222 protein-coding genes and 3 pseudogenes (2 of these 225 cut by a window edge) are annotated in these 227508 nt (G+C 73.7%); 86 read left to right on the top strand and 139 right to left on the bottom strand.

Annotation, left to right across the window (positions count from 1 at the left end; genetic code table 11):
• Positions 1-123: the 5' end (the start) of a 2-phospho-L-lactate transferase gene (cofD, locus tag ACFPL3_RS02940; RefSeq protein WP_343937843.1), read on the bottom strand. 870 nt of this gene lie to the left of the window's left edge; the window shows 123 of its 993 coding nt (coding positions 1-123); its start codon is at positions 121-123; its stop codon lies off the left edge, out of view.
• A 58-nt stretch (positions 124-181) separates the two neighbouring features.
• Complete coding sequence (locus tag ACFPL3_RS02935; RefSeq protein WP_343937845.1) at positions 182-1189, bottom strand: LacI family DNA-binding transcriptional regulator; 1008 nt, start codon at positions 1187-1189, stop codon at positions 182-184.
• Positions 1190-1319: 130 nt separating this feature from the next.
• On the opposite strand from ACFPL3_RS02935, the gene ACFPL3_RS02930 reads away from it, so the two are divergent.
• The 4 genes from ACFPL3_RS02930 (at position 1320) to ACFPL3_RS02915 (ending at position 6373) form a co-directional block, all read left to right on the top strand.
• Complete coding sequence (locus tag ACFPL3_RS02930; protein ID WP_343937847.1) at positions 1320-3119, top strand: glycoside hydrolase family 127 protein; 1800 nt, start codon at positions 1320-1322, stop codon at positions 3117-3119.
• A gap of 39 nt (positions 3120-3158) precedes the next feature.
• Complete coding sequence (locus tag ACFPL3_RS02925; RefSeq protein ID WP_343937849.1) at positions 3159-4472, top strand: ABC transporter substrate-binding protein; 1314 nt, start codon at positions 3159-3161, stop codon at positions 4470-4472.
• Between the two features lie 73 nt (positions 4473-4545).
• Positions 4546-5481: a carbohydrate ABC transporter permease gene (locus tag ACFPL3_RS02920; protein ID WP_343937851.1), complete on the top strand. Its 936-nt coding sequence runs from the start codon at positions 4546-4548 to the stop codon at positions 5479-5481.
• Between the two features lie 4 nt (positions 5482-5485).
• A complete protein-coding gene (locus ACFPL3_RS02915) occupies positions 5486-6373 on the top strand; it encodes a carbohydrate ABC transporter permease (RefSeq protein ID WP_343937853.1) in 888 nt (295 codons plus the stop codon).
• 9 nt (positions 6374-6382) lie between these two features.
• On the opposite strand, the gene ACFPL3_RS02910 is transcribed toward ACFPL3_RS02915, so the two are convergent.
• The 6 genes and pseudogenes from ACFPL3_RS02910 to ACFPL3_RS02885 all read right to left on the bottom strand — a co-directional run bounded on the left by ACFPL3_RS02910 (position 6383) and on the right by ACFPL3_RS02885 (position 11820).
• The gene (locus ACFPL3_RS02910) at positions 6383-7297 is read right to left on the bottom strand and encodes a DNA-3-methyladenine glycosylase family protein (RefSeq protein WP_343937855.1); all 915 of its coding nucleotides are present in this window, start codon (positions 7295-7297) and stop codon (positions 6383-6385) included.
• Entirely contained in the window at positions 7297-8367 is a 1071-nt protein-coding gene (gene manB, locus ACFPL3_RS02905; RefSeq protein ID WP_343937999.1) for a mannose-1-phosphate guanylyltransferase, read from the bottom strand. The genes ACFPL3_RS02910 and manB overlap by 1 nt, the downstream gene beginning before the upstream one ends.
• Positions 8368-8381: 14 nt before the next feature.
• Entirely contained in the window at positions 8382-9146 is a 765-nt protein-coding gene (locus ACFPL3_RS02900; RefSeq protein WP_343937857.1) for a glycosyltransferase family 2 protein, read from the bottom strand.
• A gap of 40 nt (positions 9147-9186) precedes the next feature.
• A pseudogene (gene mmuM / locus ACFPL3_RS02895) lies at positions 9187-10074 on the bottom strand (homocysteine S-methyltransferase); the annotation flags it as partial.
• 16 nt (positions 10075-10090) lie between these two features.
• Positions 10091-10942, bottom strand: coding sequence for a tetratricopeptide repeat protein (locus ACFPL3_RS02890; RefSeq protein WP_343937859.1), 852 nt, complete (start codon positions 10940-10942; stop codon positions 10091-10093).
• A gap of 50 nt (positions 10943-10992) precedes the next feature.
• Positions 10993-11820: a glycosyltransferase gene (locus ACFPL3_RS02885; protein WP_343937861.1), complete on the bottom strand. Its 828-nt coding sequence runs from the start codon at positions 11818-11820 to the stop codon at positions 10993-10995.
• Between the two features lie 162 nt (positions 11821-11982).
• Between ACFPL3_RS02885 and ACFPL3_RS02880 the strand changes: the two genes are divergently transcribed.
• Both ACFPL3_RS02880 and ACFPL3_RS02875 read left to right on the top strand, forming a co-directional pair.
• Positions 11983-13584, top strand: coding sequence for an LCP family protein (locus ACFPL3_RS02880; RefSeq protein ID WP_343937863.1), 1602 nt, complete (start codon positions 11983-11985; stop codon positions 13582-13584).
• A 20-nt stretch (positions 13585-13604) separates the two neighbouring features.
• Positions 13605-14327: a TIGR03089 family protein gene (locus tag ACFPL3_RS02875; RefSeq protein WP_343937864.1), complete on the top strand. Its 723-nt coding sequence runs from the start codon at positions 13605-13607 to the stop codon at positions 14325-14327.
• 13 nt (positions 14328-14340) lie between these two features.
• Here the strand turns inward: ACFPL3_RS02875 and ACFPL3_RS02870 are convergent, their stop codons facing one another.
• Positions 14341-15351 carry an acyltransferase family protein gene (locus ACFPL3_RS02870; protein WP_343937866.1) on the bottom strand — a complete coding sequence of 337 codons (1011 nt, stop codon included), beginning with the start codon at positions 15349-15351 and terminating at the stop codon, positions 14341-14343.
• Positions 15352-15520: 169 nt separating this feature from the next.
• Here ACFPL3_RS02870 and ACFPL3_RS02865 point away from each other — a divergent pair, with 169 nt between their 5' ends.
• Positions 15521-15904 carry a hypothetical protein gene (locus ACFPL3_RS02865; protein ID WP_343937868.1) on the top strand — a complete coding sequence of 128 codons (384 nt, stop codon included), beginning with the start codon at positions 15521-15523 and terminating at the stop codon, positions 15902-15904.
• Here ACFPL3_RS02865 and ACFPL3_RS02860 read toward each other — a convergent pair.
• From ACFPL3_RS02860 to ACFPL3_RS02850, 3 genes are all read right to left on the bottom strand, one after another.
• Positions 15892-16758, bottom strand: coding sequence for a hypothetical protein (locus tag ACFPL3_RS02860; RefSeq protein WP_343937870.1), 867 nt, complete (start codon positions 16756-16758; stop codon positions 15892-15894). The two genes, ACFPL3_RS02865 and ACFPL3_RS02860, sit on opposite strands and share 13 nt — an antisense overlap.
• A 15-nt stretch (positions 16759-16773) precedes the next feature.
• A complete protein-coding gene (locus ACFPL3_RS02855; RefSeq protein ID WP_343937872.1) occupies positions 16774-17733 on the bottom strand; it encodes a phosphotransferase in 960 nt (319 codons plus the stop codon).
• A gap of 325 nt (positions 17734-18058) precedes the next feature.
• Positions 18059-19213 carry an acyl-CoA dehydrogenase gene (locus ACFPL3_RS02850; RefSeq protein WP_343937874.1) on the bottom strand — a complete coding sequence of 385 codons (1155 nt, stop codon included), beginning with the start codon at positions 19211-19213 and terminating at the stop codon, positions 18059-18061.
• Between the two features lie 59 nt (positions 19214-19272).
• Here ACFPL3_RS02850 and ACFPL3_RS02845 point away from each other — a divergent pair, with 59 nt between their 5' ends.
• A complete protein-coding gene (locus ACFPL3_RS02845; RefSeq protein ID WP_343937876.1) occupies positions 19273-19935 on the top strand; it encodes a TetR family transcriptional regulator in 663 nt (220 codons plus the stop codon).
• Between the two features lie 332 nt (positions 19936-20267).
• Positions 20268-20447, top strand: a complete 180-nt coding sequence (locus tag ACFPL3_RS02840; protein ID WP_343937878.1) for a DUF7455 domain-containing protein — start codon at positions 20268-20270, stop codon at positions 20445-20447.
• 314 nt (positions 20448-20761) lie between these two features.
• Here the strand turns inward: ACFPL3_RS02840 and purE are convergent, their stop codons facing one another.
• Entirely contained in the window at positions 20762-21268 is a 507-nt protein-coding gene (gene purE, locus ACFPL3_RS02835) for a 5-(carboxyamino)imidazole ribonucleotide mutase (RefSeq protein WP_343937880.1), read from the bottom strand.
• Positions 21261-22490, bottom strand: coding sequence for a 5-(carboxyamino)imidazole ribonucleotide synthase (locus ACFPL3_RS02830; protein ID WP_343937882.1), 1230 nt, complete (start codon positions 22488-22490; stop codon positions 21261-21263). Before ACFPL3_RS02830 ends, purE begins: the two co-directional genes overlap by 8 nt.
• Positions 22491-22547: 57 nt before the next feature.
• On the opposite strand from ACFPL3_RS02830, the gene ACFPL3_RS02825 reads away from it, so the two are divergent.
• Positions 22548-23060, top strand: a complete 513-nt coding sequence (locus tag ACFPL3_RS02825; RefSeq protein ID WP_343937884.1) for a GtrA family protein — start codon at positions 22548-22550, stop codon at positions 23058-23060.
• Positions 23061-23066: 6 nt separating this feature from the next.
• Here the strand turns inward: ACFPL3_RS02825 and ACFPL3_RS02820 are convergent, their stop codons facing one another.
• Genes ACFPL3_RS02820 through ACFPL3_RS02810 form a run of 3 tightly spaced genes read right to left on the bottom strand, consistent with a single transcriptional unit; the run spans position 23067 to position 25642 of the window.
• Positions 23067-24335, bottom strand: a complete 1269-nt coding sequence (locus tag ACFPL3_RS02820; RefSeq protein WP_343937886.1) for an ATP-binding protein — start codon at positions 24333-24335, stop codon at positions 23067-23069.
• 17 nt (positions 24336-24352) lie between these two features.
• Positions 24353-25009, bottom strand: coding sequence for a response regulator transcription factor (locus ACFPL3_RS02815; RefSeq protein ID WP_343937888.1), 657 nt, complete (start codon positions 25007-25009; stop codon positions 24353-24355).
• A gap of 24 nt (positions 25010-25033) precedes the next feature.
• Positions 25034-25642, bottom strand: coding sequence for a TetR/AcrR family transcriptional regulator (locus tag ACFPL3_RS02810; RefSeq protein ID WP_343937890.1), 609 nt, complete (start codon positions 25640-25642; stop codon positions 25034-25036).
• Between the two features lie 90 nt (positions 25643-25732).
• On the opposite strand from ACFPL3_RS02810, the gene ACFPL3_RS02805 reads away from it, so the two are divergent.
• From ACFPL3_RS02805 to ACFPL3_RS02790, 4 genes are all read left to right on the top strand, one after another.
• A complete protein-coding gene (locus tag ACFPL3_RS02805; protein ID WP_343937892.1) occupies positions 25733-26839 on the top strand; it encodes an alpha/beta hydrolase in 1107 nt (368 codons plus the stop codon).
• Positions 26840-27061: 222 nt separating this feature from the next.
• Positions 27062-27331 carry a mycothiol transferase gene (locus ACFPL3_RS02800; protein ID WP_343937894.1) on the top strand — a complete coding sequence of 90 codons (270 nt, stop codon included), beginning with the start codon at positions 27062-27064 and terminating at the stop codon, positions 27329-27331.
• Between the two features lie 16 nt (positions 27332-27347).
• Positions 27348-28121, top strand: a complete 774-nt coding sequence (gene hisN, locus ACFPL3_RS02795; protein WP_379588385.1) for a histidinol-phosphatase — start codon at positions 27348-27350, stop codon at positions 28119-28121.
• Positions 28118-28570, top strand: coding sequence for a MaoC family dehydratase (locus ACFPL3_RS02790; RefSeq protein WP_343937898.1), 453 nt, complete (start codon positions 28118-28120; stop codon positions 28568-28570). Before hisN ends, ACFPL3_RS02790 begins: the two co-directional genes overlap by 4 nt.
• An 88-nt stretch (positions 28571-28658) precedes the next feature.
• On the opposite strand, the gene ACFPL3_RS02785 is transcribed toward ACFPL3_RS02790, so the two are convergent.
• From ACFPL3_RS02785 to ACFPL3_RS02770, 4 genes are all read right to left on the bottom strand, one after another.
• Positions 28659-29828: an LLM class flavin-dependent oxidoreductase gene (locus ACFPL3_RS02785; protein ID WP_343937900.1), complete on the bottom strand. Its 1170-nt coding sequence runs from the start codon at positions 29826-29828 to the stop codon at positions 28659-28661.
• A gap of 502 nt (positions 29829-30330) precedes the next feature.
• Positions 30331-31251, bottom strand: a complete 921-nt coding sequence (locus ACFPL3_RS02780; protein ID WP_343938001.1) for a hydroxymethylglutaryl-CoA lyase — start codon at positions 31249-31251, stop codon at positions 30331-30333.
• 22 nt (positions 31252-31273) lie between these two features.
• Positions 31274-31753, bottom strand: coding sequence for a PH domain-containing protein (locus tag ACFPL3_RS02775; protein ID WP_343937904.1), 480 nt, complete (start codon positions 31751-31753; stop codon positions 31274-31276).
• 45 nt (positions 31754-31798) lie between these two features.
• Positions 31799-32605, bottom strand: a complete 807-nt coding sequence (locus ACFPL3_RS02770) for a biotin--[acetyl-CoA-carboxylase] ligase (RefSeq protein ID WP_343937906.1) — start codon at positions 32603-32605, stop codon at positions 31799-31801.
• A gap of 177 nt (positions 32606-32782) precedes the next feature.
• Here ACFPL3_RS02770 and ACFPL3_RS02765 point away from each other — a divergent pair, with 177 nt between their 5' ends.
• The 3 genes from ACFPL3_RS02765 to ACFPL3_RS02755 all read left to right on the top strand — a co-directional run bounded on the left by ACFPL3_RS02765 (position 32783) and on the right by ACFPL3_RS02755 (position 35077).
• Positions 32783-34414 (top strand): acyl-CoA carboxylase subunit beta, encoded by a 1632-nt coding sequence (locus tag ACFPL3_RS02765; RefSeq protein WP_343937908.1) that lies wholly within the window; start codon positions 32783-32785, stop codon positions 34412-34414.
• Positions 34411-34653, top strand: coding sequence for an acyl-CoA carboxylase epsilon subunit (locus ACFPL3_RS02760; protein ID WP_343937910.1), 243 nt, complete (start codon positions 34411-34413; stop codon positions 34651-34653). The genes ACFPL3_RS02765 and ACFPL3_RS02760 overlap by 4 nt, the downstream gene beginning before the upstream one ends.
• Before the next feature lie 139 nt (positions 34654-34792).
• Positions 34793-35077, top strand: coding sequence for a hypothetical protein (locus ACFPL3_RS02755; RefSeq protein WP_343937912.1), 285 nt, complete (start codon positions 34793-34795; stop codon positions 35075-35077).
• Positions 35078-35138: 61 nt separating this feature from the next.
• Here ACFPL3_RS02755 and ACFPL3_RS02750 read toward each other — a convergent pair whose 3' ends face one another.
• The 4 genes from ACFPL3_RS02750 to ACFPL3_RS02735 form a co-directional block, all read right to left on the bottom strand.
• Positions 35139-35720 (bottom strand): GTP-binding protein, encoded by a 582-nt coding sequence (locus ACFPL3_RS02750; RefSeq protein WP_343937914.1) that lies wholly within the window; start codon positions 35718-35720, stop codon positions 35139-35141.
• On the bottom strand, positions 35704-36039 hold the full coding sequence (locus tag ACFPL3_RS02745) for a DUF742 domain-containing protein (RefSeq protein ID WP_343937916.1): 336 nt from the start codon (positions 36037-36039) through the stop codon (positions 35704-35706). Before ACFPL3_RS02745 ends, ACFPL3_RS02750 begins: the two co-directional genes overlap by 17 nt.
• 65 nt (positions 36040-36104) lie before the next feature.
• On the bottom strand, positions 36105-36506 hold the full coding sequence (locus ACFPL3_RS02740) for a roadblock/LC7 domain-containing protein (RefSeq protein ID WP_343937918.1): 402 nt from the start codon (positions 36504-36506) through the stop codon (positions 36105-36107).
• Complete coding sequence (locus tag ACFPL3_RS02735) at positions 36503-38608, bottom strand: sensor histidine kinase (protein WP_343937920.1); 2106 nt, start codon at positions 38606-38608, stop codon at positions 36503-36505. Before ACFPL3_RS02735 ends, ACFPL3_RS02740 begins: the two co-directional genes overlap by 4 nt.
• Before the next feature lie 555 nt (positions 38609-39163).
• Between ACFPL3_RS02735 and ACFPL3_RS02730 the strand changes: the two genes are divergently transcribed.
• The 15 genes from ACFPL3_RS02730 (at position 39164) to ACFPL3_RS02660 (ending at position 56203) form a co-directional block, all read left to right on the top strand.
• Positions 39164-40870 carry a hydrogenase maturation protein gene (locus ACFPL3_RS02730; RefSeq protein ID WP_343937922.1) on the top strand — a complete coding sequence of 569 codons (1707 nt, stop codon included), beginning with the start codon at positions 39164-39166 and terminating at the stop codon, positions 40868-40870.
• 43 nt (positions 40871-40913) lie between these two features.
• Complete coding sequence (locus ACFPL3_RS02725) at positions 40914-41543, top strand: Maf family protein (protein WP_343937924.1); 630 nt, start codon at positions 40914-40916, stop codon at positions 41541-41543.
• 48 nt (positions 41544-41591) lie between these two features.
• A complete protein-coding gene (locus ACFPL3_RS02720) occupies positions 41592-43172 on the top strand; it encodes a Na+/H+ antiporter (protein WP_343937926.1) in 1581 nt (526 codons plus the stop codon).
• A gap of 23 nt (positions 43173-43195) precedes the next feature.
• The gene (locus ACFPL3_RS02715) at positions 43196-44086 is read left to right on the top strand and encodes a sulfurtransferase (protein WP_343937928.1); all 891 of its coding nucleotides are present in this window, start codon (positions 43196-43198) and stop codon (positions 44084-44086) included.
• Entirely contained in the window at positions 44083-44526 is a 444-nt protein-coding gene (locus ACFPL3_RS02710; RefSeq protein WP_343937930.1) for a SufE family protein, read from the top strand. Before ACFPL3_RS02715 ends, ACFPL3_RS02710 begins: the two co-directional genes overlap by 4 nt.
• A gap of 158 nt (positions 44527-44684) precedes the next feature.
• Positions 44685-45566 carry a TIGR04222 domain-containing membrane protein gene (locus ACFPL3_RS02705; protein WP_343937932.1) on the top strand — a complete coding sequence of 294 codons (882 nt, stop codon included), beginning with the start codon at positions 44685-44687 and terminating at the stop codon, positions 45564-45566.
• A 248-nt stretch (positions 45567-45814) separates the two neighbouring features.
• Positions 45815-47587: an acetyl/propionyl/methylcrotonyl-CoA carboxylase subunit alpha gene (locus ACFPL3_RS02700; protein ID WP_343937934.1), complete on the top strand. Its 1773-nt coding sequence runs from the start codon at positions 45815-45817 to the stop codon at positions 47585-47587.
• 74 nt (positions 47588-47661) lie between these two features.
• Positions 47662-48144: a GNAT family N-acetyltransferase gene (locus ACFPL3_RS02695; RefSeq protein WP_343937936.1), complete on the top strand. Its 483-nt coding sequence runs from the start codon at positions 47662-47664 to the stop codon at positions 48142-48144.
• 132 nt (positions 48145-48276) lie between these two features.
• Positions 48277-49599: an ABC transporter substrate-binding protein gene (locus ACFPL3_RS02690; RefSeq protein ID WP_343937938.1), complete on the top strand. Its 1323-nt coding sequence runs from the start codon at positions 48277-48279 to the stop codon at positions 49597-49599.
• A gap of 2 nt (positions 49600-49601) precedes the next feature.
• Positions 49602-50552, top strand: a complete 951-nt coding sequence (locus ACFPL3_RS02685) for a carbohydrate ABC transporter permease (RefSeq protein ID WP_343937940.1) — start codon at positions 49602-49604, stop codon at positions 50550-50552.
• Positions 50545-51390 carry a carbohydrate ABC transporter permease gene (locus ACFPL3_RS02680; RefSeq protein WP_343937942.1) on the top strand — a complete coding sequence of 282 codons (846 nt, stop codon included), beginning with the start codon at positions 50545-50547 and terminating at the stop codon, positions 51388-51390. Before ACFPL3_RS02685 ends, ACFPL3_RS02680 begins: the two co-directional genes overlap by 8 nt.
• A 32-nt stretch (positions 51391-51422) precedes the next feature.
• Positions 51423-52319 (top strand): MurR/RpiR family transcriptional regulator, encoded by an 897-nt coding sequence (locus ACFPL3_RS02675; protein ID WP_343937944.1) that lies wholly within the window; start codon positions 51423-51425, stop codon positions 52317-52319.
• A gap of 18 nt (positions 52320-52337) precedes the next feature.
• On the top strand, positions 52338-54581 hold the full coding sequence (locus ACFPL3_RS02670; protein WP_343937946.1) for an FAD-dependent oxidoreductase: 2244 nt from the start codon (positions 52338-52340) through the stop codon (positions 54579-54581).
• A 223-nt stretch (positions 54582-54804) separates the two neighbouring features.
• The gene (locus ACFPL3_RS02665; RefSeq protein WP_343937948.1) at positions 54805-55287 is read left to right on the top strand and encodes a hypothetical protein; all 483 of its coding nucleotides are present in this window, start codon (positions 54805-54807) and stop codon (positions 55285-55287) included.
• 127 nt (positions 55288-55414) lie between these two features.
• The gene (locus tag ACFPL3_RS02660; protein ID WP_343937950.1) at positions 55415-56203 is read left to right on the top strand and encodes an ESX secretion-associated protein EspG; all 789 of its coding nucleotides are present in this window, start codon (positions 55415-55417) and stop codon (positions 56201-56203) included.
• Between the two features lie 3 nt (positions 56204-56206).
• On the opposite strand, the gene ACFPL3_RS02655 is transcribed toward ACFPL3_RS02660, so the two are convergent.
• Positions 56207-56566, bottom strand: a complete 360-nt coding sequence (locus tag ACFPL3_RS02655) for a hypothetical protein (protein ID WP_343937952.1) — start codon at positions 56564-56566, stop codon at positions 56207-56209.
• A 498-nt stretch (positions 56567-57064) separates the two neighbouring features.
• On the opposite strand from ACFPL3_RS02655, the gene ACFPL3_RS02650 reads away from it, so the two are divergent.
• Positions 57065-57961: a hypothetical protein gene (locus tag ACFPL3_RS02650; RefSeq protein WP_343937953.1), complete on the top strand. Its 897-nt coding sequence runs from the start codon at positions 57065-57067 to the stop codon at positions 57959-57961.
• A gap of 4 nt (positions 57962-57965) precedes the next feature.
• Here the strand turns inward: ACFPL3_RS02650 and ACFPL3_RS02645 are convergent, their stop codons facing one another.
• Entirely contained in the window at positions 57966-58415 is a 450-nt protein-coding gene (locus ACFPL3_RS02645) for a gamma-glutamylcyclotransferase family protein (RefSeq protein WP_343937955.1), read from the bottom strand.
• A gap of 73 nt (positions 58416-58488) precedes the next feature.
• Between ACFPL3_RS02645 and ACFPL3_RS02640 the strand changes: the two genes are divergently transcribed.
• A complete protein-coding gene (locus ACFPL3_RS02640) occupies positions 58489-59892 on the top strand; it encodes an NAD(P)H-quinone dehydrogenase (RefSeq protein ID WP_343937957.1) in 1404 nt (467 codons plus the stop codon).
• A gap of 155 nt (positions 59893-60047) precedes the next feature.
• Here ACFPL3_RS02640 and ACFPL3_RS02635 read toward each other — a convergent pair whose 3' ends face one another.
• Entirely contained in the window at positions 60048-61283 is a 1236-nt protein-coding gene (locus ACFPL3_RS02635; protein ID WP_343937959.1) for an amidohydrolase, read from the bottom strand.
• A 423-nt stretch (positions 61284-61706) separates the two neighbouring features.
• Here ACFPL3_RS02635 and ACFPL3_RS02630 point away from each other — a divergent pair, with 423 nt between their 5' ends.
• The 3 genes from ACFPL3_RS02630 to ACFPL3_RS02620 are packed head-to-tail and all read left to right on the top strand — an operon-like array spanning position 61707 to position 65736.
• Complete coding sequence (locus ACFPL3_RS02630) at positions 61707-63320, top strand: serine/threonine-protein kinase (protein WP_343937961.1); 1614 nt, start codon at positions 61707-61709, stop codon at positions 63318-63320.
• Between the two features lie 11 nt (positions 63321-63331).
• A complete protein-coding gene (locus ACFPL3_RS02625) occupies positions 63332-64132 on the top strand; it encodes a purine-nucleoside phosphorylase (RefSeq protein ID WP_343937963.1) in 801 nt (266 codons plus the stop codon).
• A complete protein-coding gene (locus tag ACFPL3_RS02620) occupies positions 64129-65736 on the top strand; it encodes a phospho-sugar mutase (protein WP_343937965.1) in 1608 nt (535 codons plus the stop codon). The genes ACFPL3_RS02625 and ACFPL3_RS02620 overlap by 4 nt, the downstream gene beginning before the upstream one ends.
• Here ACFPL3_RS02620 and ACFPL3_RS02615 read toward each other — a convergent pair.
• Entirely contained in the window at positions 65711-66412 is a 702-nt protein-coding gene (locus tag ACFPL3_RS02615) for a GDSL-type esterase/lipase family protein (RefSeq protein WP_343937967.1), read from the bottom strand. The genes ACFPL3_RS02620 and ACFPL3_RS02615 overlap by 26 nt on opposite strands.
• 108 nt (positions 66413-66520) lie before the next feature.
• Between ACFPL3_RS02615 and ACFPL3_RS02610 the strand changes: the two genes are divergently transcribed.
• Both ACFPL3_RS02610 and ACFPL3_RS02605 read left to right on the top strand, forming a co-directional pair.
• Complete coding sequence (locus ACFPL3_RS02610; RefSeq protein ID WP_343937969.1) at positions 66521-66976, top strand: flavodoxin family protein; 456 nt, start codon at positions 66521-66523, stop codon at positions 66974-66976.
• 797 nt (positions 66977-67773) lie between these two features.
• A complete protein-coding gene (locus ACFPL3_RS02605; RefSeq protein WP_343937971.1) occupies positions 67774-67974 on the top strand; it encodes a hypothetical protein in 201 nt (66 codons plus the stop codon).
• 282 nt (positions 67975-68256) lie between these two features.
• On the opposite strand, the gene upp is transcribed toward ACFPL3_RS02605, so the two are convergent.
• Positions 68257-68880, bottom strand: a complete 624-nt coding sequence (gene upp, locus ACFPL3_RS02600; RefSeq protein WP_343937973.1) for a uracil phosphoribosyltransferase — start codon at positions 68878-68880, stop codon at positions 68257-68259.
• Positions 68881-68903: 23 nt separating this feature from the next.
• Positions 68904-69347, bottom strand: coding sequence for a winged helix-turn-helix transcriptional regulator (locus tag ACFPL3_RS02595; protein WP_343937975.1), 444 nt, complete (start codon positions 69345-69347; stop codon positions 68904-68906).
• 67 nt (positions 69348-69414) lie between these two features.
• Between ACFPL3_RS02595 and ACFPL3_RS02590 the strand changes: the two genes are divergently transcribed.
• Entirely contained in the window at positions 69415-70821 is a 1407-nt protein-coding gene (locus ACFPL3_RS02590; protein ID WP_343937977.1) for an MFS transporter, read from the top strand.
• Here the strand turns inward: ACFPL3_RS02590 and ACFPL3_RS02585 are convergent, their stop codons facing one another.
• Positions 70822-72408: a metallophosphoesterase family protein gene (locus ACFPL3_RS02585; RefSeq protein ID WP_343937979.1), complete on the bottom strand. Its 1587-nt coding sequence runs from the start codon at positions 72406-72408 to the stop codon at positions 70822-70824. It abuts the gene before it with no gap.
• Positions 72409-72754: 346 nt separating this feature from the next.
• On the opposite strand from ACFPL3_RS02585, the gene ACFPL3_RS02580 reads away from it, so the two are divergent.
• From ACFPL3_RS02580 to ACFPL3_RS02570, 3 genes are all read left to right on the top strand, one after another.
• Positions 72755-72991 carry a hypothetical protein gene (locus ACFPL3_RS02580; protein WP_094929587.1) on the top strand — a complete coding sequence of 79 codons (237 nt, stop codon included), beginning with the start codon at positions 72755-72757 and terminating at the stop codon, positions 72989-72991.
• A 189-nt stretch (positions 72992-73180) separates the two neighbouring features.
• The gene (gene deoC / locus ACFPL3_RS02575; protein WP_343937984.1) at positions 73181-74143 is read left to right on the top strand and encodes a deoxyribose-phosphate aldolase; all 963 of its coding nucleotides are present in this window, start codon (positions 73181-73183) and stop codon (positions 74141-74143) included.
• On the top strand, positions 74143-75576 hold the full coding sequence (locus ACFPL3_RS02570; RefSeq protein ID WP_343937985.1) for an aldehyde dehydrogenase family protein: 1434 nt from the start codon (positions 74143-74145) through the stop codon (positions 75574-75576). Before deoC ends, ACFPL3_RS02570 begins: the two co-directional genes overlap by 1 nt.
• Positions 75577-75585: 9 nt before the next feature.
• Here the strand turns inward: ACFPL3_RS02570 and ACFPL3_RS02565 are convergent, their stop codons facing one another.
• Positions 75586-77547, bottom strand: a complete 1962-nt coding sequence (locus ACFPL3_RS02565) for a protein kinase domain-containing protein (RefSeq protein ID WP_343937987.1) — start codon at positions 77545-77547, stop codon at positions 75586-75588.
• A gap of 66 nt (positions 77548-77613) precedes the next feature.
• Positions 77614-78126 (bottom strand): NUDIX hydrolase, encoded by a 513-nt coding sequence (locus ACFPL3_RS02560; protein WP_343937988.1) that lies wholly within the window; start codon positions 78124-78126, stop codon positions 77614-77616.
• Between the two features lie 108 nt (positions 78127-78234).
• Between ACFPL3_RS02560 and ACFPL3_RS02555 the strand changes: the two genes are divergently transcribed.
• From ACFPL3_RS02555 to ACFPL3_RS02530, 6 genes are all read left to right on the top strand, one after another.
• Positions 78235-78729, top strand: a complete 495-nt coding sequence (locus ACFPL3_RS02555) for a pyridoxamine 5'-phosphate oxidase family protein (protein ID WP_343937990.1) — start codon at positions 78235-78237, stop codon at positions 78727-78729.
• A gap of 99 nt (positions 78730-78828) precedes the next feature.
• Positions 78829-79413, top strand: coding sequence for an NADPH-dependent FMN reductase (locus ACFPL3_RS02550; RefSeq protein WP_343937992.1), 585 nt, complete (start codon positions 78829-78831; stop codon positions 79411-79413).
• Positions 79414-79471: 58 nt separating this feature from the next.
• On the top strand, positions 79472-80821 hold the full coding sequence (locus tag ACFPL3_RS02545; protein ID WP_343937994.1) for an MFS transporter: 1350 nt from the start codon (positions 79472-79474) through the stop codon (positions 80819-80821).
• Positions 80818-83565 (top strand): helix-turn-helix transcriptional regulator, encoded by a 2748-nt coding sequence (locus ACFPL3_RS02540; protein ID WP_379588359.1) that lies wholly within the window; start codon positions 80818-80820, stop codon positions 83563-83565. Before ACFPL3_RS02545 ends, ACFPL3_RS02540 begins: the two co-directional genes overlap by 4 nt.
• Positions 83566-83575: 10 nt before the next feature.
• Positions 83576-84448 (top strand): aldehyde dehydrogenase family protein, encoded by an 873-nt coding sequence (locus ACFPL3_RS02535; RefSeq protein ID WP_343943713.1) that lies wholly within the window; start codon positions 83576-83578, stop codon positions 84446-84448.
• A gap of 25 nt (positions 84449-84473) precedes the next feature.
• On the top strand, positions 84474-85703 hold the full coding sequence (locus tag ACFPL3_RS02530) for a primosomal protein (protein WP_343943712.1): 1230 nt from the start codon (positions 84474-84476) through the stop codon (positions 85701-85703).
• A 6-nt stretch (positions 85704-85709) separates the two neighbouring features.
• On the opposite strand, the gene ACFPL3_RS02525 is transcribed toward ACFPL3_RS02530, so the two are convergent.
• Complete coding sequence (locus tag ACFPL3_RS02525) at positions 85710-86363, bottom strand: response regulator transcription factor (protein ID WP_343943711.1); 654 nt, start codon at positions 86361-86363, stop codon at positions 85710-85712.
• Positions 86364-86374: 11 nt separating this feature from the next.
• Positions 86375-87565, bottom strand: a complete 1191-nt coding sequence (locus ACFPL3_RS02520) for a sensor histidine kinase (RefSeq protein WP_343943710.1) — start codon at positions 87563-87565, stop codon at positions 86375-86377.
• 131 nt (positions 87566-87696) lie between these two features.
• Here ACFPL3_RS02520 and ACFPL3_RS02515 point away from each other — a divergent pair, with 131 nt between their 5' ends.
• A complete protein-coding gene (locus ACFPL3_RS02515) occupies positions 87697-89163 on the top strand; it encodes a glycosyltransferase family 39 protein (RefSeq protein ID WP_343943709.1) in 1467 nt (488 codons plus the stop codon).
• Positions 89164-89283: 120 nt separating this feature from the next.
• Here the strand turns inward: ACFPL3_RS02515 and ACFPL3_RS02510 are convergent, their stop codons facing one another.
• Entirely contained in the window at positions 89284-90372 is a 1089-nt protein-coding gene (locus tag ACFPL3_RS02510) for an adenosine deaminase (RefSeq protein ID WP_343943708.1), read from the bottom strand.
• A gap of 170 nt (positions 90373-90542) precedes the next feature.
• On the opposite strand from ACFPL3_RS02510, the gene ACFPL3_RS02505 reads away from it, so the two are divergent.
• Positions 90543-91592 carry a PA containing protein gene (locus tag ACFPL3_RS02505; RefSeq protein WP_343943707.1) on the top strand — a complete coding sequence of 350 codons (1050 nt, stop codon included), beginning with the start codon at positions 90543-90545 and terminating at the stop codon, positions 91590-91592.
• A 48-nt stretch (positions 91593-91640) separates the two neighbouring features.
• Here the strand turns inward: ACFPL3_RS02505 and ACFPL3_RS02500 are convergent, their stop codons facing one another.
• The 6 genes from ACFPL3_RS02500 to ACFPL3_RS02475 form a co-directional block, all read right to left on the bottom strand.
• On the bottom strand, positions 91641-92915 hold the full coding sequence (locus ACFPL3_RS02500) for a thymidine phosphorylase (RefSeq protein WP_343943706.1): 1275 nt from the start codon (positions 92913-92915) through the stop codon (positions 91641-91643).
• Between the two features lie 25 nt (positions 92916-92940).
• Positions 92941-93336, bottom strand: a complete 396-nt coding sequence (locus ACFPL3_RS02495; RefSeq protein WP_343943705.1) for a cytidine deaminase — start codon at positions 93334-93336, stop codon at positions 92941-92943.
• Positions 93337-93341: 5 nt separating this feature from the next.
• Entirely contained in the window at positions 93342-94547 is a 1206-nt protein-coding gene (locus ACFPL3_RS02490; RefSeq protein ID WP_343943718.1) for an ABC transporter permease, read from the bottom strand.
• 50 nt (positions 94548-94597) lie between these two features.
• Positions 94598-95689, bottom strand: a complete 1092-nt coding sequence (locus tag ACFPL3_RS02485; RefSeq protein ID WP_343943704.1) for an ABC transporter permease — start codon at positions 95687-95689, stop codon at positions 94598-94600.
• Positions 95686-97290: an ABC transporter ATP-binding protein gene (locus tag ACFPL3_RS02480; protein WP_343943703.1), complete on the bottom strand. Its 1605-nt coding sequence runs from the start codon at positions 97288-97290 to the stop codon at positions 95686-95688. Before ACFPL3_RS02480 ends, ACFPL3_RS02485 begins: the two co-directional genes overlap by 4 nt.
• 90 nt (positions 97291-97380) lie before the next feature.
• Complete coding sequence (locus ACFPL3_RS02475; RefSeq protein ID WP_343943717.1) at positions 97381-98493, bottom strand: BMP family lipoprotein; 1113 nt, start codon at positions 98491-98493, stop codon at positions 97381-97383.
• 232 nt (positions 98494-98725) lie between these two features.
• On the opposite strand from ACFPL3_RS02475, the gene ACFPL3_RS02470 reads away from it, so the two are divergent.
• Positions 98726-99886, top strand: a complete 1161-nt coding sequence (locus tag ACFPL3_RS02470; RefSeq protein ID WP_343943702.1) for a D-alanyl-D-alanine carboxypeptidase family protein — start codon at positions 98726-98728, stop codon at positions 99884-99886.
• A 200-nt stretch (positions 99887-100086) separates the two neighbouring features.
• On the opposite strand, the gene ACFPL3_RS02465 is transcribed toward ACFPL3_RS02470, so the two are convergent.
• Positions 100087-101256, bottom strand: coding sequence for a C45 family autoproteolytic acyltransferase/hydolase (locus ACFPL3_RS02465; RefSeq protein WP_343943701.1), 1170 nt, complete (start codon positions 101254-101256; stop codon positions 100087-100089).
• Between the two features lie 14 nt (positions 101257-101270).
• The gene (locus tag ACFPL3_RS02460; protein ID WP_343943700.1) at positions 101271-101825 is read right to left on the bottom strand and encodes a GNAT family N-acetyltransferase; all 555 of its coding nucleotides are present in this window, start codon (positions 101823-101825) and stop codon (positions 101271-101273) included.
• Positions 101826-101904: 79 nt separating this feature from the next.
• On the opposite strand from ACFPL3_RS02460, the gene ACFPL3_RS02455 reads away from it, so the two are divergent.
• Complete coding sequence (locus tag ACFPL3_RS02455) at positions 101905-102846, top strand: GntR family transcriptional regulator (RefSeq protein WP_343943699.1); 942 nt, start codon at positions 101905-101907, stop codon at positions 102844-102846.
• A 30-nt stretch (positions 102847-102876) separates the two neighbouring features.
• On the opposite strand, the gene yhjD is transcribed toward ACFPL3_RS02455, so the two are convergent.
• Genes yhjD through ACFPL3_RS02440 form a run of 3 tightly spaced genes read right to left on the bottom strand, consistent with a single transcriptional unit; the run spans position 102877 to position 105148 of the window.
• Positions 102877-103911 (bottom strand): inner membrane protein YhjD, encoded by a 1035-nt coding sequence (yhjD, locus tag ACFPL3_RS02450; RefSeq protein ID WP_343943698.1) that lies wholly within the window; start codon positions 103909-103911, stop codon positions 102877-102879.
• A gap of 12 nt (positions 103912-103923) precedes the next feature.
• Positions 103924-104943: a tryptophan--tRNA ligase gene (gene trpS / locus ACFPL3_RS02445; RefSeq protein WP_343943697.1), complete on the bottom strand. Its 1020-nt coding sequence runs from the start codon at positions 104941-104943 to the stop codon at positions 103924-103926.
• Positions 104944-104974: 31 nt separating this feature from the next.
• On the bottom strand, positions 104975-105148 hold the full coding sequence (locus ACFPL3_RS02440) for a hypothetical protein (RefSeq protein ID WP_343943696.1): 174 nt from the start codon (positions 105146-105148) through the stop codon (positions 104975-104977).
• A gap of 89 nt (positions 105149-105237) precedes the next feature.
• Here ACFPL3_RS02440 and ACFPL3_RS02435 point away from each other — a divergent pair, with 89 nt between their 5' ends.
• Positions 105238-106284, top strand: a complete 1047-nt coding sequence (locus tag ACFPL3_RS02435; protein WP_343943695.1) for an alcohol dehydrogenase catalytic domain-containing protein — start codon at positions 105238-105240, stop codon at positions 106282-106284.
• Between the two features lie 51 nt (positions 106285-106335).
• A complete protein-coding gene (locus tag ACFPL3_RS02430; RefSeq protein ID WP_343943694.1) occupies positions 106336-107355 on the top strand; it encodes an NAD(P)/FAD-dependent oxidoreductase in 1020 nt (339 codons plus the stop codon).
• 873 nt (positions 107356-108228) lie between these two features.
• Here the strand turns inward: ACFPL3_RS02430 and ACFPL3_RS02425 are convergent.
• From ACFPL3_RS02425 to ACFPL3_RS02415, 3 genes are all read right to left on the bottom strand, one after another.
• Positions 108229-109266 (bottom strand): zinc-dependent alcohol dehydrogenase family protein, encoded by a 1038-nt coding sequence (locus ACFPL3_RS02425; RefSeq protein WP_343943692.1) that lies wholly within the window; start codon positions 109264-109266, stop codon positions 108229-108231.
• A 77-nt stretch (positions 109267-109343) separates the two neighbouring features.
• Positions 109344-111911: a bifunctional FO biosynthesis protein CofGH gene (locus tag ACFPL3_RS02420; protein WP_343943691.1), complete on the bottom strand. Its 2568-nt coding sequence runs from the start codon at positions 111909-111911 to the stop codon at positions 109344-109346.
• 80 nt (positions 111912-111991) lie between these two features.
• Positions 111992-112993: an iron-siderophore ABC transporter substrate-binding protein gene (locus tag ACFPL3_RS02415; protein WP_343943690.1), complete on the bottom strand. Its 1002-nt coding sequence runs from the start codon at positions 112991-112993 to the stop codon at positions 111992-111994.
• Positions 112994-113736: 743 nt separating this feature from the next.
• On the opposite strand from ACFPL3_RS02415, the gene ACFPL3_RS02410 reads away from it, so the two are divergent.
• On the top strand, positions 113737-114357 hold the full coding sequence (locus ACFPL3_RS02410) for a dihydrofolate reductase family protein (protein ID WP_343943689.1): 621 nt from the start codon (positions 113737-113739) through the stop codon (positions 114355-114357).
• A gap of 24 nt (positions 114358-114381) precedes the next feature.
• Here the strand turns inward: ACFPL3_RS02410 and ACFPL3_RS02405 are convergent, their stop codons facing one another.
• From ACFPL3_RS02405 to ACFPL3_RS02395, 3 genes are read right to left on the bottom strand one after another with little or no spacing between them, the layout of a single operon-like run.
• Positions 114382-114957 carry a GNAT family N-acetyltransferase gene (locus ACFPL3_RS02405; protein WP_343943688.1) on the bottom strand — a complete coding sequence of 192 codons (576 nt, stop codon included), beginning with the start codon at positions 114955-114957 and terminating at the stop codon, positions 114382-114384.
• A 34-nt stretch (positions 114958-114991) separates the two neighbouring features.
• The gene (locus tag ACFPL3_RS02400) at positions 114992-115480 is read right to left on the bottom strand and encodes a YbaK/EbsC family protein (protein ID WP_379588358.1); all 489 of its coding nucleotides are present in this window, start codon (positions 115478-115480) and stop codon (positions 114992-114994) included.
• A gap of 43 nt (positions 115481-115523) precedes the next feature.
• Positions 115524-116069, bottom strand: coding sequence for a TetR/AcrR family transcriptional regulator (locus ACFPL3_RS02395; RefSeq protein ID WP_343943687.1), 546 nt, complete (start codon positions 116067-116069; stop codon positions 115524-115526).
• Positions 116070-116112: 43 nt separating this feature from the next.
• Between ACFPL3_RS02395 and ACFPL3_RS02390 the strand changes: the two genes are divergently transcribed.
• Positions 116113-117060 (top strand): SDR family NAD(P)-dependent oxidoreductase, encoded by a 948-nt coding sequence (locus ACFPL3_RS02390; RefSeq protein WP_343943686.1) that lies wholly within the window; start codon positions 116113-116115, stop codon positions 117058-117060.
• On the opposite strand, the gene ACFPL3_RS02385 is transcribed toward ACFPL3_RS02390, so the two are convergent.
• Together ACFPL3_RS02385 and ACFPL3_RS02380 are read right to left on the bottom strand one after the other, a co-directional pair.
• Positions 117057-118304: a protein kinase domain-containing protein gene (locus ACFPL3_RS02385; protein ID WP_379588357.1), complete on the bottom strand. Its 1248-nt coding sequence runs from the start codon at positions 118302-118304 to the stop codon at positions 117057-117059. The genes ACFPL3_RS02390 and ACFPL3_RS02385 overlap by 4 nt on opposite strands.
• A gap of 37 nt (positions 118305-118341) precedes the next feature.
• Positions 118342-118686, bottom strand: coding sequence for an SH3 domain-containing protein (locus tag ACFPL3_RS02380; protein WP_343943684.1), 345 nt, complete (start codon positions 118684-118686; stop codon positions 118342-118344).
• Between the two features lie 140 nt (positions 118687-118826).
• On the opposite strand from ACFPL3_RS02380, the gene ACFPL3_RS02375 reads away from it, so the two are divergent.
• Positions 118827-121019: an NADP-dependent isocitrate dehydrogenase gene (locus tag ACFPL3_RS02375; RefSeq protein ID WP_343943683.1), complete on the top strand. Its 2193-nt coding sequence runs from the start codon at positions 118827-118829 to the stop codon at positions 121017-121019.
• An 84-nt stretch (positions 121020-121103) separates the two neighbouring features.
• Here the strand turns inward: ACFPL3_RS02375 and ACFPL3_RS02370 are convergent, their stop codons facing one another.
• Entirely contained in the window at positions 121104-121832 is a 729-nt protein-coding gene (locus tag ACFPL3_RS02370; RefSeq protein WP_343943682.1) for an SDR family NAD(P)-dependent oxidoreductase, read from the bottom strand.
• Between the two features lie 52 nt (positions 121833-121884).
• Between ACFPL3_RS02370 and ACFPL3_RS02365 the strand changes: the two genes are divergently transcribed.
• Genes ACFPL3_RS02365 through ACFPL3_RS02350 form a run of 4 tightly spaced genes read left to right on the top strand, consistent with a single transcriptional unit; the run spans position 121885 to position 125104 of the window.
• A complete protein-coding gene (locus tag ACFPL3_RS02365) occupies positions 121885-122502 on the top strand; it encodes a TetR/AcrR family transcriptional regulator (RefSeq protein ID WP_343943681.1) in 618 nt (205 codons plus the stop codon).
• 37 nt (positions 122503-122539) lie between these two features.
• Entirely contained in the window at positions 122540-123325 is a 786-nt protein-coding gene (locus ACFPL3_RS02360) for an ABC transporter permease (protein WP_343943680.1), read from the top strand.
• Positions 123318-124121: an ABC transporter permease gene (locus ACFPL3_RS02355; protein ID WP_343943679.1), complete on the top strand. Its 804-nt coding sequence runs from the start codon at positions 123318-123320 to the stop codon at positions 124119-124121. Before ACFPL3_RS02360 ends, ACFPL3_RS02355 begins: the two co-directional genes overlap by 8 nt.
• Entirely contained in the window at positions 124118-125104 is a 987-nt protein-coding gene (locus ACFPL3_RS02350; RefSeq protein ID WP_343943678.1) for an ABC transporter ATP-binding protein, read from the top strand. Before ACFPL3_RS02355 ends, ACFPL3_RS02350 begins: the two co-directional genes overlap by 4 nt.
• Positions 125105-125130: 26 nt before the next feature.
• Here ACFPL3_RS02350 and ACFPL3_RS02345 read toward each other — a convergent pair whose 3' ends face one another.
• From ACFPL3_RS02345 to ACFPL3_RS02315, 7 genes are all read right to left on the bottom strand, one after another.
• The gene (locus ACFPL3_RS02345; protein WP_343943677.1) at positions 125131-125712 is read right to left on the bottom strand and encodes a carboxymuconolactone decarboxylase family protein; all 582 of its coding nucleotides are present in this window, start codon (positions 125710-125712) and stop codon (positions 125131-125133) included.
• Positions 125709-126005 carry a DUF3017 domain-containing protein gene (locus ACFPL3_RS02340; RefSeq protein ID WP_343943676.1) on the bottom strand — a complete coding sequence of 99 codons (297 nt, stop codon included), beginning with the start codon at positions 126003-126005 and terminating at the stop codon, positions 125709-125711. The genes ACFPL3_RS02345 and ACFPL3_RS02340 overlap by 4 nt, the downstream gene beginning before the upstream one ends.
• Positions 126002-126847, bottom strand: coding sequence for a bifunctional methylenetetrahydrofolate dehydrogenase/methenyltetrahydrofolate cyclohydrolase (locus tag ACFPL3_RS02335; protein ID WP_343943675.1), 846 nt, complete (start codon positions 126845-126847; stop codon positions 126002-126004). Before ACFPL3_RS02335 ends, ACFPL3_RS02340 begins: the two co-directional genes overlap by 4 nt.
• Positions 126848-127016: 169 nt before the next feature.
• On the bottom strand, positions 127017-130343 hold the full coding sequence (locus tag ACFPL3_RS02330) for an error-prone DNA polymerase (RefSeq protein ID WP_343943674.1): 3327 nt from the start codon (positions 130341-130343) through the stop codon (positions 127017-127019).
• 152 nt (positions 130344-130495) lie between these two features.
• The gene (locus tag ACFPL3_RS02325; protein ID WP_343943673.1) at positions 130496-131389 is read right to left on the bottom strand and encodes an aminoglycoside phosphotransferase family protein; all 894 of its coding nucleotides are present in this window, start codon (positions 131387-131389) and stop codon (positions 130496-130498) included.
• A gap of 386 nt (positions 131390-131775) precedes the next feature.
• Positions 131776-132108 carry a thioredoxin family protein gene (locus ACFPL3_RS02320; protein ID WP_343943672.1) on the bottom strand — a complete coding sequence of 111 codons (333 nt, stop codon included), beginning with the start codon at positions 132106-132108 and terminating at the stop codon, positions 131776-131778.
• Positions 132108-132485, bottom strand: coding sequence for a MerR family transcriptional regulator (locus tag ACFPL3_RS02315; RefSeq protein WP_343943671.1), 378 nt, complete (start codon positions 132483-132485; stop codon positions 132108-132110). The genes ACFPL3_RS02320 and ACFPL3_RS02315 overlap by 1 nt, the downstream gene beginning before the upstream one ends.
• A 148-nt stretch (positions 132486-132633) precedes the next feature.
• On the opposite strand from ACFPL3_RS02315, the gene ACFPL3_RS02310 reads away from it, so the two are divergent.
• From ACFPL3_RS02310 to ACFPL3_RS02295, 4 genes are read left to right on the top strand one after another with little or no spacing between them, the layout of a single operon-like run.
• Positions 132634-133704: a sugar ABC transporter substrate-binding protein gene (locus tag ACFPL3_RS02310; protein WP_343943670.1), complete on the top strand. Its 1071-nt coding sequence runs from the start codon at positions 132634-132636 to the stop codon at positions 133702-133704.
• Between the two features lie 5 nt (positions 133705-133709).
• Complete coding sequence (locus tag ACFPL3_RS02305) at positions 133710-134762, top strand: ABC transporter permease (protein WP_343943669.1); 1053 nt, start codon at positions 133710-133712, stop codon at positions 134760-134762.
• Positions 134759-135538 (top strand): ATP-binding cassette domain-containing protein, encoded by a 780-nt coding sequence (locus tag ACFPL3_RS02300; protein ID WP_343943668.1) that lies wholly within the window; start codon positions 134759-134761, stop codon positions 135536-135538. The genes ACFPL3_RS02305 and ACFPL3_RS02300 overlap by 4 nt, the downstream gene beginning before the upstream one ends.
• 18 nt (positions 135539-135556) lie before the next feature.
• Positions 135557-136963, top strand: a complete 1407-nt coding sequence (locus tag ACFPL3_RS02295) for a M28 family metallopeptidase (protein WP_343943667.1) — start codon at positions 135557-135559, stop codon at positions 136961-136963.
• Between the two features lie 8 nt (positions 136964-136971).
• On the opposite strand, the gene ACFPL3_RS02290 is transcribed toward ACFPL3_RS02295, so the two are convergent.
• The 11 genes and pseudogenes from ACFPL3_RS02290 to sucC all read right to left on the bottom strand — a co-directional run bounded on the left by ACFPL3_RS02290 (position 136972) and on the right by sucC (position 150748).
• Positions 136972-138852, bottom strand: coding sequence for a DNA polymerase Y family protein (locus ACFPL3_RS02290; RefSeq protein WP_379588356.1), 1881 nt, complete (start codon positions 138850-138852; stop codon positions 136972-136974).
• On the bottom strand, positions 138849-139529 hold the full coding sequence (locus ACFPL3_RS02285; RefSeq protein WP_379588384.1) for a hypothetical protein: 681 nt from the start codon (positions 139527-139529) through the stop codon (positions 138849-138851). Before ACFPL3_RS02285 ends, ACFPL3_RS02290 begins: the two co-directional genes overlap by 4 nt.
• 174 nt (positions 139530-139703) lie before the next feature.
• A complete protein-coding gene (erm, locus tag ACFPL3_RS02280; RefSeq protein ID WP_343945880.1) occupies positions 139704-140474 on the bottom strand; it encodes a 23S ribosomal RNA methyltransferase Erm in 771 nt (256 codons plus the stop codon).
• 179 nt (positions 140475-140653) lie between these two features.
• A pseudogene (locus ACFPL3_RS02275) lies at positions 140654-141217 on the bottom strand (DNA polymerase beta superfamily protein); the annotation flags it as partial.
• A gap of 111 nt (positions 141218-141328) precedes the next feature.
• Positions 141329-142885, bottom strand: coding sequence for a bifunctional phosphoribosylaminoimidazolecarboxamide formyltransferase/IMP cyclohydrolase (gene purH / locus ACFPL3_RS02270; protein WP_343945878.1), 1557 nt, complete (start codon positions 142883-142885; stop codon positions 141329-141331).
• The gene (purN, locus tag ACFPL3_RS02265) at positions 142882-143520 is read right to left on the bottom strand and encodes a phosphoribosylglycinamide formyltransferase (protein ID WP_343945877.1); all 639 of its coding nucleotides are present in this window, start codon (positions 143518-143520) and stop codon (positions 142882-142884) included. The genes purH and purN overlap by 4 nt, the downstream gene beginning before the upstream one ends.
• 85 nt (positions 143521-143605) lie before the next feature.
• Complete coding sequence (locus tag ACFPL3_RS02260) at positions 143606-145690, bottom strand: cell division protein PerM (protein ID WP_379588355.1); 2085 nt, start codon at positions 145688-145690, stop codon at positions 143606-143608.
• Between the two features lie 142 nt (positions 145691-145832).
• Positions 145833-146792, bottom strand: coding sequence for a DUF5336 domain-containing protein (locus ACFPL3_RS02255; RefSeq protein ID WP_343947235.1), 960 nt, complete (start codon positions 146790-146792; stop codon positions 145833-145835).
• A gap of 171 nt (positions 146793-146963) precedes the next feature.
• Positions 146964-148496: an ABC-F family ATP-binding cassette domain-containing protein gene (locus ACFPL3_RS02250; RefSeq protein WP_343947236.1), complete on the bottom strand. Its 1533-nt coding sequence runs from the start codon at positions 148494-148496 to the stop codon at positions 146964-146966.
• Between the two features lie 191 nt (positions 148497-148687).
• Positions 148688-149575: a succinate--CoA ligase subunit alpha gene (gene sucD / locus ACFPL3_RS02245; RefSeq protein WP_343947237.1), complete on the bottom strand. Its 888-nt coding sequence runs from the start codon at positions 149573-149575 to the stop codon at positions 148688-148690.
• Positions 149576-149578: 3 nt separating this feature from the next.
• On the bottom strand, positions 149579-150748 hold the full coding sequence (sucC, locus tag ACFPL3_RS02240; protein ID WP_343947238.1) for an ADP-forming succinate--CoA ligase subunit beta: 1170 nt from the start codon (positions 150746-150748) through the stop codon (positions 149579-149581).
• Positions 150749-150939: 191 nt separating this feature from the next.
• Between sucC and ACFPL3_RS02235 the strand changes: the two genes are divergently transcribed.
• Positions 150940-151944 (top strand): esterase/lipase family protein, encoded by a 1005-nt coding sequence (locus ACFPL3_RS02235; RefSeq protein WP_343947239.1) that lies wholly within the window; start codon positions 150940-150942, stop codon positions 151942-151944.
• 289 nt (positions 151945-152233) lie between these two features.
• Positions 152234-152950, top strand: a complete 717-nt coding sequence (locus ACFPL3_RS02230) for a M23 family metallopeptidase (RefSeq protein WP_343947240.1) — start codon at positions 152234-152236, stop codon at positions 152948-152950.
• Positions 152951-153267: 317 nt separating this feature from the next.
• Here the strand turns inward: ACFPL3_RS02230 and pcrA are convergent, their stop codons facing one another.
• Positions 153268-155598 (bottom strand): DNA helicase PcrA, encoded by a 2331-nt coding sequence (pcrA, locus tag ACFPL3_RS02225; protein ID WP_343947241.1) that lies wholly within the window; start codon positions 155596-155598, stop codon positions 153268-153270.
• Between the two features lie 189 nt (positions 155599-155787).
• Here pcrA and ACFPL3_RS02220 point away from each other — a divergent pair, with 189 nt between their 5' ends.
• From ACFPL3_RS02220 to ACFPL3_RS02210, 3 genes are all read left to right on the top strand, one after another.
• Positions 155788-156087 carry a chorismate mutase gene (locus ACFPL3_RS02220; RefSeq protein WP_343947242.1) on the top strand — a complete coding sequence of 100 codons (300 nt, stop codon included), beginning with the start codon at positions 155788-155790 and terminating at the stop codon, positions 156085-156087.
• A 48-nt stretch (positions 156088-156135) separates the two neighbouring features.
• Complete coding sequence (locus tag ACFPL3_RS02215) at positions 156136-156456, top strand: hypothetical protein (protein ID WP_343947243.1); 321 nt, start codon at positions 156136-156138, stop codon at positions 156454-156456.
• Between the two features lie 318 nt (positions 156457-156774).
• Complete coding sequence (locus ACFPL3_RS02210) at positions 156775-157878, top strand: hypothetical protein (protein WP_343947244.1); 1104 nt, start codon at positions 156775-156777, stop codon at positions 157876-157878.
• Between the two features lie 27 nt (positions 157879-157905).
• Here the strand turns inward: ACFPL3_RS02210 and ACFPL3_RS02205 are convergent, their stop codons facing one another.
• Both ACFPL3_RS02205 and ACFPL3_RS02200 read right to left on the bottom strand, forming a co-directional pair.
• Positions 157906-158574 carry a response regulator transcription factor gene (locus ACFPL3_RS02205; RefSeq protein WP_343947245.1) on the bottom strand — a complete coding sequence of 223 codons (669 nt, stop codon included), beginning with the start codon at positions 158572-158574 and terminating at the stop codon, positions 157906-157908.
• Entirely contained in the window at positions 158571-159866 is a 1296-nt protein-coding gene (locus tag ACFPL3_RS02200) for an ATP-binding protein (protein WP_343947246.1), read from the bottom strand. Before ACFPL3_RS02200 ends, ACFPL3_RS02205 begins: the two co-directional genes overlap by 4 nt.
• A gap of 122 nt (positions 159867-159988) precedes the next feature.
• Between ACFPL3_RS02200 and ACFPL3_RS02195 the strand changes: the two genes are divergently transcribed.
• Both ACFPL3_RS02195 and ACFPL3_RS02190 read left to right on the top strand, forming a co-directional pair.
• Positions 159989-161230 carry a PspC domain-containing protein gene (locus ACFPL3_RS02195; protein WP_343947247.1) on the top strand — a complete coding sequence of 414 codons (1242 nt, stop codon included), beginning with the start codon at positions 159989-159991 and terminating at the stop codon, positions 161228-161230.
• Entirely contained in the window at positions 161223-161441 is a 219-nt protein-coding gene (locus ACFPL3_RS02190; protein ID WP_343947248.1) for a hypothetical protein, read from the top strand. The genes ACFPL3_RS02195 and ACFPL3_RS02190 overlap by 8 nt, the downstream gene beginning before the upstream one ends.
• A 4-nt stretch (positions 161442-161445) precedes the next feature.
• Here the strand turns inward: ACFPL3_RS02190 and guaA are convergent, their stop codons facing one another.
• On the bottom strand, positions 161446-162990 hold the full coding sequence (gene guaA, locus ACFPL3_RS02185; protein ID WP_343947250.1) for a glutamine-hydrolyzing GMP synthase: 1545 nt from the start codon (positions 162988-162990) through the stop codon (positions 161446-161448).
• Positions 162991-163282: 292 nt separating this feature from the next.
• Here guaA and ACFPL3_RS02180 point away from each other — a divergent pair, with 292 nt between their 5' ends.
• Positions 163283-164161, top strand: a complete 879-nt coding sequence (locus ACFPL3_RS02180) for an endonuclease domain-containing protein (RefSeq protein WP_343947251.1) — start codon at positions 163283-163285, stop codon at positions 164159-164161.
• Between the two features lie 673 nt (positions 164162-164834).
• On the opposite strand, the gene ACFPL3_RS02175 is transcribed toward ACFPL3_RS02180, so the two are convergent.
• Positions 164835-165959 carry a GuaB3 family IMP dehydrogenase-related protein gene (locus ACFPL3_RS02175; protein WP_343947252.1) on the bottom strand — a complete coding sequence of 375 codons (1125 nt, stop codon included), beginning with the start codon at positions 165957-165959 and terminating at the stop codon, positions 164835-164837.
• 23 nt (positions 165960-165982) lie between these two features.
• Entirely contained in the window at positions 165983-167494 is a 1512-nt protein-coding gene (guaB, locus tag ACFPL3_RS02170; protein WP_343947253.1) for an IMP dehydrogenase, read from the bottom strand.
• A gap of 184 nt (positions 167495-167678) precedes the next feature.
• Here guaB and ACFPL3_RS02165 point away from each other — a divergent pair, with 184 nt between their 5' ends.
• On the top strand, positions 167679-168065 hold the full coding sequence (locus ACFPL3_RS02165) for a DUF5319 domain-containing protein (protein WP_343947254.1): 387 nt from the start codon (positions 167679-167681) through the stop codon (positions 168063-168065).
• 70 nt (positions 168066-168135) lie between these two features.
• Here the strand turns inward: ACFPL3_RS02165 and ACFPL3_RS02160 are convergent, their stop codons facing one another.
• The 6 genes from ACFPL3_RS02160 to groES all read right to left on the bottom strand — a co-directional run bounded on the left by ACFPL3_RS02160 (position 168136) and on the right by groES (position 174271).
• On the bottom strand, positions 168136-169287 hold the full coding sequence (locus ACFPL3_RS02160; RefSeq protein ID WP_343947255.1) for an anti-sigma-D factor RsdA: 1152 nt from the start codon (positions 169285-169287) through the stop codon (positions 168136-168138).
• On the bottom strand, positions 169288-169860 hold the full coding sequence (locus ACFPL3_RS02155; protein ID WP_343947256.1) for a sigma-70 family RNA polymerase sigma factor: 573 nt from the start codon (positions 169858-169860) through the stop codon (positions 169288-169290). It lies immediately after the preceding gene.
• A gap of 390 nt (positions 169861-170250) precedes the next feature.
• A complete protein-coding gene (locus ACFPL3_RS02150; RefSeq protein WP_075942692.1) occupies positions 170251-170847 on the bottom strand; it encodes a response regulator transcription factor in 597 nt (198 codons plus the stop codon).
• A gap of 392 nt (positions 170848-171239) precedes the next feature.
• Entirely contained in the window at positions 171240-172157 is a 918-nt protein-coding gene (locus ACFPL3_RS02145; protein WP_343947257.1) for a MerR family transcriptional regulator, read from the bottom strand.
• A 108-nt stretch (positions 172158-172265) separates the two neighbouring features.
• On the bottom strand, positions 172266-173888 hold the full coding sequence (groL, locus tag ACFPL3_RS02140) for a chaperonin GroEL (RefSeq protein ID WP_343947258.1): 1623 nt from the start codon (positions 173886-173888) through the stop codon (positions 172266-172268).
• Positions 173889-173980: 92 nt separating this feature from the next.
• Complete coding sequence (groES, locus tag ACFPL3_RS02135) at positions 173981-174271, bottom strand: co-chaperone GroES (RefSeq protein WP_028929219.1); 291 nt, start codon at positions 174269-174271, stop codon at positions 173981-173983.
• A 199-nt stretch (positions 174272-174470) separates the two neighbouring features.
• On the opposite strand from groES, the gene ACFPL3_RS02130 reads away from it, so the two are divergent.
• Positions 174471-175406 carry an aldo/keto reductase gene (locus tag ACFPL3_RS02130; protein ID WP_343947259.1) on the top strand — a complete coding sequence of 312 codons (936 nt, stop codon included), beginning with the start codon at positions 174471-174473 and terminating at the stop codon, positions 175404-175406.
• On the opposite strand, the gene ACFPL3_RS02125 is transcribed toward ACFPL3_RS02130, so the two are convergent.
• Complete coding sequence (locus ACFPL3_RS02125) at positions 175360-176289, bottom strand: DMT family transporter (protein WP_343947260.1); 930 nt, start codon at positions 176287-176289, stop codon at positions 175360-175362. The two genes, ACFPL3_RS02130 and ACFPL3_RS02125, sit on opposite strands and share 47 nt — an antisense overlap.
• 72 nt (positions 176290-176361) lie before the next feature.
• Between ACFPL3_RS02125 and ACFPL3_RS02120 the strand changes: the two genes are divergently transcribed.
• A complete protein-coding gene (locus tag ACFPL3_RS02120; protein ID WP_343947261.1) occupies positions 176362-176928 on the top strand; it encodes a CGNR zinc finger domain-containing protein in 567 nt (188 codons plus the stop codon).
• Positions 176929-177353: 425 nt separating this feature from the next.
• Here the strand turns inward: ACFPL3_RS02120 and tsaD are convergent, their stop codons facing one another.
• From tsaD to ACFPL3_RS02080, 8 genes are read right to left on the bottom strand one after another with little or no spacing between them, the layout of a single operon-like run.
• Entirely contained in the window at positions 177354-178394 is a 1041-nt protein-coding gene (gene tsaD, locus ACFPL3_RS02115) for a tRNA (adenosine(37)-N6)-threonylcarbamoyltransferase complex transferase subunit TsaD (protein WP_343947262.1), read from the bottom strand.
• Positions 178391-178855, bottom strand: a complete 465-nt coding sequence (gene rimI, locus ACFPL3_RS02110) for a ribosomal protein S18-alanine N-acetyltransferase (RefSeq protein ID WP_343947263.1) — start codon at positions 178853-178855, stop codon at positions 178391-178393. The genes tsaD and rimI overlap by 4 nt, the downstream gene beginning before the upstream one ends.
• The gene (tsaB, locus tag ACFPL3_RS02105) at positions 178855-179517 is read right to left on the bottom strand and encodes a tRNA (adenosine(37)-N6)-threonylcarbamoyltransferase complex dimerization subunit type 1 TsaB (RefSeq protein WP_343947264.1); all 663 of its coding nucleotides are present in this window, start codon (positions 179515-179517) and stop codon (positions 178855-178857) included. The genes rimI and tsaB overlap by 1 nt, the downstream gene beginning before the upstream one ends.
• Before the next feature lie 58 nt (positions 179518-179575).
• Positions 179576-180298, bottom strand: a complete 723-nt coding sequence (locus ACFPL3_RS02100; RefSeq protein ID WP_343947265.1) for an HAD family hydrolase — start codon at positions 180296-180298, stop codon at positions 179576-179578.
• Positions 180295-180759 carry a tRNA (adenosine(37)-N6)-threonylcarbamoyltransferase complex ATPase subunit type 1 TsaE gene (tsaE, locus tag ACFPL3_RS02095; RefSeq protein WP_343947266.1) on the bottom strand — a complete coding sequence of 155 codons (465 nt, stop codon included), beginning with the start codon at positions 180757-180759 and terminating at the stop codon, positions 180295-180297. The genes ACFPL3_RS02100 and tsaE overlap by 4 nt, the downstream gene beginning before the upstream one ends.
• Complete coding sequence (locus ACFPL3_RS02090) at positions 180756-181859, bottom strand: alpha/beta fold hydrolase (RefSeq protein ID WP_343947267.1); 1104 nt, start codon at positions 181857-181859, stop codon at positions 180756-180758. Before ACFPL3_RS02090 ends, tsaE begins: the two co-directional genes overlap by 4 nt.
• Positions 181856-183013 (bottom strand): alanine racemase, encoded by a 1158-nt coding sequence (alr, locus tag ACFPL3_RS02085; RefSeq protein WP_379588354.1) that lies wholly within the window; start codon positions 183011-183013, stop codon positions 181856-181858. The genes ACFPL3_RS02090 and alr overlap by 4 nt, the downstream gene beginning before the upstream one ends.
• A 58-nt stretch (positions 183014-183071) precedes the next feature.
• Positions 183072-184529 carry an NAD(P)H-hydrate dehydratase gene (locus ACFPL3_RS02080; RefSeq protein WP_379588353.1) on the bottom strand — a complete coding sequence of 486 codons (1458 nt, stop codon included), beginning with the start codon at positions 184527-184529 and terminating at the stop codon, positions 183072-183074.
• A 92-nt stretch (positions 184530-184621) separates the two neighbouring features.
• On the opposite strand from ACFPL3_RS02080, the gene ACFPL3_RS02075 reads away from it, so the two are divergent.
• Positions 184622-185449: a dienelactone hydrolase family protein gene (locus ACFPL3_RS02075; RefSeq protein WP_343947270.1), complete on the top strand. Its 828-nt coding sequence runs from the start codon at positions 184622-184624 to the stop codon at positions 185447-185449.
• A gap of 469 nt (positions 185450-185918) precedes the next feature.
• Here ACFPL3_RS02075 and ACFPL3_RS02070 read toward each other — a convergent pair whose 3' ends face one another.
• The 9 genes from ACFPL3_RS02070 to eccCa form a co-directional block, all read right to left on the bottom strand.
• Positions 185919-186263, bottom strand: a complete 345-nt coding sequence (locus ACFPL3_RS02070) for a hypothetical protein (RefSeq protein ID WP_343947271.1) — start codon at positions 186261-186263, stop codon at positions 185919-185921.
• Complete coding sequence (locus tag ACFPL3_RS02065; RefSeq protein WP_343947272.1) at positions 186260-186547, bottom strand: hypothetical protein; 288 nt, start codon at positions 186545-186547, stop codon at positions 186260-186262. Before ACFPL3_RS02065 ends, ACFPL3_RS02070 begins: the two co-directional genes overlap by 4 nt.
• A 61-nt stretch (positions 186548-186608) precedes the next feature.
• Positions 186609-187952: a phosphoglucosamine mutase gene (glmM, locus tag ACFPL3_RS02060; RefSeq protein WP_343947273.1), complete on the bottom strand. Its 1344-nt coding sequence runs from the start codon at positions 187950-187952 to the stop codon at positions 186609-186611.
• 4 nt (positions 187953-187956) lie between these two features.
• Complete coding sequence (gene rpsI, locus ACFPL3_RS02055; RefSeq protein WP_343947274.1) at positions 187957-188526, bottom strand: 30S ribosomal protein S9; 570 nt, start codon at positions 188524-188526, stop codon at positions 187957-187959.
• Between the two features lie 38 nt (positions 188527-188564).
• Complete coding sequence (gene rplM, locus ACFPL3_RS02050) at positions 188565-189008, bottom strand: 50S ribosomal protein L13 (RefSeq protein ID WP_343947275.1); 444 nt, start codon at positions 189006-189008, stop codon at positions 188565-188567.
• Positions 189009-189243: 235 nt separating this feature from the next.
• A complete protein-coding gene (locus ACFPL3_RS02045; protein WP_343947276.1) occupies positions 189244-189531 on the bottom strand; it encodes a WXG100 family type VII secretion target in 288 nt (95 codons plus the stop codon).
• A 13-nt stretch (positions 189532-189544) separates the two neighbouring features.
• Positions 189545-189856 carry a WXG100 family type VII secretion target gene (locus tag ACFPL3_RS02040; protein WP_343947277.1) on the bottom strand — a complete coding sequence of 104 codons (312 nt, stop codon included), beginning with the start codon at positions 189854-189856 and terminating at the stop codon, positions 189545-189547.
• Between the two features lie 91 nt (positions 189857-189947).
• Complete coding sequence (locus tag ACFPL3_RS02035; RefSeq protein WP_379588352.1) at positions 189948-191276, bottom strand: type VII secretion-associated protein; 1329 nt, start codon at positions 191274-191276, stop codon at positions 189948-189950.
• Entirely contained in the window at positions 191273-195127 is a 3855-nt protein-coding gene (eccCa, locus tag ACFPL3_RS02030; RefSeq protein WP_379588351.1) for a type VII secretion protein EccCa, read from the bottom strand. The genes ACFPL3_RS02035 and eccCa overlap by 4 nt, the downstream gene beginning before the upstream one ends.
• A 117-nt stretch (positions 195128-195244) precedes the next feature.
• Here eccCa and eccD point away from each other — a divergent pair, with 117 nt between their 5' ends.
• Complete coding sequence (eccD, locus tag ACFPL3_RS02025; RefSeq protein WP_379588350.1) at positions 195245-196591, top strand: type VII secretion integral membrane protein EccD; 1347 nt, start codon at positions 195245-195247, stop codon at positions 196589-196591.
• An 8-nt stretch (positions 196592-196599) separates the two neighbouring features.
• Complete coding sequence (mycP, locus tag ACFPL3_RS02020) at positions 196600-197925, top strand: type VII secretion-associated serine protease mycosin (RefSeq protein WP_379588349.1); 1326 nt, start codon at positions 196600-196602, stop codon at positions 197923-197925.
• A 198-nt stretch (positions 197926-198123) separates the two neighbouring features.
• Here mycP and eccB read toward each other — a convergent pair whose 3' ends face one another.
• Positions 198124-199560 carry a type VII secretion protein EccB gene (gene eccB / locus ACFPL3_RS02015; protein WP_379588348.1) on the bottom strand — a complete coding sequence of 479 codons (1437 nt, stop codon included), beginning with the start codon at positions 199558-199560 and terminating at the stop codon, positions 198124-198126.
• 124 nt (positions 199561-199684) lie between these two features.
• Here eccB and ACFPL3_RS02010 point away from each other — a divergent pair, with 124 nt between their 5' ends.
• Positions 199685-200371: a hypothetical protein gene (locus ACFPL3_RS02010; RefSeq protein ID WP_343941334.1), complete on the top strand. Its 687-nt coding sequence runs from the start codon at positions 199685-199687 to the stop codon at positions 200369-200371.
• A 9-nt stretch (positions 200372-200380) separates the two neighbouring features.
• On the opposite strand, the gene ACFPL3_RS02005 is transcribed toward ACFPL3_RS02010, so the two are convergent.
• From ACFPL3_RS02005 to infA, 12 genes are all read right to left on the bottom strand, one after another.
• Positions 200381-201325 carry an isopenicillin N synthase family dioxygenase gene (locus ACFPL3_RS02005; RefSeq protein ID WP_343941335.1) on the bottom strand — a complete coding sequence of 315 codons (945 nt, stop codon included), beginning with the start codon at positions 201323-201325 and terminating at the stop codon, positions 200381-200383.
• Entirely contained in the window at positions 201322-201777 is a 456-nt protein-coding gene (locus ACFPL3_RS02000; RefSeq protein ID WP_343941336.1) for a nucleoside deaminase, read from the bottom strand. The genes ACFPL3_RS02005 and ACFPL3_RS02000 overlap by 4 nt, the downstream gene beginning before the upstream one ends.
• A gap of 5 nt (positions 201778-201782) precedes the next feature.
• Positions 201783-203201 carry a purine-cytosine permease family protein gene (locus ACFPL3_RS01995; RefSeq protein ID WP_343941337.1) on the bottom strand — a complete coding sequence of 473 codons (1419 nt, stop codon included), beginning with the start codon at positions 203199-203201 and terminating at the stop codon, positions 201783-201785.
• 51 nt (positions 203202-203252) lie between these two features.
• The gene (locus ACFPL3_RS01990; RefSeq protein WP_343941338.1) at positions 203253-203498 is read right to left on the bottom strand and encodes a hypothetical protein; all 246 of its coding nucleotides are present in this window, start codon (positions 203496-203498) and stop codon (positions 203253-203255) included.
• 177 nt (positions 203499-203675) lie between these two features.
• Entirely contained in the window at positions 203676-204467 is a 792-nt protein-coding gene (gene truA / locus ACFPL3_RS01985) for a tRNA pseudouridine(38-40) synthase TruA (protein ID WP_343941454.1), read from the bottom strand.
• 77 nt (positions 204468-204544) lie between these two features.
• Complete coding sequence (rplQ, locus tag ACFPL3_RS01980) at positions 204545-205282, bottom strand: 50S ribosomal protein L17, sunset domain variant (protein WP_465269428.1); 738 nt, start codon at positions 205280-205282, stop codon at positions 204545-204547.
• A gap of 2 nt (positions 205283-205284) precedes the next feature.
• Positions 205285-206328, bottom strand: coding sequence for a DNA-directed RNA polymerase subunit alpha (locus tag ACFPL3_RS01975; protein WP_343941339.1), 1044 nt, complete (start codon positions 206326-206328; stop codon positions 205285-205287).
• A 94-nt stretch (positions 206329-206422) separates the two neighbouring features.
• A complete protein-coding gene (gene rpsD / locus ACFPL3_RS01970) occupies positions 206423-207028 on the bottom strand; it encodes a 30S ribosomal protein S4 (RefSeq protein WP_343941340.1) in 606 nt (201 codons plus the stop codon).
• A gap of 19 nt (positions 207029-207047) precedes the next feature.
• Positions 207048-207455 carry a 30S ribosomal protein S11 gene (gene rpsK, locus ACFPL3_RS01965; protein WP_343941341.1) on the bottom strand — a complete coding sequence of 136 codons (408 nt, stop codon included), beginning with the start codon at positions 207453-207455 and terminating at the stop codon, positions 207048-207050.
• Positions 207455-207835 (bottom strand): 30S ribosomal protein S13, encoded by a 381-nt coding sequence (gene rpsM / locus ACFPL3_RS01960; RefSeq protein WP_343941342.1) that lies wholly within the window; start codon positions 207833-207835, stop codon positions 207455-207457. Before rpsM ends, rpsK begins: the two co-directional genes overlap by 1 nt.
• Positions 207836-207992: 157 nt before the next feature.
• Positions 207993-208106, bottom strand: a complete 114-nt coding sequence (gene rpmJ / locus ACFPL3_RS01955) for a 50S ribosomal protein L36 (protein ID WP_010148647.1) — start codon at positions 208104-208106, stop codon at positions 207993-207995.
• 104 nt (positions 208107-208210) lie between these two features.
• Positions 208211-208432, bottom strand: a complete 222-nt coding sequence (gene infA / locus ACFPL3_RS01950; protein ID WP_028929190.1) for a translation initiation factor IF-1 — start codon at positions 208430-208432, stop codon at positions 208211-208213.
• A gap of 275 nt (positions 208433-208707) precedes the next feature.
• On the opposite strand from infA, the pseudogene ACFPL3_RS01945 reads away from it, so the two are divergent.
• From ACFPL3_RS01945 to ACFPL3_RS01935, 3 genes and pseudogenes are all read left to right on the top strand, one after another.
• Positions 208708-209986: pseudogene (locus tag ACFPL3_RS01945) on the top strand (MFS transporter).
• Positions 209983-211023, top strand: coding sequence for an NAD-dependent epimerase/dehydratase family protein (locus ACFPL3_RS01940; RefSeq protein WP_379588347.1), 1041 nt, complete (start codon positions 209983-209985; stop codon positions 211021-211023). Before ACFPL3_RS01945 ends, ACFPL3_RS01940 begins: the two are co-directional and overlap by 4 nt.
• The gene (locus tag ACFPL3_RS01935) at positions 211020-211946 is read left to right on the top strand and encodes an RNA polymerase sigma-70 factor (RefSeq protein WP_343941344.1); all 927 of its coding nucleotides are present in this window, start codon (positions 211020-211022) and stop codon (positions 211944-211946) included. The genes ACFPL3_RS01940 and ACFPL3_RS01935 overlap by 4 nt, the downstream gene beginning before the upstream one ends.
• Positions 211947-211949: 3 nt before the next feature.
• Here the strand turns inward: ACFPL3_RS01935 and ACFPL3_RS01930 are convergent, their stop codons facing one another.
• From ACFPL3_RS01930 to ACFPL3_RS01920, 3 genes are read right to left on the bottom strand one after another with little or no spacing between them, the layout of a single operon-like run.
• Entirely contained in the window at positions 211950-212237 is a 288-nt protein-coding gene (locus ACFPL3_RS01930; RefSeq protein ID WP_343941345.1) for a hypothetical protein, read from the bottom strand.
• Positions 212234-212806, bottom strand: coding sequence for an RNA polymerase sigma factor (locus tag ACFPL3_RS01925; RefSeq protein WP_343941346.1), 573 nt, complete (start codon positions 212804-212806; stop codon positions 212234-212236). Before ACFPL3_RS01925 ends, ACFPL3_RS01930 begins: the two co-directional genes overlap by 4 nt.
• The gene (locus ACFPL3_RS01920; protein ID WP_343941347.1) at positions 212803-214290 is read right to left on the bottom strand and encodes a sodium:solute symporter family protein; all 1488 of its coding nucleotides are present in this window, start codon (positions 214288-214290) and stop codon (positions 212803-212805) included. Before ACFPL3_RS01920 ends, ACFPL3_RS01925 begins: the two co-directional genes overlap by 4 nt.
• Positions 214291-214488: 198 nt before the next feature.
• On the opposite strand from ACFPL3_RS01920, the gene ACFPL3_RS01915 reads away from it, so the two are divergent.
• Positions 214489-216639 (top strand): carbon starvation CstA family protein, encoded by a 2151-nt coding sequence (locus ACFPL3_RS01915; RefSeq protein ID WP_343941348.1) that lies wholly within the window; start codon positions 214489-214491, stop codon positions 216637-216639.
• Positions 216636-216827 (top strand): YbdD/YjiX family protein, encoded by a 192-nt coding sequence (locus ACFPL3_RS01910; protein ID WP_343941349.1) that lies wholly within the window; start codon positions 216636-216638, stop codon positions 216825-216827. Before ACFPL3_RS01915 ends, ACFPL3_RS01910 begins: the two co-directional genes overlap by 4 nt.
• 61 nt (positions 216828-216888) lie before the next feature.
• Here ACFPL3_RS01910 and ACFPL3_RS01905 read toward each other — a convergent pair whose 3' ends face one another.
• The 18 genes from ACFPL3_RS01905 to rpmC form a co-directional block, all read right to left on the bottom strand.
• Complete coding sequence (locus tag ACFPL3_RS01905) at positions 216889-218271, bottom strand: NAD(P)(+) transhydrogenase (Re/Si-specific) subunit beta (protein WP_343941350.1); 1383 nt, start codon at positions 218269-218271, stop codon at positions 216889-216891.
• Positions 218271-218609, bottom strand: a complete 339-nt coding sequence (locus ACFPL3_RS01900; RefSeq protein ID WP_343941351.1) for an NAD(P) transhydrogenase subunit alpha part 2 — start codon at positions 218607-218609, stop codon at positions 218271-218273. Before ACFPL3_RS01900 ends, ACFPL3_RS01905 begins: the two co-directional genes overlap by 1 nt.
• Positions 218609-219673 (bottom strand): Re/Si-specific NAD(P)(+) transhydrogenase subunit alpha, encoded by a 1065-nt coding sequence (locus ACFPL3_RS01895; RefSeq protein ID WP_343941352.1) that lies wholly within the window; start codon positions 219671-219673, stop codon positions 218609-218611. Before ACFPL3_RS01895 ends, ACFPL3_RS01900 begins: the two co-directional genes overlap by 1 nt.
• 169 nt (positions 219674-219842) lie before the next feature.
• Entirely contained in the window at positions 219843-220664 is an 822-nt protein-coding gene (map, locus tag ACFPL3_RS01890) for a type I methionyl aminopeptidase (RefSeq protein WP_343941353.1), read from the bottom strand.
• Positions 220661-221215 (bottom strand): adenylate kinase, encoded by a 555-nt coding sequence (locus ACFPL3_RS01885; protein ID WP_343941354.1) that lies wholly within the window; start codon positions 221213-221215, stop codon positions 220661-220663. Before ACFPL3_RS01885 ends, map begins: the two co-directional genes overlap by 4 nt.
• Positions 221216-221270: 55 nt before the next feature.
• On the bottom strand, positions 221271-222578 hold the full coding sequence (gene secY / locus ACFPL3_RS01880) for a preprotein translocase subunit SecY (protein WP_343941355.1): 1308 nt from the start codon (positions 222576-222578) through the stop codon (positions 221271-221273).
• A gap of 210 nt (positions 222579-222788) precedes the next feature.
• Positions 222789-223238 (bottom strand): 50S ribosomal protein L15, encoded by a 450-nt coding sequence (rplO, locus tag ACFPL3_RS01875; RefSeq protein WP_343941356.1) that lies wholly within the window; start codon positions 223236-223238, stop codon positions 222789-222791.
• A complete protein-coding gene (gene rpmD, locus ACFPL3_RS01870) occupies positions 223238-223438 on the bottom strand; it encodes a 50S ribosomal protein L30 (protein WP_343941357.1) in 201 nt (66 codons plus the stop codon). Before rpmD ends, rplO begins: the two co-directional genes overlap by 1 nt.
• Complete coding sequence (gene rpsE, locus ACFPL3_RS01865; RefSeq protein ID WP_147257367.1) at positions 223438-224067, bottom strand: 30S ribosomal protein S5; 630 nt, start codon at positions 224065-224067, stop codon at positions 223438-223440. Before rpsE ends, rpmD begins: the two co-directional genes overlap by 1 nt.
• 28 nt (positions 224068-224095) lie before the next feature.
• On the bottom strand, positions 224096-224500 hold the full coding sequence (rplR, locus tag ACFPL3_RS01860) for a 50S ribosomal protein L18 (protein WP_343941358.1): 405 nt from the start codon (positions 224498-224500) through the stop codon (positions 224096-224098).
• 2 nt (positions 224501-224502) lie between these two features.
• Complete coding sequence (gene rplF / locus ACFPL3_RS01855; protein WP_343941359.1) at positions 224503-225042, bottom strand: 50S ribosomal protein L6; 540 nt, start codon at positions 225040-225042, stop codon at positions 224503-224505.
• A gap of 12 nt (positions 225043-225054) precedes the next feature.
• A complete protein-coding gene (gene rpsH, locus ACFPL3_RS01850) occupies positions 225055-225453 on the bottom strand; it encodes a 30S ribosomal protein S8 (RefSeq protein ID WP_343941360.1) in 399 nt (132 codons plus the stop codon).
• 55 nt (positions 225454-225508) lie between these two features.
• Positions 225509-225694, bottom strand: a complete 186-nt coding sequence (locus ACFPL3_RS01845) for a type Z 30S ribosomal protein S14 (protein ID WP_147257363.1) — start codon at positions 225692-225694, stop codon at positions 225509-225511.
• Between the two features lie 53 nt (positions 225695-225747).
• Positions 225748-226311, bottom strand: a complete 564-nt coding sequence (rplE, locus tag ACFPL3_RS01840; protein WP_343941361.1) for a 50S ribosomal protein L5 — start codon at positions 226309-226311, stop codon at positions 225748-225750.
• Positions 226311-226625, bottom strand: a complete 315-nt coding sequence (gene rplX, locus ACFPL3_RS01835) for a 50S ribosomal protein L24 (protein ID WP_343941362.1) — start codon at positions 226623-226625, stop codon at positions 226311-226313. Before rplX ends, rplE begins: the two co-directional genes overlap by 1 nt.
• Position 226626: 1 nt before the next feature.
• Complete coding sequence (gene rplN, locus ACFPL3_RS01830) at positions 226627-226995, bottom strand: 50S ribosomal protein L14 (protein ID WP_142106622.1); 369 nt, start codon at positions 226993-226995, stop codon at positions 226627-226629.
• On the bottom strand, positions 226992-227270 hold the full coding sequence (gene rpsQ, locus ACFPL3_RS01825) for a 30S ribosomal protein S17 (RefSeq protein ID WP_343941363.1): 279 nt from the start codon (positions 227268-227270) through the stop codon (positions 226992-226994). The genes rplN and rpsQ overlap by 4 nt, the downstream gene beginning before the upstream one ends.
• Positions 227267-227508, bottom strand: partial view of a 50S ribosomal protein L29 gene (gene rpmC, locus ACFPL3_RS01820; RefSeq protein ID WP_220257450.1) — the 3' portion only. 4 nt of this gene lie beyond the right edge of the window; only the last 242 of its 246 coding nucleotides appear in the window; the start codon falls outside the window, past its right edge — the gene reads right to left on this strand; the stop codon is at positions 227267-227269. The genes rpsQ and rpmC overlap by 4 nt, the downstream gene beginning before the upstream one ends.

The raw sequence follows: 227508 nt of genomic DNA, 5'->3' as shown, positions 1-227508 counted from the left end.
CACGACCGCGGTGACCTCGTGCCCCGACTCGCCCTCCCCGGTGGCGGGCAGTCCGAGCGCCGCCTTCACCCCGAGCAGGAACCGGGCGCCGCCGACACCGCCCACCAGCACCGTGACTCTCACGCGCGCGAGCCTACGCGCGCGTGATCCCCCGTCCGCAGCACGCCGTGCCACCGCGCGGTCAGTCGGGCAGGGTCGAGGCCCGCACCACCAGGCGGGTGGGCAGCTCCACCGTGCCGCGGTGCGGCCGGCCGGCCACCGCGTCGAGCAGCATCCGGGCCGCGTGGCGCCCCAGCTCCTCCAGCTCCAGATCGACCGTGGTGAGCGGCGGCCGGCAGGCCAGCGCCATCACGTCCCAGTTGTCGTAACCGGTGACGGCCACGTCCTCGGGGATGCGCCTGCCCAGCTCGCGCAACCGCTCGCAGACGCCACGGGCGATCTGGTCGCTGCCGCACGAGACGGCGTCGAGGTCGGGCTGCGCGCGCAGCAGGAGCTCGGCGGCGTGGCGCCCCCACCGCTCGCTCCACTCGCCGTACAGCGCCGGGCCGCGGAACGCCGCACCGGCCGCGGCGGCGGCCGCGGTGGCGCGCTCGACGGCGCTGCGGTGCCGCTGCGGGCCCGTGACGTGCGCGATCGCGGTACGCCCGATGTCGAGCAGGTGCCCGACGGCGGTGGCCGCGCCGCCCGGGTCGTCGACCACGACGGAGGCGTCGGCGGGGTTCGTGGAGCTCGAGAACGCGTACACGACGGGGACGGGTACGTCGATCGGCTCCCGCGGCTCGGTGCGCCTGCCCGTGACGACGATCCCGTCGACACGGCGGGCGAGCAGCGTGCGCACGTAGTGCTGCTCGCGCACCGGGTCGTCGCGGGTGTCGCAGAGCAGCAGCGCCATCTCGCCGGCGGAGAGGGCGTCCTCGGCCCCGAGCATGATCGGGATGCTGAACCGGCCCGAGCTGTCGGTGGTGATCAGCCCGACCGTGTAGCTGCGTCCCGACGACAACGCCCGGCCCCGGCCGTCGGGGGTGAACCCGAGCTGCTCGGCGGCGCGACGCACCCGCTCACGGGTCTCGCGGCGCAGCTGGCCGGTGTCGTTCAGCGCCTTGGACGCCGTGCCGGGCGACACGCCGGCCAGCGCGGCGACGTCGGTGATCCGGACGGTGCCGGCGCGACCGGCAGGGTGACTCGCCACCGACACCTCCTTTCCGCGCGTTCCGCGTGGATCAGCTTACCCACCCACCAACCCTTGACCGTTAGGGGCACCTCGCCCTACGGTCTGTCCGGAAAACGAATTCCTAATTTCCGTGACACGCAGGAGCGGCATGACGGCGACCTCGCCTCCCACCAGCACCCGCGGCCCCGCCGCCCCGACCGGCACCGCCCAGGTCGCGTTGCGGCCACTCGGCGTCGGAGAGGTCCGGATCGGCGGCTTCTGGGCAGACCGGCAGCGGGCCAACGCCACCGCCGTGCCGCTCGGGCGGCAGCGGCTGGAGGAGGCCGGCAACCTCGAGAACCTGCGCATCGCCGCCGGTCGCGCGAGCGGCGAGGCGATCGGGCCGATCTTCGCCGACTCCGACGTCTACAAGTGGCTCGAGGCCGTGGCGTGGGAGTACGCCCGCCACCCCTCCGACGAACTGCTGGCGATGCAGCGGGAGATCACGGCGATCGTCGCCGACGCCCAGGAGCCCGACGGCTACCTCGACTCCGTCGTGCAGGTCCGCCACGGCGGGCGCCGCTACACCGACCTGCCGTGGAGCCACGAGCACTACTGCGCCGGGCACCTCATCCAGGCCGCCGTGGCCCAGGTCCGCTGCACCGGCGACACCGCGCTGCTCGACGTGGCCGTGAAGGTCGCCGACCACCTCGCCGACACGTTCGGCGAGGACCGCCGCCACGACGTCGACGGACACCCGGTGATCGAGATGGCCCTCGTCGAGCTGTACCGCGAGGCCGGCCACGCACGGCACCTCGAGCTCGCCCGCTACTTCGTCGAGGCCCGCGGCCACGGGCTGATCAGCGCCTACGGCCACGACCCGACCTACTTCTCCGACCGGGTCCCGGTGCGGGAGGCCACCACCGTGGAGGGCCACGCCGTGCGCGCGGTCTACCTCGCCGCCGGTGCCGCCGACGTCGCAGCGGAACGGGGCGACACCGCGCTGCTCGACGCGCTGGCCACCCAGTTCGACCACATGCTCGCCACCAAGACCTACGTCACGGGCGGGCTCGGCGCCCGCTGGGACCGCGAGGCCTTCGGCGACCCGTACGAGCTGCCCACCGACCGCGCCTACGCCGAGACGTGCGCGGCGATCGGCGGCGTCCAGTGGGCATGGCGGATGCTGCTGGCCACCGGGGACGCCCGCTACGCCGACGCGATCGAGCGGATGCTCTACAACGGCTTCCTGGCCGGGGTCTCGCTGTCGGGCACCGAGTACTTCTACGTCAACCCGCTGCAGCACCGCAGCGAGGCGCACGCCGACGGCGACCGCTCCCCCGCCCACGGCCGCCGCGGCTGGTTCGACTGCGCCTGCTGCCCGCCCAACGTGATGCGCACGCTGGCCGGCCTGGAGGGCTACCTGGCCACCCGCGACGGCGACGGCGTCCAGGTGCACCAGTACGCGCCCGGCACGATCAGCGCAGGCGACACCACGCTCACGGTGGAGACCCAGTACCCGTGGGACGGCCTGGTGCGGGTGCGCGTCGACGCGGCGCCCGGCCCCGTCACGCTGTCGCTGCGCGTGCCGGCCTGGGCGGAGGGCGCCACCGTCGACGGGAAGCCGGCCGAGCCCGGCTACGCCCGGGTGCGGGTCGGCGCGGGCGAGGTCGTGGAGCTGCGCCTGCCGATGGAGGTCCGCACCACCACCGCGCACCCGCGCGTCGACGCCGTGCGCGGCTGCGTCGCGATCGAGCGCGGGCCGCTGGTCTACGCGGCCGAGCAGGCCGACCACGACACCCCGGTGGACGACCTGCACATCGACCTCGCCGCTCCGCGCTCGAGCGAGCACCGCCCCGACCTGCTGGGCGGCGTCACCGTGGTCACGGTCGGCGAGCTGACTCTCGTGCCGTACTACGCCTGGGCCAACCGCGGTGCCGCCCCGATGCGCGTCTGGATCCCGACGACCTGACCCGGTTCGGACCCCGGAGAGAAGGACCCCAAGAGGACGATGACGACCTCACGACGCGGTTTCCTGCGGCTCGCCGGCCTCGGTGCGCTCGCGGCCGGGTTACCCGCCTGCAGTTCCGTGCTGCCGGCACCGGACACCTCGGCGTCCGGTTTCGGCAGCACGGCCACCGGCCTCGTCCGGGTCTGGTGCAGGGCCAACACCCAGGAGGGCCTCACCGCGCTCGTGGAGTCGTTCAACGCGAGCCAGGACCGGCTGACCGTCGAGCTGACGCCCATCCCGGACGTCCAGTACGTCACGAAGCTCGCCACGGCGATCCGCGCGCGGGACGTGCCGGACCTGGTGGACATCGACGACATCAACTCGCTGCTGTTCGTCTACCGCGACGCGTTCACAGACCTCACCGACCTCATCGCCGAGCTCGACTACGCCGACCGGCTCAGCCCCGGCCACCTGGCGCTCGCGACGGTCGAGGGCAGGCGGTACGCGGTGCCCTACCTGGCCGACAACTCGGCGCTGTTCTGCAACACGCGGTTGTTCGAGCGGGCCGGGCTCGACGTCGACGAGGCCACCACCGACCTGGACTCCCTGCTCGACGCGGCGCGCAGGATCACCGCGCTCGGCGACGACGTCCGCGGGTGGACCTTCCCGGGCAACGCGACCGGCGCGCTCGGGTTCGTGGTGCAGCCGCACGTCTGGGCCGCCGACACCGACCTCATCCACGGCGAGGTCGGCACCCAGACCGGCAACGTGCTCGGCAACGAGGCCGTGGCACGGATGCTCGAGTTCTACCGCGCGCTCTGGGTGGACGGGCTCGTGCCACCGGAGAACTTCGCCGACGACGCCTCCCGCTGGGGCTCGGACTACCAGGCGGGCCGGATCGGGATGATCCCCTCCAACTACAGCACCGTCACATCCGACGCCGACCCGGAGCTCGTGGCTGCCACCACCGTGCGGCTGCTGCCCGGCCCCGACGGCGGGCGCGCCTTCTTCGACGGCGGCGACAACATGTGCATCCCCCGCGGCGCGGCCAACGCGTCCGGGGCCTGGGAGTTCGTGAAGTTCGCGCTCGACCTCCCGCAGCAGGCGGCGCTGCCCGAGGGCGGTTACACCCCGGTGCGCTCCGACGTCGCGACCCCGGAGTTCGCGGCACGCAACCCGCTCGTGCTCCCGCCCCTGCTGAACCAGCACGAGGGGTACGCGCCGCAGACGTTGCCCTACAACCAGATCTACAACCAGCCCGACGGGCCGTGGCTGACGATGATCCGTCGCGCGGTCTTCGACGGCGAGATCGAGGCGGCCATGGCAGAAGCGCAGGTCGGCTACGACCGCATCCTCCGGCAGGCGCAGGCATGAGCGAGCGTCAGCGAGCGAATCATCGATACAGCGCCTGCGCGAAGCGCCGGCCGAGCGTCAGCGAGGACGAGCGATGAGCGCGACGATTGCGGAGCGCGCGGCTGCGCATCCCGAGGCGCAGCCCCGGACCGCGCGACGGCGATCGCTCACCCACCCACCGCGCGTCGGGCTCCTGCTCGTGGCGCCTGCGGTCGTGATGATCGGGGTGTTCGTCCTCGCGCCGCTGCTGTTCGCACTGGGGATCTCGTTCACGAACTGGCCGCTGATCGGCGAGGTGGAGTTCACCGGCGTCGACAACTACGTGAGCATCGGCAGCGACCTCGGCTTCCTGCGCGCGGTGCTGTACACGCTGCTCTACACCGGCATCGTCACGCTGCCGATCCTCGTGCTCGGCTACGCGCTGGCGGTGCTCGTGCGCAGCAGGCGCCGCGGGGCCACGCTGCTGCGCACCGTGTTCTTCCTGCCGTTCGTGGTGGGCCTGACCACGCTGTCGTTCATCACCCTGCTCGAGGCGCAGCCGGGCAGCGGCGCGATCAACCTGGTGCTCTCGGCGCTCGGCATCACCGACGGCAGCACCGCGTGGCTGGTGGACGGGCCGCTGGCCACGGTGCTGGTGTCGGTGCTGGTGATCTGGGGTGTGTCCGGGCTGACGATGCTGCTGCTCATGGGCGGGATGCAGGCCATTCCGCGCGAGGTCTACGAGTCGGCCGACCTGGACGGCGCGAGCTGGTGGCAGCAGGAGTGGCGGATCACGATCCCGATGCTGCGCCGCACGATCGCGATGTCGCTGGTGATCTCGGTGATCGGCTCGCTGCTCGCGTTCACCCAGTTCTACATCCTCACCCAGGGCGGGCCGGGCTCGGCGACGGCCACCGTGGTGCTCTACATCTACAAGCGCGCCTTCGTGCAGCTGCAGCTCGGCGCGGCCACCGCGCTGTCGGTCGTGCTGGTGGTCGTGATCGCGCTGGTCACGGCCGTGCAGATGTGGCTGGTCCGAGGCGAGGAGTGAACCGATGACCGCATCCGCAGCCGCAGCCGCCCCCGGCCGCTCCAGCACCGGCCGCCGCGAGACCCGCACGAAGCGCCTGCTCTACGCCGTGGGCGGCACCGGCGCGTTCCTGGTGTTCGCCGTGCCGCTGGCCTGGGCCCTGTTCCGGTCGCTGCAGCCCGGCGACGTCATCGTGGCGGCGCCGGACCCGGCCACCTTCTTCGACCTGACCGGCGAGAACTTCACGGCGCTGGTGACCGGCCCGGGCAACCTCATCCGCGCGGTCGGCAACAGCCTGGTGGTCGCGCTGTCCATGGCGGTGCTGACCACCGTGCTGGCCACCGCGGCCGGGTACGGGTTCGCCCGGTTCCGCTTCCGGTCCGGCCCGCTCCTTTTCGCGCTGCTGGTGGCCTCGATGATGGTGCCGTTCCAGGCCATCCTCACGCCGCTGTACCTGCAGATGAACCTGATGGGGCTCACCGACAGCCTGCTCGGGCTCGTCCTGTTCACCACCACGCTGAACCTGCCGTTCGGGGTGCTGGTGATGCGGAACGCGTTCTCCTCGATCCCGGGCGAGCTGGAGGACTCGGCGCACATCGACGGCGCGGGCACGGTCCGGATCGTCACGTCGGTGCTGCGGCCGCTGATCACGCCCGGCGCCGCCACCGTGGCCCTGTACGCGTTCCTCGCCGCGTGGACGGAGTTCCTCGGCGCGCTGACCTTCCTCACCGACACCGACCTCTACACACTGCCCGTGGCGATGGTGAACCTGCAGCAGGGCACCTACGGCCAGATCAACTTCGGCTTCATCGCCGCGGGCTCGGTGATCGCGATGATCCCCTGCGTCGTGCTGTACGTGGCGCTCCAGCGCTTCTACGTCGCAGGGCTCGCCTCGGGCGCGGTCAAGGGCTGACGGGGTCGGTCAGATCGCGCGGTAGTCCCGCGCCGAGTAGCGCGGGCCGAAGCGCGGGCGGCGGAAGCCGGAGGCCTCCACGTAGCGCACCGCCCGGTGGCGTTGCGGCGCGTACGGCGCCAGGACCGTCAGCATCCCGGCGTCGTCCAAGGGCTTGCCCACCAGCGCCCAGCCGACCACCGTCGGGATGTGGAAATCGCCGACGCTCACGGCGTCCGGGTCGCCCCACGCCCGCTGGGCGATCTCGGCGGCGGTCCACACCCCGATCCCCGGCACCTTGCGCAGCAGCTCGCGTCCGCCGTCACCACCCAGCTCGCAGGCCGTCTCCAGGCGGTGGGCCACCGCGGCCGAGGCGAGGATCGCGCGCCGCCGCGCGAGGTCGACACCCGCCCGGTGCCACTCCCAGTCCGGGATCGCGCGCACCTGGGCCGGCGTCGGGGGCAGCCGCATGCCGTCCGGGGCGGGGCCGGGCGCCGGGTCGGCGAAGCGGCGGCACAGCTCCCGCCACGAGCGGCGCGCCTCGGTGCCGGTGACCTTCTGCTCCAGCACCGAGGGCACGAGCACGTCCCACACCCGCATCGACGCGCCGAGGCGCAGCCCCGGCATCCGCTTCGCGGCGTCGGCCACCAGCGGGTGGTGGGCGACGAACTCCTCCGGCCGGTCGTTCGCACCGAGCAGGGCGGGCAGCCCCTCGAGCGACCAGTCGGCGCCCGGCCCCCACGCCTGCGCCACCACGGTGCCGTCGGAACGCCGGTGCAACCGCATCGTGGCCGGACCGGCGGGCGTGGTGCCGGTGCGCCAGATCGCCGTGCCGTCGGCGTGCCACGTCGGGTCGCCGCGGCCTCGGCGCAACGGCCCGAGCACGCCGGCGACGTCGAGCCGGAAGCCCGGCCGCCACTCCCGCGCGCTCGAGCCGTCCCCCATCAGACGTCCGGGGAGAAGCGCAGCCCGTGCGGGGGCAGCGTCACGTCCGGCCAGACCCGCATCCCGTGCCGCAGCTCGCAGTGCGCGCCCACCGTGGCCCGGTCGCCGATCACGGCGTCGTAGACGGCGGCGCTCTCCTCGACGCGCGCGCCGGTGCCGACGACCGAGTTCACGACGCGGGCGTTGTCCTCGACCACTGCGCCGTCGAACAGCATCGACCCGTCGACGCGGGCGCCGCGGCCGATCCGTACGTCACGGCCGACGATCGTGCCGCCGAACACGCGGGCGGTGTCGTCCACCTGCGCCCCGTCCAGCAGCAGCGACTCGCCGGTGGGGCCGGGCAGCGCCGCCGACGGCGCCACGCCGCGCACCAGGTCGGCGGAACCCTTGACCAGGTCGAGCGGGGTGCCCAGGTCGCGCCAGTAGGCGGCGTCGACGTGCCCGGAGACGCGGGCGCCCGACTCCAGCAGGCCGGGGAACGTCTCGCGCTCCACCGACACCGGCCGGCCCTCCGGGATCTGCTCGATCACCTCGCGGCGGAACACGTAGCAACCCGCGTTGATCTGGTCGGTGGGCGGGTCCTCGGTCTTCTCCAGGAACGCCGTGACCCGCCCGTCCTCGTCGGTGGGCACGCAGCCGAACGCCCGCGGGTCCTGCACGCGCACCAGGTGCAGCGTGGCGTCCGCCTTGGTGCGGCGGTGGGTCTCGACCACGGCGTTCAGGTCCGTGCCGCACAGCACGTCGCCGTTGAACACCAGCACGTCCGGCGCGGTGAGGTACTTGGAGACGTTGCGGATGCCGCCACCGGTGCCCAGCGGCTCGGTCTCGACCACGTACTCGATCTCCAGGCCCATGGCGGCCCCGTCGCCGAAGAACTCCGAGAAGGTCTCGGCGAGGTAGCTCGTGCCGAGCACCACCCGGCGCACGCCCGCTGCCTGGATCCGGGAGAGCAGGTGCGCCAGGAAGGGCACGCCGGCCGTCGGCAGCATGGGCTTGGGCGCCGACAGCGTGAGCGGCCGCAGCCGCGTTCCCTTGCCGCCGACCAGCACCACGGCCTCGACGTCGTCCAGCACGCGTTCTCCTCCTACGGTTTCGGGTCCGGGAGGCGGCGCGCGAGCGCCGCCAGCGCCCGCGCCGGTCCACGAGCGCGGTCGCGCACGTACCGGTGCGATCCGGCCGCGTGCGGCTCCAGGATGCCGTGCCCGTCCACGTTCGTGTCACCGGGCTCGACATGCGCCACGGCCTGCGGCACGGCGACGACCAGCCACCCCGCCCGGCCCAGCCGGTCGCCCAGGTCGACGTCGCAGAACCCGCCCGGTCCGTCCAGGTAGCGGCCGTCGAACCCGTCGACGGAGTCCCACGCGGCGCGGCGGACGAGGGCACCCGCCGTCGACACCCAGCCGGTCGGGCCGGCTGCGGCGCCGCCCCGGACGCGGCCGCACGCGACGTCGAGCAGGCTCGGCAGCGGCCCACCGGCCCGCCCGTCCACGCCGCTCAGGTGCGCGCCCAGCAGCCCGGCGCGGGGGTGGCCGGCCGCGGCCGCGCGCAACGCGTCGATCGCGCCTTCGCGCCAGCGCAGGCACGGGTCGCTGAGCAGCACCCACCCGACCTCGGCCGCCAACCCGGCCACCCCGCGGTTCAGCGCCGCCGCCCGCCCGACGTCCTCGGGAAGGCGTAGGACGACGCCGTCCCCGTCCCCGTCCCCGCCGGACGACGCGGTGTCGACCACCACCAGGCGCGTCCCCGCGGGCAGCGACGCCCGCAACCGGTCGACGGGCGGGCGGCCCCGCCGGGTGGTGGTGACGACGGCCAGGGCGTCGCCGTACTCCCGCACGGGATCGGTCTCCACGGGGGAACGCTAGCCGCCCCGTGGTTCAGGAAAGCCACATTCAGGGCCTCTCCGGCCTTGAATGTGGCTTTCCTGAACTTCGGAGCGTCGCCGCCACCTCCGCGATCTCCTCCGGTCCCACCCGGCAGCATCCCCCGACGATCCGGGCGCCCGCCGCCACCCAGCCGGGCACGTCGGCCGCCGTGAACCGGCGGTGGCCGATCCATCCGCCGTCCCAGGCCTCGCCGCTGTTCGGGTAGGCGATCACGGGCAGGCCGGTGACCTCGCGGGCCACCGCGACCGCCCCCGGCACGTCCTGCGGGGCGCAGCAGTTCACGCCGACCGCGACGATCTCCGGCCGGCCCACAGCCACCGCGAAGGCTTCGGCGAGCGGCTGACCGGCGCGGGTGCGGTCGCCGTCGATCGTGTAGCTCAGCCACGCGGGCACGCCGAGCCCGGCGACGACGTCGGCGAGGGCCTCCGCCTCGTCGGCGTCCGGCACGGTCTCGAGGGCGAGCAGGTCCGGGGCGGCCGCGGTGAGCACCTCCACCCGCGGCCGGTGCCAGCGCCGCAGCGCGGCGACGGTCAGCCCGTAACGGCCGCGGTACTCCGACCCGTCGGCGAGCGCGGCGCCGTAGGGCCCGACGGACGCCGCGACCCACCGCTCGCCCTCGCCCTCGGCGGCCGCGGCCTCGCGGGCGAGCTCGACGCTGCGGGTCAGCAGCCGCTCGGCGCCCGCGCGGTCGACGCCGCGGGCGGCGAGGCCGTCGAAGGAGGCCTGGTAGCTCGCCGTGATCGCGATGTCGGCGCCGGCACGGAAGAAGGAGCGGTGCACGGCGACGACCTCGGCCGGGGCGTCGATCAGGAGGCGCGCCGACCAGAGCGGGTCGGAGAGGTCGTGGCCGCGGGCCTCGAGCGCGGTGGCCATGCCCCCGTCGGCGACGAGGACGCGGTCGGGCGGGAACTCAGTACTCGTCGGCTTCCACCCCGTCCAGCTCGGCCAGTGCCTCGACGGCCTGCCGGTCGCCCTCGTCGGCGGCCATCTGCAGGTAGCTCCGCGCCTCGTCGAACCTACCCTCGTCGTAGAGGAACCGGCCGAGGGCGAAGGCCGAGCCGGGTTCGCCGAGCCGCTCGGCCTCGCGGAACTCCCGCTCCACGGCCTCCGGATCGGCGCCGGTGCCGCTCAGGAACTGCCCGTACGCGGTGTGGGCCCGCAGCGCGCCGAGCTGACCCGCCCGCCGGTACAGGTCGTGGGCCTCGCCGTGGCGGCCCTGCTGCGCGCGCACCTCGGCGAGCGCGAGGACGGTGTCGGGCTGCCGCTCGGTCGCGTACCGCTCGGCGGCGGCCGCGGCGGCGGCGAGGTCGCCCGCGTCCAGGTGCAGGGCCACCACGTTGGCAGCGGCGAGCTGGTCGCCCGCGGCCGCCGCCTCGACGAGCACGTTCACGGCCTCCACCATGCGGCCCTCGTCGCGCAGCAGGATCGCGAGGTCGTTCGCCGCCGGCACGTCCCCGGACTCGACGGCGAGCCGCAGCACGGTCTCGGCGCGCTCCCGCTCCCCCAGCTCGACGAGCGCCACGCCGAGCCTGCCCGCGAAGCGGACGTGCCCGTCGTCGACGAGCGGCCCGAGCCAGTCGACGACGGCGCGCCAGCTCCCGCTGGCGAGGTAGGCCCGCAGCAGCAGGTCCGGCGCCGACGGTTCACCGCCCGCCATCGCCTGCCGCAGCACCTCGATCGCCTCGAACGGGCGGCCGTCCGCGATCAGAGCGGCCCCCTGCACTGCGAGGTCGGCCGGGTCCGGTCCGGGTGACGGGTTCATCGCACCCCCTCGTTCGGGTGGCGCGATGCTGCCACCCGACCCGGGAGGGCTCACCGGCGGTAAGGCGCAATCACCTTCCGGTAGACCGAACGGCGGAAACCCTCCGGGACCAACCGGTAGCCGCCGCGTACGACGAGGTTGCGGGCGTACTGGGCGGGCGTGGTGAAGCCGAGCTCGCGGAACCGGTGCTGCACGGCGATCTCGGCGCGCAGCAGGTCGAGCCCGCCGCGCCGCGCGTACGCCCCCGCGCCCACCCGGTACTTCACGAGCGGCTCGGCGACGTTGGCCACCCGCGCGTCGGCGAGGATCAGCTTCGCCCAGAGCAGGTAGTCCTCCATCTTCGCGAAGTCGGTGTAGCCGCCGACCGCGGTCACCAGCGACCGGCGGTAGACGACCGTCGGGTGGTTGAACGGGGTGGCGAACCGCGCGCGCTGCCGGATCTCGGCGGGGTCGGTCGGGACCACCCGGGTGGCGAGGATCTCGTCCGGGTCGTCGGCGAATTCGACCAGGCCAGAGCCCACGATGTCGATCCCGGTCTCGATGATCGGCAGCTGCACGGCGAACCGGTGCGGGAGGGAGATGTCGTCGGCGTCCATCCGCGCCACCACCTCGTGCCGGCACGCCGCGAGGCCGGCGTCGAGCGCGGGCCCGAGCCCCTGGTTGTGCTCCAGCTCCACGAGGTCCACGGGCACCGGGCTGCCCGCCGCCAGCTCCGCGAGCTTCGCGGAGAGCTCGGCGGGCACCGGTCCGTCACGCACGATGACGACCTGGTCGGGCTGGCGTGTCTGGGCGTCGACCGACGACCGGAACGCGTCCTCGAGGAAGTCCGCCCGGTCACCTGCCCAGACGGGCAGCAGAAGCGACAGCTGCTCGGACAACGACAGCTCCCTCCGCTCCGGTCGGGTTCACCGGAGTAACGGTGCGTAACAGGCAGTGCCGCGACCACGGTCACCCGCGACACGCCCCTCGGCGGTGTGGACGAGCGCGCCTCGTGTTGCACCCTAGGAGACAGGACGATCACGACGAGCGGAGGTGCACCCATGAACGGGCGGAGCACCGGGCGCTCGACGCTCACCCGGCCGGCGATGGGGCCGCGTCCCCCGGCCGGGTCGCGGACGCGGCCGGTCACCGGAGGCCCGCCCCCGCGCCGGATGCCGCCCCCGAGGCGGCCGGCGCGGCGCGGGTTCGGGCGGCGCCTGCGCACCGTCCTCGTGGTGGCGTCCGCGCTGGTCCTGCTCCTCACCGGCACGGCGTGGGCCCTCTACCGGGACGTCACGGCGGGGATCAGCACCACCGACGTCATCGCGGGCGGCGGCGACGGTGGCGACCTGAACATCCTGCTCGTCGGGGTGGACAGCCGCACCGACGCGCACGGCAGGCCGCTGCCGCCCGAGGTGCAGCGGATGCTCTCCAGCGGCCCGGACACCGGCGTGCTGAACTCCGACACGATCATCCTGCTGCACGTGCCGGAGGGCGGCGGGGCGGCCACCGCGTTCTCGATCCCCCGCGACGCGTACGTGGACATCCCCGGCTACCGCCGCGACAAGATCAACGCCGCGTACCCGGCCACCAAGGCGCGCGCCGCCGAGCGGCTGGCCGCCGAGGGGGTGCGGGAGCCCGAGCGGGAGGCCGAGGCGGCCGAGGAGGGGCGCACCGCGCTGATCCGCACCGTCGAGAACCTGACGGGCCAGACCGTCGACCACTACGCCGAGGTCAACCTGCTCGGCTTCCACAACCTCACCACCGCGATCGGCGGCGTCGACGTCTGCCTGCGCAAGGCGGTCGACGACCCGCTGTCCGGCGCGCACTTCGCCGCCGGACCGCAGACGATCTCCGGCACGGACGCGCTCGCGTTCGTCCGCCAGCGCCACGGCCTGCCCGAGGGCGACCTGTCCCGCATCCGCCGCCAACAGGTGTTCATGGCCGCGGTGGCCGACAAGATCCTCTCCAGCGGCACGCTCACCGACCCGGCGCGGCTCGCGGCGCTCGTGGGCGTGGCGCAGCAGTCCCTCGTGATCGACGCGAACTGGGACCTGCTCGGGTTCGCCCAGCAGGCGGCCGGCCTCGCCGCCGGGAACCTGCAGTTCGTCACGATCCCCACCAACGGCGGCGACTCCAACTCGCGCGGCGACGTCGTGCTCGTCGAGCCCCGCGCGGTGGCGGCGTTCATCGAGCAGCGGATCGCGGAGCAGGCCGCGGCCGCGCAGGCCGCCGAGGAGTCGGCGGCGGTCGCGCAGGCGGTGCCGCCCCCGCCGCCCGACCTCATCGCGTCCCGGTACGTGGTGGAGGTGCGCAACGGCTCGGAGCTCGGCGGCATGGCAGCCTCGGTGGCCGCCCGCCTGCGCGAGCTCGGCTTCGCGCGCGGGATCGTCGACAACACCGCGGCCACCGACACCTCGGTGGTGCGCTACACCGGCGCCGACGGCGACGCCGCGGCCGCGGTGGCCGAACAGCTCGGTGGCATCAGCACCGAACACGACGAGGCGGTGGCTCCCGGCCACCTGAGCGTGGTGCTCGGCGCCGACTTCGACCCGGCCGTCGTGCCGAGCACGGACGAGCCGCCCGCGCCACCCGCCGCCACCAGCTCCGCGCCGGAGCCGACCCAGCCGATCACGGCGGCGGGCGTTCCCTGCATCGACTAGATCGCGCTTAGGGTGGCGGGGTGACGCTCACCGCCGCCCTGCTCGGCCCGTTGCGCTCGGCCGCCGCCGCCGCACGCCCGCTGATCACGTTCTACGACGACGCCACCGGCGAGCGCGTGGAACTGTCCGGCACCACCACGGCGAACTGGGCGGCGAAGGCGGCGAACCTCCTGAGCGAGGAGTGCGACGCCGAACCCGGCACCCGGGTGGCCCTGCTGCTGCCCGCGCACTGGCAGACGGCCGCCGTGCTGCTCGCGGCGTGGTGGTGCGGGGCCACGATCATCACGGAGCCGGGCGACGCGGAATGGGTGCTGTGCGACGCCGACCGCGTCGACCTCGCGCTGGCCTCCGGCCCGTCCGGCGGCGTGGTGGCCCTGTCGCTGGACGCCTTCGGCAAGGGCATCGCGGGCCTGCCGCCGGGCGTGGTCGACTTCGCCACGGAGGTGCGGCTGCAGGGCGACGACTTCGTGCCGTTGGAGCAGGTGCCCGACAGCGCGCCCGCGTTGGACGACGCCACGGTCGGCGAGGTCCTCGCCGGTGCGCGCGCCCGTGCCGCCGAGCTCGGCCTGTCGCGCACCGACCGCGTGCTGTCCACGCTCGAGTGGAACACCGCCGACGGCCTGCGCGACGGCCTCCTCGCGGTGCTGGCCGCCGAGGCGTCGCTGGTGCAGGTCCGCAACCCCGACGAGGACGCGCTCGCCCGCCGGGCCGCCACGGAGCGCACCACCGTCCGGCTCGGGTAAGGCGCCCGGCGCCTCAGCGCGTGACGGGCGCGGGCTCGCTGTGGGCCAGCCGCGCCGGGAGCGCGAACAGCCACCGGGCACCCACCGCCACCAGCGCGCGGTGGGTCAGGAGCGACAGCGCCGTGCATGCGAGCGCCATCAGCACGGGGAGCGCGTACCCCGCGGCCGGGGGAACGGGGACGAGGCGCAGCCCGACCACGAGCAACGCGATCCAGAAGACGTGGATCAGGTAGACCGGCAGCGTCCGCGCGCCGAGGGCGACGAGCGGGCGGCCCACCCGGTACCGGCAGATCCACGCGGCGAACAGCACCCCGAAGACGAGCGCGAGGAGGTTCAGCGCGAGGGCGACCCCGGGCAGCCAGCGGGCGCCGAGCGCGATGGCGACGGCCGCCCCCGCGACGCACGCGACGGCCGCGGCGACCACCCGCAGCGCGCTGGTGGCCGCGGCCAGCCGCTCTATGACGTGCCGGGCGTGCCAGCCGAGGAGGAAGAAGACCAGGTAGCGGGCCATGCGGTCCCACATCTCGTTGCCCAGCTGCACGGTCTCCGCCGCGACCAGCGCCGACAGCACGCCGGCCACGCCCAGCTGCAGCCAGGGCGGAACGCCCCTGCTCAGCTTCCCGAGCACCGCGTACAGCGCCAGCGCGTAGAGGAACCACACCCCGGACCCGGGGATCAGCGGTGCCAGCGCCAACGCCATCGGGTCCGTGTCGTCGACGTAGGGGTCGACGGCCGCCACCGCGGGGATGTGGAAGAAGGCGAAGCGGATCAGGGTCCACACCGCGAAGAGGTAGAGGAAGAACGCCACGCGCTTGTGCAGCAGTGTGCGCCACGGTGCCGCCAGCGGCCCGGCGACGAACATGCCGGAGGCGAGGAAGAACAGCGGCATGCGCATCGACGCGAGGGCGGTGTTCGCCGCCACCACGGCAGGCGGCGCCATGCCCGACGTCTGCAGGAACATCACGGCGTGGTGCATCACCACGAGGAGGATCGACATTCCCTTGGCAGCGTCCACCCAGGCCACGCGTGCGAAGTTGCGGTGCCCAGACATCCGCGCAGAGGTTTCCAACCGTTACCTGTGAACACGCTGAGGATTCGGCGATCATTGCCTCGACCGGGCTGCGTACGACGCCGATCCGCCCGATCAGGGCACGACGTCCGGGTGGCCCCGTCCCGGCCACTACCGTGGGTACGTGCCCGACGCCGCCGCCCCCGAGCCGCAGGTGCTGGTGATCGGCCTCGACCCGCACCGGGTGCCCGGTCCGTGGGACCCCACCCCCGTGGCCGACGCGATCGCCGCCGGCATGGCCCGCTTCGCCGAGGCCGGCGTCGGCGCCGAGACCTGCCTGTTCGGGCTCGACGGCAGCGACGACATCGAGGCCGTGGTCACCGAGGCGCTCGACCGCAGACCGTGGGCGGTGGTCGTCGTCGGGGGCGGCGTCCGCCACGACCTCGACCTGTTCGAGCGCGTCATCAACCTCGTGCACCGGCACGCGCCGGGCGCCGCGATCGCCTTCAACGACAGGCCCGACACCGTCTTCGACGCCGCCGCGCGCCGGCTGCGTCAACCGGGCTGACGGCCGGGCGCTCCGCGCAGCGAGTAGCGGTGGAGCGCCACCCCGGGTGCCGCGGTGCGGACGAGATCGCCCACCCCGACCACCTGGCGGGGACTGGCCCATGACTGCGACGGCTTGTGCAGGGCCCAGCCGCCGCCGAGGGTGACCGCGGCGTGTGTGCTCGTCAGATCGGCGTCGCGCCAGACCAGCACGGTTCCCGGGAGATCGTCCTCACCTCCTGGGGCGCAGTGGGCGTCCAGCCATGCTTCGAAGGGTTCCCGCTGCATCCAGCTCTCCGCAGCGTCCGGTACTCCGGCTGCGGCCATGACGGTGCCGAAGCAGTTCGGCCCGCTCCCTTCGGCGAAGGTCCCGCTGAGCGCCTCGGCCCGGGGCAGCCCGACTGCCGCTGCACGCCAGACCTCCACCGGCACCGACGCGCGCCGGCACGTGAGGTGACCGTCGCTCACCACGCGCTCGAGAACGGCGTCGGAACGGGCCTCCACAAGGGATGGCCACCAGACGAAGTGGTGCCCGTCGGCCTGCTCGCGCAGCACCCGGGCCTCGACGACGTCCGTCCAGCCGTCCACCGCAGGCACTGCTCCCCGCCCGTGTTCCACCGGCGCCCGGACGAGCGCGGCGCGAGCACGCCGGGGCAGGTCGCGGAAGGCGCGTTCGTCGAGCCACACGACGTCCAGCCCAGCGGGCACGTTCCAGACCTCGTAGGTGTCGCGCAGCTCGCCGGGCAGGTCGCGCCGGGTGCGATCGAGGTTCACCGCCTCCTGAGGAGTCAGGAAGAACGGTTGGCGCGCGGGCGCCAGCCAGCCGGCCCAGCGCCGGACCAGCGAGGGCTCGACCTCGATCCCCAAGACCTCCACCGCGGCGCTGTCGACCTACGCGTGGGAGCGGGTCACGCGATCGCGCAGGACCCGGTCGAGCGCCGCCCGTCCCGCCGGACCCCACGCCGGCTTGCCGCCGGGCAGGCCGCGGTCCCCGTTCTGCCCCATCAGCATCAGGAAGAGGCTCTTCAGCGCGGCCAGCCCGCGGGCGCGCCGAACCGTCGCCTCGTCGGCCGCCCCGTACGCGGCGAAGAAGCGTGCGGCCGCACCCGCGGGCAGCAACAGCCAGGCGGCCGACAGGTCCAAGGCCGGGTCGCCGGCGAACAGGTCGCCGAAGTCGACGACGCCCGCCAGCGTCCCGTCCGCGACGACGACGTTCGCGGGATGCAGGTCGCCGTGCACCCACACCGGCGGACCCTCCCATGCGGAGGCCGCGACGGCGTCGTCCCAGACTGCCCGGACAGCGGCGGCGTCGGAGCCGATCGCGTCAGCGTCGACGGAGTCGAAGAAGTGGTTGAAGCCGTCCGTGGAGTCCTCGGGATGCGCGCCGCGGCCATCCCGGTCGGCCGGTGCGTCGGCGGGCGCCGGTACGTGCAGCGCCCGGAGGAACGCCGCCAGGGTGTCGGCCGCGTGCTCACCGCGGATGATCGACCCGTGGTCCAGCGGCAGGCCCGGCACCCACGTCATGACCGTCCAGATCTTGGGGAAGCGCTCGGAAGGCGCACCACTCCGCACCGGGACGGGGATCGGCAGCGGCAGGCGCGGGGCGAGCAGCGGCAGCCACCGGCGTTCCTTGAGCTGGAGATCGGGGTCGGTGTCCATGCGCTGGATCCGCAGGGCCAGCTCGTCCCCGAGGCGCCACATCTGGTTGCCCCAGCCGCCCTTCACCTCGCGGAGGGGCAACTCGGCCAGGTCCGGATGCTGGTCCCGCAACAGGTCGCGTATGAGGTCAGCGGTCACCTCGGCCTCGATCTCGGTCATCCGGAGCAACATACTGAGCTCGACCGCGACCATGGTCGCTCCGGAGACCCCCGGTGGGTTCCGCGGAACCCGCCGCAGCGACCCGCATCGGCCGGGGCCTCCTGGTGGCTTCCCCGGGAGGCCTGGGTTCCGCGGCGATCAGGACGAAACGGCGGATCTCACGGCGATCAAGAGCATCTAGCGACCATCTCCCCTTGATCGACGCCCCTGGAGCGCGAAATCGGCCATCTGCGGGCCCATGATCAGAGAGTTGGCGCATTCCCGTGTCGAAAACGCCCGGGAATGCGCCAAACCCGTGATCATGGCCGCGGAACCGGCCTCCGGTGGCCTGCCGTGGTCACCGCGGTCAGGCCGAACCTCACTTGAGCAGGGCCCGCGCCATCACCATGCGCTGGATCTGGTTGGTGCCCTCGTAGATCTGCGTGATCTTCGCGTCGCGCATCATGCGCTCCACGGGGAAGTCCTTGGTGTAGCCGTAGCCGCCCAGGAGCTGCACGGCGTCGGTGGTGACGCTCATCGCCGTGTCGGAGGCGAAGCACTTCGCCGCACTGGAGATGAAGCCGAGGTTCGGCTCGCCGCGTTCGGCGCGCGAGGTGGCGACGTAGACGAGTTGGCGGGCGGCCTCCACCTTCATCGCCATGTCGGCGAGCATGAACTGCACGCCCTGGAACTCGCCGATGGTGCGGCCGAACTGCTTGCGCTCCTTGATGTAGGCGGTGGCGGCGTCGAGCGCGCCCTGCGCGATGCCGACGGCCTGGGCGCCGATCGTCGGGCGGGTGTGGTCGAGCGTGGCGAGCGCGGTCTTGAACCCGGTGCCCTCCGCGCCGATGATCCGCGTGGCCGGGATGCGGCAGTCGGTGAAGTAGATCTCGCGGGTCGGCGAGCCGTTGATCCCGAGCTTGCGCTCCTTCGGGCCCACCTCGAAGCCGGGGTCGTCGCGGTGCACGACGAACGCGGAGATCCCGTTGGCCTTCTTCTCCGGGTCGGTCACCGCCATCACCGTGTACCAGGTGGACTGGCCGGCGTTGGTGATCCAGCACTTCGTGCCGGCCAGCACCCACTCGTCGCCGTCGCGGCGGGCGCGGGTCTTCATCGACGCGGCGTCCGAGCCGGCCTCGCGCTCCGACAACGCGTAGCTGATCATCGCGTCGCCGGCGGCGATGGACGGGAGCACCTCGCGCTTCAGCTCGTCGGACGCCGAGAGCAGGATCGGCGTGAGCCCCAGCCCGTTGACGGCCGGGATCAGCGACGAGGAGGCGCAGACCCGCGCCACCTCCTCGATCACGATGCAGCCCGCGAGCTCGTCGGCGCCCTGGCCGCCGTACTCCTCCGGGATGGTGACGGCCTGGAACCCCGCTTTGACCAGCGCGTTCTGCGTCTCGATCGGGTAGCGGCCCTGATCGTCGACCTCCGCGGCGTACGGGGCGATCTCCTTCTCCGCGAGCGCCCGCACCGCCTCGCGCAGCGCTTCGTGCTCGTCGCTGAGCCGGTAGGTGTCGAAGTCGGGGTTCATGCCGCACAGCTTAACGGCACTGAGTGCCGCTTGTACACCGTCCTGTTACCCTGCGTGCCATGAACTCCCGTCGTGGCCGCTCGCCCGAGGGACGAGCCGAGGTGCGGCGCGAGCTCGTGGCCGCCGCCGTCCGGCTGTTCCGCACCCGCGGCTACGAGGAGACGACGGTCGACGACATCGCGGCCGCTGCGGGCGTCGGGCGGCGGACGTTCTTCCGCTACTTCCCGAGCAAGGAGGACGCGATCTCGCCCGACCACGAGGTCGCGCTGGCGCGGATCGACGAGGTGCTCACCACCGCGCACCCGACGGAGCCCACCGCGTCGCTCGTGGTGCGCGCGGGCGAGACGGTGTTCGACCTGTACGCCGAGGACCCCGGGCTGTCCGTGGAGCGCTTCCGGCTCACGCACGAGGTGCCCGCCCTGCGCGACCGGGAGTCGGCGCGGGTGGACCACTACCGGCGTCTGTTCACCCGCCGGCTGCGGGAGCGCTTCGCCGGCGAGCCGGACGGCGACCTGCGGGCCGCGGTCATCGGCGCCGCCGTGGTGGCGGCGCACAACCTCGCGCTGCGCGGGTGGCTGGCCGGCGGCGGGCGGCCCGACGACGTGGAGCATCATCGGGAGCGGTTCCGCAAGGTGATCGACCTGCTGCCCCGGGAGCCGGGCACGCCGGACGTGACCGAGCGCCTCGAGGCGGCCGTGGCCCGCCTGGAACGGCACGCCTGAGCCCGCGGCTATCACACGCTTCGCCGATCGTCCACCGGTGGCATGGGGGACACCCCCCAAAGCGAAGGTGATGCTGGCGGCAATCGGTCGGGAGGGCAGCGGGGTGGTAGCGGCCTCCCGCGGTGCCGGATGCTTCTCTCACCGCAGGCAGCGATCCGGCGGAAGGAGAGCGAGGATGAGCACGCAGGCGCCCCCCTCAGCCACCGCGAGCTCGTCCCTCTCCGTAGCCGTGATCGTTGCGGATCGGCCTGCGGTGCAGTTGGCGAACTGGTCGTGGGCGGCAGGCACCCCCGCGACCAGTCCGCTGCACGTCGAGGAGCGGGAGGCCCGCTGTGTTCAATGACGTCCTGCCCGTGCTCACCCGCCAGGATCTCTGCGACCGCTGCTGCGCCGCCGCCCTCGTGCGGGTGGTTCTCCCGGCCGGCAACGATCTCCTGTTCTGCGAGCACCACGCCCGCAAGCACGCGCCCAGGCTCCGCGAGATCGGCGCGTCGCTCTCGCCCGAACCCTGACTCCCCGGCACCCGCCACGAGCCCGGTCGCACCGCGACCGGGCTCGTGGTGGTTCTACGGACATGCGTGATCCCCGGGCCGCAGCGCACTGCGTGATCGAGCTGGACGGGCTCGGACCCGGGGATCACGGGTGACTGCCTGGGATTTGCCGGCACCACTACCGGCTTCCACATAGGCCGTCGGAAACGAGTCCTGTGGTGCTAGCGGACAGCCACCTCACGAGTCCTGTAGCTATTCAACGCTGGACCACCTCCTTTCCCGTGTACCGCCACACTACGTGCGGCGGCGGGCGGCGCGCCACGGGTTTCCGCGGATCACTCCGGACCGGCGGCGGCGGCGCGCAGCGCGGCGTCCTTGGCCAGCACCGAGTCGGCGAGGTCGGCCTGGAAGCGCACCATCCGCTCGCGTAGGGCGGCGTCGCCCACGGCGAGGATGCGCACGGCGAGCAGCCCGGCGTTGCGCGCCCCGCCGACGGCCACCGTGGCCACCGGCACCCCGGCCGGCATCTGGGCGATCGACAGCAGCGAGTCGAGGCCGTCGAGCTGCGCGAGGGGCACCGGAACGCCGATCACCGGCAGCGGGGTGGCGGCCGCGACCATGCCGGGCAGGTGTGCCGCACCCCCGGCCCCCGCGACCACCACGCGCAGGCCGCGCTCCGCGGCGCTCGCGGCGTAGTCGAGCATGCGCTGCGGGGTGCGGTGCGCGGAGTAGACGCCCACCTCGTACGGCACCTCGAACTCGGCGAGCGCGGCGGCGGCCGCCTCCATCACACGCCAGTCCGAGTCGCTGCCCATGATCACGCCGACCTGCGGGTCACGCACCGTGCACCTCCTGCTCGACGCGGCCGGTGTGCGGCGACCAGCCGTCCGGCCACTCCGCGGTGGACAGCCACGCGGCGGCCAGCGCCGCCCGCGACCGCACCTCGGCCATGTCCTCGCCGAGCGCGGTGACGTGCCCGACCTTGCGGGCCGGACGCTCCGCCTTGCCGTAGAGGTGCACCTTGACGTCCGGGAACCGGGCGAACAGGTGGTGCACCCGCTCGTCCACCGACATCGCGGGGGTCTGCGCCGCGCCGAGCACGTTGGCCATGACCACAGCGGGCGCGGTGGGCGCCGTGGCGCCCAGCGGGTAGTCCAGCACCGCCCGCAGGTGCTGCTCGAACTGCGAGGTGCGGGAGCCCTCGATCGTCCAGTGCCCGGAGTTGTGCGGTCGCATGGCCAGCTCGTTGATCACGAGCACGCCGTCGGTGCGCTCGAACAGCTCCACCGCGAGCAGCCCGGTGACCCCGAGCTCGGCGGCGATCCGCAGCGCCACCTCCTGCGCGCCTGCGGCCACGTCCTCGTCGAGGCCGGGGGCGGGCGCCAGCACCTGCACGCACTGGCCGTCCTCCTGCACCGTCTCGACCACCGGCCACGCCGCCGCCTGCCCGAACGGGGAGCGCGCCACGAGCGCGGCCAGCTCGCGCCGCAGCGGCACGGCCTCCTCCACCAGCAGGGGTGTGCCCGCCGCCAGCAACTCGGCCACGAGCCCCGGCTCGGGAGCGCGCAGCATCCAGACACCGCGCCCGTCGTAGCCGCCGCGGGCCGCCTTGAGCACCACCGGCCACCCGTGATCGGCGGCGAACGCCGCGACGTCGGCCGGCTCCCGCACCTCGGCGTACGCCGGGACGGCCGGCCCGAGGCCGGCGAGCCTGCGCCGCATCACGAGCTTGTCCTGGGCGTGCAGGAGCGCGTCCGGGCCCGGGTGCACGGGCACACCGGCGTCGGTGAGCGCGCGCAGGTGCTCCTGAGGAACCTGCTCGTGGTCGAACGTGACGGCCGAGCACCCTCGTGCGAAGGCGCGCAGCGCGGGCAGGTCGTCGGCCGAGCCGGGGTGGACGTCGGCGCACACCTGGGCGGCGGGGTCGGCCGGGTCGGCGGCGAGCACGCGCAACGACTGGCCGAGCGCGATGGCAGCCTGGTGCGTCATCCGGGCGAGCTGCCCGGCGCCGACCATGCCGACCACCGGCGGGCCCCCGATGGGGTGCGAGGGGGTGGCGTTCACGGTGCAGGAAGCCTACCGGCGAGCACCTCGGCGCCCGCGTCTGGCACGATCGAACAGGTGTCCGTTGTCGAGTCGGCGCTCGCGTTCATCCCGCAGCCCTACCGCGACATCGCCATCAAGCACCGCGAGCTCGTGAAGTTCGCCTTCGTGGGTGGCACCACGTGGGTGATCGACACCGTCGTCTTCCTGCTGCTCAAGTCCACGGTGCTGGCCGAGAAGCCACTCACAGCGAAGATCATCGCGGTGCTGGTGGCGACGATCGTGTCGTACGTGCTCAACCGGGAGTGGTCCTTCCGCACACGAGGCGGGCGGGAGCGCCACCACGAGGCGGCCCTGTTCTTCCTCGTCAGCGGCATCGGGGTGGCCGTCTACTCGGCTCCGCTCGCGATCTCGCGCTACGTGTTCCACCTCGCGGTGCCCGAGGTCAGCCTCCTCACCCAGGAGATCGCCGACTTCGCCAGCGGCCAGATCATCGGCGTGCTCGCCGGCATGGCGTTCCGCTGGTGGGCCTTCCGCCGCTTCGTCTTCCCCGACGAGGACGTCCGCAGGCGGCGCGTGCCCGCCGCCTGAGCGGCGTCAGCGCGGCGACGAGGGCCTGCGCGGACCGGCCGCCACCACGTCGTCCGCCCGCGCTGCCGGCAGGAAGATCGTGAACACCGGGGGCCGGGCCCGGGACAGCTCCAGGCGCCCGCCGTCGGCCTCCACGAGCGCGCGGGCGAGGGCGAGCCCGATGCCGGTGGACGACCCGACCGACACCCCCCGGTCGAAGACGTGGGGCACGAGCTCCTCCGGCACCCCCGCCCCGGCGTCGGCCACCTCCACGAGCAGGCTGGTCTCCGCGGCGCGGGCGCTCAGCGTGACGGTGCCGGCCCCGTGCTGCACCGCGTTGTCGAGCAGCACCCCGGTGGCCTCCCGGATGCGGGCGGGCGTGACGCGCGCGAGCAACCCTTCCGGCACGCGGACCTTGAGGGACCGGCCGTCGGCCTTGAGCGCGGGCCGCCACTCCTCAGCCACGGCCGAGAGCGCCTCCCGCAGATCCTGGGGCTCCGCGCCCGCTGCGCGCGCCACCCGCGCCGCCTCCAGGAGCTCGTCGAGCACCTCCGCGAGCCGCTCGGCCTGCTCCAGCGCGGCGAGGGCCTCGCTGCGCGCCGTCGGATCGGGGTGGGAGGCGAGCTCGTCGAGGCGCAACTGCAGCGCGGTGAGGCGGCTGCGCAGCTGGTGGGACACGTCCCCGACGAGCGCGCGCTCCCGCTGCAGCAGGTCGGCGAGCGCGACGGCCGACGTGTCGAGCACGTCGGAGACGCGGTCGAGCTCGGGGATCCCGTGCCGCCCGGGCACGGCGCGGAAGTCGCCCGCACCGAGCCGGGCCGCCCGGTCGGCCACCCCGCGCAACGGCTCGGCGAGCCGCCGCGCCGTGACGGTGGCCACCACCGCCCCCGTGCCGACCGAGAGCACGACGAGCAGCAGCACCACGGCCGTGACCTGCAGTTGCTCGGTGCGCATCAGCTGCAGCGGCTCCTGCATGACGAGCACGGCGCCCGGCGCGAACGGCAGCGACTCGGAGACCGGGTCGGCGCCGACGTCCGCGCCCACCACCTCGTCCGGCAGGCCCGCGCGCTGCAGCAGCAGCCGCCCGCCCGCGGGCACGGCCAGCTCGATGGACGCGCGGTCGATCGTGGCGCCCGCGGAGTCGATGCGGGCCGCCACCTGTTCCAGCCGCGACAGCAGGTCGGCGCGGTGGATGTCCTCCACGAGCCGCCAGGTGGTGATCGCGAGCGGGCCGCCGAGCACGAGCGCCGTGATGGCGACCACGAGCAACGTCGACTGCAGGATCCGGCGGCGCACTGGTGTCCCCCGCCTGCCTAGTCGTGGTTGAAGCGGAACCCGACGCCGCGCACGGTGGCGATGCGCCGCTCACCGCCGATCTTGCGGCGCAGCCACGACATGTGCATGTCGAGCGTCTTGGACGTCTTCATCTCCGGGTCGTTCCACACCTCGCGCAGGATCTCCTCGCGCGTGACGACCTGGCCCGCGCGCAGCAGCAGCACGCGCAGCAGCTCGAACTCCTTGTTGGCGAGGCCCACCTCGGTGCCGTCGACGAGCACCCGGCGCCCGGACAGCTCCATCCGCACGCCGCCGACCTCCACGGCCTCCGGGGTGAGCCTGCGCAGCAGGGCGCGCACGCGCGCGAGCAGCTCGGCCAGCCGGAACGGCTTGCCGACGTAGTCGTCGGCGCCCGCGTCCAGCCCGACGACGAAGTCGACCTCGTCGGTGCGCGCCGTGAGCATCAGGACGGGCAGGTCCGGGTCGTCCAGCCGGACGCGACGGCAGACCTCGAGACCGTCCATCCCGGGCAGGCCCAGGTCGAGCACGAGCAGGTCCACCTGGCCGCGCCGCACGCGCTCGAGCGCGGCGGCGCCATCGGTGGCGACCTCGACGGCGTACCCCTCACGCTGCAGCGCCCTGGACAGGGGCTCGGCGATCGCGGCGTCGTCCTCGGCCAGCAGGACGGTGGTCACCGCACAAGTCTAGGCAGCACGGGATCAACCGCACTCCTGCGCCGCAGGCAGGAGCGCGTGGAGCACCCTCCCCGCGCGGTCGGCGTCGGGTTCCTCGCCGGTGGTCAAGGTCAGGTAGACGTAGGACTCGAGGATCCGCACGACGACGTAGGTGAGGTCCTCGAGCGGGATCTCGGTCTGCACGCGCCCGGAGCCGACGTCCTCTGCGAGGACGTCGTGCACGACCCCGATCAGGCGCGCCTGGAAGTCGGTGGCGCGCGTGGTGAGCAGCCGCAGCGCGAGCTCACCCTCGTGTTCGACGAACGCCCGCATGCCCGCGTTCTGGATCACCGCGTGCACCCACGCGTCGAGGACCGAGGCCGAACGGCTGCGGCCCGGCTGGACGGTGGCCGGGTCGGCGAGCAGTTCGGTGAACGTGCGGTGCCCCAGCGACCAGACGATCTCGACGAGCAACTGCTCCCGGGTGCCCACCCAGCGGTAGAGGGTGGCCCGGTTGACGCCGAGCTCCCGGGCGAGCGCGCCCATGTCGACGCGGCGCCCCTCGAGGAAGGTCCGCCGCGCCCGCCGGAAGGCGTCGAGCGCCGTCGGCCGGGCGTCCGCTCCGGCGAGCTGCGCCTGCAGCGGGGTCTCCACGGTGCCGCCTCCTGTCGTCTTGACAGCCAAGGGTGTCGCAGGACACAGTCCGATGCAACAGTTTCTGCTCGTGTTGCAAAGAGGCCACAGATGAGCGAAATGACGCAGGCGACCACCGCTCGGTGCGAGGGCCGGCTCCACGACCCGTCGATCGATCTGAGCACCGATCCGCGGCTGCACCCCGGTCTGCGGGCCGCGCTCGGCGCCCTCGGCCTGGACGGGCACGCCGCGCCGCCACCGCTGGACCGCGGCGCCCCGCCCGCCGCGGTGGCCGAGTACGTCGGCGGCGCGCACGCCGCGTTCGAGAGCCTCTACGCCGTGCTGCCGTGCGAATGGCCCGGGGAGGGGCCCGGCGTCGACCTCGTGCGCCGCACCGAGTCGGTACGCGGCGTGGACGGCCACGACATCCCGCTGCACATCGTGCGGCCCGCCGACGCGTCCGGCCCCCTGCCCGCCGTGATCTACCTGCACGGCGGCGGGATGACCATCCTGAACACGGAGAACGACGTGCACCGGCGGTGGAGCCGCGACCTCGCGGCCACCGGGATGGTCGTGGTGACCGTCGACTTCCGCAACGCCTGGACGCCCGAGGGCACGAACCCGTTCCCCACCGGCCTGCGCGACTGCGCGAGCGCGCTCGACTGGGTGCACGAGCACCGCGCCGACCTCGGCATCTCGAAGATCGTGCTGGAGGGCGAGTCGGGCGGCGGCAACCTCGTGCTCGCCACCGCGCTCGAGGCGAAGCGGAGCGGGCGCCTGGACCGCATCGACGGCGTCTACGCGATGGTGCCCTTCATCAGCGGCGGATACGGGTGGTCCACCGAGCGCAAGCTGCGCGAGCTGCCGTCCTTGGTCGAGAACGACGGTCACTACATCGGCTGCGCGATGATGGACCTGCTCGTCACGGTCTACGACCCCACGGGCGAGAACGCCGAGAACCCGCTCTGCTGGCCTTACTCCGCCACCACCGCCGACGTCGAGGGCCTGCCCCCGCACGTGATCACGGTCAACGAGCTCGACCCGCTGCGCGACGAGGGCATCGCGTACTTCCGCACGCTCCAGCGGGCCGGCGTTCCCGTGGTGGGGAAGGTCAACCTCGGGCTCACCCACGGCGCCGACATGTCGTTCCGGCAGGCCGTCGCCGACGCGTACCGCGCCACGGTCCGCGACATCCACGGGTTCGCCCGGTCCCTCTGACCGCGCCGGGTGAGGCGGCACGGGATCATCGCCCGCGCGTGCCCGACGACCACCGACCGCGCCCACCCGCCGCCGCCGACGAACGCACCATGCTCGAGGGCCGGCTCGAGTTCCACCGCGCCACCCTCGAGGTGAAGTGCGCGGGCCTGGAGCCCGCCCAGCTCGCCGGGCGACGTCGAACGCACCTGGTTCCGGCGCGGCCTCGCCGGCGAGGACGCCCCGATGTTCTACTCCGACGCCGACCCGGACGGGGACTTCGACAACACCTACCCGGCCGGCGCCGAGGCCGCCTTCGCCGCGTGGCGGGCCGAGTGCGCCCGGGCCCGGGAGGTCACCGCGGCGCTCCCGTCGCTGGACGTGCTCATGACCCGCCGCAGCGGGCAGCAGGTCTCGGCTCGCTGGGTGCTGGTCCACATGGTGGAGGAGTACGCCCGCCACAACGGCCACGCCGACCTGCTGCGGGAGCGGATCGACGGCGCCACCGGGGCATGAGGCAGGCTTGACGCCCGTGGACGCCGACCTCGAGCTCGCCCTGCGCCTCGCCGACACGGCCGACGCGATCACCCTCGCGCGGTTCCGGGCCGCCGACCTGCGGGTCACCCGCAAACCGGACCGCACGCCCGTCACCGACGCCGACACCGCGGTGGAGGACGCGCTGCGCCGCGCGATCACGGCTGAACGGCCCGGCGACGCGGTGCTCGGCGAGGAGCGCGGCGGCGCCGTCACCGACGCCGAGCGTGGCTGGGTGCTCGACCCGATCGACGGCACGAAGAACTTCTCCCGCGGCGTGCCGGTCTGGGCGAGCCTGATCGCCCTGGCCGTCGACGGCGAGCCGGTGGTCGGCGTGGCGAGCGCCCCGGCGCTGGGCAGGCGGTGGTGGGCCGCGCGCGGCGCGGGCGCGTGGACCTCCGACCCGTCCGGCACCCGGCGGATCACCGTCTCCGGCGTGGCCGAGCTCGCCGACGCCTACCTCTCCACCACCGACATCAAGACGTTCACCGAGATCGGCCGCCGCGACGACTACCTGCGCCTCGTCGACGCCTGCTGGGAGACCAGGGCGTTCGGCGACTTCTGGATGTACTGCCTCGTGGCCGAGGGCGTGCTCGACATCGCCGTGGACGCCGCGGCCAACCCGTGGGACCTCGCCGCCCTCGTCCCGATCCTCACCGAGGCGGGCGGGGCGCTCACCGACCTCTCCGGCGCGCAGACGTTCACCGGTGGCGACGGCCTGGCGTCCAACGGCGCCGTCCACAAGGCGGCGCTGGAGATCGTCGGCCGATGACGCAGCTGCACTTCGACGACTTCACCCCCGGCCGCGTCTTCGACCTCGGCACCGTGCTGGTCGACCACGACGAGATGGTCGCCTTCGCGCACCGGTTCGACCCGCAGCCCTTCCACGTGGACGAGGACGCGGCGAAGGCGTCGCTCTTCGGCGGTCTCGCGGCGTCGGGCTGGTTCACCGCATCCCTGTGGATGCGCGCCTACGTCGACGGCGTACTCGCCCGCTCCCCGTCCCTCGGCTCCCCCGGCGGCGAGGAGATCGCCTGGCCCGCTCCCGTGTTCGCGGGCGACGAGCTGCGGGCCGCGATGGAAGTGCTGGAGGCGCGCCGCTCCCGCAGCCGCCCCGACCTGGGCCTGGTGCGGCTGCGCGCCACCCTCCACCGCGACGACGAGCTGGTCTTCCGCAGCGTCTTCACCGGCATGTTCGGCACGGGCAACGGGGCGCCCTGAGAGCCACGCACCCCCACGAATGCCAGCAAGGTGGCTTTACTGGCCGATTACGCCGGTAAAGCCACCTTGCCGGCATCTGGGGTGGGCGCTACCCGCGGTCGGCCAGCTCCTTCTGGTACTTCTCCGTCATGTGCGCGACGGCCGCCACCTGCTGCTCCGCGTGGCCGGAACGGGCGTCGCTCGCCCGCGCCTTGGCGTCGAGCGTGGCCTGCGCCTGGCCCTGGAACCGCGGCATCACGTGCTGTGCGATCAGCTCGTAGGAGCGGCGGGTGGCCTGCGGGTTGGCCCACTCGTGGGCGAGCAGCAGCATGGCGCCGAACCCGCCGGACTGGTCGACGAGCCGCTGCACCTGCGCGGCCGCGTCCTCCGGGGTGCCGATGGCGCCGATGCCCGCCTCGTTGACGAAGTCGATCATCTCCCGGACGTCGCCGCCCTCCACGGCCATCTGCGGGAAGGCAGCCACCTTCTGGAAGTAGCGGAACCACTGCTCGATCCCGTGCTCGACGTCGCGGTATGCCTGCTCGCGGGTCTCCGCGACGTGCATCAGCCCCACGAGTCGCCACGCCGCCCGGTCGACGGTGGTGCCGAAGGCCTCCGCCCGCTCCTCCATGACGCTCCAGTGGTGGGCGAGCGCGTCGAAGCCCTCCTTGGTGAGGGTGGCGCCGATCGACAGCAGCCCGACGCCGTGACGGCCGGCCAGCCGCGGTCCGGTGGGTGAGGCCACCGCGGCGACCGCGACGTCGAAGAGCGGGTCGGAGAAGGGGCGCAGGTGCAGCCGGGCGTCGATCAGCCGGTGGGTGCGCGTGGTGGCCGTGACCGGCTCGTCGCCGCGCAGCAGCCGCATGACGATGTCGAGGTTCTCCTCGAGCAGCTCACGGGTGTCGGTGGGGTTGAGCCCGATCATCGCCGAGTCGGTGGGCAGGGACCCGGGGCCGACGCCCAGCATCACGCGCCCGCGGGTGAGGTGGTCGAGCAGCACGATCCGCTCTGCCACCCACAGCGGGTTGTGGTAGCTCAGCGAGACCACCCCGGTGCCGAGGCGGATCCGCTTCGTGCGCTCCGCCGCAGCCGCGATGAAGATCTCCGGCGACGCGATGATCTCGGACCCGGCGGAGTGGTGCTCGCCGATCCACGCCTCGTCGTACCCCAGCTCGTCGAGGTGTTCGACGAGCCGCAGGTCCCGCTGCAGCGCGCTGGTCGGGTTCTCGCCTGCGGGGTGGAAGGGGGCCAGGAAGATGCCGAACCTCAAACGGGACACGATCCGCTCCAGTCGTCGCTGACGGGGAACGTCGACCGTAAGCAGGAACGGTGCGTCCGGTCACCCCTCCGATGGGTGGGGACGCCGGTCGACGAGCGCGTCGACGTCGATCCGCATCTCGAGCGGCTCGGTAACCACGAGCTCACCGGTGGCCGTCTGGCTCTCCACGTACCCGTCGCCCGGTGCGCCCAGGCCGTACACCGTGATCGAAGGAGCGGGCGGGTCGAGGTACAGACGGTCGCCGGGCCCTCGCTCTGTACGAGGACCTCGAACTCAGGGACGACGTGCAGATCGGGTGGGCATTGCCGCTCCACCTGCATGCCGAGGAGCAGCATCGCCCTCTGGTGCCACGGGCCGGCTTCGGTGACACGACGAGCACGCCCTCCTGCAGCTCGTAGTGCGCCGAGTTGTCCTCGGGCAGGCGTCCCACATCTCGAGAGTCATCAGCTCCCGGGGGATCGGCGGCGCCACCGCGCACCTCCTCGAAAAGTCGCTCCCAGGATCAGGTCGCGGGGCCGAGCGCCCGCACCACCCGCGACGGGGACGGCCGCCCCAGCTGCTCGGCCATCCACGCGCTGGTCTCGACCAGCGCGTCGAGGTCGACGCCGTGCCCGATGCCGAGCCCGTCGAGCATCCAGACGAGGTCCTCGGTGGCGAGGTTGCCGGTGGCCGACTCGGCGTAGGGGCAGCCGCCGAGCCCGCCCGCGCTGGCGTCCACCGTGCGGACGCCGCGGCGCAGGGCGGCGAGCGTGTTGGCGAGCGCCTGGCCGTAGGTGTCGTGGAAGTGCACGGCGAGCTGGCGGATCGGCACCCCGGCCGCGACGCAGGCGTCCAGCACCGCGTCGACGTGCCCGGGGGTGCCGGTGCCGATCGTGTCGCCGAGCGAGATCTGGTGACAGCCCATGCCGGCGAGCCTGCGCGTCACGGCGGCCACCTGCTCCGGGGCCACCGCGCCCTCCCACGGGTCGCCGAAGCACATCGAGACGTACCCGCGCACCCGCAGCCCGGCCGCGAGCGCCCGGGACACCACCGGCTCGAACATGCCGAACTGCGCGTCGAGGGTGCTGTTGAGGTTGCGCTGGGCGAAGGTGTCGGTGGCGCTCGCGAAGACCGCGATGTGGGAGACACCCGCGTCGAGCGCCCGGTCCAGGCCGCGCTCGTTGGGCACCAGCACCGGGTAGTCGACGCCGTCGGCGCGTACGAGCAGCCGCAGCAGGTCACCCGCGTCGGCGAGCTGGGGCACCCACTTGGGGTGCACGAAGCTCGTGGCCTCCAGCACCCGCAGCCCGGCGGCGGCGAGGCGGTGCAGGAACTCCGCCTTCACCTCGACCGGCACGATCGTGGACTCGTTCTGCAGCCCGTCCCGCGCGCCGACCTCGTAGATCGTGACGTGCTCGGGCAGCCCGGGCGCGGGCACCTGCATCGGAAGGGGTCTCGTCACCGCGTCACCGCTCCACCTGGTCGTACAGCACGGCGTGGACCCGCCGCACCCCCGGGACGTCGTCGAACTCGAGCGATTCGTCCGAGTCCGATTCGACGACCAGCGTGCCCGATCCGAGGAGCCGCTCCAACATGCCCTGCCGGAACTGCACGCTGCTGATCCGCCGCAGGGGGATGTCCATGCCCTGGCGGGTGAACACGCCCTCCCGCACGAGCACGCGGCGGTCGGTCACCACGAAGTGCGTGGTGCGCCAGCGGACGACCGGATAGGCGGTGAACCGGCCCACGAGCGCCAGACCGGCCACGGCGAGCGCGAGCCACGCCCACAGAGCCCAGCTCTGCGCGCTCACGAGCGCGGCGAGGAAGCTGGCGACCGCGACGACGAGCAGCAGCACGCACACCGGCCCGATGAGCATCTTCCAGTGCGGACGCCGGTGCACGACCACCTGCTCGCCCTCCGCGAGCAGGTCGTCCGGATAGGCCACACCACCACGGTAAGCGCCCGTGGGGCGGGGTCGCCGGACGACGCGCTACCCGGACGGGCGCAGGTGCACCACGTCGCCTGCGGCGACCGCGCGCCGGTGGCCCGCGGCGTCGAGCAGCAGCAGCCGCCCGTCGGCGTCGACGTCCTCGGCGATGCCGTGCAGGGCGGCCCCGCCGGGCAGCTCGACCCTGACCTCCGAGCCGAGGGTGGTGCAGGCGGCGCGGTAGTCGGCGCGCAGCCGGGTGGACTCCGCGTCGCCGCGGCCGTCGCGCCACTGCGCCTCCCGCTCGGCGAGCCGCTCCAGCAGCGCGGAGAGCATGCGGGTGCGGTCGACGACCGCTCCCTCGTCGGCCAGCGACGTGGCGGCCGGCTGGTCGGGGGGCGAGGCCGCGACGTTGAGCCCGATGCCGACCACGATCGCGGGCCGCACGGCGTCGGCGACCTCGGCGAGGATGCCGGCCGCCTTGCGCTGCCGGGTGCCGAGCAGCAGGTCGTTGGGCCACTTGAGCCCGGCCGGGACATCGCTGACCATGCGGATGCTGTCGAGCAGCGCGAGCCCGGCGAGCAGCGGCAGCCAGGCGAACCGGGCAGGCGGCACCCCGGCGGGGCGCAGCAGCACGCTGACGGTGAGCCCGGTCCCCGGCGGCGCCACCCACGTGCGGGCCAGCCTGCCGCGGCCCGCGTCCTGGTGCTCGGCCACGAGAACGGATCGGTCGGGTGCGCCCTCCGCGGCGGCGGCGAGGAGGTCGGCGTTGGTGGAGCCGGTGCGCTCCACCACGTCGACCTGCGCCCAGCGCCCACTGAGGGCGGTGCGCAGCGCCTCCGCGTCCAGCGGCTCGACGGTCCGGTGCATGGGTCGTGACGCTACCGGCGGGTCACCGGGATCGCTGCCGTTTCCCGGGCCCGGCGGCGGGCGGCCGCCGGGCGTCGCCGGGCGCGCGCCCCGCCACGGCGAGCCGCCGGTGCAACCTGTCGGCTGCGTGACGCGCATCGCGGTGACGAAGCCGTGAGCAGCGTTAGGCTCCCGGCCATGAGCGCCGCAACGGAGCCGTTCGCGTCCGGCCCCGACGAGCCCGACATCCACACGACCGCGGGCAAGCTCGCCGACCTGTACCGGCGCATCGACGGAGCGGTGCACGCCGGCAGCGAGGCCGCCGTCGAGCGCCAGCACGCGAAGGGCCGCCAGACGGCGCGCGAACGCATCGACCAGCTGCTCGACCCCGGCTCGTTCGTCGAGCTCGACACGCTCACCCGGCACCGCTCCACGAACTTCGGGATGCAGGACAAGCGCCCGTTCGGCGACGGGGTGGTCACCGGCACCGGCACGGTCGACGGCCGGCCGGTCGCGGTGTTCAGCCAGGACGCCACGGTGTTCGGCGGTGCCCTGGGTGAGGTGTACGGCGAGAAGATCGTCAAGGTGATGGACCTGGCCGCCAAGATCGGCTGCCCGGTCATCGGGATCAACGACGGCGGCGGGGCGCGCATCCAGGAGGGTGTGGTCGCGCTCGGCCTCTACGGCGAGATCTTCGTGCGCAACGTGCGCAGCTCCGGGGTGATCCCGCAGATCTCGCTGGTGGTGGGGCCGTGCGCGGGCGGTGCGGTGTACTCGCCCGCGATCACCGACTTCACCGTGATGGTCGACGGCACCAGCCACATGTTCATCACCGGCCCGGACATCATCAAGACGGTCACCGGCGAGGACGTCGACTTCGAGGACCTCGGCGGCGGCCGGGCCCACAACACGAAGTCCGGCGTGGCCCACTACCTCGCCGAGGACGAGGGCGACGCGTTCTCCTACGTCAAGGAGCTGCTGTCGTACCTGCCGTCGAACAACCTGTCCGAGCCGCCCGCCTTCGACTCGCCGGAGCCGACGGAGGGGGCGATCGCCGACGCGCTCACCGACACCGACCTCGAGCTCGACGCGATCATCCCCGACTCGCCCAACACCCCGTACGACATCCACGAGGTGATCACGCGGGTGCTCGACGACGGCGAGTTCCTCGAGGTGCAGGAGCTCTTCGCGCCCAACATCGTGGTCGGCTTCGGCCGGGTCGACGGCCGCTCCGTCGGCGTGGTGGCGAACCAGCCCACCCAATTCGCGGGCTGCCTGGACATCGACGCCTCGGAGAAGGCGGCCCGGTTCGTGCGCACCTGCGACGCGTTCAACATCCCGATCCTCACGTTCGTGGACGTCCCGGGCTTCCTGCCCGGCACCGAACAGGAGTGGAACGGGATCATCCGCCGCGGCGCCAAGCTGATCTACGCCTACGCCGAGGCCACCGTCCCGAAGGTCACCGTGATCACCCGCAAGGCCTACGGCGGGGCCTACGACGTGATGGGCTCCAAGCACCTCGGGGCGGACGTCAACCTCGCCTGGCCCACCGCGCAGATCGCCGTCACGGGGGCGGCCGGGGCCGTGAGCATCCTGTACCGCAAGGAGCTCGGGCAGCTGGCGGGTGACGAGCTCGCCGCCCGCCGGGCGGAGCTGCAGCAGGAGTACGAGGACACGCTCGCCAACCCCTACATCGCGGCCGACCGCGGCTACATCGACGGCGTCATCCCGCCGTCCCACACGCGCGGTCACGTGACCCGCGCACTGCGGCTGCTCTCCACGAAGCGGGAGGCCGTGCCGCCGCGCAAGCACGGGAACATCCCGCTGTGACGGCCGCCGACGCCACGGGCACGCCCGAGGAACGGCGGGCGGCGTTCCGCGTGGTCAGGGGCGAGCCCACCGACGCGGAGCTCGCCGCGCTCACGGTGGTGCTCGCGGCCGCCACGGCACCGCGGCCCGCACCGGCGGCGCCCGCGGGGCGCAACCGCTGGTCGGATCCCGCGACCCGCTTCCGCACCCCGCTGCACCCCGGCCCCGGGGCGTGGCGCACCGCCTACCGGCCGCGCTGAGCCGGGCCCCAGAGGCACCTCAAAGCTTTCTCAAGTCACTGGCCCCGCAGGCGTGGCGCAGCCCACACTCGGGGTCGACGGCCGGGGTGATCGGCGTCCAGGGGGGACGGTGCGCCGCGGCCACGAGGAGGCGATCGAGGTGGAAGCAATCATCACGATCGGAATCGTCGCGATCATCGTGATCGCGGGTGTCATCGCCGCGATCGGCCGGCCGGGGGGCGGCCGGGGCGGGAGCCGCGCGGGTACGCGGCGCTACGCCGGCACCCGCAGCGGCAGCACGTCCAGCAGCTCCAGCAACTGGGCCGCCGGCTGGACCGGCGACAGCGGCGGCAGCAGCAGCTCGGGCTGCGACAGCGGCGGCGGCTGGGGCGGCGGGTCGTCCGGCGGCGGTGACTGCGGCGGCGGTGGTGGCGGGGGCATCTGACGCCTGACCCCGGGCCGGCCCGCCCCCGTCGGGGGCGGGCCGGTTCGCGTCGGCCGGTGGATCAGCCGGCGCGCACCATCGTGGTGCGGGACAGCGCGTGCTCCACCAGGGTCACCAGCGTGTCGCGGCTGGAGCGCGCGTCCCGCGCGTCCATCCACACCAGCGGGCAGTCCGCGGGCAGGGCGAGCGCCTCGCGCACGGTGTCGGCGTCGTAGTCGTCGGCTTCGGGGAACCGGTTCACGCCCACCACGAACGGCAGCCGCCTGCTCTCGAAGAAGTCGATCGCCGGGAAGCAGTCGTCGATCCGGCGCAGGTCCACCAGCACGACCGCGCCGACGGAGCCGCGCGCGAGCTCGTCCCACATGAACCAGAACCGCGACTGCCCCGGCGTGCCGAACAGGTACAGGATCAGCGACTCGTCGACGGTGATGCGCCCGAAGTCCATGGCCACCGTGGTGGTGGACTTGCCCGGCACCATGTCGGACTCGTCCACCCCGATCGAGGCCGCGGTCATGGCCTGCTCGGTGAGCAGCGGCGGGATCTCGGAGAGCGACCTCACGAGGGTCGTCTTGCCCACTCCGAACCCGCCGGCGATCAGCACCTTCAGCGGGATCAGATCGTCGGGCTCAGTGTGAGCGTGCACGTAGTCCCTCCAACAACCGTTCAAGGATCTCGGGGGCCGGGCCACCCTCCGCCGACGGCGGGAGGTGCACGGCCAGGTACCCGGCGTCGACGAGGTCGCTCACGAGCACGCGGGCCACGCCGACCGGAACCCCCAGCGACGCACCGATCTCGACCACCGAGATCGGCCTCGCCGCGAGCTCGACGGTGGCGCGGTACTCCAGGTGCAGCTCGGCGGCCCGCTGACCGGACGGCGTGACCGTCACCAGTGTCTCCACCGGGAGCTCGGCACCGGTGGTGGAGCGGGTGCGCCCGCCGGTGAGCGCGTACACCGGCACCACACGCCCACCGTGCGCCTGGTGCGCGCCGGACGATGGACGCCCCATGGCGTCGGAAAGCGGCACGACTACCGTCCTGCGCTCGCCCGCGGGGCGGGCGTGAGGGCGTGGCCGACGCGCGAGGCCAGCATCGTCATCTCGTAGCCGACCATGCCGATGTCGCACTGCTTGTGGGTGTGGACCGCCAGCGTGGCTCCCTGGCTCACCGACGACACGAACAGGTAGCCACCGGCCATCTCGAGGATGGTCTGGGTGACCGGCCCGGCGTCGAGCAGGTGTGCGGTGCCGCGGGCGAGGCTGACCAGCCCCGACGCCGCCGCCGCGAGCTGGTCGCCCAGCGCCACGGTGACGTCGGGCGACATGGCCAGGCGCAGGCCGTCACCGGACACCACCACGCCGTGGATCACCCCGGGCACGTCCCGGACGAACTCCGCGAGCAGCCAGTCCAGCTGCCCCGATCGAGCACTCACCGACCCGTCCCTCCTGCTGCTCCGCCCTCGTCGACGACCGCCTGGGCGGCCTGCCGGCTCGCCTGGTAGCGCGACAGCGCGCTGGCGGCCGCTCCGTCGGGGCCGAGCGGCCCGGCGGGCTCCTCACCCGCCGGTTGCCTCAGTTCCGGTGCCAGGTGCGCCTGTGGCACCCGGCGGCGCAGCTGCTTGCCGCCACCGCCGGTGCTCTCCACGGCCTCGCCCGCTGGGCGCGGCGACGGGATGCCGGGTTCGGGTGCGGCGGGTGCGCCGGCGGCGGTGAGCGCCTGCCGTTCACGCGGGGTCGGGGACGGCTGCCACCTGGGCGAGGGGGCCTCGCCGTCGGAGCCACCCGTGCCGACCGGCTCGCGGTCGCTGTGCCGGGACGAAGCGGCCGCCGCCGACTCGGGGTTCCACCAGCCGCGCCAGCCACCCTCGGGTGCCCCGTCGAGACCGTGCCGGTTCGGCTCGGCCTCTGTGGGCTCCGACCAGCGGGGCTGACCGTTGCCGTTGCCGTTCGCGCTCCCGTTGCCGTTCGCGCTGCTGGTGACGTAGGAGCTGCCGTTGCCGTTCGCGTTGCCGTTCGCGCTGCCGTTCGCGTGGCCGTGGCCGTTGCCGTTGCCGATGCGCACGGCGCCGGTCGTGGACACCGGCTCCACCCAGCCGGTACCGCCGCCGAACGACTGCTCGGCGCGCGCCTCGCGGCGCTGCACCTCGCCGGTGACGTACGGGCGCGCCTCGGTCATGCCCGTGTCGAGCGCGGCGTCGGCGGGTGGGGTCGCCGAGAACAGGGCCGCGGGGAGCGCGAGGACGGCCGTGACGCCCGTGCCCGGCGTGTTGCCGAGGGAGACCGAGATGCCGTGGCGGGCGGCGAGCCGGGCGACCACGTGGAAGCCCAGGCGCTGCGCGACGGCCAGGTCGACCTCGCGCGGGGTGGCGAGCAGCTCGTTGGCGGCGGCGAGGTCGTCGGGCGGCATGCCGACGCCCCAGTCCTCGATCGTCATCAGGTAGCCGCCGTCGTCGCGCCGGTCCGGCCGGGCGCGGATGGTGACCGCGGTGTCCGGCGGCGAGAACCGCACCGCGTTCTCCGTGAGCTCGGCGATGAGGTGCGTGAGGTCGGCGACGGCCCCGCCGGAGACGGCGACGCGGTCGTCGATCGCGAACACGACCCGGTCGAGGTCCTCGGTCTCCGCGATGGCGGCGCGCACGACGTCGCGCAGCGGCACCGGGGCCGACCACGTGCGGGGCGGCTGCTCGCCGGCCAGCACGAGGAGGCTCTCGGCGTTGCGGCGCACGCGGGTGGCGAGGTGGTCGAGCGTGAACAGGTGGGAGAGGGCGTCGGGGTCGCGCTCCCGCTCCTCGAGCTGGTTGATGATGTCCAGCTGCCGGTAGAGCATGCTCTGGTTGCGGCGCGCCAGGTTGACCAGCATCTCGGAGGTGAAGCGGCGGCGCCCGATCTCCGCGTCGGCCGTGATCAGCCTGCGCCCGAGCGCCTCCTTCTCCGTCTGCTCGTCCTCGGTGATCCGCCAGAAGATCACCATGCCGACGCAGGCGAAGAGCACCGCGATGCCGTGGATGAACGACCACAGCCACGGGTTGGCCTGGCCCGCCGCGTGGCTGAAGATCAGGCTGCCCAGCCAGATGGTGCCGATGCCGTGGCTGATGAAGGTGAAGCCGACGTTCCAGAGGAACGGCACCCAGTCCTGGTAGAGGGCGATGAACCCGATGATGATGAAGAAGTGGAAGTGCGCCTCGATGCTGCCCGAGGTGAGCACCACCAGCCCGGCAGAGGAGAACACCAGGCCGCCCGTCACGCAGGACGACGCGACCCTGCGGTTGTGCAGCACGTGGCCGAGCACGAGGAAGACCGCGGGAGCGATCAGCGCGTAGCCGATCTCGAGCGGGGGGTTGTCCAGCAGCAGGCCGAGCACGGCCATCGCGGGGATGTGGATCAGCAGCACCCACTGCAGCAGCTCGTGACGCCGCCGCCACGAGCCTTCGTCGAGCGTGTTGCCGCGAGGCAGGTAGTCGAGCAGGCGATTCACCGCCCGGCCCGTTCCGTCGGTTACCTCCTCGGGAGGGCCGATCGGCGTACTGGTCTGCATGGAGGTCTGCTCCGTCCGTCGCCAACGCCAATTTCCGTGCATCTGGTCGGCGGACCCTACAAGGCGACTCAGGTCGCGAGGCAATGCTCGCGCGGGCGCTGCGCGAAATGGCGTAACCACTGGACCGCTCGCCCTGACTGCTCGCCCGTTCGGCTCAGATCACGATCGGGAAAACGACGGCCGATCACCACGGTCAATTACCGCTGGCATGCATGTACACACGCAGCGTGACCGCCTGTCGTCTCTTGGCGATCCAGGGGCACCGCTGGGCGCGCTGCAGGGAACGTTCTGTGGTTTCGACGTTCGGACCAACGGCACTAGACCGAATGGCCTCACAGGTGCGTCCATTCGTCGCTAGCTGGAGGCGCGGTCAGCCGGTTACAGTCCCATCACGCACCGCTCCTCGCTCCCTACAACGATCGACCGGCCAGGAGGGTGCGCCGAATCCACGGACGTCAGGGCAGATGTCGATCGTGGATGCGTATTCGCGCGGTTCACCATGATTCGGAGAGCCGTCATCGCGATGCGCCCGAAATCGCGACCACGGAGATCGGTGTGAGAATCCTCCTGTTGTGCTCGTCGTTCAACGGCCTCACCCAACGGGTGTGGACGGATCTGCGTTCGGACGGGCACGACGTGGTGCAGCGCACGGCCGAATCGGACGACGCCATGCGGCGTGCCGTCGCCGCTGTCAACCCCGACCTCATCCTCTGCCCGTTCCTGAAGGAACGCATCCCCGACGACATCTGGTCCTCCCGGCCCACCGTGATCATCCATCCCGGGCCGGAGGGCGACCGCGGCCCCTCGTCCCTGGACTGGGCGATCAGCGGCGCGGAGCCGGGGTGGGGCGTCACCGCCCTCAGCGCGGTCACGGAGATGGACGCGGGCCCGATCTGGGCCACCCGCGAGTTCCCCCTCCCCGCCGAGCCGCCGCGCAAGAGCGCGCTCTACGCGGGCCCGGTCACCGAGGCGGCGTCCGCGCTCGCCCGGGAGGTCGTGGCGAAGGTGAGCGACCCGCGGTTCCGGCCGCGCCCGCTCGACTACTCCCGCCCGGGTGTCCGGGGCCGGCTCCGGCCCACGATGCGCCAGGTCGACCGGGCTTTCTCCTGGTCCGATCCCACCGACGAGGTGCTGCGGCGCATCCGCGCGGCCGACGGTTCCCCCGGCGTCCGCACCGAGCTCGCCGGGCTCCCGGTGTCGGTCTTCGACGCCCACCGCGGCCCGGCCACCCCGGGCGAGCCTGGCACGATCGCGCTGCGCCGCCACGGGGCCGTGCTCGTCCGCACCGGTGACGGCGCCCTGTGGATCGGCCACCTGCGCCGCATCGGCGACGGCCCCCGGATCAAGCTGCCGGCCACCACCGTGCTCCGCGACCGGCTCGCCGGCGTCCCCGAGTCGCTGGAGCCGCTCGGCCCTCCGGGAGCCGGCTACCGCGAGATCACCTACCACCGCCAGGGCCCGGTCGGCGTGGTCGGCTTCGACTTCTACAACGGCGCGATGTCCACGGCCCAGTGCCACCGCCTGGCCGCCGCGCTGCGGGCCGCTGCGGCCCAGGACACGTCGGTGCTCGTCCTGCACGGCGGGCAGTTCTTCTCCAACGGGATCCACCTGAACGTCATCGAGGCCCGCCCGGACGCGGCCGCCGAGGCGTGGCGCAACATCAACGCGATCAACGACGTCTGCCGCGAGATCATCACCTGCACCCACCAGCTCGTCGTCGCCGCGGTCGGCGGCAACGCCGGGGCGGGCGGGGTGATGATGGGGCTGGGCGCCGACCAGGTGCTGCTGCGCTCGGGAGTCGTGCTGAACCCGCACTACCGGACGATGGGCCTCACCGGCTCCGAGTACTGGACCTACACGCTCCCCCGCCGGGTCGGCACCGCCGAGGCGCGGCGGCTCACGGAGGACTGCCTGCCGATCGGGGCGGCCGAGGCCACCGCCATCGGGCTCGCCGACGCCGTGCTGCCCGGGTCGCCCGACGAGTTCCACGCCGCCGTGATCGACCACGCGTTCCGGCTGGCCACCTCCGACGAGCTGGCGGGCCAGCTGGCCGCCAAGGCCGCGGCCCGGGCCGCCGACGAGCGGCACCGCCCGCTGGAGACCTACCGGATCCGCGAGCTGGCCGAGATGAGCCGGGACATCTTCGACGACCGCCTCGGCTTCGCCGCCGCCCGGCACGCGTTCGTCACGAAGCAGCCCGCGCCCACCGCCGAGCCCGTCCGGGAGCCGGACCTGGTCGCCCCGGCGGTGGCAGGACGGTAGGCGAAGCGGGAGGCGCGGCGGTCGTCTCGTAAGGTCGTCGGCCGTGCGCCTCGTGCTCGCCTCCGCGTCACCCGCCCGCCTCGCTGTCCTGCGCGCGGCGGGCGTCGACCCGCTGGTCGAGGTCGCCGACGTCGACGAGGACGCGCTGCTCGCGGCGATCCCACACGCCTCACCCGCCGAGAAGGTCACCCACCTCGCGGCGGCGAAGGCCACGGCCGTGGCACGGCGCATCGGCGACACGCACGGCGAGGTCGTGCTGATCGGCTGCGACTCGATGCTGCTCGTGGGCGGCGAGCTCGTCGGCAAGCCGCGCGACCCCGACACCGCCCGCCGCCGTTGGAAGGCGATGGCGGGCGGCACCGGTGAGCTCGTCACCGGCCACGCCGTGCTCCGGTCGACCGCGGGCGGGATCGACCAGGTCGCCGAGGGCCACGCCGTCACCACCGTCCGGTTCGGCGAGCCGTCCGACGCCGAGCTGGAGGCCTACCTCGCCAGCGGCGAGCCGCTCGTCGTCGCGGGCGCGTTCACCCTCGACGGGCTGGGCGGCTGGTTCGTCGAGGGCATCGACGGCGACGCGTCCAACGTGATCGGCATCAGCCTCCCGCTGGTGCGGCGGCTCCTGGCGGCCGTCGGGGTGGTCGTCACCGATCTGTGGAGCAGGCCCACCGGCTGATCAGGACCTCGTTCCGGGCCGGCCCGGCGGCCACGGCAGGCTGGGCGCGTGGAGGTACTGCTTCTCGTCGTCGGGCTGATGCTCGCGGCCGTGCTCCTGGTCGGGGTCGGCGACCGGACGCGGTTGCCGTGGCCCGTGCTGATGGTGCTGCTCGGGGTCGTGGTGGGGGCCGTGCCAGGACTGCCCGACGCGTTCGACCTCGATCCCGAGCTGATCCTCCCGCTGTTCCTCCCGCCGCTGCTCTTCGCGACGGCCCAGCGCACGTCGTGGGCGCTGTTCCGCGCCCGCTGGCGCAGCATCGCGCTGCTCGCGGTGGCGCTCGTCGCCGTGACGATCACAGCGGTGGCCGGCACCGCGATGGCGCTCGTGCCCGGCATCACGCTCACCGCCGCCGTGGCGCTCGGCGCGATGGTCGCGCCGCCCGACCCGGTGGCGGTCGAGGCCGTCGCCGGGCCGGTCCGGATGCCGCGCCGGTTGCTGTCGGTGCTGCAGAGCGAGGGCCTGTTCAACGACGCCACGGCGCTGGTCGTGTTCCAGACCGCCGTGCTCGCCACCGTGCAGCGCGGCGAGCTGTCGGCGCCCGGGTTGCTGCTGCGGTTCGCGCTCGGCGTGGTGGCGGCGGTCGCGCTGGGGATCGTCTTCGCCTGGATCGCCCGCTGGATCGGCGACCGCGTGACCGACCCGACCGGTCGCAGCGCGCTCACCCTCGTGCTGCCGTTCGCGGTCTACCTCGCCGCCGAGGAGATGCACGCCTCCGGGGTCGTCGCCGTGGTCGTGGTCGCGCTCCAGCTGCGGTCGGCCAGCATGGGCGACGAGGCGGCGGAACGCCTCGTGCAGCGGTCGTTCTGGGACGTGGTCGAGCTGCTCGTCACGGGCGTGGCGTTCGGCCTCATCGGGCTGGACCTGCGGCAGGTGGTCGAGGCGGCCGGGCCGGACCTGCCGCGGATGCTCGCCCACGCCGCCGTCGTCTGCTGCGTGGTGATCGGCATCCGCGCCGCCTGGATGGTGGGGGCGTGGCTGCTCGTGCGGCGCGCGCGCAGCGCGCTGGCCGCACCCGTCACCGGCCGGGAGGCCGTGGTGCTCACCTGGTGCGGGATGCGCGGGCTGGCGACCCTCGCGCTCGCCCTCGCGCTCCCGGTGGCCACCGTCGACGGGCCGTTCCCGGCGCGCGCCGAGCTCGTGGTGATCGGCTGCTCCGTGCTGATCGTGACGCTGATCGGGCCGGGCCTCACGCTGCCGCTGCTCGTGCGGCGGCTCGGCGTGCAGGCCGACGCCGACGCGGAGCAGGCGGCGGAGAAGGAGCTCACCCTGCGGGCCCGCCGAGCCGCCCTCGAGCGCGTGGCGCAGCGCGAGCGCACCGCCGACCTGCCGGAGGAGGCGGCCACTGCGCTCCACGAACGGATGACGAGGCTGGAGGCGCTGCTGCGCGGCGACCCGCCGACCACGGAGGAACGCGACCACGTCGAGGCGCTGCGCCGCGGCCGCGCCCTCGCGATGGAGGTGCAGGCGGACGCGCTCGCCGCCGCCCGCGAGGAGGTGCTGAGGGCCCGCCGCGAACCGGGCGTCGACCCGGAGGCGGCCGATCGCGTCCTGCACCGGCTCGACCTGCGCACGGTCCTGCTCGGGTAGGGAGAAGGACTAGCCTCTACTACATGGGACTGCCCAACGACACCGACCCCAAGCTGGCCGCGTACGCCCACCCCGAGCGCCTGGTCACCACCGAGTGGCTCGCCCAGAACCTCGGTGCGGACGGCCTCGTCGTCGTGGAGTCCGACGAGGACGTGCTGCTCTACGACACCGGCCACATCCCGGGCGCGGTCAAGGTCGACTGGCACACCGAGCTGAACGACCCGGTCACCCGCGACTACGTCCAGGGCGAGCGCTTCGCCCAGATCTGCGGCGAGCGCGGCATCACCCGCGACACCACGGTCGTGTTCTACGGCGACCGCAACAACTGGTGGGCCACCTACGCCCTCTGGGTGTTCTCCCTGTTCGGGCATCCGGACGTGCGGATCCTCGACGGCGGCCGCGCCAAGTGGGTGGCCGAGGGCCGCGAGCTCACCACCGAGCAGCCCAAGCCGCAGCAGGTCGACTACCCGGTGGTGGACCGCGACGACCGCACCATCCGGGCGTTCAAGGAGGACGTGCTCGCCCACCTCGGCAAGCCGCTGGTCGACGTCCGGTCGCCCGGCGAGTACTCCGGCGAGCTGCTGCACATGCCCGACTACCCGCAGGAGGGCGCGGTGCGCGGCGGCCACATCCCGGGCGCGGCGAGCGTGCCGTGGGCCCGCGCGGCGGCCGAGGACGCCACGTTCAAGCCGCGGCCCGAGCTCGAGGCCATCTACCTGCAGGAGCAGGGCCTGTCCCCCGACGACGACGTCGTCGCCTACTGCCGCATCGGCGAGCGGTCCAGCCACACCTGGTTCGTGCTCACCCACCTGCTCGGGTTCTCGAAGGTCCGCAACTACGACGGCAGCTGGACGGAGTGGGGCAACTCCGTGCGTGTGCCGATCGTGCAGGGCTCGGAGCGCGGGTCGGCATGACGGCCACGCTGCCCCCGCAGCTCGCGGAGCTGGTGGACGACTTCTCGGGTGTCGGGCCGAAGGACCGGCTGCAGCTGCTGCTGGAGCTCTCGCAGGAGCTGCCCGAGCTCCCGCAGCGCTACGCCGACGCGGCCGACACGATGGAGCAGGTGCACGAGTGCCAGTCGCCGCTGTTCCTGGCGGTGGAGGTCGACTCCGACGCCGAGCGGCGCGTGCACCTGTTCTTCTCGGCACCGCCCGAGGCGCCCACCACCCGCGGCTTCGCATCGATCATGCACACGGGCCTCGACGGCGAGCCCGCCGCCGACGTGCTCGCCGTGCCCGACGACTTCTACACCGCGCTCGGGCTCGGCGAGGCGGTGAGCCCGCTGCGGCTGCGCGGGATGGCCGCGATGCTCGCCCGGATCAAGAAGCAGGTCCGGAACGCCATCGCAACCTGAACGGGACCTCGTCCCCAACCTCAAGTCCTTGTGAAGAACGTTCCGTGCGCCGGGTGTGGGCCGCAACACTGTTCCCACCCACCCCGCCGGCTCGCAAGCTCCGCCGGCGTCCATCCCCCGGGTGAGCCGTCTCATGAAGACGTCCCAGGAGGTGTTCGATGGCCCTCGCAGCAGCTACCGCTGAGACCTGGGGCATCGCCGGTTCGACCTTCCTGCCCGCTTACCTGCTGATCGCCGCCACCGTCGGGGCGGGCAGCATGTGCGCGCGCCGCGCGCTCGCGGAGCCGGGCGCGACGAAACCGCTCGCCGATCTCACCGACCACCCGCACGAGGTCGCGTACCTGTCCGGCGGCGGCGAGCTGGCGGTGTGGTCGGCCCTGTGCGCGATGCACCTGCGGGGCACGCTCATCGCGGCGGACGGCACGGTGCGGGCCGTCGGGCGGCTGGACGACGCGGCCGGCGCGCTCGAGCGCGCGATCCACGCCACCGCGGGCAGCCCGGTCGGGCGCAGGCGGCTGGTGTTCCACCGGTCGGTGCGTCCCGAGCTGGCCGCGATCGAGGAGCGCCTGGTGGCAGGCGGCTTCCTGCTCGCAGAGGACCGCAGGCGCCGGATCCGCCTCGTCGGCCTCTGGATGCTCGGGGTCGCGGCGCTCGGGCTCGTCCGCGTGCTGGCCGACATCGCCGAGGTGCGGCCGGTGGGGCTCCTGGTTACCGCCCTCCTGGTCGTCACGGCCGTCGCTGTGCTGCAACTCACGCTGTCTCCGCGGCGCACCCGCCGCGGCAACCGCGCGCTTGCGGCCCTGCGCGACCGGCACCGTGCACTCGCGCCCGAGAGCGCGCCGGACTGGCACTCACACGGCCCGGCGGGCGCCGCACTGGGCGTCGGACTCTTCGGCACCGGGGCGCTGGCCGTCTCGGCACCCGGTTTCGCCAGGGAGATCGCGCCCCCGGCCGCCGCGGCGGCCGGCATCAGGACGTCGGGGCTCGCCGTCAGCGGAGGGGGTGACGGCGGCGGAGGCGGTGGCGGCAACGGGGGATAGCCGCCACCGCCGAGGTCCCCGGCCGAGGCGATCGCGATGGCACATCGCAACCACGCGGGCGTGATCATCGCAATCGCCTCGCCCCCGCAGCGCCGTCTCGAGGGGTGGCGGGGCTGCGGGGGCGGGTCCCGTCGGGACCGGCGTCGGTCACATCACGGTCGGCCCGCGGGCATCGATCCCTAAACTCCCGGGTAACCACTGCGCCGGGGCACAGGTTCCCCGGAGCACGCCACTCCAGGAGGCCGACCGTGCCGCGCTTGAGCAAGGTCCTCGTGGCCAACCGCGGGGAGATCGCCGTCCGGGTCGTCCGGGCCTGTCGCGACGCCGGGATCGCGAGCGTCGCCGTGTACGCCGACCCCGATCGCGACGCCCCGTTCGTCCGGCTGGCCGACGAGGCCTTCGCGCTGGGCGGCAACACCGCGGCGGAGTCCTATCTCGACGTCGACAAGGTGATCGGCGCGGCCCGCAAGGCGGGCGCCGACGGGATCCACCCCGGCTACGGCTTCCTCTCCGAGAACGCCGACTTCGCCCAGGCCGTCATCGACGCGGGCATCACGTGGATCGGCCCCACGCCGCAGGCGATCCGCGACCTCGGCGACAAGGTCACCGCACGCCACATCGCCACCCGCGCGGGCGCGCCACTCGTGCCCGGCACGCCGGACCCGGTCTCGGGCCCCGAGGAGGTGGAGGCCTTCGCCGACGAGCACGGCCTCCCCATCGCGATCAAGGCCGCGTTCGGCGGCGGCGGTCGCGGCATGAAGGTGGCGCGGGAGCGCAAGGAGATCCGCGAGCTCTACGAGTCGGCGGTCCGCGAGGCGGTGGCCGCCTTCGGGCGCGGCGAGTGCTTCGTGGAGCGCTACCTCGACCGGCCGCGCCACGTCGAGGCGCAGGTGCTGGCCGACACCCACGGCAACGTCGTCGTCGTGGGCACCCGCGACTGCTCGCTGCAGCGGCGGTTCCAGAAGCTCGTGGAGGAGGCGCCCGCGCCGTTCCTCACCGACGAGCAGCGCACCACCATCCACGAGGCCGCCAAGGCCATCTGCAAGGAGGCCGGCTACCACGGCGCGGGCACCGTCGAGTTCCTCGTGGGGCAGGACGGGCTGATCTCGTTCCTCGAGGTCAACACCCGGCTGCAGGTGGAGCACCCCGTCTCGGAGGAGACCTCCGGGCTCGACCTCGTGCGCGAGCAGTTCCGCATCGCCGAGGGTGAGGAGCTCACACTGCGGGAGGACCCCGAGCCGCGCGGCCACTCGATCGAGTTCCGGATCAACGGCGAGGACGCGGGCCGCGGATTCCTGCCCGCCCCCGGCACCGTCTCGGCGATCACGCTGCCGTCCGGCCCCGGTGTCCGGGTGGACGCGGGCGTCGAGGCCGGCTCCGTCATCGGCGGCCAGTTCGACTCGCTGCTGGCCAAGCTCATCGTCACCGGGTCGGACCGCACCCAGGCCCTCGAGCGCTCCCGCCGGGCCCTCGCCGAGTTCCAGGTCGAGGGCATGGCCACGGTGCTGCCGTTCCACCGCCTCGTCGTGGACGACCCGGCGTTCGCCGCCGCGTCCGGCGAGGACTTCACCGTGCACACCCGCTGGATCGAGACGGAGTGGGACAACACGGTCGAGCCGTTCACCGGCGGCGAGGGCGCCGACACCGAGGCGGCCCCGCGGCAGACGGTCGTGGTCGAGGTGGGCGGGCGGCGGCTCGAGGTGTCGCTACCGGGCGACCTCGCCATCGGCGGAGGCGGCCCCGCGGCCGCGACGAAGGCCCCGCCCCGCAAGCGCGGCGGCGGCAAGGGCGGATCGGCCGTGTCCGGCGACGCCGTCACCGCGCCGATGCAGGGCACCATCATCAAGGTCGCCGTCTCCGACGGGGACACGGTCTCCGCGGGCGACCTGGTCGTCGTCCTCGAGGCGATGAAGATGGAGAACCCGGTCACCGCCCACAAGGACGGCACGATCACCGGCCTGGCCGCCGCGCAGGGCAGCTCGGTGTCGCAGGGCACCGTGATCTGCGAGATCAAGGACTAGAGGGAACCGAACTGGACCCCGTCGAGATCAACGCCGGTCTCTGGTACCTGCGCGCGCTGCGCTGCGACGACCGGGTGGACGACCGGCCCGCGGTGGTCGCCACCAGCACCGACCCGGAGATCGCCCGGTGGCGGCACCGGCCCCGAGCCGACCCCGCCGACGCCGAGGCGTACATCCGGCGCCGCAGCGCCGAGTGGCTGCGCGACGAGCGGTACTCGTGGGCGGTCTGCGAACCGACCACCGGCGAGATGCTCGGCGAGGTGGAGCTGGCCGACCTGGACCTGTGCCACGGCAGCGCCGAGGTGGCCTGCCTGGCGCTCCCGGCCGCGCGGGGGCGCGGGATGACCACCACCGCGCTGTCCGCCGTGATCCGCTTCGCCTTCGGCGGGCTCGGCCTGCACCGGCTCACCTACGCCTGGGCCGACGGCAACACCGCCTCCGCCCGGGTGGCGCAGCGCTGCGGGTTCCTGGTGGAGGGACGCCGGCGCGAGGCGTGGCTCGTGGACGGGCGCCGGGTCGACGTGCACGTCGCCGGCCGGTTGGCGACGGATCACTGATCGCACATCGTGTGACGGGAGGCCACCTGCGCGCCGTCGTTGAAAATTTCTTGCGCTGACGCTAGTCAGATCGCCGAGCTACCAATAATCTCTTGCACCGATGCGGGACTCACGACGGTCAAGGGAGATCGGGTGATCGGACGAGGAAGGGCGCGGACGCCCACGCGGCGGCAGTTCCTGGCGGGGTGCGCCGGCATCGCGTCGGCCGGGGTGCTGGGCGGGTGCGGTTCCGGCAGTGGAGCGACCCCGCCGAACAGGCTGAACGTCTGGGGCGGGGTGCCGCCCGGGTCGGGACCGGCCGCCCTGGTCGAGGCCTTCACCGCGGCGCACCCCGGCACCGAGGTGTCCTACACCCGCTTCGTCAACGACGACCGCGGGAACCTCAAGCTCGACACCGCGCTGCAGGGTGGCGTCGACATCGACGTCTACTTCACCTACCAGACGAAGCAGCTCGCACTGCGAGCCGAGTCGCGGATGATGCTCGACGTCACCGACCGGCTCGCGGGCGACGCCGAGCTCGCCCCGTACCTCGACCGCCGCAACCCCACGGCGCTCTGGGACGGCGACCGGGTGCGCGCGCTGGCCACCGTGGCGGAGCCGTGGTTCGTGCTGTTCAACGAGGCAGCGCGGGAGCGGGCCGGGACCCCGCTGCCCACGCGCTGGACCGTGCCGGAGTTCGAGCAGGTCGCACGGGAGATCCGCAGCGACGGCGTGTTCGGCACCTACGAGGTCCCCCGGACCGCGCGCATCGCCCTCGGCCCCGACTACTGGTTCACACCGGAGGGCGGCTCCAACCTCGCCGACCCGCGCTTCGTGGAATGGCTCGAGCTCGGGCAGCGCGCGATCCGCGACGGGGTCGCGTACCCGTGGACGGAGGTCCTCGCCCGGCACCTGGACGCCTACCAGCAGAACGGGTTCGTCGCCGGCGAGTTCGCGACCTGGGTCACCCCTCCCTTCAGCCTGCGCTACCTCCACGACGAGGAGAACTACCCACATGACTTCCGGGTGGCCGCGGCGCCGCTGCCGACCACCGCGGACGGCACCGGCTGGGACCAGGGCCAGTACAACAACTTCATCATGATCAACCCGCGGTCGCCGCGGCAGGACCTCGCGTGGGAGTTCGTGCGGTTCTGGGTGACCGAGGGCGCGCGGCACATGGCGAAGGGCGGCAAGATCCCGGCACTCGGCAACGTGCCGCAGGAGGAGGTGCTCGCCAGCCTGCTCGGGCCGGAGCCCGATCGCTGGTTCGACGTCGACTCCTTCCGCAGGGTGCTGTTCGACGAGCCGGCCCAGCTCTACGTCGACAGCAACCTCACCGCGTACGCCGAGATCGACCTCGCCCTCTCCCAGCAGCAGGACCTCTGCTGGATCGGTGAACGCTCCCCCGCCGACGCGATGGCGGCCGTCGCCGCCCGCGCCACCGCGGCGATCGACCGCAACCGGAAGGCGGCGTGACCATGGCCGTGATCGCACCGTCCGGCGCCCCCGCCGCCCCCACCCCCACCCGCACGGGCTCGACGCCGTCGGTCTCCCAGCCGCGCGCCTGGGTCGGCTGGCTGTTCATCGCCCCGAACCTCATCGGCGTGCTGCTCTTCACGCTCGTGCCGCTCGTTTCGGTGGTGCTGCTGTCGTTCACCGAGTGGAACCTGGTGTCGGGCTTCGGCGGCATCGATTTCGTCGGCCTGGAGAACTTCGTCGACGTCTTCCAGGACCCCGCCTTCTGGAACAGCGTGGTGCTCACCCTGGTCTACGCAGGCGTGAGCGTGCCGCTCACGACGATCCTCGGCATGGCGCTGGGGCTGGCGCTCAACCGGGACGTCCCCGGCCGGGCCGCGTTGCGCGCGATCTTCTTCGTGCCCTACATCGTCAGCGTCGTCGCGATCGGCATGACGTGGCTGATGCTGATGAACCCCTCGGCCGGACTGATCAACCAGGTGCTGGGCGCACTCGGGCTGCAGGATGCCCCGGCCTGGTTCGCCTCGTCGTACTGGGCGCTCCCGGCGCTCATCGTGATCGCGGTGTGGAGCGGCGTCGGGTACGCCGCGGTGATCTACCTCTCCGCGCTCCAGGACGCGCCCACCCAGCTCTACGAGGCGGCCGACCTGGACGGCGCCGGTGCGTGGACGAAGTTCCGGGTGATCACCTGGCCGTCGCTCGTGCCGACGACGGTGTTCCTGCTGGTGACGCTGTTCATCGGGGCGTCCCAGGGATTCGGGCTGATCGCCCTGATCACGGCGGGCGGGCCGGGCGACTCCACCACCACGCTGCCATTCTACATGTACCAGACCGGCTTCCAGTTCTACCGGTTCGGCTACGCGTCGGCGATCGGGATGGTGACGTTCCTCGGCGTGCTGGCCCTGACGCTCGTGACCTGGCGCGCGCAGCGCGGGAGGGCCCTCCATGACTGACGTGATCCGGTCCCGCCACGCCCGCCGGCAGCGCTGGCTCTGGGGAGCACCGCTGTGGGTCCTCGCGCTCGCCTTCCTCGCCCCGTTCGCATGGATGCTGTCGACGGCGTTCAAACGCGACGCCGACGCGTTCACCGTGCCCATGGACTGGATCCCGGACCGGGCCACCTGGGATGCGTTCGGCACCGTGCTGTTCGGTGAGTCGTCGATCGTGCCCGCGTTCGCCAACTCCGTGTTCGTGGCCGCGCTGCGCGTCATCGGCGAGGTCGTGACGGCGACGATGGCCGGCTACGCGTTCGCCCGCATCCGCTTCGCCGGCCGCGACACGGTGTTCCTGCTCTACCTCGCCACCGCGATCATCCCGGCTCAGCTGCTGCTCGTGCCGCGGTTCGTCTACTTCCAGACCCTGGGCCTCTACGACACGCTCTGGGCGCTGATCCTGCCCGGCATGTTCACGGTGCTGGGCACGTTCCTCATGCGGCAGTTCTTCGTGAGCCAGCCCGCCGAGTTCGCGGAGGCCGCCCGCATCGACGGGGCGTCGGAGTGGCAGATCTTCTGGCGCATCTACCTGCCCATGGCCACCCCGGTGATGAGCGCGCTCGGCATCCTCGCGTTCGTCTGGTCCTGGAACGACTACGAGGCGCCGCTGGTGCTGATCTCCAGCCCGGAGACCTACACCCTGCCGCTCAGCCTCTCGAACTTCACCGACGAGCAGGGCTCGCTCTCGCCGAGCCTGTCGATGGCCGCGTCGGCGGTGTCGATCATCCCGGTGCTCATCGTGTTCCTCGTGCTACAGAAGCGGTTCGTGCAGGCCATGACCCACACCGGGATCAAGTGAGGTATGGATCGACGGTGCACCCCGATGAGCCCGTGACCGCCCCCGGCGACGGCCCGCCCCGGCGCGCCGACGAGGCCAGCCCGCTGCAGCAGATCCGCGACGCACTGGGTTCGCTCAGCGGCGCCACCCGGCGGGTCGCCGACACGATCCTGTCCTCGCCCGCGGAGGCCGGCCGCAGCTCGATCACCGTGCTCGCCGCGCGTGCGGAGGCCTCGGCGGCCACCGTCACCCGGCTGGCCGCCCTGCTCGGGTACTCCGGCTACCCCGCGCTGCGCGCCGCGATCGCCACCGAGTACGGCCGCGGCGTGCAGGGCGGCTGGGAGCGGGACATCGGCTCGGTGATCAATCCGGCCGACCCGCCGGAACAGGTGCTCACCGTGCTCGCGAGCGCCCAGTCGCGGGCGCTGCGCAACGCGATGGGCTCGATCGACCTCGCGGCGGCGGCGCAGGTCGCGGACCGGATGGCGACCGCCTCCCGCATCCACGTGTTCGGCGAATGGGGCGATGCGATCCCGGCCCGCGAGCTGACCATCCGGCTGCTGCGCATCGGGCGGCCCACGTGGTTCCACGAGGGGCGGCAGGCGTCGCAGGTGGCCACCAGCCTCATGCACCGCGGCGACGTCGCGCTCGCCGTCGACCGCTCCGGCAACGACCCGGTGGCGCAGGACTTCCTGGCCCGTGCGGCCGCGCGCGGCGCCTTCACGGCGGTGATCACCGGGACCCCGGACTCGGCGACGGCGGCCAGGGCCGAGGCCGTCCTGTTCACCGGCGCGCGGGAGAACAGCACCTGGACCGACCACTTCGCCGGCCGCTCCAGCGACACGCTCATGGCCAGCCTGCTCTGGGTGCTCGTCGCCCAGCGCACCCCGGAGGCCCTCGCCGAGGCCTTCGTCAGCCTGCACGGACCGGCGCCCGAGCCGGACCGGTAGCACCAGGAGAGGACGTACATGCGCACCGAGCACGTCGAGTCGGACCTGACGGTGATCGGAGGTGGACTCGCCGGCTGCTGCGCCGCGATCGCCGCCGCCCGCCAGGGTGCGCGCGTCGCGCTGGTGCAGAACCGGCCGGTGCTCGGCGGGAACTCGTCCAGCGAGATCCGCGTCTGGGTGTGCGGCGCCACCGCGCACGGCGTCCAGCGCTACGCCCGCGAGACCGGGATCATGGGCGAGCTGTTCGTGGAGAACCAGTACACGAACCCCGACGGCAATCCCTACTACTGGGACCTCGTGCTGCTCGAAGCGGTGCGCGCCGAACCGAACCTGCGACTGTTCCTCAACACCGACGTCCGCGAGGTGGAGGCCGACGGACCGCCCGACGCACGCGTGATCCGCTCGGTGACCGGGTGGACGATGGGCTCCGAGCGGGTGGTCACCTTCACGAGCCCGGCGTTCGCCGACTGCAGCGGCGACGGCCTCGTGGGCCACCTCGCGGGCGCCGAGTACCGCACCGGGCGCGAGGCCCGCGCCGAGTTCGACGAGTCGTGGGCACCCGAGGTGCCCGACGACGCCATGCTCGGCAGCACGATCCTCTTCTACTCCACCGACGCCGGGCACCCGGTGCCGTTCGTGCCCCCGTCGTTCGCCAAGGACATCAGCAGGACGTCGATCGTCGACCGGCGGGTCATCCGCGCCGACGCCAAGGGCTGCGCCTTCTGGTGGATCGAGTGGGGCGGCGAGCGCGACATCGTGCACGACAACGAGGAGATCCGCGACGAGCTGCAGGCCGCCGTCTACGGGATCTGGGACCACATCAAGAACTCCGGGGAGTTCGACGCCGACAACCTGACCCTGGAGTGGATCGGCTCCGTGCCGGGCAAGCGCGAGTACCGCCGGTTCGTCGGCGACCACGTCCTCACCCAGCACGACGTGCTCGGCCAGACCGAGTTCCCGGACCGGGTCGCGTTCGGCGGCTGGTCGATCGACCTGCACCCGCCCGGGGGCATGTACGCCACCGAGCCCGGGTCCCGGCACTGGCACCCCGACGGGGTCTACCACATCCCGCTGCGCAGCCTGTACTCCCGCAACGTCACCAACATGTGGATGGCCGGGCGCACGATCTCCGCCTCCCACGTCGCCTTCGGGACGACCCGGGTGATGGCCACCTGCGCCGTCGGTGGCGAGGCCGCGGGCACCGCCGCCGCCCTGGCTGTCCGGCACGGACTCACCCCGCGGGAGCTCGCCACCGGGCACCTGGACCTCGTGCACCGCGCGCTCACCCGCGCCGACGGCCCGCACCTCGGCGTGCCCGCCGACGACCCGGCCGACCTCGCCCTCACCGCGCGCGCCCGCGCGTCGTCGCAGCTGCGGACCCTGGCGGTCGAGGTGAGCGACGGGACCGAGCCGCTCGACGACGCGTTGGGAATCGTGCTCCCCGCCGATCCGGAACTCGGCGCGCTCGAACTGCTCGTCGACGCCCGGCACGGCACCGAGCTCGTGGCCGACGTCCACGCCACGAGCAAGCCGCAGAACTACCTGCCGGCCCGGCTCGTCCAGACCGTCACCGCCGCCGTCCCGGCCGGGGAGAAGCAATGGGTGCGCCTCGACGTCGGATGGCGGCCCGGCACCCCGCAGAACGCGTTCGTCGTGCTGCGGGCCGACCCGGCCCTCTCCGTCCACCGCAGCGCCACCGCCGAGCCGGGCACGCTCGTCCTCCGCCACCGCGAGCCGGCCCCCGACGAGCAGTGGACGGAGCAGTGGCGCGCCTGGAAGCGCATCCTCCAGCGCGAGAGCCTGTGCTTCCGGCTGGACGGGCCCACCTCCGCGTTCGCCGCCGACCGGGTCGTCGGCGGCCACGCACGGCCGTACGGCGGCCCGCAGATGTGGGTGTCGGACCCGCTCGAGCACGACCCGGCGCCGTGGGTCGAGCTGCGGTGGGACTCGCCGGTCACCGTGGCCGAGGTGGCGCTCGTGCTCGACGACGACGTCGAGGAGGACCTGATCAACCTCCACCACCACAGCACCCCGTTCCGCGTGCTGCCGACGCTGCTGCGCGACTACGAGCTCCAGCTCGACGACGGCGGCGGGTGGCGCACCGCCGTGCACGTGACGGGCAACCGCCGCAGGCACCGGGTGCACCCGCTCGACGCGCCGGTGGACGTCCGCGCGCTGCGCGTGGTGGCCACAGCCACGAACGGCGCCCCCCGCGCGCACGTGGTGTCGGTTCGCGCGTACGGATCGGCGACCCGCCGTTGACGATCGACTACACGGCGTTTTAACGTCGACGGGCCAGGTGAATCGCACAGCGCACCGCACCGTGCTGAACAAGTGCATAGCGGAAGCAGTGACTACCCGTGTGTCCATCCACGGGGCCCGGTGATCCCGCCACGCGGAACGCCGCGCCGCGGATCCGTTCACCACGCTGGCCCAGCCGCGCCGTGAACACGCCAGCAGTCCACATCGGCGACCAGGATCCGTCATGCCCCCCGATACGTACATCACGAGTCATATCCACACCGACGGGCCGATCCCCGGCCCCCACTCCCTGCTCACCCTCGTCTCCGCTGCGTACCTGCGCAGCGACGGGCGACCGACCTCCGTGTTCACCACCAACGTCCGAGAGCTGCCCGGCGCCACCCTCCACCCGCTCGCCCTCCAGTCCTGGAGGCGGCGCTCGGAGGACTGGCTCTCCACCCGCCGGGCCAGCCGTCCACCCGCCCCCGCGATGAACGCCTACGCCAGCTGGGTGCACCGGCTGCCGGGACGTCAGGTGTTCGTCACCGACACCGCTGACCCGGACTACCTGTTCCTCTACTGGTACCTGCAGCGGTTCACCGGGAGCTGGCCCTTCGCCGGCACCCGGGGCGATGCGGAGCTCCACCGCCGCCTCGCCTGCACAGCGCTCTGCCCGCTCACCGGGTGCCGCACCACCGATGCTGCGGCCCTGGCCCGGACGAGCTGAACGGCATCCCGACGGCCGGTGTGGGGCCCCGCACCGGCCGTCGGCACGTCCGCCACCGTTCGCACCCGCACACGTTTCCCCGCGAACCGCCGCGACCGGACCAGACCCCCGCATAGCGTCCCCGCCCGTGGCCGAACCCGTCTCCGTCCTCTCCCCCGGCACCCGCAGGCACGCCCTCACCACCGCCGAGTTCGACGTGCTGTGGGAGTGGCTCGGGCTGGCACCCACCCCCGTCGTCCTGCAGCTCGCCTCGCCGGGACGCACCCACGCCGAGCGGCGGTCCGTGCGGGCCGAGGCCTGGCAGGGCCTGCGCGAACGCGCGCTCGCCTCCCCCGAAGGGCCCGACCCCGAGCTCGCCCGGCTCCTGCACCTCCTCGCCCGGCCCGACGAGCAGCTCGAACTGCGGGCCTGGTGGCAGCGCGAGGTCCGGGGGCTCGCCGCGGGCCGCCACGGCGCAGGCGCGCTCGCGCTGCGCGAGGGCGACACCGTCACCGTCACGGCGTGCGGCTCGATCGCCCACGGCGTCCTCGGCGCGTTCCCGGCGGCCGAACGCGGCCCCGGCCGGGCCTGCACGGTGCCCAGCGCCGCGGTCGCGTCCACCCCCGCGGGCGCGTTGCGGCCGGCCCTGCTCGAGGCGGGCGTGCCACCCGCCGACGCCGCGCTGCTCGTCGCGATGACCGCGGGCACGGCGCGCCGTGCGCAGGTCGTGGCGCTCGCCGCCGACCGCTGGGGTGTCCTGCGGCGGGCAGGCGGTGTGCTCGGCGTGCTCGACGGCCCCCGCGGCCGCTACCTGTTCACCCGCACCACCGGCGAGGACGGCGTGGAGTGGGCCACCGTCACCCCGGCCGACCAGCGGCTGCTGCAGCACCGCATCGGCGAGCTGCTCGCCACGGCCGCCGCGGCGGCGCGGCGCTGAGGATCAGATGTCGGCCCGGGAGGTGAGCCCGCGCCCGGCCACGGCGCCCGCCACCCCGGCGAGCACGGTCAGCCCGGCGAGCACCAGCGTCAGGAAGCCGAGGCCGGCCACGAACAGCCCCACCCCGGCCGACACGGCCCCGACCACCAGCCCGGTGCGGGCCACCGCGGCCCCGGTGCGGTTGCGCGTCACCACGCGCGCGGCGGCGGCCGTGAGCAGGAGCGCGATGAGCCCGCTCAACGGCGCCACCAGCGCCGTCGGCGGGAGCAGGAAGTAGGCGACGTCGTCGGCGAACTGCGCGCCGACGCCGGCGAGCAGCGCGGCCCCGACGGGCACCTTGGACGTGGCAGGCAGGATGGTCATGCCCCCGATGCTCCGCGCCGGAGGCCGGGAGGACATCGGGGTTCCCCCCGACCCACCCCGGATCCGCGAGTCCCGCGTTCTGGTGGGTGAGTCCCGCGTTCGGCGTGGCGAGCCTCCCGTTCCGGCGGGTGAGTCTCACGTTCGGCGGCCGGAATCCCGCATCCCGCCCGGGCGAGTCCCGCGTCCGGCCGCCTGAGCCCCGCGTTCTGCCGGGGCGAGTCTCACGTTCGACGGCCTGAGTCCCGCGTTTGTCACCGCAGCAGGGCGCGAGTCCCGCGTCCCACCATCTGAGTTGCGCGTCCGGCCGGCCGAGTCCCGCGTTTCCCCAACCGGGCAGGGCGCGAGTCCCGCGCCCCACCGCGCGAAACACGCATGCGTGAGGCGCGGCCCTCCGACGATCCGGCCCGCGAGACCGCGAGTTGTCCACATCAGCCGCGAGTTGTCCACAGCTTCTCGGAACGGCCCCCGCCACCCCGCTCGAGGGCGCACCGTCATCCCATGGCACTCCCGGTTCCCGGCCTGCACGGCGCCCACCTGCGCTCCGAGCTCGTCGCCCGCTTCGGGCCCACCCGCGTCGCCAACGCCGTCCGCGGCGGCGAGCTGCGGGCGCTGTGGCGCGGTGTCCTCGTCGAGCCGGCCAGGTTGCTCGACCCGTGGACGCGTGCGGCGGCCGCACTGCTCACCGCCGGACCACGGTCGGTCCTCACCGGTGTCACCGCGGCCACCCTCCACGGCTGCGGCGCGGCCCGATCGCCGCAGACCCACATCCTGCTCCCGTACGGCTGTCGCACGCGCAGCCGCGACGGCCTCGTCGTGCACCAGGGGTCGGGCTTCGCAGACGACGTCGAGGAGCTCGACGGGCTGCGGGTGCTCCCTCTCGACCGGGTGGTCGCCGACCTCCTCTGCCTGCTGCACCCGCAGGACGCGCTCGCCGTCGCCGACCAGGCGCTGGCTGCGGCGGGCGATGCTCACGAGCTGTTCCGCAAGAAGGTCGGCATGCGGCTGGAACGCCGCCACGACCCACGCGGCACGGTGCGAGCGGCGGGCTTGCTCGACCTCGCCTCGGAGCGCGCCGAATCACCCACCGAGAGCTGGATCCGGCTGCTCGTCGTCGAGAACGGGCTCCCGATTCCCGAGGTGAACTGGCCGATCACCGACGCGGCCGGGCGCGTGATCTACCGGCTCGACCTCGCGTGGCCCGTGCTGCGCATCGCGCTGGAGTACGACGGCGTCGACGCTCACGCCGGGCAGGAGGAGCACGACGCCGCGAGACGGGCCGACCTCAGGCGCCGCGGGTGGCACGTCCTGGTCGTCACGAAGGACGACCTCCGCTCGTTCACGCGGGTCGTGGCCGCCCTCCGCGCGGCCTTCGCCGAGCGCGGCTACACGTGGTGAGGCGTCAGAGCGACTTGCGGCTCGGGCGGCTGCGCAGCGCGGAGACGTAGTCGTCGGGCGCCCCGGCCTGCTCGGCGGCGTCGGCGATCACCCCCAGGTACCGGGCACTGGGGAGGCCGCCTTCGTAGGCGTCGAGCACGTAGATCCAGGCCAGCACGTCGCCGTCGAGGGTGTGCACCCGCAGCCGCAGCTTCTTGTGCAGCCCGAGCTCCCCGCCCTCCCAGCGGTCCAGTTGCGCGGCGTCGAGCTCGGAGACGTCGTAGAGCACGACGAAGACCTGCGAGTCCGGGTCCTCGACCACGGTGGAGAGCGCGCCCTCCCAGCCGAAGTCCTCGCCACCGAAGGTCAGCCGCCAGCCCATGAGCCACCCGGTACCCGCCATCGGCGAGTGCGGGGCACGCTCCTTCATCTGGGCGGGATCCATGTTCGACCCGTAGGCGGCGTACAGCGGCACCGCCACAGAGTAGAGCGACGGCTCCCGCGTACCGTGCTCGGGGAACCGAAACGGACAGGAAGGGCGTGCTCCGGTGACGCGGATCGTGATCATGGGTGGCGGGCCTGCGGGGTACGAAGCCGCTCTGGTGGCAGCCCAGCACGGCAGCGATGTCACGGTCGTGGAACGGGACGGCATGGGCGGCGCCTGCGTGCTCGACGATTGCGTGCCGTCGAAGACGTTCATCTCGTCGGCGGGCGTGCGGGTCGACATGCACCGGGCACCCGACCTCGGGGTCACCACCGATCCGCACGCGATCGGGCTCGACCTGCCCACGGTCCACGCGCGGGTCAAGGGGCTCGCGCTCGCCCAGTCGGCGGACGTTCGCGCCCGCGTCGAGCGGGAGGGCGTGCGGATCATCCGCGGCACGGCCGTCTTCGCCGACGAGCCGTCGCCCCACGCCCCGCACCTCGTCGAAGCGCGCACAGCGGACGGCGGCCGCGAGGAGCTCCCGGCCGACGTGGTGCTCGTCGCGACCGGCGCCACCCCGCGCGTGCTCCCCGACGCCGCCCCCGACGGCGAGCGCATCCTCACCTGGCGCCAGCTCTACGACCTGCAGGAGCTGCCCGAGCACCTGATCGTGATCGGCTCTGGCGTGACGGGCGCGGAGTTCGTCTCCGCGTACGTCGAGCTCGGCGCCCGGGTCACGCTGGTGTCCAGCCGCGACCGCGTGCTGCCGGGCGAGGACGCCGACGCCGCTGCCGTGCTGCAGGACGTCTTCACCGAGCGCGGCGTCGAGATCCTCTCCCAGGCCCGGGCCGATTCGGTCAAGCGCGACGGCGACGGCGTCGTCGTCACGCTCGCCGACGGCCGCACGGTCACCGGGTCGCACGCCCTCATGACGGTGGGTTCGGTGCCGAACACCACCGACCTGGGGCTGGAGAAGATCGGCGTCGAGACCAACCGGGGCGGGTTCATCCCGGTCGACCGCGTGTCCCGCACGTCCGTTCCCGGCGTTTACGCGGCGGGCGACTGCACCGGGCTGCTCATGCTCGCCTCGGTCGCCGCCATGCAGGGCCGGATCGCGATGTGGCACGCCCTCGGCGAGGGCGTCGCGCCGATCAAGCTCAAGACCGTGGCGGCGGCGGTGTTCACCCGCCCGGAGATCGCCACCGTCGGGATCAGCCAACGGGCCATCGACGCGGGCGAGGTGCCGGCCCGCACGATCATGCTCCCGCTCTCGACGAACCCGCGCGCGAAGATGCAGGGCCTGCGGCGGGGGTTCGTGAAGCTGTTCTGCCGCCCGGCCACCGGCGTCGTGATCGGTGGCGTGGTGGTGGCGCCCGTGGCGAGCGAGCTGATCCTGCCGATCGCCCTCGCCGTGCAGAACGGGCTGACGGTGGCCGACCTCGCCCACACGTTCTCGGTGTACCCCTCGCTCTCGGGGTCGATCACGGAGGCCGGGCGGCAGCTGATGAGGCACGGCGACCTCGACTGAGACGGGGCCGCCGGAACGCGGCACTCGGACCGTCGGACGCGGGACTCGCGCCCCACTGGGGCGCAGGGCTCAGGCCGCAGAACGCGGGACTCAGAGCGCAGAACGCGAGACTCGCCCACGCCTGGGCGAGTCCCGCGTCCGCGGACGTCAGGCCCTCAGTCCCTCAGGGCGGCGAGGGCGGCGTGGGTGAGCACCCGGACGCCGAAGGGCAGGGCCCGCTCGTCCAGGTCGAAGGTGGGCTGGTGGATGTCGCGCATCGGGCCGTGGCCGGGCCAGACGCCGAGGCGCGCCATCGCCCCCGGGACGTGCTCGAGGTACCAGGCGAAGTCCTCGCCGCCGCTGGACTGCGAGGTCTCCGCGGAGGCGTCCGGGCCGCCGACGGCGACGGCCGCTCCGGCGAGCATGCCGGAGCTGACCGCATCGTTGACGACCGGCGGCACGCCGCGGATGTGGTCGAGCTCGTAGGTGACCCCGGTGGGGGCGAGCACCTGGGCGACGAGCCGCTGGATGGTGTCCTCCAGCTCGCCCCACGTGGCGTGGTCGGCCGTGCGCAGGGTGCCGCGCAGCACGCCGTGCTGCGGGATCGCGTTGGCCGCCTCGCCCGCCTGCACCGCGCCCCACACGAGGACGGTGCCGGACCGCGGGTCGACCTGCCGGGTGAGCAGCAGCGGTACCTGCGTGATGAGCAGGCCGATGGCCTCGACGAGGTCGGCGGTGAGGTGGGGGCGGGAGGTGTGGCCGCCGGGCGACTTGAGCCGGACCTCGACCACGTCGCAGGCGGACGTGATCGGGCCGACGCGGGTGCCGATCTTGCCGACCTCCAGGCGGGGGTCGCAGTGCAGCGCGAAGATGCGGTCGACGCCTTCCATCGCGCCGTCGGCCACCATGTCGATGGCCCCGCCCGGCTGCACCTCCTCCGCGGGCTGGAAGACCAGGCGGACCCGGCCGGGCAGCGTCGGAGCCGACGCCAGCGCGAGGCCGGCACCGAGGACCATGGCGACGTGGGCGTCGTGGCCGCAGGCGTGCATGACGCCGTCGACGGTGGAGGCGAACGGAAGGCCGGTGTCCTCGTGGAGGGGCAGCGCGTCGAGGTCGGCGCGCAGCGCTACGCAGCGCTCGCCGAAGCCGATGTCGCAGACCAGGCCGGAGCCGCCTGGGAGGGTGCGGGGCTCGAGGCCGGCCGCCAGCAGCTGCTGGGCCACCAGCTGCGTGGTGCGCTTCTCAGCTCGGCCGAGCTCCGGTACCGCGTGGAACGATCGACGCCAGCCCACGACGTCGGCGCGGTGGGCCTGCAGCCAGGCTTCGAGCCAGGCTGGGCCGGTGCCCGCGCCGAGGTCGGGAACGGCGAGATCGGCGACGGCGAGGTCGGGGTGCGCCTCCAGGAGGGTCACCGGGCACCACCGGCCCGGCCGACCCCCGTTCGGTGCGCCACGGCGCGGTGCTTCAGCGAACCGCGCATCGAGGCTGCTCTCACGTGCATCTCCCAATCGTGCTCACCCGGACGGCGGTAGACCAACCGGAACTGGGGCTGATCCCGGTTTCGGCGCCGAGGTGTTGCCGATCTGAGGCGGGCGGGCCGGCGGCTGCGGACGAACGGTCGCCGCGCCGTGCGCCGAACGGGGACTCGTACCGTTCGGCGCATCTGTTACGCGCGCGACGCCCTTCCGAGCGGCGGGCGGTGGCCGCCTCGAGATCCCGTACATGGACCAATTTACCCCCTGGGGGTCTGCGGACACGTGGCGTGGACGACACCACCCGGATGGGTTCCGGGGGCCGGAGGCGCGCGACGTGCCCCGGCTGGCCAGAATGGGTGAGTGGGACAGGATGGCTCGGACTCCGAGCAGGTGCGGCGGATCGGTGGCCGCTACACGCTGTCCGGGCTGCTCGGAGCCGGTGCGATGGGCACCGTGTGGTCGGGCTTCGACGAGGTGCTGCAGCGCCGCGTCGCGGTCAAGGAGCTGAAGGTCCCTCCCGGCGTGCCCTCCCACGAGGCGGCTGAGGCGCGGGAACGGATCATGCGCGAGGCCCGCGCGCTGGGCGGCCTCTCCCACCCCAACATCATCACCGTGTTCGACGTCGTTGACGTCGAGGGCGAGCCCATGGTCGTCATGGAGCTGGTGCCCTCGCGCAACCTCGCCACGATGATCAGCGACCACGGCACGCTCACGATGTCCCAGGTCGCGGTCGTCGGATTCGCCACGGCGGGCGGGCTGCGCGCGGCGCACCGCAGCGGGATCACGCACCGCGACGTCAAGCCGGGAAACGTGCTCATCGCCGACGACGGGCGGGTCAAGCTCACCGACTTCGGCATCGCCCGCAACGTGGCCGACGCGCCGATGACGAGCGCCGGGCTGGTGCTGGGCTCGCCCGCATACATCGCGCCCGAGGTGGCGATGGGCAAGGCGGTCACCCCCGCCGCCGACCTGTGGGGGCTGGGCGCCACGCTGTTCGCGGCCGTCGAGGGCCGTCCGCCCTACGACGTGGGTGGCGATCCGGTCGCCACGATCACGGAGGTCGTGGACGGGGACGTGCCGCGGCCACGTGGGTCGGGGCCGGTCGTGGACGTGATCTCCGCGCTGATGCGCAAGGAGCCGGAAGCGCGGATGCCCCTCGAGGAGGTGCGCCAGCGCCTGCGGCCGCTCATCGAGGACCCGGACGACCCGGTCTACCCCGGGTCACCGGACGCCCCCACGATCGGGGCCGGCATCCACGTGCCGCCGCCTGCCGCGCGCACCGAGGCGTCCGGACCGCGCCCGGCTCCCCTGCCGCCCAGCCCGACGGGTGCGCGCACCCCGGCGGGCGGGGCTCCGCTCGCGGCGTCACCCGGCCCGTTGCCCGGCCTGCCCGGCTCGTCGTCGAGCAGCCTGCACGTCCCGGCCCGGCCGGCCGCGGCCGCCGGTGTCACCGGTGTCGCCGCGGTCGGCTACGTCCTCGCCGGTGCGGCGGTGGTGCTCGCGGGTGTGCTCGGCGGCTGGAGCGCCACCCGGCTCCTGGGCGGCCAGTCCCCGGGCACCACGCTCAACGTCACATCCGCGCGCACCGAGCTGGCCCAGCACACCGACGAGCTCGGGTTCACGATGCCGGTGCCCCGCGGCTGGACCGCCTACCCGCACGAGCCGCCGGACGGCCAGCCGTCGGTCAGCTTCGTGAGCCCGGACGGCAACGAGGAGCTCACCGTGCAGCGGTCGTCCTCCACCGAGGCGGCCCAGGAGGTGCCGGGCACCGTGCTCAGCGGTCCGACGCCGGCCGAGGACGGAGCCGTCCAGCTGCTCTACTCCGAGGCCGATCGCACGTCGTGGCGGCACGTGGAGCCTGCGGGCCGGGGGGCGTGGACGGTCACGCTCACCGTGCCGCGGCCCGCCGCCGGGGACACGTCGGCCGACCTCTTCGAGTTGCTCGCGGACGGGTTCGCCCCCACCACCGCATAAGCTCGTCGACCATGAGCGCCGACGACCTCGCCGACGACCCGGCCGCCGCCGCTGCGGCCATCGCGAAGGCCACCGGGGTGGACAGCCACGACGTCGCCGTGGTGCTGGGCTCCGGGTGGCGGCCCGCGGCCGACGTCATCGGCGAGCCCGAGCACGAGATCGCGATGGCCGACCTGCCCGGCTTCCGGCCGCCCGGGGTGGCCGGGCACTCGGGCACGGTGCGGTCCGTGGCCGTCGGCGACCACAGGGCGCTCGTGCTGCTCGGCCGCACGCACCTCTACGAGGGTCACGGCGTGGGGCCCGTGGTGCACGGCGTGCGCACCGCGGCCGCCGCGGGCTGCCGCACCGTGGTGCTCACCAACGCCGCGGGCGGGATCCGCGAGGGCATGCGCGTGGGCGATCCCGTGCTGATCTCCGACCACCTGAACCTGACGAGCCTGTCGCCGCTGTCCGGGCCGGCGTTCACCGACCTGACCGACCTCTACTCGCCGCGGCTGCGCGCGCTCGCCCGCGAGATCGACCCCGAGCTCACCGAGGGCGTCTACGTCGGCCTGCCGGGGCCGCACTTCGAGACGCCCGCCGAGATCCGGATGTTCCGCATGCTGGGCGCCGACCTTGTCGGGATGTCCACGGTGCTGGAGGCGATCGCGGCGCGGGCCGAGGGCGTGGAGGTCTTCGGGCTGTCGCTGGTCACGAACCTGGCGGCGGGCATCACCGGCGAGCCCCTCGACCACCACGAGGTGCTGGCCGCCGGGGCCGCTGCCGCCGGCCGCATGGGCGCGCTGCTGCGGGACCTGATCGAGCGGGCATGACCCTGCGCCCCGACCTGCGCGACGCGGCCCTGCGCTGGATCGCCGACGACCCCGACCCCGCCACCCGCTCGGAGCTGCAACAGGTGCTGGCCGCGGCGATGGTGGGCACGGAGGGGGCGGTCGAGGAGCTCGCCGACCGCATGTCCGGGATGCTGCGCTTCGGCACCGCGGGCCTGCGCGGCCCGGTGCGGGCGGGGCCTTCCGGGATGAACGTGGCCGTGGTGCGCCGGGCGACGGCCGGGCTGGCGGCGTGGCTCGCGCGCGGAGGCGAGCGCGGCACCGTCGTCGTGGGGCGCGACGCGCGGCACGGGTCCGCGGCGTTCGCCACGGCGGCGGCCGATGTGCTCGCGGGCGCCGGGTTCGCGGTGCGGATGCTGCCCGGCCCCCTGCCCACCCCGGTGCTCGCGTTCGCGGTCCGTGAGCTCGGGGCCGTGGCGGGGGTGCAGATCACCGCCTCGCACAACCCGCCCGCCGACAACGGCTACAAGGTCTACCTGGGCGACGGGGCGCAGCTCGCTCCGCCGTCCGACGCCGAGATCGAGGCCGCGATCGCGGCGGCGCCCGCAGCCGTCACGATCCCGACGGCCGCCACGGCGACGGAGGCCGACGTCACCGAGGCCTACCTGGAACGCGTGGCGCGCCTGCCCCGCGGCACGGCGCGGACCCTGCGCGTCGCGCTCACCCCGATGCACGGGGTGGGGGGCGCCACCGCGGTGCACGCGCTGCACCGGGCCGGGTTCACCGATGTGCACGTGGTGGCCGCGCAGGCCGCGCCCGATCCCGACTTCCCCACGGTCACCTTCCCGAACCCGGAGGAGCCGGGGGCCACGGACGCGCTGCTCGCGCTGGCCGCCGACGTCGACGCGGACCTGGCCATCGCCCTCGACCCCGACGCCGACCGGTGCGCCCTCGCCGTGCCCACCGCGGGCGGGTGGCGGATGCTCACCGGCGACGAGACGGGCGTGCTGCTGGGCGACCACCTGCTGCGGTCCGGCGGGTTCGCGGACCCGCTCGTGGCCACCACGGTGGTCTCCTCGTCGATGCTCCGGTCGGTGGCGGAAGCGCACGGCGCGCGGTACGCCGAGACGCTCACCGGCTTCAAGTGGATCGTGCGCGGCGGCCCGGGCCTGGTCTACGGCTACGAGGAGGCCCTCGGCTACTGCGTCGACCCGGAGGCCGTGCGCGACAAGGACGGCATCGCCGCGGCAGTGCTGGCCTGCGACCTCGCGGCCACGCTCAAGGCCGCGGGGCGGGGTCTGCCGGACCGGCTCGACGAGCTGGCCGTCGCGCACGGCGTCCACCTGACCGAAGGGGTGTCGCTCCGGATGGACCCGGACGTCCGGGACGCCGCCGCGGCCCGGCTGCGGGCGGACCCGCCGCAGGGCTGGACGAGCGAGCTGCCCGCGCCCGACGTGCTCGTGCTGCGCCGCCCCGGCGAGCGCTTCGTCGTGCGCCCGTCGGGCACCGAGCCCAAGCTCAAGGCCTACCTGGAGGTGGTGGAGCCGGTGGCGGACGCCGCCGCGCTCGCCGCGGCCCGGGAGGGCGCGCAGGCCCGCCTCGACGCGCTGCGCGCGGAGGTCACGTCGCTGCTCGCCGCCCCGTGACGGCCAGGAGCTGGCGTTCCCACATCGCGGCGATCACGCGGTAGCCCGCCGCGTTGGGGTGCAGGCCGTCGGCCAGCTCGTCCGACTCCAGCAGCTCGGAGGTGTCGGCGTAGCGCATCGAGTGGCCGCGCTCGCGGTAGCCCGCCACGACCTGCGCGGCGAGGCGGTCGAACTCCGCGCGGTCGCGCGGGTCCTTCTGCAGCGGCGCCCACACCCCGGCCACGATCACGTGGGCGTCGGTGACCGACACGATCTCGGAGAGGACGGCGTCGAGGCGCTGCGCCGTCTGCTCCGCGGAGGCGCCCTTCAGGAGGTCGTTGGTGCCGGCGTGCAGCAGCACGACGTCCGGGTCGGCGCTGCGCACCCACCCCGCGACCTTCGGACGCAGGTCCTCGAGCGTCATGCCGCCGTAGCCCTGGTAGTCGCGGTCGGGCACCGACGCGGGACCGCCGTGTTGCGAGCCGACCATGTCGACCGTGACCCGGTCGCGCGCGAGCATCGCCTGCAGCGGCCCGCGGTACCCGGCCGTCTCCAGGCTCCCCTCCCCCACGGTGCTCGAAGCGCCGAGCGGCATCACCCGCAGCACCACCGGTTCCGGCTCCGGCGCCGCGACGGCGCGGCGCTCCACCGGTACCGCGCCCGCGCTCACCCCCACCAGCACCAACGCCAGCACCACGACGCCGAACAGTCCACGACCGAACAGAGTTCCGCCCCCGGCCATTCCGCCCCTTCAGTCCGCCCGGCAGCCAATCTAGCCGCTCTGCCGGCGTGGGAGCATCCATTCGTGGCCCGGCTCCTGATCGTCCACCACACACCGTCACCCGCCACGGCCGAACTCCTCGACGCGGTCGTGCGCGGGGCGTCCGACCCGGAGATCACCGGCGTAGACGTCGTCCGTCGCGCCGCGCTGGCCGCCACGGCCACGGACCTGCTCGCCGCCGACGCCGTGGTGCTCGGCACCCCCGCCAACATCGGCTACATGTCCGGCGCGCTCAAGCACTTCTTCGACACCGTCTACTACGTCTGCGCCGACGACACCCGCGGCCTTCCCTACGGCTGCTACGTGCACGGCAACCTCGGCGTGGAGGGCGCGGTGCGAGCCATCGGGTCGATCACCGACGGCATGGGCTGGAGCGCCGCCGCCGCGCCCGTGGAGGTCCTGGGCGCGCCGGACAAGGCGGCGTTGGACGCGTGCTACGAGCTGGGCGCGGTGCTGGCGGCCACGATCGCGCCGGAGTAGGCCGGCTCGGCAGGCTCGCACACCGGTCGTGGTGTCGGCACACCGGTTGCAGCCGATGTGCGAGCACGCGAGCCTGTGTGCGAGTGGGCCGGGCCGACCCCAGCGCGCTCACACACCAGCCGTCGTGCCGACACACCAGTCGCAGCCGATGTGCGAGCACGCGACCTTGTGTGCGAACAGCGGCCGGCCGACCCCAGCGCGCTCACACACCAGCCGTCGTGCCGACACACCAGTCGCAGCCGATGTGCGAGCACGCGACCTTGTGTGCGAACAGCGGCCGGCCGACCCCAGCGCGCTCACACACCAGCCGTCGTGCCGACACACCAGTCGCAGCCGATGTGCGAACACCCGACCTTGTGTGCGAACAGCAGCCGGGCCGACCCCGACGCGCTCACACACCAGCCGTCGTGCCGACACACCAGTCGCAGCCGATGTGCGAACGCCCGACCTTGTGTGCGAACAGCGGCCGGGCCGACCCCAGCGCGCTCACACACCAGCCGTCGTGCCGACACACCGGTTGCAGTCGGTGTGCGAGCACGCGAGCTTGTGTGTGAGCAGCGGTCGAGGCCGGCCCGGGCGATGCACCGCGGGCCGGGCGGGCCCCGGCACACCCGGCGTCCAACACCGGTGGGCGCGAGCCGCACCTCACCGCACGGCCAGGAACATAGGCGTACTTCTCGTCGCGATCATCGGCGCCGAGAAGTACGCCACCGAGTCGGCGGGAGCACTGGCGTGCGGATGGAAGCGTCCATTCCCCTGGCGTCACCCGATCAGTACGGTGCGTCACCGTGGCATTCTTGATCATCGCCGCGATGCATCCCGAGTCCGTTCGGTCCTTCTGGTCGATCGTCACGGTGGTGGCCGTGGGACTCATGGCGCTCGCACCGTTCTCGCGACGGATCGGCGGACCGGGCGGCGGCGCGGAGAAGGCGATCGTCGGCGTGATCTGGGTGGTCTCGGCCATCGCGTTGGGGTTCTTCATGTTCCACGGCGCCTGACGGTCCGATGCCGCCCGTTCTCGCGCCGAAGCGGAGATCGCTCCGAGCCGCACACCACCGCACGTCCCGCCGCGCAGGCGTACTTCTCGTCGCGATCATCACCGCCGAGAAGCACCTCAGCGGGCCGGCGACAGCGTCGACGTACGAATCGGCCGCACCCAGCGCCCGCCGGCAACCGTGACCCCCGCCCAGCCGCACCTCACCGCACGGCCAAGCACATCGACGTACTTCTCGCCGCAGCACGTCAGCGGGCCGGCGGGAGCACTGGTGTACGGGTGGGAACTAGACGGCGCCGAACTGCCGATCGCCCGCGTCCCCGAGGCCGGGGACGATGAAGGCCGAGTCGTTCAGCCGCTCGTCGATGCTCGCGGTGATGATCCGCACCGGGAGGCCGCTGTCGCGCAGGTGTGCGATGCCCTCGGGGGCGGCGAGCACGCAGATCGCGGTGACGTCGGAGGCACCGCGCTCGGTGAGGAGCCGGATGGTGTGGGCCATCGAGCCGCCGGTGGCGAGCATCGGGTCGAGCACGAACACCGGACGGCCTCGGAGGCTGGCGGGCAGCGACTCCATGTAGGGCACCGGGTGGTGGGTCTCCTCGTCGCGCGCGAGCCCGACGAAGCCCATCTGCGCCTCCGGCATCAGGCCGAACGCGGCGTCGGCCATGCCCAGCCCGGCCCGCAGCACCGGCACGAGCAGGGGCGGGGTGGCGAGCCGGTAGCCCGTGGTGCGCGCCACCGGGGTGTGCAGCGGGGCGGTGGCGAGCGGGGCGTCCCGGGTGGCCTCGTAGATGAGCATGACGGTGAGGTCGCGCAGCGCGGCGCGGAACGTCGCGTTGTCCGTGCGCGCGTCGCGCAGCTCCGACAGCCGCGCCTTGGCCAGTGGGTGGTCGACGACCTGCACGTCCATGGGGCAGAGGCTAGCGGTGGCGGCTACGGGGCGGGCTCGGCCGCGCGGGCGTCGTATGCGCTGCGGGCGGCCGCGATCTCGCGCTGGTGGGTCTCGGTCCAGGTGACGAGGGCCTGGATCGTCTCGTGGAGGGAAGCACCCAGCGGGGTGAGCTCGTAGTCGACCCGGGGCGGCACGACGGGGTGCACGGTGCGGCGGACCAGGCCGTCGCGCTCGAGCTGGCGCAGCGTGACGGTGAGCATCCGCTGGCTCACGCCGTCGATCTCGCGGAGCAGCTCGGTGAAGCGCAGGCGCCTGCGGTCGAGCAGCGCGATGACCAGCAGGGACCACTTGTCGGCAATGCGGTCGAGGATCTGGCGGACCTCGCAGTCCTCGCGGGTGTCCCACTGGTAGGCGTCCCAGTCGCAGCACTCGGCGGCCTCGGTGCTCCCGGAGTGCGTCGGTGACTTCGAAGTGCCTTCTTCCACGGTCGTCGATGGTGACGCACGATGCGGTCGGTTACAAGAAGGAACCGACCACACAGGAGAAGACGCCGTGTCCGCACACATCGCCCCGTCGCGCGCCGAACGGATGACACCGCGCGCGTGGGGGCTGCTGCTCGTCCTGTCCGGGGCAGCCTTCCTCGAGGGCATCGACGTCTCGATGATGGGCGTCGCGCTGCCGTCCATCCGCGCCGAGCTGGGCATGTCCACCAGCTCGCTGCAGTGGGTGGTGAGCGCCTACGTCCTGGGCTACGCCGGGTTCGTCCTGCTCGGCGGCCGTGCCGCCGACCTGCTCGGCCGCCGCCGGATGTTCCTCACCTGGCTGGTGGTGTTCGTGGCGTTCTCCGGACTCGGCGGCCTGGCAGGCGAGGGCTGGGTGCTCGTCACCGCCCGGTTCGTCACCGGGGTCGCGGCGGCCTTCCTCACGCCCGCCGGCTTGTCGATCATCACGACGACGTTCGCCGAGGGGCGCGTCCGCAACCGCGCCGTGCTCGTCTACGCGGGTGCGGGTGCCGGCGGGTTCTCGCTCGGCATGGTGGTCGGCGGCCTGCTCACCGCCGTGCACTGGCGGTGGGTCTTCTTCGCGCCCGTGGTCGTGGCCGCGGTGCTGCTCGTCGCGGCCGTCGCGCTGGTGCCGCGGGAACCGGGGAGCCGGCCGCAGGCCCGCGGGATCGACGTCGCGGGCACGCTGACGCTCACCGGCGCGATGGTGCTGCTGGTGCTCACGGTCGTGCACGCGCCCGAGGTCGCCCCCGCCGTCACCGCCGCCACGCTGGCCGGCGCCGTCGTGCTGCTCGCGGCGTTCGTCCGGCTCGAGCGGCGCTCGCCCGCACCGCTCGTCCGGCTCGGGATCCTGCGGTCGGTGCCCCTGCTGCGGGCCAACGCGGGCGCGGTGCTGCTGCTCGCGTCGTTCATGGCCTTCCAGTTCATCGTGGTGCTCCACCTGCAGGAGCTGCGCGGCTGGTCGACGGTGGAGACGGGGCTCGCGCTGGCCGTGCTCGGCATCGACGCCGTCCTCGCGCCGACGCTCACGCCCGTGCTGGTCAACCGGTTCGGCAACCCGCGGGTGCTGGTGACCGGGATGGCGTTCGCCGCGCTCGGCTACCTGCTGTTCCTACCGCTCGGCCCTGGCTGGACGTTCGTCGCGATGCTCCCGGCGTTCCTGGCGCTCGGGCTGGCGTTCACGCTGGCCTACGGCACGCTCGCCATCGCGGCCACCGACGGGGTGGCCGACGACGAGCAGGGCCTCGCGAGCGGGCTGCTGACCACGTCGTTCCAGTTCGGGGCGGCGCTGGGGCTCGCGGTGGCCACGGCGGTGGTCGTGGCGGCCACTGCGGACACGTCGCCACAGGCCGTGCTCGCCGGCCACCGCGCGGGACTCGTGGTGCCGCTGGCCGCCGCCGTGCTCGGCACCGCGCTCCTGGCCACGGGACTGCGCCGCCGCCGCTCCGCGACCTGATCAGGGAACGGGGCGGCCGGGCGTCTCGCTGTGCCACTCCCAGCGGCCGTCCGCACCGGGGACCGCGCGCAGGCGGTCCTCCAGCACGGGGTCCAGCTCGTGCTCGCGGCACCCGGTGGCGGCCCAGCAGGAGATGACGATCTCGTCGGCGGCGAGGTCGAGCCGCAGGAAGCTCTTGAACTGCGGCACCGCGTTCGAGTCGAAGAGCAGCGACATGAGGTTGTGGGCGGGCGCCGACCCGCGCGCCGGGAGCGGGTAGATGCGCGCGGCGGCGCGCCGGGCCCGTTCGCTCACCGCGCCCGGCGACGCGCGCGGCGGCGCGATGCCCACACGCTCCGCCATGATCGTCGTCGCCTCCTCCGGGGAGATCACCAGCCGGCCGAGGCCGAAGCCGAGCAGCTTGTCGTAGCGGCGGCTGAAGTGCGCGAGGGAGTCGCCGCGCAGCGGGTAGCAGCGGAAGTCCTCCTCGTGCACGGCCGGGGCGAGGTGCTCGTCGACGTTGGGGATCTGGTGCGTGGCGGACAGGTAGGCGCCCGATCCGCCCGCCACCAGGTACTGGATGACGCGCCCGTCGCGCTGGCGCACCGGGTAGCGCTGGTAGTTGTGGTCGTCACCGCCGATGCAGGCCACGTAGTTGAACGCGGGGTCGGTGACGATCTCGTTGACGTCCCCGCCGCCCTCCACGGGGCAGGCCTGCAGGGCCGCGTAGCTGTAGAGGGGCCGGCCGGTGAGCAGGATCTTCGGGCGGTCCCCCGCCGAGACCTCCCGGAGCCACTCGCCCTGCTCGCGGTCGATGTGGCCGTCGATCCCGGTGTCGATCAGCACCAGCCGCACGGGCCCCGCGTCGATCGCGCAGTACGGCCCGGGCTGCCCGCCCTGCTGCGACTCGGCGTCGCGGTACCAGCGCATGTCCGCCACGTCCTCGGCGGTGGCGGCGGGCGCCCGGCGCCACAGCAGCTTGAGCAGCATCCGCTTCCACCACGAGCCGGTGAACGCGGGCTCCGGGTCGCCCGCGTCGGGCGGCGCGTCGCAGAAGGCGGTCATGAAGCCGGCGAGCCCGTCGTACCAGTCGTGGTTTCCCGGCAGCGCGTAGATCGGGGCGGGGTAGTCGGCGTACGGGCGGTAGAAGCGGTCGGCGTAGGCGCCGATCCCGCCCGCCGGGTAGACGACGTCGCTGCACAGCACGGCGAAGTCCGTGTCGTGGGCCACCTGCTCCAGCACCGGCACCACGACGTACTGCGAGGCGTCACCCTCGCCGGGATCGCCGAGCAGGGCCAGCGAGACCCGCTCGCGGTCGGCGTAGCGCGTGATCAGCCGGTCGCGCGGCGGCGCGGACTGGCCGCCCGCCCGCGCGTAGTCGTCCAGGCGGCGCAGCCACTCGCGGCGCTGCTCGTCGGTGGGGTCGCCGAACCGGCGGGCGAGCACGTCGTTGCGGGACGCGATCAGCGGCCCGAGGCGCAGCCAGGAGAAACGGCTGTCGCGGGGCGCGAGCTGGGCACCCACGCCGGGGGTGTGGCATCCCCACCCGGCTCCCCGGGTGGATCTGCGGGAGGGCTCGGTCACGTCGGCGTCGGGGAGCTGAGCCATGATCCGATCCTGGCAGCGCCGGGGCCCACCGGTCACCCTTCGCTGTCGAGGCGGTGCAGCGGGGCGCCGGCTCGGCGCCCGCACCCCGGAGCGACAACGACGGCGCCGGAGCCGTCACACCACGAACTGCACCCCGGGGCCGCCCGCCTCCACGATGATCACCGAGAGTGCCGGAAGGATCACAGAAACAGCTCAACGAGCCCGAATCCCGTGCCGTGCGTACAAGAAGCGGCACGAAGGGTGATCAACTCGAAGTTTCACCCTGACCCGAACGGGTGGTATGGCACGAACTCTGTCACGCCGGGAGCCTCGCCGACGCTGTACTTAGTGACTAGGAGGTGATCCGGTGCCGGAGAACACGACTTCCGACGAGGCGACGCTGGTCGCAGCGGCGGAGAAGCTCACACAGTGCGACGGATACGTCGTACTGGCCGTCGACCCCCAGACCGGGGAGGTCGACGCCCACGGCCCGTTCGACGGGCTGACCGCCACCCTCAAGGCCGACCAGCTGCGCCGCGACTTCGACCGCGGTGGACTGGAGGACGTGACGGTGGGCGTCGTGCGGCTGCACAGCTCCACCTGACCCGACTGCACGACCCGCGCAGCTCCCCGTTCGCGCGGACGCACGACCGCACAACTGCACGACAGAATTACCCCCCGCTCCCCCTGCACTCATCCCCGCCCGCCGCACCTCCCGCGCGGCGGGCGGCGTGCTGTTCAGGTGCCTCCCGGGCAGGGCTCGGATGCCGCGTCCCCGCTTAGACTCGCCCGCGTGACCACGACCGTTACCGCCCAGCGCGACGGGGCGCTCGCCGACGCGGTCCGCGACGACGCGGGGCTGCGGCGGTTCCTGCACGGACTGCCCGGCGTCGACCACGTGGGGGTGGAGCGGCGCGCGGCCACGCTCGCCACGCGGAGCATCAAGAAGGAGTCCAAGCTCCATGCCCTCGACATGGCGATCACGATGATCGACCTCACCACGCTCGAGGGCGCCGACACCCCGGGCAAGGTGCGCTCGCTGTGCGCCCAGGCGCGCAGGCCGGACCCGGACCACCCGGACGTCCCGCCGGTGGCCGCGGTCTGCGTCTACCCCGACCTCGCCGGTGTCGCCGTCGAGGCGCTGCGGGGATCCGGGGTGGCCGTCGCGGCCGTGGCCACGGCGTTCCCGTCCGGGCGGTCGTCGCGGGCGGTCAAGCTCGCCGACACCGCGCTCGCCGTGGAGGCGGGCGCGAGCGAGATCGACATGGTGATCGACCGCGGCGCGTTCCTCACCGGGCGCTACGGGGCCGTGTACGACGAGATCGTCGCGGTCAGGGAGGCGTGCGGCAGCGCGCACCTCAAGGTCATCCTCGAGACCGGCGAGCTCGGGGGCTACGACGACGTGCGCCGCGCGTCCTGGCTCGCGCTGCTCGCGGGCGCCGACGTGATCAAGACCTCCACCGGCAAGGTCTCACCCGCCGCCACCCTGCCGGTCGTGCAGGTGATGCTGCAGGCCGTGCGCGACTGGCACCGCGCCACCGGCGAGCTCCGCGGGGTGAAGGCCGCGGGCGGGATCCGCACCGCGAAGGACGCGATCCGCCACCTCGTGGCCGTGCACGAGGTGGCCGGGCCCGGCTGGCTCACCCCCGACCTCTTCCGGTTCGGCGCGTCCGCGCTGCTGGGCGACCTGCTGCGGCAGCGGCGCACCCAGCTCGAGGGCCACTACACCGACCGCGACCACATCGGAGGGGCCTGATGCCGGACTGGACCTACGCCCCGGCGCCCGAGTCGGCCGCGCTCGCGAACCTGCAGCCGGCGTACCGCCCGTTCGTCGACGGGGAGTTCGTCGACGGCTCGGGCGAGCCGCTCAAGACGCTCAACCCGGCCACGGAGGAGGTGCTCGCCGAGGTCGGCACCGCGGGCCCGGACGACGTCGACCGCGCCGTGGCCGCGGCGCGGCGCGCGTACGAGCAGGTGTGGGGCCCGATGCCCGGCGCGGAACGCGCCAAGTACCTGTTCCGCATCGCGCGGGTCGTCGCCGAGCGGGCGCGCGAGCTCGCCGTGCTGGAGACGCTCGACAACGGCAAGCCGATCCGGGAGTCGCGCGACGTCGACGTCCCCACGGCATCGGCGCACCTGTTCCACCACGCCGGGTGGGCCGACAAGCTCGGCTACGCGGGGCTGGGGCCGGACCCGAAGCCGGTCGGCGTGGTCGGCGCGGTGATCCCGTGGAACTTCCCGCTGCTCATGGCCGCCTGGAAGATCGGCCCGGCGCTGGCGTGCGGCAACACGATCGTGCTCAAGCCGGCCGAGACCACCCCGCTCACCGCGCTGGTGCTCGCCGAGATCGCCGCCGACGCAGGGCTCCCGCCGGGTGTGCTGAACGTGCTCCCCGGCGCCGGGGACGTCGGCGCCGCGGTGGTGGGCCACGACGGCCTGGACAAGGTGGCGTTCACCGGCTCCACCGACGTCGGCAAGGAGATCCAGCGCAGGCTGGCCGGCACCGGGCGCAGGCTCACCCTCGAGCTGGGCGGCAAGGCGGCCAACATCGTCTACGACGACGCCCCGCTCGACCAGGCGGTCGACGGCGTCGTCGACGGGATCTTCTTCAACCAGGGGCACGTCTGCTGCGCAGGCTCCCGGCTGCTCGTGCAGGAGTCGATCGAGCAGGAGTTCATGGAGCTGCTGCGCGCCCGGATCGAGACGCTGCGCGTGGGTGACCCGCTCGACAAGAACACCGACGTCGGGGCCATCAACTCCCGCGCCCAGCTGGAGCGGATCACCGAGCTCGCCGCGGCGGGCGACGCCGAGGGCGCGCAGCGCTGGACGAGCTCGTGCCCGCTGCCCGACCGGGGCCTGTTCTTCCCGCCCACCGTCTTCTCCGGCGTGGAGCAGACCATGCGCGTGGCCCGCGAGGAGATCTTCGGGCCGGTGCTGTCGGTGCTGACCTTCCGCACGCCGGACGAGGCGGTGGCCAAGGCGAACAACACGCCCTACGGCCTGTCCGCCGGGATCTGGACGGAGAAGGGGTCGAAGGCGCTGTGGACGGCCCAGCGCGTGCGGGCCGGGGTGGTGTGGACGAACACCTTCAACCGCTTCGACCCCACGGCACCGTTCGGCGGCTACCGGGAGAGCGGGTTCGGCCGCGAGGGCGGGCGGATCGGGCTGGAGGCCTACCTCGACGCGTGAGCGGCGCGGTCACGGGATCGCGACCGCCTGGATCCGCCCGCCCTCCAGCTTGTCGAAGAGGTACAGGTCACGCCCGCGGGCGGCGACCGGCTCCCGCGTCGTGTTCGTGTCACCGTCGTACACCCAGATCCGGTCGCCGCTGCGCGCGTCGTAAGCGCTGGTGGGTCCCTCGGTCGGCCGGAAGTACACGATCCCGTCGGCACCGAGCACCTGCGGCAACCTGCCGTCGATCTCGGGCAACGCCCAGCGCGGCTCCCCCCTGGCGAGGTCGAAGGCTCGCACCGCAACCTGCTCACCGAGCTGTACCAGCAAGACGAGCACGTCGCCGGTGATCAGGAGGCGCTGAACCGACTGGCTCGCCCTCCACAGCTGCTGTCCGGTCGCGGCGTCCAGCAGCGTGGCCGTCACGCTGGACCCGACGGCGACGACGCCGTCCGCACCCGCGAGCCGGTAGGAGTCGTAGCTGCCGGCGGGGTACCTCCACAGCTGTCTGCCGCTGCGCAGCTCCCGTGCGACGACCTCGTCGATCTCGATCGCGATGTGCATCCCCGCGTAGGCGATCGAGGCCTGGACGTAGCTCTGGTCACTGCCCCAGACCCGCCTACCGGACACGAGGTCCTGCGCCCGGAGGCCCTCACCGGAGGCGGCCGTGACGAGGATCCCGTCCGCCGCCGCGAACGTGGTGATCTGCCCCGGTACGTCCCACATCCGCCTGCCGGTCGCGGCCTCGAGCACGGTGACGCCGGTGCTCGTGCCGACGACCACGGCACCGCCTGCGGCGGCGATGCGTGCCAGGTCGATGCTCTCGTGCTCCGCCCACCCCGGGACGCTCCACCGTTCCTCGCCCGTCGCGCTGTCCAGCGCGCGCATGGCGTCGCCGCCGTACACGTAGACCGATCCCTCGTCCACGGCGACGGCCGGGTGGTCGAGCACGGACGAGGCGGGCGCCGCCCATCGGGCCTCCTTGGCGCGGGGTGAGCCCAACGCGGCGGCCAGCCCGAACCCACCGGCGCCGAGGAGCGCGGCGGCGCCCGCGATGCCGAGCCACGCCCGGCGGCTGAGCGGCGGAGCACCGTCCGGCGGGGGCACCTCGGTGGCGACCCGGGTCGGGGCGGGCACCAGGGTCGGCGCGCCACCCCCGGCTGCCACGACCCGGCGCGGCGCGGCATCCACCACCGTGCCGAACAGGCCGGTGAGCTCGCCGGCCGCCGGCCGCTCCTGCGGCTGCTTGGCCAGGCAGGCCGCGATCGGCCCGCGTAGGTCGTCGGGCACCCCGTCGAGGTCGGGCTCGTGGCCGCTGATCCGCATCATGAGCGCGAGCGGCGGGTGGTCGCCGAACGGGTTGTGGCCGGTGGCGGCGAACACGAGGACGGAACCGAGCGAGAACACGTCCGACGCCGGGCCGACGTCCTCCCCGGCGATCTGCTCGGGCGACATGAACGCCGGGGTGCCGACGACCACCCCCGTGCTCGTGACCTGGGTGGCGTCGATCGCCCGGGAGATCCCGAAGTCGATCAGGCGCGGGTGGTCGCTGCCGAGCAGCACGTTCGAGGGCTTCAGGTCGCGGTGCACCAGACCGGCGTCGTGCACGACGGCCAGGGCGCGCGCCAGGCCGTGCGCCAGCGCGTGCACCTCGCCTGCCGGGAGCGGGCCGTCGGACCGCACCGCGGCGTCGAGCGAGGGGCCGTGGACGTACTGCGTGGCCAGCCACGGCGTCCGCGCGTCCGGGTCGGCGTCGACGACCGCGGCGACCCACGGTCCCGTGACCGTCCGGCTGATCTCCACCTCGCGGCGGAACCGGAGCCGGAACCGCTCGTCGTGCGCGTACCCGGAATGCACGACCTTCACCGCGACCTGGACCCCTGCGCGGTCGCGGCCGAGGAACACCTGGCCCATCCCGCCCGCGCCGAGCCGCCCCAGGAGCCGGTACGGCCCGACCCGCTTCGGGTCACCTGCACCGAGCGGGTCCATCGCCCTCCCCCACCCTCCGAGCCGCCGCGGTGATCATCTCCTGTGCGGCGGTGTTCGATCCAGCCCTCAGTCGATCAGCCGGAGCCTGCCGTCCCAGCCGTCGGCCAGCAGGCCGGGCAGGCGCTCGCCGAGCTGGAACGGGTAGACGGTGGCCGTGGTGCGGCGCAGCTCGTCGTTGCTCCACCAGCGGTACCCGCGGACCGTGCGGTTCTCGAGGTCGGTGAAGCCCGCCGTGTCGACGGCGGCGGGGTCGGTGAGCGCGGCGAGGAAGAACCACTCGTCGCTGTCGTACTCCACGCCCTCGAAGGTGAACCGCACCCGCCGCAGCCAGACCGGGCCGACGAGCCGCTCGGGCGGCAGACGCAGGCCGGTCTCCTCCTGCAGCTCCCGCTGGGCGCCCGCACGCAGCTCCTCCCCCGGCTCCAGCCCGCCGCCCGCGGTGAACCAGAAGAACTCGCCCGGCACGTGGGGGTCGAACCCCTCGAACAGCAGCAGCCGCTGTGCCGGGTCGACGAGGAGCACGCGTGCGGCCACCCGGACACCGGGGCGAGGGGTCGGATCGGAGATCAGCTCCGCCACGCCGCCGACGCTACGCCTGTGACACAGGGCACAATCCGGCGCGAAGTCGTCGAGGTCCGCCCGTCGGCTCCGTCCCACCCTCACAGGCTCGGACGACAGGAGACGACCATGGACCGCAATGACGTCATCGAGGTGCTGAGCAAGCCGATCTCGCGGGAGCTGCTGGGCTCGTCGATCCCGGCGCGGCTGGCGTACACGGCCCGGGACGGCGACCCCCGCGTCGTCCCTATCGCGTTCTGGTGGAACGGCGAGCAGCTGCTGGTCTTCACCGTTCCCCACGCGGCGAAGGTGCGGGCACTCCAACAGAACCCGCGGGTGTCGATCACGATCGACACCCAGGAGCAGTGGCCGCCGCGCGTGCTGCTGATCCGGGGTGCGGCGAGCCTCGAGGAGGTCGAGGGCGTTCCCGACGAGTACGTCGAGGCGTCCCGCAAGGTCACGCCGGAAGCGGTGTTCGCGGACTGGGAGGCCGGGGTGCGCGGGCTGTACGACCGGATGGTGCGCATCACTATCGAGCCGGACTGGGCGAAGCTGCTGGACTTCGAGACCACGATCCCGCAGGCCGTCGAGGACCTCATCAAGACCAGGACGGGCCAGAGCTGACGGCGCGGTGCCCCCGCGAAGTCCGGTCACCTGACTGATTCGGGCGACGTCCGTCGGTTCCTAGCGTCGATCTCATCAGATCGACGAGAGGAGCATCCGATGGACGAGACCCCGCTGCGGCTGGTCGTCGTCATCGCCAGCACCCGGGAGGGCCGGTTCGCGCCGACCGTGGGGAACTGGTTCGTCGAGCAGGCCCGCGGCCGCGGTGACCTCGAGCTCGACGTGCTGGACCTGGCCGACGCCGCGCTGCCCGACGGCCTCACCGGGTATGGGACGCGGCCGCCGGACGCGGTCGCGGCCGTGACGCCCCGGCTGGCCGCCGCCGACGCGTTCGTGGTGGTGACGCCGGAGTACAACCACAGCTACCCGGCGCCCGTGAAGACGCTGATCGACTGGCACTCCACCGAGTGGCAGGCCAAGCCGGTGGGCTTCGTGTCCTACGGCGGCGTGTCCGGCGGGCTGCGCGCCGTGGAGCACCTGCGGACGGTCTTCGCCGAGATGCACGCGGTGACGGTGCGCGACACGGTGAGCTTCCACGGCGCGTGGGACCGGTTCGGTCCGGACGCGCGTCCCGTGGACGAGGACGGGTGCGCCGCCGCGGCGAAGACCATGCTCGACCAGCTCGCCTGGTGGGCCCGCGCGCTGCACGAGGCCCGGTCGGCCCGGCCCTACCTCCGGCCTTGACCTCAAGCGAACTTCAACTCTTAGCGTCGCTGCGACACGGCTGAGGAGGGGGACGACCATGGTCTCGGAAGCGGTGACCCCGAGCCGCACGGCGTGGGCGCCGGTGGCGGCGCTCGGGCTGGCGATGCTCGTCGTCACGTCGGAGATGACCATCGCCGCGGTGACGCTGCCCGGCATCGGGCGCGACCTGGCGGTCTCGCCGTCGGCCACGGCGTGGGTCCTGCTCGCCTACGCGTTGCCGATGGCGGCGCTCGCCATCCCGGCGGGGCGGTGGGCCGACGGCGCGGACGTGCGGGCGGCGTTCGCCCTGTCGATGACCGGCATCGCGGTGGCGAGCGTGCTGGTGGGCCTGGCCCCGGCGTTCTGGCTCGTCGTGGTGGGCCGGTTGCTGCAGGGTGCGGCCGGGGCGCTGATCGTCGCGGTCTACATGCCGATCATCACCACGAGCGTGCCGCGCGAGCAGCGCGGGCGCGCGATCGGCGTCGTCATCACGATCATGACGGTGGGCGCCATGGCCGGCGTCCCGTTCGGCGGGCTCGTGGCCGACGCGTGGGGCTGGCGTGCGGTGTTCCTGGTGAAGCTGCCGGTGGTGGCCGCGGTGCTGCTCGTGGGCATGCGCTCGATCCGGCGCATCCCGCACCGCGGGCTGCCCCTGCCCGGCGTGGAGCTCGTGCGGGAGGCCGTGCTGCTCGGCGGCGCGGTGGCCGTGCTCCTGCTCGCCTTCGACCTGGTGGCCGGGCAGCCGCTCGCGGCCGCGGCGCTCGTCGTGGCCGCGGTGGCGCTGGCCGTCTGGTGGTCGCGCCTGGCGACGTCGCGCCCGGTGCTCGGGCTCGTGCGCAGCCCGGCGTACGGCGCCACCCTGGTCTCGCTGCTGGCGGTGTCGTTCACCGGTGGGCTGGTGGCGTTCCTGCTGCCCTACTTCGTGGCCGACGTGCTGCGCGGGGGCCCGGACCTCACGGGCGTCGCGCTGCTGTTCTTCGTAGGTGCGATGGCCCCGATCTCGGCGGCGGCCGGCGCGCTGGCCGACCGGTTCGGCAACCGCGTGATGGCGGTGCTCGGCAGCGCGGTGTCGGTGGTGGCGATGGTGCTGATGCTGACGCTGGACGCCGACGCGGGCCTCGCCGACATGGCCTGGCGGCTCGTCGTCCTGGGCGTCGGCGCGGCGCTCTACAACCCGGCGGTGAACGCCGCGATGCTCGCCGCGGCGCCGGCGGGGTCGGAGGGCCTGGCCGGCGGCACCGGCATGACCGTCCGGACGATCGCGATGACGGTGGCGCCCGCGGCCTCCGCCCTCGCCTGGACGGCCGCGGGCGGCGGCGTCACCGGGTTCCGCGCCGGGGTCGTCGTGATCGCGGTGGCCGCGGCCGTCGGGACGGCGGTCCTGCTCGTTCCGGTTCGCCGGCCGTGAGCCGAGGACCGGGGGCGCCGCGGCTGCGGGGCCGCGACGCCGAGCTGGCGGTCGTGGAGGAGCTGCTCGCGGGCGCCCGCGAGGGGCGCAGCGCGGCGCTCGTGGTGCGCGGCGAGGCCGGGATGGGCAAGTCCGCGCTGCTCGCGCACGCGACGCAGCGGGCCACGCGCATGCGCGTGCTGGCCCAGCAGGGTGTCGAGACCGAGGCGGAGCTGCCCTTCGCCGGGCTGCACGCGCTCTTCGCCGACTCGTGCGCTGCGCTCGACCGGCTGCCCGAGGTGCAGGCCGGTGCGCTGCGCGTGGCGCTCGGGGAGGCCACCGGGCCGCCGCCGGAGCGCTTCCTCGTCGGCCTCGCCGTGCTCAGCCTGCTCGCCGAGCTCGCCGCCGACCGCCCGGTGCTGTGCGTGCTGGACGATGCGCACTGGGTCGACCGGGCGTCCGCCCAGGCCCTGCTGTTCGCCGCACGCCGGCTCGGGTCCGAGTCGGTCGTGCTGCTCTTCGCGGCGCGCACGGGGATGGCGCCGCCCTTCCCGGCCCCCGGCCTGCCCGCGCTCACCCTGACCCGGCTCGACGACGGCAGCGCCCGCGAGGTGCTCGAGGACGGCGCGGGCGACCTCCCCCGCCCGGTGCGCGACCGGCTCCTGCGGGAGGCGGCGGGCAACCCGCTCGCCCTGCACGAGCTGCCCACCGCCCACCGGGCCGGGCGGGCACCGGTCTACCCGCTCGGCCCGCCCGACGCCGGACGCGGCGGGGTCGCGCCGACCCACAGCCCGGTGGAGCGGGAGTTCGCCGCGCGCATCGCCGCCCTCCCGCCGGCAGCCCGCACCGCCCTGCTGGTGGCCGCGGCCGACGGCACCTGCGACACGCGGGTGGTGCTCGCCGCGGCCGAGCGGCTCGGGGTCGAGGCCACCGACCTGGACGTGCTGGAGCAGGAGCGGCTGCTGGTGTTCGCCGAGGGGTGCATGGGATTCCACCACCCGTTGATCCGGACCGCCGTCTACGGCAGCGCCACGATGGCGGCGAAGCGGGCGGCGCACCGGGCGCTCGCCGACGTGCTCGACGGCGGACGCGACGAGGACCGGCGCAACTGGCACCTGGCGGCGTCGAGCACCGGCCCCGACGAGTCCGTCGCCGCCGCGCTGGAACGCAGCGCGCTGCGCGCCCGCGACCGCGGCAGCCAGCAGACGGTGGCGGCCGCGCTGGAACGCGCCGCCGCGCTCACGCCGTCCTCACCCGACCGGGCCCGGCGCACCGTGGCGGCGGCGGAGGCGGCGGCCGCGGCCGGGCACCGCGGCTGGGCGGCCCAGCTCGCGGACCGCGCCGGCGAGCGCGCCGAGGATCCGCAGCTGCGGGCGCGGCTCGCGCTCGTGCGGGCGCGCCTCGCCGACGAGGACGGCGACGCCACCGAGACCCACCGGCTGCTCCTCGACGCCGCCCGGCCCGCGGCCGCCGCCGCACCCGACCTCGCCGCCGAGATGCTGCTCTGGGCGGTCGAGGCGGGCTGGTCGGCGCGCGAACGCGACATGGTGGAGCGCGCCGCCGCCGCGGCCGCCGACCTCGGGTTGCCGGGCGGGGAACACATCCGGGCGCACGCCGCTCTCGCCGCGGCCCAGCTCCCCGACGACCCGGACGGCCCGCTGCCCTCGGCGGCTCCCGCGCTCGCGGAGATGGCCGCGTGCGGCGGCCCCGGCGACCCGCGCGCGACGTCGAGCCTGGCCGCCTGGTACCTGGTGGCGGGCGACGACGCCACGGCGCTCGCCCGCTCGGCCGCCGCCGAACGGGAAGCCCGCGCCACCGGCGCTCTCGGCGCGCTGCCCCGGGTACTCGCCGTGCTCGCCGCCGGCCGCTGGCACCTCGGCCACTGGCCCGACGCCGCTGCGGCCGCCACCGACGGGCTGTGCATCGCCAGCGACGTCGGCCAGCACCAGGTCGTCGACCAGCTCGCGGGCGTGCTGGCCCACCTCGCGGCCGCCGCAGGCGACGAGGAGCGGCTGGTCGCCGCCCTCGACGAGCTCGCGGGGCGGCCCACCCCGCGAGCCGCCGGGATCGCCGGGTCGGCGCGCGGCCTGCTCGACCTCGGCCTCGGCCGGTTCGACGCCGCAGCCGACCGGCTCGCCGAGGCCGCGGGCTCCCCGGGCTGGTGGCGCGGCCTGCCCGACCTCGTCGAAGCGGCGGCGCGGGTGGGCCGCACCGCGCAGGCGCGGCGGGCCGCCGACCGGTACGCCCGGTGGGCCGAGCACACCGGACAGGTGTGGGCGCGTGCCGTGGCCCTGCGCTGCCGGGCGCTCGTCGCACCCGGCGACGGCGCGGCGACGCTGTTCGCCGAGGCCGCCGCCCTGCACCGGACGGACGGCTCCCACCTCTTCGACCGCGCCCGCACCGACCTCCTGCACGGCGAGTGGCTGCGCCGGGCACGTCGGCGTTCCGAGGCCCGCGGCCCGCTGCGCGCGGCCGCCGACGCGTTCACCGAGCTCGGCGCGCCGCCGTGGGCGGAACGGGCACGCGCCGAGCTGCGCGCCACCGGCGACACCCGCGTCAACGGCTCCGGACCCGACCCGCTGGCCGAGCTCACGCCCCAGGAGCTGCAGGTGGTGCGGCTGGCCGCCACCGGGCTGTCCAACCGCGACATCGGCGCGCAGCTCTTCTTGTCGCCGCGCACCGTCGGCTACCACCTCTACAAGGCGTTCCCCAAGCTCGGGGTGGCATCCCGCGCACAGCTCGTGCGGGTCGACCTCCCGGCGTAATCTCCGCGTCGTGACGACCACCGACCGGCTCGCCGTCGCCAAGACCTACAAGCTGTACGTCGGCGGCGCCTTCCCGCGGTCGGAGTCCGGCCGCAGCTACCCGGTCACCGGCACCGGCGGTGTCCTGCTCGCCCACGCCGCGCTCGCGTCCCGCAAGGACGTGCGCGACGCGGTGAGCGCGGCGCGGGCCGCGTTCCCCGGCTGGGCGGGAGCCACCGCGTACAACCGCGGCCAGGTGCTCTACCGGGTGGCCGAGGTGATGCAGGGCCGCCGCGCGCGGTTCGTCGATGACGTGGTCGCGGCCGAGGGCGTGCGCAAGGGGCAGGCGGCGACGCTCGTCGACACCGCGATCGACCGCTGGGTCTGGTACGCCGGGTGGACCGACAAGATCGCCTCCGTGCTCGGCTCGGTGAACCCGGTGGCGGGCCCGCTGGTGAACTGGTCCACCCCGGAGCCCACCGGCGTCGTCGGCGTGCTGGCCCCGCAGTCCTCCTCGCTGCTCGGGCTGGTCGACGTGCTGGCGCCCGTGCTCGCGACCGGCTGCACGGCCGTCGTCGTCGCCTCCGAGCAGCGGCCGCTGCCCGCCGTGGAGCTCGCGGAGGTGCTCGCCACCTCGGACGTGCCGGGCGGGGTGGCGAACGTGCTCACCGGGCGCACCGCCGAGCTCGCCCCGTGGCTCGCCGCGCACGGCGAGGTGCAGGCGCTCGACCTGGTCGGCGCACCCGCCGAGCCGGCCGCCGACCTGGAAAGGGCCGCCGCCGAGGGCGTCAAGCGCGTGCTCCCGCGCCCCGCGGCCGAACCCGATCCGACCCGCGAACCCGATCTTGGCCGGCTCCGCGCGTGGACCGAGATCAAAACGGTGTGGCACCCGGTCGGACGGTGACAGCGGGGCCTCCTAGGCTTTGGCCGTGGCCAGCGACATCGTCCCGATCCAGCTCTCGCTCACGGCCGGCGATCTCGTCACGCTGTGGGCACCGCGGTGGCGGGAGGACGGCGAGGAGTGGGAGGCCTTCCTCGGCGACGACGACTCGTTGTTCGCCTTCCCGGAGGTCACCCAGCTCGCGGCGTTCGTCCGCACGGCATCCGAGCACGACCTCGTCGACCACCCGGCGTGGTCCGTGGTGCCCACCCTCACGGTGCCGGAGCTGGCTCCGGAGGACACCCAGCGCTACGACATCGTCGGCGTGCCCGAGCTGGTGGCCGAGGACCCCGACACCTGGACCGTCGGCGAGCTCGCCGAGATCACGGACATGATCCGCTCGATCGCCGACGTCTGCGAGCTGGACGCCGTCACCGACGTGCTCGGTGCCGCACCGGCGTTCGGCCTGCTGCGCCAGGGCACCCTGCCGTTCGCCGGGCGGGAGGGCCAGCGGCTCTGGACCCAGATGGTCGAGACCGTCGCGGAGCGCTGGGACGAGGTCATCGACGCCCTCGACGACATCGTCACCACCCCCGAGGTCGACGCCACCGCGCTGGCGGCCGCCGAGAAGGAGGTCGTGGTCGTCGAGGACACCGACGAGCCCACGGTCACCGCGGCCGACGAGGACGGCACCGCCGACGAGGGCGAGGCCGAGGACGAGGAACCCGGCTTCTGGGAGGAGGTCGGCATCGACCCCGTCCGGATCAGCACCCGCGACGGCGACCACTTCACGCTGCGCTGCTACCTCGACGACAAGGCCGTCTTCCTCGGCTCGGACGGGCGCATCGACGTCTTCCGCAGCGAGCCCGCCCTCGCCCGCTGGCTCGGGGAGGACGGCGCCACCGGCCACGACCTCGCCTCGGTGTCCACCTGGCCGGAGATCGTCGAGCGGGCCGGGGTGGGCGAGCTGGAGGTGGTGGTCGACGACCTCAACGCCTACACGCTCACCGGGCTGGCCGACGACCTCGCCGAGGGCCCCACCGCGGTCGACCCCACGCAGCTCGAACTGGCCACCGAGCTGCTGCTCGACGTCGGCGACTGGGCGGGCGACGACGAGGCCCGCAGCGCGCTGGTCGAGTCGCAGGCGCTGGGCTGGCTCGTCTCCTTCGTCACCAACCCCGACCCCACCCGGCTCGCGCCCAGCCCGCCATTCGACGCCGAGGCGGCGAAGTTCCGCGAGCTGGTCGAGGACGTCACCAACCGCTTCCGCGCCCATTGACCGGCCTCACGACCCCCTGAGGCCCGCCTCACGGGCGAGGAGGCCCAGCTGCGTGCGGTTCGTGCAGCCGAGCTTGTCCAGCGCGTTCGAGACGTAGCCCTTCACCGTGGCCTCGGTGAGGTGCAGCCGCCGCGCCACCTCCGCGTTGGAGCGGCCCTCCCCGAGCAGCGCCACCACGTCCCGCTCCCGCTCGGTGAGCGCCGCCAGGCGGGCCACGGCCCGGCGGCGGGCCCCGTGGGCGTCGCCCGCCCGGTCCACGAGCCTGCGGGCCGCCGACCGCGACAGCACCGAGTGCCCCTGCGCCGCCACCCGCACCAGCGCGGCCAGCTCGTCGGGCGGCGTGGACTTGAGCAGGTACCCCGCAGCGCCGGCGCGCAGGGCCCGGTGCACGTGCTCGTCGCCGTCGAAGGTGGTGAGCGCGACGACCGGCGGCGGGGACGGGAGCTCGACGATCCGCGCCGTCGCGGCGATGCCGTCCACACCGGGCATCCGCAGGTCCATCAGGACGACGTCCGGGGCGTGCAGCACCACCGCCTCCACGGCCTCCGCGCCGTCGGCCGCCGCGGCCACCACCTCGATCCCGTCGGCGGTGCCGAGGATCGTGCGCAGGTGCGCGCAGACCATCGGCTCGTCGTCGACCACCAGCACGCGGACCGTCACCCGCTCCTCCTTCACCGCGCCACCGGGAGCTCGGCGCGCACCGCGAACCCGCCGTCGGGGCGCGGTCCCGCCTGCAGGGTGCCGCCGATCATCGCGACCCGCTCGCGGAGGCCGCGCAGCCCGCTCCCGGACCCGGTCCGGCCGAGGGCGGCATCCGCGGTGGCGGCCGAGTTGGTGACCGCCACGTTCACCGCGTCCGCGCCGTACCGCACGTCGACGCGCACCCTCCCACCCGGCGCGTGCTTGTGCACGTTCGTGAGCGCCTCCTGCACGACGCGGTGGGCCGTGCGCAGCACGGCGGCCGGCACGGCGTCGGCGTCCCCGGCGCAGTCCAGCCGCACGTCCACCCCGGCGGTCACCGACGCGTCCACCAGGTCGCGCAGCTCGACGCGCGGGGCCGGCGGGCCCACCGTCGGCGACTCCCCCGTGCGCTCCCCACCGAACACCCCGACCAGCTCGCGCAGCTCGTCGAGCGCCTGCATGCCCGCGTCGCGCAGACCCGCGGCGGCCCGGCGCGTCTCCGGGTCGGTGGCGGTGACCTCGATGGCGCCCGCCTGCAGCACCATCAGGCTCACGCGGTGGGTCACGACGTCGTGCATCTCGGCCGCGAGCCGGGCCCGTTCCTCGGCGCGGGCCTGCTCGGCGAGCAGGCGCTGCTCCCGGTCGGTGCGTTCCGCGCGTTCGCGCAGGCTCGCCATCAGGGTGCGCCGGGCCGCCATGTAGCGCCCGAGCAGCGCAGGCACCGCTGTGCTCAGCAAGCCGACCGAGATCGTGAGCAGCGACGGGTCCCACGGCCGCGTCGCGAGGATCGTGAGGACCCCGATGAGCACCCACGTGGAGCGCTGGTTGCGCATCTGGACCACGACGTTCACCACGACCGGCGTGGCGCCGAGCGTCAGCGGGTCGCCGCCGATCACCGGGCTCGCCACGAGCAGGCCCGGGCTCACCAGCTCACTCAGCTGCAACACGGCCGTGCCCACGATCGTCAACCAGGTCACCAGCAGCGGAGCCCGCAGCACCGCGAGCACCGCGGCGTCGAGGACGAGCCGGAACACCAGCCCGGCCCACGGGCCGGCGGGACCGGTGGTCCGGGACCCCAGCACGGTGTAGAGCACGTCGAGGCCGGCGAAGAGCAGCACGGCGCCCACGAGCAGGGCGACCGCCTCTCTCGGGTGATCCCGTGGATCCGCCAGCAGCCGCACCACCACACGGTAACCGGGCCCCGACCTGCCGATCACCGTCGACGAGGGGGTGGCGGCACCTACTTCCGTAGGGGGTAGCACCCTCCGTCGGCGCTGGTCACAGCGGGTGCACGGCAGGTCTCATGACGATCGTGACCACGCTCGAGGCCGAAGTGACGCGCCCCCTGCCCCGCACCACCCCGTTCGCCCGCGGCCCCGTCCTGGCGATCGCCGCGGTCGTCGCCGTCGCCCAGCTGGCCGCGAGCATCGGCCGCGGGTACTGGTTCGACGAGGTGTACATGCTGGCGATCGGCCGCCACCACCTCGACTGGGGCTCGGCCGACCAGCCACCGATGACCCCACTGCTGGCCGCGCTGATGGACACGATCGTGCCGGGCTCGATCGTCGCGCTGCGGCTGCCCGCGGTGCTCGCCACCGCGGGCGCCGTCGTCGTCGCCGCGCTCGTCGCCCGCGAACTCGGCGGCGACCGGCGCGCCCAGACGCTCACGGCCGGGGCCCAGGCCACCGCGCTGTGGACCACGCTCGCCGGGCACTGGCTCACGCCGTACACCCTCGAACCCGTCCAGTGGTTGCTGCTGGGGTGGCTGCTCGCCCGCTGGATCCGGCTGCGCGACGACCGGCTCCTGCTCGCGCTCGGCGCGGTGGCCGGCATCGCGGCCCAGACCAAGTTCCAGGTGCTGCTGCTCGCCGCCGTGCTGCTGCTCGCCGTGCTCGTCTGCGGCCCGCGGGAGCTGCTGCGCAGGCCGATGCTGTGGGTGGGCGCGGGCATCGGGCTGCTGATCGCGCTGCCCACCCTGGTCTGGCAGGCGGCGAACGGCTGGCCGCAGCTGCAGATGACCTCGGTGGTGGCCGCAGAGGCCGACGTGCTCTTCGGCGGCCGGGCCGGCGTCGCGATCGCGCTGATCGGCATGGCCGGGATCGTCGGCAGCACCCTCCTGGTGCACGGGCTGGTGGTGCTGCTGCGCTTCGAGGAGATGCGCCCCTACCGCTTCCTCGCCGTCACGTTCGTGGTGCTGTACCTCGTCTTCGCGCTCTCCCCTGGCCGGCCCTACTACCTCGGCGGGCTGTACGGGATCATCGCCGCGGGCGCCACGGTGGGCCTGCAGCGCCGCCGGGAGGCCGGGCAGCGCCGGTTCAGCTGGGTGGCCTGGCCCGCCTACGCCCTGAGCGCCGCGGTGGCAGGCGGGTTCCTCTACTTCTCGGCCACCACGATCACGACCTCGTCCGACGACATCGGCGAGCGGATCGCGCAGCGGGCCGCCACGGCCTACCAGGAACTCCCACCCGACGTGCGGGAGCGCACGGCGCTCATGGGCGGGTCGTACATCGTGGCCGCCTACCTCGACGGCTACTCCCTGGAGTACGGCCTCCCGCAGGCCCACAGCGGCAACCGCGGGTACGGCTGGTTCCCGCCGCCGCCCGAGGACGACGACACCGTGCTGTTCGTCGGCGGCGACCCGGAGTCGCTGCGGCCGTACTTCGCCGACGCGCGCAAGGTGGCGGACGGCGGCGACGACGCGAGCGTCTGGCTGCTCACCGGGCGCCAGCTCCCGTGGGCCGAGTTCTGGCCCCGGCTGCGCACCCTCACCGTCGGATGACGGTCGGGGCCCTCGGATCGGCCGCGAGGCCCACCATTCGCGACGTTCACGCCACCATTCGCGAGACTCGCCCTGGGGGGTGGCGAGTCTCCCGTCCAGAGCGGCGAGTGTCGCGTTCGATCAGGCCATGAGTGCGGCGTAGCCCGGCTTGACCACGTCGTTGATCAGCGCCAGCCGCTCGTCGAAGCCGACGAAAGCGGACTTCATCGCGTTCACCGTGAACCACTGCAGGTCGGCCCAGCCGTAGCCGAAGGTGTCGACGAGCGCGGCCATCTCGCTCGTCATCGACACGTCCGACATCAGGCGGTTGTCGGTGTTGACCGTGACGCGGAACCGCAGCTGCGTGAGTAGCCCGATCGGGTGATCGGCGAGCGACTTGGCCGCGCCGGTGTGCACGTTCGACGTAGGGCACATCTCCAGCGGGATCCGCTTGTCGCGCACGTAGGCGGCGAGGAGGCCCAGGCGCGGGGTGCCGTCGGCGCCGAGGGTGATGTCGTCGACGATGCGGACGCCGTGGCCCAGCCGGTCGGCGCCGCACCACTGCAGCGCCTCCCAGATCGAGGGCAGCCCGAACGCCTCGCCCGCGTGGATGGTGAAGTGGGCGTTCTGCTGGCGCACGTACTCGAACGCGTCGAGGTGGCGCGTGGGCGGGAAGCCGGCCTCGGCGCCCGCGATGTCGAACCCGACGACGCCGAGGTCGCGGTAGCGCACCGCCAGCTCCGCGATCTCGCGCGAGCGCGCAGCGTGTCGCATGGCGGTGAGCAGGCAGACCACGCGGATCCGGCGCCCCCGCTCGGCCGCCCGCGCCGTGCCCACCCGGAACCCCTCCAGCACGGCCTCGACGACCGCGTCCAGTTCCAGACCGGCCTCGACGTGCAGCTCGGGGGCGAAGCGCACCTCCGCGTACACGACGCCGTCGGCCGCGAGGTCCTCCGCGCACTCGGCCGCGACGCGGACCAGCGCGTCCTCGGTCTGCATCACCCCGACGGTGTGCCCGAACGTCTCCAGGTAGCGCACGAGCGACCCGGAGTGCGCCGCCGCGAGGAACCACCCGCCCAGCTCGGTGGCGTCGGTGCTGGGGAGGCCGCGGTAGCCCACGGCGTCGGCCAGCTCGATCACCGTGGCGGGCCGCAGACCGCCGTCGAGGTGGTCGTGCAGGAGCACCTTCGGGGCGTCCCGGATGGTGTCGACGGTGAGCGGCGCGGGCACCCGGCCACGCTAGAACACACCCCCTCCGGCGGGGCGCTCGGGCGCAACGAGCTGCTCCGATCGGGCTACGACGCCTCCGAACGGGGAGCCGCGGACGGGTGACGCACCGTGGTCGCTACCCTCATTCCCGCACTACCCGATGTCCGGCTCAGAGGAAGCTCCCCGCCGCCATGAGCAATGACTCCACCCTCTCGTTCGACCGCATGCGTGGCATGCTGATGCGCGCCGCGGAGATCCGCGACAGCGAGCAGCAGCAGATCTTCGACTCGCTCGACGAGATCCACGCTCGGCTCGCGGCCCTGGACGCCCTGGGCACCGTGCGCAAACGGCTCACCGAGCTCCCCGATCGCACGGAGGTGAGCGTCCTCGCCGAACGCCTCGACGAGACGGTCGCCAAGCTCGACGCGCAGGACGCGTCGATCGCATCCGTCCTGCGTGCGGTGGAGGCGATGCCGGACAAGCTGGCGAAGCCGATCGCGCAGCTCGACGGCCGTCTCGACGGCATGGCCGGCCGGCTGGAGGGCGTGTCCGGGCGGATGGACGGGCTGGACGACCGGCTCGGCGGGCTGCACAAGCGCCTCGACGACCTCGACAACCGCCTCGACCGGCACGAGATGCGCCTCGACGCGATGCCGTCGTCGGTGGGTGCGCCGATCAAGGAGCGCGTCGACGGGATCGAGCGCATCGTCCGCGAGCAGCTCGACAACGCGCTCCGCTCGGTCGACGAGTCCGGCGAGGGCCTGCGCAACCTGCTCGGCGACACCAGCGTCGGCCTGCACCGCAGGCTGGAGGACCTCGCCGCCCGCCCGGCGGTCGACCCGACGGAGCCGCTGAGCAACCTGGAGAAGCGCCTCGAGAACCTCGCCGCCCGCCTCGACGCGATCGAGGAGAGCATGTCCGGGCGGCTCGGCAACCTCGGCGGCACCATCGACGAGCGGCTCGGCAAGCTCGATGCCGCGATCGTGGAGCGGCCGGACACGTCGTCGCTGCGGTCGCTGGTGGAGCGGGCCAACGCGGAGTCGGAGCGGCGCAACGCGGGCCAGCTCGACGAGGCCATGGCCACGTTCGCCGAGCTCATCCTGGGCCGCGGTCCGTCGGTGCACCAGATGCCGCCGCCCCCGCCGCGGCAGACGCCGCGCCGCAACCGCAGCAAGGTCACGGTGAAGAGCCCGAACGGCGCCTCCGCCCACGACACGGTGACCGACGACCCCGACGTCTGACCCCGCCCGGTCGTGAGTGGATAGGAGTGCTGGAGCACTCGTATCCACTCACGGCCGGATGGCGTCCAGCAGCAGGGTCCGACGATGCACGGGCTCGTCGGAGACGACGACGCCCCCGTCGAGAGCCGCGCGAGCGCCGGTGACGGCGTCGGGGGTGTCGGTGTGCAGCTCCAGCAGGGGCTGCCCGGCCTCCACCTCGTCGCCGACGTCGACGAGCAGCCGGATGCCGGCCGCGGCCTGCACGGCATCCTCCTTGCGGGCCCGGCCCGCCCCGAGCCGCCACGCCGCCACCCCGACGGCGAGGGCGTCCAGCCGGGTGAGTACGCCGGACCGGTCGGCCACCAGCTCCTCGACGTGCGCCGCGGTGGGCAGCGGGGCGCTCGGGTCACCGCCCTGCGCGGTGATCATCCGCTCCCAGACCTCGTACGCCTTCCCGGAGGCGAGCACCTGCGCCGGGTCGGCCCCGGTGATGCCGGCGAGGGCGAGCATCTCGCGGGCCAGGGCGACCGTCAGCTCCACGACGTCGGCGGGCCCGCCGCCGCGCAGCACGTCGACGGATTCCGCGACCTCCAGCGCGTTGCCCACCGCCCGCCCGAGCGGCACCGACATGTCGGTGAGCAACGCGGTGGTGGCGAGGCCGTGCGCCGATCCGATCGCCACCATCGTCTCGGCGAGCTCCCGGGCCCGCTCCGGCGTCTTCATGAACGCCCCGGACCCGACCTTGACGTCGAGCACCAGCCCGTCCGTGCCCTCCGCGATCTTCTTGCTCATGATCGAGCTCGCGATCAGCGGGATGGACTCGACGGTGCCGGTGACGTCGCGCAACGCGTAGAGCTTGCGGTCGGCGGGCGCGAGCGTCGGGGTGGTGGCGCAGACGACGGCGCCGACCTCGGCGAGCTGCGCGCGGATCTCCTCCTCCGACAGTGACGCGCGCCAGCCGGTGATCGCCTCCAGCTTGTCGAGGGTGCCGCCGGTGTGGCCGAGCCCGCGCCCGGACAGCTGCGGCACCGCCGCACCGCAGGCGGCCACGAGCGGGGCGAGCGGCAACGTGATCTTGTCGCCGACCCCGCCGGTGGAGTGCTTGTCCACGAGCGGGCGCCCGACGTCCCCGAACCGCAGCACCTCGCCTGAGTCGATCATCGCCTGCGTCCAGCGGGCGATCTCGGCGGCGTCCATCCCGTTGAGCAGGATCGCCATCGCGAGGGCGGCCATCTGCTCGTCGGCGACGTCGCCGCGGGTGTAGGCGTCGACCACCCAGTCGATCTGCTCGTCGGACAGGCGGTGCCCGTCCCGCTTGGCCTGGATGACCTCGATCGCGTTCACAGCGCCTCCACGGTGCGGGTCGCGGTCACGTGGGCAGGTCCTCGGGCCCGAAGGCGTCGGGGAGGACCTCCCGGAGCGGGAGCACGCCGCGCGGGGTGTCCAGCAGGCAGTCCGGGCCACCGAACTCGTACAGGACCTGCCGGCAGCGCCCGCACGGCATCAGCAGCTCCCCGGTGCCGGAGCGGCAGGCGACCGCGGTGAACCGGCCGCCACCGGTGAGGCGCAGCTGCCCGGCCATCGTGCACTCGGCGCACAGCCCGAGCCCGTACGAGGCGTTCTCCACGTTGCAGCCGGTGACGACGCGCCCGTCGTCGCACAGCGCGGCCGCGCCGACGTGCAGGCGGGAGTACGGGGCGTAGGCGGACGCGGACGCCTCGACCGCGGCGGCCCGCAGCGCCTCCCAGTCCGGGGTGTCAGTCACCGCTCTCAGTCACCTTCGCCCCGCCGGTACTCGAGCCCGATGGCCGCCGGTGGCCGCAGGCGTTGCGAGGCCACCGCGAGCACGAGCAGCGTGACGAGCTGCGGCGCGTAGGAGGCGAACTCGCGCGGCACCTCGGGGATCGCCCAGTAGACGGCGTAGACGACGGCGCCCGCGACCAGCGCGATGACGGCCGGGCGCCAGTGCCTGCGCAGCGCCCAGAACACGGCGACGATCACCGCGAGGATCGTGGTGGCGTAGAGGAGCGCGTGCACGGCCTCGCCGCCGGCGCGCAGCTGCACGCCGTCGACGTACCCGAACAGCGCCGAGCCCGCGAGCAGGCCGCCGGGCCGCCAGTTCCCGAAGATCATCGCGGCGAGGCCGATGTAGCCGCGGCCGCCCGTCTGGCCCTCCAGGTAGCCGAGCTGTCCCGGGTTGAGCGTGAGCGCGGCCCCGCCGAGCCCGGCGAGACCGCCGGAGACGATCACGGCGATGTACTTGTGCGTGAACACCTTCACGCCCAGTGACTCGGCCGCCACGGGGTTCTCCCCGCACGAGCGCAGGCGCAGCCCGAACCGCGTGCGCCACAGCACGTAGTAGCTCACCGGCACGAGCGCGAACCCGATCACGACGAGCGGGGTGAGGCCGGAGACCAGGCCGCCGAGCAGGCCGGCCGCGTCGGAGAGCAGCACGCGTTGCTCGCCCTCCAGCGCGGCGAGCCAGTCGGCCAACGGCTGGATCGAGAACGTCTCGAAGCCCTCGATGCGCGGCGACTGGCGCGGGTTCCGCGAGATCGGCAGGAAGATCAGGGTGGCCAGGTACTGGGTGATGCCCATGCCGAGCAACGTGATCGCGACGCCGGACACGATGTGGTTGACGCCGAACGTGACGGTGGCGATCGCGTGCAGCACCCCGCCGAGCGCGCCGAACACGAGCCCGCCGACCACCGCGGCCCACGGCCCCCACAAGAACCCGGCCCACGCCGCACCCCAGGTGCCGAGGATCATCATGCCCTCGAGCCCGATGTTGATGATCCCGGAGCGCTCGGACCACAGCCCGCCCAGCGCGGCGAACAGGATGGGCAGGAGCAGGCGGACCGCCGCCTGCGTGGTGCCACTCGAGGTGAGCTGGTACTGACCCGTGAGCGTGGTGGTGATCGCCAGGATGCCCACGCCGATCGCCACGACGAGCGCGGCACGCGCCCAGCCGGGCATCCGGCGCCCGTTGCGGGTGGTGGGGACGGGCGGTGCCTTCTCGAGCGTGGTCACGACCCCACCTCCGCGGGCTCGCTGCCCGCCGACGCGCGCAGCTGGGCGGCCACGCGCCGCTGCTCGGCCGCGAGCTCGTAGCGGCGGACGATCTCGTAGGCGACGATCACCGAGAGCACCACCGACCCCTGCATGATCAGCACGATCTCGCGCGGCACCCCGACGTTGTCCAGCGCCAGCGCCGACTTGTCCAGGAACGCCCAGAGCAGCGCACCGAGCGCGATGCCCACCGGGTGGTTGCGGCCCAGCAGCGCCACCGCGATGCCGGTGAAGCCGTATCCCTGGGGCGAGGTGAGGGTGTAGGCGTGGTCGCGTCCGAGCAGCTCGGCGAGGCCCACGAGGCCGGCCATCGCCCCGGAGAGCAGGAGCGCCACCAGCACCATCCGGCGCGCGTCCACCCCGCCGGCGGCCGCGGCCGTGGGTGACTCGCCCGACGCCTTCAGCTCGAAGCCGAAGCGGGTGCGGTTGAGCATGAACCCGTAGGCGAGGCCGAGCGCGGCCGCCACGAACACGAACCCGAAGATCGTGCCCGCGCCCCCGAAGGAGATGCCGGGGAAGTGCCCGGTGGGGTCGATCGGGTCGGTGGAGATGTTGTTGCCCCGCAGCACGCCGAACGCGTCGGTGCTGATCAGGTAGGCGATCAGGCCGGTGGCGATGAAGTTCATCATGATCGAGGCGATGACCTCGTGCACGCCGCGGTAGGCCTTCAGGACCGCCGGGACCGACGCCCACAACGCCCCCACCGCCGCGCCCACGATGATGATCACCACGGTGTGCACGACCGGGGGGAGCGTGAGCGCGCCACCGACGATCGCGGCAACGCAGGCGGCGAGCCGGAACTGGCCCTCGATGCCGATGTTGAACAGCTTCATCTGGAAGCCGATGGCCACGGCGAGCCCGGCGACGTAGTAGATCGCGGCGCTGTTGACGATGTCGACCGCGGTGGTGCCCTCACCGACCTGCGTGACCATCACCCGCAGGGCGGTGAGCGGCGAGTCGCCGCTGATCAGCAACGCCACCGCACACAACAGCGCGGCGAAGAGGATGGCCAGCGCGGGTGGCAGCAGGACCGTGCGGATGCGGGTCACGCCGGCTCCTTCCCCGTGTTCGTCGGCCCCGGCTCGACCCCGGGGGCCCCGGCGGACCCGCCCGCGTCGGCGCCGGTCATGGCGGCGCCCAGTTCCTCGGGGGTGACGGTGGCCGGGTCGGCGTCGGCCACCAGCCGGCCCCGCAGCATCACCTTGATCGTGTCGGACAGCCCGATCAGCTCGTCCAGGTCGGCGCTCACCAGCAGCACCGCAAGGCCGTCCGCCCGGGCGCGCCGCAGCACGTCCCAGATGCCGGCCTGCGCACCGACGTCCACGCCGCGCGTGGGGTGGGCGGCGATGAGCAGTACCGGGTTGCCGGACAGCTCGCGGCCCACCACGAGCTTCTGCTGGTTGCCCCCGGACAGCGCCGCCGCGGGCACGTCGACACCGGGCGTGCGCACGTCGAACTCGCGGACGATGCGCTCGGTGTCGCGCCGCGCCGCCGCCCGGTCGAGCACGCCGAGCGGCCCGCCCGAGGCCACCGGCTTGCGGCTCTGGTGGCCGAGGATCCGGTTGACCCACAGCGGCTGGGTGGCGAGCAGCCCGTGGCGGGTGCGGTCCTCAGGTACGTAACCGATGCCCGCCTCGCGGCGCTGCAGCGTGTGGGCGCGGGTGATGTCCGTGCCCGCGAGCTCCACCGTCCCGGCGCTCGCCCGGCGCATCCCCATGATCGTCTCGACGAGCTCGGTCTGCCCGTTGCCCTCGACGCCCGCGATCCCGAGCACCTCACCGGCCCGCACGACCAGGTCGACCCCGTCCAGCACCGGGCGCCCGCCGCCCTCGGCCTCCAGCGTGAGGCCGGTGACGCGCAGCACCACGCGATCGGTCACGGTGGACTCGCGGGTCTCCGGGCTGGGCAGCTCGCTGCCGACCATCATCTCCGCGAGCTCGCGGCTCGTGACCGTCCTGGGGTCGGCGCTGCCCACGCACGTGCCCCTGCGGATCACGGTGACCCGGTCCGCGATGGACAGCACCTCGTCGAGCTTGTGCGAGATGAAGACGAACGTGAAGCCGTCGTCGCGCATGCTGCGCAGCGTGGCGAACAGCTCGTCGACCTCCTGGGGCACCAGCACGGCCGTCGGCTCGTCCAGGATCACGGTGCGCGCGCCGCGGTAGAGCACCTTGAGGATCTCGACGCGCTGGCGGTCGGCCACCCCGAGCCGCTCGACGAGCAGGTCCGGTGCCACCTGCAGCCCCACGGTGGCCGCGAGCTGGGCGATCCGTACGCGCGCCGCGGCGCCCATGCCGTACAGCGCCTCCGCGCCCAGCAGCACGTTCTCGGTCACCGTGAGGTTGTCGGCCAGCATGAAGTGCTGGTGCACCATGCCGATCCCGGCCTTGATGGCGTCGGCGGGCGAGCGGAAGTGCACCACCTCGCCGTCCACGGAGATCGTGCCCTCGTCGGGTTGCTGCATCCCGTAGAGGATCTTCATGAGGGTGGACTTGCCCGCCCCGTTCTCGCCGCACAGGGCGTGCACCTCGCCGCGGCGCACCTGCAGCGAGATGTCGCTGTTGGCGACCACGCCGGGGAAGCGCTTCGTGATCCCCGCCAGCTCGACGGCGTACTCGCCGCGCGGCGGCGCGGACTCCACTACTGCCATTCCCTCCAGCCTTCCGGGGACGGACGCACCAGGGGCCGGGATCCGTGCGGACCCGGCCCCCGATGGTGCCTCACGGCGATCCCCCGGCCGTCACTTCTCCTTGGGGACCTGGATCTCGCCGCTGATGATCGCGGCCTTGTAGGCGTCCAGCTGGTCGGTGATGTCGTCGATCTGACCACCGGACGTGGAGTAGCCCACGCCGTCGATGGAGAGGTCGAACGCCTCCGGCAGCGCGTCCGTGGTGCCACCCGCGACCGCGTTGATGTAGTTGAACACCGCGACGTCGACGCGCTTGAGCATCGAGGTCATGATCACCTCGTTGACCGGCGGGGCGACGGTGTTGTACTGGTCGGAGTCGACGCCGATCGCGCGCTTCGGCGCCTCCGGCGTGTTGGCGGCGTTGACGGCCTCGAACACGCCCTGGCCGGACGCGCCCGCCGCCTGGTAGACGATGTCGGCCCCGCCGTCGAGCTGGCCACGCGCCACCTCGGTGCCGCGGGCGGAGTCGTTGAAGCCGGAGAAGTCGCCCGCCGGGCTGATGTAGTCGACGTCGACCTCGATGTTCGGCGCCACCGCCTTCGCGCCCGCCACGTAGCCCAGCTCGAACTTCTGGATCAGCGGGGTGTCCACGCCGCCCACGAAGCCGATCTGGCAGGTCGTCGTCTTCAACGCCGCCGCGGCGCCCACGAGGAACGAACCCTGCTCCTCGGCGAACACCAACGGGGTGACGTTGGGCAGCTCGACCGTGTTGTCGTCGACGATCGCGAACTGCACGTTCGGGTTCTCGGTGGCGACGGTGCGCAGCGGTTCCGCGTACTTGAAGCCCACCGCGATGATCGGGTTGAACCCGTCCGCGACCAGCTGACGCAGGCGGGTGGCCGCCGCGTCCTCGCTCTCGTTCTCCGCGGCGGCGAGCTCGCGCGTGTTCTCCTGCTGCAGGCCGAGGTCGCTGATCGCCTTCTCGAGCCCGGCGGCGGCGGAGTCGTTGAACGACAGGTCACCGCGCCCGCCGATGTCGTAGGCCAGCCCCACGCGCAGCGCGCTGGCGTCGGCGTTCGGGGCGATCGGCTCCGGGGTGGTGGCGGCACCTCCCGCCGCGGCGGGGGCGGGGTTGCGCGTGCACTCCGTACCGGCCGCGCCGCCGCCCTGCTGCGTGCTGCCCGTGTCGCGGGCGCAACCCGTGACCACCAGCGCGCTGGTCAGCACGGCTGCTGCCAGAACGAATCCTCGACTGATCCGCAAGGGAGACCTCTCCTGATCCGGCGGGACGACGGTGGGGAACCGTATCCGAGACCCCCGGCTGTTCACATGATCGTCCGAGGGGCGTGACCGAATCGTCGACTCCGGAGCGTGACGACCCCGCCCCATCCCCCATTCGATGATCATCCCGGTGTCGACCGGTCCTTTCCCGCGGAACCGATTTACAGTCGTTGACGTGCGATGGGTCACGGTGGTGGCGTTGGTGCTCGCACTGGCGTGCCCGGCCGCCGCGGCCGCGGATCCACTGCCGGTGGCGAGCGTGACGCTGGGCTGCGAGGGGCAGCAGGTGCCGCCCGGCGGTCCCGTCGACGAGGAGGAGGCGGACCCCCCGCCCGCCCCGCTTCCGTGGCCGGCGCAGCCCGTGGGCGGGCCGCGGATGGGCGCGTGCGGCCTGATCGGGCCGAGCGACGCCCCCGAGCTCAACGCCGAGTCCTGGGTGCTCGCCGACCTCGACACCGGCGCCGTGCTCGCCGCGCGCGCACCACACGCCCGGCACCGCCCCGCGTCCACGCTCAAGGTGCTCACCGCGCTCACCGCCGTGCGGGAGCTCAACCCGGACCAGGTCGTCCAGGGCACGGCGGAGGACCAGGCGATCGAGGGCAGCAAGGCCGGCATCGGCCCGGGCGGGCAGTACACCGTGCGCCAGCTGCTCGCCGGCCTCCTGCTCAACTCCGGCAACGACACCGCGCAGGCCCTCTCCCGCGCGATGGGCGGCGACGGCCCCACCCTCGCCGCGATGACCGAGCTGGCCCACGACCTGGGCGCCCTCGACACCCGCCCCGCCACCCCGTCCGGGCTCGACGGGCCGGGCATGTCGTCCTCGGCCTACGACCTCGCCCTGATCTTCCGGGCCGCGATGCGCGAGCCCCTGTTCGCGGAGACCACCGCCCTGCGCTCGGTCCCGTTCCCCGGCTACGCCGACCACCCCGGGTTCGTGCTCTACAACAGCAGCAAGCTGCTCGCGAACTACGAGGGCACGATCGGCGGCAAGACCGGCTTCACCGAAGCCGCCCGCCACACGCTCGTCGGCGCGGCCGACCGCAACGGGCGGCGGCTCGTCATGGCGATGATGCGGGGTGAGCAGAGCCCCACCCCCATGTGGAAGCAGGGTGCCCAGCTGCTCAGCTGGGGATTCGACCTGCCGGCCACCACCCCCGCCGTCGGGCAGCTGGTGGAGGAGGCGCCGCCCCCGCCCGCGCCTCCCCCCACCGTCTCCGACTCGGCTGCCGCCACCACCCTCGCGCTCGAGCCGGTCCCCCCGCTGCTCCCGATCGGCCTGGGCGCGATCGCCATCACCGGGATGGTCATCGGCGGCCTCGCCCTGCGCCGCCGCTGACGGCGACGCGCGTAATCGCCCCGCAGAACGCGCAACTCGCGGCTCAAAACGGGAGACTCGCGCACCCCGACCCCTGGGGCGCGAGTCTCCCGTTCGGCGGGCCGAGTTCCGCGTTCGGTGCGCCGACTCCCGCGTCCCCCTGGGCGCGAGTCTCGCGTTCGGAGAGCTGAGTTCCGCGTTCCGTAGCCGACGGCGCCTGCTCAGACGCGCTGCAGGGTCCGGGCCGGGAACTCGAGCTCCGGGCTGTACCGCGGAGCACCGCCGGGCTCGTCGCCCAGGTAGAAGCGGGTGGCCATCGTGCAGCGGTCGAGGTCGAAGACACTGCGCCACAGCGTGCGGACGGGGTAGGGCGTGTCCGTGGCGGCGTCGACGCGCACCACGTCGAGGGCCTCGCGCATGCGTTCCGCGGACAGGCCGCCGCCCGCGGAGCGCTCGGCGATCGTGCGGTGGCGCCGGTAGGTCAGCAACGACTCGACGGTGTCCTCGGGGAGGTCTGCCGGGTCGGGGTGGCGGTGCAGCAGGTGGTTCGTGACGCACAGCGCGCCGTCGGACCGCACGGCGTGCTCGTCCCCGCCCGGCCCGCGCTCCCACACGAACGCGTCGCCCGACCGATCCCCGACGAGGTAGTGCAGGGGCACGCCGAGGTCGTACTGCTTGGCCCCGAGCAGGGCGTCCAGCGCCGCGGCGGCCGTCGTGCACGTGTCCAGGAGGAAGCGGGGCAGCTGGGCGGTCGCCAACCCCACCTGCGGGCCCGCCTCCACCGGCGCGGAGACCGTCTCGGCGTCGGCGATCAGCAGGGCGACGGCCAGCCCGTGCTCGTTGACGCCCTCCATCGCGCCGTCCAGCTCGTTCATCGTGAGCACGGTGGTGGCGGGCCCGTCGTCGGGGATGCTCGTGATCACGTGCGGGCGGGAGGACAGCGGGAGGCCGGTGTCGCCCTCGGGTGCGGGGCGGCCGTGGAGCATCGCGAACAGGGCCTCGGCGCTGGTGGTGAAGAAGTCGTAGTTGCGGCCGAGCACGGCGCGCCCGTCGGTGGTACGGCCCGGTGGGTAGTAGCTCGCCGAGCAGGCGGAGCCGACGGGGACGCCGCCGGCGCCGTCGAGGTGCACGGTGTCGTCGTCGGGGTCGAGGCCCAGAGCCTCGGCCGCACCGCGCATGCGGGCCAGGTGCTGGGGCCAGTGCCGGGCGAACCACGCGCGCCGGGCCCGGGCCTTCACCGGGTCGGCGGGTTGCGGCCGCCACCCGTGGACACGGCGCGCCTGCTCGGCGAGCGCGCGCCCGATCTCGGTCTGGCTCCCGGACGCGGTGACGTGGTGCACGGCCATGAAGTCGGCGTCTCCGCCTGCGACGATCTCGGTGGTGACGGGCATGGTCTCCTCCTGGTTCAGGGACGGGGGTTGCGGCGCATCGGCCGGACGACCGGGCCGTCGGGAAGCGGGATGGGGTCGCCCGCGTCACGGAAGCCGTACCGCAGGTAGAGCTCCCGGCTGCGGGCCGAGCTCGCCTCCAGGTACGCGGGCAGGTCCTCGGCGTCGGCGCGGTCGAGGCGATGGCGCAGGAGGTCACCGCCGAGTCCGCGCCCCCGTTCGCCGGGCACGACGCCGAGGAACGCCAGGTACAGGTACGGCTCTCCGGCCGGGTGCCGGTCGGCGGTGAGTTCCTGCACCGTGGCGAGCCGGGCGAGCTCGGGCGGGAGTGGTTCCTCCTCGACGGCCTGGCCGTCCGCCGGTCGGCGCAGCCAGACGGCGACCGCCGTCCCGCCGGCGGTGACGGCGAGTTTGCCGTGCTCGGCCGACGCCTGCACGACTCGGCCGAACACGCGCGCCGCCCAGGCGCCGTAGCGCTCCTCCGGCAGGAGCCAGCGCGCCACCGGGTCGTCGGCGAACGCCCGGGTCAGCACGTGGACCGCGGTGTCGACGTCAACTGTTTCGATCACCATGCGTACACCGTATTGCCGTACTGACACCGCTGGAACACACCGCGGTACGGTTTCCCTGCGCACTAGTACAGTTGTGGCCGTGGGACCCGACGAGGCGGGCGAGCCGCCCTACCTGCGGATCGCCGCTGCCCTCCGCAGCCGCATCGAGAGCGGCGCGTTGCGGCCGGGCGATCGCGTGCCGTCCACCCGGCAGGTGGTGCGCGACTTCGGGGTGGCCATGGCCACGGCCGGTCGCGCGCTGGCGGTGCTGCGCGACGAGGGTCTCGTGGTCACGCGCCCCGGTTCGGGCACGGTGGTGCGCACGCGCGGCGGCCCCGCGCGGCGCCGGGCACCGGATCGTGAGCTCGGCACCGGCCGGATCGTGGCCACCGCGATGGCGCTGGCCGACGCGGAGGGCCTCGACGCCGTCTCGATGCGCAGGCTCGCCGCCGAGCTGGGCGTGGCCCCGATGTCGCTGTACCGGCACGTGGCGGGGCGTGACGCGCTGGAGCTGCTGCTGGTGCGCGCCGTGTTCCGGGCGCGCCCGCTGCCCGACGCCGGGCCGCCCGGCTGGCGGGCCAAGCTGGAACTCGTGTGCCGCCTGCAGTGGCGGGCCTACCGCGCCCACCCGTGGCTGGCGGAGCTGATCTCGATGACGCGCCCGGTGCTCCTCCCGGAGGCCATGGCGCACACCGAGTGGACCCTGAACGCGCTCGACGGGCTCGGCCTGAGCGCCGCCGAACGCGCCCGGGAGGCCCTCACGCTCGCCGCGCTGGTCCGCGGGCTGGCCGCGAGCGCGGCGGCGGAGCTGCGCGCGGAGCGCGAGACCGGGCAGGGCAACGACCAGTGGTGGAACACGCTGCAGGACGAGCTGGACGCCCTGATGCGCTCGGGCCGGTTCCCGATGCTCGCCGGCCTGCCCGAGGACGCGGTCCGGGACCTGGACGGTCTGCTGGAGCACGCGCTCGCCCGCCACCTGGACGGCCTCGAGATGCGGCTGGCCCGGGGCGGCGGCGGTACGAACGGCACACCCGTCCGATAGGCGCGTACGGACGGTCCGCTCGTACGGTCGCTACTCGCCCGCGCGACGGCGGCCGAGCAGGAGGCGCCCGCCCAGCAGGCCGGTCACCAGGCCGGCCCCCAGCAGCCCGACCGCGGCCCCGCCTGCCGGCGAACGGCGCACGACCACCTCCGAGTGCAACACCGGCGGTTCGGGGACCGGCACCGGCTCCTCCTGCTCGTTCTCCCGCGCGGTGGCGGCCCACGCCGTCACGAAGAGGACGAAGCGGGAGGCGAAGAACACGAAGACGAGCAGACCGAGGACCGAGCCGAACACGGCACCGCTCGGCGACGAGGTGACGCTCGCCAGGTAGTAGGTCATGACCCGCTTGAGGATCTCGAACCCGACCGCGCCGAACAGCGCCGCCTTCACCGCGCTGCGCAGCGTGGCGTGCTGGCGCGGGAGCCGGGCGATCACCCACAGGAAGATCAGCCAGTTGGCGAGGAGACCGAGCAGGAAACCGAGCACCCCGAGCAGGAACCGGGCCCAGCCCTCGTCGGCGAGCCCGACCAGGCCCAGCACGTCCTCGGCGAACCCGGCGAGCACACCGGTGATCGCGAACGAGCCGACGAGCGCCACCCCGAGGCCGCCCAGCGCGAGCAGGTCGAACAGCAGCCGCTTGGGCATCGCAGGCGTCTCGGGTACCTGCGCCCACTGCTCCGACAGCGCCTCGCGCAGGTTCGACATCCACCCGATCCCCGAGTAGAGCGCACCGAGCAGACCGACCACACCGACGGCGGTGCGCGACGCGATCGCCTGCTCGATGATCGGGTTGATGATGTCCCCGAGCCCCGCAGGCACGTTCTCCGCGATGCCCTCCTGCAGCTCCCGCAGCAGATCGGGGTTGAAGAACAGCACGTAGCCCGCGACGGCGAAGCCGATCATCAGGAGCGGCACGATGGACAGCACGCTGAAGAACGTGATCGCGGCGGCGTAGTGGTCGCCGTGCCGCTCGGTGTAGCGGGTGGCGGCCCGCAGCACGTGGTCGAGCCAGGCGTACCGCGCCCGCAACCGCTCGATCCTCGACGGCTTCTCCGGTGCGGCCACGGCGTCACCCCCTCACGTCGGCGGCAGGAAGCCGATCCTCTCGTGGACGGCGGCCAGCGTCGCGCCGGCGACCTCGCGCGCCCGGGTGGCTCCGCGGGCGAGCACCCGGTCGAGCTCGGCCGGGTCGTCCCGGTAGGTCCGTACCCGTTCCCGCAGCGGCTCAACGAACTGCGCGACGACCTCGGCGAGATCCTTCTTCAGATCGCCGTAGCCCTTGCCCGCGTAGTCGGTCTCCAGCTCGGAGATCTTCCGGTCGGTGAGCGCCGAGTAGATCGTGAGCAGGTTGGAGATGCCCGGCTTCGCCTCCGGGTCGAAGCGGATCTCCCGCTCGGTGTCGGTGACCGCCGACCGGATCTTCTTGGCGCTCACCTTCGGCTCGTCGAGCAGCTCGACGATCCCGGCCGGGCTGGACGCCGACTTGCTCATCTTGGCCGACGGGTCCTGCAGGTCCTGGATCTTCGCGATCCCGGCGGGGATGACCGGCTCCGGCACCGTGAACACCTTGCCGAAGCGCGAGTTGAACCGCTGCGCGAGGTCACGGGTGAGCTCGAGGTGCTGGCGCTGGTCCTCGCCCACCGGCACGCCGTCGGCCTGGTAGAGCAGGATGTCGGCGGCCTGCAGGATCGGGTAGGTGAACAGGCCCACGGTGGCGCGGTCGGCCCCCTGCCGGGCGGCCTTGTCCTTGAACTGCGTCATCCGGCTCGCCTCGCCGAAGCCGGTGAGGCAGCCCAGCACCCACTCCAGCTGCGCGTGCTCCGGCACGTGGGACTGCACGAAGAGCGTGCAGCGCTGCGGGTCGAGCCCCAGCGCGAGCAGCTGCGCCACCGCGTTGCGGGTGCGGTCGGCGAGCGTCTTCGGGTCGTGCTCGACGGTGATCGCGTGCAGGTCCGGGATGAAGTAGAACGCGTCGTAGGAGTCCTGCATCGCCACCCACTGCCGCACCGCGCCCAGGTAGTTGCCGAGGTGGAACGAGTCCGCGGTCGGCTGGATACCGGAGAGCACCCGTTGGCGACGGTCGGTGGGGGCGGTCATGGCCCCGATTCTCCCAGGAGGCGCGAGCCGGTTACGCCGGGGCGGTGCCGTCCTGCTCGGGTTCGTCGTCGACGACGCGCTGCACCTGGACGGTGCGGTTGTCCAGGTCGATCGGCCCGAGCTGGAAGTGCTGCTCGCCGTCGCCCGCCTCGGTGGACTCGTCCCGGATCTTCCGCCCGGGGAACATCTCTCCCAGAACGCCCATGCGGCCACGGTACGCGTCGCAGGATGAGACAACCGGAAGTGACCTGCCTCACTAGCGTCGCGCGCGACTGCGACCAGCGGAGGCACCAGATGAAGGCACTCGTCTACCACGGTCCGGACACGAAGGCCTGGGAGGACGTCCCGGACGCCGCCGTGCAGGAGCCGACCGACGTCGTGGTCAGGGTCGACACCACCACGATCTGCGGTACCGACCTCCACATCCTGCAGGGCGACGTCCCCGCCGTCACCGACGGGCGGATCCTCGGCCACGAGGCCGTGGGGACGGTCACCGCGGTCGGCGATGCGGTCCGCGGGTTCTCGGTCGGCGACCGCGTGCTGGTGCCGGCGATCACCAAGTGCGGCCGCTGCGAGTACTGCCAGCGCGGGATGCCGTCGCACTGCCAGACGGTGGGCGGGATCGGCTGGATCTTCGGGCACCTGATCGACGGCACCCAGGCCGAGTACGTCCGCGTGCCGTACGCGGACACGTCGCTGTACGCGGTGCCCGACGGCGTCACCGACGAGCAGGCGATCTTCCTCGCCGACTCGCTCCCCACCGGGTACGAGGTCGGGGTGCTCGCCGGGAACGTCCGGCCCGGGCACACCGTCGCCGTCGTCGGTGCCGGGGCCGTCGGGCTCGCCGCGGTGCTCACGACGGGGCTGTGGGGTGCCTCCAAGGTCATCGCCGTCGACACCAACAAGTTCCGGCTCGAGAAGGCGGTGGAGTTCGGCGCCACCGACACCGTCGAGGCGGGGCCGGGAGCGGTCGACGAGGTCATCTCGCTGACCGACGGTCTCGGCGTGGACGTCGCGATCGAGGCCGTCGGCTACCCGGAGACGCTGCGCACCACGGCCGCCCTGGTGCGGCCGGGCGGCACGATCGCGAACATCGGCGTGCACGGGGTCCCGGTGGAGATCCCCATGCACGAGATGTGGATCAAGAACGTCACCATGACGATGGGGCTGGTCGACACCGTCTCCATCCCCACCCTGCTCAAGATGGTGGCGAGCGGTCGCATCCCGGCCGAGAAGATGGGCACCCACTCGTTCACGTTCGACCGGATCGACGCCGCCTACGACGTGTTCAAGAATGCCGCGGCCAACCAGGCGCTCAAGGTCGTGATCACGCCGGGCTGAGCGGCCGGAACTCGATCGCCCCCACCCGGCAGGCGGCCTAGCCTCCGGCCGGTGGCGGATGTCGTGGTGGTGGGCGCGGGGATCGTCGGCGCGTCGATCGGGTACCACGCCGCCCGGCTCGGGGCGGATGTGACGATCGTCGACCGGGGCATGCCCGGTTGCGGCGCCACCGGGGAGTCGTTCGGCTGGATCGGGGCCTCCGAGCCCGGGACCGGACCGGGCGGCGCCCTGCGCGCCGCCGCGCTGCGGGAGTACCGGCGGCTCGAGGACGAGGTCCCGGACGTGCGCGTGCGCTGGTCGGGCTCGCTGTCGTGGGGTGGGGCGGAGCCGCCGCTCGAGCCGGGGCGGCACCTGGTCGGCGCCGAGGAGGCCGCCGCCATCGAGCCGAACCTGCGCACACCGCCGAGCCGGGCCGTCCACATCCCCGGTGACGGGGCGGTCGACCCGCAGGCTGTGACGGACGCGCTGGTCACGGCCGCCCGGACGCGGGGTGCGCGGCTCGTGACCGGCACCGGGGCCACCGCCCTGCGGCTCGTTGGCGGCCGGGTCGCCGGCGTCGACACGACGGGCGGGTTCCTGGAGGCCGGCACCGTGGTGCTGGCGGGCGGCGCGGAGATGGCGGTGCTCTGCGCCCCGCTCGGCGTCACCGTGCCGGTGGCGCCGTCACCCGCGATCCTGCTGCGGCTCGCCGGCCCGGCGGATCTGGTGCGCACCCTCGTCGCCACCCCCGACGTCGAGGTGCGCGCCGGGCGCGACGGCGAGCTGCTCGCCCCGATCGCCTACAACGGGGAGGCCACGGCCGCCGAGCTCACGCGGCCCGCGGAACGGGCCCGGGACCGGATCGCCGCGATGTTCCGCGGGGCGCAGGACGTCCGTCTGCTGAGCGCGCGGGTCGGCGTGCGGCCGATGCCGGCGGACGGGCACCCGCTGATCGGCCCGCTGGTCCCCGGCGCGTACCTGGCGGTGATGCACTCGGGCGTGACGCTCGCACCCGTTGCGGGGCGGCTCGTCGCGGAGGAGGTCGTGCACGCCGTCGAGGCCCCCGAGCTGCGGGGATGCCGCCCGAGGTGATCGCAATGGGCCCCGCCCCCGTTGGACCAACGGCACATCCGTACGCACCTATCGGACGGAGGGGCCGTTCGTACGTGCCCAGCGTCGAGACACCGGAGTTCGAGGACTGCAGGCCGCGCTCCTCCGCACGGCTACGGGGCTGCGATGCAGGTGTTCGACTAGACGAACTGGACGAGTTCACTCTGGATGGCGCCAGGACGCGGCGGAACGAGGCGATCTTGGATCTCGATCCTGCGAGTCCCACCGTCAGGACATGCGATCGCACGGGTCACGATCGGCGTGACGACCGCTGCGGCAACAGCAACCAGGACAATACTGACGACCGTCGGCAAGCGCCGTGCTTTTCCGAGCCACCCCCACGATCTCCCGGTAGAGGACCGTGCGTTTCCAGCCAACGACATCCGAGCCTCCTCTTCGCTGCGAAGAGAAGAGCACGGAGCGTTCCCATGGAACGCCGAACAGCTGAAACCTGAGTAGAACTACCCAGCCCCGTCAGTCAGCATCATCTTCGACGCGCTCGGTCATACGTCGCTTGCAACCGCCGACCTCGGTACGTCATCCAGCACGTAGGCGCGATGGCAGCCGATTCACCGGTCAGGCCGCCTGCTGGAGAGAGTCACGATCACCGAGCCGACGATCAGGGCGGTGAGCAGGCTTGCGATCATCTGCAGCCACAGCGGTGAATCTCCGAGTGCCGCACTCACCACGGCTCCCGAAAAAACAGCGACAAATGCCATCCCTGCCCTCGCCGTACGACTCATCGTCCTGAGCTTGGACAGCAAGGGCCCCTCCGACGAGTTATCGTCGCGATCGACAGGAGACCACGCCCCGTCTTCCTGTACGACCCACCGTAGCGTGTTCGGCTCTCGATCCTCAGTGGCCGAGCGCGACCACCGTCATCCCCGCCGGTGTCGATCCGTCCATGCCCGCCAGCGCGGCACCGGCCTCCTCGAGGGGAACGACCTGCCCCACCAGCGACGCCGGGTCGAGGCGGGCCCTCGCGATGAGATCGAGCAGGCCGCCGTACTCGTGCGGGGCGATGCCGTGCGAGCCGTGCACCGACAGTTCCCACGCGAGCACGCGGTCCATCGGCAGCGGCGGTGTGGCGGCCGCGCCCAGCAGCAGCCCGACCTGCACGTGCCGGCCGCGCCTGCGCAGCGAGAGCACGGAGGCCACAGCGGTGGCAGGCGAACCGAGCGCGTCGATCGAGACGTGAGCGCCGCCCCCGGTGATCTCCTGGACGGCCGGGGCGGCGTCCTCGGCCGAGGCGTCCACCACAGCGGCCGCCCCGCGGTCGCGGGCCAGCGCGAGGGCGTCGGGCGAGACGTCGACGGCCACCACACGCGCGCCGAGCGCCGACCCGAGCAGCACGGCCGACAGGCCCACGCCGCCGCACCCGTGCACGGCCAGCCACTCCCCCGGGGCGATCCGCCCGTGGGCCGTGAGGGCCCGGTACGCGGTGGCCACCCGGCACCCGAGCCCGGCCGCGGCGACGAACGACATCTCGTCGGGCAGGCGCACCAGGTTGACGTCCGCGGCGCGGACCACGACCTCCTCGGCGAAGGAGCCGTGGTGGGTGAAGCCGGGCTGCGTCTGGTCGGGGCACACCTGCGGGTCGCCCGCGCGGCAGAACGCGCAGACCCCGCAACCGCAGACGAACGGCGCCGTGACCCGGTCCCCCGGCCGCCAGCCCGTGACGTCCGCGCCCACGCGCGCGACGACCCCGGCGAACTCGTGCCCGGGCACGTGCGGCAGCGGCACCGGGTCGTGCCCGCGCCACGCGTGCCAGTCCGAGCGGCAGACCCCGGTGGCCCGCACGGAGATCACCACGGCGTCGGGCGGGCACTCCGGCGGCGCCAGCGAGCGCACGTGGAGGTCGCCCCCGTGCGCCTCGTACACGACAGCGCGCACTCACCCACCTCCGCCGCGGTACGAACGGCACATCCGTACGCACCCATCGGACGGGTGTGCCGTTCGTACGAGGGGCATCACGCTGACGTCAGCGGGAGCAGGCGCCGCGCGGGCACCAGCTTCTCCACCGGCTCCCGGTAGGTCGTGCTGCGCTGACGCACCGGTCGGCCTGCCGCGGTCGCGATCTCCGTCAGCTCGGCGACGGTGCGGGCAGACCCGTTCTCCGACCCGGCCATCCGGCTGATCGTCTCCTCCATCAGCGTGCCGCCCATGTCGTCGGCGCCGCCGCGGAGGATGTCGGCCGAGAGCTCGTCGCCGAGCTTCACCCACGAGCACTGCACGTGGTCGATGCGCCCGTGCAGCGCGAGCCGGGCGAACGCGTGCACGGCCCGGTTGTCGCGCACCGTCGGGCCGGGTCGGGCGATGCCCGCCAGGTAGATCGGCGCGTTGTGGTGCACGAACGGCAGCGGCACGAACTCGGTGAATCCGCCCGTCTCGTCCTGCAGCGCGGCGAGCGTGCGCAGGTGGCCCAGCCAGTGGCGGGGCTCGTCGACGTGGCCGTACATCATCGTGGACGACGACGGGATACCCAGCCGGTGCGCGGTGCCCACCACCTCCAGCCACTGGGCAGCGGGCAGCTTGCCCTTGGTGAGCACCCAGCGCACCTCGTCGTCGAGGATCTCGGCGGCGGTGCCCGGGATCGAGCCCAGGCCGGCGTCCCGCAGCTCGGTGAGCCACTCCTCGATCGACACGCCCGCCTTGGCCGACGCCGACACGATCTCCATCGGCGAGAAGGCGTGCACGTGCATGCCCGGCACCGCGGCCCGCACGGCGCGCACGAGGTCGGCGTAGAAGGTGACGGGCAGCTGCGGGTCGATCCCGCCCTGCATGCACACCTCGGTGGCGCCGGCCTCGGCCGCCTCCACCGCGCGGGCCGCCACCTCGTCGAGCGAGAGCCGGAACGCGTCGGCGTCGCGCTCGCGCTGCGCGAAGGCGCAGAACCGGCAGCCCACGTAGCAGACGTTCGAGAAGTTGATGTTGCGGTTGACGACGTAGGTGACCTCGTCGCCCACGACGTCGGCGCGCACGGCGTCGGCGAGGCGGGCCAGCTCGTCCAGTGCCGGGCCGTCGGCGGTGAGAACGGCCATCGCGACCGCCTCGTGCGCCGGGTCGAGCAGCGCCGCCGGATCCGACGCCGCGAGCGCGAGCCCGGCGCGGACGTCGCCGTCGAGGCGTTCCGGCGCCGACCGCCGGGTGGCGGCGAGCTCCTCGGCCACGGCCTCCCAGTCGCCGTAGACGGAGGCGAAGTCGCCGCGGCGGTCGTCCGTGCGCCCCTCGGTGTCGATCGCCGTGTGCAGGTCGGTACGCCCCGAGGAGGCGAACCCGCCGTCCGGCTCCTGCCACGGCCGCCCGACCACCTCGGCGCTCTCGTCGGCGAGCCCGGTGTCCGGGTCGGCGAGCGCGGCGACGTGCGCGTGCAGCCGCGAGTCGATCCACGGCGAGCCCGCCTGCACGTACTTCGGGTAGGCGGCGAGCCGCTCCCGGATCCGGAACCCGGCCGCCGCCGAGCGGGTGGCGAGCTCGTCGATCGCCGGCCACGGCATCTCCGGGCTGACGTGGTCGGCGGTGACGGGCGAGACGCCACCCCAGTCGTCGATGCCGGCGCGCAGCATGAGCGCGTACTCCTCGCCGATCAGGTTCGGCGGCGCCTGGATGCGCATCTTCGGGCCGAGCACCACCCGCGCCACCGCGATCGTGGCGGCGAGATCGTGCAGGTCGGCGTCCGGGTCCTTCGCCATGGCGGTGTCCGGCTTGGCCCGGAAGTTCTGGATGATCACTTCCTGGATGTGCCCGTGCGCCCGCGCCGCGGAGCGGATCGCGAACAGCGACTCGGCCCGTTCGGTGCGGTTCTCGCCGATCCCGATCAGGACCCCGGTGGTGTACGGGACGCCGACGCGCCCGGCGTCGGTGATCGCCCGCAGCCGGACGGCGGGCTCCTTGTCCGGGCTGCCGTAGTGCGGCCCGCCGCGCTCGCTCCACAGCCGCTCGGCGGTGGTCTCCAGCATCATCCCCATGCTCGCCGCCACCGGCTTGAGCCGCGTGAGCTCCGCCCAGGACAGCACGCCCGGGTTCAGGTGCGGCAGCAGCCCGGTCTCCTCCAGCACCGCGATCGCACAGGCGCGGACGTAGTCGAGCGTGGAGTCGTACCCGCGCTCGTCCAGCCACTCCCGCGCCGCGGGCCAGCGGTCCTCCGGCCGGTCGCCGAGGGTGAACAGCGCCTCCTTGCACCCGGCCGCCGCCCCGGCACGGGCGATCTCCAGCACCTCGTCGCGCTCCAGGAACGCCGCGGGCAACCGGTGCGGCACGGTGGCGAACGTGCAGTAGTGGCAGCGGTCGCGGCACAACCGGGTGAGCGGGATGAACACGTTCTTCGAGTACGTGACGACGCCCGGCCGCCCTTCGGCCACCAGGCCCGCGTCCCGCACCCGGGACGCCACGGCCAGCAGCTCGTCGAGGGCGTCGCCGCGGGCGGCGAGCAGCACGGCCGCCTCGGTGACGTCGATCGTGACGCCGTCGCGCGCCCGCCGCAGCGCGCGGCGGAGGGCGGCGGCGGACGGTGCGGTCTCGCGGGACACCTCGACCATGCGCTGAACAGTAGGTCGCCCCGTGCGCCGCGGTCGACAGAACGGCCGACGCGACAGATCACACCCGCACCGGGAATACGTCAGGCGTGCAGCACCGCCGCCAGCTCGCCCACCAGGGCGTCGATCACCGTCGGGATGCTCAGGACCGTGCCCCAGGTCCAGGCAGCCGACACCATCGGGTCGTCGACGAACACCGACCGGCCCTCCCGCACCACGTCCAGCCGGGAGTACAGCGGCGCGCGCTCGATGTCGGACCGCACGTCGGGCGAGAAGCCGGTGTTCCACAACAGCACGTCGCGGTCGAGCAGGCCCATCTCCTCGTCGCTGATCGTGGCGCCGTCCAGCTCACCCGCGAGCTCACCGATCTCGCGCGGGATGACGAAGCCGAGCGCCGTCACCAACTGCGAGCGCGGGTCGTTCGGCGACCGGACGAAGGTCTGGCCGCGGTCCACCCGCTCCGCCACCACCGCGGTGCGCCCCTCGAACTCCGGATGCGTGGCGCGCGCGGCCTCCAGCTGGGCGTCGACACCCGCGATGAGCTCCTCGGCGCGGTCCGGGACGCCCAGCGCCCGGCCGGCGAGCCGGGTGTACTCGTCCCACGGCGCGCCCCACTCCGGGTAGCCGGCGGGCGGCGCGATCGTGGGCGCGAGCTGCGAGAGCCGCTGGTACTGCGTGTCGTCCATCGACGTGTAGAGGCCGATGATCAGATCCGGCGCGAGCGCGGCGATCTCCTCGTACCGGTAGTCGGGGGTGCCGGTGAACGCGCCCCGGTTCAGCACCACGGGCTGCGCGTCACCGAGCTCGTCCTGCGCCCACGGCCACGTGGCGTACGGGTGGTCGCCGTACCAGTCCGTGACGCCCACCGGCCGGGTGCCCATCGCGAGCACCGGGTCCTGGTCGCTGAACCCGACGGTGACGACGCGCTGCGGCAGGCCCGGGATCTCCGTGGCGCCCTTGCTGTGCTCGACTCTCCGCGGGAACGCGCCCGCCGGTGCCGATCCGGGTGACGACGGCGCCACAGGCTCCGCGGAACCACCGCAGGCCGCGAGCAGGCCCGTGGCCCCGAGCGCACCGACACCCATGAGGAAACGGCGACGGTCGAGACGACCGGCAGGACGAGGAGCGGCGGGCAAGGCACCTCCACGGATCTTCGATGTGACGGAGGTTAGCCTGCCCTGGATTCGCGGCGTCGCGCCGGCGGCCCGCGGGCTACCCGGGCAGCGCCAGGGCCGGATCACCCAGCTGGGAGCGCATACAAGAGCGCCACCGCGACCATGATCGCCGGTCGGGCGGGTTTCCCGACGGGACTCGTCGGGTTTTGCGCCGGAACAACGATCATGTCCTGGATGCGCGGCCTCCTGGCGGCGCCGCGCATCGTGCGGGGCAGGCTTCGCCGGCAGGCCAGGGCCAGCCCCCTCGGCGCGCGGCGCCACGGCGGCTGCCTCCCCTTGAAAGGGCGGAGCCGGAGGTCTCACGGCGATCAAGGGACACAATTTCGGGCCCTCAGTGGCCCTTGATCAGAGATTTGGCGCAATCCCGGGTCGATTTCGCCCGATAATGCGCCAGAGCCGTGATCATGCCCGCGGAACCGGCCTCCGGCGGCGCCGACGGCCGCGGGCTACTCGGGCAGCGGCGGCAACATCAAGACCGACAGAGCGGTCATCACCACAGGAATCACGACATACATCCGGTCGCCCATGCCAGCCCCCCGCTGACGGCATCACGATCAACGCAGACGGGAGCGGGTCGGAGCGGTCTCGGCCCGCCGATGAGTTCCGCCCCGGCCCGGGGTCCTACCCGCAGCGGATCTCCGAGGAGGGCACCCATGAGCACCCCCACCCGCGGCCCGGTCAAGGCCGCCATCACCGTGTCGCTCGACGGCTTCATCACCGGCCCCGACGACCGCCCGGGCCAGGGCCTGGGCGTCGGCGGCGAGCGCCTGCACTACTGGGTGATGGGTGGCCCGTGGACCTACGCCACCGACCGCGAGCCCGGAGCCGGCATGACCGACGCCGACCGCGCCTACTACGACGCGCTGCTCGAAGGCACGACCGGCGGCGTGTGCGGCCGGGGCATGTACGACAACTCCGGCGCCTGGGGCGGCCGCAACCCGTTCGGCGGCACCCTGGTCGTGCTGACGCACCGCACGGAGGACCAGCCCGACCCGGAGTCGGGCTTCCTCATGGTCGATGGCTTCGACGAGGCGCTGGCGGCCGCGCACGAGAAGGCCGACGGCGGAGCCGTGGCCATCGGCGGCGGAGCCGACATCATCCGGCAGGCACTCGCAGCCGGCGTGGTCGACGAGCTCGGGATCACCACAGCACCCGTCCTGCTCGGCTGCGGGAAGCGGCTCTTCGAGGGGTTCGACCACGACGTCGACCTCGAGATCCTCTCGGTGCACCACTCCCCGTACGCCGTGCACGTCAGGTACGCCGTGCGGCGGTGATCGGCGGCGCGACGTACGGACGGCTCAGGTCGTCCGGCGCATGACGAGGCGCGGCAGCTTGCCGGCCGTCGCGTCCGTGACCCCGACGACCGTGAAGCCGGCCTTCTCGAACATCGCCCGCGTGCCGACGAACGCCATCGTGAGGTCGATCCGCCCCGACCCGGGGTCCACCGGGTAGCTCTCGACCGCCGGTGCCCCGCGCGATGCGGCATACCGGACCGCTTCGTCGATCAACGGCGTCGTGTAGCCGCGCTTGCGGTGGCCGCCCCGGACGACGATGCAGATGATGCTCCACACCGGCACGTCGTCGAGCGGCCGGATCAGCCGGGACCGGGTGAGGCGGGTGTTCTCCGAGCGCGGGCCGATGCTGCACCAGGCGACCGGCTCGCCGTCGTCGTACCCGATCACCCCGGGCGGGTTCTCCCGGCCGCAGAGGGCTCGGAACGCCGACTCGCGACTCCCGTTGCCGAACTCGGCGATCTCCCGGGCCGTGAGCCGGTGCGACAGGCACCAGCAGTGGCTCGCCCGCCGGTTGGGGTTGGCGACGGCGACGAAGTCGTCGACCCGGTCCGGCGTGACGGGATGGACGACGAACGCCACTGGTGCACCACCTCCCTCGTCCACACCACCTGGTCTACGCCACGTCGGCCGGCTCGCCGCCCGTGACCGCCACCAGCTCGGCGAACGTCGTCGGGAACACCGCGTGCGGGATGCCGCCGGCCGCCCACACCTCGTCGTAGGCCTCGAGCGCCCGGTCCACGAGCGTGCGCAGCGGCCGGGGGTGCCCGACCGGCGCCACGCCGCCGATCGCCTGCCCCGTGGCGCTGCGCACGAACTCGGGCGACGCCCGCCGCACCTTCTGCACGCCGATCAGCTCCGCGACCTTGGCGGTGTCCACCCGGTGGGCGCCGGAGGTCAGCACGAGCAGCGGGTCGCCGTCGGCGTCGAAGACCAGCGAGTTCGCGATCTGCCCCACCTCGACGTCCAGCGCGGCCGCCGCGGCGGCGGCCGTGGTGACGGCGTCGGGAAGCACCCGCATCCGGGCCACCCGGGCAGGGTCGGCGCCACCCGCGGTCAGGGCGGCGACCACGAGGTCGATGTTGCGGTGGGTCGCGGTGCTCACCCCCGCATGAGACCACGCCTGTCATCCCGGTTTCCCGGGCCGGTCACCGGCCGCAGTAGAGGTCGATCGCGGTGGTCATGCGCGCCCGGAACTCGGCGCGGCTGCTCACCTCGTGCTTGATGCCGGACGCCGTGCTGTGCAGGGTCGCGGCCACGTCGCCCGGTGGGACGTGGGTGCGGCCGTCACCGTCGGCGGCGATGGCCTCGGTGACGATCGCGAGGAAGCGCTCCGGGTACTCGACCGGCATCGCGCCGAGCAGCTCCGGGTTGGAGTCGATCAGTACGCCGATCTCGTCGGCCATCGGCCCGACGTAGCGCCCGGCCCACCGGTCGAACGCCTCGATCAACCGCTCGTGCAGCGGCCTGTCGGGATCGGCGAGGGCGCGCTGCGCGGCCTCGACGCTGTCCTCGAGCGCGTGCTCCACGGTGGCGCGGAACAGCTCGGGCTTGGACGAGAAGTAGAGGTACAGGCCGGGCCGGGAGATGTCGGCCGCCTGCGCGACGTCCTCCATCGACGCCTTGCGGTAGCCGTAGCTGGCGAAGACCTGCAGGGCCGCGTCCAGCACGTGGCTCCTCCGGTCGGACCGCATGCACGAACTATACAAACTCCGCACACTTTGTATAGTTCCCGGGGTGTCCCGCACATCACCGATCAGCACCGCCGACGAGATCGTCGCCGGGCTCGACCTCACCGGCGTCCGCGCCGTCGTCACCGGCGCCACGTCGGGGCTCGGTCGCGAGACCGCCCGCGCCCTCGCCGCCACCGGGGCCGAGGTCACCCTCGCCGTGCGCGACACCGATGCCGGCACGGAGGTCGCCCACGACATCGCCGCGACCACGGGCAACCCGGCCGTGCGGGTCGGCCACCTGGAACTGGCCGACCCCGCCACCGTCGCCCGCTTCGCCGACGGCTGGCACGGCCCGCTCCACCTGCTGATCAACAACGCCGGGGTCATGCGGTCGACGCTCGCCCGCACGCCCCAGGGGTGGGAGCTGCAGTTCGCGACCAACCACCTGGGTCACTTCGCCCTGGCCGTCGGCCTGCACGCCGCCCTCGCGGCCGGCGCTGCCGAGCGCGGCGAGGCCCGGATCGTCGCGCTCACCTCCGGGGCGCACATGTACTCACCGGTCGTGTTCGACGACATCCACTCCACCCGGCGCGCGTACGACCCCCAGCTCGCCTACGGGCAGTCCAAGACTGCCAACTCGCTGTTCGCCGTGGAGGCCACCCGGCGCTGGGCGCCCGACGGGATCGTCGCCAACGCGGTGAACCCCGGCGGGGTGGTCACCGGCCTGCAGCGGGACTTCACCCCGGAGATGAGAGCCCACCTCGACCGGCTGGAGGCCGCGGGCGTGTTCACGTACAAGACCGTCCAGCAGGGCGCCGCCACCACGCTGGTGGCCGCCACCGACCCCGCGTTCACCCGTACCGGCGGCCGCTACCTCGACGACGGCCGCGAGGCCGCCACCGTGCCCGACGACGTCGACCTGCAGCGCAACAGCCACTGCGTCAAGCGGTGGGCGCTCGACCCCGATGCCGCCCGGGAGCTGTGGCAGGTCTCGCTCGAGCTGCTCCGCTAGCCGACCCGGGAACCGGTGAGCGCGCTCCCGTCGGCGGCCCGCACCACGCAGTGCACGCCCCGCTCCCCCGCCGCGAACGCCGCCTCCGTCGGCACCAGCCCCACGAGCTGCAGTCCCTCCCGCCGCGACGGCTCGACCACCGCCTCGAACGCGGGCCCGCACGCGCCGGCCGCGAATCGGACGAGCCCGTCGCGGCCCGGGTGCGCCGCCGCGCCGTCACCGAACGGGTCGAGGGTGGCGACGACCTCGGCCGCGTGGGGTGTGGCGCAGTCCACGGCGGTGGGCGTGGCGTCGCGCGCGGGGCCGGTGGAGAGGCAGGCGCCGGTGAGGGCACCCGCGGGCCGCACGTCGCCGCCCGGTCCGTAGGTGAACGTGGGCAGCCGCGGTCCGGACAGCGCGAACCCGAGCACCGAGCCGGCCAGCACGCCCAGCAGGGCGCCCGAGAGCGCCCACCACCAGCGGTGACCCCGGCCGGATTCGATGCCGGCGAGCTCGCGGGCGGCGTCGAGCGCGGCCACCACCTGGCGGGCCGTGGGCCGTTCGTGCGCGTCGGGCCGCAGCAGCCCGGTGACGACGTCCGCGAGCGCGCCGCCTCCGAGCACCGGGACGGAATCGTCAGCCGGCGGGCGCCCGAGCACGGCGAGGTGCAGCACCGCGCCGCACGCCCAGAGGTCCGACTCCGCGGTGGCCGGTCCGCCGGCGCGCAGCTCGGGCGCCAGGAAGGCGGGACCGCGGGTGGCGCGCCGCGGGTCGACGGCCTCGGCGACCCCCGCCCGGGCCAGCCGCGCCGTGCCGTCCGGGGCGAGCAGCACGGTGTGCGGCCCGACGTCGCCGTGCACGACCCCGGCCGCGTGCACGGCCTGCAATGCCGCGGCCAGCTGCCGCGCCAACGCCGACGCCGCGGGCTCGTCGAGCGGGCCGCCGGTGGCCACCCGCTCGCCGAGCGTGGGCGCGTCGACGAGCTCGGTGACGACGTGGTCGACCTCGCCGTCGGTGACCACGTCGTGGATGGCCACGAGCCCGGCTTGCTCCAGCCGGCCCGCGGCCCGCGCCGCGCGTAGCACCTGCTCGCGGGCGTGCCGCCGCTCGTCCTGGTCGGCGGGCAGGCACAGCTGCGCCACGGCCACCTCGTTGCCCGTGACGCGGTCGGCGGCGCGCCACACCGGCCCGTCCGCCGCGGTGTCGATGGCACCGAGCACCACGTACCTCCCGCCGATCACGCGGGTGGGACTGAGCCCGGTCATGCCGGAACAGGGGTGGACGAGCGGGCGACCAGCACGCTCAGGCGCAGTTCGTGCCGGGCAACGGCGTGAGGAACTGCGACGCCGCCCAGCGTCCCTCCTCCAGCTGCCGGAACCCGTCGGTGACCACGCGGGTGCCGTCGACGCGGGTGCCCCGCGGCAACGTCTCGATGAGCGCCGCGCCCGGGCTCGGCCCGTTGCGGACGTTCAGCTGGTCGGTGGTGACCTCCAGCTGGCATCCGGTGGAGCCGTCGGAGACCGTGATCGCGCTCAGCCCGCCACGGTCGATGATCGCGAGCAACGCCAGCACGACCCCCGCGATCAGCACGAACGTCCACCCCTTGAAGCTGGACGCCTCCAGCTTGGGAACGGTGATCCTGGCCACGGACGTGCCTCCCCGAGACGGTGTCGAAACCCACGGTAGCGGGCGTGTGGCCTCGGGCGCCTCATGACGCGGTGCACTCGCCGTTCGGGATAGCGTGTTCACGTCAAAACCCCACGTCCAGAGGCAGGCCGAAGCAGAAGATGAAGGTCATCTACACCTACACCGACGAGGCGCCCGCGCTGGCCACGCATTCGTTCCTGCCGATCATCGAGGCGTACGCGGGCAAAGCAGGCGTCGAGGTCGAGACGCGCGACATCTCACTGGCCGGGCGCATCCTCGCGGCGTTCGACCTCGTGCCCGACGCGCTGGCCGAGCTGGGTGAGCTCGCGAAGACCCCGGACGCCAACATCATCAAGCTGCCGAACATCAGCGCCTCGATCCCGCAGCTGAAAGCCGCGATCAAGGAGCTGCAGGCCGCCGGCCACGCGATCCCGGACTACCCGGACGACCCCAGGACCGACGACGAGCGGGCCGCCCGCGCCGCCTACGACGCGGTGAAGGGCAGCGCCGTCAACCCGGTCCTGCGCGAGGGCAACTCCGACCGCCGAGCGCCCGCGTCGGTGAAGAACTACGCGAAGAAGCACCCGCACTCGATGGGCGAGTGGTCGTCCGACTCCGCCTCGCACGTCTCCACGATGTCCGAGGGCGACTTCCGGCACTCCGAACGCTCGGTCACCATGGCGCAGGCCGATGAGCTGCGGATCGAGCACGTGGCCGCCGACGGCACCGTCACCGTGCTCAAGGAGTCGCTGCCCGTGCTGGAGGGCGAGGTCGTCGACGCCGCCGTCATGCGCGCCGACGCGCTGCGGACGTTCCTCGCGGAGCAGGTCGCCGAGGCCAAGGACGCGGGTGTGCTGTTCTCGGTGCACCTCAAGGCCACGATGATGAAGGTCTCCGACCCGGTGCTGTTCGGGCACGCCGTGCAGACCTACTTCGCCGACGTCTTCGCCCGGTACGGCGACGACCTCGCGAGCGTGGGCGCCGACCCCGACGACGGCCTCGCCAGCATCCTCACCGCGCTCGAGAAGCTGCCTGCGGAGAAGCGGGAGGCCATCGAGCAGGCCATCGCGGCCACCTACGAGCGGGGCCCCGGCCTCGCGATGGTCGACTCCGACCGAGGCATCACCAACCTGCACGTCCCGAGCGACGTCATCATCGACGCCTCGATGCCGGCGGCGATCCGCTCGTCCGGGCAGATGTGGAACGCCAAGGGCGAGCTGCAGGACACGAAGTTCGTGATCCCGGACTCGTCCTACGCCCCGCTCTACGCCGAGACCGTCGCGTTCTGCAAGGAGCACGGCGCGTTCGACCCCACCACGATGGGCACCGTGCCCAACGTCGGGCTGATGGCGCAGAAGGCCGAGGAGTACGGCAGCCACGACAAGACGTTCGAGATCGAGGCGCCCGGCACCGTGCGGGTCGTCGACGCCTCCGGCACCACGCTGCTCGAGCACGAGGTCGCGGCCGGTGACATCTGGCGCGCCTGCCAGACCAAGGACACCCCGATCCACAACTGGGTGCAGCTGGCCGTCTCCCGCGCCCGGGCCACCGGCTGGCCCGCCGTGTTCTGGCTGGACGAGACGCGGGGCCACGACGCCCAGGTGATCGAGAAGGTGCGCGCCTACCTCGCCGAGGAGGACACCGACGGGCTGACCATCGAGATCCTCCCGGTGGCCGAGGCCACCCGCTACACGCTGGAGCGCGCCAAGCGCGGCGAGGACACGATCTCCGTCACCGGCAACGTGCTGCGCGACTACCTCACCGACCTCTTCCCGATCCTCGAGCTCGGCACCAGCGCCAAGATGCTCTCGATCGTGCCTCTGATGAACGGCGGCGGGCTGTTCGAGACCGGCGCGGGCGGCTCGGCCCCCAAGCACGTCCAGCAGCTCGTGCGCGAGAACCACCTGCGGTGGGACTCCCTCGGCGAGTTCCTCGCACTGGCCGTCTCGCTCGAGTTCCTCGGGGACATGACCGGCAACGAGCGCGCGAAGGTGCTCGGCAAGGCCCTCGACGACGCCACCGGCGCGCTCCTGGAGAACGGGAAGTCGCCGTCGCGGCGCGTGGGTGAGCTCGACAACCGGGGCAGCCACTTCTACCTCGCCCTCTACTGGGCGAGGGCCCTCGCCGAGCAGACCGAGGACGCCGAGCTGGCCACGGTCTTCGCACCGCTCGCCGAGCGGCTCGCCGCCGACGAGGAGAAGATCGTCGAGGAGCTGAACAGGGTGCAGGGCAAGCCGGTCGACCTGGGCGGCTACTACTTCGTCGACCGGGCCAAGGCCGACGAGGTGATGCGCCCCAACGCCACCTTCAACGCGGTGCTCGCGGAGTTCTGAGGCTCCACGGGGTAGTTCAGGAAAGCCACATTCAGGGCCTCTCCGGCCCTGAATGTGGCTTTCCTGCCCTCCCGGGACGCCCCGTCACGCCGCCGACCCCAGCGCGTCGAACACCGCCTCCGCCTCGTCGCGGGACACGTACATCCGCCACGCCCGGTCAGCGATCTCATCCGGGTCGAGCGAGCCCGGCACCGGCCCGTCCTGCCCGTGGAACATGCGGTGGATGTCGCCGCGCTCGACGCTGCCCCCGATCGTGAGGGTGGCCGCGTACACGCCCCGGTCCCGCACCGCCGCGGCGAGCGTGAGGACGTACATGCGCAGCGCGGCGGACGCCGGGGCGAGCGTGCCCAGCATCGGCATCGGCCGCAGGCCGCTGAGGCCACTACCGAAGAACAGGGCGCCGTCACCGCGCTCCAGCATGCGTGGCAGCACCGCGGCGACGACGTCCACGGCGGGCAGCACCACGGGCTCGAAGGATGCCCGCACCTGTGCCGCGCCGGCGTCGGGCAGCGGCACGATGCCCGATCCGATGTCCACGGCGGCCGGTCCGTAGTACACCGTGTCGATGTCGCCGAGGTCGGCGGCGATCCGGTCGAGCACGTCGCGCACCTGCGCCGGGTCGGTGACGTCCGCGACGTAGCTGCGGGCCTCGATGTCGTCGGCCGCGAGCTGCGTCCGGTAGGCGGCGTGCCGGGCGTCGGAGCGCGACACGAGCGCCACCGCGAAGCCCTCCCTCCCGAACCGCCGCGCCATCGACATGCCGAGGCCCGGACCCGCGCCGAGGACCACGATCACCTTGGAACTTGAGGTCATACTCAACTTCCTACCGGTAACGTGAGGACGTCGTCAACTTCCGGGAAGGCACATGGCCCTACGCAAGGACGCCCAGCGCAACCGCGAGCGGCTCGTCGAGGCCGCCCGCGCCGTGTTCGCCGAGCGCGGGCTCGACGTCGCGCTCGACGAGGTCGCCCGCCGGGCGGGCGTGAGCATCGGCACGCTCTACAACAGGTTCCCCACCAGGGCCGACCTGGTCGCCGCGGTGTTCACCGACCGCGCCGACACGGTCGTGGGGATCTGCGAGCACGCGCTCGCCATGGACGACCCGTGGGACGGCTTCGTCCACTTCGTGGAGCAGACCTGCCGGATGCAGGCCGCCGACCGCGGCTACAACGACCTGTCGGCGCGCAGCATCCCGCAGGCCGCACCCACCTCGGACCTGGAGCGCGGGTACGCGCTCATGACCGAGGTCGTCGAACGCGCCAAGCGCGCCGGGGCGCTGCGAGGAGACTTCGTGCTGGCCGACATGGCCTTCGTGATCTGGGCGATCAGCCGGACGATCGAGGCCACCGGTGACGTCGAGCCGCAGGCGTGGCGGCGGCACCTCGGGTTCGTCCTCGACGGGCTGCGCGCGCCCGCGGCCCACCCGCTGCCGGTGCCCGCGCTCACCGACGAGCAGGTCGAGCGGATCATGCGCGACTGCTGACGAAAACCGGTTGCGTCCGGCCGTAGCGTGGACCGACGTGCTCGCGCCGTACCCCCAGCTGCTGCGCGCGGGCTACCGCCGCCACGCCGGTTACCGTCAGGCCTCCCTCGCCGGACTCTGCGCGAACGTCGTCTTCGGGCTGCTCCGGGCCGCCGTCCTCACCGCGGTGCTCGCCGAGCGCGGCACGGTGGCCGGCTACGACCTCGCGGCCGCCGTCACCTACGTCTGGCTCGGCCAGGGCCTGCTCGGGATCGTGCTGCTGTGGGGCGACACGGAACTGTCGCGCCGCATCCGCACCGGGGACGTCGTCGTCGACCTCGGTCGCCCGTGGGACCTGCAGCTCGCCCTGCTGGCCACCGACCTGGGCCGCGCCGCCCACGCGCTGCTCATCCGGCTGCTGCCGCCGATGGCGATCGGGGCGCTGTTCTTCCCGTTCCGCTGGCCGGAGCGCCCGGAGACGATCCTGCTGTTCGCGGTGTCCCTCACGCTCGCGGTGGTGGTGAGCTTCGGCGTCCGCTTCCTGATGAACGCGGCCGCGTTCTGGCTGCTGGACGTGCGCGGCCTGATCGGGGTGTGGGGCGCCGTGGGCGGGGTGCTGTCCGGGCTGGTGCTGCCCCTGTCCTGGTTCCCGGCGTGGGCGCAGGCGCTGCTGTCCTGGACGCCGTTCCCGGCGCTGTTCCAGACCCCGATCGACGTGTTCACCGAGCGGGGCGACGCCGCGGCGCTGCTGGCCACGCAGGTGCTGTGGGCCGGGCTGCTGTTCCTGGTCGGACGGGTCGTGCTCGTGCGGGGTGCCCGCAGGCTGGTGGTGCAGGGTGGCTGACCGGCAACGCATCTACCTGCGGATCATCGGCTCGCGCGTGCGCGGCCAGCTCACCTACCGCACCTCGTTCGCACTGGACGTGATCGCGCAGTTCCTCGGGCAGAGCATCGAGCTCGTCGCGATACTCGTGCTGTTCACCCAGGTCACCGCGCTCGGCGGCTTCTCGGCGCCGGAGGTGCTGCTGCTCTACGGGCTGGCGGCCACCGCGTTCGGGCTCGCGGACCTCACCGTCGGCCAGGTGGAGGAGCTCGCCACCTTCATCCGAACCGGCGAGTTCGACGTCATGCTCCTGCGCCCCCTCGGCACACTCCCGCAGCTGCTCTCGGCCGACGTCGCGCTCAAGCGGATCGGCCGCGTGGCCTCCGGGCTGCTGGTGCTGGGCTGGTCGCTGGCCACCCTCGACCTGCCCTGGACGCCCGCCCGGGCGCTGCTCGCCGTGATCGCCCCGATCAGCGGGGCGGTGATCATCTCCGCGATCTTCGTGGCCGCCAACTCGGTCTCGTTCTGGATCGTCGACGGGCGCGAGATGGCGAACTCGTTCACCTACGGCTCCAGCTTCTCCACCTCGTACCCGATCACCATCTACGGCCCGTGGCTGCGGCGGGCGCTCTGCTACGCGGTGCCCGCCGCGTTCGTGGGGTACTTCCCGGCGCTCGGGCTGCTCGGCAGGCCCGACCCGCTCGGGCTCCCGGCGGCGCTGCAGTGGAGTTCGCCGCTCGTGGCCGTGATCGCGGTGGCGGTCGCGGGGTGGATCTGGCGCGCAGGCGTCCGGCACTACCAGGGGACAGGATCATGATCATCAGCACCGAGGACCTGCGGCGCGACTACCTGGTCGGCACCCGGCTGCGCAGGCGCCGCGTCACGGCGGTCAGCGGCGTCACGCTCGACGTCGAGCCGGGCGAGGCCGTCGGCTTCCTCGGGCCGAACGGCGCGGGCAAGTCGACCACGATCAAGATGCTCACCGGCGTGCTCGTCCCGACCGCGGGACGCGCCACGGTGTGCGGGCTGGACCCGGTGCGGGAGCGCCGCGAGCTCGCCCGCCGCATCGGCGTGGTGTTCGGGCAGCGCAGCCAGCTGTGGTGGGACCTGCCCCTCGCCGACAGCTTCGACCTGCACGCCGCGATCCACCGTGTGCCGCAGGCCCGCTACCGGGAGCGGCTCGACGAGTGCGTCGAGATGCTGGACATGGCCGGGTTCCTCGCCACGCCGGTGCGACAGCTGTCGCTGGGCCAGCGGATGCGCGGCGAGGTGACCGCCGCCCTGCTGCACTCCCCGCGGCTGCTCGTGCTCGACGAGCCCACGATCGGCCTCGACCTCGCGAGCAAGGAGCGGCTGCGCTCGTTCCTCGCGGCCGTCAACGCGCGCGGCGAGGTCACCCTCCTGCTCACCACGCACGACCTGCCCGACGTCGAACGGCTGTGCCGCCGGGTCGTCGTCATCGATCAGGGCCGGGTGCTCGTCGACGACGACCTGGGCGCGCTGCGGCGCCGGTTCGCCGGGAACCGGACGCTCGTGGTGGAGCTCGCCGAGCCGGCACCCCCGCTGCTCGGGCTGGACGGCGTCGTCGACGTTGCGGTGGAGGCGCAGGGGATGCGCCAGCGCCTGGAGTTCTCGCCCGCCGCCACCACGGCCGCCGAGCTGATCGCGGCCGTGGGCCGGCGTTGCGAGCTGCGCGACGTCGCGGTCGACGAGCCGTCGATCGAGGACCTGGTGCGGACGCTCTACGCCCGAGGCCCCGTGAGTTCAGGAAAGCCACATTCAGGGCCTCTCCGGCCCTGAATGTGGCTTTCCTGCCCAGCTGCCGCTCAGGCCGGGAACTCCACCGCGGCGGCGCCGTCGGGCAACGGCACCCGCAGCACACGCATCTGCATCGCGAGGAGCGAGTAGTAGCCGACCAGCGTGGTGAGCTCCACCGCGCCCGCCTCGCCGAGCGCCCCGACGGCCGCCGCCCACGCGTCGTCGGCGACGTCGCCGGTGGTGAGCAGCTGCGACACGGCGGTGGCGGCCGCCCGCTCGGCCGGGTCGTCGGGCTCGACGGGACTGCCGGTGCGGATCGCCTCCAGCAGCGCCGCGGGCAGGCCGGCCGCGGCCGCGAGCGGGGCGTGGGCGTGCCACTCGAAGGCCGACCGGTGGTGCGCGGCCACCTGGAGCGTGGCGAGCTCGCGGATCCGCTCGGGCAGCACGCTGCGGTACCGCAGCGCTGCCCCCACCGTCTGCAGCGCGGCACCCGACCGCGGCGCACGCAGCATCGCGTCGAAGGGACCCTGCAGGCTCCCGTCGGCGGCGAGGCGCACCCGGCCGGGCGGGTCGGCGAGCGCGTCGTACACCGCCCGCTGCTCGGCGTCGAGCTCCTCGGGCCGCAGCGGCCGCAGTCGCCGCTGCGTCACGCCGGCCCGCCGGAGAGCAGGCTCGCGGTGATCGTCATGGCCAGCACGGCGATCACCATCCCCAGGCCCCCGTAGCAGAGGACGTCGATCGGGCGGCTGCGGATCGCCAGCAGGCCGACCCGGTCGGTCGGCAGCAGCAACCGCAGCACCGCCGCCACGATCAGGGCGCCGCCCAGCAGCACCGCCCCCTCCCGCCAGTGCTGCGTGAGCGTCCTGACCATGCCCGCTGCCGCGATGAGCAGCACGAACGTCATCGGCGCGTGCACCGGCAGCCGGGAGCGGAGCGCGGTCATGCCCGCTCGGCCGCCTCGACCACGTTGGTCAGCAGCATCGCCCGCGTCATCGGCCCGACCCCGCCCGGCATCGGCGCGATCAGCCCGGCCACCTCGGCCACCTCCGGCGCGACGTCGCCGACCAGCCCGGCGTCGGTGCGCGTGACACCGACGTCCAGGACGGTGGCCCCTGGCCGCACCATGTCGGCGGTGATCAGGCCCTGCACGCCGGCGGCCGCCACCACGACGTCGGCGCGGCGCACCTCCTCGGCGAGGTCCTTGGTGCCGGTGTGGCACAGCGTGACGGTGGCGTTCTCGGACCGGCGAGTGAGCAGCAGCCCCAGCGGCCGCCCGACCGTGACCCCGCGGCCGACCACGGTGACCCGCGCGCCGTTCAGCTCCACGCCGTAGCGGCGGCACAGCTCGACGATGCCCCGTGGCGTGCACGGCAGCGGCCCCGGCTCGCCGAGCACGAGGCGGCCCAGGCTCACCGGCGCCAGGCCGTCGGCGTCCTTCATCGGGTCGATCCGGCCCAGCGCGGCACCCGCGTCGAGGCCCTTCGGCAGCGGCAGCTGCACGATGAACCCGGTGCAGGCCGGGTCGGCGTTCAGCTCGTCGACGGCCCGCTCGACGTCGGCCTGGCTCGCGTCGGCCGGCAGCTCCCGCTGGATCGACGTGATCCCGACCTTCGCGCAGTCGCGGTGCTTGCCGCGCACGTAGGAGTGCGAGCCCGGGTCGTCGCCGACGAGGAGCGTGCCGAGACCCGGTGTCACGCCGTTCGCCTTCAGCTTCTCGACCCGGCCCGCGAGCTCGCCGAGCAGCTCCTGCAACGTGGCCCTGCCATCCATCACCGTCGCCGTCACGAACCCATCCTCCCAGCCCACCGGGCGGTGTCCATCGGCCGGTGCGCCACGGGCCGACCGACAACTGTCGCAGCCGGGGCACATCGATTGTGGGGCTCGCACACCGACTCCGGTGCTGACACACCGACTGCAACTGGTGTGCGGGCGCGGGTGTCGGTGTGCGAGCGGGTCAGCGGAAGTCGCGCGACTTCACCGGCACCGTGAGGGCCAGCTTCTGCAGGCGGTCGGCCACCAGGTTGAGCACGCCCTCGGGGCTGCGTTCCAGCCGGCCGCGCACCAGCAGCGCCGAGCTGCTCACCGCCACCGTGCGGTAGCGCGCCCACAGCCCCTCCGAGCAGGTGACGTTGAGCATGCCGCTCTCGTCCTCCAGGTTGAGGAAGGTGACGCCGCGGGCGGTGGCCGGGCGCTGCCGGTGGGTGACGAGCCCGCCGACCAGCACCCGCGGCATGCCGTGCTCGGGGTCGACGGAGCGGCCGATGGCGTCGAGGGCGTCGATGCGGACGGCGCCGAGGCGCTCGAGCCGCTCGCGCAGGTGCTGCATCGGGTGGGCGCCGGGCGAGACCCCGGTGGCCCACACGTCGGCGGCGGTGAGCTCGACGTCGGTGAGCCCGGGCAGGGCGGGCGCCTCCAGCCCGACGGCGGTGCCGGGCAGCTGCTCGGGCCGCACGGCCGCCACCACCCCGGCCGCCCACAGCGCCGACCGGCGGTCGATCCCGAAGCTGCCGAACGCGCCCGCGGTGGCCAGCGCCTCGGCCTGCGGCACGGTGAGCCGCACGCGGCGGGCGAGGTCGGCGAGGTCGGCGTAGGGGCCGCCGCGGTTGCGCTCGGCGTCGATCCGCTCGGCCGGCTCGACGCCGATGCCGCGCACCTCGGCGAGCCCCAGCCGGATGGCCTGGCCACCGGTGGAGAGCGGGTCGGGCTGCAGGGTGGCCTCGGCCCGCCCGAGGTTGACGTCGGCGCCGCGGGTGAGCACCCCGTGCCTGCGCGCGTCGGCCACCAGCGACTGCGGCGAGTAGAAGCCCATCGGCTGGGCGTTGAGCAGCGCCGCGCAGAACGCGGCCGGGTAGTAGAGCTTGAACCAGGCGCTGTAATAGACCAGCGACGCGAAGCTGATCGCGTGGCTCTCCGGGAAGCCGAAGTTGGCGAACGCGATCATCTTGCGGAAGATCCCCTCGGCCACCTCACCGGTGATGCCGTTGGCCGCCATCCCGGAGAAGAAGCGGTCGCGCAGCCGCTCCATCTTCTCCTCCGACCGCTTGGCCCCCATAGCGCGGCGCAGCTCATCGGCGTCGGCGGCGGAGAACCCGGCGACGTCCACCGCGATCTGCATGAGCTGCTCCTGGAACAGCGGCACACCCAGCGTCTTCTCCAGCGCGCCCTTGAGCAGCGGGTGGTCGTAGTCCCACTCCTCCAGCCCGTTGCGCCGCCGGACGTAGGGGTGCACGGAGCCGCCCTGGATGGGGCCGGGACGGATCAGCGCGACCTCCACCACGAGGTCGTAGAACTCCCGCGGCCGCAGGCGCGGCAAGGTGGCCATCTGCGCCCGCGACTCCACCTGGAACACCCCCACCGAGTCGGCGCGCGAGAGCATCGCGAAGACCTCCGGGTCGGTGGGCTGCAGCTCGTGGAGCTGGATCCGCTTCCCGTGGTGCTCCTCGACCAGGTCGAGCATCAGGTGCAGGGCGGTGAGCATGCCCAGCCCGAGCAGGTCGAACTTGACCAGGCCTGCGTACGCGCAGTCGTCCTTGTCCCACTGCACCACGGTGCGGCCGGGCATGCGCGCCCACTCGACGGGCACCACCTCCGACACCGGCCGGTCGCAGATCACCATGCCGCCGGAGTGGATGCCCAGGTGGCGCGGGAAGCCGAGCAGCTGGTTGGCCAGCTCCGTGACCTGGTCGGGCATGCCGGCCGGGGCGTCGGCGACCGGCCCCGCCCACCGTTCGATCTGCTTGCTCCACGCGTCCTGCTGGCCCGGCGAGAACCCGAGCGCCTTGGCCATGTCGCGGACGGCCGAACGCGGCCGGTAGCTGATCACGTTGGCGACCTGCGCCGCGCACCCGCGCCCGTACTTGGCGTAGACGTACTGGATGACCTCCTCGCGGCGGCCGGACTCGATGTCGAGGTCGATGTCGGGGTAGCCCTCGCGGGCCGGGGACAGGAAGCGCTCGAACAGCAGCCCCATCGCCACGGCGTCGACGTTGGTGATGCCCAGCGCGTAACAGACGGCCGAGTTGGCGGCCGAACCACGGCCCTGGCAGAGGATGTCGGCCTTGCGGCAGAACTCCACGATGTCGTGGACGATCAGGAAGTACCCGGGGAAGTTCTTCTGCTTGATGATCTCGAACTCGCGCCGGATCGTCTCGACGGCCTCGGGCCGCTCGGCGTGGCTGCCGTAGCGCACCGCCATGCCACGCCGGATCAGCTCCCACAGCCAGCTCGCCTCGTCGTGGCCCGGCGGGACGTCGAACGGGGGGAGGTCCGGCGCGACGAGGCGGATCGGGAACGCGCACGCGGTGCCCAGCTCCGCCGCCCGCGCCACCGCCCCGGGGTAGCGGCCGTCGAACCGGGCCGCCATCTCCGCACCGGAGCGCAGGTGGGCGGTGCCCGCAGGCGGGAGCCAGCCGTCGGCCTCGTCGAGGCTGCGCCGGGACCGCACCGCGGCCAGCGCCGTGGCCAGCGGGAACCGTCGCGGGGTGGCGTAGTGGGCCGCCGTGGTGGCCACCGTGGGCAGCCCGGCATCGAGGGCCAGCTCGGCCAGCACGTCGTTCAGCTCGGTGTCGGTGGGCAGCGCGGCGTGGGTGAGCTCGACGGCCACGTGGTCGGCCCCGAACCGCTCGACGAGCCGGCGCAGCTCCTTGCCCGCGGCGTCGCGCCCGCCCGCGCGCAACGCCTGCCGCACCCCGCCCTTGCGGCAGCCGGTGAGCACCACGACCTGCCCCGCGGTGTCGGCCACGACCTCGTCTGGGTCGTAGACCGGCCGCCCCTTCTCCTGCCCGCGCAGCTGGGCCGTGCTGATCGTGCGGCAGAGCGCGCGGTAGCCCTCGGGGTCGCGGGCGAGCAGGAGCAGGTGGCTGCCCTCCGGGTCGGCCACGCCGTTCTGCGGCGCGGTGAGCCCCAGCGAGAGCTCGGCGCCGAAGGCCGTGCGCACCCCCAGCTCAGCAGCCGCCTCGGCGAACCGGACCACCCCGTACATGCCGTCGTGGTCGGTGAGCGCGATCGCGTCGAGCCCCAGCCGCGCGGCCTCCTCCACCAGCTCCTCCGGGTGGCTCGCGCCGTCGAGGAAGCTGAAGTTGGAGTGGCAGTGCAGCTCGGCGTACGGCACGCGCTCGCCCGGATCGGCGATCGGCGGCGGGACGTAGGGTTCGCGCTTGCGCGACCACGCCGGGCTGTCGCCCCCGTCGGGCGGGCCCGCGAGGTTCGGCGCGTCGCGCGTGCGCCCCGACAGCGCCGCCTCCAGCTCGTGCCACGGGACGTCCGGGTTGCTCCAGGCCACCCCGACAGTCGAACAGACGTTCGAGATCGTCTCAACCGCCCGACCAGGCGAATCGGTCACACCACGGGGCCCCGGAATGCCAGCAAGGTGGCTTTGCTGGCCCATTGCGCCAGTATGGCCACCTTGCTGGCATACGGGAGCGGGGAGACACCTCACCCCTGTGCGATCGCGTCCGCCGCCGCCAGCATCTGCGCACCCACCGGTTGCAGGCCGATCGACGTGGCCAGCAGGCCCGTCGAGACGCGCTCGACCACACCCCACTCCCAGATCGCCTCCGGGTCGCAGCCGGTGCGGGCGGCCAGCCACCGGGCGCGCTCGCGCGGGTCGCCCGCCATCAGCTCCACCGGGTCCTCGCGCATGAGGATCCCGAGGTCGTACTCCGGCTCGGCGAGCAGACCGTCCGGGTCGACCAGGGCGAACCCGCCGTCGCGGGTCTGCAGGGTGTTCCACTGGTGCACGTCGCCGTGCACGAGCACCGCCCGGTCCGGTGAGTGCGCGGCGGCCCTCCGGTCCGCGCACCGGAGGGCGTGGTCGACGGCGGCCCGGCAGCACGGCGCGCCCAGCTCGGACCACATGCGGACGATGTGGTCGGCGAGCCACCGGGCCTTCTCCGCGCCCGGGCGCAGGCCGGAGTCCGGGGCGGGCCGCCACAGCCGGGCCGCGAGCGCGCACATGATCTCCAGCCGCCCCTCGAGGGGGACGCCCAGCTCGTACAGCGACGGGCCGAGCCGGTCGAGCAGCAGGGCACCGCGCTCGGCGTCGGACGCGAGCAGTCGCACGCAGCCCGCGCCATCGGCGAGCCGCAGCACGGTGATCTCCTCGTGGGCGGCCGGGCCGGGGCGGGGGACGAGCAGCTTCAGCACGGCGGGCGCGCCGTCGGCGAGCTCGGCCTCGACGACGTAGGCCTCGGTGGGGTCGGGGTACGCACGCCCGGTGGTGATGCCCCAGTCTCGCTCCAGCCCGGCCACCAGCTCGGGCAGCCCCGCCACCCACGCGGGGGCGCCCGCCTGCTCCGCCTTGGCCCGCACGACGTCCGACAACTCCACGTCCGCGGAGGGTAGGGCTTCCCTCCGGTACCGGGTGGACGCTGCTCGGTAGAAGCACCAAGGCGGCGCCGTCCCGGGGCGCCATCATCTCCGCATGCCTCCCCGCCGGGTCTCGACCGCGACGGTGGTCCGGCGGTCGATCGGGGTCGGCGCCGTGGCGGGGGCGGCGTCCGGCGCGATCGCGGGCCTGCTCCTCGCCGCGGCGTGCCCGCTGGGGGCGGTCCACCGGACGACGGCCCGAGTGACGTCGGCCTACGTCGGCCTACGTCGTCCTCGCGGTGCCGGTCGCGTTCGCCGGCCTACTCGCCGATGATCACCGCACTGGTGGTGGGCCCGGTTGCGGGCGCCTGGTACGGCCCGCACCTGCTCGGGGCCTCACCGGACCATCACTGAACCGGCTGCGGCAGGTGCCCGGCGATCGCCCGCAGGATCGCCGCCTTCGGCCGCGCCCCGACCACCTGCGTGACGACCTGCCCGCCGACGTAGAGGTTGAGCGTGGGCATCCCGAGCACCCCGGCCGCCTGCGCGGTTCGGGGGTTGACGTCGACGTCGAGCTCCGCGACGACCAGCTGCCCCGCCAGCTCGGCGGCCAGCTCGCGCAGCACGGGCTTGATCATCTTGCAGGGCGGGCACCAGTCGGCCGTGAAGTCCAGCAGCACCGGCAGCTCGGCGCGCGCCACGAGCTCGTCGAACGTGTCGTCGGACACCGTGATGATCATCAGTTCTCCTCCGAGAAGTGGCAGCGCGGGGCGGGTGGGTCGGCGAGCTGGGCCACGAGCTCGCGGCGCACCGCGTGCAGCCGGGCGAGCCATTCGTCCACCTCGGCGAGCTTGCGCAGCTGCACGGCGCGCGAGCCGGCGCAGCTGGCCCCGGTGGGGTGGCCCGCGCGCAGGCACTCGACGAACGGTCTGGTCTCCTCGAGCGCGAACCCGAGGTCCACCAGCGACCGGATCTCGGCCACGACCGCCAGGTCGCGCTCGTCGTAGTCGCGGTAGCCGTTGGCCCGCCGCCGGGCCTCGAGCAGGCCGAGCTCCTCGTAGTGGCGCAGCGTCCGGGTGCTCACCCCGGCCCGTCGCCCCAGCTCCCCGATCCGCACGCCACCGACGCTAAACCTTCACCCCGACGGCAACGCCAGTTCCGGCGTGATCACTTCGTGACGGGACGGGCTCTTGTGGACCCCGGGTGGCCCAGACCACAGTTCGAACCACGTTGTCCCCACGTCAGTGCCGACGAGAGGTCGTGCGATGAACAAGGCAAGGAGGGCCCGCAGGGCCACGGCGCTCGCCGTCGCGTCCGTGGCGGCGCTCGCCCTCACCGCGTGCGGTGGCGGTGGCGGGTCCGGCGAAGGCGGCGGAGGCGGCGGCGACCGGCCGGTCGTCGGCCTCATCACCAAGACCGACACCAACCCGTTCTTCGTCAAGATGAAGGAAGGCGCCCAGCAGGCGGCCGACGCCGCCGGTGTCGAGCTGCAGACCTTCGCGGGCCGCCAGGACGGCGACAACGAGTCGCAGGTGCAGGCCATCGAGACGCTGATCTCCGCGGGCGCGGCCGGCTTCCTGATCACGCCGAACGACTCGGCGGCGATCGTGCCGACGCTCGACCGCGCGCGCCAGCAGGGCCTGTACGTCATCGCGCTCGACACCCAGACCGAACCGCCGGACGCCGCCGACGCCACCTTCGCCACCGACAACTTCCAGGCCGGCCTGCTCGTCGGGCAGTGGGCGAAGGCGAAGTTCGAGTCCCAGGGCACCGAGGCCCGGATCGCGATGCTCGACCTGTCGCCCAACCGCCCCACCGTCGACGTCCAGCGCGACCAGGGCTTCCTGCAGGGCTTCGGGATCGAGATCGGCGACCCCACGCAGATCGGCGACGAGTCCGACCCGCGCATCGTCGGGCACGACGTCACCGACGGCGCCGAGGAGGGCGGCCGCACGGCGATGGAGAACCTGCTGCAGCGCGACCCGTCGATCAACCTCGTCTACACGATCAACGAGCCCGCGGCCGCTGGCGCCTACGAGGCGATCAAGGCCGCCGGTCGGGAGAACGACATCGAGATCGTGTCGGTCGACGGAGGCTGCCCGGGCGTCGAGAACGTGAAGGCCGGGATCATCGGGGCCACCTCGCAGCAGTACCCGCTGAAGATGGCCTCGCTCGGCATCGAGGCGCTCGCCGCGCACGCGTCCAGCGGCGCCGAGGCGCAGCCCACCGCGGGCAAGGACTTCGTGGACACCGGCGTCACGCTCATCACCGACGAGCCGCAGCCGGGCGTCGAGTCCCAGGACACCGCGTTCGGTCTCGAGAACTGCTGGGGCTGATCCCGGTGGCGGATACCGACGACACGGGGGGCCCGGTCATCACCGAGGCCGGCCCACCCCAGGGGTTCGAGGAGCGACGGGCCGACAGCCCGGTGCAACGGCTGCAGCACGTGCTGCACGCTCGCCCCATCCTCGGCCCGCTGGCCGTGCTACTGCTCGCGATCATCGCGTTCTCGCTGGTGAGCGACCGCTTCCTCACGGCGGCCAACCTGGGTCTCGTGATGCAGCAGGTCACCGTCATCGCCGTGCTGGCGCTCGGCCAGACGCTGGTGATCCTCACCGCGGGCATCGACCTCTCCGTCGGCGCCATCGCCGTGTTCTCCTCGATCATCATGGCCAACCTGGCCACCGACCTGGGGATGCCGGGCGTCCTCGCGCTGCTGCTCGGGATCGTGTGCGGCACGGCCATGGGCGCGTTCAACGGCTTCCTGGTGACCCGGATCGCGCTGCCCCCGTTCATCGTCACGCTGGGCACGCTGTCGATCTTCTTCTCGCTCAACTCGGTGGTGTCGCGCAGCGAGACCGTGCGGGGCACGGACATGCCCCCGCTCCTGACGTGGACGGGCACGACGTTCCCGATCGGCGACTTCCGGATCACCTACGGGTCGATCCTCATGCTGCTGCTCTTCGGGTTCTTCCACTACGCGCTCGGCTACACGGCGTGGGGCAGGCACGTCTACGCCACCGGCGACGACATCGAGGCGGCGCGGCTGGCCGGTATCAGCACCGGCCGGGTGCTGTTCTCGGTGTACCTCGTGGCCGGGCTGGTATACGCCATCGGCGCGTGGATCCTGATCGGCAGGCTCGCGTCCGCCAGTCCGAACGTCGGCATCGAGTACAACCTCAACTCGATCACGGCCGTCGTGCTCGGCGGCACCAGCCTGTTCGGCGGCCGCGGCCTCGTGCTGGGCACCCTCGTCGGCGCACTGATCGTCGGCGTGTTCCAGAACGGGCTGCAGCTCGGCGGCGTCGACGTCGTCTGGCAGGGCTTCGCGATCGGCCTGCTGGTGCTCGTCGCCGTGTCCATCGACCAGTGGATCAGGAAGGTCCGCGCATGAACGGGAGACAGCCCGTCCTCGAGGCACGGGGGCTCGTCAAGCGGTACGGGCCGGTCACCGCGATCGCGAGCGGCGACCTCGAGCTCTACCCCGGCGAGATCCTCGCGATCATCGGCGACAACGGCGCGGGCAAGACCAGCCTGATCAAGGCACTGTGCGGGGCTCTCATCCCGGACGCGGGGGAGATCTACCTCGACGGCAGGCGGGTGTACTTCCGCAACCCGATGGACGCTCGCCGTGCGGGCATCGAGACCGTGTACCAGACCCTCGCCGTGGCCCCGGGCCTCGACATCGCCGACAACCTGTTCCTCGGCCGCGAGGAGCGCAAGCCCGGCGTGCTCGGCTCGGTGTTCCGCATGCTCGACCGCAAGCACATGCGGGCGGAGGCGCAGCGGCACATGACCGAGCTGGGCATCACCACGCTGCAGAACATCGGCCAGGCCGTGGAGAGCCTGTCCGGCGGGCAGCGGCAGGGCGTGGCCGTGGCGCGGTCGGCGGCGTTCGGCAGCAAGGTCGTGATCCTCGACGAGCCGACGGCCGCGCTCGGCGTCAAGGAGGGCAACCGGGTGCTGCAGCTCATCCGCGACGTCCGCGACCGCGGCCTGCCGGTGATCCTGATCAGCCACAACATGCCGCACGTCTTCGAGCTGGCCGACCGGATCCACATCCAACGGCTCGGGCGGCGGGCCACGGTGATCACCCCGCAGTCGCACACGATGACCGAAGCAGTGGCGATCATGACCGGCGCGGCGGAGCCTCCCCCGCCGGTGGCCTGAAGCAGGCAGACTGCCCGTATGCGGACCGTGCGCGCGCTGGCACTCGTTGCGATCACGGCGGTGGCGTGCGGGGCGCCGGCCCCACCGGCGCCCCCGGCACCCGACCCGGCGTTGCCGTCGCGGCTGGTGCAGGAGGTCACGGGGGAGGGCGCACTGGCCCACCTCACCGAGCTGCAGCGGATCGCCGACACCCACGGGGGCAACCGGGCGCTCGGCACCCCCGGCTACGACGCGAGCGTGGACCACGTCGTGCGGGTGCTGCGCGACGCGGGCTACGACGTGCAGATGCCGACGTTCACGGCGCGGCGGTTCGAGGTGCAGCAGGAGCGGCTCGCGGTGGACGGCGAGGAGGTGGCGGTCTCGGCGCTCGGTTTCTCCCCCACCACCCCGGAGGCCGGTGTCACCGGGCCGCTCACCCTCATGGTGGGCGAGGGCTGCGACCCGGCCGACGCGGCTGCCGTGACACCCGGCTCGATCGCCCTCGTCCGGCGGGGCACCTGCCCCTTCGCGCAGAAGGCAGGCCACGCCGCGACGGCGGGCGCCGCCGGCCTGATCGTGATCAACAACGAGGACGGGCCGCTGGAGGACGGCACGCTCGGCGAGGCCGCCACCGGCGTGGTGCCCACCGGCGGCGTGTCCCGCGAGGCGGGCGACGCGCTCGCCGGCCGGGCGGGTGCCTCCGTGACGTTGACGCTCGTGACCACCACGCAGGACACCGAGAGCCGCAACGTGATCGCGCAGACCCGCACCGGCAACCCCGACGAGGTCGTGATGGCGGGCGCCCACCTCGACTCGGTGCCCGACGGCCCCGGCATCAACGACAACGGCACCGGTGTGGCGACGCTCCTGGAGACCGCCGTGCGCCTCGGCTCGTCCCCGCCGGTGGCGAACGCCGTGCGGTTCGCCTTCTGGGGCGCCGAGGAGGTGGGGCTGGTCGGCTCCACCTCGTACGTGCAGGGCCTGTCCGAGGAGGAGCGCGGGCGCATCGCGCTGTACATCAACCTCGACATGGTCGGCTCGCCCAACGCCGGTTACCTCGTCTACGACGGCGACGACTCCGACCGCGCGGGCGAGGGCCCCGGCCCGGCCGGGTCCGCCGCCATCGAGCGCGTGCTCGTGGAGGGGCTGGCCGCGGCGGGTGTGCAGGCGGCGGGCACCGACTTCAGCGGCCGTTCCGACTACGGCCCCTTCATCGAGAACGGCATCCCGTCCGGCGGGCTGTTCACCGGCGCCGAGGAGGTCAAGTCGGCCGAGGAGGCGCAGCGCTGGGGCGGCACCGCGGGCGAGGCCTACGACCGCTGCTACCACCAGCCCTGCGACCGCCTGGACACGGTCGACCGCACCGCCCTCGACCGCAACGCCGACGCCTTCGCCAACGCACTGGCCCGCTTCGCGCTCTCCACAGAGGAGCTGGCAAGGGGCTGACCCGCGGTTCAGTCGTACTCGCCGACGACCCACCACCTCCCCTCCCGGAACTGGAGCAGCAGCGCGTCGCCGTGGTGCAGGCAGACCTGCAGGCGGCTCGCCTCCGCGCTGCCCGGCGCCCACCACCGCTGGTGCACCGGCCACGGCCCGGCCCACCCCTGCACCTGGCGGGGCTCGCCGCCGTCGACCACGAGGGTGGCGGGCAGCCCGTAGAGCAGGTCGGGCGCGCGGAGCAGGACCGGGCTGCCGTCGGCCGCCAGCAGCTCGGCCCGGAGCGGCTGAGGCGGCACGGTGGCAGGCGACGGCGCCGGCAGCCGACCGGGCCACGACGGCGGGGGCTCGCGGGGCGTGGAGCGGCCGGTGGGGCGCGGGACCGGCACCCGGCGGCGCCGGTTTGTGGTGCGCATGCGCTCCGCCTCGGGCAGGTCGGCCGCGGAGACCCGGCCGGTGTGGCGCACGACGTCCTCCGGCCACCCCGCGGGCGCCACGAGCGGGCCGGAGCTCGCCCACGTGCGCTCCTCCCCCTTCGGACGAGCGGCACTCTCGTCCCGCTCTATCGGACGAGAGTGCCGTTCGTCCGAACCGGGAGCGGGGGCGGGCGCGGGGAGACCCAGGTCGCGGTCGTCGCCCCACGGGACGAGCCGGACCTGCTCGGCCGGGTCGCGCCCGCCGACCAGCACAGCGGTGACCACCGCCTCCGGCCCGAGCAGCGCCTGCACCCGCACCAGCGCCCGCCCGGCACGCTCGCGCGCCTCCCCGACGTCGCCCCACAGGCCCAGCTGCAGCGCCCCCGCCGTGACGGTCTCCTCCGGCACGAGCCACAGGCGGGCCACCGCACCCTCGGCGTCGTCCGGCACGTCCCCGGACCGGCGGCGACGGGTGAGCCACGCGTCGAGCTGCCAGCGGACGCGGTCGACGGTGCCGGCCGGGGTGAGCGGCTCGGCGCACCGCCAGATCCGGTGCAGCTCCTCCCCGCCGACGGTGCGGGCCGCGACACCGAGGCGGGTGCACGAGAGACCGTGCGAGGCCAGCGTGGCGTGCAGCCGCTCGGCGAGCCCGCGAGCGGCGAACGCGGCGGCGTCGACGCGGTCGACGGGTGGGTCCAGCTCGACCTCGACGGTGAGCTCCTCCGGCGGGGCGCGGCGCACCGGCGGCCGCGGGTCGAGGCCGCGCGCGAGCCGGTGGCACCGCACGGCGTCGGCGCCGAACCGGGAGGCGACGTCCTCGGCGTCGAGCGCGGCGAACGCCCCCAGGCTGCGCAGACCCAGTCTGCGCAGCAGCCCGACCAGCTCGGAGCGGTCGACGTCGGGCTCGCGGTCGAGCTCCTCCACGCCGAGCGGGGCCAGGAAGGCGGGGGTGTCGCCGGGCGCGACGGCCAGGGCCCGCCGGGCGGCGAGCACTGCGGCGAACAACCCGTCGGCCACCCCCACCTGGCACTCGACACCGGTGCGGGCGGCCACCCGGTCGACGAGGGCCTCCGCGGCCTCCTGCTCCCCGCCGAACCAGCCCACCGGACCCTGCGCGGCCAGCGCCACCAGCCCGGGCCGGACCACCTCCACCCCGGGCGCCAGCTCCTCCACGGCGGCGACCACCGGCTCGAACGCGCGGGCGTCGCGGTCGGGGTCGCGGTCGAGCACCGCGAGGTCGGGGCACCGCGCCTGCGCCTCGCGCCTGCGCAGCCCGCGGCGCACCCCCTGCGCCCTGGCCACCGCCGAGCAGGCCAGCACACGGCCCGCGACGATCACCGCCGCCGGACGGTGGGCCGGGACGTGGGCCGCCAGCGCGGCCGCGGTGACCGGCCAGTCGGGCGACCACAACGCCAGCACGCGCATGGCACCCGCGGGTGGGGCGTCCTCCCGGGCCTCGGCCGGCGCCTCGATCGCGCTCATACCGCCTCCTGCTCGACGTGCGGCACGGCGATCTCGGCGGCTGCCGACGCGGCCGCAACCGCACCGCCGGGCGCGGGCAGCAGCAGGCCCGCGGACCGCCCGCCGGGAGCCAGGCCCCGCCCGCGCACCCGCACCCGAACCTGCCGGGTGCGCAGCCGGCCCGACCCGGTGCCCAGCCCTTGCCACCCCGCCTCGGCGCAGCCCAGCTCCAGGTCGGCACCCGGCCACGACCCGAGCGCCACCAGCACCGCACCGCGCTGCCGGGCCCGCGCGGCCAGCCGCTGCCGTTCGGCGGCGCGCACACCGGCCCGCTCCGCGCCCGCCACCGCCACGACGTCCATCCCGTCGAGCAGGGCGACGGTGACGGCCATCAGGTCGGGCCCCGGTTCGGGGACCAGCGCGAGCCGTTCCAACCGCACCCCGGCCTCCGCCGCCGCGACCAACCCGAGCTCCGGGCGCCCGACCACCGCCGCCCACGCCCCCTCCGCCGACGCCTCCGCGAGCAGCGCGAGCAGCAACGACGTGGCGGCCGGCCCGGGCTGGACGGCCACCGTGGACCCGCGGCGCAACCCACCGGACGGCAGCAGCCGGGCCAGCGGTGGCGCCACCGGGAGCAGCCCGCCGTCGGGCTCGGGCGCCGGCCGCACGGCCGCCGACCGGCCCTCCACGCGGCGCAGCAGCCCACGGGCGAGCTCGACCCGGCTGGCCGGATCGGCCCGCTGCCCGGCCGCGGCAATGACCCCACCCACGCATGCCCTCCCAAGAGTTCAGGCCGTGGGGAAGACAGCCGATCGAACGCGTGTTCGATGATAGTGGACCGTGGATGGACGCTCAAGGCCAGGTGCCGGTCGTCAACGATTCCGTCGTCGCGGCGACGCGGCCTCGTACAAGGCAGCCCACATCTCAGCGGTCAGCTCGCGTGGGCGGGCCCACTCGTCCAGGCCTTGCGCCGCCAGCCAGCGGTGTGGGGCGGGCACCGCCCGCCGGATCGCGGGGAGCAATCGGTCACCGCGGAACGCCTCCCGGAGCAGCCGCTGGTAGGCCACCCGCTCCGCGGGCGGCACGAGCGGCTCCTGGCGTCTGCGGATCACGAGGATTCCGCCGTCGACGCCCGGCCGCGGCCGGAAGGCCGAGGCGGGTACGCGGCCGGCGAGACCGAACTCGTACCAGGGCCACCAGCTCGCCGTGAGCAGCGTCGTGCCACCGACGGCGGCGCGCTTGCGGGCGACCTCCCATTGCAGGAGCAGCACGGCGGTGGTCCAGGCGCCTTGCGCGAGCAGGTGACGCAGCACGGGCGTGGTGATGCCGAAAGGGACGTTGGAGACGACGTTGGGGACGGCGGCGTCGAACCGGAACCGCAGCATGTCAGCCTGCACGACACGGACGCGCCTGCCGAGGGCGCGCCGCAGCCCGGCCGCCCGGCCGGGATCGAGCTCGACGGCGGTGACGTCGCCCGCGCGCACGGCGAGCTGCCGTGTCAGTGCGCCGTCACCGGCGCCGAGCTCCAGGACGGGACCGGGTGGCACGAGCGCGGCGATGCGCGCGACCACGTGGCGGTCGACGAGGAAGTTCTGACCGAGTTCGTGCCGGCCGCCGAAGGCACGGCGGGAGGACGAGGGCATGACGGGACCTGCGCTTCACATCGATCGGGACGGGGGTCCGGATCGGACGCGCGCAGAGCGGAAGAGAGCCCGGATGGGCGGATCAGCTGCGCGGCGCCCGAGCGTCGCGCCGCAGCCGTATCGATGCAGCCATGACGATCACGGTAGCGGTGGGTGCCACCGGTTTTCGTCGGTCAGACCTACGCCCAGTGCCGGCGGTGCGCGGCGGTGGCCCACGCCGAGACCGCGCCGAGGTCGGGCTCGGCAGGCAGCGGCGTGCGCCCCGCGTCGAGCCGCTCCTCGATCTCGGCCTGCACAGCCGCGATGCGGTCCAGCACGTCCGCCGGCTCGGGGACACCGCCGGACTTGACCCGCAGCACCTCCTCCCGCTCGGCGGCGGGCATCGGCAACGTGAGGCGACCGTGGCGCAGAACCTCCCGCACGGCCCGCTGCGAGAGGACGGCGGGCGCCAGCGCACGCAGCTCCTCGCCGAGCGGGGTGAGCACCAGTACCGCCTCGGTCTGCGCGAACAGCGGCAGCAGCGCCGTCGGGTTGCCCTTCGTGGCCAGTCGCAGGTACTTGCGCAGCGAGTACATCACCAGGTCGGTGTCGCCGGGGCCGGACCGGGCGCCCTCCGGCTGGGTGCGGAACACGTAGTGCGGCACCGGTGGGGCGAGGCCCACGACGCACTCGGCGGGCTCCACGAAGACGCCCATCTCGTCGTGGTCGTCGGTGCCGGGAATGGCGATGCCGTGCACCCCGGACCCGACGACGTGCGCAGGATCTCGCCGGCACGGGCGACCTGCCCGTTGCCGTGCTCGGTGTGCGTGGCCGTACTCACCACATGATCATGGCAGGGTGGCCGCGACCGGTTTTCAGTGAGCGAAGTGGCGGGTGCCCGTGAAGTACATCGTGACGCCTGCCGCCGCGGCCGCGTCGATCGACTGCTGGTCACGCACCGAGCCACCGGGCTGCACGACGGCGCGCACGCCCGCCTCGAGCAGCACCTCGAGGCCGTCCGCGAACGGGAAGTAGGCGTCGGAGGCGGCCACCGAGCCCTGCGCGCGGTCACCCGCGCGCTGCACCGCGAGCCGGCAGGAGTCGACCCGGTTGACCTGCCCCATCCCGATCCCGACCGCGGCGCCCGCGGTCGCGAGCAGGATCGCGTTCGACTTCACCGACCGGCAGGCCCGCCACGCGAACGCGAGGTCGGCGAGCACGTCGTCGGGCACGGGCTCACCGGCGGCGAGCGTCCAGGTGGCCGGGTCGTCGCCGGGGGCGTCCAACGCATCCCGCTGCTGCAGCAGCAGGCCCCCGGACACCGGCCGCAGCTCCGCACCCCGGCGCTCGACCTCGCCCGCGAGCCGCAGCAGGCGGATGTTCTTCTTCTGCGAGAGCAGCTCCACGGCGCCCTCCGCGTAGCCGGGCGCCACCACGACCTCGGTGAACACGTCCGCCACCTGCTCGGCCATCTCCACGCTGACCTCGACGTTCGTGGCGATCACGCCCCCGAACGCGCTCACCGGGTCGGTGGCGTGAGCCTGCCGGTGGGCCTCGGCGACGTCGGCGCCGACGGCGATGCCGCACGGGTTGGCGTGCTTGATGATCGCGACGCACGGCCCGTCGTGGTCGTGCGCGGCGCGCCACGCGGCGTCGGCGTCGACGTAGTTGTTGTACGACATCTCCTTGCCGTGCAGCTGCTCGGCTGCCGCCAGCCCGGGCTGCCCGGAGACGTAGAGCGCGGCCGCCTGGTGCGGGTTCTCCCCGTAGCGCAGGGTGGAGGACCGCTGCCAGGTGGCGCCGACCCAGGACGGGAAGACCCCCGCGTCCTCCTCGGGCGCGAGCACGCTGCCCATCCACGACGCCACGGCGACGTCGTAGGTGGCGGTGTGCCGGAACGCCGCCGCGGCCAGCACGCGCCGCTCCTCGACGGTGAACCCGCCGTTCTTCACCTGCTCGAGCACCCAGTCGTACCGCGCGGGCTCGACGACGACCGCCACGCTGTCGTGGTTCTTCGCCGACGCGCGGACCATCGCAGGCCCGCCGATGTCGATCTGCTCGACGCAGTCGGCGGGCGTGGCCCCCGACGCCACCGTCTCGGTGAACGGGTAGAGGTTCGACACGAGCAGGTCGAACGGTGCGATCTCCAGCTCCGCGAGCTGCGCGACGTGCGCCGGGTTGCGGGTGTCGGCGAGCAGGCCGGCGTGCACGCGCGGGTGCAGCGTCTTCACCCGCCCGTCGAGGCACTCGGGGAACCCGGTGAGCTGCTCGACCGGCGTGACCGGGACGCCCGCGTCCGCGATCCGCTGCGCGGTGGAGCCGGTGGAGACGATCTCGACGCCGAGCGCGTGCAGGCCTGCGGCCAGCTCGGCCAGCCCTGCCTTGTCGTACACGCTGATCAGGGCCCGGCGCACGGCGCGGCGTTCGGTCACAGGATGGTCACCTCTCGTCCGGTCACGGTGGCCCCTTCCCGGGCCAGCGCGGCGACGGTGCCGACCAGCAGCCGCCGCTCCTCGATCTTGATGCGTTCGTGCAGCGACTCGACGGTGTCACCGGGCTCGACGGGCACCGCGCTCTGGGCGAGCACCGGGCCGGTGTCCACGCCGTCGTCGACGAGGTGCACCGTGGCGCCGGTGACCTTGACTCCGTAGGCCAGCGCGTCGGCCACGCCGTGCATACCGGGGAACGCGGGCAGCAGCGCGGGATGCGTGTTGATCATCGGGCAGCCGACCTCCGCCAGGAAACCCGGCCCGAGGATCTTCATGAAACCCGCGCTCACCACGAGATCCGGGCGGTGCTCGGCCACGGCCTTCGCGAGCGCGGCGTCCCACTCCGCGCGGCTCGCGTGGTCGGCGACCCGCACCGCGAACGTCGCGACCCCGGCCCGCCGGGCGCGCGCGAGACCCTCGATGCCGTCGCGGTCGGCGCCGACGGCCACGACCCGCGCCGGGTAGCCCGGCTCGGCGGCGGCGTCCAACAGCGCCTGCAGGAGCGTGCCCGACCCGGACACGAGCACGACGACCCGGGCCGGCACGGGAATGTCGACCCGGTACGAACGGCTCGGCACGCAGGAGCTCCTCGAGGGGCGGGCGAAACGCGGATGACGGTGTCCAGAGTAGGCGGCGGCGCAGGTCACACCGCCTTCGGATCCGTCACCGGCCGTCTTCGCGCCCCTTCACACCCCGATCAGCGGCCTCCTCGGCGCGCTGCGCGACGAGATCGGCCACGGTCTGCGGCCCACGCTGCTCCGGAACGTCCGACGCCGGCTCCTCCGCAGGCCGCGACCGCTGCCACCACCGGCGGCGCGCGGGGCGGGTCGCCGGGATGCGGCGGGGCGCGGCACGCTCCTCCGTGCGGGGCGACGAGCGGGCCCTGCTGCGTGACTCACCCGAGGCGTCCTCCGCCGGTTCGGCACGCGGCGCGGCATCGGCGTCACCGGCGTCGACGGCGCGCTTCTCCCGCCGGGACGACGGCCGGCTCCTGCGACGGGCCGGCTCGGGCTCGTCCGCGACCTGTTCCTCGTCCGCGGCGGTGTCCTCCGCCGACCCGGCGCGGGACGGAGCCTCGGCAGAGCGCTTGTCCGCAGCACCCTCGTCCGCAGCGCCCGCGTCGCCATCACGGCCGTCGGCCTCGACGTCGCCCGCGTCCGCGGCATTCCCGTCGGCACCATTCTCGTCGTCGGCGGCACTCTTGTCGGCCGCGCTCTTGTCGGCCGCGCTCTTGTCGGCCGTGTCGGCCGCGCCTTCGTCGGCCGCACCCTCGTCGGCACCGCCATCGGCGTCACCATCGGCGGCGGCGTCGGTTGTGTCGTCGGCGGCAGCGACCTCGGCAGCGACCTCGGCAGCGACCTCGGCGTCGGGATCGGCGTCGGAATCGGCGTCGGGATCGGCGTCTGAATCGGGGTCGGCGTCACCCGACCTGGCGGCGGAATCCGGGCGTTCGTCGTCGGCCCCCGAACGGTCGGGGGCCGCATCCCGGGCGCCGGCCGGCTCGTCGCCGGAGCCTGCCTCCGGGTCGTCGGCCGCGGGCCGGCGCGTCCGGAACCCGGCGGTCTCCGACCCCGGGCGCATCACCGCGATCAGCATGATGGGCACCCCGACCCACAGCAGCACCGCGGGCACCAGCAGCACGATGGGCAGTCGCACCGGGTCGAACGGGCCGGTGGCCAGGCGCCCACCGGCCAGGAAGGCCAGCAACCCCGTGACGGCCGCGGTGGTGCAGGCCGTGGCGAGCCCAGCGGAGAACCGGTGGTGGACGGGAGCCGCTCGCCTGCAGGTGAGACCCGCGAGCACGCCTGCCCCGAGCGGGAGCAGGAAGACGGTGAGCGCCCACGCCGGCGGCACCCCGGCCGGCATGGCGGCGAGGAGCGGGAAACTCGACGGGGCGGCGGCGTTCGTCACGAACGGGGACGCCGTGGCGGCCCCGACCGTGACGCCGGGGCCGAGGGCCCATCCGATGCCGCCGATCACGGCGTTGGGCAGGTACGCGATCGCGAGGAACGTGACGCCCACCCCTGCGCCGAAACGGGGGGCGAGGTGCGAGTACGCCTCGGCCACCGCGCCCGCCCGCACGGCAAGCCCCGCCAGCAGGACGAGGGATCCGGTGCACGCCAGCCCGGTGAGCGCCACGGCGGTGCCGCGCCGGGCCGGGCCCACCCAGGCGGGGAGCCGCTCGGCGATGTCGGCAGGCAGGCCGCACGCGCGCAGCACGCCGGTGGCGGCCGCCAGCCCGGCCACGAGGCCGCCCCCGACCATCGCCGACCACGGCGCCACCGCCACCTCCGCGGCCCGCGGGAGCAGCGCGCTGCCCAGCACCGCCACCGCCGCGTGCGCACCGGCCACCGAGGCGAGCACGGCGCCCGCATCGTGCCGGGGCCTGCACCCGAGGCGCCGCGCCGTCCACCCGGCGCCCAGCGCGATCACGACGGCAACCCCGGCCGTCGGCAACAGGGGCAGCACGCTGAGCGGCTGGCCCTCCAGCACGAGCGGGATCTGGTGCGCCGCGAGCCAGAGCGGGATCGCCGCGGCGAACGCGCCGTCGACCGAGACGGCGCCGCCGGCCGTGAAGATCACCACCGCGGCGGCGGGCACGAGCAGGGCGTAGCTGAGCAGGACCGTGCCCATCGCCCCGGCCAGCAGCAACCGCAGCCGGTCGAGCCCCTCGACCCCGCTGGTGGCGGGCCCGTGGTCCGGGTCGGGCGTCGGTTCGTGGTCGGTGCCGGCGAGGGTGCGCGTCACCCGCCCAGGGTCGCAGCGCTACCCGCTCGGGTGGAGCAGGCTCGCCGCGGGCGCGCCGGGAGGTTCAGGAAAGCCACATTCAAGGCCGCTGCGGCCCTGAATGTGGCTTTCCTGAACTACGGGGTGGCCTTGCCTGCGGCGCCTAGGACCCGGGCTGGTTGTTCTGCCCGGGCTGCTGGATGATCCGGGTCTCCTCGGCGCTGCCCTGGTCGGAGTCGCCGTTCTCCGGCCGCGACTGCGACGGGGCCGGCGGGGTCTGGGGGATGGCGGTGGTGGGCTCGCCCGAGGCGGACGGGGTGCCCGGCGAACTCGGGGTGTCGCCGCCCTCGTTGCCCCCGGAGTACCAGCTCGGGGCCCCGGCGCTGGAGGAGGACCGCCCCGGGTCGGACTGCTGCCCCCACGGCGCGCCCTGCGGCTGCTGGCCGTAACCCTGCTGGCCGTACCCCTGCTGCCCGTAGCCGGGCTGCTGGCCGAACTGGCCGGGCTGGCCCTGGCCGTAGCCGGGAGCCCCGTAGCCCTGCTGCCCGTACCCCTGCTGGGCGCCGTACTGGCCGTAGCCGCCCTGCTGGCCGTACCCGGGCGGGAACTGGCCGTAGCCGGGCTGCCCGTACCCCTGGGGCGCGCGGGGTCGCGGGGCGGGCGCCTTGACCAGGCCCGCGTCGAGCAGGACGGCTCCGATCACCGCCACCGCCTGCAGGAACGCGAGCACCAGCGCCACGATCGCGGTGGTGGACGCCCCGCCCTGCGCCACCGCCTGCAGCAGGAACAACGTGCCGGTGACGACGATGACGGCGGCCGGCACGAGCACCCGGCCGACCTTGGGCAGCACCGCGGCGGCGGCGAGCAGCCCGCCGCCCACCAGCAGGAAGCCGATGAGGCTGCCCGAGAGCCCGAGCTCCACGAAGCTGAGCACGTAGATCACGAGGCCGAGCCCGGCGGTGGCGAACACCAGGAGGCGGGCCGGACCGGGCGCGAGCTGGGGGCCTTCGGTGGACGTGGGGGTGGACTCGGAGCTCGGGGCGGCGCCGGCCGCGCCCGTTCCGGACGGCGAAGGCGACGCGGGCTGCGACGGCTGCCCGGGTCCTTGGGGCTGCTGGCTCATGCCGACTCCTCGCTGGCGCTCGTCACGGGCATTCGCCCGAGGCGCTGGACCCATGATGCGCTCGCAAGCTCGCTCATGAGGAGATCTCCCTCCGTGCGGACTCCCCGCGGTCCAGCGCAGGCGGTGCCGCCGAACGTAGTCCATCAAGCGCGACAGGGGCCCGGGGGGCGATCAGCCTGGGCCCGGTTCGGGCACCTCGTGCAGGCCACCGTCCACGCTCCACCACCGGGTGCACCCGATCCGCCGCAGGAAGGGCAGGTCGTGGCTCGCCACCACGAGCGCGCCCCGGAAGGCCGCCAACGCCTCGGCGAGCCGGTCGCCGGAGTCGAAGTCGAGGTTGTTCGTGGGCTCGTCCAGCACCACCAGCTGCGGCGGCGGGTCGGCGAGGAGCAGCCGGGCCAGAACCACGCGGAACCTCTCCCCTCCCGAGAGCGTGCCTGCGGGCCGGTCGACCTCGTGCACGCGGAAGCGGGCGAGCCCGGCCCGGACACGCTGCGGGGTGAGCGCGGGCGCCGCGGCGCGCACGTTGTCCAGGACCGGCGCGTCGTCGTCGAGGACGTCCAGCCGCTGAGGAAGGTGGGCGTGCGGCACCGCGGGCGCGAGCCGGCGCAGCAAGGTGGTCTTGCCGCTGCCGTTCGCGCCGAGCACGCCGATCCGCTCCGGGCCGCGGACCACGTGGCCGTCGACCTCCAACACCGTGCGGCCCGCAGGCACCGCCGTGCCCGGGAGGTCGACGCGGATCCGGTCGTCGTCGCGGACGGCGGCCTCCGCGTCGCGCAGCTCGCGGTGGGCGGCCCCGACCCGTACCTCGTGCAGGATCCGGTGCTTGCCCGCCGAGACCTGCGCCTCCCGGCGCCGCGCGTTCATGATGACCTTGGGTCGGCGCTTGTTGGCGTGATCGGTGTTCGCGTAGCGCACGCGCCGGTCGAGCGCGACGCGCGCCTCCACGAGCTGACGCCGCTCGCGCCGCACGCCGGCCTCGGCCACGCGGACGAGACGCCGTGCGGTGTCCTGCTCTGCGGCGATCCGGGCCTCGTACTGCGAGAACGGACCGCCGAAGTGCCGCACCGCGCCGTCCCGCAACTCGGCGATCCCGTCCACGAGCTCGAGCAACTCCCGGTCGTGGCTCACGACGAGCAGCACGCCCGGCCAGGTCGTCACGGCCGCGTGGAGGAGGGCGCGGGCCCTGCGGTCGAGGTTGTTGGTCGGCTCGTCGAGCAGCGCGATCGCGGGCCTGCGCACGAGCAGGCCGGCCAGCGCGGTCAACACGGCCTCGCCGCCCGACAGCGCGCCGACCGGGCGGTCGAGATCGGCCGGCAGGCCGAGGCGGGTCAGCTCCGCGACGGTGCGCTCCTCCACGTCCCACCCGTCCCCGACCGCCGCGACGGCCGACGCGTCCCCCGCCTCGACCGCGCACAGCGCTGCCCGCTGCTCGGCGATCCCGAGCAGCTCGGCGACGCTGCGCTCGGGGTCGAGGGCGACGTCCTGGGGCAGGAGGGCCACGTCCCCGGTGGTGCCGACCGTCCCCCGCGTGGGCACGAGCCGGCCCGCGAGGAGCCGCAGCAGGGTGGACTTGCCGGACCCGTTGGCGCCGACGAGGCCGGTGCGGCCGGGGCCGAACGCGACGTCCAGGTCGCGCAGGACCGGGGTGCCGTCCGGCCAGTCGAACGAAAGGCCGGAGCAGACGATGGCAGGGGTTGACACGACGACACCTCGCGGACGAACCGGAACCCGCCGGGCGGAGCCGCGGACGCGGGCAGGGAGGTGTCAGCTGCGCACGGGAGCACGGTACCCCGAATCCGTCCCAAATGCAACAGGAGTCGCATTAGAAGTTCCGGGACGCAGAAGGGGCCACCTCCCCGCGGGAAGGTGGCCCCTCTGCGAACGTTCGGCGACTACGAGCCGGAGAGGATGTCCTTCATCAGCTGAGCGGTCTCGCTGGGGGTCTTGCCGACCTTCACCCCGGCCGCCTCCAGGGCGTCCTTCTTGGCCTGGGCGGTGCCGGCCGAGCCGGACACGATGGCCCCGGCGTGCCCCATCGTCTTGCCCTCGGGCGCGGTGAACCCGGCAACGTACCCGACCACGGGCTTGGTGACGTTGGCCTTGATGAAGTCCGCGGCGCGTTCCTCGGCGTCGCCGCCGATCTCGCCGATCATCACGATCGCCTTCGTGTCCGGGTCGGCCTCGAACGCCTCGAGCGCGTCGATGTGGGTGGTGCCGATCACCGGGTCGCCGCCGATGCCGATCGCGGTGGAGAAGCCGAACTCCCGCAGCTCGTACATCATCTGGTAGGTCAGCGTGCCCGACTTCGACACCAGCCCGATCGGGCCCGGCCCCGCGATGTCGGCCGGGATGATCCCGGCGTTCGATTTCCCGGGCGAGATGATCCCCGGGCAGTTCGGGCCGATGATCCGCGTCTTGCCGCCCTTGGCGCTCGCGTGCGCCCAGAAGTAGGCGGAGTCGTGCACCGGGATGCCCTCGGTGATCACCACGCAGAGCGGGATCTCGGCGTCGATCGCCTCGATGACGGCGTCCTTGGCGAACCGCGGCGGCACGAAGACGACCGACACGTCGGCGCCCGTCTCCTTGATCGCCTCCTCCACGGTGCCGAACACCGTGAGGTCCTTGCCGCCGATGGTCACCGTGGTGCCGGCCTTGCGGGCGTTCACACCGCCGACGATGTTCGTGCCGGCCGCCAGCATCTTGGTGCTGTGCTTGGTGCCCTCGGCGCCCGTGATGCCCTGGACGATGACCTTGCTGTTCTCGTTGAGGAAGATCGACATGGGTCAGGCTCCCGCCGCTGCCAGCTCGGCGGCCTTGTCGGCCGCGTTGTCCATGGTGTCCACCTGGGTGACGAGCGGGTGGTTCGCCTCGTCGAGGATCCGGCGGCCCTCGACCACGTTGTTGCCGTCCAGCCGCACCACGAGCGGCTTGGTGGCCCCGTCGCCGAGGATCTTCAACGCCTCGACGATCCCGTTCGCCACCGCGTCACACGCGGTGATCCCACCGAACACGTTGACGAACACGCTCTTCACCGCCGGGTCACCCAGGATCACGTCCAGACCCGCGGCCATCACCTCGGCCGAAGCGCCACCACCGATGTCCAGGAAGTTCGCCGGCTTGACCCCGCCGTGCCGCTCCCCGGCGTAGGCGACCACGTCCAGCGTCGACATCACCAGGCCCGCACCGTTGCCGATGATCCCGACCTCACCGTCCAGCTTGACGTAGTTCAGGTCCTTCGCCTTGGCCTTCGCCTCGAGCGGGTCCTCGGTGCGCTGGTCCACGAGGTCGGCGTGGCCCGGGTGGCGGAAGTCCGCGTTGCCGTCGAGGGTGACCTTGCCGTCCAGCGCGACGACCTTGTCCTGCGGGTCGCGCACCAGCGGGTTGACCTCCACCAGGGTGGCGTCCTCGGAGACGAACGTCTCCCAGAGCTTCACGATCACCTCGGCGGCCTGGTCGGCCACCGCGGCCGGGATCTTCCCCTGGGCGACGATCTCGTCGGCCTTCGCACGGTCGACCCCGGCGATCGGGTCGATCGGCACGCGCGCGAGCGCCTCGGGCCGCTCCACCGCCAGCTGCTCGATCTCCATGCCGCCCTCGGCGGAGCACATGGCGAGGAACGTGCGGTTCGACCGGTCCAGCAGGAACGAGAAGTAGTACTCCTCGGCGATGTCGCTGGCCTCGGTGACCAGCACCTGGTGCACCGTGTGGCCCTTGATGTCCATGCCGAGGATGGCGGCGGCCTTCTCCTTCGCCTCCTCGGGCGTCTGCGCCAGCTTCACGCCGCCTGCCTTGCCCCGCCCACCGGTCTTCACCTGGGCCTTCACCACCACGGCGGTGCCGAGCTCCGCGGCGGCGGCTGCTGCCTCCTCCGCCGTCTCGACCGTGCGGCCCGGCAGGACCGGCACTCCGTGCGCGGCGAAGAGCTCCTTCGCCTGGTACTCGTAGAGGTCCACTCGGGTCTCCCTGCCCACTCCGCTGTGCGTCGCGGGCGTACGGCCCGCGCATCCGCTGCCCCGACGACCCTAGCGACGCTTGCCGCACCCGCCCTGACCTGGTCCGGTGACGGCAGTCACCCCGCATCACCACCGTTGCGGGGGACGTGTCAGAACGGGCGTCGACGCCGGTGCTCACATACCGTTGTCCCATGGCGCTGGTCCATGACGGGGTGGACCGCCTGGCTCGGGTGGCCTCGGCGGCGCACGCCGTCGCGGCCGACGTCACCCGTGCGGGCGCCTACGCCGCCCGCACGTTCGGCAGCCCGGCCGGTCTGCGGGGAATCGCCGTGGAAGGGGCCTGGCTGGCGGCCCATCTCGCCGTCTACCCGGCCGGGCTCGTGCACGAGCACCTGCAGACCCCCACCGCGCACCGCACCGACCCGCTGCCGCCGGTGCGCCGCAGCCTGGTGGTCACCGACGTCGAGGCGGCGGGCACCCCGATCCTGCTGCTGCACGGGATCATGGACAACCGATCGGTTTTCACCGTGTTCCGCCGCACGTTGCGCCGCCGCGGGTTCGGCGTCGTGCACGCCGTGAACTACAGCATCCTCACCGAGGACATCCGCACGGCCGCGCACCGGCTGCGGCGCCAGGTCGACGAGCTGCGCGAGCTCGCGGGCGCCGACCGGATCCACATCGTCGGCCACTCGCTCGGCGGGATGATCGCCCGCTACTACGTGCAGCGGATGGGCGGCAGCGCGGCCGTCGACACGCTCGTCACCCTCGGCAGCCCGCACCAGGGCACGCTCGCGGCCCACCTGCTGCCCACCGCGCTCGCCCGCCAGCTCCGCCCGGGCTCGGACGTGCTCGCGGAGCTCGCGCAGCCCGCGCCGTCGTGCGACACGCGGTTCCTGGTGGTCTGGAGCCGGATGGACCAGATGGTGCTCCCGCAGCGCAACGGCCGGTTGCGGCATCCCGACCTCGATGTCGAGGAGCTGGAAATACGTGACGTCGGTCACCTGGCGCTGTCGATCGACCCCCGCACCGTGCACTGGGTCGCCACCGCGTTGAGCCGAACGCCGCGCAACGCTCGGCCGTTCCGCCCAGGTCAGCCCTACTCGCGAGTCACTTCCACGCGCCACTCGAGCACTCGCCGCACGAAATCTGACGCTCCGTCGACCACATCGCCACGCCGAGCGAGGAGTTGCCGGTAGCGAACCGCTCCCGCTACCTTCCCCCGGACCGTGTCACAGGCCGATCACGGCGGCATCGGTGGTGTCCCCGAACGCCACCGCGGGTCCCCCAGCCCACGCCGTCCGGTCCCGACACGGCGCCCCGGTCAGTCGAGAAGGGCAGGTCTTGGCGCGCCACCGCTCCCCCAGCGGCGCCCAGGCGGACGACCAGGTACCGACGACGCCCCTGCGCGTCGCCGACATCCCTGGCGTGCACCGTCTCCCGGCGCCACCTGCTGCATCGGTGCGCGGCCGCGCCACCGTCGCGGCGGTGGCCACGGGTGCGGTGGTCGCGGCCGGACAGACCCTCGCCACGACGTTCCTCGAGGACAACACTCAGGCCGTCGCCGCCCTGCAGCCCGTCGCGGCGGTGACCAAGGATGCGCCGGCCGACGCCTCCGCCTCCGCGTTCGACGGCGCGATCGGCGGCAACCAGCTGCTGCCCGACCCGCTCGCGGTGGACGCGCTCGACCCGGCCTCCCAGGTGGACGTCCAGAACCTCGCCAAGGCCGTGGACATCGGCCGGGAGCTCGCCCGGCAGGCCGCGAAGATCAAGGCCGCCCTCGCCGACGGGGCCTCCGAGGCCGCCCTCTACGGCGACACCGCGTTCGTGAAGCCGACCGTCGGCCGCCTGACGTCGATGTTCGGCAGCCGGTGGGGCCGGTCCCACGAGGGCATCGACATCGCGGGCCCGATCGGCACCCCGATCTACGCCCTCACCGATGCCGTGGTCGAGGAGTCCGGCCCCGCCACGGGGTACGGGCTCTGGGTCGTGCTGCGCCACACCGACGGCACGCAGAGCGTGTACGGGCACGTCAACCGGACCTTCGTCCGGGAGGGCCAGAAGGTGAAGGCGGGCGAGGAGATCGCCGAGATCGGCAACCGCGGCTACTCCACCGGCCCGCACCTGCACCTCGAGGTCTGGAGCTCCGAGGGCACCAAGATCAACCCGCTGACCTGGCTGCGCAAGCGCGGGATCTCGTACTGAGTCCGATCGCCTCCCCGGCCGTCGATCAAGGGGAAAAGGTCGCTGGATGATCTTTCGGAGCGACCATTTCGCCTTGATCGCCGCGATACCTCCGGCTCCGCCCTTCAAGGGGAGACAGCCTCCTGGTGGCGCCGCGCGCCAGGTCAGGCAGGCCCCTGGCCTGCCCGCGAAGCCTGCCGCAGGGGCTCGCAGGTCAATGGTCCGCGGAGCGGATCGCACAGCGACGCCGTAGGCGCCCTTGACCTGGGCGGGGCGGCCCCGCACGATGCGCGGCGCCACCAGGAGGGCGCCTCGATACCAGGCCTGATCAGCAAGAGCTACAGCTTCTGGAGCGGCACCCCGCCGATGAGCATCAGCCGGACCGTGCCCGCGCTGCCGAAGTCGATCAGCACCCGCTGGGTGGACTTGTCGGACTCGATCACGGTGCCGAGGCCGTACTTGTCGTGGTTGACCCGGTCGCCGACGTCGAGCGAGATCGACGCCTTGAGCGCCGCCTTCGGGACGTTCCAGCTGCCGCGGTCGCTGGCGCCGGGACGCTTCCCGAAACCGAACCGCCCCACCGGGGCCGAGCGCTCCGGCTCGGCGCGCCGCCACTCGACCAGGTCGTCGGGCACCTCGGCGAGGAACCGCGACGCCGGGTTGGCGTTGGGCTGCCCGAACGACGAGCGGATCATGGCCCGGGACAGGTACAGCCGCTGCTGGGCGCGGGTGATGCCCACGTAGGCCAGCCGCCGCTCCTCCGCGAGCTCGGCGGGGTCGCCCATCGCGCGCATGTGCGGGAAGACGCCGTCCTCCCAGCCCGTGAGGAACACGACCGGAAACTCGAGCCCCTTGGCCGTGTGCAGGGTCATCAGGGTGACCATGCCCTCGTCGTGGTCGGGGATCGAGTCGGCGTCGGCGACGAGTGCCACCCGCTCCAGGAACGCCGCCAGCGAGCCGGGCGCGGGCGCGCCGGCCTCGACGTCGGACTCGTCCAGGTCGGCCACCGCGGCGTCGCCCGCGAACTCGCGCGCCACCGTGACCAGCTCGGCCAGGTTGTCGCGGCGCGAGCCGTCCTGGGGGTCGTCGCTCGCCTCGAGCTCGTCGGTGTAGCCGGTGCGCGAGTAGACGGCCTCGAGGATCTCGGCGGTCTCCTCGCCGCGCTCCACCAGCTCGGTGAGCTCGTCGAGCAGCCGGACGAACGCGGCGATGCACCGCTGCGACCGGGTGACCAGCCCGGGGATGCGCTCGGGCTGCTCGGCGGCGACGCGCAGCGCCGCCGCGAACGAGATGCGCTCGCGGTCGGCGTACGTGGCGACCTGCTCCTCGGCGCGGTCGCCGATGCCGCGCTTGGGGACGTTGAGGATGCGCCGCAGGCTGACGGTGTCCTCCGGGTTGGACAGCACCCGCAGGTACGCCAGCGCGTCGCGCACCTCCTTGCGCTCGTAGAACCGCACGCCGCCGACGACCTTGTACGGCAGGCCGACCCGCAGGAACACGTCCTCGAACACCCGCGACTGCGAGTTGGTGCGGTAGAACACCGCGACGTCGGAGTTGCGGACCTCGCCGGAATCGACGAGCCGGTCGATCTCCTGCGCGACGAACGCCGCCTCGTCGTGCTCGTTGTCGGCGACGTACCCGACCACCTTCGCGCCGTCGCCCTGGTCGGACCACAGGCGCTTGTCGCGGCGGTTCGGGTTGCGGGCGATGACCGCGTTGGCCGCCGACAGGATGCGCTGCGTGGAGCGGTAGTTCTGCTCCAGCATGATCGTGCGCGCGTCGGGGAAGTCCTGCTCGAACTCGACGATGTTGCGGATGCTCGCGCCGCGGAACGCGTAGATCGACTGGTCGGAGTCGCCCACCACGCACAGCTCGCCGGGCTCGACGCCCTCGGCCGCGGGCGCGACCAGCTCCCGCACCAGCACGTACTGGGCGTGGTTGGTGTCCTGGTACTCGTCGACCAACACGTGGCGGAACCGGCGCCGGTAGTACTCGGCCACGGCGGGCAGCCGCTGCAGCAGCGACACCGTCTCCATGATCAGGTCGTCGAAGTCGAAGGCGTTGGCGGTGCGCAGCCGCGCCTGGTAGACGGCGTAGACCTCGGCGACCTTGCGCTCGAAGTCGTTGGCGGCCCGCTCGGCGGCGTCGTCGGCCGACAGCAGCTCGTTCTTGAGGTTGGAGATCTGCGCGGCGACCCCGCGGGCGGAGAACTTCTTCGGGTCGAGCTCGAGGTCGCGGACCACCAGCCCGACGAGCCGGCGCGTGTCGTCGGCGTCGTAGACGGAGAACGCGCTGCGCACGCCCAGGTGCTTGGCCTCGCGCCGCAGGATGCGCACGCACATCGAGTGGAACGTGGACACCCACATCGCGTTGGCCCGCCGGCCGACGAGCGCGTCGACCCGCTCCTTCATCTCGGCCGCCGCCTTGTTGGTGAAGGTGATCGACATGATCTCACCGGGGTGCACCCCCCGTTCGGCGAGCAGCCAGGCGATGCGGTGCGTGAGCACGCGCGTCTTGCCCGACCCCGCCCCCGCGACGATCAGCAAGGGCGAGCCCCCGTGGACCACCGCCTCGCGCTGCCGCGGGTTGAGCCCCTCCAGCAGGGCCGCACCGCGCTCGGTGGCGGGGCGGACGGGGTTGTCGGTCGGGAGTTCGAACAGCGCGCTCATCGTGTTCGAAAGGGTACCGCCGCACCCCGACGGCCCCGCTGTGGCACACTGCGGGGGTGCCATTGCTCAGCAGGCGATTTTTCTACGGGTACCGGACACCGGTGCCCGTGGCCAGCTGACCAGCCCCCACGACGCCCCGGAGTCCATCGGACCCGGGGCGTTCGCGCGTCACGGGACCGGGCCGGGCACATGCAGGAGGAGACCGTGACCGTGACGAGCGACGACACCGCCACCCCGTCCACCGCCGACGACATCGACGCCCTGCGGCTCGAGATCGACCACCTCGACGCGGAGATCCTGCGGCTCGTCAAGCGCCGCACCGAGGTGTCGAAGCGCATCGGGAAGGCCCGGATGGCCGCGGGCGGACCGCGGATCGTCTACAGCCGGGAGATGGCCGTGCTCGCCCGCTTCCGCGAGCTGGGCAGCGAGGGCCGCGACCTCGCGCTGCTCCTGCTGCGGCTGGGCCGGGGCCGGCTCGGCGGCGCCTGACCCGGCCGATCCCCGCACACGGCCCTCCATCCGTGGCACTCTGGTGCCATGGGTGTGGTGTTCGGGATCGTCGCTGCTGTGATCGCCCTCGTCGGCCTGGTGGTCGCGCTCGGGCACGTCGGCTACCTGGCCCTGCTCAGCTCCGCGGCGAAGAAGCGCGGCATCTCGGGCGGCACCACCACCGACTACGTCAACGGCCGGTGGAAGGTGGCGGGCGGCACGGCGGGCGTCGCCCTGCTGGGCCTGCTGCTCACCGCGGGCAACTCGGTCCCGATCGATCTCGTGGGCCTGCTCCTCGGCGGCGGCGCCGGCATCTACGCCAAGCAGGCGCTCGACTCCACCCGGTCGCGGTTCCGCACGCTCCCCTGATCAAAAACGCGCTCTCCCGATCTCGGAAAGATCACGACGGTCTCCACCCATCGCAAGTCTTCGTCGAGCCGAGCGGCCCGGCGGGCTCGGCGAGCGGATCAACGGAGCGCTGGACGGCTGCTCAGGCGGTCGAACGGTCGGTAATCGTCGTTGAACGGAAATAGACCGTTCGTGTGACATGCGACGAGCGGATGAATGACACTTGGTGTCCGTCCGCGGCATCCGGTAGACATTCGGGCGTCCGTTCACTCCAAGGGAGGACGTCCCGCTGTGGCTCAGATCCTGCACCGAGATGGATCAGATGCACCCGCGACGGAAGTGATCACCGTTGCCGACCTGCTGAGCCGCAACGCGCCCGCCCCGGTGAGAGAGCTCGTCGACGAGCCCGAGACCGACGGCATCTCGGTCGGCGCCCTGCTGCGCCGCGAGGGCCGCGCTCCCCGTGCGGCCGACCGGCCGTTGCAGCCCCGCTCGCGCCGGGACGAGGAGCCCGCCGACGAGGAGCGGTCCGACCGGCGCGACATGGTCCGCCGGGGCGCGATCGCCGCAGGCACCCTGCTCGCCGCGGGCTCCGTGCTCGGGGCCACGTTGCTCACCGACGTCGTGCCCACCGCCAACCAGGTGCCCGCCCCCGGGGGCGCCGAGGACGACGGTCCGTATCCCGGCCAGGGTCTGCTCGACCCCGATGGCCCGGTCGCTCCCCCGGACACCGTCGTCATCGACCAGGCGGCGGCGCGCGACCCGCTCGACGCAGGCACCCCCGCCCCGTCCGACTGGGTGCCCGTGGCGTTCCCGGGCGCGCTGGCCGCGGGCAACACCGGCGCCGAGGACACCGGCAGCACCGACGACGGCACCGGCGACACCGGTTCTCAGGGCAGCGCGGGTGACGACGACGACTCGTCCGCCGCCACGTCCACCGACGGCGACGACGACTCCGGCTCCACCGCCTCCGGCGACGACTCCGGGTCCTCCGCCGGCGACAGCTCGGGCGGCAGCAGCGGCAGCAGCGGCAGCAGCGACGACTCGTCCGACCGGTCCGGCGACTCGTCGGACGGCGACGAGGACGACGACCGCGACGGGCTGCTCGGCACCGTCGGGAAGACCGTCGGCGGGGTCGTCGGCGCGCTCGGCCTCGGCGGCGACGACGGCGACAGCGACAGCAGCAAGAGCGAGAAGAGCAGCGACGGCGACGACGACGATGACGACGAGGGCTCCCGGTCCTCGCGTCTCATGTCCGCCGACGATGCAGATGATGATGAGGACTCGTCCGCTCCCCACGGCGAGGATGACTCGGATTCCCGCAGCGACAGCGGCGATGACGAGGACAGCGGCAGCGATGGCGACGACGGGGGTGACGACGACGGAGGCGATCGCGGCCTCGTCGGCGCCGTCTCCGACACCGTCGGCGGCCTCCTCGGCTGACGCCGTCGCGGGCGTCGGGCCGGCGCGCTAGACGAGGCGCCGGTCCGACGCCCACCGCGAGAGCTCGTAGCGGTTCGACAGCTGCGTCTTGCGCAGCACGCTCGACACGTGGGTCTCCACGGTCTTCACCGAGATGAACAGCTCACCCGCGATCTCCTTGTACGCGTAGCCGCGGGCCAGCAGGCGCAGCACGTCGCGTTCGCGGCGGGTGAGCAGGTCCAGCTCCGGGTCGCCGGGCGGGGCGGCACCGGGCCGGTCGGAGAACACGTCCAGCACGAAGCCGGCCAGCCGCGGGGAGAACACCGCGTCGCCCGACTTCACCCGCCGCACCGCGTCGGCCAGCTCGCGCCCGGAGATCGTCTTCGTGACGTAGCCGCGGGCCCCCGCGCGGATCACCGCGATCACGTCCTCCGCGGCGTCGGACACCGACAGCGCCAGGAACACGACGTCCGGCAGCTCCGGGCGCAGCTGCCGCAGCACCTCGGCGCCGCCGCCGTCGGGCATGTGGACGTCCAGCAGCACGACGTCGGGACGCAGGTGGCGGATCGCGGCCACGGCCTCGTCAACGGACCCGGCCTCGCCCACCACCGTGACGTCGGGGACGTGCCGCTCGAGCTCGGCACGCACCCCCGAGCGGAACAGGCCGTGGTCGTCGACCAGGAAGACGCGGATGGGCGCGTCGGACGGTTCGGTCATGAGTTGGCTTCCTCCTGCGCCCGCGCGGGTGCGGGCTCGTCCTGCTCGGCGGTGTGCCCGTCGACCGGCATGCTGAGGTGCACCTCCGTGCCCTCGCCGGGGGTGCTGCGCAGCCGCACGGCGCCTCCGTGGCGCTCCATCCTCCCGTGCACCGAGTCGGCCAGGCCGTGCCGGTCGGCCGGCACGGCGGCCGGGTCGAAGCCGACCCCGCGGTCGCGCACGAACACGTGCACCTCCGAGGGCTCCACCTCCACGTACACGCTGACCTCGCCCACCTCGGCGTGCTTGGCGGCGTTGACCATCGCCTCCCGGGCCGCGAGCACCAGCGCGCGCAGCCCGTCGTCGAGCGGGCGGTCGCCCACGACGACCGGGCTCACGTCGATCGCGTACGTGTCCTCCACCTCGGCCGCGGCGGAGGTGATGGCGTCGGCCAGCCCTTCCGACAGGGCCGGGTCGCCGGACGCGCGGCCCGAGCGGCCGTACCCGGTGGGGCCGTACAACCAGTGCCGCAGCTCGCGCTCCTGGCCGCGGGCGAGCCGCAACACCTCCCGCGGCTGGTCGGACTGGCGCTGGATGAGCGCGAGGGTCTGCAGCACGGAGTCGTGCAGGTGCGCGGCGATCTCGGCACGCTCGGCCTCGACGATGCGTTCGCGGCGTTCCTCGCCCAGCTCGCGCATGAGCCGCACCCACCACGGGATCGTGAGCACGCCGACGCCCACCAGCGTGGCCAGCACCGCCAGCAGTCCGAACTGCAGCTGCGAGAGGTCCAGGTTGCCCAACAGGAACACCCCGATCCCGGTGGCGACGAACAGCGCACCGGCGATCACCCGCCACAGCGCGGCACGGCCGCCGCCCACCACTCCGGTGACGCCGGAGCGCGCCCCGGCCGTCCAGCGCCTCCGCTGCGACTCGTCGGCCTCCCGCCACACGACCGCGGCGCCGACGGCCGCGACCCCGAGCGGTCCGACGATCCAGCCGACCACGGTGTTGCCGAGCGCCGCGGCGGCGAGACCCGCGCCGATGCCCAGCGCGGCCAGGCCGACCGCCTGCTGGCGCTCCGCACGCCCGAACGTGCGCTGCACCTCCGCGGGCTCCTGCCGCACGAAGATCCACAGCAGGCCGTAGGCGATGGCACCTGCGCCGTTGAGCGCGCAGAGCACCACGAACGCCGTGCGCACCCAGAGCACGTCGATGCCGAGGTGGTCGGCCACGCCGCCGGCGACACCCGCCACGAAGCGGGCGCTGCGCCTGCGTACGAGCGGCGGCGTCGCGGTCGCGGGAACTCCGTTCACGCATCCATCGTCACACGCGCAGACGGGGAGGACATCGGGGAAACCTCCGGGACGGCTCGGGGCCATCCCCCATCCTCGAGCGGTCCGCGGGCGGGCAGTCTGAACGGCGAGGAGGTGGCGGCATGAACAGCCGAACGGACGTCGGCGACACACTGCGGGAGATGTGGGAGACCCGCCCCGCACGGCCGAGGGACGACCGCAAGGTCGCGGGGGTGGCGGCGGGCATCGCGCGCCGCTACGACATCGACCCGGTGCTGGTGCGGGTCGGGTTCGTGGTGGCGGCGTTCTCCGGGATCGGGGCCGCGCTCTACATCGCGGGCTGGATCCTGCTGCCCGACGCGCCCGCCGACCCGGCGGGTCCGCAGACCGAGCGCCCCCGCAGCTGGCTCGTGATCGCGTTCGCGATCGTCGCGGCGGTGACCATCGGTGGGATGTTCGGGGACGGACCGGACATGATCCTCCCGCTGCTGGTCGTGGCCGGGCTGCTGTACCTGCTGCACCGCAGCCGCGGCGACCGCGGCACCGCGGTGGCGGAGGCGCCCACCGTGGCCACGGCCACCTCATCGTCCGCGGCCCCGACCGAGGTGTCGCTGGTGAAGGAGCCCACCGGGGCCGCCGCGAGCACCGAACCACCGGCCACCCCACCCGCGTGGGACCCGCTCGGTGCCGCCCCGTTCGCGTGGGACCTGCCCGAACCCTCGCCGCCCGTCACCGAAGCGCCGCCGCGGAAGCTGCCCGTCACTCCGGTGACGCTCGGGCTCGCCCTCCTCGCCGGCAGCGCCACCGCGGGGATCATGATCCTCGGCGGGATGTGGACGCTCGGGAACCTGGCCGTGCTGAGCGGTGTGGTCCTCGCGGTGCTCGGCGTCGGACTGGTCGTCGGATCGTTCCTGCGCACAGGGCGCGGCCTCATCCCGGTCGCGCTGCTCGTCGGCGCGCTCACCTGGAGCCTGCTCGCCGCGCCCCTCGACCGCTGGCAGGGCGACGGGTACGGCGAGCTGAGGGCGGCGCCCACCACCGTGAGCTCGCTGCAGCCCAGCTACGAGCGCGGAGCGGGCGAGATCAACCTCGACCTGAGCAGGCTCGACCTCGCCGTGCCGCCCGACGGCAACACCAGCCCGGTGCGCACGCGGATCTCGATGGGCGCGGGTGACGTCCAGGTGCGGGTGCCGCCCGCCGCCGACGTCACCGTCACCGCGCGCGCCGGGTTCGGCGACGTCCGGTTCGGCGCACTCCGGGACGAGGGCCCCGACGCGTACGTGCAGGCGATCGACGACCTCGGCACCGACGGTGTGCGCGACGGCCGACCGCTCGTGATCGACATCGACGCCGGTGTGGCGGATGTGGAGGTGCTCCGTGGCTGAGCAGGGAACGACCCCGCAGAAGCGCAGGCGTGGGCCCGACCCCCTCGCCCTCGTGGTGGGGCTGCTGGCCCTCGGGATGGCGACGAGCGCGTTCGTCGGCGAGGTGCCGTCGTTCGCCGGCTTCGACGCCCGGTGGCTCCTCGCCGCCGGTGCCGCCGCGATCGGGATCCTGCTGCTGGTCGGCAGCCTGCGCGGCCGCCGCTCCAGCTAGTTCGTCACTCCCATTCGATGGTGCCGGGCGGCTTGCTCGTGACGTCGAGGACGACCCGGTTGACCTCGGCCACCTCGTTCGTGATGCGCGTGGAGATGCGCTCGAGGAGGTCGTAGGGCAGCCGGGTCCAGTCGGCTGTCATGGCGTCCTCGCTGGAGACGGGCCGCAGCACCACCGGGTGGCCGTACGTGCGCCCGTCGCCCTGCACGCCCACGCTGCGGACGTCGGCCAGCAGCACCACGGGGCACTGCCAGATGTCACGGTCGAGCCCCGCGTACGTGAGCTCCTCCCGCGCGATCGCGTCAGCCGCGCGCAGGGTGGCCAGCCGGTCGGCCGTGACCTCTCCGATGATCCGGATGCCGAGCCCCGGGCCGGGGAACGGCTGTCGGTGCACGATCGTCTCGGGCAGGCCGAGCTCGGCACCGACCCGGCGCACCTCGTCCTTGAACAGCGCCCGCAGCGGCTCGACGAGCTCGAACTCGAGGTCGTCTGGCAACCCGCCGACGTTGTGGTGGCTCTTGATCGTGGCCGTGCCCGACCCACCACCCGACTCGACGACGTCCGGGTACAGCGTGCCCTGCACGAGGAAACCGACGTGCTCGCTCTCCGCGACCTCGGCCGTGGCGGCCTCGAACACGCGGATGAACTCCCGCCCGATGATCTTGCGCTTCTCCTCGGGGTCGCTCACCCCGGCCAGCGCGTCGAGGAAGCGGTCGCGGGCGTCGACGGTGTGCAGCTTCGCGCCCGTGGCAGCCACGAAGTCGCGCTCCACCTGCTCGCGCTCCCCCGACCGCAGCAGCCCGTGGTCGACGAACACGCAGGTGAGGCGATCCCCGACCGCGCGCTGCACGAGCGCGGCCGCCACCGCGGAGTCCACGCCGCCCGACAGGCCGCAGATCGCGCGCCCGTCGCCGATCTGGGCGCGCACGGCGGCCACCGTGTCGTCGATGATCGACGACGTGGTCCAGCTCGGCGTGATGCCCGCGACCTCGTGCAGGAACCGCCGCAGCACCTCCTGGCCGTGCGGCGAGTGCCCCACCTCCGGGTGGTACTGCACGCCCGCCAGCCGCCGCACCGGGTCCTCGAACGCCGCCACCGACGCCCGCTCCGAGGACGCCGTGACCGTGAAGCCCTCCGGGGCGCGTACCACCGAGTCGCCGTGGCTCATCCACACCGGGTGCCGCTCCGGCAACCCGTCGTGCAGCACGCCGCCGCAGACGGACAGCTCCGTGCGGCCGTACTCGCGGGTGCCGTCCGGGGCCACCTCGCCGCCGAGCGCCTGCGCCATGGCCTGGAAGCCGTAGCACAGCCCCAGCACCGGGATGCCCGTCGTGAACAACTCGGGGTCGACCGTCGGCGCACCGTCCGCGTACACGCTCGACGGCCCACCGGAGAGGATCAGGGCCGCCGGCTTGCGCGCGACGATGTCGGCGACCGGCGTGTCCCCCGGGACGATCTCCGAGTAGACCTGCGCCTCCCGCACCCGGCGGGCGATGAGCTGCGCGTACTGCGCGCCGTAGTCGATGACGAGGACGGTGGGGGGCTGCACCGCACCAGGGTATGTCGTGCGCCCCACCACCCCCGGCCACCCATCCCGAATCGCGACGAGAAGCACTCCTCGGCTCCCCCGCGAGCACTGCCGTACGGCTCGGATCGATCACCGGCCGCGAGCCGCACACCAGCGCGCCCCCGCAACCCTGATGTACGCCTCGCACGGGGTGATCCTTCCGAGAAGGACGTGGACGTTGGGCAGGCAGCCGTGGGGTGCTTGCCGGCGGCGGATCGTGTGCAGGTGCGAACGGGATGGAACCGCGCACCCGCAGGGGCCGTCGGTGCGGGTCATGGATCTGACGCAACCGTTCCGCGGCTCCTCCGCGATCGCTTCCGGCCTTCTCACCCCCGGCCTCCTGCGCGGGCCGCGATTCCGCCGCCTGTTCCCCGACATCCACGTGCTCGTCGACACCGAGGTCGACTTCGCACTGCTCTCCCGGGCGGCGTACCTGCTCGTCGAGGGGCGGGGCGCGCTGGGCGGGTACTCCGCCGCCGAACTGCTCGGCGTCGACTGCGCACCGCTCGGAGCACCGGCCGAGATCGTCTCGCGGCACCGCGTGCGCCCACACCCCCGGCTGATCGCCCGGCAGGACGCGATCCCGCCCGACGAGCTGCAGGTGGCCGGTGGCCTCGTGGTCACGTCACCGCGGCGTACCGCCTACGACATCGCCCGCCGCACCTCGCTCGTCGAGGCCGTGGTGGCTGTGGACGGTCTGGCCAACGTCCACGGATTCGACCCTGGTGACGTGCTCGGCGTGGCCCGACGGCACCGGGGTGCCCGCGGAAGCGCGCAGCTGCCGCAGGTGGTGGAGCTGTCCGATCGCCGTTCCGGCTCGCCCATGGAGACCCGCATCCGGCTCGCGCTGCGGTTCGCGGGGCTTCCGCTGCCGGTGCTGCAGCACCGGGTCGGCCGCTACCTGCTGGACCTCGCCTACCCGGCTGTCCGCATCGCCGTTGAGTACAACGGGCGCGACCACCTCGACCCCGATCGCGCGCTGCACGACCTGGAACGCGAGGCGTACCTCACGGCTGCGGGCTGGAGCGTGCTGCGCTTCGGGGCGTACATCGTCGTCCGACGCCCGGACCTGGTGGCGGAGCGGGTCCGCACGCGCCTCGACGCCGCCGCCCGCGAGGCAGGCGTGCCACTGGCGGCCCTCTCAGCGGCATGACTGCATCGAGAAGCACACCCCGGCTCTCCGGACCACACTCCCGTGCTGATCACCAGGATCGCTCGCTGGAGAACTCACACGAGACGCACCGCAACGCTGCACCGACGACACCGGCGTACTCCTCGCGGCGATCCTCCCGCCCGAGACGCACACCCCAGCCCGACGGCCGACAGCAGCGTGCTGCTGGCCCCCATCAACGACCAGAGACCCACCCGAGACGCACACCAGCGCTACCCGAACGACGGCAGCGCGCTGCTCGCTACCACCAGCAACCAGAGACCCACCACCGAGAAGCACACCACCGCTACACCGACGACAGCGGCGTACTCCTCGCCGCGACCCTCCCGCCCGAGACGCCCAGCCCAGCCCGACGGCCGACAGCAACGTGCTTCTCGCCTCGACCATCAACCCGCGGTCCGGCCGGAAGTACGCCCCGGCCCCGACCACACCGGTGTACTGCTCGCCCCGACCTCCATTGGAGAGCCTCTCGAGACGCACACCAGCGCTGCGCGAGCGACGGCAGCGTGCTGCTCGCCCCCATCAGCATCCGGAGATCTGCGCCGAGAAGCACATCAGCGCTGCGGAACGACAGCAGTGTGCTGCTCGCCGCCACGAGCGGGCCGAGCCGCACACCAGGGCATCGGGGACGCCTGCAGCGGCAGGACCAGGAGGGTCAGCCGCGGACCGTGAGGCCCACGCGCTGGAACTCCTTCAGATCCGAGTAGCCCGTCTTCGCCATCGCCCGGCGGAGGGCCCCGAAGAGGTTGACCGTGCCGTAGGGGCTGCGGGTGGGGCCGAACAGCAGCGTCTCCAGGTCGATGTCGCCCTGCAGGTACCCGGAGATCTCCGACCGCGGCAGCGACGGGTGCGCCACGGCGGAGGTCCAGTACAGGCCGCGGCCGGGGCTCTCGCTCGACCCCGCGAGCTGCTCGCCCAGCATGACGGCGTCGGCGCCGCAGGCGATCGCCCTGGCGATGTCGCCGGAGCCGGCCATCCCGCCGTCGGCGATCACGTGGACGTAGCGGCCGCCGGTCTCGTCCAGGTAGTCGCGGCGGGCCGCGGCGGCGTCGACGATGGCGGTGGCCATCGGCACGCCGATGCCGAGCACGTCGTCGGTGGTGGTGGCCGACGACTCGCCGTACCCGACGATCACGCCCGCCGCGCCGGTGCGCATGAGGTGCATGGCGGTGCGGTAGTCGCCGACGCCGCCCGCGACCACCGGGACGTCGAGGGAGTTGATGAACTCCTTGAGGTTGAGCGGCTCCCCGCCGGACACGTGCTCGGCGGAGATGATCGTGCCCTGCACGAACAGGATCTCGACGCCACCCGCGAGCAGGTCGGGGGTGAGCTCGCGCGCGTGCTGCGGGCTCACCCGGGCGGCGACGGTGATGCCCGCCTCGCGCACGGTCTTCAGCGCCTCGGTGAGCAGCGCGGGCTGGACCGGGGCGGCGTGCAGCTCCTGCAGCAGCCGGACGGCGGCGAGCGGGTCGTCGTCCTCCACGGCGTCGGCCACCCGCCCCAGCGCGCCCTCGACGTCGGAGTGGCGGGCCCACAGGCCCTCCGCGTTGAGGACCGCGAGCCCCCCGAGCCGGCCGATCCGCACGGCGGTGGCCGGCGAGACGATCGCGTCGGTGGGATGGGTGACGAGCGGGATCCCGAAGTGGTACGCGTCGAGCTGCCAGGCGGTCGAGACCTCCTGGGAGCTCCGCGTCCGCCGGGACGGCACGATCTCGACCTGAGCCAGGTCGTAGCTGCGACGGGCCTCCCGGCCCATCCCGATCTCCACGAGGTCACGCACGGGTGACCACAGTAGAACGCCCGCTATCGGGCCGCGTAGTTGGGCGCCTCGACCGTCATCGTGATGTCGTGCGGGTGGCTCTCCTTCAGCCCGGCGGCGGTGATCCGGACGAGCTGCGCCTGCTGCAGCTGCTCGATCGTCTCGGCGCCCGCGTAGCCCATGCCGGAGCGCAACCCGCCGGTGAGCTGGTGCACCACCTGCGCGAGCGGGCCGCGGAACGGGATGCGGCCCTCGATGCCCTCCGGCACCAGCTTGTCCTCGCTGAGCACGTCGTCCTGGGCGTAGCGGTCCTTGGAGTACGACTTGGAGTCGCCGCGCGAGCGCATCGCGCCGATCGACCCCATGCCGCGGTAGGTCTTGAACTGCTTGCCGCCCACGAGGATCAGCTCACCGGGCGACTCGGCCGTGCCGGCCAGGAGGCTGCCCAGCATCACGGTGGACGCTCCCGCGACGATCGCCTTCGTGATGTCGCCCGAGTACTGGATGCCGCCGTCGCCGATCACGGGCACGCCGGCCGGGGCGCACACCTGCGCGGCCTCGTAGATCGCGGTGATCTGCGGAGCGCCGACGCCGGCCACCACCCGCGTGGTGCAGATCGAGCCCGGCCCGACGCCGACCTTCACCGCGTCGGCGCCCGCCTCGACCAGCGCCGCGGCGCCGGCGCGGGTGGCGACGTTGCCGCCGACGACGTCGACGTTGTGCCCGACCTCGGCCTTGAGCTTGGCGACGGTCTCCAGCACGCGCCGGGAGTGGCCGTGGGCGGTGTCGACGATCACCACGTCGACACCGGCGTCCACCAGGTTCATCGCCCGCGCGTAGCCGTCGTCGCCGACGCCCACGGCGGCCGCGACCACCAGGCGCCCGTCGGGGTCCTTGGTGGCGAGCGGGTACTTCTCGGTCTTGTTGAAATCCTTGATGGTGATGAGGCCGCGCAGGATGCCGTCACCGTCGATGATCGGCAGCTTCTCGAGCTTGTGGCGGCGCAGCAGCCCCAGCGCGGCCTCCGCGGTGACCCCGACCCGGGCCGTGATCAGCGGGGTGTGCGTCATGACCTCGTGCACGGGCCGCGAGTGGTCCATCTCGAACCGCATGTCGCGGTTGGTGATGATCCCGACGAGGTGCCCGCCCGCATCCGTGACCGGCACGCCGGAGATCCGGAACTTGGCGCAGAGCGCGTCGACGTCGGCCAGCGTGTCGTCCGGGGAACACGTGACCGGATCGGTGACCATCCCGGCCTCCGACCGCTTCACCACCTCGACCTGCGCCGCCTGCTCCTCCGGCGACAGGTTGCGGTGCAGCACACCCAGCCCACCCGCGCGGGCCATCGCGATCGCCATCCGGGACTCGGTGACGGTGTCCATCGGGGAGGACACGATCGGCACCTTCAACCGGACGCGGCGCGTGACCTGCGTGCTCGTGTCCACCGAGCTGGGGATGACATCCGACTCCGCCGGCAGCAGCAGCACGTCGTCGAACGTCAGACCCAGCATCGCGAACTTGGGGGGTAGTTCCTGGCTCGTGGCCTCGGTCGTCATCGCCACCATCCCGTCTCGCCGTCACGACCCCTCCCGTCCATCGTATAGACGGCGATCGCTCCGGCCGCCGAGGTCGTGACGAGGCCGTGACCACACCCGCTCCGCCCGCCGTCCCCGTGTTGATCACCCGCTGGGACCAGCGTTCGCCGTGCGGGGCATCCGCAGCGTCTCACGTGCGGGTATCGTGAGGTTCGTGTCACGTGATGCGCTGCCGCCCGACCCGTTCGCGGGCGATCCGCACGATCCCGCGCTGTCGCTCGACCGCCCGGAGACCGTCGAGCAGGAGTCGCTGAGCGAAGCCGAGCGCGACGAAGTGGTGGCCGACCTCGCCGATCTCGCCGTGTACCAGGCGCTCCTCGAGACACGTGGGGTGCGCGGCATCGTCGTCGACTGCGGCGACTGCGGCGAGCAGCACTTCCACGAGTGGAGCCTGCTTCGCTCCAGCCTGCAGCAGCTGCTCGACGAGGGCCAGATGAGGCCCCACGAGCCCGCGTTCGACCCCGACCCCACGAACTACGTCACCTGGGAGTACTGCCGCGGCTACGCCGACGCCGTGCTGTCCGACTCCTGACGGGCGAGCCCGACCAACGACGACGAAGCCCCCGATCCTGTGGAGATCGGGGGCTTCGTCGTGTCGGGCGTCAGTTGCCGGTGGCAGGCGGGCGCGCACCGGACGCGCTCGGCCCGCCGGTCTCGGGTGCCTCGGCGTCGCCCTCGTCGCTCTGCGGGGGCGCGGGCGAGCTGGTGGGGTCGGGCCTGCCCTCCGAGGTGGCCGTGGGGCTGCTCCCACCCGTGGGCTCGTCCGGCCCGCCCTCGCCGTTGCCCGCGCCCGGGGCCGGCGTGGGAGTGCTGGTGGGCGCCGAGGTGCCCTGCTCGGGTGCGGCCGCCCGCCGCGGGTCGTCGGTGGGCCGGGTGGTGGGGCCGCCGGTGCTGCCGTCGGGCGTGTTGGCGACCTCAGGACCCGGCTCGCCCTCGCCCGTGCCCGTTGACGGGTCCGCGTCCCGGGTGGCGCTGTCGGCGTCCTCGGACTCCGACGGCCGCGGGTCGCGCACGCTCTCCGGGACCTCGCGGGAGGGCTGGGTGGCCAGCGGAGACGCCGGGTCGACCTTCTTCCCCTCGGGGGTCTCGGCGGCCTTGGCGCGCAGGAAGTCCTGGGCCTCGGCGAGGTCGCTCTGCCCCTCCTGCGGGCGGACGGTCTCGAGGTCGCGCTGGGCCTGCGCGAGCTCCTTCGCCGCGAGCACCGGCTGCCCCGCGGCGAGCGCCGCCTTGGCGGCGTCGATCCGCTCCTCGACGCGCGCCGCGGCCTCGACCGACTCGGCGCGTTCGCTGTAGAGCACCTTCGACACGCCCCACAGGGCGTCGTCCGGTTGCGCGTTGTACGAGGTGACGGACACTCCGCCGATCGCGAGCACGATGAACGCGGCGGCCGCCGCCACCGGCACCAGGTGCCGGGTGCGCCCCGACGGGGGGCGCGCGGCCACCACGGTGGACACCGCGGTGTCGAGGTCGACGAGTTCGGGGATCGGGTCGGCGTCGACGTCCGCCTTCCACGCGGCGAGGATCGCGGCCACGCGGTCGTCGGCGTCGTAGCCGCCGACGCCGGGTGCCGACACCGACATGCCGGCGGCGAGGGCGTTGATGAGCTCGTCATCGGCCTGCACCGCGACGAGGTCGACCGGCTCGGCGGCCTCGTCGAAGGACATCGGCTGCGACTGCATGCCGTGCGGGCGCGACCCGTTGGTGCCGTTGTGGCCGTTGTGGTCGCCGAAGGGGTGGCGCGTGTCATCGGGCACTCAGACCACCTCCTCCTCGGGCATCGACTTCCGTAGGCGCGCGAGCGCCCTGTGCTGTGCCACCCGCACCGCGCCTGGCGTGGAACCGACCGCTTCCGCGGTCTCCTCGGCCGACAGCCCGACGACGACGCGCAGCACCAGGATCTCCCGTTGCTTCTCGGGGAGCGTGTCGAGGAGCTTTCCCATCTCGCTCGACAGTTCGATCCGCAGCGCGCGCTGTTCGGGCCCGTCGGACGACTCGACGGCGTCGGGGAGCTCCGCCACCGGCTCCGACCGGTTCCGGGTGGCCGCCCGGTGTGCGTCGATCACCTTGTGCGAGGCGATCCCGTACACGAACGCGAGGAACGGGCGTCCCTGCACGCGGTATCCGGGCAAGGCCGTGAGCACGGCCAAACACACCTCCTGTGCAACGTCGTCGGCCGAGACCGACGAACGGTCCACCCGACCCAGGCGTGCCCGGCAGTAGCGCACGACCATCGGCCGGATGAGGGCGATCACGGCCCCGACGGCCTGGGGATCGCCCGTCATGGCACGGGCCACCAGTTCGTCGGGTACGTCTGTCTGCTCACTCATCGCGGACCGTGGTTCGCGCGTTACGGGACATGTTCGGCATCATCCGTTCGTGAGGCTGACCACGGAGAGTGTTCAACCGTGCCTCATTGCGGACCACCGTAGCGAAGGCGCTCGGTGGACCGGGATGGGCTACTTCGTCTGAAGGGGAAGACGCACGAACGAGGCTCTCGGTTGCCGTGACCGGACCATGTCCACCCGATCGGGTGCTCAAGTCACCGCGGGAGAGCTACACCGCGGGAGAGGTCAACGCGTGATCGCGCACTGCGGGCGACCGCGGATGTGAAGAAGGTGTGTGCGGGTGACACCGGCGCGCCGGGTGACGACGCGCAGGGCGCGAGCGGGAGCGGCGCCTGCCGGCGCCGCTCCTCGCGCTCGTCTCGTTGTCGTGCCTCAGGAGACGAGGCCCCGGCGGAAGCCGTGGGCGACCGCCTGGGCGCGGTCCCGCACACCGAGCTTGCGGAACAGCCGGCGGGCGTGGGTCTTGACCGTGTCCTCCGACAGGTAGAGCTCGCGGCCGATCTGGCCGTTGCTCTTGCCCTGGCTCATGCCGCGCAGCACCTGGAGCTCGCGCTCCGTGAGCTGCACGCCGGGGTCCGTGGGCGCGCGCGGTGTGGGCACAGCCGTGCTCGCCAGCGTGTGTGCGAGTGCGGCCACCAGCTCGGGACGCGACGCGTCCCAGCGCAGGTAGCCGCGCGCACCGCCGGCGATCGCGGCAGCGATGCTGCCCGCGTCGTCGGGGGCGCCGAAGACGATGACGTTGGCTTGTGGGTGGGCGGCGACCAGCCGCCGCGTGGCCTCGACCCCGGTGGGCACCGCACGCTGGGTGCCGACCAGAACCACGTCCACGGGCTGCCGGGAGAACCTCGCCAGCAACTCGTCCCCATGTGCAACGCAATCGATCCGGTGCACCCCCGGCACCGCGGACATCACGCGGGTCAGGCCTTCGCGGACGCTGCGACGATCGTCGCAGATGAGTACCGTCGTCACGACGATTCCTTCCTGCAGCTTCCTGCAGCCGGGTGATGTGTCACCCCCCTCATCGGCGGGTGACAAGCTCACCTTGACACGATCAGGGCCGGTTTGTGCCCTCCATTCGGGAGTCTTGCGCCAAGTGGCACTCGTCATGTGGGTGACGTAGGACCGAACGGACTAATGAGGTTACCGGCTGCTGGACGGTCCATGGCACACCCACCCTCATCGGGTGCCTCCTGACCGGGGCACATCGTCGCAGGATGACGCTCACCGTGGCCGTCCCGGCGTGTCGTCGGCGTGGCGCGTTCGCTCGCAGTTCGCTCACCGACCGCTGCGCCGTTCGGGCGGCAGCGTCGTTTGCTGTCGAGCCTCCGTTCGGGGTCAGTTCTGCTGCGGCCCCGGCCGGGTCACACGTGGACCGCGGAGCTGATCGTCGCGACGGCCGCCCCCAGCGACGTGAGCCGGCCCGTGCGCTCCGGGAGCGCGGTGGCGTCCCACCCGGGTCCCGCGGCGAACGTCCGGAAGCGCAGCCGGGTGCGGGGCAGCGTGGCGAGCAGCCGCGGATCGGCGGTCTCCGGCAGCAGTGACCAGAGCACCACGGCGGCCGGGGCGGTGCGGCGTGCCGCGGCCGCCAGCGCCGCGGCGGGCAGGTCGGCGCCGAGGTAGCGGGGTACGACACCGTGCGCGCGCAGCGCGGCCGAGAGGGCGAGCACCGGCAGCGCGTGCTGCTCCCCCGGCACGGCGGCGAGCAGCACGGGACGAGCGGGGTTCGCCGCCCCGTCCGGACGGCCCAGCAGCGCCCCGAACGCGGCCACCGCGCATGCGGTGACGAGGTGCTCGACCTCCACCCCGGTGGCGGTGTCGGCCCACCGCGTGCCGACGGCGCCGAGCACTGGTCGCACCACCTCGTCCCAGGTGGTCTCCACGCCCTCGCCGCGTACCGACTCGGTGATCACGTCGCAGACCGCGACGGAGTCGAGCGCGAGCGCGGCGCGCGCCAGGCCGCGAGCCCGCCCGGCCGCGCCCCGGGACCGCGCAGGGGCCTGCGCGCCGTTCCCCTCCGGCACCGGGGCCCGCTCGGGGGCCGGGACGGAGAGCGCGTAGCGGGCCGCGTCCGCGGGGGCCACGCCGCGCACGAGCGCGCGCTGCATCAGCTCGAGGCGGGCGAGGTCCGTGGTGGAGTAGCGGCGGTGGCGGCCGGGCGCGTGGTCGCTCGGCCCGATCCCGTAGCGGCGGTCCCACGTCCGCAGCGTGGCGGGAGCCACGCCCAACCTGCGCGCCGTGGCAGCCACCGTGAGACCCGGCGCGTGCGCGGTGGTGGCCACCACCTCATCGTCGACGCCTCGTCGCCGCCGGGGCAACCCCGCCCTAACCGGACGAACGGCACCCCTGCGGGCAGGGGTGCCGTTCGTGGGGTGTTGCCCGGGGGTCGCTCAGTGGCCGTGACCGTGGCCGTGGCCGTGGCCACCCGCCTCGGCAGCCGGGGGCTCCGGCTTGTCGACGACCGAGCTCTCCGTGGTGAGCACCATCCGCGCGATCGACGCGGCGTTCACCACGGCGGACCGGGTGACCTTGACCGGGTCGATGACCCCGTCGGCCAGCAGGTCGCCGTAGGTGAGGGTGGCGGCGTTGAAGCCCTGGCCCCACTCCTGCTCGGCGACCTTGGAGACGACGACCGCGCCCTCCTGGCCGCCGTTGGCGGCGATCCAGTACAGCGGCGCGTTGAGCGCCCGGCGCACGATGCTCACGCCGGTGGCCTCGTCACCGCTGAGGCCGAGGCCGCCCTCCAGCGCCTTGGCCGCCTGCACCAGCGCCGAACCACCGCCGGGAACGATGCCCTCCTCGACCGCGGCCCGGGTGGCCGACACCGCGTCCTCGATGCGGTGCTTGCGCTCCTTGAGGGCGGTCTCGGTGGCCGCGCCGGCCTTGATGACCGCGACGCCGCCGGAGAGCTTCGCGAGCCGCTCCTGCAGCTTCTCGCGGTCCCAGTCGGAGTCGGTCTCCTCGATCTCGCGCTTCAGCTGCGCGATGCGCCCCTCGACGGCCTCCTTGGAACCGGCACCCTCGACGAGGGTGGTGGTGTCCTTGGTGACCACGACGCGCCGGACCCGGCCCAGCAGGTCCAGCCCGGCCTCCGACAGCTTCAGGCCGACCTCGGGCTTGATGACCGTGCCGCCGGTGGCGATCGCGAGGTCGTCCATGAACGCCTTGCGGCGGTCGCCGAAGAACGGCGACTTGACCGCGGCGACCCGAACGGTCTTGCGGATCGAGTTGACGACGAGCGTGGACAGCGCCTCACCCTCGACGTCCTCGGCCACGATCAGCAGCGGCTTGCCCTCGCCGAGCACCTTCTCCAGCAGCGGGAGCAGGTCGGCGATCGCACCGATCTTCTCCTGGTGCAGCAGGACGTAGGCGTCCTCGAGCACCGCCTCCATCGACTCGGCGTCGGTGACGAAGTACGGCGAGAGGTAGCCCTTGTCGAACTGCAGGCCCTCGGTGATCTCCAGCTCGGTGGCGAGCGTGGAGCCCTCCTCGACGGTGATGACGCCGTCGGTGCCCACCTTCTCGAGCGCCTCGCTGATCAGCGAGCCGATCTCCTCCTCACGGGAGGCGATGGTGCCGACCTGGGCGATGGCCTTCCCCTCCACGGGGATGGCCTTCTCCTTGAGCACCTCGGCCACCTTCTCGGCGGCCAGCGAGATGCCCTTGCCCAGCGCGGTGGGGTTGGCCCCGGCCGCGACGTTGCGCAGGCCCGCGGCCACCATCGCCTGTGCGAGCACGGTGGCGGTGGTGGTGCCGTCACCCGCGACGTCGTTGGTCTTGGTGGCGACCGTCTTCGCGAGCTGGGCGCCCAGGTTCTCGAACGGGTCTTCCAGGTCGATCTCACGCGCGATGGTGACGCCGTCGTTCGTGACGGTCGGCCCACCGAACTTCTTGTCCAGCACGACGTGGCGGCCGCGCGGGCCCAGGGTGACCTTGACCGCGTCGGCCAGCTGGTTCACCCCGCGCTCCAGCGCCCGGCGCGCCGTCTCGTCGAAGCTGATCTGCTTCGGCATGCCTGCCTCTCTCGTTCAGCCCAAGAAGCCGCCGCCCCGGTGGCCCGCTCGGTCGAGGGACCACCGGGGCGGCGGCGACACGGTGATGTGGGTCAGTTGACGACCGCGAGCACGTCGCGGGCGGAGAGGATGAGGTACTCCTCGCCGTTGTACTTGACCTCGGTGCCGCCGTACTTCGAGTAGATGACGACGTCGCCGACGTTCACGTCGAGCGGGATGCGGTTGCCGTTGTCGTCGATGCGCCCGGGGCCCACCGCGAGGACCTTGCCCTCCTGCGGCTTCTCCTTGGCCGTGTCCGGGATGACGATGCCGGACGCCGTGGTGGTCTCGGCCTCGCTGGCCTGGACGACGATCTTGTCCTCGAGCGGCTTGATGTTCGCCACTTGATGACCTCCCCTTCCTGGGGTGCGTGCACTCGCTGAATGGGTTCTGGTGGAGCAGCGCGCGGGCGTTTCCGTCGTCGCGGGTGCCGGAACGCCCGGGCCGTTCCTTTGGCACTCTACCCATGAGAGTGCCAACGCTCAACGGCGGCACCCCAACCGCGTCGGCACCCCGTCACCGCAGCTCGTAGGCTTGCGAACCATGGTGAAGATCGGCTCGAGCGACCTCGACGTCACCCGGCTGTGCCTCGGCGGCAATGTCTTCGGCTGGACGGCCGACCGCGATACCTCCTTCGCCGTGCTCGACGCGTACGTCGCCGCGGGCGGGAACTTCGTCGACACCGCGGACTCCTACTTCTGGCGCAAGCCGGGCAACTCCGGCGGCGAGTCCGAGGCCCTCATCGGGGAGTGGATGGCCTCCCGGGGCAACCGGGAATCGGTCGTGGTCGCCACCAAGGTGGGCTCGTGGCCGCAGCGCAAGGGCCTGTCCGCGCGCAACATCGCCGAGGCCGTGGACGACTCGCTGCGGCGGCTGCGCACCGACTACATCGACCTCTACTACGCCCACCGCGACGACCCCGACACCGCGCAGGAGGAGACCGCCGACGCGTTCGACGCGCTCGTGAAGGCGGGCAAGGTGCGCGCGCTCGGCGCCTCCAACTTCACCGCTGAGCGGCTGCGCTCGGCTCTGGAGATCTCCGCGCGCGACGGCCTCGCGTCCTACGTGGCACTGCAGCCGCACTACAACCTCATGGAGCGCGAGGAGTACGAGAACGCGCTCGCCCCGATCGTCGCGAGCGAGGGCCTCGCCTGCATGCCGTACTACGCGCTCGCGAAGGGCTTCCTCACCGGCAAGTACCGCCCCGACACCCCGGTGGAGAGCGAGCGCGCCGAGGGGGCGCTCGAATACCTCGACGACCGCGGCCGCGCCGTGCTCGCCGTGCTCGACGAGATCGCGGCGGGACACCAGGTGCCGGTGGCGGCCGTCGCGCTCGCCTGGCTGATCGCCCAGCCCACCGTCACCGCGCCGATCGCGAGCGCCCGCACCCCCGAGCAGCTGGCGGCGCAGCTGCCGGCACTGGACCTGCAGCTCACGGACGACGAGCTGCGCCTGCTGTCCCACGTGTCGGCGGCGTAGCCGGCGCCCGGCGCGGTGGGCCGGCGGGCCGCGACGCGCGCTGCACCAGCAGCACCCCCGCGAGCGTCACGGCGAGGCCGGTCAGCGTCTGCGGCTCGAGCGGCTGCCCCAGGATCGGCACGGCGAGCACGGCCGTGACCGCCGGCACGACGTAGAGCAGCCCGCTCACGCCCGCGGCCGTGCCCCGGCGCAGCAGCACGAAGAGCAGCAGGACCGCAACACCTGAGTTGACGACGGTGACCCAGGCGAGCGCGCCGATCCCGGCCGCCCCGCCCGGCAGGACGAGACCCCCGTCGACGAGGAGGGCGAGCGGCAGCAGCACCACCGCGCCGACCAGCACCTGCACGGCCGAGCCCGTCCGCAGGTCCATCTCCGCGCCGACCCGCTTCTGGTGGAGCGTGCCCGCGGCGAAGCCTGCCAGCCCGAGGCCGAGCAGGGCGAGCCCCGCGGTGCCGCCGCCGCCGTCGAGGTGGTCGGCCCCGGCGACGAGCGCCCCGGCCACGGCGACGGCGGACCCGGCCCACCCGATCGGCCCGAGCCGTTCCCCCAGCAGCGGCCCGCCGAACGCGGCGACCACCACCGGGCTCAGGCAGAGCACCAGCGCGGCGAGGCCCGCCGACACCCCGAGCGCCAGCGCGCAGCTCACGGCCCCGTACTGCACCGCCTGGATCAGCAGGCCCGTGACGACGAGGTCGCGCCACTCCCGACGCCCCCGCGGCCACCGCGCCCCGGTGGCCACCGCCACCACGACGAGCAACCCGCCTGCCAGGACGAGCCGCACCGTCGCCAGGGACAGCCCGGGCACGTCCCGCGTGCCGAGCGCTCCCGCCAGGAACCCCGAGCTCCACAGCAGGACGAACAGCGGTTTCGACAACCGGTCCACGCCCACCTCCATGTAACGGTTCAAACCGTTACACATGAGCAGGTAACGAGTCAACCCGTTACAGTGGTGGTCGTGGCCGCCTCACCGGACCTGCGCCTCGACGCCGGCACGTCCTGGCTGGACCTGCTGGCCAGCGTCGGCAACGCCTACACGGCCGATCCCGTCGAGCGCCTCACCGGTCCGGAGCCCATGCAGCGCTGGCTCGCCCACCACGGGCTGACGCCCGAGCGCGCCCCCACCGATGCCGACGTCGCGAGCGCCCGCGCCCTCCGGGAGACGCTCCGCCCGCTCGTCATCGCCGTGCTGGACGGAGAACCCGTGCCCGCCGAGCCGCTGCGCGCGCTCCGGCGCTGGCTCGACGCCGACACCTCGCTGCGCCCCGTCGAACGCAACGGCCGCCCGGCGCCCGCCGCGCCCCCGACGCCGGAGGTCGCGCTCGCCCGCGTCGCCCGCCAGGCCCTCGAACACCTCGGCGGACCCGAGGCGGAACACCTGCACGCCTGCGCGGCCGACGACTGCCGCATGGCCTTCCTCGACCCCGCAGGCCGCCGTCGCTGGTGCGCCCCGGACCGCTGCGGCGTCCGCGCCCGGGTGCGCGCCCACCGAGCCCGCACCCGCGAACGAGGCACCCCCGCCTGACGGTGCTCACACACAACCCCTGGCGCTCACACACCGCCTTCAACCGATGTGGCGGCGCCGGAATCGATGTGCGAGCCGCGGCCGCCCGAGCGACAGCGCGCCGACACACAACGCCGGGCAACGACACACCGACTGCAACCGACGTGCGAGCACCGAAGTCGATGTGCGAGCCCCGACCGCGCCCACACACAACCTCTGGCGCTCACACACCAACTACAACCGATGTGCCAGCACCACACCCGATGTGCGAGCCCACCCGCCACCCGGCGCCGGGACGCTCACACACAACCCCCTGGGACCCGCACACCATCTGCATCCGATGTGCGAGCACCACTACCGGTGTGCGAGCTCCTGCTGACACCACCCGTCGCTCGCACACCGACATCCACGCCGGCACACCGACTGCGACCGGTGCGCGGGCCGCCTCAGCCGACCAGCACCTCGGTGACCGGGAGCGAGGAGTCGGCCGGCAGGGCGGCGGGGCTGGGCTTCGCGCCCGCCGCGAAGAGGTGGGCACCCAGCGCGGCGACCATCGCCCCGTTGTCGGTGCACAGGCCGGGCCGGGGCACCCGCAGCCGGATGCCGGCCGCGACGCAGCGCTCCTCGGCGAGCGCGCGCAGCCGCGAGTTGGCCGCGACGCCCCCGCCGAGCAGCAGTGTGTCCATGCCGCGTTCCCGGGCCGCGCGGACGGCCTTGGCCGTGAGGACGTCGACCACGGCCTCCTGGAAGCTCGCGGCCACGTCGGCCACCGGGATCGGGGTGCCCGCCCGCTCGAGCGCCTCGACGTGGCGGGCGACGGCGGTCTTGAGGCCGGAGAAGGAGAAGTCGAACGGGGCGTCGCGCGGGCCGGTGAGGCCACGGGGGAACGCGATCGCGGCCGGGTCGCCGTCGCGGGCCACGCGGTCGATGTGCGGTCCGCCGGGGAACGGCAGCCCGAGCAGCCGGGCCACCTTGTCGAAGGCCTCCCCGGCGGCGTCGTCGATCGTGGCGCCGAGCGGGGTGACGGGCCCGGCGAGGTCGGGCACGTCCAGGAGGCTGGAGTGGCCGCCCGAGACGAGCAGCGCGAGCGCGGGCGGCAGCGGGCCGTGCTGCAGGGTGTCGACGGCGACGTGCGCGGCGAGGTGGTTGACCCCGTAGAGCGGTACGTCCCACGCGGCGGCGTAAGCCTTCGCGGCCGCGACGCCGACGAGCAGGGCGCCGGTGAGGCCCGGGCCCGCGGTGACCGCGACCGCTTCCACGTCCCGGCCGGTGACGCCCGCGGTGGCGAGGGCGCGGTGCACGGCGGGCACCATGGCCTGAAGGTGCGCCCGGGAGGCGACCTCGGGCACGACTCCGCCGAAGCGGGCGTGCTCGTCCACCGAGGAGGCCACCTCGTTGGCCAGCAGCGTGACGCCGCCGTCCGCGGCGAGGCGCACCACGCCCACACCGGTCTCGTCGCACGACGTCTCGATCCCAAGGACGATCATGAACTCGGCTCCCGCCGCATCGTGTAGGCGTCGGCGCCGCTGGGCCGGTAGTAGCGCTTGCGCAGGCCCACCACGGTGAAACCCTCCGCCTCGTAGAGGGCGCGTGCGGCCTCGTTGTCGGTGCGGACCTCGAGGAACACGGTGGCGCCCAGCTCGTCGGCCACCGCGAGCAGCCCGCGCAGCAGCGCGCGTCCGACGCCGCGGCGCTGGTGGGCCGGGTCGACGCCGATCGTGTGGATCTCCGCCTCTGCCTGCGGCGGCCCGGCCACGAACCCGAGCCCGGCATACCCGACGAGCAGGTCGCCGACACGCGCGGCCAGGTACGGGTGGCCCGCGCGCAGCTCCTCGCGGAACGCGCGCTCGCTCCACGGGTCGTCGCCGGGGAAGAGAAGCTGTTCGAGCTCGGCGCAGCGCGCGGCGTCCGACTCGCGTAGCGCATCGATGTGCACGGTGGCGGGCATCAGGCGCTCACGCGCTTGCGGGCGCCGGGCTCCACCGCGTCGGGACGGCGCAGGTACAGGGGTTCGAGCGGCTCCGGCGCGGCGCCTGCGCGTAGGGCGGACGCCGCCACGGCCACCAGCCCGGTGGGCGACGGCGACTGGGGCGGGCGCACGGGCAGCCCCACCAGCCCGGCCGACCCGCCTGCCGCCGCGACGGCCCCCAGCTCGCGCGCCCGCTCGGCCACGGTGGCCGGTGCCTGCACGTGCGGACCGTCGACCCGGCTGCCCCCGGCGTCGTACGCGGCCCAGTAGACCTCGCGCCGCCGGGCGTCGGTGACGACGAGCAGGGGGCCCTCCCCGGCCGCGTCGACCGCGATCGCGTCGAGCGAGCACACGCCGTGCACGGGCACGCCGAGCGCGTCGCCCAGCGCGGCGGCGGTGACCATCCCGACCCGCAACCCGGTGAACGGCCCCGGCCCCGTGCCCACGACCACCGCGTCGAGCGACCCCAGCGGGGTGCCCGCGTCGCCGCAGACGGCCTGCACGGCCGGCATGAGCAGCTCCGCGTGCTTGCGGGCGTCGTGCTCCACGCGCGCCGCCCGCAGGAGGACGGCGTCCGCGGTCAGCTCGACGACGCCCGCCGTGACGGCGGGCGTAGCGGTGTCGACAGCCAGGACCAGCACACTCCGAGCCTACGAGCGCGGCTGTCGCGGACGTCGACGCGGGTGGCGGGAGCCGGACTCACCAGTCCGCGATGAGGTCCGGCAGGTCCGTGAGGCGCTGCAGCACGGCGTCGGGGTGCACGTCGACCGGCACCTGCTGGGCCACGGGGATGGTGGAGTGCGGCACGAGGATCGCCCGCATGCCCACGCCCTTGGCGCCGCTGATGTCGTCGTAGGGCCGGTCGCCGACGTAGACGCACGCGCCGGGGTCGTCGACGCCCACGGCGTCCATCGCGGCGCGGAACGCCTCGGGGTGCGGCTTGGTCCATTCGAGGTCGCTCGACCACACGCACGCGTCGAACAGGTCCAGCACCCCGTCGGTGCGGAACCGGTCCTCGTGCCAGTCGCGTGGCCAGGAGGTGGACGACAGCACGCCGAGCCTGAGCCCGCGCTCGCGCAGCGCGCGCAGCACGTCGCCGGCGTCGGGGTCGGTGGGCAGCTGCCCGAGCCAGAACTCGCGGTGGACGGCGAGCGCGGCGTCGTGCACCGCGGCGGGCACGTCGGCCGGGTGGTGCGCGGCGGCGTCGGCCAGCACCTGCGCGATGGTGAACGCGCGGTGCTCGTCGCGCGCCGCGGCCCAGCGCGCGTCCTCGGCGGCCAGCAGCGCGTCGGCGAGCGCGGCGGCGCGCTCCTCGTCGCCCTCGTGCAGGACGTCGGCGAGCAGGCGCCACCCCGCGAGGTTGTCGACGGTCTTCCACGGGCTGAGCGTGCCGCCCCAGTCGAAGATCACTGCTTCGATCACGGTGTGGTGGCCTCCACGCGGAACACGGTGGCAGTGCGCACGTCGTCGGGTCGCCGGTGCAGTCGCACGAGCAGGTGCCGGTCCGCCAGCCGCTCCGCGACGCCTTCCCCCCATTCGACGGCGACGACCGCCTCGGCGAGGTCGGTGTCCAGATCGAGGTCGTCGAGCTCCGCGGCGCCACCGAGGCGGTAGGCGTCGACGTGCACGAGCGGCACGCCGCGCCCGCCGGGGAGGGGCCGGTGCTCGCGGGCGATCACGAACGTCGGGGAGGTGACGGGCCCGGCGACGCCCAGCCCGCGGGCGATGCCGCGCACGAGCACGGTCTTGCCCGCCCCCAGCGGCCCGGCGAGCACGACGAGGTCACCCGGGCCCAGCTCGGCGGCGAGCCGCTCGCCGAGGGCCTCGGTGTCGGCGGGCTCGGGCAGCACCAGCTCCCCGTTCAGCTCCGGTGCGGAGGTCATGCGCGCCGCCGGAACCCGCCGGGGCGCACGCGGTCGGCGCTGCGCCGGATGAGCTCGATGAGGGCGTCGTCCATCGCGGCGGGCTGCTCCAGCATGGGCAGGTGTCCCACGCCGGGGAAGTTGATCAGCCGGGCGGTGGGCAGCTCGGCGGCGATGACCTCGGAGTGCGTGGCCGGGATGACGCGGTCGGCGTCGCCCGCCGCCACGAGCAGCTCGCAGCCGGCCAGCGCGGGCAGAGCGGCTACCCGGTTGTGGCTGTCCACCGTGTCGGCGAAGTCGATGAGGGCGTCGACCGCGTTCGCGCTGATCATCGTGTCGACGAGGTCCACCAGCCACGGCGCCACGTTGCGGTCGCCGTAGGCGAAGCTGCGGGTGAGCGTCCAGATGACGTCGCCCAGCGCCCGCCGCGCGGTCTCCACGAGGGTGGGCTGCAGCCGCGCGAGCAGCCCCACGCCGCGGGTGAGGGGGTTGTGCCGCGACAGGAGCGTGCCGGGCAGCCCGGCGCTCGCCACCTCGCCCGCGGACGTCGACACCAGCGCCACCCCGGCCACCCGCTCGGCGAACAGCCCCGGGTTCTGCTCGGCCAGCGCCATGATCGTCATGCCGCCCATGGAGTGTCCGACCAGCACGAGCGGCCCCTCGGGCGCCAGCGCCCTGATCACCGCGTCGAGGTCGTGGCCGAGCTGCTCGATCGTGCAGCTCTCCCGCGGGGCGCGCTCGGAACGCCCGTGGCTGCGCTGGTCGTAGAGCACCACCCGGATCGACGGGTCGGAGAGCGCGGGCAGCGACTGGCGCTGGAAGTGCCAGGTGCGCCGGTCGAGCGCGAATCCGTGGACGAGCACCACGGTGAGGGCCGGGTCGCCGTCCTTCGCCTCGATCTCCTCGCAGGAGATGCGCACGCCGTCATCGGCGGTGACCGACGACGGCTCGCTCTCCCGCAGCCCCGCCAGCTGCGGGGGCTTCTCCGTCAGCTGCGCCGCGAGCCGCCTGCGCTCCGCCGCGACGCGGGTGTGCTTCCGGGCAGCCACCCCGACGGCGACGCCGGTGACGGCGGCGCCCGCCGCGCCGGCGACGGCGCCCCAGATCTGTCCTCGCCTCACTCGGCGGCCCCGATGTGGGTGCGGGTGACGCGCCTGAGGTGCACGCCCGTCACGATCTCGTAGTGGATGGTGCCGAGCTCGTCCGCCCAGTCCTGGGCGGTGGGCTCCCCGTTCGCACCGGGGCCGAAGAACACCGCTGTGTCACCTTCCCGGACGCCCGTGCCGTCCTCGCAGTCCACGACCACCTGGTCCATGCTCACCCGGCCGACGACCGGCCGCAGCGCGCCGCCGAGCAGCACCCGCATCCGCCCGCTCAGCCGGCGAGGCACGCCGTCGGCGTACCCGAGGGGGACGAGCGCGAGCGTGGTGTCGCGCGGCGCCGTCCACTCGTGCCCGTAGGACACGCCCTCGCCCGCCGGCACGCGCTTGACCAGCGCGACCCGGGCGCGCAGCGTCATCGCGGGGCGCAGCGCAGTCTCCCCCACCGGACGGCCGAGCGGGTCGAGCCCGTAGACCGCGATGCCCGGCCGTACCAGGTCGAAGTGCAGGTCGGGGCGGGTGAGCGTGGCGGCGGCGTTGGCCAGGTGGCGGATCGGGGCGAACCCGCGCTCGCGGGCCGCCTCCCACGCCGCGGTGAGCCGCGCGGCCTGCGCGTCGAGCGACGGGTGGTCCGGGGTGTCGGCGTTGGCGAGGTGCGACCAGACCGCGACCACCTCCACACGCCCGTCGGCGGCCGCCTTCTCGGCGTCGTCGAGCAGGCCGGGCCAAGCGGCGGGCTGCGCCCCGCCCCGCGACATGCCCGTGTCTGCCTTGAGGTGCACCCGGGCGGGCCGGCCCGCGCGGCTCGCGGCAGCCGTGACGGCCGCGAGGTGCGCCCTGGACGGGACCGACAGGTCGACGCCGGCGGCGACGGCATCGGTGAAGTCGTCGTCGGGCAGGTGCAGCCAGGACAGGAGCGGCGCGGTGATCCCGGCAGCGCGCAGGTGTGCCGCCTCCTCGAGGGTGCACACCCCCAGCCACGACGCGCCCCCGGCCAGCGCGGCCCGCGCCACCTCCACCGCACCGTGCCCGTAGCCGTCGGCCTTGACCACCGCCATCAGCTGCGCCGCGGGGGCCGCCTCCCGCAGCACAGCCACGTTGTGGCGGACGGCGGCGAGGTCGACGAGGGCCTCGGCCCGCGGCACGCTCGACGGAGACTGCACGTGACCAATCATCGCACCCGCGCCCGGTCACGCATCCCGGCTGGCCCGACCTCCACCACCCGACCTGCACCTATTCCGCACCGCGCGCCGTGGACGCCCGGACCGAGCGGATCGCCGCCGGGAGCGCCGCCTGCAGCCGCGACGCGGGGGCGGGCGCTCCCTGCGCGGCGAGCTCTGCGGCGAGGCCGTGCACGTACGCGGCGCAGCCCGCGGCCCACCACGGCTCGAGGCCCGCGGCCAGCAGGGCGCCGAGCACGCCGGTCAGCACGTCGCCGGACCCGGCGGTGGCCGCCCACGAGGACCCCGACGGGTGCACGAGCGCGCGACCGCCGGGATCGGCGACGACGGTGGCGTTGCCCTTGAGGAGCACGGTGAACCCGAGCTCTGCGGCCGCCCGGCGGGCCGCCCCGATCCGGTCGGTGCCGACCTCGCCCGCCACCCGGGCGAACTCGCGGTCGTGCGGGGTGAGCAGCACGGGCCTGCCCCGCAGCGCGGCGCGCAGATCCGCGTGCGCGGCGAGCAGCGTGATGGCGTCGGCGTCCACGCACAGCGGCACGTCGCGGTCGATCGCGGTGGCCAGCACCGCGCGGCCGGCGTCGTCGGTGCCGATGCCCGGCCCCACCGCCCAGGCCTGGACCTGCCCGGCGTCCGCGATCGCGTCGGTGGCGACCACCTCCGGCCACCGGTCGCGGACCCCGCGTGCGGCGCTCCCTGCGAACCTGACCATGCCGCTGGTGGCCAGCGCAGCGGCGCCGGCGGCCAGGACGGCCGCACCGGGGTAGGTCGCCGAGCCGGCCGCGATCCCCACGACCCCCTGCGTGTACTTGTCGTCGGCCGGGCCGGGCACCGGCCACCGTGCTCCCACGTCGGGGGCGTCCAGCACGTGCGCGTGCGGTTCGGGCAGCAGCGGCGCGAGCCCGATGTCCACCAGGTGCACGGGACCGCAGCGGGCCCTGGCGAGGACGTGCACCGGCTTGAGCGCACCGAACGTCACCGTGGCGGCGGCCGTGACCGCGGGCCCGGCCACGGCGCCTGTGTCCGGGTCGACCCCGCTGGGCAGGTCCACGGCCAGCACCGGGACGCCCGCCGCGTCAGCGGCCGCCACGAGCCGGGCGGCGGGCTCACGCAGCGCACCGCGCCCGGAGATGCCGACGATCCCGTCGATCACGAGATCCGCCCCCGGCACCGCGACCTGCCCGGCCTCGGCGTCCACCGCGTACCCGCCCGCCCGCAGGAACGCGGCCAGCCCGGCCGGGTGCGCACGAGCCGGGTCCACCAGCACCGCCGTGACCCCCACGCCCCGCCTGCGCAGCTCCACCCCCGCCCAGAGCGCGTCGCCGCCGTTGTTGCCCGCCCCGACGAGCAGCACGACCCGCCGCCCGGCCACCGTCCCGGTGGCGGCCAGCATCCGCCGCGCGTGCACCGCGAGCCCGAACGCGGCGCGGCGCATCAGCGCGCCCTCCGGCGTGCGGGCGAGCAGCACCGCCTCCGCGTCCCGCACCTGCTGCGCCGTCCAGACCCCCCGCATGCCGCGAGCGTAGGTCGTACAGGGGTGGGGCCACGACATCTTCCGCGCGCGTCCCGTCGCCCCGCGCGTGCCCGGGCGGCTACCGTGCGCGTGTGACCCGCACCCGCTCCGCCGCCCGGCCCCCCGAGGTGCGCGGCGCCAAGGACGCCCTCGAGCAGCTGTCGCGGCCCGGCCCGCACACCGTCCTGCGCGGCGACCTCGGGATGGTCGGCCTCGCGGGGGTCGTGTTCGCCCCCGAAGAGGGGCTCGGGCTACCCGCCGTCGCGTTCGGGCACGACTGGCTGCAGCCGCCGGAGCGCTACGCCGACCTGCTGCGCCACCTCGCCTCCTGGGGCATCGTGGTGGCCGCCCCCGGCACCCACCGCGGCCCGCTGCCCAGCCACGCCGGCTTCGCCGCCGACCTGCGCACCGCCCTCGACGTGTGCGCCGGGGTGCGGCTCGGCGACGGGCGCATCAGCGTGGACGCGCGGCGCACCGCGTTCGCCGGCCACGGCATCGGCGGTGGGGCCGCGCTCCTGGCCGCGCAGAACCACCCGCGGGTCGCGGCCGTCGTCACGATCGCGATGGCCCAGACCCGCCCGTCGTCGGTCGACACGGCGCGCGCGGTCACGGTGCCGGTGCTCCACCTCGCCGCGGGCCGCGACACCGTGGCACCGGCCGCCGCCAACGCCGAGCCGGTCGCGGCCGCTGCAGGCGGCCCCGTCTGGCTGCGCACGCTCACGAAGGCCGGCCACACCGGTTTCCTCGAGGGCGTGCACTGGAGCGACCTCCTGCTCGCGGGCAAGCCCGACGGGAAGACCCGCCGCCTCACCCGCGCCCTCGTCACCGCGTTCCTGATGCACCACCTGCTGGGCGAGAACCGCGTCGACGTGCTCGTCGACGGGAAGGTGCCCGGCACCACGCTCGCCCCGCGCCCCTGAGCTACGGAGCACCCCGGTCGGGCGCGCCCCCGGAGCGACCATCGGCCATGATCGCTGGTCTGGCGCGTTCCCCGACCGTCACGTCGGGTTTGCGCCGAGGCAACGATCATGCTCTGTTTGCTGGGTCGGGCCTCCTGGTGGCGCCGCGCATCGTGCGAGCAGGCTTCGCGGGCAGGCCAGGGCCTGCCTGACCTGGCGCGCGGCACCACCAGGAGGCTGCCTTCCCCTGGAGGGGCGAAGACTGAGGTTTCACGGCGACCAAAACGGCCCTTCCTACGCCCATGATCACGAAGTTGGCGCGTTCCCGGGTCGATTTCGCCCGAGAACGCGCCAAACCCGTGATCATGCCCGCGGAACCGGCCGGAGGTGGCGCCGCGCCCCAAGAGGGCAGGCCCCCGGCCTGCCCGCGATCTGCCCCGCACGATGCGCGGCGCCACCGGAGGCGCTTTGCGAGCTCCGGCCGGGGCCCTCACCCCGGCGGCAGCTCCGCGATCCGCATGCCCCGCTCGTCCTCCACCCGCTCGGCCTCGACGCCACCGAGCCGCATCCCGGTGTGCCGCCTGCCGGCGCCGGCCTGCCTGGCGTGCGCTGCACCCAACTCGGCGGCCGCCCCGGCCTCCCGCCCGAGCTCCGCCCCCAGCTGCTCCGTCCGCGCCGCCCACTCCCGCCCACGCGCGTCCGGCCAGTCGCCGCCGATGAGCTCGCCGAGCACCGCGACCCGCCGCCCGGCGTCCGCCAGCACGTCGCCGAGCCGCGCGTACCACCGCGCCGCGTCCAGGAGCTCGTGCTCGGCGGGCCGTGGGGTTCCGGTCACGGCTGGCCCGGGCCGAGGCCGTCGCGCAACCGGGAGAGCACCGCGGCGACGTCCGCTTCGGCCCCGCGCGCCGCGCCCGCGGCCGCACGCAGCACCGCACTCAACTCGGCCAGCTCACGCACCGCGGCACCCACCGCACCATCGAGCCGCTCGCGCTCGCCGGCGAACAGCCCGGCCGCGACTGGGGCGCCGCGCAGCGCCGCGAGCAGCTCATCGGCGAGTCCGGACGCGACGGCGGCGTGCGCGTGCAGCCGGTCGGGACGCAGGTGCAGCTCGGGCGGCATGGGCCGATCGTGCCCGACGGCGCCGCCGCGCGGGGCCGAACCGGCGAAGAGCCCGGGGCGGCTAGGAAGCGGCGGCGACGACCTCGGCCAGCCGCACCGCGGTGGCCTCCGCCTGCTCGGCGGTGGGCGCCTCGACCATCACCCGTACCAGCTGCTCCGTGCCCGACGGCCGCAGCAGGACGCGTCCCGAACCGCCCAGCTCGACCTCGGCCTTCTCGACCGCGTCGCGCACCGCGGCGGACGCCGCCACCGCGGCCTTGTCGGCCACGCGCACGTTCCGCAGCACCTGCGGGAGCGGCGTGACGATCGCGGCGAGCTCCGCGAGGGAACGCGCGGTGGACGCCATGCGCGCCATCAACCGCAGCGCGGTGAGCAGGCCGTCGCCGGTGGTGGAGTAGCGCGGCATCACGACATGGCCCGACTGCTCGCCACCGAGGCTGAACCCGCCCTCGCGCAGCTCCTCGAGCACGTACCGGTCGCCGACGGCGGTGGTGCGCACGGTGATGCCGGCGTCGCGCATCGCCAGGTGCAGGCCGAGGTTGCTCATGACCGTGGCGACGAGCGTGTCGGCGACCAGCTCGCCCGCCTCGCGCATCGCGACGGCCAGTACGGCCATGATCTGGTCGCCGTCGACCGCGGCGCCGGTGGCGTCGACGGCGAGGCAACGATCGGCGTCGCCGTCGTGGGCGATGCCCAGGTCGGCGCCGTGCGCCCGGACCGCCTCGCACAGCACGCCGATGTGGGTGGAGCCGACGCCCTCGTTGATGTTGAGCCCGTCGGGTTCCGCGTGCAGCGCCACGACGTCGGCACCGGCGCGCCGGTACGTGTCCGGGGCCACCGTGGACGCCGCCCCGTGCGCACAGTCGACCACCAGCCGCAGCCCGGCGAGCGGGGCGGGCGTGACGGCGAGCAGGTGGTCGCGGTAGCGGGCGACGGCGTCACCAAGGTCGCGCACACGGCCGATCGCGGCGCCCGTGGGCCGCTCCGCGACGGCACCGACGCCGCTCTCCACCGCGCTCTCGACGGCGTCCGGCAGCTTCTGCCCGCCCGCGGCGAACAGCTTGATGCCGTTGTCCGGCATCGGGTTGTGCGACGCGGAGATCATCACACCCAGGTCGGCGCCCAGATCACTGACCAGGAACGCCACCGCGGGGGTGGGCAGCACCCCGACGCGCACCGCGTCGGCGCCGGCCGACGTGAGCCCGGCGACGACCGCGGCCTCGAGCATCTCGCCGCTGGCACGCGGGTCGCGCCCGACCACCGCGACCGGACGGCGCGACCGGTCACGCTCGGCGAGCACACGGGCGGCCGATGCGGAAAGAGCCACGGCGAGCTCCGGGGTGAGGAGCTCGCCGTTGGCCAGTCCGCGAACGCCGTCGGTGCCGAAAAGGCGCCGTGCGCTCAACGCGTCAGCGCTTGCTGTACTGGGGCGCCTTGCGGGCCTTCTTGAGGCCGTACTTCTTGCGCTCGATGACCCGCGGGTCGCGGGTGAGGAAGCCGGCCTTCTTGAGCGGCGGGCGGTCCTCGGAGTCGGCCTCCACCAGCGCACGGGCGATGGCGAGCCGCAGCGCACCGGCCTGGCCGGAGGTGCCGCCGCCCTTGAGGTTGGCGAAGATGTCGAAGCGCTCGGTCTTCTCCACCGTGACCAGCGGCTCCCGGATCAGCTGCTGGTGCAGCTTGTTCGGGAAGTACTCCTCGAGCGACTTGCCGTTGAGCCGGAACTCGCCCGACCCGGGCATGAGCCGCACGCGGACGACGGCCTCCTTGCGACGGCCGACGGTCTGGATCGGGCGGTCGGAGAAGACGGCCGGGATCTCGGGCAGCGCGACGTCGGCCGCGATCTCGGTGTCGTCGTACTCGCCGTCGGTGTACTCCGGCGCCTCGGCCTCGGCGGCCTCAGGAGCCTCGGTGGCCTCGGGAGCCTCGGCGTCGACCGCGGTCTCCTCGACGGCCTCGTACTCGGACTCGGGGGTGGTCACGGGCTGTCCCTCTTCCGGTGTGGTCGCCTCTGGGTTGGTCACTGGGCGACCTGGGTGATCTCGAACGCGGCCGGCTTCTGCGCGGCGTGCGGGTGGTCGGGGCCGGCGTAGACCTTGAGCTTCTTGGCCATCGCCCGGCCGAGGCGGTTCTTCGGGAGCATGCCCTTGATCGCCTTCTCGACCAGCCGGTCCGGGTGCTTCTCGATCATCTCGCCGACCGTGCGCTGCTTGAGCCCACCGGGGAAGCCGCTGTGGCGGTAGACGAACTTGTCATCGCGCTTGGTGCCGGAGACCGCGATCTTCTCGGCGTTGACGATGATGACGAAGTCGCCCGTGTCCATGTGCGGGGCGTACGTGGGCTTGTGCTTGCCGCGCAGGAGGGTGGCGGCATGCGTGGCGAGGCGGCCGAGCACCACATCCGTGGCGTCGATCACGTGCCAGGCGCGGGTGATCTCGCCGGGCTTGGGGCTGTACGTGGGCACGGACCTACCTCGTCGCTGTCGTCTGCTCGTGGGAGCTGCCTCTGGTGCGCGAGTGCGGCATGCTGGGGCGCCGGGCCCGAGGGCCGGGCCGTGCGGGCCGTGGTGGCACGGCCGCGGGTGTCCACCCGCCGCACATCGAATAACGAGGGTACCCGCCGCCTCCGAGGAGGGTCAAAACGCCCCCTGGTGTGCGGTCCCGGCGGCGGTTCGCCCTGGTGCGGCGGGCCCCTCCCCGTCATCTCCAGCGCGCCGCGTTGGCCTCCTCCGCCTCACGGTAGCGCTCGTTCGCGGCGCCGAGCGCGACCCCGATCTGGCGCAGCACGGCGGCCAGGTTGGCGGCCGCCGTGTCCCATTCGCGCTGCTTGGAGCGGTACTCGGCCGCCGCGACGCCCTCCCACGTGGCGACCATCGGCGCCACGAACCGCTTGAGGTCATCCAGCTGCGTGGTCATCCGGCCCGCGACGCCCGACACGTCCGACTGCGCAGCCTCGAGCGCCGCGAACGTGACCTTGATCTCGCTCATCCCGCTCCTCCCCTCAGCCCAGCGCCGCGCGGATCGCGGACATGTCGCCGGCGTGCTGGTCCTCCTGCGCCTGGTAGGTGACCCCGGTGCCCTGGATCGACTCGCCGATGCCGCGCAGGGCCTCGCTCAACGTCTTCGCCTCCGTGTCCCACCGGGCCATCAGCGCGGCGAACGCGGCCGCGGCGTCGCCGCGCCACGCGCCGCCGAGCGGGGCGAGCCGTGAGCGCAGGGCGGCGAGCTCGGCCTGCACCTCGTCGTTCACCCCGAGCACGTGCCTCCCGGCGGCCTGCATCGCCTCCACGCTGGTGCCGAACCCCTGGGTCATGCCCGTCCCCTTCCGTTGCGGATGCCGCCACGCTCGCACCGCCGCCGCCCCGGCGAGGCGGATCGGGCCGGATCGTTCGCGGGTGTGAACGTCAGCCCGCCGTGACCGACGCCGCGACCGCGGCGCACGCCGCCCGCACCGCCTCCGCACCGGCGGGGGTGTGCCGGCAGCCGACGCTCAGCTGCGCGTCGCCGTCGAGCACGACGTACCAGTCGACGACGGTGCCGCCCGGCTCCTCCTGCCGGTACGCCGTGGCCTCCCGGCCGCCGACGCGTGCATCCGGGTCGAACGCGGACAGCCGCGAGCCCGCCGCGACGGCGGCGTCGAACACGGCGCGCAGCTCCGTCCGCGCGCGCTGCGGCTCGGCGGCCGTGTCGTAGCCGAGGGACGTTCGCTCCACGGCGATCAGGTCGCTGCCCTCCGGTGCCGACCGCGGTGTGAGCAGCACGCGCCTGCGTTCGGGCAGCCCACCGGTGTGCTCCCACCCCGCCGGCACGTCGAGCCGGTAGCCGTACTGCACGAGCACCCCCGCAGGCACCTCGGGAACGGCGGGCGGCGCCGGCAGCCGCCCCAGCCCGAGCAGCGCCACCGCGCCGATCGCGGCGGCGCTCCCGAGCAGGGCCGCCCGGAGCGTCCGCCTGCGCACGGGGAGCGCGGGCAGCCAGCCGACGCCGGTGGGCGGTGGCCCGGCCGGAGCGGGTCGCACCGGCTCGGCGACGTGCGCGAGGGCCCCCAGCACCGCGGCCGCCTCCGGGCGCGGCGCCACCTGCGCGCCCGGGATGCCCGCCTCGTCGACCGCCCTCGCCAGGGCGGGGCTGCGGGCCAGCCCGCCGACGAGCAGCACCCGCCCGGCGCCCTCCGCCACCTCGCGCAGCGGGGCCACGGCGGCGCGCAACGGTGCGGCGAGCAGCGGCGCCAGGTCCGCCGCCGCCACCCCGTCCACGCTCGGGAGCAGCGACAACGCCTCCCGCAGCGCCCGCGCCGCCACCGGGTCCCGCCCGGTGCGGGCGGCCACCAGCTCGTCGAGCACCCGGCCGCCCACCTCGGCCGCCGCCACGGCCCGGACGGCGCTGTCGGGGCCCAGCAGGGTGGCCTCGGCCATGGACGCGCCGACGTCGAGCACGGCTGCCGCGCCCGGGCCGGCCGCCGCGAGCGGAGCCGCGAGCGTGCGGATCCGGGCGGCCGAGCCCGCGCACTCGCGCGCCCACCGCGCGGCGCGTTCGGGCGGCCACCGCGCGGGGTGCACGAGGACCAGCTCCTCCGGAGGCGGTCCCACGAACTCGGTGAGCAACGCGGGAACCCCAGGCCCGGGCGCAGGCAGCTCCGCGACCAGCCGCGGCGGGCCCTCCGCCGGGGCGCAGGCGAGGCGGACGAACCCCGTGCCCTCCTGCACCGCGACGCGGACCGGGGCACCGGTCACCGGCCGTCGTCCTCGTCCGGCGGCAGCCACGCCAGCTGCACGCGCCGGGCGCCGCGGCGCCGGTCGACCAGCACCCCGCGCCCGGGCGGCTCCGGGCCGGGCCGGACGGTGCCGAGCAGCGCGCCCTCGTCGGGGCTGCCGTTCATGACCAGCCCGGGCACGGCGAGCTCCCGCAGCCGCCCGAGCACGGGGTCGTACATGGCGCGGGCCGCGCCACCGCAGCGGCGGGCGACGACGAGGTGCAGCCCGACGTCCTTGGCCTGCGCGAGGAACTCCACCAGCGGGAGCAGCGGGTTGGCCGCGCCGCCGGGGGCGACGAGGTCGTAGTCGTCGACGAGGACGTGCACGTCCGGTCCGCTCCACCAGCTCCGCTCGCGCAGCTCCCGGGCCGTGACCTCGGGGCCGGGCAACCGCCTGCGCAGCGACTCGGCCACCTCGGCGGCGGCCGCGGCGGTGGCGTCGGGCGTGCTGGTGTGGGCGATCAGGTGCGAGCCGGGTACCGCACCGAGGAGGGTGCGACGGGGGTCGACCACCACGATGCGCGCCTCCTGCGGCGGGTACGCGGCGGTGATGCCGTGGGCCACCAGCCGCAGCAGCGTGGTCTTGCCGCTCTCCGCGTCGGCGAGGCAGAGCAGGTGCGGGTCGGCCGCGGGGTCGTGCACGACCCGCGCGAGCCGCTCCTCGTCCACGCCGAGCGGGATGCCGGTGCCCGTGTCGGGGCCGGCGGGCGGCAACCGGTCGAGATCGACGCGGTCGGGCAGCAGCCGGACCCCGGCGAAGCCGTCGCCCGGCCAGCCGCGCGCGACCTCGGCCACGAGAGCGCCGAGGTCGCCGGTGGCGCGGCGGGGCGCGGCCACCACCGCCGGGGCGCCGTCGGGCGCGAGCCCGTGGCCCGGGCGCGCGGGCACGGCAGCGGCCCGGCGCCGATCCACCTCGGACTCCGCGGGCTCCCCCAGCCGCAGCTCCACCCGACCGCCGACCAGGTCCTTCAGCGCTGGACGCAGCTCGCTCCACCGCGTGGCCGACAACGCGAGGTGCAGCCCGTAGGACAGGCCCTGCGCGGCCAGCGCGGGCAGGCGCACCTCCAGGTCGTCGAACTCGCCGCGCAGCACGAGGTACCCGTCGACGACGAACAGGACGTCGGTGGCCGGCTCGTCCGGAAACGCGCCTGCCGCCCGGCGGGCCCGGAACTCCTCGACGGAGGCGAGCCCGTTGTCGCGGAACAGCTGCTCGCGGCGGGCGAGCAGCGCGGCGAACTCGGCGACGACCCGGCGCACCAGCTCGGGCTGCTGCCGGTCGGCGGCCGTGCCGACGTGCGGGAGCCCCGCCAGCGCGGCGAGCGCGCCCCCGCCGAAGTCGAGGAGGTGCACGCCGAGCTCGTCGGGTGTGCGGGTGAGCGCCAGCGCGAGCACGGTGGTGGCGAGCGCGGAGGACTTGCCGCTGCGCGGGGCGCCGACCACCGCGAGGTGCCCGGCCCCGCCCGCCAGGTCGACGACGAGCGCGTCGCGCCGCTGCTGGTAGGGCCGGTCGACGAGGCCGATGGCCACCTGGAGCGGGCCGCGGCCCGCCTGCGCGGACCCGAGGACCTCGTCGAGCGGGGGCGGGTCGCCGAGCGGCGGGAGCCACACCCGGTGGGCGGGCGGGCCGGTGCCGGCCATGGCCGCGATCACGGTGTCCAGGACCGTGGGCCCGTCGGCGGGGTCGTCGCCGGACGGTGTCGCCTGCTCGGGTTCGAGCACCGGCGCCGCCCGGAACGGGTGGGCCCGCGGCCGGTGCCGTGGCGGCGCCGCCTGCCGGGGCGCCGCGTCGGGCGCCGACACGTACGCCGCGCGGAACCGGACGAGCTCGCCGGTGCCGGTGGCGAGGAACGCCGAACCGGGCGTGGACGGCAGCTGGTGGGCGTCCGGCACGCCGAGGACGGCCCGGGACTCCGCCGCCGAGAACGTGCGCAGCGCGATCCGGTACGACAGGTGCGACTCGAGTCCGCGCAGCCTGCCCTCGTCGAGCCGCTGCGAGGCGAGCAGCAGGTGCAGCCCGAGCGAGCGGCCGAGGCGGCCGATCGTGACGAGCAGGTCGATCAGCTCCGGCCGCTGCGCCAGCAGCTCGGAGAACTCGTCGACCACCACCAGCAGCGCGGGCAGCGGGGGCAGGTCGGCGCCCGCGCGCCGGGCCGCGGCGTACTCGGTGACGCCGACCAGATTGCCCGCCGCCCGCAGCAGCTCCTGCCGGCGGGTGATCTCCCCGGCGAGCGCGTCGGCCATCCGGTCGACGAGGCCGAGCTCGTCGGCGAGGTTCGTGATCACCGCGGAGACGTGCGGCAGGCCGGCGAGCCCGAGGAACGTGGCGCCGCCCTTGAAGTCGACGAGGACGAGGTTCAACTCCTCCGACGAGTGGGTGGCGGCCAGGCCGAGCACGAGCGTGCGCAGCAACTCGCTCTTGCCGGAGCCGGTGGCGCCCACGCACAGCCCGTGCGGGCCGCTGCCGCCCAGTGCCGCCTCCTTCAGGTCGAGGGTGATCACCGCGCCGCTCTCGTCCACCCCGATCGGCACCCGCAGCCGGTCAGCCTCCGAGCGCGCCCAGCGGGCGCGCACCGCGGCGACCCCCGCCGGGCCGGGCGCGAGGCCGAGCAGCGCGGGCAGGCCGGCGGGAGCCGTGGGGCCCGGGTCGCCCGCCTCCGCAGACCGCGCGGCCGGGTGCCGGGCCATCCGGCGGGCCAGCGCCGTGGCCTCGGCGACGGTGAGACCGTCCGGGCTCCCGATCAGGGCGGGAGGCTCGTCGCCTCCGCCGCGCAGCAGCGCATCCGGCGCCACGAGCAGCCGCACGACCGACGGCGCCGGGCGCCTGCCTGCCGGCGCCCCGACCCGCAGCACGGTGACGCCCGCGACCCCGGCCCACGCCCCCGGGCCCGCGGTGACGTCGTCGACCACCACGAGCAGGTGCGGCTCTCCCGCACCCGGTCCCGCGGGCCGCCCGACCAGCTCCGCGCGCCACCAGTGCCGCACCTCGTCGGCGTCGGACGTGATCATCCGCAGCGGGCCGACGGCGTCGTGGCGACGGCGGTGCCGGGCGTGCGGCAGCCACTTCACCCACTCCCACTCGTGGGCAAGGGACGGCGGCGCCACCACCGCGAGCAGGGCGTCGGCCGGGGCGTGCCAGAGCACGTACTGCACGACGACGGCCCGGGCCAGCGCCCGCACGCGGTCGACGCCCGCGCCGCCCGTGGGCTCCAGCCACACCACCCCGCTCGCCCGCAGCGACAGCGCCACCGGCAGATCCGGCACCACCGCGTGCCCCAGCAGGAGGCGGCGCAGCGCGAGCGCCGTGACCGGCTCGAGGCCGTCGACCGGCCCGGTCTGCGGCGGCACGAGCCGGGTGGCGAGGCGCTGGGCGCCCCGGCCGACGCGGACGTGCGCGAAGTCGGGGTCGGCCGGCCTGCGCTCCCACATCCGGCCGGCCCGCAGCACCGCCGGCCACGCGGCCGGATCCGGGTGCGACCACTCCAGCGCCGCCCGCTGCTCCGCCGCGATCCCCCGCACCCGTCCGCGGAGCACCGACAGGTAGCGCAGGTAGTCGCGGCGGTCCTCGTCCACGGCCGCCGTGCGGCTGCCGCCCCCGCGCCCGGTGAGCAGCATGCCGAGCGAGGAGATCGCGAACATCCCGCCGAACAGCCACGAGGTCGGCTGGTCTGCCCCGGCCACGACCACGAAGCCGATCGAGCCGACCAGCATCACCAGCGGCAGCATCCGCTGCAGCACCCCCGCCGGGACGATCCGCTCCGGCTCCGGCGGTGGTTCGAGCGTGAGCTCACCGCCCGGCATCCGGGGCGGCGCCGGTCGCGCTCGACTCGTCATCGTCCGCCTCCGGAGTTCCTCCGAAACGACCCCGCCCGGGACCGGGCGCTGCGATGCTAGGCAGCCGACGGGCAGCGCCGGGCCGTTTCGGGAGAACTCGTCAGCGGAGGGGACACGATGATCGTCGCGCCGTACCGCCGCCTCACGGTGCTCGCGCCCCGCGCCGCGGTGGACGTCGCGCTGCCCTCCGACGTGCCGGTGGCCGAGCTGGTCCCGATGGTGCTCGACCTGGTCGGGGAGCCGGTGTTCGGCGTGCGCCCGGTGCCGTGGCGGCTCACGGGCGCGGCGGGCGCGCCGCTCCCGCCCGGTGCCTCGCTGGCCGAGCTGGGCGTTCCCGACGGCGAGCTGTTGCGCCTCGCGCCCGATGTGCCGCCACCTCCGCCGCCGGTGTTCGACGACCCGGTCGACGCCCTCGCCGCCGGGGTCGGCGATGGCGACCGGCACCACCGCGGCTTCGCCGCCGGGGCCGTCCTGCTGATCGCGGTGGCCGGGGCGGCGGTGCTGGCGAGCGGGCCCGCGGGCAGCGCGCTCGTCGCCACGGTCGCCGCCGGCGCGGCAGTGCTCCTCGCCGCCCGGTCCGCCCGCGCCGCGCCGGGAGCCCACACCCTGATCGCGGGGCACACCGCGGCGTTGGCCGCGGTGCCCTTCGCCGCAGCGGCCGGTTGGACGGCGCTGTCCGGCTCCTCCCCTGCGGCGCGGCTGCTGCTCGCCGCGGCGGCCGCGGGCACCGTCGCGGCCGCCGCCCAGATCGCGCTCCGAGTGGTGGCACCGGCGCTCGTCGCCGTGGTGGTGGCCGCCGTGCCCGTGGGGCTGGCAGCGGTGGCCGTGCTGCGGTTCGGCAGCCCTCCCAGCTCCGCCGCCGCCGCGGTGGCGGCGCTCGCGCTGGTGGCCGGGCCGGTGCTCCCGCGCGTCGCGCTGCGCCTGTCGGGGCTGCCCCGCCCCGTGGTGCCCGCCGACGGCTCCGAGCTGGTCGACGCCGACCGCGGGCCCGACATCCTGCCGCCCGACGAGTTCGCCGAGCGTTCCGACCTCGCCCGCGGCTACCTCGCCGGCCTCGTCGGCGGGTGCGCCGCCGTCGCCGTCGCGGGTGCACTCCCGGCGGCCGCCGCAGGCGGCTGGGCCGGACCGACGCTGGCCGGCGTCGTCGTGGCGGTGCTCGCCCTGCGCGCCCGCGGCTTCGCCGACCCGGCACCGTCGCGCACACTGCTCGGGTGCGCCGTGATCGGCCTGGTCGGGCTCGCGCTGCTCACGGCCGCCCGGCCGGAACCCCTGCTCAGCGCCCTCGCCGTCGGGGTGCTGCTGCTCGCGGCAGGGCTGGGTCTCGCCGCGCTCGGCCACAGCGGCCCGGCGGCGTCCCCGGTGGCCCGGCGCGCGGTCGACGTGCTCGACGTGGTCCTCGGCGCCTCGGCGGTGCCGCTCGCCCTCGCCGCGATGGACCTCTTCCGGCTCGTCCGCGGGCTGTGAACGCGCCGATGGCCCGCGGGTGGGTGTGCGCGGCGGTGGCGCTCCTCGCGATCGCCTGCGCGCCCACCGGCGCGGCCGCGGCGGCCGTCCCGGCCGCCCTCGTCGCCTCTGAACCCGGCCCGCCCGCGCCACCGCTCGTGCGCGTGGCGCCGCCCCGCGGGCTGCCACCCGGCCCCGCAGCCGGGATCCGCCAGGTCGCGCGCTGCGGGCCGCCGCGGGCCGACGCGGCCGGCGCAGCCGCCGACGTCGCCGCCCGGCTGCGCCTCGCGGACGTGCACCGGATCGCCACCGGGCGCGGCCAGGTGATCGCCGTGATCGACACGGGCGTGGCGCCGCACCCGCTGCTCGGCGCCCGGTTGCAGGGCGGCGGCGACTACCTCACCGGCGGCGACGGACTCGACGACTGCGATGGCCACGGCACGGCCGTCGCCGGGCTCCTCGCAGCCGCTCCGGTGCGGGGCGAACGCTCGAGCACGCCGCTCGGGATCGCCCCGCAGGCGCAGGTGCTCGCGATCCGGCAGTCGAGCCCCTCGTTCGACGTGCCCGGGCCCGACGGCGGCCGCCGCGCGGCAGGCGACACCGCCACGCTCGCGGAGGCGGTCGTGCTCGCCGTCCGCTCGGGAGCCGATGTCGTCAACATCTCCGAGGCGGTCTGCCTGCCGGCCACCCGCGCGAGCGCCGCGGGCGCGGCGGTGCAGGCCGCGCTGCGCGCTGCCGTCGCCGCAGACGTCGTGGTGGTGGCGGCCGCGGGCAACGTCGGCTCGGGCTCCTGCACCGCCGACGCGCGGGGCCAGGTCTCCCTGCCCGGCTGGTACGGCGACGACGTGCTGACGGTGGGCGCCGTCGGCCCCGACGACACCCCGGCGCCGTTCACCGTGGCCGGGCCGTGGGTCGACGTCGCCGCCCCCGGCACCGGGCTGCGCTCGCTCGCGGTGGGCGGCGGCACCACCGGTGAGCTGAACGGCACCAGCTTCGCGGCACCCTGGGTGGCGGGGCTCGCCACGCTCGTCCGCGAACGGTTCCCGGACCTCACGGCCACCGAGGTCGTCGACCGCATCCTGGCCACAGCCCGCCGGGCGCCCGCCGGCGCCGCCGCCCTGGGCCACGGCGTGGTCGACCCCGTCGCCGCGCTCACGGCGCAGCCGGCCCGCCTCACGCCGGACGGGCGCAGCGACGCAGCCGCGTTCGAGGCCGAGCTGCCCGGCACCGCACCGCGCGCGACGCCGGAACCCCGGGCCCCCGACCGCCCGCTCGACCTCATCGCCGCCGCGGTCCTGCTCGCCGCGGCCGGGCTGTCGGTCGTGGTGCTCCGCCGGCGACCGGGGCGCAGGTAGGTCCCCCGCTCACACACCACCTCGAGCACCCACACACCGACTGCAACCGATGTGCCAGCACCACTACCGATGTGCCAGTCGTCGGGCGCCGCCATCCGCCGGCGGCCGACCCCACCCACACACCACCTCGCGGACCCACACACCGACTGCAACCGATGTGCCAGCACCACTACCGATGTGCCGGCCCTCGGAGCGCCGCTAGCCGCCCGGGAGGACGTCCACCACGCGCCCCGCGGCCGCCAGATCCAGGGTGGGGCCCGCCGGCAGCAGGCGCAGCGCGGCCTCCGGAGCGGGGGCGGCCGTCGTGATCCCGAGCGCGGCGGCCGTGGCCTCGTCCGCCACGCCGTGGGCAACGCCGCTGCCGGACACGAGCCACAGCGGTCCGGCGCCGGGCTCCCCACCCGGGCCGGTGGCGCGCACGGCCCCGCCGGGGCCGACGGCGACCGCGTCGACCCGGTCGCCGGGCCCGTCGGCCTGCGCCAGCTCCACCGGGGTGCGGCCGGCGAGGGGCGGGGCCGCACCGGTCCAGACGGATCCGGCCGGGTCGCCGCCCGCCGCCCAGGTCCAGCAGAGCACCGGGGCGTCGGCGGCCTCGGTGAGCCGCGGCGCCACGTCCGGCCAGCCCGCGACGGCCAGGTCCTCGACCACGGTGGTGCCGGCCAGCTCCGCGGCCCCGACGGGCAGGGGCGGGTCCGTGCCCGCGGCCGCACCCAGCAGGTCGGCGAGTACCGCGGGCACCTCCTGCACCCCGTCGGCGAGCACCACGTAGTGCTGCGGCGCGCCACCTGCGGGACGGGCGACGAGGACGTCGCCGATCCGGCCGGGCAGCCCGTCCGGTGAGCGCCGCCCACGCCCCGGGACGGCCGGGTTGGCCAGCGGCGGGCCCTCGGGCAGCAGCGACAGCAGGGCTGGCGCCACGGCCCTGGGCACGCGCCCGGTGATCCCCAGCGCCGCGGCCACCCGGCCGTCGGTCGCGTCGACTCGGTGGCGGCGGCCCGCCGTGACCAGCCACGTGGTGTCGTCGACGGCGAGCAGTACGCCCGCGTCGGCCGGGCCGGGCGGGAGCGGCGGGGCACCACCGATCACCGTGGTGGCGGTGAGCGCGCCCTCCGGGCTGACCGCGTCGCAGACGGCCCAGCCGGGCGGCACCGGCGGGCCGTCCGGGCGCGCGCCCAGCGCGCCGGGCACGGCAGCGGCGGGGGTGCGGGGCGCCCCGTCGAGGAGGGCGTCGGGAACCACCACCGGCGTGGCGGTGGCCGGGTCGGCGTCGCTGCTCCCGCCCGCGCGGAGCGCGGCGAGCACCAGGCGGGCGGCGGTCAGGTCGGCCACCGGGACGAGCCGGTCCGGGCCATGGGCCACGGCGTACATGGCGCCGGAACCTGCGCCGACCACCACGGCCTGACGCGCCCAGTCCGGCTGCGGGGACACCGCGGCGAACACAGCGGTGCCGCACAACCCGAGCAGCCCGAGCACCACCCCGGCCAGTGCGGCGCGGCGCTGCGCACGGATCTGCTCGTGCAGCGGCACCGGGTCGCCGCGCACCAGCGCCGCCTCGAGCCGCCGGAGGCCGAACCGGTACGCGTCGGCCTGGTCGCGGGTGGCCGGTGCCGGCACGAGGCTCGCACGGCGGGACACGGCCCGACGGTAGCCGCGTGGACCCACGCGGCGGGGCCGTTCGGGGAAATCCGCAGCACCCCCCAACCCCGGCGCCGCGGCGGCGGTCGTCCTGGATGTCCGCACCCGAGACCCGGAGGTTCCGATGTCCCGCCGCCACAGCTCCCGGATCGTCCGAGCCGTCGCCGCCGCGGTGATCGCCGGAACCGCCCTCGCGGGCTGCTCGGTGACCGTCGCGGGCGTCCCGCACGCCGCGCCGCAGACGAGTGCCCCGGTCATCACCCCGAGCGCGCCGCGCACCACCACTCCCGCGCCGCCGCGCACGAGCGCGCCGAACACCGCCGCGCCGGAGGACCCGGCGATGGCGCGGTGGATGGCCGATGGCTGGATCCCCCGCCCCCTCCTCCCGGTCGAAGACCGGTCCAGCGGGACCAGCGCGTGGATGTTCGGTCCGGCCGAGAAGACCTCGCTGTCGAGCGGCTCCTCGTACCGGGCGATCGGCGCGCCCGCGAGCGTCGTCAACACCTTCGCGGTGTTCCCGGTCCCCGACGGCTACCGGGCCGACGCCGGGAAGGCCGCCACGGCCACCGCGAACTCCACCGGGGGCCGGGTGGTCGACACCCGGCCGGTCATCGTGCAGGGCTACCGCGGGCTCGACGTGCGCATCGAGTTCGCCGACCAGCAGGGCCGCCCGCTCGTCGGGCTGGTCCGCTACGTGGAGATGCCGCGTTTCCTGGTGGGCATCGAGTCGGTGGGGTTGTCGAGCGACGAGCAGGTGCTCCAGGAGGTGCAGTCGGTCGTCGCCGGGAAGCTCACGTTCTCGGCGATCTGACCGGCGCGGCTATCCGACCGAGATGGCGTCGAGCCGCTCGCGCAGGAACGGCGCGGACACCACCGGGTCCAGGTCGGCTCGCCGTCCCAGGGGCGGCGTGAGCGGGGTGACCAGCGCGTCGTGGTCGAGCTCGAAGAAGAACACCAGTGAGACGAGTTCCTCGTCGGGGGCGTCCGGCTGGGGCGGGAGCACGCGGTGGCGGCCCGAGCGCCAGCGCAGCCCGGTCCAGTGCGCGAGCAGGTCGCCGATGTTCACGGTGAACGCGCTCGGGTCGTAGGGGGCGTCGGACCAGCCCGCGCCGTCGACGTCGACCTGCAGCCCGCCCGCTCCCGGTTCACGGTCGAGCACGGTGACGGTGCCGAAGTCGGTGTGGGCGCCGATGCGGAACTGGCCCGGCGCGGGGTGGCCGACCTCGGTGAGCGGCGGGTACCGGTTGATGTTGAACGTCCAGGTGGGGTTGCGCGCGAGCGAGGTGAGGGCGTCGCGCGGCAGGCCGAGGGCGTCGGCGCACATCTCGAGCAGCTCGCGGGACACCGCGGTCATCGCCGCCACGTACCGGCCGACCGCGACCTGCAGCTCGGGCACCTCGGCCGGCCAGACGTTCGGCGGGAACCACACCGCGTCGACGGCCGGGTCGCCGGTGGGCGTCTCCGGCCCGACGGCGAACGACTCCTTGAGGTCCGGTGGGGTCTCCTCGCCCTCGACGTTGCCGTTGGCCTCGACGCCGGGCGCGAGCCAGCCCCGCCCGCCGATCCGCACCGCGTACTGCTGCTTGACCTCGGTGGGGAGCGCGAAGAACCGGCGTGCCGCGGCGCGGACGTCGGCGCGCAGCGAGTCGTCGACGCCGTGGCCCGCCGCCAGCAGGAAGCCGGCCCGCTGGAGCGCCTCGTCCACCTTCGGCCCGATCGCGGGGTCGCCCGCGCGCCACGCCGCCAGGTCGATCGTGGGGATCATGCCGGGACACCTCCGATGTCCTCGTACCAGAGCTCGGGCCGGGCCGCGATGAAGTCGGTCATGAGCGCCGCACACCGCTCGTCGTCGAGCAGCGTGATCGTGACGCCGTGCTCGGCGAGCCAGTCGTGCCCGCCGGAGAACGTCCGCGCCTCGCCGATCACGACGGCGCCGATCCCGAACTGGCGCACGAGCCCCGAGCAGTACCAGCACGGGGACAGCGTGGTGACCATCACCGTGCTGCGGTAGTCGCGCTGGCGGCCCGCGGCCCGGAACGCGGCGGTCTCGGCGTGCATCGACGGGTCGTCGTCCTGCACCCGCCGGTTGTGGCCGCGCCCGAGGAGCGTGCCGTCGGCGGTGAACAGGGCGGCGCCGATCGGGATGCCGCCTTCGTCGAGGCCCGTCCTGGCCTCGGCGAGCGCGATCTCGAGCAGGTCGGTGGGGTCGGGAGCCACGGGCCTCACTCTGCGGGTCCCGCGGTGGTGGTGGCAAGTCTCCGGTCGAGGAGCGCGTACACGAGCGCCGCCAGCACGAACCCGACGATGAACGTGACGTCCCCGACGCCGGGCACCAGCCGCGGGACGAGGCCGGTGAACAGGGCCTGGTTCGAGAACAGCGGCACGGAGACGGCGATGCCGGCGACCAGCGCGATGACGCCCGCGTGGTTGCGGCGGGTGCGGTCGTAGAGCACCTCGACCGGAAGGCCGCGGCGGCGCAGGTACTGGTCGGTGAGCACGACGCCGAGCCACGGCCCGATCCAGTAGACGATGACGAGCAGGAACGCCTCGTAGCTGTGGGCGGCGTCGGCGAGGGCCACCAGCGCGATCAGGAAGCCGATCACGCCGAACGCGAGGGCGACCACCGCGCGGGCCCAGCGCAGCGGGACGTCCACCCCGGCGCTGAGGAAGGCCATCGAGCCCGAGTAGACGTTCAGGATGTTGGCCGCCACCGCGCCGAGGGCGATCGCCAGCAGCGTGAGCGCGGCGAGCGCGTCCGGCAGCACGCCGACGAACGCGGTGGTGGGGTTGTCGGACGCCGCGCCTGCCGCCGTCGTGGCGCTCACGGACGCGGCACCGACGATCATCAGCACGCTCGTGGAGCCGAAGAGCCCCAGCCCCGCGGCGAGGCCGGTGCGGGTGCGGGACGAGTCGGCGGGCAGGTAGCGCGCGTAGTCGGCCGCGTACGGCGTCCACCCCGCGGTGTAGCCCACGACCGCGCCCACGGTGAGGAGGAAGCCGCCGAGCCCGCCGGTGCCGCCGCCCTCGGGCACGAACGACGGGTCGGTCCGGGCGAGCACGATCACCGCGCCGATCGCGAACACGACCGCGAGCACGGGGAACGCGAACCGTTCGAAGGCCTGCACGAGGTTGTGCCCGACGAACGCGACCGCGATCTGGACGACCACCACGGCCACCAGCCATCCCGGGGCGGGCAGGCCGGTGAGGGACTCCAGCGCGAACGCGGCGCTGACGCTGTTCACGGCGAACCAGCCGAATCCGGACGTGATCGTCATCAGCGCCGACGGGACGGCGTTGCCGCGGTAGCCGAACGCCGAGCGGCCCAGCACCATCTGCGGCACGCCGATCGACGGGGCCCGGGCCGACAGCGCCCCGTGGGCCAGTGCCGAGAGCGCGTTCCCGAGCAGGATCGCGGCCACGGCCTGCGCGAAGGTCAGCCCGAACGCCGAGACGGACAGCACGCCGAGGAAGATCGTGGCGAACTCGAGGTTGGGCGACGTCCAGGTCCAGAACAGCTGGCGGGGCCGCCCGTGCCGCTCGGCGGCCGGGATGGGCTCGTTGCCGCCGGGCTCGACGGCGGCCACCCGATCGCCGTAGTCGCGGCCGGCGGCGGTGGCGCTGGGTGAGGGCTCGGCGGTCACCGCTCCACTTTCGATCACGGGCGCCGCGGCGGCAACACCACCGCGGCAGGGTTAACGCCGATGTTCGCTGTCGCGCACCACGGTGAGGTCGAGCGCCCGCAGGATGGCCTGCATCTGCTCGGCCGCGGGCCGCCCGCGGCGCTCCCGCAGCTGGTGTACGGCCTGGTCGAGCTGGGCCGGCGTGACGGTGCGTGCGGCGCGCAGGTCGGCCACGTGGCGCTTGCCGACGTCCGGGGAGACGCCCCCGCAACAGGCGGTGGCGCGTTCCGGCCCCCCGAGCCGGACCTCAGGCGTCATCGTCAAGGCGTCTCCATTCGCAGGGGGCGCAACGGGTGAGGCTCGAACCTTCGGGTGAAGGTCGCCGGTCGGCGTTACGGTACGTGTTGTGTCCCGTGGTGTGAATTGCCGAGGGGCAAATTCCAAGCGTCGGGCCGGTGGAGCGACCGAACCTGACCCGATCGGGTGAACCGGCTCTCAGCTCGGCGGCACGCGCAGGCGCCGGGTGGCTGCGGAGCGGGCGGCGAGCTCGTCGGCCGGGGGGTAGTCGACGGCCACCAGCGTGAGGCCGTGGGCGGGCGCCACGGGCACCTCGCTCGCCCGCTCGGACCGGTGCAGCAGCGAGGCGGGCCAGTCGGGGGTGCGGCGCCCGCGCCCGACGTCGAGGAGCGCGCCGACGAGGCTGCGCACCATCGAGTGGCAGAACGCGTCGGCCGACACCGCGGCCTGCGCGACGCCGTCGGTGTCGCGGGTCCACGTGAGCTGCTGCAGCCCGCGCACCGTGGTGGCGCCCTCGCGGCGCTTGCAGAACGCGGCGAAGTCGTGTTCCCCCAGCAGTGCGTCGGAGGCGGCCTGGACGGCGGCGAGGTCGAACGGGTGCGGCCAGGAGAGCGTGTCGCGCGCACGCAGCGGCTCGGCGCCGTACGGGGTGGTGGCGACGCGGTACCGGTAGTGGCGGCGCAGCGCGGAGAAGCGGGCGTCGAATTCGGCGGGCACCGGGGTGACGGCGCGCACGCGCACGTCGGGGGGCAGCAGCCGCGCGAGCCGGCGCACCAGCCATTCCGGTTCCGGTCCGGACGCGAGGTCGGCGTGGGCCACCTGGCCGGTGGCGTGGACGCCTGCGTCGGTGCGCCCGGCCACCGTGAGCGCCACCGGTTCGCGCAGGACGACACCGAGCGCGTCCTCGAGCACACCGCACACCGTGCGGCGCCCGGGCTGGCGCGCCCAGCCGGAGAAGTCGGTGCCGTCGTAGGCGATGTCGAGCCGCAACCGCGACACCGGTCGAACGCCGTCGAGCCCGCCACCCTGGTGGGCGGCGGGCTCGACGGTGTGGTGCTGGTGCGTGATCAGGACTCCTCGGAGCCGTCGTCCTCACGCTGGGAGGCGGGCAGCTGGAAACCGGCGGCCTCGGCGGCCTCCGGCGTGGCGAACCAGACCTCGGCCACCGTGCGGTCGTAGTGCGCCGACCCGGGGACGTGGTACAGCTTCGAGTCCTCGTTGCCCTTGATCGGGAAGCCCTCCGGGGCCTCGGACGGGTCGTCCAGCGGGGCGTGGCTGCCCTCGCCGTACGGCGCGTCCTCGGTGGAGGCGCTCTCCTCGACGGCCTCGGTGGTGTCAGCCGCGGTGGTGTCCTCCGCCGGCGTGGTGTCCTCGGCCGGAGCCGGGGCGGTCGCCGCCTGCTGGGACGCCGCGACCCGGCGGGCCCGGTCGGCCTCGTCGGTGACGGTGCGCTGCGAGACCAGCTCGATCACGGCCATGGGGGCGTTGTCGCCCTTGCGCGGCAGCGTCTTGGTGATCCGCGTGTAGCCACCGTTGCGGTCGGAGAAGAACGGCCCGATCTCCTCGACGAGCCGGTGCACGACCGACTTGTCGCGGATGACCTTCATGATCTCCCGGCGGTTGTGCAGGTCGCCCCGCTTCGCCTTGGTGATCAGCCGCTCCGCGTACGGCCGCAGCCTGCGGGCCTTGGCCTCCGTGGTGGTGATCCGGCCGTGCTCGAAGAGCGCCGTGGCCAGGTTGGCCAGGATCAGCCGCTGGTGCGCGGGCGACCCGCCGAGGCGGGGCCCCTTGGTGGGCTGAGGCATGGCTACAGCTGCTCCGTTTCTGCGTAGTCCTGGCCGTCGTCCCCGAAGTGGTCGGGGTCGAACGCCTCGGACCCGTACTCGACGGCCGCGGCCGACGGGTCGAATCCGGGCGGGCTGTCCTTGAGCGCGAGCCCGAGGCCGACGAGCTTCATCTTGACCTCGTCGATGGACTTGGCGCCGAAGTTGCGGATGTCGAGCAGGTCGGCCTCGCTGCGGCCCACCAGCTCGCCCACGGTGTGGATGCCCTCGCGCTTGAGGCAGTTGTACGAGCGGACCGTGAGGTCCAGCTCCTCGATCGGCATCGCGAAGGCCGCGATGGTGTCGGCCTCCTGCGGCGACGGGCCGATCTCGATGCCCTCGGCGTCGGTGTTGAGCTCGTGGGCGAGCCCGAACAGCTCCACCAGGGTCTTGCCGGCCGATGCCAGCGCGTCCCGCGGGGTGATCGAGGGCTTGGTCTCGACGTCGAGCACCAGCTTGTCGAAGTCGGTGCGCTGCTCGACGCGGGTGGCCTCGACCTTGTAGGTGACCTTCAGCACCGGCGAGTAGATCGAGTCGACCGGGATGCGGCCGATCTCGGCGCCGGTGGCCTTGTTCTGCATGGCCGGCACGTAGCCGCGACCCCGCTCGACGACGAGCTCCACCTCGAGGCGGCCCTTGTCGTTGAGGGTGGCGATGTGCAGGTCCGGGTTGTGCACGGTGACACCGGCGGGCGGCACGATGTCGCCCGCGGTGACGGTGCCGGGGCCCTGCTTGCGCAGGTACATCGTGACCGGCTCGTCCTCCTCGGAGCTGACGACGAGCTCCTTGAGGTTCAGGATGATGTCGGTGACGTCCTCCTTGACCCCGGGCACGGTGGTGAACTCGTGCAGGACGCCGTCGATGCGGATGCTCGTGACGGCGGCGCCGGGGATGGAGGAGAGCAGCGTGCGCCGGAGCGAGTTGCCCAGCGTGTAGCCGAAGCCCGGCTCCAGCGGCTCGATGACGAACCGGGAACGGGTGTCGACGACCGTTTCCTCGGTGAGGGTGGGGCGCTGAGAGATCAGCATGGTGTGGTGCCTCCTAACACCCTGCGGCAACCGCTATTTGATGCCGCAGTGAGGGCCCCCGGTCCCACCCTGCGGGACCGGGGGAGCTCGAGCGCTACTTGGAGTAGAGCTCGACGATCAGCTGCTCGTTGACCTGCGTGTCGATCTGGGCCCGCTCGGGGAGCTGGTGCACCAGGATGCGCAGGTTCGAGGGGACGACCTGGAGCCACGCGGGGACCGGGCGGTCACCGAGGAGCTCCTTGGCGATGATGAACGGGTCGGTGCCGAGCGACTTGGGCCGCACGTCGATGATGTCCCACTTCGACACCCGGTAGCTGGGGATGTTCACCTTCTGGCCGTTGACCAGGAAGTGCCCGTGGCTGACGAGCTGCCGGGCCATCCGCCGGGTGCGGGCGAGACCCGCCCGGTACACGACGTTGTCCAGCCGGGACTCGAGGATCTGCAGCAGGTTGTCACCGGTCTTGCCCTGGCGACGGTTGGCTTCCTCGTAGTAGCGGCTGAACTGCTTCTCCAGCACGCCGTAGGCGAACTTCGCCTTCTGCTTCTCCTGCGACTGCAGGAGGAACTCCGTCTCCTTGATCCGGATCCGGCCGTGCTGGCCGGGCGGGTAGGGACGGCGCTCGAACGCCTGGTCGCCGCCGACGAGGTCGACCTTCAGCCGGCGGGACTTGCGGGTCATGGGGCCGGTGTAACGAGCCATGTCTTGTTACTCCCTTCCCCTAGACCCGGCGCCGCTTGGGCGGACGGCAGCCGTTGTGCGGCTGCGGGGTGACGTCGGAGATCGTGCCGACCTCGAGGCCGGCTGCCTGCAGCGAACGGATCGCGGTCTCCCGGCCGGAACCGGGGCCCTTCACGAACACGTCGACCTTCTTCATGCCGTGCTCGGCGGCCTTGCGCGCGGCGTTCTCGGCGGCCATCTGCGCCGCGAACGGCGTGGACTTGCGCGAGCCCTTGAAGCCGACGTGGCCGGCCGAGGCCCACGCGATGACGGCACCGGCGGGGTCGGTGATCGAGACGATCGTGTTGTTGAACGTGCTCTTGATGTGGGCCTGGCCCACGGCGACGTTCTTCTTCTCCTTGCGGCGGACCTTCTTGGGCCCGGCCGCAGCGCGGCTGCGGGGCGGCATTACTTCTTACCTGCCTTCTTCTTGCCGGCGACCGTCTTCTTCGGACCCTTGCGGCCGCGGGCGTTGGTCTTGGTGCGCTGGCCGCGCACCGGCAGGCCCCGGCGGTGCCGGATCCCCTGGTAGCAGCCAATCTCGATCTTGCGCCGGATGTCGGCCTGCACCTCACGGCGCAGGTCGCCCTCGACGCGGTAGTTGTTCTCGATGTACTCGCGGAGGGCGGCGACGTCCTCGTCGGTGAGGTCCCGGGAGCGCAGGTCCGGGCTGATGCCCGTGGCCTCCAGGATCTCCTTGGACCGGGTGCGCCCGATCCCGTAGATGTAGGTCAGCGCGATCTCCATCCGCTTCTCGCGGGGGAGGTCGACGCCGGACAGGCGTGCCATGCGGCGTGGTTCTCCTCTGTCGTGTTCGCCAGGTCTGCCCAGCGCCCGCCCCGGATGCTGCGATCCGGGCCCCGGCCTGGTTCCGGGGGTGGTGGCGCCCGTGTGGCGCGGTAGGTGCGCTGGGTTCCTCTTCAGGTGTGCCGCGACTTTGAGGTGATCAGCCCTGGCGCTGCTTGTGGCGCAGGTTCTCGCAGATCACCATGACCCGCCCGTGACGGCGGATCACCTTGCACTTGTCGCAGATCTTCTTGACGCTCGGCTGGACCTTCACGTCCGTCGCTCTCTCGTTGGTCTGGTCGTCACGTCATCGCCTCGCTGGCGCTCGGCGCCGACATGACGTGCGTGCTGTGTCGGATGGTGACTTCGCAAGCTCCGTCACTTGTAGCGGTAGACGATGCGGCCGCGGGTCAGGTCGTACGGCGACAGCTCGACCACGACCCGGTCCTCGGGGAGGATCCGGATGTAGTGCTGACGCATCTTGCCGCTGATGTGTGCGAGGACCCGGTGTCCGTTCTCCAGCTCCACGCGGAACATCGCGTTCGGCAGGGGCTCGACGACCCGGCCCTCGACCTCGATCGCCCCGTCCTTCTTGGCCATGTCCTCCGCGTTCCGTGACAGGTGGACGTACTCTTGTTCCGTACTCGGGCACGTCGTTGCTCCGGGACCGTGGGGTGCGGGAGGCACGACGGAACCGGCGCCAGGTAGGCGCGCCGAAACACCAGTGTACGACCGCGCTCCACGGGCGCGCACACGGGGTGAGCGGGGCCGGGGCACCGGGCCGCAAATGGGATGAAGCCGTCGGGGCGTGACGTTACCGTCGCCGACGCAACTCTTGACCTCCACCCGCCTTCATGTCGTCCCGTGGATCCGTGATGAAGCCCGCCACCCGCCTGCCCCGGCCGCTGCGCCCGTTCCGCCACCGGGAGTACCGGCTGCTGGCCGGCTCGATGGCGGCCTCGCTGTTCGCGAGCGGACTGTGGCTCGTCGCCTGCGTGTACCAGGTCATCGCGCTCGGCGGGGGGCCTGCCGAGCTCTCCGTGGTGGCCACGGCCACGGCGGTCGGCCTGCTGGTCAGCGCGCTGGTCGGCGGCGTCGCGGCCGACCGCCTGCCCCGACGCGCCCTGCTGCTCGGCGTCGAGGGCGTGCGGGTCGCCGCGGCCGGCACGGCGGGCGTGCTGGCCGTCACGGGAGCGCTGCAGCTGTGGCACCTCGCCGTGATCGCGTTCGTGCTCGGCGCGGCGGAGGCGTTCTTCTTCCCGGCGTACTCGGCGATCCTGCCCACCCTGCTGCCCGCCGACGAGCTGCTCGCCGCCAACGGCGTCGAGGGCACCCTGCGCCCGGTGGCCCAGCAGGCGCTCGGCCCGGCCCTCGCCGGTGCGCTGGTCGGCGCGTTCGCCCCGAGCAGCGCGCTGCTGCTCACCGGTGCCGTCCACGCGGTCGCCGCGGTCACGCTGCTGGCGATGCGCCGCGTGGCCGTTGTGGCGCCGGCGGAGCGCACGTCGGTGCTCGGCGACCTCGCCGAGGGCTTCCGCTACCTGTTCCGCACGGGCTGGCTGTTCGCCACGCTCGCGTTCGCCTCCCTCTACGTGCTCGTGCTGATCGGGCCGCTCGAGGTGCTCCTGCCGTTCGCCGTGCGCGACCAGACCGGCGGCGGGGCGAGCAGCTTCGCCCTCGTCCTCGGCGCGTTCGGGGTGGGCGGGGCGGTCGGGTCGATCGTCGTGTCGTCGTGGCGGCTGCCGCGCCGCTACCTCACCACGATGAACCTCCTGTGGGGCGCGGGCGCCGCCCCGCTCGCCCTCATCGGGCTCACCACGCAGCTGTGGTCATGGCGGTGGCCGCCTTCGTCGTGGGGTTCACGGGCGCAGCCGCCATGGTCATCTGGGGCACGCTCCTGCAGCGGCGCGTCCCGCCCCACCTGTTGGGCCGGGTGTCGAGCCTCGACTTCTTCGTGTCGCTCGCCCTCAGCCGGTCTCGATGGCCGTGGCCGGCCCGGTGGGCGAGCTGATCGGCATCCCGATGACGTTCGTGGTGGCGGGGCTCGTACCTGTATTCCTCGCCGTGGCCGCCGTCCTCGGCTGGCGCCTGCCCGCGGACGAGATCGCCCACCCACTCGACAGCCACGAGGAGGCCGGCCCGCTCGCCGCCGCATGACGCAGGTCACTGTCACTGGCCGTCCCGGCACCTCGTCTTCGGTGGCGAGAGAGTCGCAGGAGTGGGAGGAGACGGTGATGAAGGTCTTCGTCGCAGGCGGAACGGGTGCGCTGGGCCGGCGGCTGGTGCCGCAGCTGGTGGCGGGCGGGCACGAGGTGACCGCGACGACCCGCAGCGCGGCCAAGGTCGGCGAGCTGCAGGCGCTCGGCGCCCGCGCGGTGGTGCTCGACGGGCTGGACGGCGCCGCGGTCGGTCAGGCGGTCGCGCAGGCGCAGCCGGACGTCGTCGTGCATCAGATGACCGCGATCTCGGCGGAGGCGGACCTGCGCCGGTTCGACCGCTGGTTCGCAGGCACCAACGCGCTGCGGACGGAAGGCACCCGGCACCTGCTCGCCGCGGCGCAGGCCAGTGGGGTCGCGAAGTTCGTCGCGCAGAGCTACACCGGGTGGACCAGCAGCCGGTCCGGCCCGGCGGTCGCCACGGAGGACGACCCCCTCGACCCCGAACCCGCGAAGGCGCAGCGCGAGAGCATGGCCGCCATCCGCTTCGTGGAGCGCGCCGTGCCCGAGGCACCGCTCACCGGCATCGTCCTGCGCTACGGCAACTTCTACGGGCCGGGCGCGTCGGAGTCGATGATCGACATCGTGCGGGCGCGCAAGATGCCGGTGGTCGGTGCGGGCAGCGGGATCTGGTCGTTCATCCACCTCGACGACGCCGCCGCCGCTACGGTCGCCGCTGTGGAGCGGGACGTGCCTGCGGGCATCTACAACGTCGTCGACGACGACCCGGCGTCCGTGGCGGAGTGGCTGCCGCAGCTCGCCGAGGCGGTGGGCGCGAAGCCGCCGCTGCGGCTGCCGGTATGGCTCGCGCGCCCGCTCGCGGGTGAGGTCGTGGTGCGCTGGATGACCGAGGGCCGGGGCTCGTCCAACGAGAAGGCGAAGCGCGAGCTGGGCTGGCAGCCGCGGTGGGCCAGCTGGCGCGACGGCTTCCGGCACGGCCTGACCGACGCCGCCGCACCCCGGTCGGCCCGCGGATGAGCGAGCCCGACGAGCCGCCGGAGGCACTGCGCCCGCTGCTGTTCTCGATCGCCTACCGGATGCTCGGCACGGTCAGCGACGCCGAGGACGTCGTGCAGGAGACGTACCTGCGCCACCAGCGGGCGCTCGCCGAGGGCACCCGGATCGAGTCGACGCGGGCCTACCTGTCGGCGGTGGCCACCCGGCTGTCGATCGACCACCTGCGCTCGGCCCGGGTGCGGCGCGAGTCGTATGTCGGGCAGTGGCTGCCCGAGCCGCTGCTCACCGACGACAGCGAGGACCCGGCCGGGCACGCCGAGCAGGCCGATTCGCTGTCCATGGCATTCCTCCTCGTGCTGGAGCGGCTCAACCCGGTGGAGCGGGCCGTGTTCCTGCTCCATGACGTGTTCGGCTACGGCTACGACGAGGTGGCCTCGATCGTCGGCAAGAGCGAGGCGAACAGCCGCCAGCTCGCCACGCGCGCCCGCAGGCACCTCGAGGAGAGCAGGCGGCGGTTCGACGCCACCCGCGAGGAGCAGCGGCAGCTCGCCGAGCGCTTCTTCGCCGCGGTCAGCGACGGCGACCTGGACGCGCTGGTGGGCACGCTCGCCGCCGACGTCGTGGTCTACGGCGACGGGGGCGGCAAGGCGCCGCAGTGGATGGTGCCGATCGCCGGGGTCGACAAGGTGTCGCGCCTGTTCGCCTCCATCGGCAGCCAGATGCGCGAGGTGGGCGTCACCATCCGCCCGCGCGAGATCAACGGGCAGCCGGGGGCGCTGGTGCTCGACCCGGAGGGGCGGATCACGAACGTCTTCGTCCTGGACGTGGCCGACGGCGCGGTGCAGACCATCCGGTCGGTGATCAACCCGGACAAGCTCCACCACCTCGGGCCCGTGGCCGACGTGCGCGCCCTCATGAGGAAGCTCCGGTCGCGGGCGGAGTGACGGTCAGGGTTGGCCGATCCGGTCGACCTGCCCCGGCGCCACCGGGCCCTCCACCTGGTCGGAGAAGATCACGTGCGTGTTCGGGTCGGCCTGGCTGAGCGCCCAGAGCCCCACGGCGTCGGCGGCGGTGAACACCAGTGCGGCGAGGACGGCGAGCACGAGCCGCCTGCGCCGGTAGCGCCGCCGCCAGCCGGCGCTGGCCCGCCGGTAGGCCTCCGGGTCGGCACGCACACCCGAGGCGAGTGCGTCGAACGCCTCGCGGAGCCGTTCGTCGGCGCCTGGTGTGGTCATCTGCGCTCCTCGAGCACGCGCGACAGCGCGGCCATCCCCCGGGAGACGTGCACCTTGACCGACCCCGCCGTGATGCCCATCGCCGCCGCGATCTCACTCTCCCGCAGGTCGAGCCAGAACCGTAACACCAACGCCTCCCGTTGCCGGGCCGGTAGCGCGCGCACCGCGTCCACCAGCGCCTTCTGGTCGTCCCGCAGCACGGCGTGCTCCTCGCCGGATGCCTCGTGCTGGGGTTCGTCGCCGTTCTTCGCGGCGTGCTTGCGCACCACCTGCAGGTGCCGGATGCGCATCCGCGTCAGGTTGACGACCACCGAACGCAGGTACGTCGCCGCCGCCTCCGGGCTGCGCAGCCGCCGCCAGCGGCGGTAGAGCTGGTAGAACGCCTCCGCGACGACGTCCTCGGCGTCGTCGGCGCCCAGCAGCACGGCCAGCCGCACGAGCGGCAGGTGGTGCACCTCGAACAGCGCCGCGATCGCCTCCTCGCGTTCGCGGTCGGGGTCGGGACGCGCAGCGGCGTCGGGCACGGCGTCGGGCACGGGGGCGCGGACACCGGCGCGGGCGTCCTTCACGAGGCCACCCCCGTGCGCGGCATGCCGCGACCGGAGAACACGGGGGTGAGCAGCGCGGCGACGGCGAGGTTCACCGCGAGGGCCACGACGGCGACGTAGAGCAGCACGGGCCCGATCGCGACCACGGAGGTGAAGCCGCCCGTCACCGCGAGCACGGTGCCGACCAGCATCCCGGCGGCCCACCCGGCGAGCAGCGCCGAGCGGTGCCACCAGCCGGTGAACAGGCCCAGCGCGACGGCCGGGAACGTCTGCAGGATCCAGATCCCGCCGAGCAGCTGCAGGTTGATGGCGTCCTGCTCGCGCAGGCCGAAGACGAACGCGAGCGCGGCCACCTTCGCGAGCAGCGACACCCAGCGCCCCACCCGCACCTCGTGCTTCGGCGTGGCGTGCGGGAGGAAGAACTCGACGTAGACGTTGCGGGTGAACAGCGCCGCCACCGCCACCGACATGACCGCCGCCGGCACGAGCGCGCCCACGACGAGCGCCCCGAACACCGCGCCGCTGACCAGTTCCGGCAGCAGTTCCCGCACCAGCAGCGGCACGGCGACCTCGGCGTTGCCCACCGGCGCGACGATGCCCGCGGCCAGCGCCGCGATGCCGAGCAGCCCGAAGAGGCCGAGGACGAACGTCCACGCGGGCATGGCGACGGCGCTGCGGCGCAGAGTGGCGGGGCCGTCGGCGGCGAACGCTGCGGTGAGCACGTGCGGGTACATCGGCAGGGCGAGCGCGGACCCGAGCGCCAGCGTGGCGAACGCCGGGTGCAGGGCCGGGTCGAGCAGCATCCCGGTGCCCCCGCCCGCGCGCAGCTGCCGGTCGGCGCCGTCGAACACCGCGGCGAACCCGCCGACCCGTCCGACCGCCACCGCCAGCACGCCGACCGCGGCGCCGAACACGAGCACGCCCTTGACCAGCGAGATCACGGCCGGGGCGCGCAGCCCGCTGCGGAACGTCGCGCCGGCCAGGACGGCGAAGACCGCGGTGAGGACCAGGTCTCCCGCCAGGCCGTCCGGGTACAGGCCGCCGGCGGTGAGGACCGCGCGCACCCCCAGCAGCTGCAGCGCGATGTAGGGCATCGTGGCCAGCACCCCGGTGAGCGCCACCACGAGCATCAGGGCCGGCGAGTCGTAGCGCGCACGCACGTAGTCGGCCACGGTGACCGCTCCGGTCTGCCGCGCCGCCGCCCACAGCCGGGGCAGCAGCACGAACAGCACCGGGCAGAGGATCACGGTGTAGGCCAGCGGGAAGAAGCCCAGCGCTCCCGTGCCGTAGGCGAGGCCGGGCACGGCGGCGAACGTGTACGCGGTGAAGATCGAGCCGCCGAGCAGGAACCACGTGACCACGGTGCCGAACCGCCGGTCGCCCAGTGCCCACCCCTCCAGGTGCGGCAGCACCTCGCGGCGGTGGAACCAGCGCGCCGAGAACGCCACCGCCGACGTTCCGCCGAGCACGGCGAGGAACGCGAGTGTGGCCAGCGGCTCGTCCATGGCCCTCACACCTCATCAGGCGTTCCCGCCCGTGTCCATGCCCGGCAGCCGGGGATCACGCGGGAAAGTGCACTCCGGTTGTCAACCGGACGACACGCATCCGCAACTACTGCTCGGACCGCGGCGACGGCGCTGCGGAAGTCGAGGAGAAGTGATGTTGCTGAGGCTGGAACGCCGGTTCACCCCCGGAGGCACCGCATGACGCTCACCGAGGCCCGATCGCGGATGAACCCGCGCTCGGTGCTGATCTGGACGGCCGTCGCCATCGTCGGCGCCGTGGCGTGGGGTGTGCTGGCCGTATCCCGCGGGGAGAACGTCTCCGCGATCTGGCTGGTCGCGGCCGCACTCGGCTCGTACGCGATCGCCTACCGCTTCTACGCCCGGTTCATCGTCCGGCGCGTGCTGAAGGCCGACGACGACCGGGCGACCCCCGCCGAGCGGCTGAACAACGGCACCGACTTCCAGCCGATGGACCGGCGGGTGCTGTTCGGCCACCACTTCGCCGCGATCGCGGGTGCCGGACCGCTCGTCGGCCCGGTGCTGGCCGCGCAGATGGGCTACCTGCCCGGCACGATCTGGATCATCGTCGGCGTCATCTTCGCCGGCGCCGTGCAGGACATGGTCGTGCTGTTCTTCTCGATGCGGCGCGACGGCCGCAGCCTCGGGCAGATGGCGCGCGACGAGATCGGCGTGGTCGGCGGCATCGCCGCGCTGGTCGCCGTGTTCGCGATCATGATCATCCTGCTCGCAGTGCTCGCCCTCGTCGTCGTGAACGCGCTCGCGCACTCGCCGTGGGGCACGTTCTCGATCGCGATGACGATCCCGATCGCCATCTTCATGGGCTTCTACCTGCGCAGCATCCGCCCGGGCCGGGTCATCGAGACCAGCGTGCTCGGGGTGGCGCTGCTGCTGCTCGCGATCGTCGCGGGCGGCTGGGTGCAGAACTCGAGCTGGGCCGAGGCGTTCACCCTCGACCCCCGCACCCTCGTGATCTGCCTGGTGGTCTACGGCTTCGCCGCGTCGGTGCTGCCGGTGTGGATGCTGCTCGCCCCGCGCGACTACCTGTCGACGTTCATGAAGATCGGCACGATCGGGCTGCTCGCGCTCGGCGTGGTCTTCACGGCGCCGACGATGAACACCCAGGCGTTCACCGAGTTCGCCTTCAGCGGCCAGGGCCCGGTGTTCGCCGGGTCGCTGTTCCCGTTCGTGTTCATCACGATCGCCTGCGGCGCCCTGTCGGGCTTCCACGCGCTCGTCTCGTCGGGCACCACGCCGAAGCTGATCCAGAAGGAGTCGCAGGTGCGGCTCATCGGCTACGGCGCGATGCTCATGGAGTCCTTCGTCGCGATCATGGCACTGATCGCCGCCTGCATCCTGGACCCCGGGCTCTACTTCGCGATGAACGCCCCCGCCGGGGTGCTCGGCAGCACGGTCGAGTCGGCGTCCGAGGCCGTGACCAGCCTCGGGTTCCAGATCACGCCGCAGGAGCTCAGCGCGGCCGCGGCGGCCGTGCAGGAGAGCACCCTCGTGGCGCGCACCGGTGGTGCGCCCACGCTCGCGGTCGGCATGTCGGAGATCTTCTCCGGCGCGTTCGGCGGCGACGCCATGAAGGCGTTCTGGTACCACTTCGCGATCATGTTCGAGGCCCTGTTCATCCTCACCACGGTGGATGCAGGCACCCGCGTCGGGCGCTACATGCTGCAGGACACCCTCGGCAACGTCTACAAGCCGTTCGCGAACCAGAACTGGAAGCCCGGGCAGTGGATCACCAGCGCGGTCGTCGTGCTGGCGTGGGGCTACTTCCTCTACGCGGGCGTCACCGACCCGCTGGGCGGGATCAACCAGCTCTTCCCGCTGTTCGGCATCGCCAACCAACTGCTCGCGGCGGTCGCCCTCACCGTGGCCACCACGATCCTCATCAAGACCGGGCGCGCGAAGTACGCCTGGGTGACGCTCGTGCCGCTCGCGTGGGACGCCGCCGTCACGCTCGTGGCGAGCTGGCAGAAGGTGTTCTCCGCCGACCCGAAGCTCGGCTTCTTCGCCCAGCGCGACAAGTACGCCGCCGCGCTCGAGCAGGGCCAGGTCCTCGGCCCGGCGAAGGACATCGACGACATGCAGGCCGTCGTCGTGAACTCCACGGTCGACGGCGTGCTGTCGATCCTGTTCGCCGTCCTGATCATCATCGTGATCGTGAACGCGATGCTGGTCTGGTACCGGGCGCTGACCTCGTCCGAACCGCTGCCCAGCACGGAGGTGCCCGCGGTGCCGTCCACGATCGTGGCGCCTGCGGGTCTCATCGCCACGGCGGAGGAGAAGCGGGCGCTCGCCGCGGCCGGGGAACGCGCGTGACGAGCCTCGTGAAGGCCTGGCGCGGCGTGCACTGGTACCTGCGCGAGCTCACCGGCGAGACGCAGTACGACCGCTACCTCGAGCGGCACGCCCGCGAGCACGGGGACACGCCCCCGCTCTCGCGGCGCGAGTTCGAACGCCGCCGCATCGCGGGAGCGGACGCCAAGCCGGGAAGCCGCTGCTGCTGATGCCGATGCCCCGTGAGTGGATACGAGTGCAGGAGCACTCGTATCCACTCACGGCATCCGGTCACAAGGCCTTGAGCTCCTCGGTGACCTCCGTGACGCTCTTCTTCGCGTCGCCGAAGAGCATCGAGGTGTTCTCGGCGTAGAACAGCGGGTTGTCGATGCCGGCGAAGCCGCTGCTCATCGAGCGCTTGAGCACGATCACCGACCGCGACTCGTCGACGTTGAGGATCGGCATGCCGTGGATGGGCGAGCTCGGGTCGGTGCGCGCGGCTGGGTTGGTGACGTCGTTCGCCCCGATCACCAGCGTGACGTCGGTGCGGGAGAACTCGTCGTTGATCTCGTCCATCTCCTTGAGGGCGTCGTAGGAGACGTCGGCCTCGGCCAGCAACACGTTCATGTGCCCGGGCATCCGGCCGGCCACCGGGTGGATCGCGTACTTGACCTCCACACCCTTGGCCTCGAGCAGCTTGGCCATGTCCTTCACGGCGTGCTGGGCCTGCGCCACCGCCATGCCGTACCCGGGCACCACGATCACCTGCGACGCGTACGCCATCTGGATCGCGGCGTCGGCCGCGGACGTGGACTTCACGGTGCGCTCCACGCCGTCGTCGGCACCGGGGAGCGAGGTGGTGCCGCCGAACCCGCCCGCGACGATGGCGGGGATCGACCGGTTCATGGCCTTGGCCATCAGGTTGGTCAGGATCGAACCGGACGCGCCCACGATCATGCCCGCGACGATCATGGCCGTGTTGTCGAGCGCGAGGCCCGCCGCGGCGGCGGAGAGCCCGGTGAGCGCGTTGAGCAGCGAGATCACGACCGGCATGTCGGCACCGCCGATCGGCAGCACCACCAGCACGCCGAGCACCGCCGCCAGCACGAGCAGGGCGACGATCCAGATCTGCGGCGCTCCGCCGAGCCCGGCCACCACCGCGCAGACCACGGCGGCCACCAGCAGCAGGCCGTTGACCGGCTGCTGCGCCTTCCCCAGCCCGATCGGACGGCCCGGCAGGATCTCCTGCAGCTTGCCGAACGCGATCAGCGAGCCCCAGAACGAGATCGACCCGATGATCGCCGCGAACAGCGACGCCACGATGACGTGGACCGGCTCGCCCGAGAACCCGTCGGTGCTGCGGAACTCCGACCAGGCGATGAGGGCCACGGCCCCGCCGCCGACGCCGTTGAACAGCGCCACCATCTGCGGCATCGCCGTCATCTTGACCTGCCGCGCGGACGGCACGCCCAGCGCCGTGCCGATCACGAGGCCGACGACGATCAGGAGCCAGTTGTGCTCCACCTGCAGCAGGGTGGCCACCACGGCGATCCCCATGCCGACGGCCGCGATCCAGTTGCCGCGCACCGCCGTCTTCGGGCCGGTGAGGCCCATCAGGCCGTAGATGAAGAGCGAGAAGGCGATGATGTAGAGGATCGCGACCAGAGCGTCCATCAGGAGTCGCCCTTCCCGTTGGACGCGATCTTCTCCGCGGCCGGGGCCTGGGGCTTGGCCTTGAACATGCCGAGCATCCGGTCCGTCACGAGGAAGCCGCCGATGACGTTGATCATGCCGAAGGCGATGGCGACGACGAGGATGATCGCGTCGACCACCGACGGGTTCTCCAGGTGGCCGAGCACGATCAGGCCGCCGAGGAGCACGATGCCGTGGATCGCGTTGGTGCCGGACATCAGCGGCGTGTGCAGCGTGTTCGGCACCTTCGAGATCACCGCGAAGCCGACGAAGCCGGCCAGCACCAGGATCGCGAGGTTCGCGAGGAGCCCGGTTTCCATCAGTCCCTCCCTCGGGTGACGCAGGCCTTGGCGAGCACCTCGTCGTCCCAGTTCGGCGCGACGGCGCCGGAGTCGTCCAGCATGAGTTCGAGCAGGGCGGAGACGTTGCGCGCGTACAGCTCCGACGCGTGCTCCGGCATCGTGGCCGGCAGGTTCAGCGGCGCGGCGATGGTGACGTCGTGCTTCACCACGACCTTGCCCGCCTCGGTGAGCTCGCAGTTGCCGCCGCTCTCGCCCGCCAGGTCGACCACCACGCTGCCCGGCCGCATGCCCTTGACGGCGGCCGCGGTGACCAGCGTGGGCGCCGTGCGCCCGGGCACGTTGGCGGTGGTGATCACGACGTCGAAGCCGGTGATCGCCTCCTCGAGGCGCTTCTGCTGCTCGGAGCGCTCCTCGGCCGTGAGCTCACGGGCGTAGCCGCCCTCCCCCGCTGCCTCGATCCCGAGGTCGAGCCACTGCGCACCCAGCGAACGCACCTGGTCGGCGACCTCGGGCCGCACGTCGTACCCGGTGGTGCGCGCGCCGAGCCGCTTCGCGGTGGCCAGTGCCTGGAGCCCGGCCACGCCCACGCCCAGCACGAGCGCGGTGGCCGGCTTCACGGTGCCCGCCGCCGTGGTCAGCATGGGGAAGAACCGCGTGCTGTGCTCCGCGGCGAGCAGCACGGCCTTGTAGCCGGCCACGTTCGCCTGCGACGACAGCGCGTCCATCGACTGCGCGCGCGAGATGCGGGGGATCGACTCCATGGCGAACGCCTGGACACCCGCCTCCGCCAGCGCGTCGATCGTCTCGGGCGAGGTCAGGGGCGCGAGGAACCCGATCAGCGTGCGGCCCTCGGCCAGCTTGCCGATCTCCTCCGCGGTGGGCGGGTTCACCTTGGCCACGACGTCGCACGCCCATGGATCGCCGATCGTGGCGCCCGCCTGCGTGAACAGCTCGTCGGGGATCAATGCGCCGAGCCCGGCCCCGGCCTCGACCACGACCTCCACACCCCGCGTCCGGAGTTTCTCGACGACCTTGGGCACGAGAGCGACCCGGCGCTCACCGTCGGCAGACTCGCGCGGCACCCCGACGGTGGTCCGCCGCGGTACTGTGGATTCTGTATTCACAAGACCGGAGCCTAGCCCAGCGCAGGCCCGATCAGGCGAAGAGTGTGACGCGCACTGCCCGCTGCAACGTGAAGGAGCCCTGCCCCATTCCGGACATCCGGACCAGGGCAGGGCTCCAGGGTGCGGTTCAGGGGAGGGTGAGGATCCTCGGGCCGTCGTCGGTGATCGCCACGGAGTGCTCCCAGTGCACGGCCCGGCTGCCGTCGGCGGTGACCACCGTCCAGCCGTCGTCGAGCTCGCGGGTCTCCGGGTCGCCCGCCGTGAGCATCGGCTCCACCGCCAGCGCCATCCCGGGCACCAGGCGGGGGCCCTGCCCCGGCTCGCCGTGGTTGGGCAGGAACGGGTCCATGTGCATCGAGGTGCCGATGCCGTGGCCGCCGTACTCGGCGACGATGCCGTACTCGACCCCGTCGCGCTCGCCCGCGGCCTCGGTGGCCTTCTGCACTGCGTGGGAGATGTCGGTGAGCCGGCCACCGGGCTGCACGGCGGCGATCCCGGCGTGCAGCGCCTCCTCGCAGGCGACGGAGAGCGCGAGGTCTGCCGCGGAGACCGCGCCGATCGGGATGGTGACCGCGGCGTCGCCGTGCCAACCGTCGACGATCGCGCCGCAGTCGACGGAGATGAGGTCACCGTCGGCGAGCACCTGGTCGGCCGCCGGGATGCCGTGCACGATCTGCTCGTTCACCGACGCGCAGATCGACGCCGGGTAGCCGTGGTAGCCCAGGAACGACGGCACACCGCCGCCGTCGCGGATGGTCTGCTCGGCGAGCGCGTCGAGCTCGGCGGTGCTCACGCCCGCCTTGGCCGCCTCGGTGATCACGGTGAGCGTGCGGGCCACGAGAGCGCCTGCGACGCGCATCGCATCGAGCTCACCGCGGGTCTTGAGCTCGATGTCCCGCCCCCGCCAGCGTGCGATGAACCCCCGGACGCCCCCGCGCCCGCCGTTCATCGGCTTCGCAGCGCGTCGGACACCCGGTCGGTGATCTCCTCGACGTCACCGACGGCGTCGATGGTGATGAGCCGGTCGCGGTAGTGCTCCAGCAGCGGCGCGGTCTCCTCGCGGTAGACCTGCTGACGACGCCGGATGACGTCCTCGGTGTCGTCGGTGCGCCCGCGGCCCAGCAGCCGCCGCACGAGTTCGTCCTCCGGCACCTGGAACTCGATGACCGCGTCGATGGCCTCCCCGCGCTCGGCGAGCAGCTGCTCGAGCGAGGACGCCTGGCTGAGGTTGCGCGGGAAGCCGTCGAGGATGAAGCCCTTCGCGGCGTCGTCCTCGGCGAGGCGCTCGCGCATCATCGCGATCGTGACGCTGTCGGGCACCAGCTCACCTGCGTCGATGTAGCGCTTGGCCTCGAGCCCGATCGGCGTCTCCGCTCCGGGCTGCAGGTTGGCGCGGAACAGGTCTCCGCTGGAGATGTGCGGCACGTCCAGACGCTCCGCGAGACGCACCGCCTGGGTGCCCTTGCCCGCGCCTGGTGGACCGACCAGAAGAAGACGCACGCGACACCGACCTCCTGAACTCGACGACGAACCGAACCCGACCGACCGATGGACGTTAACGCAGGAAACCGTCGTACCTGCGTTGCATGAGCTGGCTCTCGATCTGCTTGACGGTGTCGAGGCCCACTCCGACCATGATCAGCACAGCCGTGCCCCCGAAGGGGAAGTTCTGGTTCTGACCCGAGCCGGTGATGCCGAGGAAGAAGTTCGGCAGGACGGCGATGATGCCGAGGTACAGCGAGCCGGGCAGGGTGATGCGGGACAGGACGTACTGCAGGTACTCCGCAGTGGGCCTGCCCGGGCGGATCCCGGGGATGAACCCGCCGAACTTCTTCATCTCGTCGGCCCGTTCCTCGGGGTTGAACGTGATGCCGACGTAGAAGTAGGTGAAGAAGATGATCAGTGCGATGTAGAGCGAGATGTGCACCCAGCTGGACTGGTCGACCAGATAGGTCTGCACGAACTGCTGGAACCCACCGCCGGTGGTGCCTGCCAACCGCGAGATCAGGTCGGGCAGGTACAGCAGCGACGAGCCGAAGATGACCGGGATGACACCGGCCTGGTTGACCTTCAGCGGCAGGTAGGTGGAGGTGCCGCCGTACATCCGGCGCCCCACCATCCGCTTGGCGTACTGCACGGGGATGCGGCGCTGGCCCTGCTCGACGAACACGACGCTCGCGATGATGGCCAGGCCGAAGAAGCAGACGCCCGCGAAGACCAGGGGGCCGTTCTGCAGGATGTTCGCGCCCTCGCCGGGGATGCGGGCCGCGATCGAGGTGAAGATCAGCAACGACATGCCGTTGCCGATGCCGCGCTCGGTGACCTGCTCTCCCAGCCACATGATCACGGCGGTGCCGGCGGTCATCACGACCACGATGACCGAGAGCGTGAAGACGTTGGACTCGGGGATCACCGGGAGGGAGCAGTTCGTGAACAGCTGGCCGCGGTCGGCCAGCGCCACGATCCCGGTGGCCTGCAGGATGGCGAGCGCGATCGTGAGGTAGCGGGTGTACTGGGTCAGCTTGCTCTGACCCGACTGCCCTTCCTTCTTGAGCTGCTCGAAGCGCGGGATGACCACGGTGAGCAGCTGCACGATGATGCTCGCCGTGATGTACGGCATGATGCCGAGCGCGAAGATCGACAGCTGCAGCAGCGCGCCGCCGGAGAACAGGTTGATCAGCGAGTAGATGCTCGCGCTGTCGCTCTGCTCGACCTGCTCGAGGCACTCCTGGATGTTCGGGTACGACACCCCGGGGGACGGGATCGAACACCCGAGGCGGTACACCGCGATGATCCCCAGCGTGAAGAGGATCTTCTTCCGCAGGTCAGGCGTGGTCAGTGCCGACCGAAAAGCGCTGAGCACTCGGTGATCCTCCTGTACTGGTGGCCCGCTCCACGGCGGACCCGTCCGTCGCGAGGGAATGCGACGCTGGCCGAGCTCCCACACACTCCCCACGGGGCTCGGGCAGGAACGACTCTAACAGCGGCCGCTCCACCCGTACGGCACGGACCGGCGCTGGGTGCCCACGACTGGACACCGGGCGCCGGTCCGCACCGAACGGGCACGAGCCCCTTACCGGAGCTCGGTGGCGGTCCCGCCGGCGGCCGTGATCTTGTCACGGGCGCTGCCGGAGAAGGCGTGGGCGCTCACGGTGAGCGCGACGCCGTCGAGCTCACCGTTGCCGAGAACCTTCACCAGCTGGTTGCGCCGGACCGCGCCGGCGGCGACCAGCTCGTCGGGGCCGACGGTGCCGCCCTCGGGGAACAGCTGGGCGAGGTCGCCCACGTTCACCACCTGGTACTCGACACGGAACCGGTTCTTGAAGCCCTTGAGCTTCGGCAGCCGCATGTGCAGCGGCATCTGGCCACCCTCGAAGGCGGGCGAGACGGTCTTGCGTGCCTTGGTGCCCTTGGTACCGCGGCCCGCCGTCTTGCCCTTGCTGCCCTCACCGCGCCCGACCCGGGTCTTCTCGGTCTTGGCTCCCGGGGCGGGGCGGAGGTGGTGGATCTTGATGGTGGTCATCAGGAGCCGACCTCCTCGACCGTCACGAGGTGACGGACGGTCTGGATCATGCCGCGGATCTGCGGGTTGTCGTCCCGCTCGACCGTCTGGCGGATCTTGCGCAGGCCCAGCGACTTGAGCGTGTCACGCTGGTTCTGCTTGCACCCGATGCTGCTGCGCACCTGGGTGATCGCGAGCTTCGCCGTGGTCTTCTCCGCCATCACGACCTCGCACCCTGCGCAGCGGCCGCACGGGCCCGCAGCATCTCGGCGGGGGCGACGTCCTCGAGCGGCAGGCCGCGGCGGGCCGCGACCTCCTCGGGACGCTGGATCTGCTTCAGCGCGTCGACCGTGGCGTGCACGATGTTGATCGCGTTGTCGCTGCCGAGGGACTTCGACAGGACGTCGTGGATGCCGGCGCACTCCAGCACGGCACGCACCGGGCCACCGGCGATGACACCGGTACCGGGGCTGGCCGGGCGGAGCATGACGACGCCTGCTGCGGCCTCGCCCTGCACGCGGTGCACGATCGTGCCGCCGATGCGCGGGACGCGGAAGAAGTTCTTCTTCGCCTCCTCCACGCCCTTGGCGATCGCGGCCGGCACCTCCTTGGCCTTGCCGTAGCCGACGCCGACCATGCCGTCGCCGTCACCCACGATCATGAGGGCGGTGAAGCTGAAGCGCCGACCACCCTTGACCACCTTCGCCACGCGGTTGATCGTGACGAGGCGCTCGATGTACGGGGTCTTGTCCTGGGCCGCCCCGCCACGGCCTCCGTCCCGGCGGTCCCGGCGGTCGCGGTTGTCGCCGCCCCCAGGGCCCCCGCCGTCACGCCGTGTGCGTCCCGGCATCAGACGTTCCCTTCCATCTTGTTAACCATCAGAACTCCAGCCCGCCTTCACGGGCGGCGTCGGCCAGCGCGGCGATGCGACCGTGGTAGTCGTAGCCACCCCGGTCGAAGACCACCGCCGTGATGCCGGCCTCGCGGGCGCGGGCGGCCACCAGCTCGCCGACCTTCGCCGCACGGGCCTTCTTGTCGCCGTCGAGCGCGCGGACGTCGGCCTCGAGCGAGGACGCCGAGGCGATCGTGTGGCCGGCGACGTCGTCGATCAGCTGCACGACGATGTGCCGCGAGCTGCGCTTGACGGCGAGGCGCGGGCGCTCGGCGCTGCCGATGACCTTCTTGCGCAGGCGGGCGTGCCGGCGGGTGATCGCGGTGCGCCGCTTCGCAGACACCTGCGATGCGGTGCGCTTCCGGGCGTTAGCGGAGATCGTCTCAGCCATGATCACTTACCCGTCTTTCCGACCTTGCGGCGGACGTTCTCGCCCGCGTACCGCACACCCTTGCCCTTGTACGGCTCGGGCTTGCGGATCTTGCGGATGTTGGCGGCGGTCTCGCCCACCAGCTGCTTGTCGATGCCGCTGACCGAGAACCGGGTGGGCGACTCCACCGCGAAGGTGATGCCCTCCGGCGGCTCGACCACGACGGGGTGGCTGAAACCGAGCGCGAACTCGAGGTTCGAGCCCTTCAGCGCCACGCGGTAACCGACGCCGACGATCTCCAGCTTCTTCTCGTAGCCGGAGGTGACGCCGACGACCAGGTTGTTGACCAGCGAGCGGGTGAGGCCGTGGTAGGCCTTGCTCTTGCGCTCGTCGTCCGGGCGCTTCACGACGATCTCGCCGCCGTCACCGCGCTCGACGGTGATCGGCTCGATCACGGTGTGCGACAGGGTGCCCTTGGGGCCCTTCACGGTGACCGTGCGGCCGTCGATGGTGACGTCCACCCCGGCAGGCACGGTGACGGGCAGCTTCCCGATGCGGGACATGTCTCCTACCCCCTACCAGACGTAGGCGAGGACTTCCCCGCCCACGCCGTTCTTCTTCGCCTGCTGGTCGGTCTGCAGGCCGCTCGAGGTCGAGATGATCGCGACACCGAGGCCGCCGAGGACCCGGGGCAGGTTCGTGTGCTTCGCGTAGACCCGCAGGCCGGGCTTCGACACCCGGCGCAGACCGGCGATGCTGCGCTCCCGGTTGCGCCCGTACTTCAGCTCGATGACCAGGCTCTTGCCGACCTCGGCGTCCTCCACGTGGTGGGAGGCGATGTAGCCCTCCTTCTGGAGGATCTCCGCGATCGCGACCTTGAGCTTCGAGTGCGGCATGACCACGCGGTCGTGGTAGGCCGAGTTGGCGTTGCGCAGACGTGTGAGCATGTCTGCGATGGGATCGGTCATCGTCATGTGACGTCGTCACTTTCCCGCCGCGGTTCCCGGTGAGGGCCTACGGCGAAAGGGGTTACCAGGAGGACTTGTTCACGCCGGGCAGCTCGCCCGCGTGTGCCATGTCCCGGACGCAGACGCGGCAGAGGCCGAACTTGCGCAGGACGGCGCGCGGCCGGCCGCACTTCTGGCAGCGGGTGTAGCCCCGCACCTTGAACTTCGGCTTGCGCGCGGCCTTGATGATGAGAGCCTTCTTGGCCATCTCACGCCTCCCTGACAGGCAGTACGGGAAGCCGAGCTAGCGTCGCAGCCATCTCACGCCTCCTTGAACGGGAAACCGAGCTTGCGCAGGAGCGCCCGGCCTTCCTCGTCGGTCGTGGCCGTGGTGACGACCGTGATGTCCATGCCGCGCGGCCGGTCGATCGTGTCGGGGTCGATCTCGTGGAACATCGACTGCTCCGTGAGCCCGAACGTGTAGTTGCCGCGCCCGTCGAACTGCGTGCCGGACAGGCCACGGAAGTCGCGGATACGCGGCAGCGCGATCGTGAGCAGGCGGTCGAGGAACTCCCACATCCGGTCGCCGCGGAGGGTGACCTTCGCGCCGATCGGCATGCCCTCGCGCAGCTTGAACTGCGCGATGGACTTGGTGGCCCGGCGGATCTGCGGCTTCTGGCCGGTGATGGTGGCCAGGTCGCGGACCGCACCGTCGATCAGCTTCGCGTCGCGGGCGGCGTCGCCGACACCCATGTTGACGACGACCTTCACGACGCCCGGGATCTGCATGACGTTCGCGTAGGAGAACTGCTCGCGCAGCTCGCTCTTGATCTCGTCCTGGTAGCGCTGCTTGAGGCGCGGCGCCACCCGCTCGGCCGTCGTCATCAGATCTCCTTCCCGGAACGCCGGGAGATCCGGACGCGCTTACCGTCGTCGGTCGTCTTCTTGCCGACCCGGGTGGGCTTGCCGTCACCGTCGACCAGCATCACGTTGGAGACGTGGATGGCCGCCTCGGTGGTGACGATCCCGCCGGACTGCGCGCCGCGCTGGTTCTGGGTGATCCGGGTGTGCTTCTTGATCCGGTTCACGCCCTCGACCAGCACGCGCTGCGTGTCCGGGTAGGCCTGGATGACCTTGCCCTTCGCGCCCTTGTCCTTGCCGGCGATCACCAGCACGGTGTCGCCCTTCTTGATCTTCATGTCAGAGCACCTCCGGGGCGAGGGAGATGATCTTCATGAACCGCTTGTCACGCAGCTCGCGCCCGACCGGGCCGAAGATGCGGGTCCCCCGCGGCTCGCCGTCCTGCTTGATGAGCACGGCGGCGTTCTCGTCGAACCGGATGTAGGAGCCGTCCGGCCGCCTGCGCTCCTTGACGGTGCGCACGATGACGGCCTTGACCACGTCACCGCGCTTCACGCCTGCGCCGGGGATGGCGTCCTTCACCGTGGCGACGATCGTGTCGCCGATACCTGCGTAGCGCCGCCCGGAGCCGCCCAGCACCCGGATGCAGAGGATCTCCTTCGCACCGGTGTTGTCGGCGACGCGCAGCCGCGACTCCTGCTGGATCACTTCGCCTTCTCCAGGATCTCCACCAGCCGCCAGCGCTTGGTGGCGGACAGCGGGCGCGTCTCCATCAGCCGGACCCGGTCGCCGACCGCGGCCGTGTTGGCCTCGTCGTGCGCCTTGACCTTGCTGGTCCGGCGGATGACCTTCGCGTACAGCGGGTGCTTCACGCGGTCCTCGAGCTCGACCACGATGGTCTTGTCCATCTTGTCGGACACGACCAGGCCCTCGCGGACCTTCCGCTCCCCGCGCTGCTTCTGCTGAGTCTGCTGCTCACTCATGCGGCGCCCTCGTCGTTCTCATCGGGGGCGGCCGACAGGCCCAGCTCGCGCTCGCGCATGATCGTGTAGATCCGCGCGATGTCGTGCCGGACGGTACGCAGCCGCCGGTTGTTGTCCAGCTGCCCGGTGGCCATCTGGAACCGGAGGTTGAACAGCTCCTCCTTGGCCTCCCGCACCCGCAGCACGAGCTCCTCGTCGGAAAGCTCACGCAGCTCGGCAGCGGCGGTCGAGCCTGCGG

It is taken from the genome of Pseudonocardia zijingensis (genome assembly GCF_042657305.1).
GTDB classification, from domain to species: Bacteria; Actinomycetota; Actinomycetes; order Mycobacteriales; family Pseudonocardiaceae; genus Pseudonocardia; species Pseudonocardia zijingensis.
This window is presented reverse-complemented; position numbering and strand designations above follow the sequence as displayed.

What these genes read in the sequence shown, in the direction of transcription:
- ACFPL3_RS02930 (WP_343937847.1), top strand. Translation starts at nt 1,320, where the DNA reads ATGACGGCGACCTCGCCTCCCACCAGCACCCGCGGCCCCGCCGCCCCG.
- ACFPL3_RS02925 (WP_343937849.1), top strand. Translation starts at nt 3,159, where the DNA reads ATGACGACCTCACGACGCGGTTTCCTGCGGCTCGCCGGCCTCGGTGCG.
- ACFPL3_RS02920 (WP_343937851.1), top strand. Translation starts at nt 4,546, where the DNA reads ATGAGCGCGACGATTGCGGAGCGCGCGGCTGCGCATCCCGAGGCGCAG.
- ACFPL3_RS02915 (WP_343937853.1), top strand. Translation starts at nt 5,486, where the DNA reads ATGACCGCATCCGCAGCCGCAGCCGCCCCCGGCCGCTCCAGCACCGGC.
- ACFPL3_RS02910 (WP_343937855.1), bottom strand. Translation starts at nt 7,297, where the DNA reads ATGGGGGACGGCTCGAGCGCGCGGGAGTGGCGGCCGGGCTTCCGGCTC.
- ACFPL3_RS02890 (WP_343937859.1), bottom strand. Translation starts at nt 10,942, where the DNA reads ATGAACCCGTCACCCGGACCGGACCCGGCCGACCTCGCAGTGCAGGGG.
- ACFPL3_RS02880 (WP_343937863.1), top strand. Translation starts at nt 11,983, where the DNA reads ATGAACGGGCGGAGCACCGGGCGCTCGACGCTCACCCGGCCGGCGATG.
- ACFPL3_RS02855 (WP_343937872.1), bottom strand. Translation starts at nt 17,733, where the DNA reads ATGGTCGCGGTCGAGCTCAGTATGTTGCTCCGGATGACCGAGATCGAG.
- ACFPL3_RS02850 (WP_343937874.1), bottom strand. Translation starts at nt 19,213, where the DNA reads ATGAACCCCGACTTCGACACCTACCGGCTCAGCGACGAGCACGAAGCG.
- ACFPL3_RS02845 (WP_343937876.1), top strand. Translation starts at nt 19,273, where the DNA reads ATGAACTCCCGTCGTGGCCGCTCGCCCGAGGGACGAGCCGAGGTGCGG.
- ACFPL3_RS02805 (WP_343937892.1), top strand. Translation starts at nt 25,733, where the DNA reads ATGAGCGAAATGACGCAGGCGACCACCGCTCGGTGCGAGGGCCGGCTC.
- ACFPL3_RS02800 (WP_343937894.1), top strand. Translation starts at nt 27,062, where the DNA reads ATGTTCTACTCCGACGCCGACCCGGACGGGGACTTCGACAACACCTAC.
- ACFPL3_RS02790 (WP_343937898.1), top strand. Translation starts at nt 28,118, where the DNA reads ATGACGCAGCTGCACTTCGACGACTTCACCCCCGGCCGCGTCTTCGAC.
- ACFPL3_RS02780 (WP_343938001.1), bottom strand. Translation starts at nt 31,251, where the DNA reads ATGCAGGTGCCCGCGCCCGGGCTGCCCGAGCACGTCACGATCTACGAG.
- ACFPL3_RS02770 (WP_343937906.1), bottom strand. Translation starts at nt 32,605, where the DNA reads ATGCACCGGACCGTCGAGCCGCTGGACGCGGAGGCGCTGCGCACCGCC.
- ACFPL3_RS02765 (WP_343937908.1), top strand. Translation starts at nt 32,783, where the DNA reads ATGAGCGCCGCAACGGAGCCGTTCGCGTCCGGCCCCGACGAGCCCGAC.
- ACFPL3_RS02735 (WP_343937920.1), bottom strand. Translation starts at nt 38,608, where the DNA reads ATGCAGACCAGTACGCCGATCGGCCCTCCCGAGGAGGTAACCGACGGA.
- ACFPL3_RS02715 (WP_343937928.1), top strand. Translation starts at nt 43,196, where the DNA reads ATGGGACTGCCCAACGACACCGACCCCAAGCTGGCCGCGTACGCCCAC.
- ACFPL3_RS02710 (WP_343937930.1), top strand. Translation starts at nt 44,083, where the DNA reads ATGACGGCCACGCTGCCCCCGCAGCTCGCGGAGCTGGTGGACGACTTC.
- ACFPL3_RS02705 (WP_343937932.1), top strand. Translation starts at nt 44,685, where the DNA reads ATGGCCCTCGCAGCAGCTACCGCTGAGACCTGGGGCATCGCCGGTTCG.
- ACFPL3_RS02685 (WP_343937940.1), top strand. Translation starts at nt 49,602, where the DNA reads ATGGCCGTGATCGCACCGTCCGGCGCCCCCGCCGCCCCCACCCCCACC.
- ACFPL3_RS02680 (WP_343937942.1), top strand. Translation starts at nt 50,545, where the DNA reads ATGACTGACGTGATCCGGTCCCGCCACGCCCGCCGGCAGCGCTGGCTC.
- ACFPL3_RS02670 (WP_343937946.1), top strand. Translation starts at nt 52,338, where the DNA reads ATGCGCACCGAGCACGTCGAGTCGGACCTGACGGTGATCGGAGGTGGA.
- ACFPL3_RS02665 (WP_343937948.1), top strand. Translation starts at nt 54,805, where the DNA reads ATGCCCCCCGATACGTACATCACGAGTCATATCCACACCGACGGGCCG.
- ACFPL3_RS02655 (WP_343937952.1), bottom strand. Translation starts at nt 56,566, where the DNA reads ATGACCATCCTGCCTGCCACGTCCAAGGTGCCCGTCGGGGCCGCGCTG.
- ACFPL3_RS02650 (WP_343937953.1), top strand. Translation starts at nt 57,065, where the DNA reads ATGGCACTCCCGGTTCCCGGCCTGCACGGCGCCCACCTGCGCTCCGAG.
- ACFPL3_RS02625 (WP_343937963.1), top strand. Translation starts at nt 63,332, where the DNA reads ATGAGCGCCGACGACCTCGCCGACGACCCGGCCGCCGCCGCTGCGGCC.
- ACFPL3_RS02620 (WP_343937965.1), top strand. Translation starts at nt 64,129, where the DNA reads ATGACCCTGCGCCCCGACCTGCGCGACGCGGCCCTGCGCTGGATCGCC.
- upp (WP_343937973.1), bottom strand. Translation starts at nt 68,880, where the DNA reads ATGGACGTGCAGGTCGTCGACCACCCACTGGCCAAGGCGCGGCTGTCG.
- ACFPL3_RS02585 (WP_343937979.1), bottom strand. Translation starts at nt 72,408, where the DNA reads ATGGCTCAGCTCCCCGACGCCGACGTGACCGAGCCCTCCCGCAGATCC.
- ACFPL3_RS02570 (WP_343937985.1), top strand. Translation starts at nt 74,143, where the DNA reads ATGCCGGACTGGACCTACGCCCCGGCGCCCGAGTCGGCCGCGCTCGCG.
- ACFPL3_RS02565 (WP_343937987.1), bottom strand. Translation starts at nt 77,547, where the DNA reads ATGGACCCGCTCGGTGCAGGTGACCCGAAGCGGGTCGGGCCGTACCGG.
- ACFPL3_RS02555 (WP_343937990.1), top strand. Translation starts at nt 78,235, where the DNA reads ATGGACCGCAATGACGTCATCGAGGTGCTGAGCAAGCCGATCTCGCGG.
- ACFPL3_RS02550 (WP_343937992.1), top strand. Translation starts at nt 78,829, where the DNA reads ATGGACGAGACCCCGCTGCGGCTGGTCGTCGTCATCGCCAGCACCCGG.
- ACFPL3_RS02545 (WP_343937994.1), top strand. Translation starts at nt 79,472, where the DNA reads ATGGTCTCGGAAGCGGTGACCCCGAGCCGCACGGCGTGGGCGCCGGTG.
- ACFPL3_RS02505 (WP_343943707.1), top strand. Translation starts at nt 90,543, where the DNA reads ATGAGCAATGACTCCACCCTCTCGTTCGACCGCATGCGTGGCATGCTG.
- ACFPL3_RS02490 (WP_343943718.1), bottom strand. Translation starts at nt 94,547, where the DNA reads ATGCCCGGCTGGGCGCGTGCCGCGCTCGTCGTGGCGATCGGCGTGGGC.
- ACFPL3_RS02480 (WP_343943703.1), bottom strand. Translation starts at nt 97,290, where the DNA reads ATGGCAGTAGTGGAGTCCGCGCCGCCGCGCGGCGAGTACGCCGTCGAG.
- ACFPL3_RS02465 (WP_343943701.1), bottom strand. Translation starts at nt 101,256, where the DNA reads ATGCCCGTCACCACCGAGATCGTCGCAGGCGGAGACGCCGACTTCATG.
- ACFPL3_RS02460 (WP_343943700.1), bottom strand. Translation starts at nt 101,825, where the DNA reads ATGGTGATCGAAACAGTTGACGTCGACACCGCGGTCCACGTGCTGACC.
- trpS (WP_343943697.1), bottom strand. Translation starts at nt 104,943, where the DNA reads ATGACCGCCCCCACCGACCGTCGCCAACGGGTGCTCTCCGGTATCCAG.
- ACFPL3_RS02440 (WP_343943696.1), bottom strand. Translation starts at nt 105,148, where the DNA reads ATGGGCGTTCTGGGAGAGATGTTCCCCGGGCGGAAGATCCGGGACGAG.
- ACFPL3_RS02435 (WP_343943695.1), top strand. Translation starts at nt 105,238, where the DNA reads ATGAAGGCACTCGTCTACCACGGTCCGGACACGAAGGCCTGGGAGGAC.
- ACFPL3_RS02420 (WP_343943691.1), bottom strand. Translation starts at nt 111,911, where the DNA reads ATGGTCGAGGTGTCCCGCGAGACCGCACCGTCCGCCGCCGCCCTCCGC.
- ACFPL3_RS02415 (WP_343943690.1), bottom strand. Translation starts at nt 112,993, where the DNA reads ATGGGTGTCGGTGCGCTCGGGGCCACGGGCCTGCTCGCGGCCTGCGGT.
- ACFPL3_RS02410 (WP_343943689.1), top strand. Translation starts at nt 113,737, where the DNA reads ATGAGCACCCCCACCCGCGGCCCGGTCAAGGCCGCCATCACCGTGTCG.
- ACFPL3_RS02395 (WP_343943687.1), bottom strand. Translation starts at nt 116,069, where the DNA reads ATGCGGTCCGACCGGAGGAGCCACGTGCTGGACGCGGCCCTGCAGGTC.
- ACFPL3_RS02385 (WP_379588357.1), bottom strand. Translation starts at nt 118,304, where the DNA reads ATGACCGGGCTCAGTCCCACCCGCGTGATCGGCGGGAGGTACGTGGTG.
- ACFPL3_RS02375 (WP_343943683.1), top strand. Translation starts at nt 118,827, where the DNA reads ATGAAGGTCATCTACACCTACACCGACGAGGCGCCCGCGCTGGCCACG.
- ACFPL3_RS02370 (WP_343943682.1), bottom strand. Translation starts at nt 121,832, where the DNA reads ATGACCTCAAGTTCCAAGGTGATCGTGGTCCTCGGCGCGGGTCCGGGC.
- ACFPL3_RS02365 (WP_343943681.1), top strand. Translation starts at nt 121,885, where the DNA reads ATGGCCCTACGCAAGGACGCCCAGCGCAACCGCGAGCGGCTCGTCGAG.
- ACFPL3_RS02350 (WP_343943678.1), top strand. Translation starts at nt 124,118, where the DNA reads ATGATCATCAGCACCGAGGACCTGCGGCGCGACTACCTGGTCGGCACC.
- ACFPL3_RS02340 (WP_343943676.1), bottom strand. Translation starts at nt 126,005, where the DNA reads ATGACCGCGCTCCGCTCCCGGCTGCCGGTGCACGCGCCGATGACGTTC.
- ACFPL3_RS02320 (WP_343943672.1), bottom strand. Translation starts at nt 132,108, where the DNA reads ATGATCATCACGGTGTCCGACGACACGTTCGACGAGCTCGTGGCGCGC.
- ACFPL3_RS02310 (WP_343943670.1), top strand. Translation starts at nt 132,634, where the DNA reads ATGAACAAGGCAAGGAGGGCCCGCAGGGCCACGGCGCTCGCCGTCGCG.
- ACFPL3_RS02300 (WP_343943668.1), top strand. Translation starts at nt 134,759, where the DNA reads ATGAACGGGAGACAGCCCGTCCTCGAGGCACGGGGGCTCGTCAAGCGG.
- ACFPL3_RS02295 (WP_343943667.1), top strand. Translation starts at nt 135,557, where the DNA reads ATGCGGACCGTGCGCGCGCTGGCACTCGTTGCGATCACGGCGGTGGCG.
- ACFPL3_RS02290 (WP_379588356.1), bottom strand. Translation starts at nt 138,852, where the DNA reads ATGAGCGCGATCGAGGCGCCGGCCGAGGCCCGGGAGGACGCCCCACCC.
- erm (WP_343945880.1), bottom strand. Translation starts at nt 140,474, where the DNA reads ATGCCCTCGTCCTCCCGCCGTGCCTTCGGCGGCCGGCACGAACTCGGT.
- ACFPL3_RS02255 (WP_343947235.1), bottom strand. Translation starts at nt 146,792, where the DNA reads ATGAGCCAGCAGCCCCAAGGACCCGGGCAGCCGTCGCAGCCCGCGTCG.
- sucD (WP_343947237.1), bottom strand. Translation starts at nt 149,575, where the DNA reads ATGTCGATCTTCCTCAACGAGAACAGCAAGGTCATCGTCCAGGGCATC.
- ACFPL3_RS02235 (WP_343947239.1), top strand. Translation starts at nt 150,940, where the DNA reads ATGGCGCTGGTCCATGACGGGGTGGACCGCCTGGCTCGGGTGGCCTCG.
- pcrA (WP_343947241.1), bottom strand. Translation starts at nt 155,598, where the DNA reads ATGAGCGCGCTGTTCGAACTCCCGACCGACAACCCCGTCCGCCCCGCC.
- ACFPL3_RS02220 (WP_343947242.1), top strand. Translation starts at nt 155,788, where the DNA reads ATGCAGGAGGAGACCGTGACCGTGACGAGCGACGACACCGCCACCCCG.
- ACFPL3_RS02215 (WP_343947243.1), top strand. Translation starts at nt 156,136, where the DNA reads ATGGGTGTGGTGTTCGGGATCGTCGCTGCTGTGATCGCCCTCGTCGGC.
- ACFPL3_RS02205 (WP_343947245.1), bottom strand. Translation starts at nt 158,574, where the DNA reads ATGACCGAACCGTCCGACGCGCCCATCCGCGTCTTCCTGGTCGACGAC.
- ACFPL3_RS02195 (WP_343947247.1), top strand. Translation starts at nt 159,989, where the DNA reads ATGAACAGCCGAACGGACGTCGGCGACACACTGCGGGAGATGTGGGAG.
- ACFPL3_RS02180 (WP_343947251.1), top strand. Translation starts at nt 163,283, where the DNA reads ATGGATCTGACGCAACCGTTCCGCGGCTCCTCCGCGATCGCTTCCGGC.
- guaB (WP_343947253.1), bottom strand. Translation starts at nt 167,494, where the DNA reads ATGACGACCGAGGCCACGAGCCAGGAACTACCCCCCAAGTTCGCGATG.
- ACFPL3_RS02155 (WP_343947256.1), bottom strand. Translation starts at nt 169,860, where the DNA reads ATGAGTGAGCAGACAGACGTACCCGACGAACTGGTGGCCCGTGCCATG.
- groL (WP_343947258.1), bottom strand. Translation starts at nt 173,888, where the DNA reads ATGCCGAAGCAGATCAGCTTCGACGAGACGGCGCGCCGGGCGCTGGAG.
- ACFPL3_RS02130 (WP_343947259.1), top strand. Translation starts at nt 174,471, where the DNA reads ATGGTGAAGATCGGCTCGAGCGACCTCGACGTCACCCGGCTGTGCCTC.
- tsaD (WP_343947262.1), bottom strand. Translation starts at nt 178,394, where the DNA reads ATGATCGTCCTTGGGATCGAGACGTCGTGCGACGAGACCGGTGTGGGC.
- rimI (WP_343947263.1), bottom strand. Translation starts at nt 178,855, where the DNA reads ATGCCCGCCACCGTGCACATCGATGCGCTACGCGAGTCGGACGCCGCG.
- tsaE (WP_343947266.1), bottom strand. Translation starts at nt 180,759, where the DNA reads ATGACCTCCGCACCGGAGCTGAACGGGGAGCTGGTGCTGCCCGAGCCC.
- alr (WP_379588354.1), bottom strand. Translation starts at nt 183,013, where the DNA reads ATGATTGGTCACGTGCAGTCTCCGTCGAGCGTGCCGCGGGCCGAGGCC.
- ACFPL3_RS02080 (WP_379588353.1), bottom strand. Translation starts at nt 184,529, where the DNA reads ATGCGGGGGGTCTGGACGGCGCAGCAGGTGCGGGACGCGGAGGCGGTG.
- ACFPL3_RS02065 (WP_343947272.1), bottom strand. Translation starts at nt 186,547, where the DNA reads ATGCCGCCCGAGCTGCACCTGCGTCCCGACCGGCTGCACGCGCACGCC.
- ACFPL3_RS02045 (WP_343947276.1), bottom strand. Translation starts at nt 189,531, where the DNA reads ATGAGCGAGATCAAGGTCACGTTCGCGGCGCTCGAGGCTGCGCAGTCG.
- ACFPL3_RS02040 (WP_343947277.1), bottom strand. Translation starts at nt 189,856, where the DNA reads ATGACCCAGGGGTTCGGCACCAGCGTGGAGGCGATGCAGGCCGCCGGG.
- eccCa (WP_379588351.1), bottom strand. Translation starts at nt 195,127, where the DNA reads ATGACGAGTCGAGCGCGACCGGCGCCGCCCCGGATGCCGGGCGGTGAG.
- eccD (WP_379588350.1), top strand. Translation starts at nt 195,245, where the DNA reads ATGATCGTCGCGCCGTACCGCCGCCTCACGGTGCTCGCGCCCCGCGCC.
- mycP (WP_379588349.1), top strand. Translation starts at nt 196,600, where the DNA reads ATGGCCCGCGGGTGGGTGTGCGCGGCGGTGGCGCTCCTCGCGATCGCC.
- ACFPL3_RS02010 (WP_343941334.1), top strand. Translation starts at nt 199,685, where the DNA reads ATGTCCCGCCGCCACAGCTCCCGGATCGTCCGAGCCGTCGCCGCCGCG.
- ACFPL3_RS02005 (WP_343941335.1), bottom strand. Translation starts at nt 201,325, where the DNA reads ATGATCCCCACGATCGACCTGGCGGCGTGGCGCGCGGGCGACCCCGCG.
- ACFPL3_RS01990 (WP_343941338.1), bottom strand. Translation starts at nt 203,498, where the DNA reads ATGACGCCTGAGGTCCGGCTCGGGGGGCCGGAACGCGCCACCGCCTGT.
- rplQ (WP_465269428.1), bottom strand. Translation starts at nt 205,282, where the DNA reads ATGCCTCAGCCCACCAAGGGGCCCCGCCTCGGCGGGTCGCCCGCGCAC.
- ACFPL3_RS01975 (WP_343941339.1), bottom strand. Translation starts at nt 206,328, where the DNA reads ATGCTGATCTCTCAGCGCCCCACCCTCACCGAGGAAACGGTCGTCGAC.
- rpsD (WP_343941340.1), bottom strand. Translation starts at nt 207,028, where the DNA reads ATGGCTCGTTACACCGGCCCCATGACCCGCAAGTCCCGCCGGCTGAAG.
- rpsK (WP_343941341.1), bottom strand. Translation starts at nt 207,455, where the DNA reads ATGCCGCCCCGCAGCCGCGCTGCGGCCGGGCCCAAGAAGGTCCGCCGC.
- rpsM (WP_343941342.1), bottom strand. Translation starts at nt 207,835, where the DNA reads ATGGCACGCCTGTCCGGCGTCGACCTCCCCCGCGAGAAGCGGATGGAG.
- infA (WP_028929190.1), bottom strand. Translation starts at nt 208,432, where the DNA reads ATGGCCAAGAAGGACGGGGCGATCGAGGTCGAGGGCCGGGTCGTCGAG.
- ACFPL3_RS01940 (WP_379588347.1), top strand. Translation starts at nt 209,983, where the DNA reads ATGACGCAGGTCACTGTCACTGGCCGTCCCGGCACCTCGTCTTCGGTG.
- ACFPL3_RS01935 (WP_343941344.1), top strand. Translation starts at nt 211,020, where the DNA reads ATGAGCGAGCCCGACGAGCCGCCGGAGGCACTGCGCCCGCTGCTGTTC.
- ACFPL3_RS01930 (WP_343941345.1), bottom strand. Translation starts at nt 212,237, where the DNA reads ATGACCACACCAGGCGCCGACGAACGGCTCCGCGAGGCGTTCGACGCA.
- ACFPL3_RS01920 (WP_343941347.1), bottom strand. Translation starts at nt 214,290, where the DNA reads ATGGACGAGCCGCTGGCCACACTCGCGTTCCTCGCCGTGCTCGGCGGA.
- ACFPL3_RS01915 (WP_343941348.1), top strand. Translation starts at nt 214,489, where the DNA reads ATGACGCTCACCGAGGCCCGATCGCGGATGAACCCGCGCTCGGTGCTG.
- ACFPL3_RS01905 (WP_343941350.1), bottom strand. Translation starts at nt 218,271, where the DNA reads ATGGACGCTCTGGTCGCGATCCTCTACATCATCGCCTTCTCGCTCTTC.
- ACFPL3_RS01900 (WP_343941351.1), bottom strand. Translation starts at nt 218,609, where the DNA reads ATGGAAACCGGGCTCCTCGCGAACCTCGCGATCCTGGTGCTGGCCGGC.
- map (WP_343941353.1), bottom strand. Translation starts at nt 220,664, where the DNA reads ATGAACGGCGGGCGCGGGGGCGTCCGGGGGTTCATCGCACGCTGGCGG.
- rplO (WP_343941356.1), bottom strand. Translation starts at nt 223,238, where the DNA reads ATGACCACCATCAAGATCCACCACCTCCGCCCCGCCCCGGGAGCCAAG.
- rpmD (WP_343941357.1), bottom strand. Translation starts at nt 223,438, where the DNA reads ATGGCGGAGAAGACCACGGCGAAGCTCGCGATCACCCAGGTGCGCAGC.
- rpsE (WP_147257367.1), bottom strand. Translation starts at nt 224,067, where the DNA reads ATGCCGGGACGCACACGGCGTGACGGCGGGGGCCCTGGGGGCGGCGAC.
- rplR (WP_343941358.1), bottom strand. Translation starts at nt 224,500, where the DNA reads ATGGCTGAGACGATCTCCGCTAACGCCCGGAAGCGCACCGCATCGCAG.
- rplF (WP_343941359.1), bottom strand. Translation starts at nt 225,042, where the DNA reads ATGTCCCGCATCGGGAAGCTGCCCGTCACCGTGCCTGCCGGGGTGGAC.
- rpsH (WP_343941360.1), bottom strand. Translation starts at nt 225,453, where the DNA reads ATGACGATGACCGATCCCATCGCAGACATGCTCACACGTCTGCGCAAC.
- ACFPL3_RS01845 (WP_147257363.1), bottom strand. Translation starts at nt 225,694, where the DNA reads ATGGCCAAGAAGGCTCTCATCATCAAGGCCGCGCGCAAGCCGAAGTTC.
- rplE (WP_343941361.1), bottom strand. Translation starts at nt 226,311, where the DNA reads ATGACGACGGCCGAGCGGGTGGCGCCGCGCCTCAAGCAGCGCTACCAG.
- rplX (WP_343941362.1), bottom strand. Translation starts at nt 226,625, where the DNA reads ATGAAGATCAAGAAGGGCGACACCGTGCTGGTGATCGCCGGCAAGGAC.
- rpsQ (WP_343941363.1), bottom strand. Translation starts at nt 227,270, where the DNA reads ATGAGTGAGCAGCAGACTCAGCAGAAGCAGCGCGGGGAGCGGAAGGTC.